Source organism: Comamonas sp. NyZ500, assembly GCF_016772095.1.
Classification (GTDB): domain Bacteria; phylum Pseudomonadota; class Gammaproteobacteria; order Burkholderiales; family Burkholderiaceae_C; genus Comamonas; species Comamonas thiooxydans.
Window position 1 is genome coordinate 1 of sequence record NZ_JAEIJE010000008.1, and the last position, 220,499, is coordinate 220,499.

At 61.1% G+C, this 220,499-nt stretch carries 208 protein-coding genes, 4 tRNA genes and 1 pseudogene; 82 read left to right on the forward strand and 131 right to left on the reverse strand.

Annotated features, from left to right (window positions below; all coding sequences use genetic code 11):
* Positions 1-138: 138 nt before the first annotated feature.
* The 7 genes from gltX to folC all read right to left on the reverse strand — a co-directional run bounded on the left by gltX (position 139) and on the right by folC (position 7,762).
* Entirely contained in the window at positions 139-1,548 is a 1,410-nt protein-coding gene (gene gltX, locus JAO85_RS13530) for a glutamate--tRNA ligase (RefSeq protein ID WP_054075617.1), read from the reverse strand.
* A gap of 150 nt (positions 1,549-1,698) precedes the next feature.
* Complete coding sequence (locus JAO85_RS13535; RefSeq protein ID WP_202788381.1) at positions 1,699-2,910, reverse strand: O-succinylhomoserine sulfhydrylase; 1,212 nt, start codon at positions 2,908-2,910, stop codon at positions 1,699-1,701.
* A gap of 298 nt (positions 2,911-3,208) precedes the next feature.
* Positions 3,209-4,717, reverse strand: coding sequence for an amidophosphoribosyltransferase (gene purF, locus JAO85_RS13540; protein ID WP_003061095.1), 1,509 nt, complete (start codon positions 4,715-4,717; stop codon positions 3,209-3,211).
* Entirely contained in the window at positions 4,662-4,808 is a 147-nt protein-coding gene (locus tag JAO85_RS13545) for a hypothetical protein (RefSeq protein ID WP_003057184.1), read from the reverse strand. The genes purF and JAO85_RS13545 overlap by 56 nt, the downstream gene beginning before the upstream one ends.
* A 105-nt stretch (positions 4,809-4,913) precedes the next feature.
* Positions 4,914-5,411: a CvpA family protein gene (locus JAO85_RS13550; protein ID WP_202788263.1), complete on the reverse strand. Its 498-nt coding sequence runs from the start codon at positions 5,409-5,411 to the stop codon at positions 4,914-4,916.
* 28 nt (positions 5,412-5,439) lie between these two features.
* Positions 5,440-6,378, reverse strand: coding sequence for an SPOR domain-containing protein (locus JAO85_RS13555; protein ID WP_202788264.1), 939 nt, complete (start codon positions 6,376-6,378; stop codon positions 5,440-5,442).
* 58 nt (positions 6,379-6,436) lie between these two features.
* The gene (folC, locus tag JAO85_RS13560) at positions 6,437-7,762 is read right to left on the reverse strand and encodes a bifunctional tetrahydrofolate synthase/dihydrofolate synthase (RefSeq protein ID WP_202788265.1); all 1,326 of its coding nucleotides are present in this window, start codon (positions 7,760-7,762) and stop codon (positions 6,437-6,439) included.
* Between the two features lie 100 nt (positions 7,763-7,862).
* Here folC and JAO85_RS13565 point away from each other — a divergent pair, with 100 nt between their 5' ends.
* The 4 genes from JAO85_RS13565 (at position 7,863) to argG (ending at position 10,996) form a co-directional block, all read left to right on the forward strand.
* Complete coding sequence (locus JAO85_RS13565; RefSeq protein WP_003061086.1) at positions 7,863-8,225, forward strand: ArsC family reductase; 363 nt, start codon at positions 7,863-7,865, stop codon at positions 8,223-8,225.
* A gap of 126 nt (positions 8,226-8,351) precedes the next feature.
* The gene (locus tag JAO85_RS13570) at positions 8,352-9,086 is read left to right on the forward strand and encodes a glycine zipper 2TM domain-containing protein (RefSeq protein WP_202788266.1); all 735 of its coding nucleotides are present in this window, start codon (positions 8,352-8,354) and stop codon (positions 9,084-9,086) included.
* 148 nt (positions 9,087-9,234) lie between these two features.
* A complete protein-coding gene (locus tag JAO85_RS13575; RefSeq protein WP_003057202.1) occupies positions 9,235-9,552 on the forward strand; it encodes a pyrimidine/purine nucleoside phosphorylase in 318 nt (105 codons plus the stop codon).
* Between the two features lie 106 nt (positions 9,553-9,658).
* Complete coding sequence (argG, locus tag JAO85_RS13580; RefSeq protein ID WP_003057205.1) at positions 9,659-10,996, forward strand: argininosuccinate synthase; 1,338 nt, start codon at positions 9,659-9,661, stop codon at positions 10,994-10,996.
* Between the two features lie 108 nt (positions 10,997-11,104).
* On the opposite strand, the gene JAO85_RS13585 is transcribed toward argG, so the two are convergent.
* On the reverse strand, positions 11,105-11,560 hold the full coding sequence (locus tag JAO85_RS13585) for a LapA family protein (RefSeq protein WP_202788267.1): 456 nt from the start codon (positions 11,558-11,560) through the stop codon (positions 11,105-11,107).
* A 141-nt stretch (positions 11,561-11,701) separates the two neighbouring features.
* Entirely contained in the window at positions 11,702-13,696 is a 1,995-nt protein-coding gene (gene acs, locus JAO85_RS13590) for an acetate--CoA ligase (protein ID WP_202788268.1), read from the reverse strand.
* Positions 13,697-14,055: 359 nt separating this feature from the next.
* Here acs and JAO85_RS13595 point away from each other — a divergent pair, with 359 nt between their 5' ends.
* From JAO85_RS13595 to proX (JAO85_RS13620), 6 genes are all read left to right on the forward strand, one after another.
* Entirely contained in the window at positions 14,056-14,694 is a 639-nt protein-coding gene (locus JAO85_RS13595) for a YqhA family protein (protein ID WP_012837574.1), read from the forward strand.
* A 719-nt stretch (positions 14,695-15,413) separates the two neighbouring features.
* Positions 15,414-16,709 (forward strand): glycine betaine/L-proline ABC transporter ATP-binding protein ProV, encoded by a 1,296-nt coding sequence (gene proV, locus JAO85_RS13600; protein ID WP_145914893.1) that lies wholly within the window; start codon positions 15,414-15,416, stop codon positions 16,707-16,709.
* A gap of 15 nt (positions 16,710-16,724) precedes the next feature.
* The gene (gene proW, locus JAO85_RS13605; protein WP_080771134.1) at positions 16,725-17,969 is read left to right on the forward strand and encodes a glycine betaine/L-proline ABC transporter permease ProW; all 1,245 of its coding nucleotides are present in this window, start codon (positions 16,725-16,727) and stop codon (positions 17,967-17,969) included.
* A 20-nt stretch (positions 17,970-17,989) separates the two neighbouring features.
* Complete coding sequence (proX, locus tag JAO85_RS13610) at positions 17,990-19,045, forward strand: glycine betaine/L-proline ABC transporter substrate-binding protein ProX (RefSeq protein ID WP_059440904.1); 1,056 nt, start codon at positions 17,990-17,992, stop codon at positions 19,043-19,045.
* Between the two features lie 173 nt (positions 19,046-19,218).
* Complete coding sequence (gene proX, locus JAO85_RS13615) at positions 19,219-20,289, forward strand: glycine betaine/L-proline ABC transporter substrate-binding protein ProX (protein WP_202788269.1); 1,071 nt, start codon at positions 19,219-19,221, stop codon at positions 20,287-20,289.
* Between the two features lie 107 nt (positions 20,290-20,396).
* On the forward strand, positions 20,397-21,443 hold the full coding sequence (gene proX, locus JAO85_RS13620) for a glycine betaine/L-proline ABC transporter substrate-binding protein ProX (protein WP_202788270.1): 1,047 nt from the start codon (positions 20,397-20,399) through the stop codon (positions 21,441-21,443).
* Between the two features lie 76 nt (positions 21,444-21,519).
* On the opposite strand, the gene JAO85_RS13625 is transcribed toward proX (JAO85_RS13620), so the two are convergent.
* Complete coding sequence (locus tag JAO85_RS13625) at positions 21,520-22,032, reverse strand: hypothetical protein (protein WP_034378541.1); 513 nt, start codon at positions 22,030-22,032, stop codon at positions 21,520-21,522.
* Positions 22,033-22,156: 124 nt separating this feature from the next.
* Here JAO85_RS13625 and JAO85_RS13630 point away from each other — a divergent pair, with 124 nt between their 5' ends.
* Positions 22,157-22,855 (forward strand): DUF3334 family protein, encoded by a 699-nt coding sequence (locus JAO85_RS13630; protein ID WP_012837567.1) that lies wholly within the window; start codon positions 22,157-22,159, stop codon positions 22,853-22,855.
* A gap of 60 nt (positions 22,856-22,915) precedes the next feature.
* On the opposite strand, the gene JAO85_RS13635 is transcribed toward JAO85_RS13630, so the two are convergent.
* Positions 22,916-24,946 (reverse strand): PQQ-dependent dehydrogenase, methanol/ethanol family, encoded by a 2,031-nt coding sequence (locus JAO85_RS13635; protein WP_237734849.1) that lies wholly within the window; start codon positions 24,944-24,946, stop codon positions 22,916-22,918.
* A gap of 340 nt (positions 24,947-25,286) precedes the next feature.
* Between JAO85_RS13635 and JAO85_RS13640 the strand changes: the two genes are divergently transcribed.
* From JAO85_RS13640 to JAO85_RS13650, 3 genes are read left to right on the forward strand one after another with little or no spacing between them, the layout of a single operon-like run.
* On the forward strand, positions 25,287-25,769 hold the full coding sequence (locus JAO85_RS13640) for a MarR family winged helix-turn-helix transcriptional regulator (RefSeq protein WP_012837565.1): 483 nt from the start codon (positions 25,287-25,289) through the stop codon (positions 25,767-25,769).
* Between the two features lie 52 nt (positions 25,770-25,821).
* Complete coding sequence (locus JAO85_RS13645; RefSeq protein ID WP_202788271.1) at positions 25,822-27,018, forward strand: multidrug effflux MFS transporter; 1,197 nt, start codon at positions 25,822-25,824, stop codon at positions 27,016-27,018.
* Positions 27,019-27,071: 53 nt separating this feature from the next.
* Complete coding sequence (locus tag JAO85_RS13650) at positions 27,072-27,650, forward strand: SMI1/KNR4 family protein (protein WP_012837563.1); 579 nt, start codon at positions 27,072-27,074, stop codon at positions 27,648-27,650.
* Here JAO85_RS13650 and JAO85_RS13655 read toward each other — a convergent pair.
* The 3 genes from JAO85_RS13655 to fumC all read right to left on the reverse strand — a co-directional run bounded on the left by JAO85_RS13655 (position 27,605) and on the right by fumC (position 31,400).
* A complete protein-coding gene (locus JAO85_RS13655; protein ID WP_003061058.1) occupies positions 27,605-29,272 on the reverse strand; it encodes a SulP family inorganic anion transporter in 1,668 nt (555 codons plus the stop codon). The genes JAO85_RS13650 and JAO85_RS13655 overlap by 46 nt on opposite strands.
* The gene (locus JAO85_RS13660; protein WP_202788272.1) at positions 29,269-29,913 is read right to left on the reverse strand and encodes a ParB-like protein; all 645 of its coding nucleotides are present in this window, start codon (positions 29,911-29,913) and stop codon (positions 29,269-29,271) included. The genes JAO85_RS13655 and JAO85_RS13660 overlap by 4 nt, the downstream gene beginning before the upstream one ends.
* Positions 29,914-30,008: 95 nt before the next feature.
* Entirely contained in the window at positions 30,009-31,400 is a 1,392-nt protein-coding gene (gene fumC, locus JAO85_RS13665; protein WP_087863660.1) for a class II fumarate hydratase, read from the reverse strand.
* 245 nt (positions 31,401-31,645) lie between these two features.
* Here fumC and JAO85_RS13670 point away from each other — a divergent pair, with 245 nt between their 5' ends.
* The 7 genes from JAO85_RS13670 to JAO85_RS13700 all read left to right on the forward strand — a co-directional run bounded on the left by JAO85_RS13670 (position 31,646) and on the right by JAO85_RS13700 (position 39,239).
* Entirely contained in the window at positions 31,646-33,832 is a 2,187-nt protein-coding gene (locus JAO85_RS13670) for a bifunctional diguanylate cyclase/phosphodiesterase (protein WP_012837559.1), read from the forward strand.
* A gap of 135 nt (positions 33,833-33,967) precedes the next feature.
* The gene (locus JAO85_RS13675; RefSeq protein ID WP_003061052.1) at positions 33,968-35,521 is read left to right on the forward strand and encodes a fumarate hydratase; all 1,554 of its coding nucleotides are present in this window, start codon (positions 33,968-33,970) and stop codon (positions 35,519-35,521) included.
* 158 nt (positions 35,522-35,679) lie between these two features.
* On the forward strand, positions 35,680-36,180 hold the full coding sequence (locus tag JAO85_RS13680) for a GNAT family N-acetyltransferase (protein WP_202788273.1): 501 nt from the start codon (positions 35,680-35,682) through the stop codon (positions 36,178-36,180).
* Between the two features lie 300 nt (positions 36,181-36,480).
* Positions 36,481-37,200, forward strand: a complete 720-nt coding sequence (locus JAO85_RS13685; protein ID WP_202788274.1) for a hypothetical protein — start codon at positions 36,481-36,483, stop codon at positions 37,198-37,200.
* Between the two features lie 209 nt (positions 37,201-37,409).
* A complete protein-coding gene (locus JAO85_RS13690; RefSeq protein ID WP_039049286.1) occupies positions 37,410-37,994 on the forward strand; it encodes a hypothetical protein in 585 nt (194 codons plus the stop codon).
* 79 nt (positions 37,995-38,073) lie between these two features.
* Complete coding sequence (locus JAO85_RS13695) at positions 38,074-38,706, forward strand: DUF938 domain-containing protein (protein WP_202788275.1); 633 nt, start codon at positions 38,074-38,076, stop codon at positions 38,704-38,706.
* Between the two features lie 11 nt (positions 38,707-38,717).
* Complete coding sequence (locus JAO85_RS13700; protein WP_202788276.1) at positions 38,718-39,239, forward strand: DUF2199 domain-containing protein; 522 nt, start codon at positions 38,718-38,720, stop codon at positions 39,237-39,239.
* A 122-nt stretch (positions 39,240-39,361) separates the two neighbouring features.
* Here the strand turns inward: JAO85_RS13700 and JAO85_RS13705 are convergent, their stop codons facing one another.
* The 8 genes from JAO85_RS13705 to JAO85_RS13740 all read right to left on the reverse strand — a co-directional run bounded on the left by JAO85_RS13705 (position 39,362) and on the right by JAO85_RS13740 (position 47,256).
* Positions 39,362-40,240 (reverse strand): TIGR00730 family Rossman fold protein, encoded by an 879-nt coding sequence (locus tag JAO85_RS13705; RefSeq protein ID WP_012837553.1) that lies wholly within the window; start codon positions 40,238-40,240, stop codon positions 39,362-39,364.
* A 217-nt stretch (positions 40,241-40,457) separates the two neighbouring features.
* A complete protein-coding gene (crcB, locus tag JAO85_RS13710; RefSeq protein WP_003061043.1) occupies positions 40,458-40,835 on the reverse strand; it encodes a fluoride efflux transporter CrcB in 378 nt (125 codons plus the stop codon).
* Positions 40,836-40,889: 54 nt separating this feature from the next.
* Positions 40,890-41,318: a monovalent cation/H(+) antiporter subunit G gene (gene mnhG, locus JAO85_RS13715; RefSeq protein ID WP_012837551.1), complete on the reverse strand. Its 429-nt coding sequence runs from the start codon at positions 41,316-41,318 to the stop codon at positions 40,890-40,892.
* Complete coding sequence (locus JAO85_RS13720; RefSeq protein WP_003057255.1) at positions 41,315-41,593, reverse strand: K+/H+ antiporter subunit F; 279 nt, start codon at positions 41,591-41,593, stop codon at positions 41,315-41,317. Before JAO85_RS13720 ends, mnhG begins: the two co-directional genes overlap by 4 nt.
* A complete protein-coding gene (locus JAO85_RS13725; RefSeq protein WP_003061039.1) occupies positions 41,590-42,090 on the reverse strand; it encodes a Na+/H+ antiporter subunit E in 501 nt (166 codons plus the stop codon). The genes JAO85_RS13720 and JAO85_RS13725 overlap by 4 nt, the downstream gene beginning before the upstream one ends.
* On the reverse strand, positions 42,087-43,919 hold the full coding sequence (locus JAO85_RS13730; protein WP_039049282.1) for a monovalent cation/H+ antiporter subunit D: 1,833 nt from the start codon (positions 43,917-43,919) through the stop codon (positions 42,087-42,089). The genes JAO85_RS13725 and JAO85_RS13730 overlap by 4 nt, the downstream gene beginning before the upstream one ends.
* A complete protein-coding gene (locus JAO85_RS13735) occupies positions 43,916-44,281 on the reverse strand; it encodes a Na+/H+ antiporter subunit C (protein ID WP_003061035.1) in 366 nt (121 codons plus the stop codon). Before JAO85_RS13735 ends, JAO85_RS13730 begins: the two co-directional genes overlap by 4 nt.
* Complete coding sequence (locus JAO85_RS13740) at positions 44,281-47,256, reverse strand: monovalent cation/H+ antiporter subunit A (protein ID WP_202788277.1); 2,976 nt, start codon at positions 47,254-47,256, stop codon at positions 44,281-44,283. The genes JAO85_RS13735 and JAO85_RS13740 overlap by 1 nt, the downstream gene beginning before the upstream one ends.
* 227 nt (positions 47,257-47,483) lie before the next feature.
* Here JAO85_RS13740 and JAO85_RS13745 point away from each other — a divergent pair, with 227 nt between their 5' ends.
* The 4 genes from JAO85_RS13745 to murI all read left to right on the forward strand — a co-directional run bounded on the left by JAO85_RS13745 (position 47,484) and on the right by murI (position 50,203).
* A complete protein-coding gene (locus tag JAO85_RS13745) occupies positions 47,484-47,948 on the forward strand; it encodes a GNAT family N-acetyltransferase (RefSeq protein WP_202788278.1) in 465 nt (154 codons plus the stop codon).
* Positions 47,949-47,997: 49 nt separating this feature from the next.
* Positions 47,998-48,588, forward strand: a complete 591-nt coding sequence (locus JAO85_RS13750) for a hypothetical protein (protein ID WP_202788279.1) — start codon at positions 47,998-48,000, stop codon at positions 48,586-48,588.
* Between the two features lie 240 nt (positions 48,589-48,828).
* Positions 48,829-49,221 carry a hypothetical protein gene (locus JAO85_RS13755; protein WP_003061025.1) on the forward strand — a complete coding sequence of 131 codons (393 nt, stop codon included), beginning with the start codon at positions 48,829-48,831 and terminating at the stop codon, positions 49,219-49,221.
* Positions 49,222-49,306: 85 nt separating this feature from the next.
* Complete coding sequence (murI, locus tag JAO85_RS13760) at positions 49,307-50,203, forward strand: glutamate racemase (RefSeq protein WP_012837546.1); 897 nt, start codon at positions 49,307-49,309, stop codon at positions 50,201-50,203.
* A 9-nt stretch (positions 50,204-50,212) separates the two neighbouring features.
* On the opposite strand, the gene JAO85_RS13765 is transcribed toward murI, so the two are convergent.
* From JAO85_RS13765 to JAO85_RS13785, 5 genes are all read right to left on the reverse strand, one after another.
* Positions 50,213-50,830 carry a M48 family metallopeptidase gene (locus JAO85_RS13765; RefSeq protein WP_034407375.1) on the reverse strand — a complete coding sequence of 206 codons (618 nt, stop codon included), beginning with the start codon at positions 50,828-50,830 and terminating at the stop codon, positions 50,213-50,215.
* Positions 50,831-50,904: 74 nt separating this feature from the next.
* Complete coding sequence (locus tag JAO85_RS13770; RefSeq protein WP_003061017.1) at positions 50,905-51,534, reverse strand: DUF6806 family protein; 630 nt, start codon at positions 51,532-51,534, stop codon at positions 50,905-50,907.
* A 403-nt stretch (positions 51,535-51,937) separates the two neighbouring features.
* Entirely contained in the window at positions 51,938-52,357 is a 420-nt protein-coding gene (locus JAO85_RS13775) for a hypothetical protein (protein WP_237734841.1), read from the reverse strand.
* A 35-nt stretch (positions 52,358-52,392) separates the two neighbouring features.
* Positions 52,393-52,863 carry a hypothetical protein gene (locus JAO85_RS13780; protein ID WP_202788281.1) on the reverse strand — a complete coding sequence of 157 codons (471 nt, stop codon included), beginning with the start codon at positions 52,861-52,863 and terminating at the stop codon, positions 52,393-52,395.
* Positions 52,860-53,186 (reverse strand): hypothetical protein, encoded by a 327-nt coding sequence (locus JAO85_RS13785; protein ID WP_202788282.1) that lies wholly within the window; start codon positions 53,184-53,186, stop codon positions 52,860-52,862. Before JAO85_RS13785 ends, JAO85_RS13780 begins: the two co-directional genes overlap by 4 nt.
* A gap of 218 nt (positions 53,187-53,404) precedes the next feature.
* Between JAO85_RS13785 and JAO85_RS13790 the strand changes: the two genes are divergently transcribed.
* Together JAO85_RS13790 and JAO85_RS13795 are read left to right on the forward strand one after the other, a co-directional pair.
* Positions 53,405-54,208, forward strand: coding sequence for an ATP-grasp fold amidoligase family protein (locus JAO85_RS13790; RefSeq protein WP_202788283.1), 804 nt, complete (start codon positions 53,405-53,407; stop codon positions 54,206-54,208).
* Positions 54,208-54,408 carry a hypothetical protein gene (locus tag JAO85_RS13795; protein WP_202788284.1) on the forward strand — a complete coding sequence of 67 codons (201 nt, stop codon included), beginning with the start codon at positions 54,208-54,210 and terminating at the stop codon, positions 54,406-54,408. The genes JAO85_RS13790 and JAO85_RS13795 overlap by 1 nt, the downstream gene beginning before the upstream one ends.
* A 46-nt stretch (positions 54,409-54,454) precedes the next feature.
* On the opposite strand, the gene JAO85_RS13800 is transcribed toward JAO85_RS13795, so the two are convergent.
* From JAO85_RS13800 to JAO85_RS13940, 29 genes are all read right to left on the reverse strand, one after another.
* Complete coding sequence (locus tag JAO85_RS13800; protein ID WP_202788285.1) at positions 54,455-56,629, reverse strand: hypothetical protein; 2,175 nt, start codon at positions 56,627-56,629, stop codon at positions 54,455-54,457.
* An 18-nt stretch (positions 56,630-56,647) separates the two neighbouring features.
* Positions 56,648-57,451, reverse strand: coding sequence for a tail fiber protein (locus JAO85_RS13805; RefSeq protein WP_202788286.1), 804 nt, complete (start codon positions 57,449-57,451; stop codon positions 56,648-56,650).
* A 199-nt stretch (positions 57,452-57,650) separates the two neighbouring features.
* On the reverse strand, positions 57,651-59,894 hold the full coding sequence (locus tag JAO85_RS13810) for a hypothetical protein (RefSeq protein ID WP_202788287.1): 2,244 nt from the start codon (positions 59,892-59,894) through the stop codon (positions 57,651-57,653).
* 1 nt (position 59,895) lies between these two features.
* A complete protein-coding gene (locus JAO85_RS13815) occupies positions 59,896-61,185 on the reverse strand; it encodes a hypothetical protein (protein WP_202788288.1) in 1,290 nt (429 codons plus the stop codon).
* 3 nt (positions 61,186-61,188) lie between these two features.
* Complete coding sequence (locus JAO85_RS13820) at positions 61,189-61,683, reverse strand: hypothetical protein (RefSeq protein WP_202788289.1); 495 nt, start codon at positions 61,681-61,683, stop codon at positions 61,189-61,191.
* Positions 61,684-61,700: 17 nt separating this feature from the next.
* On the reverse strand, positions 61,701-62,474 hold the full coding sequence (locus JAO85_RS13825; RefSeq protein WP_202788290.1) for a hypothetical protein: 774 nt from the start codon (positions 62,472-62,474) through the stop codon (positions 61,701-61,703).
* A complete protein-coding gene (locus JAO85_RS13830; protein WP_202788291.1) occupies positions 62,471-62,884 on the reverse strand; it encodes a hypothetical protein in 414 nt (137 codons plus the stop codon). Before JAO85_RS13830 ends, JAO85_RS13825 begins: the two co-directional genes overlap by 4 nt.
* On the reverse strand, positions 62,881-63,189 hold the full coding sequence (locus tag JAO85_RS13835; RefSeq protein ID WP_202788292.1) for a hypothetical protein: 309 nt from the start codon (positions 63,187-63,189) through the stop codon (positions 62,881-62,883). Before JAO85_RS13835 ends, JAO85_RS13830 begins: the two co-directional genes overlap by 4 nt.
* Complete coding sequence (locus JAO85_RS13840) at positions 63,186-64,619, reverse strand: hypothetical protein (protein ID WP_202788293.1); 1,434 nt, start codon at positions 64,617-64,619, stop codon at positions 63,186-63,188. Before JAO85_RS13840 ends, JAO85_RS13835 begins: the two co-directional genes overlap by 4 nt.
* A 17-nt stretch (positions 64,620-64,636) precedes the next feature.
* Entirely contained in the window at positions 64,637-65,269 is a 633-nt protein-coding gene (locus tag JAO85_RS13845) for a hypothetical protein (protein ID WP_202788294.1), read from the reverse strand.
* Positions 65,266-65,583 carry a hypothetical protein gene (locus JAO85_RS13850; protein ID WP_202788295.1) on the reverse strand — a complete coding sequence of 106 codons (318 nt, stop codon included), beginning with the start codon at positions 65,581-65,583 and terminating at the stop codon, positions 65,266-65,268. Before JAO85_RS13850 ends, JAO85_RS13845 begins: the two co-directional genes overlap by 4 nt.
* A 48-nt stretch (positions 65,584-65,631) precedes the next feature.
* Positions 65,632-66,576 carry a DUF5309 domain-containing protein gene (locus JAO85_RS13855; RefSeq protein ID WP_202788296.1) on the reverse strand — a complete coding sequence of 315 codons (945 nt, stop codon included), beginning with the start codon at positions 66,574-66,576 and terminating at the stop codon, positions 65,632-65,634.
* A gap of 3 nt (positions 66,577-66,579) precedes the next feature.
* On the reverse strand, positions 66,580-67,524 hold the full coding sequence (locus JAO85_RS13860) for a hypothetical protein (protein WP_202788297.1): 945 nt from the start codon (positions 67,522-67,524) through the stop codon (positions 66,580-66,582).
* 136 nt (positions 67,525-67,660) lie between these two features.
* Entirely contained in the window at positions 67,661-68,041 is a 381-nt protein-coding gene (locus JAO85_RS13865; RefSeq protein WP_202788298.1) for a hypothetical protein, read from the reverse strand.
* Positions 68,034-68,327, reverse strand: a complete 294-nt coding sequence (locus JAO85_RS13870; protein WP_202788299.1) for a hypothetical protein — start codon at positions 68,325-68,327, stop codon at positions 68,034-68,036. Before JAO85_RS13870 ends, JAO85_RS13865 begins: the two co-directional genes overlap by 8 nt.
* Positions 68,324-70,423, reverse strand: coding sequence for a hypothetical protein (locus tag JAO85_RS13875; RefSeq protein WP_202788300.1), 2,100 nt, complete (start codon positions 70,421-70,423; stop codon positions 68,324-68,326). Before JAO85_RS13875 ends, JAO85_RS13870 begins: the two co-directional genes overlap by 4 nt.
* Complete coding sequence (locus JAO85_RS13880; protein ID WP_202788301.1) at positions 70,423-71,727, reverse strand: PBSX family phage terminase large subunit; 1,305 nt, start codon at positions 71,725-71,727, stop codon at positions 70,423-70,425. Before JAO85_RS13880 ends, JAO85_RS13875 begins: the two co-directional genes overlap by 1 nt.
* A complete protein-coding gene (locus tag JAO85_RS13885; protein WP_202788302.1) occupies positions 71,724-71,969 on the reverse strand; it encodes a hypothetical protein in 246 nt (81 codons plus the stop codon). The genes JAO85_RS13880 and JAO85_RS13885 overlap by 4 nt, the downstream gene beginning before the upstream one ends.
* A gap of 225 nt (positions 71,970-72,194) precedes the next feature.
* The gene (locus JAO85_RS13890) at positions 72,195-72,464 is read right to left on the reverse strand and encodes a hypothetical protein (protein ID WP_202788303.1); all 270 of its coding nucleotides are present in this window, start codon (positions 72,462-72,464) and stop codon (positions 72,195-72,197) included.
* 63 nt (positions 72,465-72,527) lie between these two features.
* Positions 72,528-72,866, reverse strand: coding sequence for a Gp49 family protein (locus tag JAO85_RS13895; protein WP_202788304.1), 339 nt, complete (start codon positions 72,864-72,866; stop codon positions 72,528-72,530).
* A 78-nt stretch (positions 72,867-72,944) separates the two neighbouring features.
* Positions 72,945-73,018: transfer RNA gene (locus JAO85_RS13900), tRNA-Gly, on the reverse strand.
* A gap of 95 nt (positions 73,019-73,113) precedes the next feature.
* Complete coding sequence (locus JAO85_RS13905; protein WP_202788305.1) at positions 73,114-73,497, reverse strand: hypothetical protein; 384 nt, start codon at positions 73,495-73,497, stop codon at positions 73,114-73,116.
* Between the two features lie 205 nt (positions 73,498-73,702).
* Entirely contained in the window at positions 73,703-74,161 is a 459-nt protein-coding gene (locus tag JAO85_RS13910) for a recombination protein NinB (protein ID WP_202788306.1), read from the reverse strand.
* Positions 74,158-74,655, reverse strand: coding sequence for an HNH endonuclease (locus tag JAO85_RS13915; protein ID WP_202788307.1), 498 nt, complete (start codon positions 74,653-74,655; stop codon positions 74,158-74,160). Before JAO85_RS13915 ends, JAO85_RS13910 begins: the two co-directional genes overlap by 4 nt.
* Complete coding sequence (locus JAO85_RS13920; protein WP_202788309.1) at positions 74,652-75,152, reverse strand: hypothetical protein; 501 nt, start codon at positions 75,150-75,152, stop codon at positions 74,652-74,654. Before JAO85_RS13920 ends, JAO85_RS13915 begins: the two co-directional genes overlap by 4 nt.
* A 27-nt stretch (positions 75,153-75,179) precedes the next feature.
* Positions 75,180-75,638, reverse strand: a complete 459-nt coding sequence (locus tag JAO85_RS13925) for a hypothetical protein (RefSeq protein WP_202788310.1) — start codon at positions 75,636-75,638, stop codon at positions 75,180-75,182.
* A gap of 2 nt (positions 75,639-75,640) precedes the next feature.
* Positions 75,641-76,498 carry a helix-turn-helix domain-containing protein gene (locus tag JAO85_RS13930; protein WP_202788312.1) on the reverse strand — a complete coding sequence of 286 codons (858 nt, stop codon included), beginning with the start codon at positions 76,496-76,498 and terminating at the stop codon, positions 75,641-75,643.
* 293 nt (positions 76,499-76,791) lie between these two features.
* Positions 76,792-76,998: a hypothetical protein gene (locus JAO85_RS13935; RefSeq protein WP_034373014.1), complete on the reverse strand. Its 207-nt coding sequence runs from the start codon at positions 76,996-76,998 to the stop codon at positions 76,792-76,794.
* 384 nt (positions 76,999-77,382) lie between these two features.
* Positions 77,383-77,637, reverse strand: coding sequence for a helix-turn-helix transcriptional regulator (locus JAO85_RS13940; protein ID WP_202788314.1), 255 nt, complete (start codon positions 77,635-77,637; stop codon positions 77,383-77,385).
* A gap of 83 nt (positions 77,638-77,720) precedes the next feature.
* On the opposite strand from JAO85_RS13940, the gene JAO85_RS13945 reads away from it, so the two are divergent.
* From JAO85_RS13945 to JAO85_RS14035, 19 genes are all read left to right on the forward strand, one after another.
* A complete protein-coding gene (locus JAO85_RS13945) occupies positions 77,721-78,425 on the forward strand; it encodes a S24 family peptidase (RefSeq protein ID WP_202788315.1) in 705 nt (234 codons plus the stop codon).
* 36 nt (positions 78,426-78,461) lie between these two features.
* Positions 78,462-78,872, forward strand: coding sequence for a surface-adhesin E family protein (locus JAO85_RS13950; protein ID WP_202788316.1), 411 nt, complete (start codon positions 78,462-78,464; stop codon positions 78,870-78,872).
* An 888-nt stretch (positions 78,873-79,760) separates the two neighbouring features.
* Positions 79,761-79,979, forward strand: coding sequence for a hypothetical protein (locus tag JAO85_RS13955; RefSeq protein ID WP_080747240.1), 219 nt, complete (start codon positions 79,761-79,763; stop codon positions 79,977-79,979).
* Between the two features lie 541 nt (positions 79,980-80,520).
* Positions 80,521-80,892, forward strand: coding sequence for a hypothetical protein (locus tag JAO85_RS13960; protein ID WP_202788317.1), 372 nt, complete (start codon positions 80,521-80,523; stop codon positions 80,890-80,892).
* Complete coding sequence (locus JAO85_RS13965) at positions 80,889-81,266, forward strand: hypothetical protein (RefSeq protein WP_202788318.1); 378 nt, start codon at positions 80,889-80,891, stop codon at positions 81,264-81,266. The genes JAO85_RS13960 and JAO85_RS13965 overlap by 4 nt, the downstream gene beginning before the upstream one ends.
* Positions 81,263-81,412 (forward strand): hypothetical protein, encoded by a 150-nt coding sequence (locus JAO85_RS13970; protein ID WP_003061541.1) that lies wholly within the window; start codon positions 81,263-81,265, stop codon positions 81,410-81,412. The genes JAO85_RS13965 and JAO85_RS13970 overlap by 4 nt, the downstream gene beginning before the upstream one ends.
* 2 nt (positions 81,413-81,414) lie before the next feature.
* Positions 81,415-81,657 carry a hypothetical protein gene (locus JAO85_RS13975; protein WP_034375368.1) on the forward strand — a complete coding sequence of 81 codons (243 nt, stop codon included), beginning with the start codon at positions 81,415-81,417 and terminating at the stop codon, positions 81,655-81,657.
* The gene (locus JAO85_RS13980) at positions 81,657-81,911 is read left to right on the forward strand and encodes a hypothetical protein (RefSeq protein WP_202788319.1); all 255 of its coding nucleotides are present in this window, start codon (positions 81,657-81,659) and stop codon (positions 81,909-81,911) included. The genes JAO85_RS13975 and JAO85_RS13980 overlap by 1 nt, the downstream gene beginning before the upstream one ends.
* Positions 81,908-82,246, forward strand: coding sequence for a hypothetical protein (locus JAO85_RS13985; RefSeq protein WP_202788320.1), 339 nt, complete (start codon positions 81,908-81,910; stop codon positions 82,244-82,246). The genes JAO85_RS13980 and JAO85_RS13985 overlap by 4 nt, the downstream gene beginning before the upstream one ends.
* 158 nt (positions 82,247-82,404) lie before the next feature.
* Positions 82,405-83,355, forward strand: coding sequence for a recombinase RecT (locus JAO85_RS13990; RefSeq protein ID WP_202788321.1), 951 nt, complete (start codon positions 82,405-82,407; stop codon positions 83,353-83,355).
* 2 nt (positions 83,356-83,357) lie between these two features.
* Positions 83,358-85,154: an endonuclease gene (locus tag JAO85_RS13995; RefSeq protein ID WP_237734843.1), complete on the forward strand. Its 1,797-nt coding sequence runs from the start codon at positions 83,358-83,360 to the stop codon at positions 85,152-85,154.
* 69 nt (positions 85,155-85,223) lie between these two features.
* The gene (locus JAO85_RS14000; RefSeq protein ID WP_202788323.1) at positions 85,224-85,898 is read left to right on the forward strand and encodes a hypothetical protein; all 675 of its coding nucleotides are present in this window, start codon (positions 85,224-85,226) and stop codon (positions 85,896-85,898) included.
* Positions 85,895-86,233 (forward strand): hypothetical protein, encoded by a 339-nt coding sequence (locus JAO85_RS14005; RefSeq protein WP_202788324.1) that lies wholly within the window; start codon positions 85,895-85,897, stop codon positions 86,231-86,233. Before JAO85_RS14000 ends, JAO85_RS14005 begins: the two co-directional genes overlap by 4 nt.
* Before the next feature lie 60 nt (positions 86,234-86,293).
* The gene (locus tag JAO85_RS14010) at positions 86,294-87,433 is read left to right on the forward strand and encodes a hypothetical protein (RefSeq protein WP_202788326.1); all 1,140 of its coding nucleotides are present in this window, start codon (positions 86,294-86,296) and stop codon (positions 87,431-87,433) included.
* Positions 87,426-87,944 carry an HNH endonuclease gene (locus JAO85_RS14015; RefSeq protein WP_202788327.1) on the forward strand — a complete coding sequence of 173 codons (519 nt, stop codon included), beginning with the start codon at positions 87,426-87,428 and terminating at the stop codon, positions 87,942-87,944. The genes JAO85_RS14010 and JAO85_RS14015 overlap by 8 nt, the downstream gene beginning before the upstream one ends.
* A gap of 2 nt (positions 87,945-87,946) precedes the next feature.
* Positions 87,947-88,456, forward strand: a complete 510-nt coding sequence (locus JAO85_RS14020; protein WP_202788384.1) for a class I SAM-dependent methyltransferase — start codon at positions 87,947-87,949, stop codon at positions 88,454-88,456.
* Positions 88,453-88,737 carry a hypothetical protein gene (locus JAO85_RS14025; RefSeq protein WP_202788328.1) on the forward strand — a complete coding sequence of 95 codons (285 nt, stop codon included), beginning with the start codon at positions 88,453-88,455 and terminating at the stop codon, positions 88,735-88,737. Before JAO85_RS14020 ends, JAO85_RS14025 begins: the two co-directional genes overlap by 4 nt.
* The gene (locus tag JAO85_RS14030) at positions 88,734-89,096 is read left to right on the forward strand and encodes a hypothetical protein (RefSeq protein ID WP_202788329.1); all 363 of its coding nucleotides are present in this window, start codon (positions 88,734-88,736) and stop codon (positions 89,094-89,096) included. Before JAO85_RS14025 ends, JAO85_RS14030 begins: the two co-directional genes overlap by 4 nt.
* Positions 89,097-89,197: 101 nt before the next feature.
* Positions 89,198-89,431 carry an AlpA family transcriptional regulator gene (locus JAO85_RS14035; RefSeq protein WP_202788330.1) on the forward strand — a complete coding sequence of 78 codons (234 nt, stop codon included), beginning with the start codon at positions 89,198-89,200 and terminating at the stop codon, positions 89,429-89,431.
* Here JAO85_RS14035 and JAO85_RS14040 read toward each other — a convergent pair.
* From JAO85_RS14040 to JAO85_RS14075, 8 genes are all read right to left on the reverse strand, one after another.
* Positions 89,428-90,441 (reverse strand): site-specific integrase, encoded by a 1,014-nt coding sequence (locus JAO85_RS14040; RefSeq protein WP_202788331.1) that lies wholly within the window; start codon positions 90,439-90,441, stop codon positions 89,428-89,430. The two genes, JAO85_RS14035 and JAO85_RS14040, sit on opposite strands and share 4 nt — an antisense overlap.
* Positions 90,442-90,602: 161 nt before the next feature.
* Positions 90,603-90,691: transfer RNA gene (locus JAO85_RS14045), tRNA-Leu, on the reverse strand.
* Between the two features lie 99 nt (positions 90,692-90,790).
* Positions 90,791-90,866 (reverse strand) — tRNA-Gly (locus JAO85_RS14050).
* A gap of 99 nt (positions 90,867-90,965) precedes the next feature.
* A complete protein-coding gene (locus JAO85_RS14055; RefSeq protein ID WP_039049278.1) occupies positions 90,966-92,588 on the reverse strand; it encodes a FadD3 family acyl-CoA ligase in 1,623 nt (540 codons plus the stop codon).
* A 3-nt stretch (positions 92,589-92,591) separates the two neighbouring features.
* Positions 92,592-93,659 carry a ferredoxin--NADP reductase gene (locus JAO85_RS14060; RefSeq protein ID WP_012837543.1) on the reverse strand — a complete coding sequence of 356 codons (1,068 nt, stop codon included), beginning with the start codon at positions 93,657-93,659 and terminating at the stop codon, positions 92,592-92,594.
* Between the two features lie 83 nt (positions 93,660-93,742).
* Positions 93,743-95,479 carry an FAD-binding protein gene (locus JAO85_RS14065; protein ID WP_039049277.1) on the reverse strand — a complete coding sequence of 579 codons (1,737 nt, stop codon included), beginning with the start codon at positions 95,477-95,479 and terminating at the stop codon, positions 93,743-93,745.
* A gap of 15 nt (positions 95,480-95,494) precedes the next feature.
* Positions 95,495-97,225 carry an FAD-dependent oxidoreductase gene (locus JAO85_RS14070; protein ID WP_039049276.1) on the reverse strand — a complete coding sequence of 577 codons (1,731 nt, stop codon included), beginning with the start codon at positions 97,223-97,225 and terminating at the stop codon, positions 95,495-95,497.
* Between the two features lie 104 nt (positions 97,226-97,329).
* Entirely contained in the window at positions 97,330-98,517 is a 1,188-nt protein-coding gene (locus JAO85_RS14075) for an acyl-CoA dehydrogenase family protein (RefSeq protein WP_045840125.1), read from the reverse strand.
* A gap of 288 nt (positions 98,518-98,805) precedes the next feature.
* Here JAO85_RS14075 and JAO85_RS14080 point away from each other — a divergent pair, with 288 nt between their 5' ends.
* The 5 genes from JAO85_RS14080 to tesG all read left to right on the forward strand — a co-directional run bounded on the left by JAO85_RS14080 (position 98,806) and on the right by tesG (position 103,486).
* Complete coding sequence (locus tag JAO85_RS14080; RefSeq protein WP_003071341.1) at positions 98,806-99,783, forward strand: flavin reductase; 978 nt, start codon at positions 98,806-98,808, stop codon at positions 99,781-99,783.
* A 79-nt stretch (positions 99,784-99,862) separates the two neighbouring features.
* Entirely contained in the window at positions 99,863-100,702 is an 840-nt protein-coding gene (locus JAO85_RS14085; protein WP_039049275.1) for an alpha/beta fold hydrolase, read from the forward strand.
* Between the two features lie 4 nt (positions 100,703-100,706).
* Positions 100,707-101,501 carry a 2-hydroxyhexa-2,4-dienoate hydratase TesE gene (gene tesE / locus JAO85_RS14090; protein ID WP_202788332.1) on the forward strand — a complete coding sequence of 265 codons (795 nt, stop codon included), beginning with the start codon at positions 100,707-100,709 and terminating at the stop codon, positions 101,499-101,501.
* 6 nt (positions 101,502-101,507) lie between these two features.
* A complete protein-coding gene (gene tesF / locus JAO85_RS14095; RefSeq protein WP_004341179.1) occupies positions 101,508-102,431 on the forward strand; it encodes an acetaldehyde dehydrogenase TesF in 924 nt (307 codons plus the stop codon).
* Positions 102,432-102,445: 14 nt separating this feature from the next.
* A complete protein-coding gene (tesG, locus tag JAO85_RS14100) occupies positions 102,446-103,486 on the forward strand; it encodes a 4-hydroxy-2-oxovalerate aldolase TesG (RefSeq protein WP_039049274.1) in 1,041 nt (346 codons plus the stop codon).
* 177 nt (positions 103,487-103,663) lie between these two features.
* Here the strand turns inward: tesG and JAO85_RS14105 are convergent, their stop codons facing one another.
* From JAO85_RS14105 to JAO85_RS14120, 4 genes are all read right to left on the reverse strand, one after another.
* Positions 103,664-105,763, reverse strand: a complete 2,100-nt coding sequence (locus tag JAO85_RS14105) for a TonB-dependent siderophore receptor (RefSeq protein ID WP_039049273.1) — start codon at positions 105,761-105,763, stop codon at positions 103,664-103,666.
* Between the two features lie 351 nt (positions 105,764-106,114).
* Positions 106,115-106,318: a hypothetical protein gene (locus JAO85_RS14110; protein ID WP_039049306.1), complete on the reverse strand. Its 204-nt coding sequence runs from the start codon at positions 106,316-106,318 to the stop codon at positions 106,115-106,117.
* 351 nt (positions 106,319-106,669) lie between these two features.
* On the reverse strand, positions 106,670-107,614 hold the full coding sequence (locus tag JAO85_RS14115; RefSeq protein WP_202788333.1) for an OB-fold domain-containing protein: 945 nt from the start codon (positions 107,612-107,614) through the stop codon (positions 106,670-106,672).
* Positions 107,615-107,618: 4 nt separating this feature from the next.
* Positions 107,619-108,833 carry a thiolase family protein gene (locus tag JAO85_RS14120; protein WP_202788334.1) on the reverse strand — a complete coding sequence of 405 codons (1,215 nt, stop codon included), beginning with the start codon at positions 108,831-108,833 and terminating at the stop codon, positions 107,619-107,621.
* A gap of 210 nt (positions 108,834-109,043) precedes the next feature.
* Between JAO85_RS14120 and JAO85_RS14125 the strand changes: the two genes are divergently transcribed.
* From JAO85_RS14125 to JAO85_RS14135, 3 genes are read left to right on the forward strand one after another with little or no spacing between them, the layout of a single operon-like run.
* On the forward strand, positions 109,044-110,051 hold the full coding sequence (locus JAO85_RS14125) for a YCF48-related protein (RefSeq protein ID WP_012837534.1): 1,008 nt from the start codon (positions 109,044-109,046) through the stop codon (positions 110,049-110,051).
* A complete protein-coding gene (locus JAO85_RS14130) occupies positions 110,048-112,531 on the forward strand; it encodes an RND family transporter (protein ID WP_012837533.1) in 2,484 nt (827 codons plus the stop codon). The genes JAO85_RS14125 and JAO85_RS14130 overlap by 4 nt, the downstream gene beginning before the upstream one ends.
* A complete protein-coding gene (locus JAO85_RS14135; protein ID WP_012837532.1) occupies positions 112,531-112,989 on the forward strand; it encodes a nuclear transport factor 2 family protein in 459 nt (152 codons plus the stop codon). Before JAO85_RS14130 ends, JAO85_RS14135 begins: the two co-directional genes overlap by 1 nt.
* A gap of 170 nt (positions 112,990-113,159) precedes the next feature.
* Here the strand turns inward: JAO85_RS14135 and JAO85_RS14140 are convergent, their stop codons facing one another.
* From JAO85_RS14140 to JAO85_RS14205, 14 genes are all read right to left on the reverse strand, one after another.
* Complete coding sequence (locus tag JAO85_RS14140) at positions 113,160-114,263, reverse strand: dienelactone hydrolase family protein (protein ID WP_229228232.1); 1,104 nt, start codon at positions 114,261-114,263, stop codon at positions 113,160-113,162.
* Between the two features lie 71 nt (positions 114,264-114,334).
* The gene (locus tag JAO85_RS14145; protein ID WP_004341209.1) at positions 114,335-115,846 is read right to left on the reverse strand and encodes a DUF1302 domain-containing protein; all 1,512 of its coding nucleotides are present in this window, start codon (positions 115,844-115,846) and stop codon (positions 114,335-114,337) included.
* 35 nt (positions 115,847-115,881) lie between these two features.
* Complete coding sequence (locus JAO85_RS14150; RefSeq protein WP_004341210.1) at positions 115,882-117,261, reverse strand: DUF1329 domain-containing protein; 1,380 nt, start codon at positions 117,259-117,261, stop codon at positions 115,882-115,884.
* 282 nt (positions 117,262-117,543) lie between these two features.
* Positions 117,544-119,250 carry a class I adenylate-forming enzyme family protein gene (locus JAO85_RS14155; protein WP_202788335.1) on the reverse strand — a complete coding sequence of 569 codons (1,707 nt, stop codon included), beginning with the start codon at positions 119,248-119,250 and terminating at the stop codon, positions 117,544-117,546.
* Position 119,251: 1 nt separating this feature from the next.
* Entirely contained in the window at positions 119,252-120,379 is a 1,128-nt protein-coding gene (locus JAO85_RS14160; protein ID WP_202788336.1) for an acyl-CoA dehydrogenase family protein, read from the reverse strand.
* Between the two features lie 131 nt (positions 120,380-120,510).
* A complete protein-coding gene (locus JAO85_RS14165) occupies positions 120,511-121,707 on the reverse strand; it encodes an acyl-CoA dehydrogenase family protein (RefSeq protein WP_202788337.1) in 1,197 nt (398 codons plus the stop codon).
* A gap of 12 nt (positions 121,708-121,719) precedes the next feature.
* Complete coding sequence (locus JAO85_RS14170; RefSeq protein WP_012837528.1) at positions 121,720-122,787, reverse strand: MBL fold metallo-hydrolase; 1,068 nt, start codon at positions 122,785-122,787, stop codon at positions 121,720-121,722.
* Positions 122,780-124,591, reverse strand: a complete 1,812-nt coding sequence (locus JAO85_RS14175) for a long-chain-acyl-CoA synthetase (protein WP_039049266.1) — start codon at positions 124,589-124,591, stop codon at positions 122,780-122,782. The genes JAO85_RS14170 and JAO85_RS14175 overlap by 8 nt, the downstream gene beginning before the upstream one ends.
* A 42-nt stretch (positions 124,592-124,633) precedes the next feature.
* Positions 124,634-125,815 (reverse strand): acyl-CoA dehydrogenase family protein, encoded by a 1,182-nt coding sequence (locus tag JAO85_RS14180; RefSeq protein WP_034396832.1) that lies wholly within the window; start codon positions 125,813-125,815, stop codon positions 124,634-124,636.
* Positions 125,816-125,832: 17 nt separating this feature from the next.
* On the reverse strand, positions 125,833-127,005 hold the full coding sequence (locus tag JAO85_RS14185; protein WP_034363643.1) for a lipid-transfer protein: 1,173 nt from the start codon (positions 127,003-127,005) through the stop codon (positions 125,833-125,835).
* 32 nt (positions 127,006-127,037) lie between these two features.
* A complete protein-coding gene (locus JAO85_RS14190) occupies positions 127,038-127,454 on the reverse strand; it encodes a MaoC family dehydratase (protein ID WP_003078281.1) in 417 nt (138 codons plus the stop codon).
* Positions 127,455-127,466: 12 nt separating this feature from the next.
* The gene (locus tag JAO85_RS14195; RefSeq protein WP_012837525.1) at positions 127,467-128,570 is read right to left on the reverse strand and encodes an acyl-CoA dehydrogenase family protein; all 1,104 of its coding nucleotides are present in this window, start codon (positions 128,568-128,570) and stop codon (positions 127,467-127,469) included.
* Between the two features lie 15 nt (positions 128,571-128,585).
* On the reverse strand, positions 128,586-129,530 hold the full coding sequence (locus JAO85_RS14200) for a Zn-ribbon domain-containing OB-fold protein (RefSeq protein WP_012837524.1): 945 nt from the start codon (positions 129,528-129,530) through the stop codon (positions 128,586-128,588).
* Positions 129,531-129,548: 18 nt separating this feature from the next.
* Positions 129,549-130,340, reverse strand: coding sequence for an SDR family oxidoreductase (locus JAO85_RS14205; RefSeq protein WP_039049265.1), 792 nt, complete (start codon positions 130,338-130,340; stop codon positions 129,549-129,551).
* Between the two features lie 108 nt (positions 130,341-130,448).
* Between JAO85_RS14205 and JAO85_RS14210 the strand changes: the two genes are divergently transcribed.
* Positions 130,449-131,261 (forward strand): enoyl-CoA hydratase, encoded by an 813-nt coding sequence (locus tag JAO85_RS14210; RefSeq protein ID WP_012837522.1) that lies wholly within the window; start codon positions 130,449-130,451, stop codon positions 131,259-131,261.
* 72 nt (positions 131,262-131,333) lie between these two features.
* Here JAO85_RS14210 and JAO85_RS14215 read toward each other — a convergent pair whose 3' ends face one another.
* Both JAO85_RS14215 and JAO85_RS14220 read right to left on the reverse strand, forming a co-directional pair.
* A complete protein-coding gene (locus JAO85_RS14215) occupies positions 131,334-131,735 on the reverse strand; it encodes a GFA family protein (RefSeq protein WP_039049264.1) in 402 nt (133 codons plus the stop codon).
* Positions 131,736-131,883: 148 nt separating this feature from the next.
* Positions 131,884-132,651 carry an SDR family NAD(P)-dependent oxidoreductase gene (locus JAO85_RS14220; protein ID WP_012837520.1) on the reverse strand — a complete coding sequence of 256 codons (768 nt, stop codon included), beginning with the start codon at positions 132,649-132,651 and terminating at the stop codon, positions 131,884-131,886.
* 108 nt (positions 132,652-132,759) lie between these two features.
* Here JAO85_RS14220 and JAO85_RS14225 point away from each other — a divergent pair, with 108 nt between their 5' ends.
* From JAO85_RS14225 to JAO85_RS14235, 3 genes are all read left to right on the forward strand, one after another.
* Positions 132,760-133,671, forward strand: coding sequence for a LysR family transcriptional regulator (locus JAO85_RS14225; protein ID WP_202788338.1), 912 nt, complete (start codon positions 132,760-132,762; stop codon positions 133,669-133,671).
* A 44-nt stretch (positions 133,672-133,715) separates the two neighbouring features.
* Complete coding sequence (locus tag JAO85_RS14230) at positions 133,716-134,156, forward strand: acetyltransferase (RefSeq protein WP_202788339.1); 441 nt, start codon at positions 133,716-133,718, stop codon at positions 134,154-134,156.
* Between the two features lie 410 nt (positions 134,157-134,566).
* On the forward strand, positions 134,567-135,478 hold the full coding sequence (locus JAO85_RS14235; protein WP_039049261.1) for a bifunctional GNAT family N-acetyltransferase/nucleoside diphosphate kinase regulator: 912 nt from the start codon (positions 134,567-134,569) through the stop codon (positions 135,476-135,478).
* 162 nt (positions 135,479-135,640) lie between these two features.
* Here JAO85_RS14235 and JAO85_RS14240 read toward each other — a convergent pair whose 3' ends face one another.
* Positions 135,641-136,018: a steroid Delta-isomerase gene (locus JAO85_RS14240; RefSeq protein ID WP_034396811.1), complete on the reverse strand. Its 378-nt coding sequence runs from the start codon at positions 136,016-136,018 to the stop codon at positions 135,641-135,643.
* A gap of 144 nt (positions 136,019-136,162) precedes the next feature.
* Positions 136,163-136,936, reverse strand: a complete 774-nt coding sequence (locus tag JAO85_RS14245; protein ID WP_012837515.1) for a 3-alpha-hydroxysteroid 3-dehydrogenase — start codon at positions 136,934-136,936, stop codon at positions 136,163-136,165.
* A 155-nt stretch (positions 136,937-137,091) separates the two neighbouring features.
* Here JAO85_RS14245 and JAO85_RS14250 point away from each other — a divergent pair, with 155 nt between their 5' ends.
* From JAO85_RS14250 to JAO85_RS14275, 6 genes are all read left to right on the forward strand, one after another.
* Positions 137,092-139,107, forward strand: coding sequence for an NADPH-dependent 2,4-dienoyl-CoA reductase (locus JAO85_RS14250; protein WP_039049259.1), 2,016 nt, complete (start codon positions 137,092-137,094; stop codon positions 139,105-139,107).
* 16 nt (positions 139,108-139,123) lie between these two features.
* Positions 139,124-141,250 (forward strand): NAD(P)/FAD-dependent oxidoreductase, encoded by a 2,127-nt coding sequence (locus tag JAO85_RS14255; protein ID WP_039049258.1) that lies wholly within the window; start codon positions 139,124-139,126, stop codon positions 141,248-141,250.
* 222 nt (positions 141,251-141,472) lie between these two features.
* Complete coding sequence (locus tag JAO85_RS14260; protein ID WP_039049304.1) at positions 141,473-142,057, forward strand: nucleotidyltransferase family protein; 585 nt, start codon at positions 141,473-141,475, stop codon at positions 142,055-142,057.
* 123 nt (positions 142,058-142,180) lie between these two features.
* Positions 142,181-142,657: a GNAT family N-acetyltransferase gene (locus tag JAO85_RS14265; protein ID WP_012837511.1), complete on the forward strand. Its 477-nt coding sequence runs from the start codon at positions 142,181-142,183 to the stop codon at positions 142,655-142,657.
* A 238-nt stretch (positions 142,658-142,895) separates the two neighbouring features.
* Complete coding sequence (locus JAO85_RS14270) at positions 142,896-143,387, forward strand: hypothetical protein (protein ID WP_034378479.1); 492 nt, start codon at positions 142,896-142,898, stop codon at positions 143,385-143,387.
* A gap of 279 nt (positions 143,388-143,666) precedes the next feature.
* Positions 143,667-144,500 carry an aminoglycoside phosphotransferase family protein gene (locus JAO85_RS14275; protein ID WP_202788341.1) on the forward strand — a complete coding sequence of 278 codons (834 nt, stop codon included), beginning with the start codon at positions 143,667-143,669 and terminating at the stop codon, positions 144,498-144,500.
* Positions 144,501-144,552: 52 nt separating this feature from the next.
* Here JAO85_RS14275 and JAO85_RS14280 read toward each other — a convergent pair whose 3' ends face one another.
* The 4 genes from JAO85_RS14280 to JAO85_RS14295 are packed head-to-tail and all read right to left on the reverse strand — an operon-like array spanning position 144,553 to position 146,830.
* Positions 144,553-144,813, reverse strand: coding sequence for a hypothetical protein (locus tag JAO85_RS14280; RefSeq protein WP_034360276.1), 261 nt, complete (start codon positions 144,811-144,813; stop codon positions 144,553-144,555).
* A gap of 18 nt (positions 144,814-144,831) precedes the next feature.
* On the reverse strand, positions 144,832-145,224 hold the full coding sequence (locus tag JAO85_RS14285; protein ID WP_087864928.1) for a nuclear transport factor 2 family protein: 393 nt from the start codon (positions 145,222-145,224) through the stop codon (positions 144,832-144,834).
* Positions 145,225-145,241: 17 nt separating this feature from the next.
* On the reverse strand, positions 145,242-146,141 hold the full coding sequence (locus JAO85_RS14290; protein WP_039049257.1) for an MBL fold metallo-hydrolase: 900 nt from the start codon (positions 146,139-146,141) through the stop codon (positions 145,242-145,244).
* 50 nt (positions 146,142-146,191) lie between these two features.
* Complete coding sequence (locus tag JAO85_RS14295) at positions 146,192-146,830, reverse strand: DsbA family protein (protein ID WP_202788385.1); 639 nt, start codon at positions 146,828-146,830, stop codon at positions 146,192-146,194.
* Positions 146,831-146,909: 79 nt separating this feature from the next.
* Between JAO85_RS14295 and JAO85_RS14300 the strand changes: the two genes are divergently transcribed.
* Positions 146,910-147,845: a LysR family transcriptional regulator gene (locus tag JAO85_RS14300; protein ID WP_202788342.1), complete on the forward strand. Its 936-nt coding sequence runs from the start codon at positions 146,910-146,912 to the stop codon at positions 147,843-147,845.
* Positions 147,846-148,106: 261 nt separating this feature from the next.
* On the opposite strand, the gene JAO85_RS14305 is transcribed toward JAO85_RS14300, so the two are convergent.
* Both JAO85_RS14305 and JAO85_RS14310 read right to left on the reverse strand, forming a co-directional pair.
* The gene (locus JAO85_RS14305; protein ID WP_202788343.1) at positions 148,107-148,877 is read right to left on the reverse strand and encodes a glucose 1-dehydrogenase; all 771 of its coding nucleotides are present in this window, start codon (positions 148,875-148,877) and stop codon (positions 148,107-148,109) included.
* 268 nt (positions 148,878-149,145) lie between these two features.
* The gene (locus JAO85_RS14310) at positions 149,146-150,570 is read right to left on the reverse strand and encodes a coniferyl aldehyde dehydrogenase (RefSeq protein WP_202788345.1); all 1,425 of its coding nucleotides are present in this window, start codon (positions 150,568-150,570) and stop codon (positions 149,146-149,148) included.
* Positions 150,571-150,694: 124 nt separating this feature from the next.
* Here JAO85_RS14310 and JAO85_RS14315 point away from each other — a divergent pair, with 124 nt between their 5' ends.
* From JAO85_RS14315 to JAO85_RS14325, 3 genes are all read left to right on the forward strand, one after another.
* Positions 150,695-152,029 (forward strand): MFS transporter, encoded by a 1,335-nt coding sequence (locus JAO85_RS14315; protein ID WP_231879603.1) that lies wholly within the window; start codon positions 150,695-150,697, stop codon positions 152,027-152,029.
* Positions 152,030-152,050: 21 nt separating this feature from the next.
* A complete protein-coding gene (locus tag JAO85_RS14320; RefSeq protein WP_202788346.1) occupies positions 152,051-152,887 on the forward strand; it encodes an SDR family NAD(P)-dependent oxidoreductase in 837 nt (278 codons plus the stop codon).
* Between the two features lie 158 nt (positions 152,888-153,045).
* Positions 153,046-154,155: a Rieske 2Fe-2S domain-containing protein gene (locus JAO85_RS14325; RefSeq protein ID WP_202788347.1), complete on the forward strand. Its 1,110-nt coding sequence runs from the start codon at positions 153,046-153,048 to the stop codon at positions 154,153-154,155.
* 175 nt (positions 154,156-154,330) lie between these two features.
* On the opposite strand, the gene JAO85_RS14330 is transcribed toward JAO85_RS14325, so the two are convergent.
* Both JAO85_RS14330 and JAO85_RS14335 read right to left on the reverse strand, forming a co-directional pair.
* Entirely contained in the window at positions 154,331-155,041 is a 711-nt protein-coding gene (locus JAO85_RS14330; protein WP_370552206.1) for an EthD domain-containing protein, read from the reverse strand.
* A 14-nt stretch (positions 155,042-155,055) separates the two neighbouring features.
* Entirely contained in the window at positions 155,056-156,351 is a 1,296-nt protein-coding gene (locus JAO85_RS14335; protein WP_237734845.1) for an MFS transporter, read from the reverse strand.
* A 297-nt stretch (positions 156,352-156,648) separates the two neighbouring features.
* Between JAO85_RS14335 and JAO85_RS14340 the strand changes: the two genes are divergently transcribed.
* Positions 156,649-158,364 carry an amidohydrolase family protein gene (locus tag JAO85_RS14340; RefSeq protein WP_202788349.1) on the forward strand — a complete coding sequence of 572 codons (1,716 nt, stop codon included), beginning with the start codon at positions 156,649-156,651 and terminating at the stop codon, positions 158,362-158,364.
* Between the two features lie 308 nt (positions 158,365-158,672).
* Positions 158,673-159,050, forward strand: a complete 378-nt coding sequence (locus JAO85_RS14345) for a hypothetical protein (protein ID WP_237734846.1) — start codon at positions 158,673-158,675, stop codon at positions 159,048-159,050.
* A gap of 101 nt (positions 159,051-159,151) precedes the next feature.
* Here JAO85_RS14345 and JAO85_RS14350 read toward each other — a convergent pair whose 3' ends face one another.
* The 7 genes from JAO85_RS14350 to JAO85_RS14380 all read right to left on the reverse strand — a co-directional run bounded on the left by JAO85_RS14350 (position 159,152) and on the right by JAO85_RS14380 (position 171,154).
* Positions 159,152-160,777: an AMP-binding protein gene (locus tag JAO85_RS14350; protein ID WP_202788351.1), complete on the reverse strand. Its 1,626-nt coding sequence runs from the start codon at positions 160,775-160,777 to the stop codon at positions 159,152-159,154.
* Positions 160,778-161,041: 264 nt separating this feature from the next.
* Entirely contained in the window at positions 161,042-162,400 is a 1,359-nt protein-coding gene (locus JAO85_RS14355; RefSeq protein ID WP_012837493.1) for an MFS transporter, read from the reverse strand.
* 103 nt (positions 162,401-162,503) lie between these two features.
* Positions 162,504-164,915 carry an acyl-CoA dehydrogenase gene (locus JAO85_RS14360; RefSeq protein WP_202788352.1) on the reverse strand — a complete coding sequence of 804 codons (2,412 nt, stop codon included), beginning with the start codon at positions 164,913-164,915 and terminating at the stop codon, positions 162,504-162,506.
* Between the two features lie 28 nt (positions 164,916-164,943).
* Entirely contained in the window at positions 164,944-166,650 is a 1,707-nt protein-coding gene (locus JAO85_RS14365; protein ID WP_202788353.1) for a GMC family oxidoreductase, read from the reverse strand.
* Between the two features lie 88 nt (positions 166,651-166,738).
* Positions 166,739-168,898: a 3-hydroxyacyl-CoA dehydrogenase NAD-binding domain-containing protein gene (locus JAO85_RS14370; protein ID WP_202788355.1), complete on the reverse strand. Its 2,160-nt coding sequence runs from the start codon at positions 168,896-168,898 to the stop codon at positions 166,739-166,741.
* 17 nt (positions 168,899-168,915) lie between these two features.
* The gene (locus JAO85_RS14375; protein ID WP_039049242.1) at positions 168,916-170,121 is read right to left on the reverse strand and encodes an acetyl-CoA C-acetyltransferase; all 1,206 of its coding nucleotides are present in this window, start codon (positions 170,119-170,121) and stop codon (positions 168,916-168,918) included.
* A gap of 289 nt (positions 170,122-170,410) precedes the next feature.
* Positions 170,411-171,154, reverse strand: a complete 744-nt coding sequence (locus JAO85_RS14380; RefSeq protein ID WP_202788357.1) for an SDR family NAD(P)-dependent oxidoreductase — start codon at positions 171,152-171,154, stop codon at positions 170,411-170,413.
* Between the two features lie 183 nt (positions 171,155-171,337).
* Between JAO85_RS14380 and JAO85_RS14385 the strand changes: the two genes are divergently transcribed.
* Positions 171,338-172,471, forward strand: a complete 1,134-nt coding sequence (locus tag JAO85_RS14385) for a CaiB/BaiF CoA-transferase family protein (RefSeq protein ID WP_202788386.1) — start codon at positions 171,338-171,340, stop codon at positions 172,469-172,471.
* A 208-nt stretch (positions 172,472-172,679) separates the two neighbouring features.
* On the opposite strand, the gene JAO85_RS14390 is transcribed toward JAO85_RS14385, so the two are convergent.
* From JAO85_RS14390 to JAO85_RS14505, 24 genes are all read right to left on the reverse strand, one after another.
* Positions 172,680-174,131 (reverse strand): sensor domain-containing diguanylate cyclase, encoded by a 1,452-nt coding sequence (locus JAO85_RS14390; RefSeq protein WP_172415355.1) that lies wholly within the window; start codon positions 174,129-174,131, stop codon positions 172,680-172,682.
* 615 nt (positions 174,132-174,746) lie between these two features.
* Positions 174,747-175,994 carry a LuxR C-terminal-related transcriptional regulator gene (locus JAO85_RS14395; RefSeq protein WP_012837485.1) on the reverse strand — a complete coding sequence of 416 codons (1,248 nt, stop codon included), beginning with the start codon at positions 175,992-175,994 and terminating at the stop codon, positions 174,747-174,749.
* A gap of 41 nt (positions 175,995-176,035) precedes the next feature.
* Positions 176,036-177,238 (reverse strand): acetyl-CoA C-acyltransferase, encoded by a 1,203-nt coding sequence (locus tag JAO85_RS14400; RefSeq protein WP_053282976.1) that lies wholly within the window; start codon positions 177,236-177,238, stop codon positions 176,036-176,038.
* Positions 177,239-177,374: 136 nt separating this feature from the next.
* Positions 177,375-177,860 (reverse strand): MaoC family dehydratase, encoded by a 486-nt coding sequence (locus JAO85_RS14405; protein ID WP_202788358.1) that lies wholly within the window; start codon positions 177,858-177,860, stop codon positions 177,375-177,377.
* 2 nt (positions 177,861-177,862) lie between these two features.
* Complete coding sequence (locus JAO85_RS14410; RefSeq protein ID WP_202788360.1) at positions 177,863-178,648, reverse strand: SDR family oxidoreductase; 786 nt, start codon at positions 178,646-178,648, stop codon at positions 177,863-177,865.
* A 215-nt stretch (positions 178,649-178,863) separates the two neighbouring features.
* Positions 178,864-180,042, reverse strand: a complete 1,179-nt coding sequence (locus tag JAO85_RS14415; RefSeq protein ID WP_034396765.1) for an acyl-CoA dehydrogenase family protein — start codon at positions 180,040-180,042, stop codon at positions 178,864-178,866.
* A complete protein-coding gene (locus JAO85_RS14420) occupies positions 180,039-181,178 on the reverse strand; it encodes an acyl-CoA dehydrogenase family protein (protein WP_223305661.1) in 1,140 nt (379 codons plus the stop codon). Before JAO85_RS14420 ends, JAO85_RS14415 begins: the two co-directional genes overlap by 4 nt.
* Before the next feature lie 68 nt (positions 181,179-181,246).
* The gene (locus tag JAO85_RS14425) at positions 181,247-182,122 is read right to left on the reverse strand and encodes an SDR family oxidoreductase (RefSeq protein ID WP_039049238.1); all 876 of its coding nucleotides are present in this window, start codon (positions 182,120-182,122) and stop codon (positions 181,247-181,249) included.
* A gap of 57 nt (positions 182,123-182,179) precedes the next feature.
* On the reverse strand, positions 182,180-183,769 hold the full coding sequence (locus tag JAO85_RS14430; protein ID WP_202788362.1) for an amidase: 1,590 nt from the start codon (positions 183,767-183,769) through the stop codon (positions 182,180-182,182).
* Positions 183,770-185,335 (reverse strand): amidase, encoded by a 1,566-nt coding sequence (locus JAO85_RS14435; protein ID WP_202788364.1) that lies wholly within the window; start codon positions 185,333-185,335, stop codon positions 183,770-183,772. It abuts the gene before it with no gap.
* Positions 185,336-185,435: 100 nt separating this feature from the next.
* The gene (locus JAO85_RS14440) at positions 185,436-186,590 is read right to left on the reverse strand and encodes an acetyl-CoA C-acetyltransferase (protein ID WP_012837476.1); all 1,155 of its coding nucleotides are present in this window, start codon (positions 186,588-186,590) and stop codon (positions 185,436-185,438) included.
* Positions 186,587-187,726, reverse strand: a complete 1,140-nt coding sequence (locus JAO85_RS14445) for an acyl-CoA dehydrogenase family protein (RefSeq protein ID WP_012837475.1) — start codon at positions 187,724-187,726, stop codon at positions 186,587-186,589. The genes JAO85_RS14440 and JAO85_RS14445 overlap by 4 nt, the downstream gene beginning before the upstream one ends.
* Positions 187,727-187,743: 17 nt before the next feature.
* Positions 187,744-188,898, reverse strand: coding sequence for an acyl-CoA dehydrogenase family protein (locus tag JAO85_RS14450; RefSeq protein ID WP_004341316.1), 1,155 nt, complete (start codon positions 188,896-188,898; stop codon positions 187,744-187,746).
* 28 nt (positions 188,899-188,926) lie between these two features.
* A complete protein-coding gene (locus JAO85_RS14455; protein WP_039049236.1) occupies positions 188,927-189,685 on the reverse strand; it encodes an enoyl-CoA hydratase family protein in 759 nt (252 codons plus the stop codon).
* Between the two features lie 22 nt (positions 189,686-189,707).
* Entirely contained in the window at positions 189,708-190,796 is a 1,089-nt protein-coding gene (locus tag JAO85_RS14460) for a nitronate monooxygenase family protein (protein WP_202788365.1), read from the reverse strand.
* On the reverse strand, positions 190,793-191,695 hold the full coding sequence (locus JAO85_RS14465) for an enoyl-CoA hydratase (protein WP_004341324.1): 903 nt from the start codon (positions 191,693-191,695) through the stop codon (positions 190,793-190,795). The genes JAO85_RS14460 and JAO85_RS14465 overlap by 4 nt, the downstream gene beginning before the upstream one ends.
* A 1-nt stretch (position 191,696) precedes the next feature.
* A complete protein-coding gene (locus JAO85_RS14470) occupies positions 191,697-192,467 on the reverse strand; it encodes a CoA-transferase subunit beta (RefSeq protein ID WP_004341328.1) in 771 nt (256 codons plus the stop codon).
* Positions 192,468-192,479: 12 nt separating this feature from the next.
* Positions 192,480-193,358: a CoA transferase subunit A gene (locus JAO85_RS14475; protein ID WP_003078407.1), complete on the reverse strand. Its 879-nt coding sequence runs from the start codon at positions 193,356-193,358 to the stop codon at positions 192,480-192,482.
* Between the two features lie 16 nt (positions 193,359-193,374).
* Positions 193,375-194,277, reverse strand: coding sequence for a VOC family protein (locus tag JAO85_RS14480; protein WP_039049234.1), 903 nt, complete (start codon positions 194,275-194,277; stop codon positions 193,375-193,377).
* A gap of 293 nt (positions 194,278-194,570) precedes the next feature.
* Entirely contained in the window at positions 194,571-195,653 is a 1,083-nt protein-coding gene (locus tag JAO85_RS14485) for an alkene reductase (protein ID WP_039049233.1), read from the reverse strand.
* 9 nt (positions 195,654-195,662) lie between these two features.
* The gene (locus tag JAO85_RS14490; protein WP_039049232.1) at positions 195,663-196,310 is read right to left on the reverse strand and encodes a nuclear transport factor 2 family protein; all 648 of its coding nucleotides are present in this window, start codon (positions 196,308-196,310) and stop codon (positions 195,663-195,665) included.
* Between the two features lie 16 nt (positions 196,311-196,326).
* The gene (locus JAO85_RS14495) at positions 196,327-197,094 is read right to left on the reverse strand and encodes an SDR family NAD(P)-dependent oxidoreductase (RefSeq protein ID WP_039049231.1); all 768 of its coding nucleotides are present in this window, start codon (positions 197,092-197,094) and stop codon (positions 196,327-196,329) included.
* 12 nt (positions 197,095-197,106) lie between these two features.
* The gene (locus JAO85_RS14500; RefSeq protein WP_034396751.1) at positions 197,107-197,838 is read right to left on the reverse strand and encodes an SDR family NAD(P)-dependent oxidoreductase; all 732 of its coding nucleotides are present in this window, start codon (positions 197,836-197,838) and stop codon (positions 197,107-197,109) included.
* A 234-nt stretch (positions 197,839-198,072) separates the two neighbouring features.
* The gene (locus JAO85_RS14505) at positions 198,073-199,560 is read right to left on the reverse strand and encodes a short-chain fatty acyl-CoA regulator family protein (RefSeq protein ID WP_041743959.1); all 1,488 of its coding nucleotides are present in this window, start codon (positions 199,558-199,560) and stop codon (positions 198,073-198,075) included.
* A gap of 170 nt (positions 199,561-199,730) precedes the next feature.
* Between JAO85_RS14505 and prpC the strand changes: the two genes are divergently transcribed.
* Genes prpC through prpF form a run of 5 tightly spaced genes read left to right on the forward strand, consistent with a single transcriptional unit; the run spans position 199,731 to position 205,914 of the window.
* A complete protein-coding gene (gene prpC / locus JAO85_RS14510; RefSeq protein ID WP_202788366.1) occupies positions 199,731-200,927 on the forward strand; it encodes a 2-methylcitrate synthase in 1,197 nt (398 codons plus the stop codon).
* A 24-nt stretch (positions 200,928-200,951) separates the two neighbouring features.
* On the forward strand, positions 200,952-201,428 hold the full coding sequence (locus tag JAO85_RS14515; protein WP_237734848.1) for a GntR family transcriptional regulator: 477 nt from the start codon (positions 200,952-200,954) through the stop codon (positions 201,426-201,428).
* A 25-nt stretch (positions 201,429-201,453) separates the two neighbouring features.
* Entirely contained in the window at positions 201,454-204,081 is a 2,628-nt protein-coding gene (gene acnD, locus JAO85_RS14520) for a Fe/S-dependent 2-methylisocitrate dehydratase AcnD (protein WP_039049228.1), read from the forward strand.
* A 9-nt stretch (positions 204,082-204,090) separates the two neighbouring features.
* The gene (locus JAO85_RS14525; RefSeq protein ID WP_202788370.1) at positions 204,091-204,666 is read left to right on the forward strand and encodes a 2'-5' RNA ligase family protein; all 576 of its coding nucleotides are present in this window, start codon (positions 204,091-204,093) and stop codon (positions 204,664-204,666) included.
* Between the two features lie 54 nt (positions 204,667-204,720).
* Entirely contained in the window at positions 204,721-205,914 is a 1,194-nt protein-coding gene (gene prpF, locus JAO85_RS14530; RefSeq protein WP_202788371.1) for a 2-methylaconitate cis-trans isomerase PrpF, read from the forward strand.
* 51 nt (positions 205,915-205,965) lie between these two features.
* On the opposite strand, the gene JAO85_RS14535 is transcribed toward prpF, so the two are convergent.
* Together JAO85_RS14535 and prpR are read right to left on the reverse strand one after the other, a co-directional pair.
* A complete protein-coding gene (locus tag JAO85_RS14535) occupies positions 205,966-206,913 on the reverse strand; it encodes a sensor domain-containing diguanylate cyclase (protein ID WP_004341372.1) in 948 nt (315 codons plus the stop codon).
* A 238-nt stretch (positions 206,914-207,151) separates the two neighbouring features.
* Positions 207,152-209,161: a propionate catabolism operon regulatory protein PrpR gene (gene prpR, locus JAO85_RS14540; protein WP_202788373.1), complete on the reverse strand. Its 2,010-nt coding sequence runs from the start codon at positions 209,159-209,161 to the stop codon at positions 207,152-207,154.
* A 183-nt stretch (positions 209,162-209,344) separates the two neighbouring features.
* On the opposite strand from prpR, the gene JAO85_RS14545 reads away from it, so the two are divergent.
* The 3 genes from JAO85_RS14545 (at position 209,345) to JAO85_RS14555 (ending at position 212,386) form a co-directional block, all read left to right on the forward strand.
* Positions 209,345-210,319 carry a tripartite tricarboxylate transporter substrate binding protein gene (locus JAO85_RS14545; RefSeq protein WP_202788374.1) on the forward strand — a complete coding sequence of 325 codons (975 nt, stop codon included), beginning with the start codon at positions 209,345-209,347 and terminating at the stop codon, positions 210,317-210,319.
* A gap of 76 nt (positions 210,320-210,395) precedes the next feature.
* Positions 210,396-211,397: a tripartite tricarboxylate transporter substrate binding protein gene (locus tag JAO85_RS14550; protein WP_202788376.1), complete on the forward strand. Its 1,002-nt coding sequence runs from the start codon at positions 210,396-210,398 to the stop codon at positions 211,395-211,397.
* 128 nt (positions 211,398-211,525) lie between these two features.
* Positions 211,526-212,386: an oxaloacetate decarboxylase gene (locus JAO85_RS14555; protein WP_012837456.1), complete on the forward strand. Its 861-nt coding sequence runs from the start codon at positions 211,526-211,528 to the stop codon at positions 212,384-212,386.
* A 156-nt stretch (positions 212,387-212,542) separates the two neighbouring features.
* Here the strand turns inward: JAO85_RS14555 and JAO85_RS14560 are convergent.
* A pseudogene (locus JAO85_RS14560) lies at positions 212,543-213,870 on the reverse strand (PLP-dependent aminotransferase family protein).
* Positions 213,871-213,962: 92 nt separating this feature from the next.
* Here JAO85_RS14560 and JAO85_RS14565 point away from each other — a divergent pair.
* Entirely contained in the window at positions 213,963-214,565 is a 603-nt protein-coding gene (locus tag JAO85_RS14565; protein ID WP_087863482.1) for a DJ-1/PfpI family protein, read from the forward strand.
* A 229-nt stretch (positions 214,566-214,794) separates the two neighbouring features.
* On the opposite strand, the gene JAO85_RS14570 is transcribed toward JAO85_RS14565, so the two are convergent.
* Positions 214,795-215,361 (reverse strand): TetR/AcrR family transcriptional regulator, encoded by a 567-nt coding sequence (locus tag JAO85_RS14570; protein WP_004341384.1) that lies wholly within the window; start codon positions 215,359-215,361, stop codon positions 214,795-214,797.
* 150 nt (positions 215,362-215,511) lie between these two features.
* Here JAO85_RS14570 and JAO85_RS14575 point away from each other — a divergent pair, with 150 nt between their 5' ends.
* Positions 215,512-216,729, forward strand: coding sequence for an MFS transporter (locus tag JAO85_RS14575; protein ID WP_202788379.1), 1,218 nt, complete (start codon positions 215,512-215,514; stop codon positions 216,727-216,729).
* Positions 216,730-216,771: 42 nt separating this feature from the next.
* Here the strand turns inward: JAO85_RS14575 and JAO85_RS14580 are convergent, their stop codons facing one another.
* Positions 216,772-217,695 carry a LysR family transcriptional regulator gene (locus JAO85_RS14580; protein ID WP_004341389.1) on the reverse strand — a complete coding sequence of 308 codons (924 nt, stop codon included), beginning with the start codon at positions 217,693-217,695 and terminating at the stop codon, positions 216,772-216,774.
* Between the two features lie 128 nt (positions 217,696-217,823).
* Between JAO85_RS14580 and metE the strand changes: the two genes are divergently transcribed.
* Entirely contained in the window at positions 217,824-220,145 is a 2,322-nt protein-coding gene (gene metE, locus JAO85_RS14585) for a 5-methyltetrahydropteroyltriglutamate--homocysteine S-methyltransferase (RefSeq protein WP_202788380.1), read from the forward strand.
* Positions 220,146-220,339: 194 nt separating this feature from the next.
* Here the strand turns inward: metE and JAO85_RS14590 are convergent.
* Positions 220,340-220,413 (reverse strand) — tRNA-Cys (locus JAO85_RS14590).
* Positions 220,414-220,499: the final 86 nt, after the last annotated feature.

Here is a 220,499-nt window from a genome sequence, read left to right on the forward strand (position 1 = left end):
AGGTAAACGGGATCGAACCGATGACCTCTTGCATGCCATGCAAGCGCTCTCCCAGCTGAGCTATACCCCCAAAAACTCTCTGCAAGACAACCTTTTAATCAGTCGCGTTTTGCAGAGACTCGAATTATAGACAGGTTTTTAGCGATTTTTCAAACGCGCGATAACTTTTTCACGTCCGAGCAATTCCAGCACCGCATCGACCGAGGGAGTATGGGCCGTGCCCACGGTCAGAACACGTACGGGCATGGCCAGCACGGGCATCTTCACGCCCTGCGCCTTGAGCAGCTCCTTGATCGCAGCCGCAATGGCTTCCTTGGTCCATTCCACGTTTTCCACCACGGCCGCAAATGCATCCAGCACGGGGTTGGCCGCCTCGGTTACATGCTTGGCGTAGTCTTCCGCATTGCGCTCCACGCTGTCCACATAGAAGACCTTGGCCCAGTTGGCCAGATCCACCAAGGTCTCGCAACGGTCCTTGAACAAGGCAGCAATGCGCACCAGACGGTCATCGGCATCAATCAGGCTCTCGGCCACACCCACCTTGACGACAAAAGGCTTGACCAACTGGGCCAGCTCGGCGTCGTCCATGGCCTTCAGATGCTGGGCATTGACCCAGCGCAGCTTGGCTTCGTCAAACTGGCCGGCACTGCGGCCCAGGTGATCCAGGTTGAACCACTCCAGGAACTGGGCGCGACTGAAGATTTCGTCGTCGCCATGGCTCCAGCCCAGGCGGGCCAGATAGTTCACCATGGCATCGGGCAGATAGCCTTCATCGCGGTACTGGGTCACGGCCTTGGCACCGTTGCGCTTGCTCATCTTTTCACCTTGCTCGTTGAGCACGGTGGGCAGGTGGGCAAAGGTAGGCACGGTGGCACCCAGCGCTTCAAAGATGTGGATCTGGCGCGGCGTGTTGTTCACATGGTCGTCGCCACGGATGACATGGGTGATGTTCATGTCCATGTCGTCCACGCAGACGCAGAAGTTGTACGTGGGCGTGCCGTCGGGTCGGGCAATCACCAGATCGTCGAGCTCGGAGTTCTGGAACTCGATACGGCCCTTGCACTTGTCGTCCCAGCCCACCACACCGGTTTGCGGAGTCTTGAAGCGCAGCACGGGCTTCACGCCTTCGGGAATCGCGGGCAGGACCTTGCCCTCCTCGGGACGCCATGTGCCGTCGTAGCGCGGCTTTTCCTTGGCAGCCATCTGCTTTTCACGCAGCGCGTCCAGTTCCTCCATGCTCATATAGCAGGGGTAGACATAGCCTTTTTCCTGCAAGGTCGCCAGCACCTGCTTGTAGCGATCCATGCGCTGCATCTGGTAGAACGGACCTTCATCGTGATCCAGTTGCAGCCATTCCATGCCTTCCAGGATCACGTCCACGGAAGCCTGGGTGGAGCGCTCCAGATCGGTGTCCTCGATGCGCAGCACGAAGTCGCCGCCATTGGCGCGCGCAAACGCCCAGGGATAGAGGGCCGAACGAATATTGCCCAGATGGATGAAGCCCGTGGGCGAAGGGGCAAAGCGGGTGCGAATTTTGTTGTTTGTCATATCAGAAATCCTTGTACGACATTCCCCGTGCCAAGGCTGCGGCGCTTGATACGCACGCAGTCTCGGCCAGAGATGCCGAGCAAGAGCCGCCTCGCAGCGCAGGCATAGTCCCCCAGGAAGGGGAAGGCGCGAAGCGACTCAGGGAGTGTTTCACAGCGTATCCAGTCCGCGAGCCAGGTCGACCTTGAGGTCTTCCAGATGCTCAAGACCCACGGAAATACGAATCAGACCCTGACCCACGCCGGCAGCCTGACGCTGGTCCTCGGTCAGACGACCATGCGAGGTGCTGGCCGGATGGGTGATGGTGGTCTTCACATCACCGAGGTTGGCCGTAATCGAGCACAGACGCGTGCTGTCCACGACATGGAAGGCATTGGCACGCAGTTGCTCGGCACCCTCGCCCACCACATCGAAGGCCAGCACCGCACCGCCCATGCCATTTTGCTGGCGCATGGCCAGCTCGTGCTGAGGATGGCTCTTGAGGCCCGGGTAGTACACACGCGCCACCTTGGGATGAGCTTCCAGCCAGGCGGCAAACTCCAGCGCTGCTGCGCTTTGCGCCTTGACGCGCAAAGCCAGGGTTTCCAGACCCTTCATCACCGTCCAGGCATTGTAGGGAGCGATGTTCAGACCACCGCTGCGCAAGAAAGTGCCCATGACCTTGTCCACGAGGGCAATGCTGCCGCAAACCGCACCGGCCATGACGCGGCCCTGGCCGTCGAGGAACTTGGTGCCCGAGTGCACGACGAGGTCGGCGCCGAACTTTACGGGCTGCTGCAGCACGGGAGTGGCGAAGCTGTTGTCCACGGCCAGCAGCGCGTTGTTGGCGTGCGCCAGCTCGGCCAGTGCGGCGATGTCGCAGAGATCGGTCAGCGGGTTGGTGGGCGTCTCGGCAAAAAGCATGCGCGTGTTGGGCTTGATGGCCGCCTTCCAGGCTTCGATATCGGTCTGCGAGACAAACGTGGTTTCCACGCCGAAGCGTGCCATCTCGGTTCCCAGCAGCTTGATGGTGGAGCCGAACATGGACTGCGAGCAGATCACATGATCGCCCGTCTTGAGCGCCGTCAGCGCCACCAGCAAGATGGCCGACATGCCGGTGGAGGTCGCTACCGCACATTCCGTGCCTTCCATGGCCGCCAGACGCTTTTCAAAGCTGGTGACCGTGGGGTTGCCAGTGCGGCTGTAGGTGAAGCCCGGCTCTTCATTGGCAAAGCGGCGCGCTGCGGTCGCCGCATCGGGCTGCACAAAGCTGCTGGTCATGTACAGGGCTTCGCAATGCTCGCCCCACTGACTGCGCTCGACCGCTTCGCGCACGGCCAGAGTTTCAGGATGCAAACCTTCGGGTAATGTCTTGTTGGTCACAATCGTCAAATCCAGATGGTTGGTACCGGTCATGAGTCCGCTGCAGACCGCCAATCAGGCCCGCACGCATGCTGCTCTACCAGCTTGACCGGCGGCACTCGCCATGCCGGTCTTTGAATATGCCTTGCTCATATTCCAAAGAATCCGAGTCAAATCAGACTCAAACGCTTTATGGACATACGTCATGTGCTCACTATTAAAGAGCACACCGACCGCGCGGCTCTGCCATTGTCCTCCCGAATGAAAAGGGTTGCCTAAGCAACCCTTTCCGACTCGGTCATTCGCTGCGCTTTAACGCTCAGCTTTCCTGAGCATTGGGCAGGGACAGGCGCGAAGTGTCTTCGCTCTCCTCTTCGCTGCCGCGGTTGCGGCCCTCGTTGAGCGCCGTCACCTCTTCATCGGAGATATCGCCGGTGATGTAGATGCCGTCGAAACACGATGCCTCGAAACCGCTCACCTGGGCATTGATCTTGCCCACGGCCTGCTTCATGGCTTCCACGTCCTGGTAGATCAGTGCGTCGCAGCCGATGACCTGGCGAATTTCCTCGACCGTACGGCCGTGAGCCACCAGCTCGGAGCGAGTGGGCATGTCGATGCCATACACGTTGGGGTGACGCACGGGAGGCGCCGCGGAGGCCAGATACACCTTGTTGGCACCGGCATCGCGCGCCATCTGCACGATTTCCTTGGAAGTGGTGCCGCGCACGATGGAGTCATCGACCAGCAGCACATTGCGACCCTTGAACTCGCTGCTGATGGCGTTGAGCTTCTGGCGCACCGACTTCTTGCGAGCGCCCTGACCCGGCATGATGAAGGTACGGCCCACATAGCGGTTCTTCACAAAACCTTCGCGATAGGGCTTGCCCAGCAACTGTGCCAATTGCATGGCGCTGGGGCGGCTCGATTCGGGAATGGGAATCACCGCATCGATTTCATTGGGCGGCACCATGGAGATCACACGCTTGGCCAGCGTTTCACCCATGTTCAAGCGAGCCTGATAGACCGAAATGCCATCCATGGTGGAGTCGGGACGTGCCAGATACACATACTCGAACACGCAGGGATTGAGCTGGGTCTTTTCAGCGCATTGCTGGCTCTCGACGCGGCCGTCGTTGTGCACGAAGATCGCTTCGCCGGGAGCGATGTCGCGCTCGAACTGATGGGTCGTACCTTCCAGCGCCACGGACTCGCTGGCCAGCATGATGGTGCCATCATTGCCGCGCCCCATGCACAGCGGACGAATGCCGAAGGGATCGCGGAAGGCCAGCAGGCCGTAGCCGGCGATCAGCGCGATCACGGCGTAAGAGCCCTTGATGCGCTTGTGCACCGCACGCACGGCCTTGAAGATTTCCTCGCTCTGCAGCGGAGCGCCGCTGGAGGCGCGGCCGATCTCGTGCGCCAGCACGTTGAGCAGGACCTCGGAGTCGCTTTCGGTGTTGGTGTGGCGATGGTCGGTATCCGCCAGTTCGCGGCGCAGTTGCTTGGCATTGGTGAGGTTGCCGTTGTGCACCATGACGATGCCGAAGGGCGCATTCACGTAGAAGGGCTGAGCCTCTTCCTCGCTGGAGGCATTGCCCGCCGTGGGATAACGCACCTGACCCAGCCCCACATCACCGGGCAGAGCACGCATATTGCGGGTGCGGAACACATCCTTCACCATGCCCTTGGCCTTGTGCATGAAGAACTTGCGTTCCTGCTGGGTCACGATGCCGGCTGCATCCTGCCCACGGTGCTGCAGCAGCAGCAAAGCGTCATAAATCAGCTGATTCACGGGTGTGGTGCTCACCACACCAACGATTCCACACATAGTTGCGTTCCATCTGTTCGCGAAAGTCGCCCTTCGCCACACTCGCCTGCTTCGCCACCCATTGGCTAGCCTGCGCTTTGATATCCGGCATGGCGGATCACGCCAACACCAAACTCTCGTCAGCACCCACTGCGTTTTACAGCAAGCACCTTAGCCACTTTCAACCCTTAGGTAAATTGCGGCAAAAAACTTCGCTTCAAGAGGAAGCCTTGGGCAGATACTGCCCCCACTCCTCTGGCAGAGTCGGCAGCACCCAGCCCAGCGCCTCGGTCAACCAGGGCGCCAGCATCGAGTCCTGCCACCACAAGGCCTTGTGCAGCGGCGTGTACTGGATCACCAGAGCCAGCACCAGCAGCAGCAGGCCACCACGCAAGACACCGAACAATGCGCCCAGGGTGCGATCCACAGGCCTCAGACCCACGGCTTCAATCAACTGCTTGGACAGCCAGGAGATCACTCCCCAGGCAAACATGGACCCCACCAGCAGCAGCACAAAGCCCGCCGCATAACGCAGCTGCATGTCCCAGCCATCCAGCGGCAGCCACACCGCCACCTCTTGCGCCCAGGTCCGCGCGACCATGAAGGCTACCAGCCAGCCCAGCAAGGACAGGACTTCATAGACCAGACCGCGCCAGGCCCCTAGCAACAAGGAGCCCAGCACAACGACCACAAAAATCCAGTCCAGCGTGCTCATCAATCAAACCGTTGCCGGAAAACCGGTCTCAAGCCTTGAACACCGATGCAGGCAAACCCAGGGCCTTGGCTCTGGCGGCAGCCTTCTCGGCTTCTTCGCGGCTCTTGAAAGGCCCCATGCGAACACGTGTGCGCTTGCCGTCCTTGGTATCCACGGTCTGGGTAAAGGCTCCGGCCCCCAGCTTGCCCTTGATTTCGTTGGCCTTGCCGACTTCGGCAAAGGCGCCGATCTGAACGATAAAGCGCTCGTTAGTCGCTGCAGCCTCCTTGGCCGGTGCTGCTTCCGAGGTACTGCGCCCCTCCAGCAGTGCACGGGCACGAGCGGCCTCGTCCACCTTGGGCGCCTCCGGCTTGTGCTTGGGCTCGGGTTTGGCTTCCGGCTTCTTGATCTCGGGCTTGACCTCGGCCTTGGGTTTTTCAGGCTTCGGTTCCGGCTTGCGCTCGGGCTTTACTTCCGGCTTGGGCTGAGGTTTGACCTCTGGCTTGGGCTCGGGCTTGACCTGAGATGCCACCGCGGCGGCAGTGCCGACGGCAGCCGCAGTGACTGCAGCCCCGACCACCGGCGCAGCAGGCGCCACAGCGGCCGCCGCAGGAGCTGCAGGCCTGGCCGAAGGCGCAAGCACTTCTTCGCCATCATCCAGAGAAGCATTGGCAGCAACACGCCCTGACGGTGCAGCCGTCTGGCTCGCCACCTGAGTGCCAGGCACGACCTCGGGAGCCGAGTTGGCCTGATCGGGAATTTCAATCGGAATATTGACCGGAATGGGACGTGGCTGCGTATCGAACAGCAGCGGGAAGCCCACCACACCGATCAGCACCAGCACGGCCGCCCCGATGAGGCGATGACGTGCGCGGCGGCGCATGGCTTCCACGCTTTCGCCCTGGGCCAAGCGGCTGGGGCGCTTGGCTCCGGCCACGGACTCGGCTTCGTCTTTTTTGCCAGGCCAACGGAAATTGAAAAATGCCATGAGTGAGGACTTGTTGAGGCCTGCCACCCGACAAAAGCCGGGGCGGCAGGCCGCTGACTCAGTGAGCCAGGTGTTTGGCGTTCAGACGAGGCGTGCCGTTTTGCAACACTCCGCCCACGGTGAAGAACGATCCAAAGACCACGATTCTATCAGCCGCCTCTGTTGCCGCGACTGCGGCATCCAGGGCCTGCTGGGGATTGGCAAAGGTCTGCATGCTCACATCTTTGCGGATCACGCCCTGGGCCTGCAACTGCTGCAGCTTGGCCTTGAGGTTTTCTGCCGAATCCGCACGCGGCGTCGGCAGATCGGTGAAATACCAGCGATCAACCAGCGGACCCACCTTGGTGAGCATGGGCTCCCAGTCCTTGTCGGCCATGGCACCGAATACGGCATGCGTGATCGGAAAGTAACCCATGGCATCGAGATTCGCCGTGAGCGCCGCCACCGAGTGCGGGTTGTGCGCCACATCCAGCACCAGCGTAGGCTGGCCGGGAACGATCTGGAAGCGACCGGGAAGCTCCACCATGGACAAGCCCGTGCGCACGGCCTGCGCCGTCACAGGCAGCTTGCCGCGAATGGCTTCATAGGCGGCCAACACGCCGGAAGCATTCATCAGCTGATTGGCACCGCGCAGCGCCGGATAGGCCAGCCCCGCATAGCGGCGGCCACGGCCGGCCCAGCCCCATTGCTGCTTGTCGCCGTCGTAGTTGAAATCCTTGCCGAAGCGCCAGAGGTCGGCACCGATTTCGGCCGCGTGATCGATCACGCTTTGCGGCGGCACGGGGTCGCTGACGATGACGGGACGACCGGCACGCATGATGCCGGCTTTTTCGCGGCCAATGCTTTCGCGATCGGGGCCCAACAGTTCCATGTGATCGAGATCGATGCTGGTGATGATGGCGCAGTCGGCATCGATGATGTTGGTGGCATCGAGCCGACCTCCCAGACCCACTTCCAGAATCGCCACATCCAACCTGGACAGACTCATCAGGCGCAATATCGCCAGCGTGGTGAACTCGAAGTAAGTGAGTGCAACCTCTTGTCCGTCCTTGACCCTGGCCTGCTCCACCGCTTCAAAATGCGGGATCAGCTCCTCGGCCTTGACGATCTCGCCACCCACGCGGCAGCGCTCTTCAAAGTGAACCAGATGCGGCGAGGTATAGACACCGGGGCGATAGCCGGACTGCAGGGCCACGGCCTCCAGCATGGCGCAGGTCGAACCCTTGCCATTGGTGCCGGCCACCGTGATGACGGGGCAGTCGAATTGCAGGCCCATGCGCTGTGCGACTTCACGCACGCGATCCAGACCCAGGGCGATGTTCTGGGGATGCAGGCGCTCGCAATAAGCCAGCCAGGCATCCAAGGTGGGGAATATGGTGTGCATACTGGGCGCTATTGTCGCCCACTGTCAGAGGCCCTATGGCTGCCGGCACTTGGCAAATGCGTTACATCTGACTCCAACCGTTTCACCGCTACCGAACACCATGAGCAAGATCACCACCGTCTACGGCATCCCCAATTGCGACACCGTCAAGAAAGCACGCAGCTGGCTCAGTGAGCAAGGTATTACTTACCAATTCCACGACTTCAAGAAACAAGGCGTTCCCGCCGAGCGTCTGCCCCAGTGGATGCAGGCTCTGGGCTGGGAAAAGCTGCTCAACCGCCAGGGCACGACCTGGCGCAAGCTCGATGACGCGACAAAGGCCTCTGCCGTGGATGCGCCCAGTGCCGCCGCCGTAATGCAGGAGCACGCCAGCACCATCAAGCGACCCGTGGTGGAATGGGCCGACGGGAAAATCACCGTCGGTTTCAAGGCCGATGAGTGGGATACGCTGCAAAACACATAAGCAACCGCTCACATTTACACATGGCTTTACCTAGTTTTACGGTGCCGAGTGCTTGAAATTTACGCAGATCCCCTAAACTTTTCGGTGATCTGATGCGTTAAAGCTTCAGAGACAGGAGAGATGTTGATGAAAACTCTGGCAGTTTTGACTTTGACCGCCGTGGCCGCCACCGGGGCCTATGCCCAGGAGCGCGGTCGCGTGCTGTCCTCGACCCCCATCACCCAGCAGGTCGCCGTGCCGCAGCAGGTCTGCAGCGACCAGCCGGTGGCGGTCGCTCCTCGCCCCACCGGTGCAGGTGCCGTGGTCGGAGCCATTGCCGGCGGCCTGATAGGCAATGCCATCGGTGGCGGTGGCGGCCGTGCCGCGGCCACGGCAGCCGGCGTGGTCGGCGGTGCCATGCTCGGCAATCAGGCCGAAGCCTCGGGCCCGGTGCAGTACCAGAACATGCGCCAGTGCAGCACGCAGACCTTCTACCAGAACCGTACCGTGGGCTACAACGTGACCTATGAGTACAACGGTCGCAACTACACCACGCAGACCGCCAACCCGCCCGGCCAATGGATTGCGCTGAATGTGCAGCCCGTGGCCAACGACCCGGTCTACAGCAACGACGGCTACTACAGCACCCAGACGCCTCCTCAGGGCGCCTACAGCACCAGCTATCCGCAAAACTACGACAGCGGCTATTACGCCCCTCAGCCCGTGGCGCCCACCTACTCGGCGTCCGACTATGTGGCGCCGCTGCTGATCGGCGCAGCCATTGGTGCGGGTGCCTATTACGCCACCCGCCCCCATTACTACCGACCCGGCTACCGTCCGGGCTGGCACGGTGGCCACGGCGGCCATGGCTGGCGCCGCTGATCCAAGCCGATCCGGCCTTGCGAACCGCTCAGGAGCCCCGTCACGGGGCTCTTGTTTTTCCTGCCTTTGCCGGGCATTCGCGCAGTTGCAAATCCCGTGGCCTAAAATCAATGCTTTTGATCTTCGACCACGCACAGCGTACCTCTCCATGACCACCGAAACCATCGCAGGCGTCAGCCTCACCACCAAGGCCAATGTTTACTTTGACGGCAAGTGCGTCAGCCACAGCTTCACGCTGGCCGACGGCACCAAGAAGTCGGTGGGCGTGGTGCTGCCTGCAACGCTGACCTTTGGCACCGCAGCCGCAGAAATCATGGAATGCGTGGGCGGCTCCTGCGAATACAAGCTCGACGGCAGCGACGAGTGGAAGAAGTCCTCGGCCGGCGAGAGCTTCCAGATTCCCGCGAACTCCAAGTTCGACATCCGCGTGACCGAGGCTTACCACTACATCTGCCACTACGCGTAATCCGCGCCTGGCCCGGCTTCGGGCCAGACCCGAGAATTTCAAGCCTTTTCAGCCCCAATCGCTTACCCATCAAGCGCTTGCAGCTATCACTTTGAAGAGAAATCTCATGGAAACCATTCTGCAACATGTTCCCGTCGGCCAGAAGGTCGGCATCGCCTTCTCCGGCGGCCTGGACACTTCTGCCGCTCTGCGCTGGATGAAGAACAAGGGTGCCCTGCCCTACGCCTACACGGCCAACCTGGGTCAGCCCGACGAAGCCGATTACGACGAAATCCCCCGCAAGGCGATGGAATATGGCGCAGAAAAGGCCCGCCTGATCGACTGCCGTCCCCAGTTGGCCAACGAAGGCATTGCCGCCATCCAGTCCGGCGCTTTCCACATTTCCACCGGCGGCATCACCTACTTCAACACCACGCCCCTGGGCCGTGCCGTGACCGGCACCATGCTGGTGGCCGCCATGAAGGAAGACGACGTCAACATCTGGGGTGACGGTTCGACCTTCAAGGGCAACGACATCGAGCGCTTTTACCGCTACGGCCTGCTCACCAATCCCGCGCTGAAGATCTACAAGCCCTGGCTGGACAGCAACTTCATCGACGAGCTGGGCGGCCGTGCCGAAATGTCGGCCTTCATGACCAAGGAAGGTTTCGGCTACAAGATGTCGGCCGAGAAGGCTTACTCCACCGACTCCAACATGCTGGGCGCCACCCACGAAGCCAAGGATCTGGAGTTCCTGAACTCCGGCATCCGCATCGTGAACCCCATCATGGGCGTGGCTTTCTGGAAGCCCGAAGTCGAAGTCAAGGCAGAAGAAGTCTCGATCACCTTCGAAGAAGGCCGCCCCGTGGCCATCAACGGCAAGGAATACACCGATGCCGTGGAAGTCTTCCTGGAGCTGAACCGCATCGGCGGCCGCCACGGCCTGGGCATGAGCGACCAGATCGAGAACCGCATCATCGAAGCCAAGAGCCGCGGCATCTACGAAGCCCCCGGCATGGCCCTGCTGCACATTGCCTACGAGCGTCTGGTGACCGGCATCCACAACGAGGACACCATCGAGCAGTACCGCATCAACGGCCTGCGCCTGGGCCGTCTGCTGTACCAGGGCCGCTGGTTCGACCCCCAGGCCATCATGCTGCGCGAATCCTCGCAGCGCTGGGTGGCCCGCGCCGTGACCGGCACCGTGACGCTGGAACTGCGCCGCGGCAACGACTACTCCATCCTGAACACCGAGTCGCCCAACCTGACTTACGCTCCCGAGCGTCTGTCCATGGAAAAGGTCGAAGACGCGCCTTTCAGCCCCATCGACCGCATCGGTCAGCTGACCATGCGCAACCTGGACCTGATCGACACCCGCGCCAAGCTGGCCATCTACTCGCAAGCCGGCCTGCTGAGCGTGAGCAGCGCCAACGCCCTGCCACAGCTGGGCAACGACAAGAAGTAATTCGGTTCGCCTGCGTGAAAAAGCCGCTGCACTGCAGCGGCTTTTTTCATGCCGAATACGCCTCAATCGCTTTTAGGCAAAGCGATTGAAGCTAGCAGTATCGAGGCATCAGCGATTGATCTGGTGCACCTGCTGTTCCAGCTGCCCCACATAGGCTGCCGTGCTGTTGTCCGACTCCTGGGCGCGCTGCACCAGATGCGCTTCCAGCACATCGAGCCGAGCCATCACCTCTTCCTTGTCCCTGGCATGCAGTGCTTCCAGCACACCGCGCAGTTCGGTGAAACGCGAAGCCTCGGCCTTGTCGGCCAGATCGCGCTGGGCCTGCATCTCCTTGGCGTGGCGGCGTGCCTCCAGCAGCACCGAGCCTTGCATCCACAGCACATAGGCGATGAAGAACACGCTCAGCAAAATCGTCAGCGCCAGCATGAGCACGCCCAGCGGTGCCTGGATTTCGGTCAGGCCCAGCGAAACCGTTGCAGGTGTGGACAGCGCCGTCCAGTTGAAGGCTGCCAACACGGCAATCAGGGCCACGATGATGGCAATGCAGATGGTGCGAAAGTTCATGCTCTTCTCCTTGTACTCCGGAATGCCTTGTTTTAACCCAAGATCGCATCGGCTTGCGTCAGCAAGCGCCAGAAATGACAAAGCCGCTGTTGCCAGCGGCCCTGTCGTCATGATGCGTTCAGATCAGCGGCATGCGCCGGCTCAATTGGTCTCCGACAATTGCTCGAGGATCGCGGGATTCTCCAGAGTGCTGGTGTCCTGGGTAATCGCTTCTCCCTTGGCCAGCGAGCGCAGCAGGCGGCGCATGATCTTGCCGCTGCGGGTCTTGGGCAGGTTGTCGCCGAAGCGGATGTCCTTGGGCTTGGCAATCGGGCCGATCTCCTTGGCCACCCAGTTGCGCAGTTCGGTCGCAATCTGCCTGGCCTCTTCGCCCGTGGGCTTGCCGCGCTTGAGCACCACAAAGGCGCAGATGGCTTCGCCGGTCAGGTCGTCGGGACGGCCGACCACGGCGGCCTCGGCCACCAGATCGGTCTTGGCCACCAGGGCCGACTCGATTTCCATGGTGCCCATGCGGTGGCCCGAGACATTGAGCACATCGTCGATACGGCCCGTGATGCGGAAATAGCCGCGATCCTCGCTGCGCACGGCGCCGTCGCCGGCCAGGTAATAGCCCTTGAGCTCTTCGGGGAAGTAGCTCTTCTTGAAGCGCTCGGGGTCGCCCCAGATGGTGCGAATCATCGAGGGCCAGGGCTTCTTCACCACCAGGATGCCGCCGGCGCCATTGGGGATCTCGTTACCGGCCTCGTCGACGATGGCCGCCGTGATACCGGGCAGGGGCAGGGTGCAGGAGCCGGGCACCAGAGGCGTGGCACCGGGCAGCGGCGTGATCATGTGGCCGCCGTTCTCGGTCTGCCAGAAGGTATCCACGATGGGGCAGCGCTCGCCGCCCACATGCTTGTGATACCACATCCAGGCTTCGGGATTGATGGGCTCGCCCACCGAGCCCAGCAGACGCAGGCTGGACAGATTCCAGTTCTTCGGGTGGACGCTGGGGTCGGAGTCCGCCGCCTTGATCAGCGAGCGTATGGCCGTGGGGGCCGTGTAGAAGATGCTGCACTGGTGGCGCTCTATCATCTGCCAGAAGCGGCCCGCATTGGGGAAGGTCGGCACGCCTTCGAACACGATCTGCGTGGCACCGGCAGCCAGCGGGCCATAGGCCACATAGCTGTGGCCGGTGATCCAGCCGATATCGGCCGTGCACCAGAAGACATCGCTGTCCCTGGCATCGAAAGTCCATTCGAAGGTCTGCTTGGCCCACAGCACATAGCCGCCGGTGGCATGCTGCACGCCCTTGGGCTTGCCGGTGGAGCCGCTGGTATAGAGGATGAAGAGCGGGTGCTCGGCATTGACAGGCACGGCTTCGCACTCGGTGGACTGGCCGGCCAATGCCTCGGTGAAGCTGATGTCGCGGCCCGCGACCATATTGCAGGCAGTGGCCGTGCGCTCATAGACCAGCACGCTCTTGACGGCTTCGCAGCCGCCCAGCGCAAGCGCGTCGTCGACGATGGCCTTGAGCGGCAACTCCTTGCCGCCGCGCATCTGGTAGTTGGAAGTGACGACCAGACTGGCACCCACGTCCACAATGCGCTCCTGTACGGCCTTGGCCGAGAAACCGCCGAACACCACGGAATGCGTGGCGCCGATGCGTGCACAGGCCTGCATGGCCACCACACCCTCGATGGTCATGGGCATGTAGATCAGCACGCGATCGCCCTTTTGCACGCCGCGCGCCTTGAGCGCATTGGCGAACTGGCTCACGCGGGCGAGCAACTCTTTGTAAGTGACCTTGGTGACCTCGCCGCCGTCGGCTTCAAAGATGATGGCCGTCTTGCTCTCCACGGGCGTGCCCATGTGCTTGTCCAGACAGTTGGCGCTGGCGTTGAGCTCGCCGTCGGCAAACCATTTATAGAAAGGCGGGTTGCTCTGGTCCAGCACCTGGGTGAAGGGCTTGGTCCACTGCACGTTCTCGCGGGCCAGCCGTGCCCAATAGCCTTCATAGTCGCGCTCGGCTTCATCGCACAGGGCCTGGTATTGCGCCATGCCCGAGATGCGGGCCTTGGCGGCGAAATCCGCAGGGGGCGGGAACACACGGTTTTCCACCAGCACGGATTCGATGGTTGATGTCGCAGCGCTCATCGTTTTGTCTCCTGATGCATAAGCAATGAAATAATTGTGGGTGTACTGTCAAGGCTCGGTCTTACACCCCACTGACTGAAATTGAGAAGCGGCTTTTGCGCGCCGTCAAGCCCGTCATTCGCTCCCATTTTTGCAGCAGAAAGTGCCTGCTTGGTGTTGATTTGCTTGCATTTTTTTCAAAACACCCTGGAACAAACCCTTAGAATCGCGCACCTGCTGCTGCAGAGGCCTGAGCCCACATTACGGCCTGCTCTCGAAGGCGCAGGCAGTCCGGGACGCGGCCCCAGCAAAACCAGTCTTACAAGGTGGCGGCATCCCGTTGCCCACCCATCGCATACAGTCCGCCCCGAGCACACATCATGAGCCGCACCCCTTCCGACGAAGCAGGCAACTCCACCCACCACACGCCGCATGGCGGCTTCCAGCCCTCTGGCGCATTGCGCCCCCTGCCCTCGCTGATCTTTGCCAGCCGCTGGCTGCAGCTGCCGCTGTACCTGGGTCTGATTGCCGCCCAAGGTGTCTATGTCTGGCACTTTCTGCTGGAGCTCTGGCATCTGGTGGAGGCAGTCTTCGGCAATCAGGAAGCCCTGCATGCCCTGATCACCAATATTGGCTACAAAAGCGATGTCCAGATCACCCATCTGAACGAAACCATCATCATGCTGGTGGTACTGGCCTTGATCGATGTGGTCATGATCTCCAACCTGCTGATCATGGTCATCGTGGGTGGCTATGAAACCTTTGTCAGCCGCATGGGCCTGGAATCCCACCCCGACCAGCCCGAGTGGCTGAGCCATGTGAATGCCTCGGTACTCAAGGTCAAGCTGGCGCTGTCCATCATCGGCATCAGCTCCATCCACCTGCTCAAAAGCTTTATCAACGCCGGCAGCTATGAAGTACAGGTGCTGATGTGGCAGACCATCATCCACGTGGTCTTCCTGCTCAGCGCCCTGGCCATTGCGCTGACCGACAAGCTCACCCAAAGCGCTCATCATTGAGACAGCACGTCCTCCTGAAAAAGCCCCGCATGGTTGACCATGAAGGGGCTTTTTTCATGCCCATGGCAGCGGCAAAACGCGTCAAAAGCTGACAACCGGCAAAAAAAAGCCCTCGGTAGGCTGCCACGCCTTATCTATCAAGCACTTGCGCCTCCTGTTTTTGCGTATGCAAATGTTTCAATGGCGCGATTTCCGGCGGATGCGGGCGGCAAAGCTTACAGTCTGATTTGACGCATAAAACCCAATTCGATATATTAAAAAGTCATTTACAACCTGCCGTGCAGGTCGTCACCGCATTGTTGAGATGCGGTTGACTCACTTCCCGGCGGATCGTTGTGTCAATTCATGAGCGCTTGCCGCTCTTTGGCGCAGCCCCGTCAACCGGGCCGAAACACGGCCCTGATGTAGGGGGCTCTCCCCGGCCGATATTGCCGGGGTTGGCCTGACAAGAAGCCGTGCAGACACGTGCCAGTCGGTACCTGATCTGCCAGCCAGCTGCTTCTTCCAATTTGCCAGCTCTTGCGCACACCTGGCTGTGCCATCCGGGCTGAAAACTCGGCGCCATCGCTGCGCCATCTGCATTGCGCAGCCCTGTCCACAAGGCCGGGCTGAGCTGCGGCATCAGGGCTTTTATTTTGGCTTGTGCGCCAGCGCCCACCGGCATTGCCGGCTGTGGGCGCTGGACTGTGTTCCATCTCATCAAAAAGGAGAACGCCACAGTGGCCAAGCAAATCGCTATCGATCATGTCTTCAAGGTCTTCGGCAACGATCCGAAAACCGCGCTCAACCTGGTGAAACAGGGCCGGAGCAAGCAGGAGATCCTCGCCCAGACCGGGCAATCCATCGGCGTGTTCGACGCCGACTTCACCATCGAGGCCGGTGAAATCTTTGTGGTCATGGGCCTGTCGGGCTCGGGCAAATCCACCCTGGTGCGCATGCTCAATCGCCTGATCGAGCCCACCAGCGGCCGCATCCTGGTCGACGGCCAGGACATCAATACGCTCAATGACAAGGAACTGCGCGCGCTGCGCCGCAAGGACATCTCCATGGTGTTCCAGTCCTTTGCCCTCATGCCCCACCTCACGGTGCTGGACAACACGGCCTTTGGTCTGGAGCTGGCCGGCGTGGACCGCGCCACGCGCCAGCAGCAGGCGCAGGATGCCCTGGAGCAGGTAGGCCTGGGTGCCTGGGGCGCCAGCTATCCGGACGAGCTCTCCGGTGGCATGCAGCAGCGCGTGGGCCTGGCCCGCGCGCTGGCCTCCGACCCGTCCATTTTGCTGATGGACGAGGCCTTCTCGGCACTGGACCCCATCATCCGCACCGAGATGCAGTCCGAACTGTTGCGTCTGCAGGAAATCAAGCGCCGCACCATCGTCTTCATCTCTCACGATCTGGACGAAGCCATGCGCATTGGCGACCGCATCGCCATCATGAAGGACGGCATGGTCCAGCAGGTCGGCACGCCCGACGAGATTCTGCGCAATCCCGCCAACGACTATGTGCGCACCTTCATTCAGGGCGTGGATGCGGCAGCTGTATTCAAGGCCTCTGACATCGCTCGCCAGGCGCTGACCGTGATTTCAGAGCACAGCGACCGCGGTTGCCGCGCCGCGCTTCGCCTGCTGGAGGACTCCGACCGCGATTACGCCTATGTGCTCAATGCACGCAAGCGCTTTCTGGGCGTGGTCTCGTCGCAGTCGCTGCGCGATGCGCTGCACGGCCACGAGGGAATGCTGGGCCTCAAGCACGCCTTTATCTCCGATGTGAAGCCCATCGCCAGCAGCACGCCGGTGGCCGAGCTGTTCGGCACCGTGGCCACTCCGGCCTACCCGCTGCCTGTGGTGGATGAAGAAGGCAAATACCTGGGCGTTATCAGTCGCACCACCATGCTCAAGTTCCTGGATCGAGCCACCCCGCCGGTGCCGCCACCCCAGAAGGAAATTCCGCCCATCAAGCTGGACCAGCACTTCCAGCCCAAGTCCAACACGCAAGCTGCCCAGCACGCAGCGCAATAAAAGAAGGGAGCCGATTTGAACGATAACGCACTGAACAACCCCAACACAGAAACCACCAGCACGGCTTTTGACGACCCGTGGGCCGCAGCCTCTGCGCCCGCCACCGAGCCGGCCAGCGCCAATGTCACTAGCTCGGCGGCAGATGCCGATCCCTGGGCTGCCTCCTATGCCGATGCGGATGCCGGCTCAGGCACCGATGCCTGGAGCAGCGGCGATGCTGCCAGCCAGGCCAGCAGCACCGACTGGCTCAGCGCGCCCTCGCCCACCGATGTGCCCGAGCATGACGGCGGCATAGGCCAGCTCTGGCACCAGATCACCACCGAAGGCCTGCCCGTGCAGGACTCGATCAACAACGGCCTCACCTGGGTGGTTGATCATTTCCGCCCCTTCTTCCAGGCCGTTCGTACCCCCATCGACGCCACGCTCAACGGTGTGACCGATGTGCTGCAGACCATCCCCATGCCCGCACTGGTGCTGCTGATTGCCCTGCTGGCCTGGCAGTTTGCAGGCCGCAAACTGGCCATTGGCTCGGCAGTTTCGCTGCTGATTGTGGCCCTGCTGGGCATCTGGTCCGAAGCCATGGTCACGCTGGCCCTGGTGCTGACCTCGCTGTTCTTCTGCATCGTGATCGGCCTGCCCGTCGGCATCTTGCTGGCCAGCAGCGACCGTGCCCAGCGCTGGACGCGCCCACTATTGGACGCCATGCAGACAACACCGGCCTTCGTCTATCTGGTGCCGGTGGTCATGCTGTTCGGCATTGGCAATGTGCCCGGAGTGATCGTGACGATTGTGTTTGCCCTGCCGCCGCTGATCCGCCTGACCAACCTGGGCATTCGCCAGGTACGCCCCGACCTGATCGAGGCCAGCCGTGCCTACGGTGCCTCGCCCGCTCAGTTACTGTGGAAAGTCCAGCTGCCGCTGGCCATGCCTTCCATCATGGCCGGTATCAACCAGGCGCTGATGCTGTCGCTGTCCATGGTGGTGATTGCTTCCATGATCGCCGTGGGCGGTCTGGGCCAGATGGTGCTGCGCGGCATCGGCCGTCTGGACATGGGTCTGGCCACCGTCGGCGGCCTGGGCATCGTGCTGCTGGCCATCGTGCTGGACCGCATCACCCAGGCCATGGGCGAGCCCAAGCGCGGCAGTGCCCGCTGGTGGGCCACCGGCCCAGCTGGTCTGGCCGTGCGTCTGCTGGGCAACAAGCGCTCGGCACCGGCTCCCAAGCCCGGCAGCGAAGCCACCAAGCCAGCAACGATCTGAATCAAGAACAAGGAGAACGCATGAGTACAGCCACCAACACTGCCAGCATCCGCCACGGCCTGGGCCACTGGCTGCTTGCCAGCACAGCCGCAGCCTCCATGGCCCTGTCCATGGTGAGCACCGCTGCCTTCGCTGCCGACGAGCTTCCAGGCAAGGGCGTCAAGGTCCAGCCGCTCAAGAGCTCGATTGCCGAAGAAGCCTTCCAGACCCAGCTCGTCATGAAGGCCCTGGAAAAGCTGGGCTACGAGGTCCAGCCCATGAAGGAAGTGGAATACCCCACGGCCCATATTGCACTGGCCAACGGCGATGCCACCTTCATGGCCAATCACTGGAACCCGCTGCACGCCGACTACTACAAGAATGCGGGCGGCGACGCCAAGCTCTACCGCAAGGGCGTGTTCTCGGCCAATGCGGCCCAGGGCTATCTGATCGACAAGAAGACGGCCGATGCGTACAAGATCACGAATCTGGGTCAGCTCAAGAGCCCCGAAATTGCCAAGCTCTTCGACACAGACGGTGACGGCAAGGCCGACCTGACGGGCTGCACGCCGGGCTGGGGCTGCGAAGCCATGATCGAGCACCAGCTTGGCGCCTACAAGCTGCGCGACACGGTCACTCACAAGCAGGGCACCTATTCGGCGCTGATGGCCGACACCATCACGCGCTACAAGGCCGGCAAGCCCATCCTCTACTACACCTGGACGCCCTACTGGGTGAGCAATGTGCTCAAGCCCGGCAAGGATGTCGTGTGGCTGGAGGTCCCGTTCTCCGCGCTGCCCGGCGAGCAGTCCGGCACGGACACCAAGCTGGCCAACGGCAAGAACTACGGCTTCATTGCCAACAACCAGCAAATCGTGGCCAACAAGGCCTGGGCCGAGCAGAACCCTGCGGCAGCCAAGCTGTTTGAAATCATCAAGCTGCCCGTAGGCGACATCAACGCCCAGAACTACATGATGAGCCAGGGCCAGAACAAGGCCTCCGACATCGAGCGTCACACCGACGGCTGGATCAAGGCCCATCAGAAGACTTTCGACGGCTGGATCAGCCAGGCACTGGCGGCTGCCAAGAAGTCCTGATCACACCCTCGAATCACGGCGACCGCTACGGCGGCCGCCGTTTTTTTATCACCGGACCGCCCCAAGATAAAACGCCCCTCCTGGAGGGGCAGCGAACCACACGCAGTGGGGAGCGTGGGGTGTCATTTGCAATCAGGCCGCAGGCCCAACCAAACCAAGGAGAGACAAGAACAATGAGCAAGTCTGTGCAGACCCCGACCCCAAACCGACGCGCCAGGCGCCAGCTGCTGCTGGGCACGGCCGGAGCCGCGGCGCTGAGTCTGGGCCAGTCACCAAGCTGGGCAGCCGGCCAGAATGCGCCTGGCAATGCGCTTCCCGGCCAAGGCATCACCGTGCTGCCCGTCAAGAGCGCTCTGGCCGAGGAGAACTTCCAGACACTGCTGGTGATGAAGGCGCTGCAGCAACTGGGCTACACCGTCAAGCCCTGGGAAGAGCTGGACTACCCGCTGATCCACGTGGCCGTGGCCAATGGCGATGCCAGTTTCATGGCCAACCACTGGAACCCGCACCACGCCGAGTTCTATCAGCAGGCCGGCGGCGACGCCAAGCTCTCGCGCAAGGGCGTGTATGCAGCCGGTGCGGCCCAGGGCTACATGATCGACAAGAAGACGGCCGACGAACACAAGATCACCCATCTCGACCAGCTCAAGGATCCTGGACTGGCAGCCCTGTTCGATATCGACGGCGACGGCAAGGCCAATCTGATCGGCCCCAACGCCGGCTGGGGCGGCGAGGCCGTGGTGGCCCACCAGATCAAGGCTTTCGGTCTGGAAAGCACCGTCAGCTACACCCAGGGCAACTATCCGGCCCTGATTGCCGACACGCTGGCGCGCTTCAAGGCCGGCAAGCCTGTGCTGTACTACGCGTGGACGCCCTACTGGCTCAGCAATGTGCTGCGCCCGGGACAGGAAGTGGTGTGGCTGCAAGTACCGCGCTCCTCCATGCCCGGCGTGCAGGCCGGCACCGACACCCGGCTGCCCAATGGCCGCAACTACGGCTTTCCGCTCAACAACGAGTACATCGTGGCCAACAAGCTCTGGGTCGAACAGAACCCCGCTGCCGGCAAGCTGTTCGAGATCATGCAGATTCCCATCAGCGATATCAGCCGCCAGAACCAGCTGCTGCGCGAAGGGGAAAGCAAGCCCGCCGATATCCACCGCCATGTGGACGCCTGGATCAAGGGCCATCAGAAGACTTTTGACGCCTGGATTGTCCAGGCCAAGGCCGCAGCCCTGAAATCCTGATTCGCCAACGGCGCACCGAACCGGGTTCGGGCGCCGTTTCTTTCATCAACCCTCTCGCTTTTTTCATGCCGATTTCGGGGTAGGCACCCAGCATCCAAGGAGTATTCATGCACCGCGACACGCCCGCACATTCCCCTCTCCCAACCCTGCAGCCCCGATACCGCTATCTGGTTGCCATCGCCTTGCTGAGCTTTGGTGCTGCTGCCGCTCAAGCACAAACGAGCTCTGGCGATCTGCCCGGCAAAGGCGTCTCGGTGCAACCGCTCAAGGGCACGGTGGATGAGGAAATGTTCCAGACCCTGCTGGTTTCGCGTGCTCTGGAGAAGCTGGGCTACCGGGTACAGCCCGTCAAGAGCCTGGAAAACGGCACCCAGCATGTGGCCGTGGCCCAGGGCGATGCCACCTTTACCGCGACTCATTGGATGCCTCTGCACCGTGCCTTCTATGAGAGCAATGGCGCAGACAAGGCCTTCTATCGCGCCGGCACCTATTCGCGCAATGCGGTCCAAGGCTATCTGATCGACAAGGCCACGGCCGAGAAGTACCGGATCACCAGCATCACGCAACTCAAGGACCCCAAGCTGGCGGCGCTATTCGACACCGACGGCGACGGCAAGGCCGACCTGACGGGCTGCAACCCCGGCTGGGGCTGCGAGCTGGCCATCAACAAACATCTCAAGGGACTGGATCTGGAGTCCAGCATCACCCACAGGCAAGGCAATTACCAGGCCTTGATTGCCGACACCATCACCCGCTACAAAAGCGGCAAGCCCATTCTCTACTACGTCTGGACCCCGTTCTGGGTGAACACCGTGCTGCGCCCGGGCAAGGAGGTCAGCTGGCTGGAGGTACCCAATGTCCCCGGGGCACAGGGCGAGGACCAGACCCAGCTGCCCAATGGCAAGAACTACGGCTTCCAGCTCAATCAGCAATACATCCTGGCCAACAAGGCCTGGGCCGAGAAAAATCCGGCCGCTGCCAAACTGTTTGCCGTGATGCAGCTGCCCATTGAGGACATCAACGCCCAGAACATGCGCATGCGCCAGGGCGAGAGCAGCTCGGCCGACGTCAGCCGCCATGTGGACGGCTGGATCAAGGCCCATCAGCAGACTTTTGACAGCTGGCTGGAGCAGGCTCGCGCCGCTGCCAGATAAGTATCAAAAACGGCTACAGCGCTTTATGGCAAAGCGCTGGCAGCTATCAAAAATGCTTTCGGCAGCGGGCAGCTGCCTACCAGTTGGCCTTGGCATTGCGGCAGGCCGCCTGGCTGGACAGGGCGACAAAGCGCTCCACCCGCAGCGCCAGCATCTTGCGCCCCTGTCGAGCCAGCACCGGATCAGCCACGGCTCGCTCCACCACCCTGCCCTGCACCTCGGCCAGCATGGCGACGGTGGCGCTGCTGCGCGTGTTCAGATAGGCCTGCTCCAGCAGCACGCTGTCTCCCTCGGGCAGCACGCCGATGATCTGGCCGCTTTCGCATTCCTGAAACCGGGCCGTCTCGCCGTCCAGGCTGTACAGTCCCTGCCAGCGCCCGCTTTCCTCGCTAGGCTTGAGGCCTGCAGCGGCAGGGCCGGCCTGCCTGACCTCGGTCTGGGCCTGGGCCTGCTTCTTCCCCGTCAGACCGGTCCAGGTCTTGTCCCAGGTCTGGGAAACCTTGTCCGTCATGCCGGACAAGCTCGAACAGGCGGTCAAACCCGTCACCACAATGACACTGGCCGCCAGGCGCCACAGCTTGCTCTGCATGAATACCTCTGATTTTCCAAAAGCAGGCACGTTAACAGACAGCGGCAGCCTTCAATTGCTGCAGATATCTCTATGCAACAAAGTGTTGCATACATAATCAGCGATCTCTTGAACCAATGCAGCCATGAGCCAACCCACCGCCCCCATCGTCCACGGCACCGAAGATGTGCTGATTGCCCTGTGCAACTCCGTCTCGCGCGTGCTGCAGGTGGCCACCCAGTGCCCGATCCAGTACTCGGGCATGGTGCAACGCATCACCAAGACCAGTCTCAAACCCGATATCGGCTGCTTTGTGCTGATCGATGGCGGCTTTTCTGCGCTCATCATCATCAACTTCTCGGCCGATGCGGCCATGGAGCTATACCGCAGCTATCTGCTGTCCATGGGCATGGCCGAGAGCGATCTGGCCAGTTCCTATACCTCGGACGATGTGAGCAACGTCATGGGCGAACTGATGAACCAGGTCGTTGGCGACTTCACCAGCAAGGTGCAGCGCGAACTGCAGACCCATATCGCGCAAAGCCAGCCCAAGATGATCCGCCTGAACAAGCAGGTCAATCTGAGCGTGGATGCCAATCTGGATGCCCCGGAAGCGCGCCGCGTGACCTTCTACACAGGCAACAACAACATCTTCTATCTGGAGATGGCGGTGGATCACATGGAGTTCATCAAGATCAAGGACTTCGAGGCCCAGGAAAAACCGGACCCTGATCTTGTCATGGCCCAGGCCCATGAAGCCCAATCTGGACAAGCACCTGCCGCTATCAATACTGCTGTAGCCTCCAGCGACACCGACGACCTGCTCAAGTCGCTGGGCCTCTAAGGCAAGAGCGACGGCCCGGGAGCTCGCGTTTGCACGTGATCGGTCTTGCGTCGGCGGCGCTTACCTGCCTTTTTCTGCCGGCAGGCCCGGTCTTACCGCATCGGCCATTGCGAGAATAAAGGCGCGTAGCTTTTGCACATCGTCGTCGCTGAGCTTGCCCGCAAAATCGGGCATGCCACGCGAGGTGGCCGGGCCGTTGATGATGAAGCTGCCCAGATTGTCAATCATGGCCGCAGGCAGATAGGTCAGGCTGGGCAGGGCCCCGCCCTTGCTGATGCCAGGATAGCCGTGACAGGCAATGCAGTTGCTGTTGTAGAGTGCGGCACCGGCCGGCACCAGTTGCTGGTCGTACTGGAGCCCACCGATCAGGGCATTCATCTGATAGGCCACCCGTTCCGGCATCGGGGCCTTGCCTCCCAGCACAAAGGTATAGACCGTGCCGGGGCTCTTGAAGTCGGCCACGCGGTCACCCAGGCCAAAAGCACCACCCCAGCCCACGGCAATCGAGACATATTGCCGGCCGTCCAGTTCATAGCTCACCGGTGCCGCAATCACGCCGCTGCCCATGGGAGCCGCCCAGAGCTTTTTGCCGCTTCTGGCGTGATAGGCCACCAGCCGCGCATCGGCCGTTCCCTGAAAGACCAGATCGCCGGCCGTCGCCAGCGCTCCGCCATTCCAGGGCGAGACATGCTTTTGATGCCAGGCTTCCTTTTGCCGCACCGGGTCCCAGGCGATCAGGCGACCAAAGGGCAGGCTGCTGGGCTCCAGCATCACGCGCCCCGTATTCCAGCCGGTATTGCTCATGAGCTGGCCCGGCGTATTGCTGTTGAAGCCGGTCCAGTTCGGATCGTCGGCCATGGCAGTGGGAATATGCTGGGTCGGAATATAGGCCAGCCCTGTCTGCGGGCTATAGGCCATGGAATGCCAGTTATGCGCCCCCAGGGGGCCGGGAATGATCTCGGCCTTGCCGGCGCTGCGCACGGCCTCCTCCATGAGGGGACGGCCGTTGCCGTCATAGCCCCTGGCCCAGTTCACGGGCACAAAGTTCCTCGCGGAGATGAATTTTCCGCTCTGGCGGTCGATCACAAAAAAGTAGCCGTTCTTGGGCGCATGCAGCAACACCTTGCGCAGCTTGCCGTCAATTCTGATGTCAGCCTGCACGATATCCTGGGCAGAAGTGAAGTCCCAGTTATCACCCGGCGTTTCCTGGTAGTGCCATTTGTAGGCACCCGTGTCCGGGTCCAGCGCCACGATGGAGCCTAGATAGAGGTTGTCTCCCCCCGCAGGACTGCGCTTGCGGTGCGCCCAGGGTGAGCCATTGCCCACGCCGATATACATCTGATCGAGTTCTGGGTCGAACACCAGCGAGTTCCAGACCGTTCCGCCACCGCCGCTCTCCCAATACCTGCCTGCCGGGTCCCAGGTTTTGGCCGCCTCCTCCAGCGCCTTGCTCTCATAAGCCCGAGCCGGATCGCCTGGCACGGTATAAAAGCGCCAAACCTGCTTGCCGGTCTCGGCGTCATAGGCCGTCACATAACCGCGAGCACCATATTCGGCGCCGCCATTGCCGATATAGACCTTGCCCTTGAACACTCGCGGAGCGCCCGTGATGGTGTATGAAAAATTCTTGTTGTCTATGGTGTCCGTGGACCAGACCTGCCGGCCCGTGGCAGCGTCCAGCGCAATCAGCCGCCCGTCGAAGGCAGCCACAAACACCTTGCCCTTGTAGACGGCCACACCGCGGTTGACCACATCGCAGCAGCCCTTGTAGGCCATCTCGCGCGGCACCTGTGGGTCGTAGGTCCACAGCGCCTTGCCCGTGCGTGCATCCACTGCATGCACCACGCTCCAGGGGGCGGAAACATACATCACGCCATTCACCACGATGGGGGTGGCTTCCACGCCGCGCGACGAATCGAGCTTGTACGACCAGGCCAGGCCCAGTTGGTCCACATTGCCACTGTGGATCTGCTTGAGCGGGCTGAAGCGATTTTCCTGATAGTTCAGCCCATGGCTGGGCCAGTCCTTGCCGGTCCTGGCATTGGCTTCGATATGAGCGTCATCCACATGCTGCCCAGCCAGCGCCGGCATGGACAGCCAGCCCAGCAATCCTGCAACGGCCAGGCTCACCAAACGCCGGTTTGGCCTGTGGTGGGTGCGGATGCACGCAGGGTTTTGCATAGAGTCTGTCTCCTGTGGTGATGGGGTCGTTCTGCCGCAGTTCTCCCGCCAGCTTCGGCAAATTCTTGGGCAAGCAGGAGCAGCTCACATCACAGGCAAATCCGCACTCCGTTTGGACGATGCGTCGCACGCCTGACAAGGTGCCATGTCCGACGACAGCAGGTCACAGCATCCTTGCCTAAAACCCTGTTAACAAGATAAATACTGTTTGCGCAATAATTTGAATACCAACTATTTAAATGCATTCGGAATGTCCAGCACCGCCTCACTGTCCAGTCGTCAGCGCCAGCTCATGTTCGTCATGGCGCAGGTCAACAAGCAATGGCGCCGCACGCTGGACAAGGTCCTGGCACCCCTGGGTCTGACGCAGGCGCTGTGGCTGCCCCTGGTCCACCTGGAGCGCAGTGCGGGTGCCATGCGGCAAAAGGACCTTGCTCTGGCACTGGCGCTGGACAGCTCTTCCATCGTGCGACTGATTGACGGCCTTCAGGCCCAAGGCTGGGTGGAGCGCATCGACGATGCCGATCGGCGCGTCAAGCGCATACAGCTCACGGCGGCCGGACTGCTTCAGGTCGAGACCGTCAAGACCATCGTGGCGGATGTCCGCAGCGAAGTCATGCAGGAGCTGCCCCCCGATCTGCTGGACGCCACACTGGATGCACTGGAAATCATGCTGGAAAAGATGGCTGCGCTGGAAGCAAGCGCCAGCGAGGGCTCCCAGCCCGAAAGCTGAACTAGCGCCACACGCAACAGAACCCTCACAGCCAGTTCCGGATTTCACTTGTATGCAAAGTCCCGTCACCCCTGTACGCAAAGCGCCGCTCTGGCTGCTGGTCATGGTCACCATTGCCGGCACCATGGCCATGCATATGTTCATCCCGGCTCTGCCCGATGCTGCTCGCCACTTCGGCGCCAGCAGCGGACAGATGCAGCAGACCATCACCGTCTACATCCTCGGCCTGGCACTGGGCCAGCTGATCTACGGCCCCATGTCGGATGCACTGGGCCGCCGCCCTCTGCTGCTGGTCGGACTGTGTCTCTACACCGTCGCCAGCCTTGCGGCCTTTCTGGCCCCCAGCGCGAATATGCTGATTGGTGCGCGCCTGATTCAGGCTCTGGGCGGCTGCGCCGGCCTGGCACTGGGCCGCGCCATTGCCCGCGACACTGCGACACCGGAAACCGCCGTGGGCAGTCTGGCCTTGCTCAATCTCATGATGATGATTGGCCCGGGCATCGCCCCCTCCATAGGCTCGGGGCTGGATGCCCTGTTTGGCTGGCGCATCATTTTTGCGGTGCTGGCGCTCATGGGCGTGCTGACGGCCATCGGAGTCTGGCGCCTGCTTCCTGAGACCGGTCACCCCACCGGCAAGCTGAACTGGCACACCGTGCGCAATGACTATCGCACCTTGCTGGGTTCCCCCCAGTTTCTGGGCTTCGCCATAGGCGGCGGTAGCGCCACCACATCCATGTACGCCTTTATTGCTGCAGCGCCGTTCATCTTCATCGAGCAGTTGCACACCAGCAAGGCGCAGCTTGGAATCTACCTCGGGGTGCTGATGGCCGGCATGGCAGCAGGCAATGCGCTGGCACGCCAGCTCATCAAACGCTGGCCACTGGAGCGGCTGATACTGGGCGGCAATATGTTGAGCCTGGGCTGTGCGGCTGCACTGGTAGTCCTGACGCTGCTGCAGCTGATCAACGTACCCGCTGTCGTGACATTGATGCTGCTGTTTACCTTGGGTTCCGGCATGACCAGCCCCGCCGCACTCTCCAAGGCTCTGGGCGTGCACAGCGATTTGACGGGATCGGCCGCCGGAGTCTATGGCTTCACGCAAATGGCCGTGGGCGGTCTGTGCACGCTGGGAGCCAGCCTGGGTGGCAGCCCGGCGCTATCAGCTTTTACAGTGCTGCTGATTGCCTGCATCGTGGGTCAGCTGGGCTTTCGCAGCGCGCTCAAGATGAAACCGGCCTCTAGCGCTTGATGGAAAATCGTAAACAGCTATATATTCAGTAGCAAACAGATTCAAGGAGCACCATGTCATCCATCGCCCAAAGCTGGCAGCGCATCGGCGCCTGGTATGCCCAGAACACACCCAAAGACACTCTGGTCTTGGCCGATGGCGCCAGCGAGGCAGAAATTGCCGAGCTGGAAGCCGCCCTGGGTCAGCGCCTGCCGGACGATGTGCGTGAGTCACTGGCCCTGCACAACGGCGCGGCCAATGAGGCGTATCTGCTGTACTTTGGCGAGCTGCTGTCCACACAGCGCATGCTGGAGGTCTGGCAGATGTATGCGGACATGCAAAAGAGCGAAGGCTGGGGTCTTGGCCCGGACTACAACCCTGACTATCTGCAAGGCCCCCTGCGCCCCGTGTACTGGGATGCACTGCGTGTTCCCCTGACCGACAACTGCGGCGATGGCGCCATGCTGGACCTTGCGCCAGCGGCTGGTGGCCATGCGGGCCAGATCATCGAGTTTGATCACGAGGGAGGCCCCAAGGGCGTGTTTGCACCCAGCTTCTCGGCCTGGCTGGCGCTGCTGGCCGACGAGCTGGAGCAAGGCAAGCATGTCTATATCGAAGACGCAGGCTGTGTGGCACCGCCGGGCACCTGGTGAAAATCGGCGGTCAAGGCCTGCACGGCATCGTCCACGCTCCAGGCTGAATAGCAGTCGGGGTTGAGCCCCGGCATCTGCACGCGCTGCAGCAGCTCGCGCAGACTGTCCTTGACGCGGGCCAGCCGCAGCAGCACCCCGGCTTGCTGCAGCTGACACGCCAGCTCGCCCAGTGCCTCAATGCCGGTGCTATCCAGATCAGGGCTTTCTTCCAGACTCAGCACCACGGCATGCACATCTGCAGCTTGCGCCACGCGCGCGCGGATATCGCTCATCACAGCCTCGGCATTGCCAAAGAACAGGCTTTCCTCGGGCCGCAGAATCAGCAGACCCGGCACAGGTTGCGCTTCTGGGTGGCGTTGGCGGTCCACAAAATCATGGCTGCCCACCAGCCGCCCCAGCTCGCTGACATGGGACTGGGCCATGCGCTTGAGCAGCATCACAATGCTGACCACCATGGCCAGCAGCAGGCCATCAAGCACACCCAGCACAATCACGGCAGCAAAAGCTGTGAGCGCCACGGCGCGATCACGCTGCCAGATGAAATAAGGCTGCAGCGTGCGCCAGTTGAGCGAATGCGCCACCGCATGAATGACGATGGCGGCCAGCAAGGGCTCAGGGATTCGCTCCATCCAGGGCAGCAACTGCCACACCAGCACGGCCACCACGGCGCAGGCAATCAGGCCTGCGGCCTTGGTCTGCGCGCCAGCCACCTCATTGGCCGAGCTGGCCGAAAACCCTGCACCCACAGGCAGGCCCTGAAACAGGGCCGAGGCCATATTGGCGCCGCCCAGCGCCAGCAGATCGCGGTTGCTGTTCACCCCATCGCCATGGCGCAGCGCCAGCGAGCGGATAGAGCTGTATGACTCGGCATACAGAATCAGGGCCAGCGCCACAGCCAGCTGCCCCACGCGCAGCCAGTCGCTCCAGTCCAGCGCAGGCAGGGCCAGATGCGCAGCACCCAGTTGCAGCGAACCCACAGGCGCTATGCCCCAGCTCCTGCAAAAGCCCAGTGCATCGAGCGCAATGCCCGCCGCAATCACCAGCAAGGCACCGGGCACGGCCTTCCACCGCGCCAGAAGCCGCAGCGCCAGCAAGGCCACAAGCAGCATGGTCAGGCCATACCAGTTCCAGCGCGGTAGCAGCGCGATCAAGTCCCAGCTGAAATGCAGAAAGTCGCTGTGCGCGGGATGCACGCCCACAGCCAGTGGCAGTTGCTTGACCACAATGGTCAGCGCCAGACCAATGGCAAAGCCGCGCAGCACGGGCTTGGCAATGAATTGCGAGATGCCGCCCAGCCGCAGCAGGCCCGCCAGCACAAACATCACCCCTGCCACCAGCACCATGGCCACCCCCATGAGCGCGCGATGATCGGCCGAGACATGCAGCACCGAGCCCGTGGCCGCCAGCAGCACAGCCGCTGAGGATGAGGTCGACGACACAATCGCAAAGCGGCTGGTACCGAGCAGCCCATAGACCAGCAAGCCCGCAAACAGCGCAATCACCCCGGCCTGGGGCGGCGCACCGGCAATGCCAGAATAGGCCACGGCCTCGGGCAGCAGCAGCCCCGCGATAGACAGGCCCGCAATCCAGTCCGCGCCCGCAAGCATCCAGCGCGCAGTCATAAAGGCTTGTGCAGATTGCTGGTCACACCTGACCAGCCGGGCAAGAACTGCGCCTTGACGCTACGGGCCAGCGCAACAGCCTCCACGACCGCAGACTCAGGCAAGCCCAAACCACCACTGCTGCGCAAATCCGCCTTGCGAAACAGAGGCCGGTAGAAATCAGCCCAGAGGAACTCGGCATAAGGCGAGGCATCCTTGGCATAACCACCGGCCTTGCGCACCTCCCCCGCCAAGCTGCGATACGGGTCATCCCTAAGCTGGCTCAGTTGCTGGGGGATCTGCGAAAACTCGCAACGCCGCCCCTTCTCGTCATAAGGGTGCGCCCAGTGGTGGAACTCCATGACGCGCCAAAACATCTCCGCGCCCTGTTCGCTCAGATCGGCCAGTTGCATGACCCAGACGGTTTTGACCGCTTCATGCATCAGCGCCAGTCCCAGATGATGGTGATCCACGATGAAAAACCGGCCCTGAGGACCTTTCACGGCTGGAAACCAGTGACTGAGCAACAGTTTGTCGCGAGCCTTGGATTTCAGCTGAGCCCATTGAGAGCGTTTGAGCGACACTTCGGCAGCCCCCACCGTCATCTGCGTGGGCCGTAGATCCGAAACCGAAACCTGCTCCAGGTGCTGCTGTGCGGACATGCCGACTCCAGTCATCAACGATGTCGCATTGTGTGCAAACCCTGGACAAAAAGAAAAGAGCCCGGCAGGCGGGCTCTTTTCAGTACGGAACCGGCTTACAAATTGCCGACCATCTGCTCGGGCACGACCCACCGGTCGAACTGCTCGGCCGTCACATGGCCGCTGGCAATGGCCGCGTCTCGCAGGCTGCTGCCCTCCTTGTGCGCCTTCTTGGCAATATAGGCTGCCTTGTCGTAACCGATATGCGTGTTGAGCGCTGTCACCAGCATCAGCGAACGGCCTACCAGTTCGTCAATGCGCGCGCGGTTGGGCTCTATGCCCACGGCGCAGTGATCGTTGAAACTGACCATGCCGTCGGCCAGCAGGCGCACGCTTTGCAGGAAATTGTGCGCCACCATGGGGCGGAACACATTGAGCTCGAAGTTGCCCGAGGCTCCGCCGAAATTGATGGCCACATCGTTGCCGAACACCTGGGCGCAAAGCATGGTCACGGCTTCGGACTGCGTGGGATTGACCTTGCCCGGCATGATGGACGAACCCGGCTCGTTCTCCGGGATCGAGATTTCGCCCAGGCCGCTGCGCGGCCCGGATGCCAGCCAGCGCACGTCGTTGGCGATTTTCATCAGGCTTGCAGCCAGCGTCTTGAGAGCTCCATGTGCATAAACCAAGCCGTCGCAGCTCGCCAGAGACTCGAACTTGTTGGGCGAGGTGACAAACGGGGAGCCTGTCAGTCTGGCCAGTTCCGCCGCCACGCCTTCGGCATAGCCCTTGGGGGCATTCAGCCCCGTACCCACGGCCGTCCCCCCCAGGGCCAGCTCATACAGATGCGGCAATGCAGCCCGCACATGGGCTTCGCCATGGGCCAGCTGGGCCACCCAGCCGGATATTTCCTGACCCAGCGTCAGCGGCGTGGCATCCTGCAAATGCGTGCGACCGATCTTGACGATATCGGCAAAGGCTTCGCTCTTGGCCAGCAGCGTGACACGCAGCTTGGCGATGGCAGGCAGCAACTTGTGCTCGATGGCCGTCACCGCCGCCACATGCATGGCCGTGGGATAGACATCGTTGCTGGACTGGCTTTTGTTCACGTCGTCATTCGGGTGCACCAGACGGGCTTCACCGCGCTCGCCGCCCATCAGCTCGCTGGCCCGATTGGCCAGCACCTCGTTGACGTTCATATTGGTCTGGGTGCCGGAACCTGTCTGCCAGACCACCAGGGGGAACTCATCGGGGTGCTTGCCCGCGAGCACCTCATCGGCGGCCGCATTGATGGCTCTGGATTTTTTCTCGTCCAGCAGACCCAGCGCCTGGTTGACGCTGGCGGAGGCCTTTTTGACCTGCGCCAGCGCAGCAATGATTTCACGCGGCTGCTGCTCGCCGCTGATGTCAAAATTCTGCAGCGAGCGCTGCGTCTGCGCGCCCCAGAGCTTGTTGGCGGGTACATCGATCAGGCCAAAAGTGTCTTTTTCCTGGCGGGTGACTGTCATGGAATCGCTCCTTGCAATACAACTCGGCGCAGCTGGCTGAAGAAATCTGGCTGCCGTTGGCCGCAAACGGAAGTCGACCCACCGCCAGGCAGGCCACTCCCACAACCGGTCCATGCTAGCTCAGCCCGGCAGGCGGCAAGCACAATCGAGGCAACACCCCTGCGCCGGCAAGGCCAGAAATACATAGTTACATTAAATCAATGTCGGACAAAGAATCCGACCGGCCTTGCTGGCCCGCCACATCAATGTTCACTGATCTTTCCACCCCCATCGCCACCACCGTCATGACATCAAGTTACAGCACGATGATGGTGTGTGTCTCCATCGTCATCGCGGTATTTGCCTCTTTTGTGACGCTGGGTCTGGCCCGTCGCATGCGCATGGCCTCGGGCAGAATCGGACGCATCTGGTGGGCCATCGGCGCCATGGTGATGGGCACGGGGGTCTGGGCCATGCACTTCATCGGCATGCAGGCGTTTGAGCTGCCCATCACCCTGGGTTACAGCGGTGCTCTGACGCTGGCATCCTGGGTCGCGGCAGTCGCGGCATCGGCATTGGCCTTTGGAGTGGCAACCAGGGCCGAATACCGCTGGCCTCATTTTCTGGGCGCCTCGCTGCTCATGGGCGGCGGCATCTGCGCCATGCACTATCTGGGCATGCTTGCCATCGAGATGTCCATCCCGATTGCCTGGGACTGGCCGCTGGTGGCGGCCTCCGCTCTGATCGCAGTACTGGCCTCGGCCACGGCGCTGACTCTGTTTCGCGCGCTGTTTTCGCTCTCCGGCAAGCGGCTATGGCTGTTCCAGACATTGGCGGCACTGGTCATGGGCTTTGCAATCTGTGGCATGCACTACACCGGAATGTCGGCAGCCAGCTTTGCCAGCGGCTCGGTCTGCCTGAGTGCGGAAGCCCTGAGCGGCCCCGAGCTCACCACCATCATCATCATCACCACGGTCATGCTGCTGATTGCGGCGATGTTCAGCACCTTGCTCGATGCGCGCCTGCAAAGCACAGCCTTCAAGCTCAATCAATCGCTGCAGGAAGCCAATGCCAAGCTGCAGCTGGCCAATACCGAGCTGCGCCAGCGCGCCTTTGCCGATCCGCTGACCAATCTGCCCAACCGGCTGCTGTTCGAAGACCGCCTCATCCATGCCCTGCTGCGCCTGGAGCGCGCCAACCGCTCGCGCACCAAGGAGCGGCTGGGAATCTTGTTTGTGGATCTGGACGGCTTCAAGCCCATCAACGACTCCTTCGGTCATGCAGCAGGCGACCAGATCCTCGTCAGCGCGGCCGAGCGCCTCATGGCGGAAGCCCGCAGCAGCGATACCGTGGCCCGCGTGGGCGGGGATGAGTTCCTGGTGCTGCTGGAGGACACCCAGGACGTGGCCGCCTGCATGGCGGTGGCCAATCGCATTCTCAAGGCGCTTAGTCAGCCCTTTCGCCTAGGCAACAAGGAGCTGCAGATCACCTGCTCCATCGGCATCGTGGCCTTTCCCGACCATGGTGACCGCGACCACCTGATCGCCAACGCAGACGCCGCCATGTACGCAGCCAAACGCAATGGTGGCAACGGCTTTGCAGTGTTCGAGCCGCATATGGGCAGCGATGCATCCGAGCAGCTGGAGCTGCAAAACGACCTGCGCCACGCCATTCAGCGCGGTCAGATGGAGTTGCATTACCAGCCCAAGATCGACAGCGAGCGCGGCAACATCATCGGGGTCGAGGCGCTGCTGCGCTGGGCTCACCCCGAACGCGGCATGATTGCCCCGGACATCTTCATTCCCCTGGCCGAGCGCTTCGGCATCATCAACAGCCTGGGCAACTGGGTGATCGAAGAAGCCTGCCGCCAGCTGGCCCTGTGGCGCGATATGGGACTGCAGATGCGGGTGGCGATCAATCTTTCCGTGCACCAGCTGCGCGAAAGCGGCCTGGCAGATCGCATCACCCAGACGCTGCTGCGCCACGACGTACAGGCCAGCCAGCTGCTCTGCGAGATCACCGAATCCGTGGCCATGGAAGACACCCAGGCCACGCAGCGCGCAATCGAGGAGTTGCGCGACATCGGCATCTTTCTCTCTATCGACGACTTTGGCACCGGCTACTCCAGCCTCAACTATCTGCGTCAGTTGCCCGCGCAGCAGCTGAAGATCGACCGCAGCTTCATCCGCGACCTGGAAACCGAGGAAGATGCCCGCGCCGTGGTCCATGCCGTCGTGCGCCTGGCCCATGCCCTGGGCCTGCGCGTGGTGGCCGAGGGTGTGGAAACTGCGGGTCAGCGGGACATCCTGATCGACATGCAATGCGATGAGCTTCAGGGCTACTTCTACGCGCGCCCCATGCCGGCGGACAGCCTGCTGGCCTGGGCAAGAGGCGATCGCCGAGGTGGTCAGGCCGATTTCTCGGCCTCCATCCTCGGCGCACTGACAGGCTGAACGCCACACAGCACCCACCAGTCATATATAAGACTGGTGGGTTATGGCTGCAAGAATTGTCGTCTGGACCGATAATCGATGGGTTTACCGTGCGCGCCCCACGCGTACAGATTGCAACCCCCGAGAAGCTTCACGATGACCACCTCCATCCGCCAGCAGGACCTGATCGATTCGATCGCAGGTGCCCTCCAGTACATCAGTTACTACCACACGCCGGATTTCATCCAGCATCTGGCCCGCGCCTATGAACGCGAGCAAAGCCCTGCGGCCAAGGATGCGATGGCACAGATCCTGACCAACTCCAAGATGGCGGCCACCGGCCAGCGCCCCATCTGCCAGGACACCGGCATCGTCAACGTGTTCCTGAAAGTGGGCATGGACGTCAAGTGGGAAGGCTTCACCATGGGGTTGGAAGACGCCATCAATGAAGGCGTACGCCGTGGCTACAACCACCCCGACAACACGCTGCGCGCCTCCGTCGTGGCCGATCCCCAGTTCAAGCGCAAGAACACCAAGGACAACACCCCCGCCGTGATCAATGTGCAGATCGTGCCCGGCGACAAGGTGGACGTGACCGTGGCCGCCAAGGGCGGCGGCTCCGAGAACAAGTCCAAGATGATCATGATGAACCCCAGCGACAACATCGTGGACTGGGTTCTGAAGACCGTCCCCACCATGGGCGCAGGCTGGTGCCCGCCCGGCATGCTGGGTATTGGCATCGGCGGCACGGCTGAAAAGGCCGTCCTGCTGGCCAAGGAAAGCCTGATGGAAGACCTCAATATGTACGAGCTGCAGCAAAAAGCTGCCAGCGGTGCAGAGCTCGATGACGTGGAAAAGCTGCGCCTGGAACTGTTTGAAAAGATCAACGCCCTGGGCATAGGCGCCCAAGGCCTGGGCGGCCTGACCACGGTGCTGGACGTCAAGATCAACATGTACCCCACGCACGCGGCCTCCAAGCCCGTGGCCATGATTCCCAACTGCGCCGCCACGCGCCACGCCCACTTCGTGATGGATGGATCAGGCCCCGTGCACCTGGATGCCCCCTCGCTGGACACCTGGCCCAAGATCGACTGGCACCCCGACTACAACAAGTCCAAGAAGGTCGACCTTAACAATCTGACCAAGGAAGAAGTGGCCAGCTGGAAGCCCGGCGACACACTGCTGCTCAATGGCAAGATGCTGACCGGCCGAGACGCCGCCCACAAGCGCATCCAGGACATGCTGGCCAAGGGCGAGAAACTGCCCGTGGACTTCACCAACCGCGTGATCTACTACGTAGGCCCCGTGGACCCCGTGCGCGACGAAGTGGTCGGCCCAGCAGGCCCCACCACGGCCACCCGCATGGACAAGTTCACCGACATGATGCTGTCGCAGACCGGCCTGATCTCGATGATCGGCAAGTCCGAGCGCGGCCCCGTCGCCATCGAGGCCATCAAGAAGCACAAGAGTGCCTATCTGATGGCCGTGGGCGGCGCCGCCTACCTGGTCTCCAAGGCCATCAAGCAAGCCAAGGTCGTTGGCTTCGAAGACCTGGGCATGGAAGCCATCTATGAATTCGACGTGGTCGACATGCCTGTGACCGTGGCCGTGGATGCCGGCGGCACCAGCGCCCACATCACCGGCCCCGCCATCTGGAAGGAAAAGATCGCGACCGGGGAATTCAAGGGCATTGAAGTGGCCGGCGTGTAATCACCCGTCAGGCCCTGCCTTGAAGAACCGCCTTCGGGCGGTTTTTTCATGCCCGATCGCCTGGACAGCGGCTGCAGCAGGGCCATTGGCCGTTTCCCCGGCTCTTTCTCTGTTTGCGGCATAGTCGAGGCAGAATTTTTGTGAACCCATTCCAAGCCATGCAAATCCGAGCAGAACTCCCCGCCGACGCCCAGGCCATCGAGCAAGTGACGATACAGGCCTTCAAGGACGCACCGCATACCAACCACACCGAGCAATTCATCGTGCGTGAGTTGCGCGCAGCCGGGGCGCTTGCCCTGTCCCTGGTCGCAGAGATTGACGAGCAAATCGTCGGGCATGTCGCCATCTCTCCCGTCACCATCAGTGACGGCAGCCTGCACTGGTTTGGCCTGGGCCCCATCTCCGTCATTCCCCAAGAACAGCGACAGGGTATCGGCAGTGCACTCATGCAGGCAGCCATCAGCGCTCTGCAAGCGCAGTCTGCGCGGGGATGCGTGCTGCTTGGCGATCCGGACTACTACCGGCGCTTTGGTTTCAGGACGGTGCCGGGCCTGGTGCTGCCCGGAGTGCCTGCCGAGTACTTTCAGGCCCTGACTTTCGAAGGCCTGCCGCCGCAAGGCGAGGTGAGTTATCACAGGGCCTTCAACGCCCGGGACTGAGCCTGCCGGTTTTTACCGTCTGTCGGCTCGGCGGCGAGGCGGCATCCGCTCTCGGCCATCGGCGCAGCACCGATGACAAAGCCGATGTGCTGGCCAATCCGACATTGGGCACACCGCCGCCATCAGCAAGCAAAGCTTTCGGGGTTCACGGCAACGCGATGCCTAGTCTTCATCGAAATCAGGGCTTCTTGGTAAATACGAGACACAGATACCAAGCATGCTAATTAAGATATGCGACAGAGTGGGTATTTGTCTGACGCCGTCCAGAATGATTTGCATCGCAAGCACAAGGAGTTCAGCATGAGCCATGTCGCAGCAAAGATGGTGACCGGTGCGCTGGTGGCGCTCTCGGGCTTTGCTTCCGCACAGACTCAGCAGCCATCGGCTGCGCCCAAACCGCTGCCCTCCCCTGCGACTCAGGTACTGGTCCCCCAGGGAGTCTATGCGCAGATCGACACCAGACTGGGGCAGGAGGCTCTTCGCTTGCTGTCGCAGGGGACGCCTCAGCAGCAGCAAGCCGTGCTCGAGCGCGTACGCGCCGCGCCCGAGCGCTTTCAACCGCCCGTGTTCTATGTGCTGTCGCAAACACTGTTCAAGGCAGGTCTGCGGGACGAGGCTGCCTTCTGGTTCTACGCCGGCCAGCTGCGTGCCCGCTTCGACGCCAATCGCTGTGCCGACACCACTGCCAGACAAGCGGTCGATGTGATGAATCAGAGCTATGGAGCCCCCATCAACCGCCATCTGTTTCAGGATCTGGACAAGGCTCAGGAGTTGATCGCCAAGGTTGTGGACTGGGATCGCCGCACACCCCACGCCTACGACCCGCACTGGATCAATCTGCACGGTATGCAGGCGGTGCAGGCCTCCCGGGACCCGCAACTGGCCGCCAGGCTGACAATGGAATCGCTGAGCCTGCCAGCCGCGCAGTGGCCTAGCCTGGCCGAGCAGACGCGCACCAAGTATCTACAGGGCTTTCAGGAAGCCATCAGCCAGCTCAAAGCCGAATCAAAATCCAAGTGAACGATCGCTGCCGACCCGCCGAAATCAAAGTCCAAGGGCCTATATCCCTTATGTAGAAATCGCTTGCGGCTACTTTTTTTTGAATAATCTTCCGGCAAGACTCCACGCAAGCTTGATAGCGACCCCTATTGGCGCATGCCCTGTTTGCTCTACGATGACTCAGGCCTCTGCACCCAGGGCCACTGCAATGCCACTCAAAAGGAGTCCTCATGCACAAGCTTTTTGCGCTGTCGACGACCACCGCCCTCGTCGCCTTGCTGACCGCCTGCCTGGTACCTGAGCGCTTCTCCGCCAGCGTGGAAGTGCAGGCCGATGGCAGCTACAGCTACCGCTTTGACGGCACGGTGGTGAATGCCCTGGCCGTGATGAAGCTCAGAAAACAAGGTGTGCTGAGCGAGAAAGACCACCAGGAGCTGGCGGCGCAAGCGCAGCAACTGAGCAGCGAACCCGAGGTCAGGAAAGCCGTCTACAAAGGCAATGCGCGCTATGCGCTGGAGATTGCCGGCCAGCGAAAGCCCGGTGAAGGTCTGCGATTGCTGGACATGTTCACCGTGCAGACCGACAGGAATGGCGTGATGACGATTGCCGCCAAACCGCTCAAGGACAAGGAAAAGAGAGACTTCGCGCAACTGGGCATCACCATGAATGGCAGCCTGAAAGTCAGCCTACCCGGCAATGCCGAGGTGCTCTCGCAAAACGCCAGCTCCACTCCCACGCTGGGCATGGGCGCATACAGCTGGAAAATCGGTGGCCTGAACGTGCGACCCGAGATCAGGCTGCGCTTCAGGCCGTGAAGGCTGTCGCAGTGCTCGGACTTGGCATTTCGGGAGAAGATGCCTGTACGATTTCCCGTGTCTGCCCGCCAAGCCCCTCATGACCCCAAACCTTCCATCGACAGCCCCGCAACGGCCTTTTTCCCAGGCCTGCGAAAACAATCAGGCCCCTATTTTCGAGGTGCTGAAGTCCGCTTTTCAGCACAGCCGGCATGTGCTGGAGATAGGCTCCGGCACCGGGCAGCACAGCGTGTACTTCGCTCCGCGCCTGCCGCAGCTGGTCTGGCAGACCAGCGACCTGGCCGACAGTCATGCAGGCATCCAGGCCTGGCACGCCGCCCATGGAGCACCCAATCTGCTTGCTCCGCTGGAGTTCGACCTGGCGACCGATGCCTGGCCCGCAACCAAGGATCCATCAGGCTTTGATGCCGTCTATACCAGCAACACCTGCCATATCGTGGCCTGGCCGCTGGTGCAGCGCATGTTTGATCTGGTGGGCTCGCACTTGCCCGAAGGCGGCGTGTTTGCCATCTATGGTCCGTTCAACTACGGCGGCCACTTCACCAGCGACAGCAACCGCGCCTTCGACGCCTGGCTGCGCCAGCGTGATGCGCTCAGCGGCCTGCGCGACTTTGAAGCCATCGTGGCGCTGGCCGCAGAGCACGGCATGGAGTTGCAGCTCGACCAGGCCATGCCGGCCAATAACCGTACGCTGGTATTTCGCAAACGCTGAACTCCTACACCATGGCCGCCATCTTTGCCTACCAATGCAGCAAATGCGATCAGATTCACGAAGGATCGCCGAGCTTTGCTTTCGATGCCCCAGCACCCTACCGACGCCTGAGCGAGCAAGAACGCGAGGAATGGGCCGAGCTTAGCGACGAGCTCTGCGTCATCGCCCACCCCGAAGGCACGCAATACTATGTGCGCGCCATTCTGGAAGTGCCGATCCATGGCCTGGACGAGCCCTTTCTCTGGGGCATCTGGGTGTCGGCCAGCGAAGCCAGTTTTCACCGCTATCTGGACTCCTTCGACAAACCTCCCGAAGACCCGATTTTCTTTGGCTGGCTGTCCAATCTGATTGCCGTCTACCCCACGCAGAAATCACGCCCGGCCGATGTGCATATCCAGGCCGACGGCACACGCCCGCGCGTGGTGCTGCACCGCTGCGATGAGGAAAGCGATGCACTGGTCGTCGATCAGCATGAAGGCATTTCGATCGCGCGTGCCCAGCAACTGGCCGAGCAATCGCTGCATGGCATTTAAGCCGAACCAGGCCCAAGCACTGGCTCATCAAGAACTATCTTCATGCATTGATGGGCAACAAAAAACCGCCAGAGGAAAATCTTCTGGCGGTTTCTGGCCGTTTGGTGATCAGGCGTGACTGCTTATCCGTTGTTCCAGCCGGTCTGGTAGAACTGCTGAATGAAGGACCAGGCCTCGGCCGGATCATCGGTGTAGCGGAACAGGTTCAGATCCTTGGCGGAAATGGTGCCCTCTTCCACCAGCACATCGAAGTTCAGCACCCGCTTCCAGAACTCCGTGCCGAACAGGATCACGGGCACGGGCTTGCTCTTGTGGGTCTGCACCAGCGTCAGCACTTCAAAAAGCTCGTCCATGGTGCCGAAGCCGCCAGGGAAGGCCACCAGCGCCTTGGCGCGCATCATGAAGTGCATTTTGCGCAGTGCAAAGTAGTGGAACTTGAAACTCAGCCCCGGCGTGATGTAGGGGTTGCCATGCTGTTCATGCGGCAGATAGATGTTCAGCCCCACATTGGGAGCACCCGCATCATGCGCGCCGCGGTTGGCCGCCTCCATGATGCCGGGGCCGCCGCCCGTGCAGATGTAGAAGCGCTCGCTGGGCGCCTGCTTCATGCCTTCGGTCGCCACGATGCGCGCGAAGGCGCGTGCCGCCTCATAGCGCTCGGCATTGCGCATGCCGCGTTCGGCCAGCGCCATGCGCTGGGTATCGCCGCTGGCCTTGGCTTGCGCAAGCTGCTGACGCGCCTGCTCCATATCCACAAAACGCGCGCTGCCGTAGACAACCACAGTGTGCTCGATGCCGCGCTCGATCTGGGTCAGATCGGGCTTGAGCATTTCCAGCTGCATGCGGATGCCACGGGTTTCGCGGCGGAACATGAACTCCGGATCGGCGAATGCAAGGCGGTTGGATTGAGGTTCCAGCTCTTTGCCGTTATGGGCCTGGTTGTGCAGCTCGGCCCAGGCATTGGCCAGATCGGTATCGGACAGGGGTGAAGAAATTTGCATGGACCCTCGGTTCTTAGAATGCTGAGCAGCACGGACTACAGCCATCCCTAAAGATTTCGTAGCGCTGACCGCCCATCCGTCAAGTACTTCAAGCTCAAATGCACCTGTAGTGCAGATGATGCTTGCACTATACGCTCACAAAGCTATAGCCCTGGAGAGTATTTCGCCTCTAAACGCTGAAGCAGTTTGCCGCAATAGTGGCAAATGGTCTGCCAGCTTAACGGCTGAACCCGATGCTCCAGCTGAGCATACCCATGTAGGTCATGAACAGAGAGCCGACCAGATGCACACAGGCCCAGCCCAGAGCAGCGACCAGGCGCTGCTGCTGCAGCAGGCCGATGACCTCGGCCGAGTAGCTGGAAAACGTGGTCAGAGCCCCGAGAAAGCCGGTGATGATGGCCAGTTTCCAGGCTGGATCCAGCTGGGGCATGGCCTGAAACAGCGCGATGAAGACGCCGATCAGATAGCCGCCGATCAGATTGGCGGCAAGAGTGCCCCAGGGCATGCTGGCTCCGGCACTCAGCCACAGTCCCAGCCCCCAGCGCGACAGGGCGCCCAGGCAGGCACCGATGCAGATGGCAACAATATTGAGCATGGCTGCCAATCTAGCGCAAGACGACCGCCCTGAAGGGCTTGGACTCCAAGGATTTCAGACTTTGTTCGCCACCGGCTTTTCGTCGGCCTCGGCGGCCTCTTCTTCGTCCAGGGGTTCGTTGCGCACCAGGTTGCTGAGCGTGGGCGGTACGCTCTCTCCTGCCCGGCGCGAGCGAAACAGCGCTGCGCGCATGAGGAAGATGGTGGTGATGGGCACGGTCACGGCAATGAAGATGGCAATCAGCACCGAGTGCATGACAAAGCCCTGGCCGCTGACGGAAAAGTAGATCCAGGTGGCATGCATGATGAGCCAGCAGCCCATGGTGGCGATGATGGAGGGTGCGTGCACGCGCTCGAAATAGCTTTTGAGCCGCAGCAGTCCTACGGAGCCCATGAGAGCAATCAGCGAACCACCGAAGACCAGGGCCGCCACCAGAATCTGGGCCCACAGCGGCAGATCCACGCCAATGACCTCGGTACTCATTCGATCACCTCGCCGCGCAACAGGAACTTGGCCATGGCTGTGGAGCCGACGCAGCCGAACAGAGCCACCAGCAAGGCCGCCTCGAAATAGTTGGTGCTGTCATACAGAATGCCCATGACCAGCATGGCCAGCATGCCGTTGAGATACATGCAGTCCAGCGCCAGCACGCGATCTTGCGCATGCGGCCCCTTGAGCAGGCGCAGCACCGAGCAGCCCATGGCCGCCAGCAGCATGACCAGAGATGCCATCAGCACCCAATAAAACCAGGGATTCATTCAAAAATCTCCATCAGCAGGCTCTCGTAGCGGGACTTCACAAAGTCGGCCAGCTGCTTGGCATCCTCCACCTCCAGCGCATGCAGCAGCAGCATGGAGCGGTCACGCGAAATTTCGGCCCAGGACGTGCCCGGGGTCAGGCAGACGATCATGGCCAGTACTGCCAGCCCGTTGGGATCGCGCAGCTCGAGCGGAATATGGACAAAGGCCGCCGGGTGCTTGCGCATGCGCGGCAGCAGCAGAAAACGCACCACATTGAAATTGGAGACCGAGGTGTCGCAAACCACACGGAATGCCAGCTTGAGAATGCTCAGCGGGTGGCTGACCCTCACCGGCAAGGGGCGCAGGCCGCGCAGCAGCACGGGGATCAGCAGGCCCAGGATCAGGCCCAGCAAGATCTGGCCGGCACTGACCGAGCGGTTGAGCAACAGCCACAGCACCAGCAGAGCTACCGACAGCAGCGGTGCCGGGAAGATGGATTTCATGATGTTCTTCATGGGCGGCCCTCCTCTTTCTGAGCCGAGGCTGCGGTCTGGGTAGCGGCCTCCTGTGCAGCTTCGCTTTCATCGCCGATACCGGGGACGGGCTCTGCCTGCATTTCCAGTGCTGCAGCACGTGCCGCCGCCTCGGGACCCGCAGCCTCCTGAGCCTTCTTCTCCTTGGGCGCAGGTACCGGAGCAAGACCCAGGACGGTACGCACATAGACATCGGGCGAATGCAGTGCATTGGCCGCTCGCTGGGTATAGCGCATCACATCATCGGCCTTGACCGTCAACACCACACAGCACAGCAGCAGTGCAACGATGGGCAGGCCTTCCGCCACCTTGAGTGATGGCGCGCTCTGCTCCGGATTGGCCCAGAAATGTCGGATGCCGGCGCGCGTGAGTGCCACCAACGCCATCAGACCGGTGATGATGAGCAGGGCCACCATGCTCCAGCCCAGCGGACCGGCCTTCACACCACTGGATGTACCCATGCCCAGCGGGTTGAGCAGACTGGTCAGCATGGCGAACTTGCCGAGAAAGCCGGACAGAGGCGGCAGTCCCGAGATCAGCAAGGTGCAGACCATGAAGCTCAGACCCAGAAAAGCCGCCGCTGCCGGGAAGGCCCGGCCGATCATGAGCTCTTCATCATCGTCGAGATTGAAGCCTTCGGTGGGCAGCAGCTCTGCATTGAGGAATGGCGCTTCATCGTCCTCATAGGGCTCGCCCGCGTCATCATCCACGCGCCAGCGGTCCACCACATCGGCGATCAGGAACAGAGCCGCCACGGCCAGCGTGGAGCCCGGCAGGTAATACAGCAGGCCGGCGGTCAGCAGATTCTGGCCAAAGCCCGTTGCGGCCAGCAGGGTGCCGGACGAAAGAATGGCGGCGAAGCCCGCCAGATGGGTCAGCCGTTGCGAGCCCAGCATGCCTATCGCACCAAAGGCCATGGTCAGCATGCCGCCCACGATCAGCCAGGTACTGCCAAACAGGGCCGATGCCCCGGCTTCCGAGCTGAACAGCAAGGTCCACAGGCGCAAGATGACATAGACCCCCACCTTGGTCATGAGCGCAAACAAGGCGCCCACCGGCGCAGTCGCCGCACTGTAGCCAGGCACCAGCCAGAAATTCAGCGGCCACAGCGCCGCCTTGATCAGAAAGGCCGTTCCCAGAACACCCGCTGCCGCATGCAGCAGGCCGCGGTCGGCGTCCTGCACCTGCGGAATGGCGCGGGCCAGATCGGCCATATTGAGCGTTCCGGTAATGCCGTAGAGCATGGACACGCCGATCAGGAACAGCGAAGACGCGGCCAGATTGATGGCGATATAGTGAAGACCGGCCTGAATGCGCGTGCTGCCGGAACCATGCAGCAGCAAACCGTAAGAGGCTGCCAGCATGATCTCGAAGAACACAAACAGATTGAACAGATCGGCCGTGATGAAGGCACCGCTGAGCCCCATCAGCTGCAGCTGGAACAAGGGGTGGAAGTGCACCCCGGCCTTGTGCCAGCGCGCAGCGGAAAACACCAGCGCCGCCAGTGCCACCACATAGGTGACCAGCAGCATCAGAGCCGTCAGCCTGTCCAGCGCCAGCGCGATGCCAAAGGGCGCCGGCCAGTTGCCGGGCATATAGACCGACATGGTGACGGCAGAGCCCGCCTGGTTGGTCCAGCCCAGCAGCATGACCACGATCACCAGACTGATCGTGGTGGACAGGATGTTCATGCCCAGCTTCAGGCGCTGACGCTCTTCACGCAAAAACAGCATCAGCGCTGCCGTCAGCATGGGCAGCATGATGGGAGCCAGCATCAGGTGCGGCATCAGATGCTCAATCCACCCGGTCATAGCATTTCCTGTTCGGTACGCGAGTGCACGCCATCCACATGGTCGTTTCCAGAAGCGCCGCGCGATGCCAGCAGCACGACCAGGAACAGCGCCGTCATGGCAAAGCCGATGACGATGGCGGTCAGCACCAGGGCCTGAGGCATGGGGTCTGCATAGTGCGACAAATCGGTCGGTACACCGTTTTGCAGCACCGGCACCTTGTTGATCGACAGGCCCTGACGCCCCATGGAGAAGATGAACAGATTGACGGCATAGGACAGCAGCGCCAGCCCCATGATGACCTGGTAGCTACGCGGGCGCAGCAGCAGCCAGACGCCCGAGCCGGTGAGCACACCGATGGCAATGGCCAGAACGATTTCCATTACATACCTCCCCTTGCCAGTGCTGCAGCTGTGGCTGCCTGCACCTCGGCCTCGGCCTTCTTGGCCTCTTGTTCCTGCTCTTCCAGCAAGCGCGCATGGAAGCGGTGTCCGCGCACCGATTGGTGGGCTATCGCCGTCAGGATCAGCATGGTGGAGCCCACCACCAGCGCAAACACGCCAATATCGAAGAAGGTGGCGCTGGCGAGATGCACATGCCCCACCAATGGCAGCGAAAAGTCAAAGCTGTGGCTGGTCAGGAAGGGGTAGCCAACGGCCACCGAGCCCAGGCCCGTGCCCAGTGCAAAAAGCAGGCCCGCGGCAATCCAGCGACGCGGATACAGCGGCAGATGCGCCTCCACCCAGTGCGTGCCCGAGATGATGTATTGCATCAGCAAGGCGACCGAAAACACCAGCCCCGCCACAAACCCGCCGCCGGGCTGGTTATGGCCGCGCACAAAGATATAGGCCGCCACCAGCGTCGCAAACGGCAGCAGCAGTCGCACCAGCACGGCTGGCACCATCAGGTAGCCCACGGCTGTATCGCTGGCATTGCGCGGGTTGAGCAGGTCGGTCTGCAAATCGCCAGGCACATAACGCTGCTGCTCCGGGATGTCCATGGCCTCGCGTGCCGGACGGAAGCGGCGCAGCAGCGCATAGATGACGATGGCCACAATGCCCAGCACCACGATTTCGCCAAAGGTGTCGAAGCCGCGGAAGTCCACCAGCATCACATTGACCACATTGGTGCCGCCACCGCCGCCCAGCGCGTTTTCGAGGAAGAAGGTGGAGGTGCTTTCATAGAAAGGCCGGCTCATCATGGCAAATGCCAGCCAGGCCATGCCACCACCGGCAATCAGCGACAGCACCAGATCGCGCAGGCGGCGTGCCTTGGCCCTGGCATCGGCGTTATCGGCCGTGCGCATATTCTTGTCCCGCTTGGGCAGCCAGCGCAGCCCCAGCAGGATCAGCACCGTGGTGGCGACTTCCACCACCAGTTGAGTCAGAGCCAGATCGGGGGCCGAGAACCAGAGGAAGGTCAGCACCGTGCACAGGCCCGTGCCGCCGAGCATGATCAATGCGGTCATCCGGTGGTACTTGGCTTTCCAGGCCGTGCCCAGCGCACACAGGCAGCCAATTGCCCAGAGCAGGACAAAAGCCGAAGACACGGGCAAAGTGCCGCGATTGCCCAGCTTCATGCCCCATAGCCACATTGGCAATGCTGCCGCCACCAGAGCAACGCAGACCAGCCACAGCATCTGCCACTGCAGGCGGCGCGTGGACAGATTGCGGCGCCCCGCCCGGCCCAGCCAGGTGATGCGAGCCAGCAGATTCTCAAAAATCCTGCGACCGCTGACACGGCCCAGCACGGGCGTCGCATCAAAGTGTCCGACCGTGCGCTGCCAGCGCAGCATGGTGTAGAGCAAGATACCACCGGCCAGCGCCACCAGACTCATGATGAGCGGCATATTCCAGCCATGCCAGATGGCCAGGCTGTACTGCGGCAAGTCACCTCCTACGACTGGAGTTGCAGCGACAGCCAGAAAACCACCCACCGCCCAGGCCGGGAAAATGCCGACGATCAGGCAAGCCAGCACGAGCAGCTCCACCGGTACACGCATCCAGTGCGGCGGCTCGTGCGGCTCGTGAGGGAGATCGTTTGCCTGGGGCCCAAAAAAGACATCGAACGTAAAGCGCAGCGAATAGGCCACGCTGAACATGCCCGCCACGGTCGCCACCACGGGCAGCACAGTCTTGACCCAGGGTGCTGCATCCAGATAGACGGTCTCGGCAAAGAACATCTCCTTGGAGATGAAGCCGTTGAGCAAGGGCACACCGGCCATGGCGGCACTGGCCACACAGGCCAGCGTGGCCGTGATCGGCATCATGAAGCGCAGACCCGACAGGCGCCGGATGTCACGCGTGCCGCTTTCATGGTCCACAATGCCCGCCGCCATGAACAGCGAAGCCTTGAAGGTCGCGTGATTCATGATGTGAAATACCGCCGCCACGGCAGCCAGCTTGCTGTTCAGACCCAGCAGCAAGGTAATCAGCCCCAGATGCGAGATCGTTGAATAAGCCAGTAAACCCTTGAGATCATGCTGGAACATCGCGCAATAACCGCCAATCAGCAGCGTCATGGCACCGGCTCCGCCGACCAGCCAGAACCATGCATCGGTGTCTGCCAGCACCGGCCACAGCCGTGCCAGCAGAAACACGCCGGCCTTGACCATGGTGGCCGAGTGCAGATAGGCCGACACGGGCGTGGGAGCCGCCATGGCGTTTGGCAGCCAGAACTGAAATGGAAATTGGGCACTTTTCGTTAGTGCACCAAGCAAAATCAGTACCAATGCCAACAGATAGAGGTGACTATCGCGAATCTGCTGCCCTGCCGCCAGCACGTTGTCGAGGTCATAGCTGCCTACGATATGACCCAGTACCAGCATGCCCACCAGCATGGCCAGCCCGCCCGTTCCCGTGACCGTCAAAGCCATGCGTGCGCCCCGGCGCGCATCCTTGCGGTGATACCAGTAGCCGATCAGCAGGAACGAAAAAAGACTGGTCAGTTCCCAGAAAAATACCAGTTGAATGATGTTTCCCGAGAGCACCACCCCCGCCATGGCCCCCATGAAGGCCAGAAAAAACGAGAAAAAGCGCGGTACAGGATCAGTGGGCGACATGTAGTAGCGCGCGTAAAGCACCACCAGCGCACCAATGCCGAAGACCAGCATGGAGAACAGCCAGGCGAACCCGTCCATGCGGATCACCAGATTCAGCCCCAGCGCCGGCAGCCAGGAAATCTCCTGCCTGAGCACCGCTCCATCGGCCATTTCCGGGAACAGCATCCCTACCTGAATTGCGCATATCAGCGCAATGACACCCGCGAGTGTTGATTCAGTATTGCGCGCATTCGCCGGCAATAAAGCAGCCAGAAGGCTGCCTGCAAAAGGTAGGAGGATGAGGTATATCAAGGGCATGGGCGGATCATTCTAGAGGTTGACGTTATTTTTTCCGCTATAAAAACCTGAGCATTTCACAGACTTTAGACCACCGTTCATCCTTAATTGATGACAGAAAATTCATCAAAACAGCGGGTTGCATGCAGATAAAGAAGTGCTTCCACAGCCGCCCTTGCGCGCCGCACCGATGTCATACCTCTGCTGCTGCAAAACATTTTTGCCAAACTCAATCAATCTGCCAACCCATGCATGTACGCAGCTATCGTCCCGGAGATGAAATCGCGCTATGGCAGGTGTTTCACGGTGCTGTTCATCAGCTGGCAGTGAATCACTACAGCCAGGCGCAGCTTGACGCCTGGGCGCCCCAACATCCCGACTGGATGGAGTGGCGCCAGCGCATCCAGGCACTCAAGCCTTTTGTCGCCGTCTGCGCCAATGAATTACCCATGGGTTATGCCGATCTGCAGGCCAATGGCTATATCGACCACTTTTTTGTAGCTCCGCAATACGCGCGCCAAGGCGTGGGCCGATTGCTGCTTGCACATATCGAACAAGCAGCACGGCAAAACGGCCTGCCTGAGCTGACCGCCGATGTCAGTCTCAATGCCCAGGCTTTCTTCGCTCATTTCGGCTTTGAGCTACAGCGCCGGCAAATCCCCGTCGTACGTGGCATTGCCCTGAGCAACGCGCGTATGCGAAAAACTCTTTGAGCCTGGCTCAGATCAAACTACCGACAGCACCCCAACAGATGCAACAAGCATGAACTGGCTCTGGAAACCTGAAACCTCCAATCCACAGAAATGGCTGATCGTCGCTTTCATGGCGGTGATGATGGGCGCACTCGCCCCCATTTTCTGGCGCAGCTTCATACCCGATGCGCATTGGCAACTGATCGCGCTGTATCTGGCGCTGGCATTTACCGCAGCAGCCGGCATTTGGTTGCGGCGACTCCATAGGCTGGGACTTTGGCAACCCGCAGGCCCCTGGCTCAGCTACGGCCCCATCAAGCGCTGGCTGATGGCCTTGCTATGCACCGCTTTCATGGCTTTCATGCTCTGGCTCAACCTGGCAGCCACCCTGCCCATGGTCTACACGGCGATCCTGGGAAGCAATACCAGCATGCAGACCATGGCCGAAAAAAAACGGGGCTCGGGCCGCCACGCCTGCCGCCATCAGCTCAAGCTACCCGAAGTTGACTACCTGTTTTTCGAATTCTGCATTGATGAAGATGGCTACGACAGCCTGCCATCTGCCCCATTGCCCGCTTCGCTGTCCATGCGCGAAAGCTACTTTGGCAGGCTTGTGGACAGCATTCGTCTGGCGGCCCCACAGCAAAAAGATGAGCAATGATCGCTGTGCCACAATAAAAAAACATTTTATTGACTGCTGAAACTATCAGTAAACAAGCGCTTTCAGCTCCTTTTTTTGTCTTTTCAAGCCGCCATGCAAATTCTTCTGCCGCCATTGATGCTGATTTCCGGAATAGGCTTTGCGCTCAGTGCAATCACACATTTGACTGCACTTACAGGGCAGATAGATGCACTTGAAACATACTTACCTCAAGATGCCCTGGAGACATTCACAAGCGCCATGACCATCGGGATTTTTGCCGTCTGGATGCCTGCGGCACTGATTGCTCAGCGCATCAACAACGGCAATCGTCTGCAGTTTTCCTGGAAGAAGGTGCTCGCAGGCTGCCCCTCCTGGATGCGCAACACTGCCTATGCGGTCTTCATTTACGCTTTTGCCAACTTTTTTCTCGGCATTGCGGGCGGCATGGCCGAGCAGCAGCACGGCTTGCGCGTGTTCTCGGGCCACTGGATGATCTTCTACGGCATGGCGTTTTGCATCTTCTTCTCGAGCTGGAACCTGCCTGCCATGCTCAAGATCCGCCACTGCCCGGCCGGGCATGAAGTCGGTCATGGTGATAATTTCTGCCCGGTCTGCGGCTTGCCTGCAGACCAGGACAGCCCGAATCCCTGATAAACCATAGCCCTGGAGGCGCCGCCGGCACCCAAAGCGGCGCATACTGACGGCCGCACCATCGCCTCCACCTACCTCTTGCACCATGCCCACTCCTCACTCCCCCATCGGCATTTTTGATAGCGGTGTGGGCGGCCTCAGCGTGCTGCAGGCACTGCGCCACGAGCTGCCGCACGAGCAGTTTGTCTATCTGGCCGACAGCGGCAATGCACCCTATGGCGATGCACGCGGCGATGCGTTTGTGCAGGAGCGCAGCCTGGCCATTGCGAAATACCTGCTGGAGCAGCACGACATCAAGATTCTCGTGATTGCCTGCAATACTGCCACCGCTGCGGCCGTGGAACTGTTGCGCGAACGCTTGCCGCAACTGCCCGTCATTGGCGTGGAACCGGCTATCAAACCTGCCTCTTTTTCCAGCCAGACCCATCATGTGGGAGTGATGGCCACCCGGGGCACCATCTCCAGCCAGCGTGTGGCACGCCTGGTGTCGGAGCATGGGCAACGCGCCGAGTTTCACCTCCAAGCCTGCGACGGCCTGGCCAGGGCGATCGAGCAAAGCACGGAGCAGGCATTGCCCGAGGACGCAAGCGCCACGGAGATCAGAGCGCTGTGCGCAAAGTACACAAGCGCTTTAGGGAGTTTCGGCCTTAAGACAGGACAGATGGATACGCTGGTGCTGGGCTGTACCCACTATGTGTTCGTCAAGGATGATTTGCGTGCCCTGCTGGGGCCCGATATTCAGCTCCTGGACACGGGTGCCCCCGTGGCACGCCAGACCCGGCGCATGCTGGAGCAGCGCAATCTGCTGGGAGCCGAGACCGATGGATCGCTGCAGCTGGCCCAGGCCGATCAGATTCAGCTCATGACGACCGGTCGCCTGACGGCCATGCAAGCCGCAGCCCAGCGTTGGCTGGAGCTACCCGAAGGCTGCAGCCTGGCCGTCAACGTGTGCTCGCCCAGCGCAGTGCCCACCCCCGCCTGATCTGCGCCATCAGCTCCAGAGCAGCTCGCCGCCCTGATCCAGATAACTGAGATAAAAACGCACATCGAACTCCAACTGATGGTAATCAGGCTCCATATGTGTGCATAACTGATAGAAAGCCTTGTCGTGATCCATGATGCGGATATGCGCGAGCTCATGCACGCAAATCATGCGCAAAAAGGCATCTGGCGCCTGCTTGAACATCGCCGCCACATGAATCTCATGCCGCGCATTGAGCCTGCCGCCATGCGCAATCGCACGCCGCGTATGCAGACCCAGGGCATTGCGCACCACATGAATCTTGCTGTCGTAGGCCACCTTGTGCAACTGCCCTGCATTGCGCAGATATTGCGCCTTGAGCGCATCGACATAGTCATAGAGCGCCCTGTCCGTGCGAACCGCGTGGGCCTGCGGATATTTGCGCAGCAGCCAGTCAGCGGCCCTGCCCGCGAGCAGCCAGTCGCGCACCTGATTCTGCAGCGATGGCGCGTAGCCCGAGAGATAGGGCAATGCCAGAGGCATGGATGCATTCACCCCTTCTTCGCCCATGCTGGCGCGCGCAGCCCTGTCCTTGCGCAGTTGCTGGGTCACGGCTCCTGAATACTTGGGTGTAGGAATGGGCTTCATGACAAAAGACAAGCCCTCCGCCACAGTCTCGGGACTGCAGCACAGAGGGCTTTGACAGCGGATGATCGAAGGAATCAATGCAGATGGCGCGGGCGGCGATTGCCGCCATGACCGGAGGCCGAGCCCCCCGATCCACCACGCGGCGGCTTGCCCAGCTCCAGCGAGCTGACCAGGGCTTCGAAGCGCTGCGAGAACAGCTTGTCGATCTCCTGCACCACTCCGCCGAGCTCTGCGCCGTCAAAGTGACGCTCCATCATGTTGATGACATCCTGCACCAGCAGATCGCGCTGCACCTGCATGATGGCTGCGGGATTGGGACCGACAAACAGCATCAGGAAGTCATCGCGACTCTGGGCCTCGGCAGGAGCCTCTTCCTCGTCGAACTCGGTGTCGTAGAAGGTCACCTCGATGGGCGAGCCCTGCTCGGCCAGCTCGTTGAGGCCCATGCACATATCGTCCAGGGACTGACGAAAATCATCGTCACCACGCACGGTCCAGCACATCTGCAACAGATGCTCCTTGGCGTCGAACTGAATGCCGGGCTCTTCTTCATAGAGACTTCCCTCGCCGTCGGTCAATGAGCGCGCACCAGCATAGGCCCACAAGGGACGCAATGCATCTTGCAGCTGCTCATACGTAACATCAGCACGGAGCAGAACCTGTCCGTGGACATGAATTTCAAAAGCAGCGTTGTAACTAGACATCTTTTTTCTCTGGGAGTGCAGGCCTCGTCAGCATGACAGAACTGCAAGCCATATTGCATCGAAGCCAGGACTTTTCCAAGCGCCTTGGCCAAGCCTTGACGCCCACAGCCCTACGGCATCGCAGTGACTGAATTTTCCCACCTTCAGCAAGACTGCGGGCAGCAACGGCTACTCAAGTCACAAATAAAAAAAGCCCGCTACACAAGATATAGCAGGCTTTTCAATTCTGGTGCCCCGAACCGGTAACGAGTTTTCAGCATTGGCGCGGGTTGCAACGGTTTTCCGTGAAGCAATCGTGAAGGGGCTATAAAACTTCACGGGCCGCAGCCTTTTCGATCGACCCGCATTTTACCGCTCCAAAACGCAAAAAAGCCCCCGACACCAGTTAAGGCATCGGGGGTCTTCATTTCTGGACCGGCCAGGCTTCCAGCATCAGTCGCGCATCATTTGCGTGGCCATCAGCTTGTCTTGCCATCCACTGATATTCCGCTGTGCACGCGCTGAGTAGTTCTCCAGCGGTTGCGGCGTACTCATCGACGGCGGCGCGGGAAGCGGCTGCGATACGGGCGGGCACGCCGGCGAGTTGCTTGCGCAGGCCGTCAGCAGCAGCGGCAGCAGCACCAGCATCAGCCTGCAGGCGCTCGGCCCGAGCCTGGGCGGATTTGATTGCGTCATCCTTGGTTTTCTCCATGCGTGAATAGGAAGCCAAAGCAGACGCGCCAGCACGCATCGTCTGCTCTGCATGCTCTTTTTTAAGGAGCGATATGCGGGCGTCTGCGCGCTGGGCATTGACCCACCAGCCGGCGGCAAAGGACATGGTCATGAGCACGGCCAGCACCAGGGCCTTGGCGCGGCCGGTCATCGAACATACTCCAGCGCCTGCTGATAGAAGCCGGGCCAGGTCTGAGGATGTGGCTTGCCCGGGCGCCAGTTGCGCAGGTAGTACGACCAGGCCTCGTCTGCCTTTCCCAGGGAAGGAAGTGGCCGAGGGTCGCTCAACAGCAGCAGACGTGCGAACCCTGCGCCGAGCACATCATCATGCTCAAGCCGGTTGTAGACAGCCGCGGGTGTAGCATCCACTTCGCGGGCTGCGCACAGCGTGCGGGCTTTGGCCTGCGTTACCTCATGGTTCAGCACGCCCTTCACACCTCCGCCCTGCTCGAACTGCCAGAAGCTGCGCGCTGGGCCGCCGACCTGGCGCCGATAGATGAACCGGCTTTCCTGCAGGCCGATAGCCAGCAGCTCGACCAGCGCCTCTTGGGTATTCTTCACCCCGATCAGGCTCAGGGCCGGCAGGATCGCGGTTTTGGTGATGTCGTCCAATGTCATACGGCACCCCCGTCCTTTGGTGGAAGCCCCAGGCGCTTGCGCACCCATTCATTGAGCAGCGGCCCCAGGGCAAACTGATCCCATGCCCTGAACACCCAGTCGGCCGCCGTCATCGAGAACATGCCGACGACAAAGCCGCCAAGCCCCTCAGACAGCCCCGTTGCCTGCACAAAATCAGGCGTTCCGTAGTTGCTGGCCGCGATACCCAGGACCAGCATTGCCGCCTTACGCGGCCATGTTCCTTGCATCCACATAAGCGCTCCTGCGCTGCCGAGGATGCCAGGCACCTTTGGCAGCAGTTGGTCAGTCCAGTTGTTATCCATTCGCCCTCCCAGGCACGAAAAAGCCACCCGAAGGTGGCCAAAGAAGGGTGTCCGCCACGGCGGCCCCGATAAAAGTCATCCAGCGCACTGCGCTCAACCAGTCATTTCGGCTGTCTACGGATCGCAGAAGCTACACTTGCAGCCGCTACGCATGCCGCACGCATGCGCCGAGACTGACATTTGGATTGAAGAATTTTTCATTTAATTTGGGATGAGCAATGAAGTGGACTGAGTACACAAAACTGCGGGTAGATGGACAAGAGAAAAATGTGCCTTGGTGGACGAATGACAAGATCAAACTCCACAACTTCTGCAAAGAACATGGTCTTCCAACGCCTGATATTTCTGCAATCTGGAAGCACCCTTCTGAAATTGACCTGTCCAATGCCCCCAAAGAATTTGTCCTGAAGCCAAGCGTTCTTCACTCGGCAAAGGGCGTCATGGTCCTGAAAAGAACAGATGACGGTAAGTTCCATGAGGCTTTCTCTGATAAAGCCCTCACACAAGACGACATCATCAGAATCCAGACGAAGGCTTATGACGAATGCAAATTCAAGTCGGCCTACAAAATCTTCATCGAAGAGAAGGTAAAAGGCGATGATCACGTCGGCGATATTCCGCTGGACTACAAGATCTATACCTTCTACGGCGTGCCAATGATGGTTTGGCAGTTCAACCGGAACCAGAAGCCAAAGCGCGCGGCCTGGTTCGATGGGAACTTCCGCCCACTGCGCATGCGTGAATGCATCCGCAGCGAATGGAAGCTTCTCCACCACGGCGTGCACGTTCTTCCCCGCGACTGGGAGAACATGCTTGCGATTGCATCCAAGGCCTCCATCCTCGTGGACTCCCCGTTCATCAGTGTTGACATGTTCTCTTCTACTAGAGGCGCCCTGATTGGTGAATTCACACCGGCACCTGGCGGCCCCTTCTATGGCGACATGTACAAGTTCACCGAAGAGTTCGACACAACCATGGGCAAGGCCTGGGAAGACGCCCTTGAACGCATGAAGGCGAAGTAATGACTGTGACCTACACCCCCCTTTCGGAACTGAAGGCTGACGACTACACAGAAGCCCTGTTGCTCGTCAAATTCTCATCCGGTGCACGAGTCCCTATTTACTGCACATACCTCTATGGCCGGTGGATTAACACAGTGACCGATCAGCCAATTGATGGAGATCCGGTTTACGTAATCAACTTGCCGGAATACCCGGAATGATTAAAGGCCAGCGATTGCTGGCCTTTTCTCTTTCATACAAGTTCATTCATTCGAATATCCATTTTGTCGAGAAAGAAACCCGAGTTATCTGGGCTCTCGACTCGACGCATGGTCCGTAATAGAACTTGTTGTAAGCAGACTGTGCGCTGATGAATGGGCCGTTGCCCAGCATGTTCGCGCCAGTAGCCCCACCCATAGGATGCAACGTGCACTCAGTCGTAAGGAACCGGGTGCTTGACGGACGCGTGTAATCTGCCTGGGTAATGCGACTGCGGCGACCGACACGGTTATTCGCCGCCGCCGTCACATCCTGATAGTAAGGATAAGTGATGAATCCGAAGTCCGTGTGGGTCGCGCACATTGCTGTGTATGCGGTTTTCACGTTGGCATTACCGTTCATCGCTACATCCAGGCCCACCACGGAATCAGCGACGTAGTTGTATGTCTTGTCGACACTCAGGCTACTTGCTCCGGTGGCAATCGTCGTGCGCTGAATAAGTTTCAGGTACTTGCCCACCACGAAGGCGCCGACAGTCGCGGGAATATCAGTGCGGGCACCATCCACATAGAACGCTGGCTCTACCCGCTGAGTCTCGCCGCCATGCACGCTGCCAAACCACTTGTTCTCGTTATATTCAAAGAACGCATAGTCCATGGCCGAGTTGCCGGCGACATAGGGGCGTCCATAGTCACCGAAGGCGAGTGCGGTATAGCTCAACTCTGGGTCAGTTGCACTCAGCGTGGCGAAATCCGCACCTATGACATTCATCGCCAAGCCGCTGACCTTCTTCAACATCACAGTGTTGGCACCTGTCTGGGGTAGCTCATACTGAACAAAGACAAGTTTTGGCTCGGTAGTCTGGGCGCTGAATGTCTTCTGCAGCACACCATTCACATACAGCTCAATCTGAGTCGCACTGCCGGTGGTTCCGAACATAGCGACCTGACCGCGCCGGCCGCCATATTTCGAATTGACCGACCAGGACATGGTCGCATTCAACTCATTGGTTGCCTGGTAGGTCAGTTGCTGCGCAGTAAGAGTGCCAGTTGGGAATGATGCACTCACAGGGACAACAGTCTTCGCACCCCATGCCCCAGTCGTTGCACCGTCGTCCCTGTAGAGGAACACCTCACTGAAGAACCGCGTCACGCAGTTGCGCCAACTCTCCGACGCACCGCCAGTGTCAGTCTCGTTCGATGTAAACGAGTTCCACCAGTGCTCCGAAGAGACATAGCCAGTACCCCGGCGCTTGGTGATAAAGCACAGGATGTCTGTCGCCTTGCGAAACACCAACTTTGGGGAGATCGATCCATAGTTGTCCTGTGGCTCGATGTAATCATGATCGGTGGCGAAGCCACGCACGACGCAGCCGGTGATCCTCCCAACGTTCAGCAGATTCGAGGTGTCGTTGATGGTGGTGGTGTTGCCAACAAGGCCAACACCCTTCATATCAACCGGCGAAGAAAATGTGACCGATGCACCAGGCGCCAGATACAGCCTCTTAATGCCGAGGGCAACTGCTCGATTGACTGCATCGTCGATGGTAGCGAAATCATTGACAAAGAGGATCTTGTCGAGTTTGTCATCGACGCTTTGCGCGCTCCCTCCTGGCGCTTGGTAAGCGACAATGGATGCGCCGCCGGCAGTTGGCTCATCCAGATCAATTCTGAGCTGGTCCAGATTTGACACAAAAGTCAACACTCCAGATACCTTGCGGTAGCGAGTGCGAGCACCAAGTCTGTTCTCATCCTGAGAGATTTCGACAAGCATTCCCTCTTGGACGGATGCCAGTTTTGAAACAGCCAGAGCATAGGTGTCGAAGGTGGGAACGGTGTTGTCAGCTATCTGCTGGGCCTTGTCTGCCGCCTCTTGTGCAGCATCTGCAGACTCCTGTGCAGCATCTGCAGCGTCCTTAGCATCCTGAATGGCGTCTGCGATTGGACCGGATACAGTCGCGTCATCTGGATCGAACAGCAGAATCACATCTTCCTCAAGCACATTCAGGCCAGAGGAATCTGTACGCAGGCTATAGCGGCCATTCGCAGCGTAGAACTCGAACGTCCCGTCCTGGCCCGTTTTCAGCGGGTTGCCAGCCGGAAGAGTGCCGGCGCGATCCAGAAAGATAGACGCGATTACGCCCGACTCATCTAACACAGTGATGGAAGCGCCGCGCACGGCTGCGCCGCTGACCGAAGTCAGATTGCTTTTGTATTTCTGCATGGCTTGAAGAGGTAAGAGTTAAAGGGCGCGAATGACCCAAACACCGGTTGCGGACTTCATGCGGGCTTCGGTGCCACCGTCAGAAGCAATAGTTGCGACGTGTGCGTGGCCACCAGCTGCTTGCGCGGTGCCATTCAATCCGTGGGCGTGGTCGCCGACAGAAGTCGATGACCGCGTGTTCCCAGGATCTGCGGCCCATCCATCCCAGCCACCTCCTGCGAGGGCCACGCGGTAATCTCCTGCGATCCCGTGGGCATGCCCACCCGCTCCTGTGGTGCTTCCGACTAGGTTGTGGGCGTGATCTCCTACGGGGTCGATAGTTGCCCCGTGTGCATGGGCCTTGTTTTGGCTGTCCTGCATGGCGCCGGAAGCGCCGGCGGAGGAAGCGCCATCACCCCTTAGAGCCACAGCGCCATAGGAATTGACCTGCTTGCCGTTGAGATCAGGGAAGCGAAAAGTGCTCGAGCCGTTGCCAGTGGAGAAGCTGCCGCGCACGGAAGGATTCCCCTGCCATGAAGACTCTGTGACCAAAGGCATGCCGCCGCTTGATACAAGAGCCCAAAGGCTTGGGTAATCAGCCCGATTGGCCTCCTGCCCATCCTGCGGCTGGTGCTTTGCTGGAATGTTGGCGCGATTTCCGCCCCACCACTGGGTCATACCAATGGCCGGCGCGGCGTCCCTCACCAAGTCGCGTACCTGGGCAATAAATGCCGCATGCGCGCGAAGGTAGTTGTCCAGGTTCGGAAAGACCTGTTCGGAGCCTGCCGGGGAGTTATCCGAGGCAACAGGGTCCAGGTCATCAATGCTGCTGGGTACTGGCATGGCGTTTTGTCATGAAAAAACCCGCCAGGGCGAGCCGTAGCGGGTTAGAAAAGGGAAAGTCCCTGGATAGGGGCTTTGGTAGGATGGAAAGATGAACTGCTTCCAAGATTTCGTCATTTGGTGGAACAGCCAGCCTTGGTCCATCGCAGCGAGCGAGTGGATAAGGGATACCGGCATATCCCCGGGCTACCTGGGCACGCTACTTGCGTTTGTTGTCCTTGGCGCTTTCGGAGTCTTTCGGGACCGCAAGTAGACCCCCCATCGCGGCACCACGGCTCGCATTTGACAAAAGGCCATACTCAGGCACTTGCGGGGCCAAAAGACCTCTGTTCGCGCGCAGGGCGTTTGCAGTTCGACCCATGCTCACCAGCGCATCAGCCTGCTGATCGATGTTCAGCAGAGGAATCCTGCTGGTAATCCCCAGAAGCGCATTCAACCCCTTACCAACCACCAACGCTCCGGAGTTGCTGTTGTTCACTGCTGAACCTGCAGGCTGAGCCTGGGTGTAGCTCGCAACACGACCAATCCGCTGCAGCTGTTGGATGTCCTCCGGAGAAAAGAACAGACCCAGCTTTTCCGGCCCCAACGAACTCAGTGCAGAGTTCAGCGCCTTCTGAGAAACCTTGCCGACTTCATCAGCCGAGCCGCCAAGTGCCTTGCGCTTGATGTGCGTAGCCAGCGCATCACGAACGACTTGCCGTCCTTCCGGCGTGAGGTTCCGTGCCACTTGAGCGGCTTCATCTGGCGTCCCATTGATGATGAATCGCTGAGCCAGCCGCGCCGGATCAGCAGTAGCACCATCAGAAAGCGCCGAGCGCACCAGCGGCGAAGAGTCCTCAAACCCGTAGGCTGCCCGCGTTGCCTGTCGCGCACGGTCAATCGCTGACATGGCATCGCTAGGCAGTGGATCAGTTGCCCTCATCTGCTGGGCGGTTCGAGCAGTAGTCGGAACTCCACCAGGGTTGAAGATCTGCGATGCCGCAGGCTGCATGCGAGCTTGCTCCAGAATATCCCGAGCCACGCCGGCAGCCGCCGCCTCATTGCCGCCAGCACGCATGGTGTTGGACAGCATGCTCTGCAGGTTGCGGTACGCCTGGGGCGTGAACTGGTCGGGATTGGTCTGCAACGCCTGGATGTACGAAGAGATCCGCGAATCCATGAACGGCATCAGGCCGGCATCGTCCAGGGCGGCATTGATATCACCCAGGACATTGGCCTGCATGGGCATACGATAGCCCGGCGTGGCCCGCGCATCGCGCCACGCCGCTGACTCGGCCGCTCGGAGCGCATCACGCTGTTGCGCGATGTTCCCAGACAGCGCGCGACCTGCAGCAATGGCGTCCGTCTCCCGCCCACGCTCAACACCCTGCAGAAGCTGAATCAACCGGTTGTTGTTGGCGTTCTCTACCTGGGCTAGTCCCTGGATATTCGCCAAATTGCTGTTGGCACCAGTCTTGGCCAGATTCTTCTCGTTGGTGATCTGCACTGGGTCTAGCGTCACTGTTCCGCGTGTCGGCGTCACTTCTAAGGCGCGAAAATCGGCCAGACGCTGAGCTGCCCTGGCATCCAACCCCTCCAGAGTATTGGCCTTGCGCAGATCGGTCATCAGCGACTTCTGCACGTTAGCAGGAATCGCATCCCAGTCACCGCCCGTGATGCTCAATCGGTTGCGCAGCACGGCAGACAGCTCTGTGTCATTCATGCGCTTCGGTTTTAGCTCAGGCATAGCATCCAGGCCAACTCGTCGGCCTACCGCCTCGCTGGCGCGGCCTGCTGCATTCATAGCTGCATTCCCAACCATGCCACCAGCAACGCCGCCGGCCAAACCTGCGGCCATCTGGCCTAGTTCATTGAACCCAGCATTCTTTGCAGCATCTGCCGCCGCACCGCCACCAACGCCACCACCAATCTGGGCGGCAGGGTTTGCAGCTAGAGCAGACAGAATGCCTTGCGTGGCGCCTGTGGTGCCGCGAGCAGCCTGGGCCGCAAGACCAGCAGGCACAGCAGCCCCAAAGCCGCCGCGAGTGGCCGCGGCCACGCTGCGCTCGAGCCCAGTCTCAGGTTTCGGAAGGCCCAGGCTGTCGGCCAGCTTCGAGGCGCTTTCAGACGGAAGATCGGACTGAACACCCATGGCGCCAAGGCCGGAGCGGATAAGCGCTCCAGGGAGGTCCAGAATCTGAGCCCCTCCCTCCAGCGCATAGCGGCCTGTCAAACCAACCTGTCGGCCGATGTTCTCCAGGGCAGAGCGCTGGGGCGTCGGCCGCTGGCCCATGATCATCTGAGACAGCGGGCCAGGCTGCTGGGCAGACTGCTGCTGCTTCGGCTGGCCGGCCTGGGCGTAGTTCGCCTGGGCATAGGCCATCACCTGATCTTGCGTCGCATCGTCAGGCGCCGTGATCTCGTAGGAAGCGCCATCAGGCGCTGTGATGCGATAGGTCGCCATATCAGTTCACTCTCTGGATGCCCCAGCCACCGCTGCCCATGGGGGCGGGCGCTTGGGCTGGCTGCTTCGGTTCCGATGGCAGTTGCGGCACAGCATAGAAGGGGACCATTGCTGCATAGTCAGGATTGCTTGCCACCGCTTGCACCTTGCGCTGGTGCTCACCGTAGATGTGCTGGCCAGCCCGGCGTGCTGCACTGCTCAGCACCCGCAGCTCAGATGGTGTCAGACTGAGATCACCGGAGATAGCACGCTCTGCAAGCTTGCTTTCACTCTCGGTAATGGCCCCCTGTCCACGCATCTGAGCGCGGCCCTGCAGCGTGAGCTGGGCAAGCCCCTGCATGGCAGAACGGGTGTTTTCCAGCTTCGTCTTCTGGTCCTGGCCGCCCATTCCCAGCGTATCGGCCCATTGGGCAACAGTCAGGCGTGCATTCGCTGTCGGCCCGGTAATCACCTGACCAGAGTTCAGCGCCTGATCAATGCTGTTGGCTGCCTGGACCTGCTTCACCGCCGCGTCAGCGGCAATCTGCGAGTCCTTCATCATGGGACCGATCTGGCCGGCCAGACTCTCGCCCATCTTGTTGTTGATCTGCACATTGGTGCGCGCGGCGCCGGCGGCAGCCTTGGCCTTGGAATAGGCCTGATAGGCTGGGTTGGCCACGATCTGGCCGTTGACCATCATGAATGGCTGATTTGCCGTGTCCTGCACCTGGTCGGGGGTAAGCGACTTTTCCAAGGCGCTGGCCTGCTGCCCGGTGTAAGGGTTCCAGCCGATCACCTGGCCGCCCACGTCCTGGGTCTTGATCTCGGGCGCATTGGCCAGGCCGGTATTGCGCACGCCGCCGTACTCATCCACGCCGAAAAGCGACTTTGAGCCATCAGCACCGGTCACCTGCTGAATTTCCTTCAGCTTGTCGCGGCCTGCATTGCGGATGTCAGCCCACTTTGCTGGGTCAGCGAACCCGGCCTGCAGAAACGTAGCCGGAGAGGCAGAAATCGCCCCATCAGCCCCAGGAGTCATCTTTGCCAGTGCATCCTGCTGCAGTTTGGCCTGGGCCATCTGCAGAAGACGGTTGTTCTGCGTGTCCTGGGCCTGGCCGTAGGCAGAAAGGCCGAGCAGACCGCCGCGGCCGATGGCTTGGGCTGTGGTGCCACGACTCGCCAGGGCGCCCAGGCCGGCCCCCAGCAGCCCTTGTGCCACTGGAGAGCTGAGCAAGCCCATGAAGCCGCCCTGCTCCGGCTGCTGGCCATAGACCTGCTGGTATGCGCCATAGCTTGGCATCTGTGTTGCCATAAATCACCCCCTGCGCGCAGCGCGCTGAGCCATGAGTTTTTCCGCGCCCGACATCTGGTTGCCACGGCCGGCCGACAGCAGACCGGTGAAGTCAGCGGCACGACCTGGAATGCCAGCAGACTGCGCAACCGGCCCTTGCGGGCTGTCCATGAGTCCCATCTTCCCGGCGATGCCGGCCACGTCTGTGACGGTCTTCATACCCGCCGGAGACAGCAGGCCGGCAGTTTGTGCCGACGGCGCCGCTCCGGAAAGCGCAGCACCAGCAGACGACAGGCCTTGTGCACCGCCCATCTCGGCCAGAGATGCCCCCAGCGCGCCGGGAGCCTGCAGACCAAGGCCAGAGGCCCCAGCAGTCAGGCCCAGGCCGCCGGCTGGTGCTGCTGCAGCGCCACCAAGACCACCCAAGCCCCCAGTAACGGCACCCAGGCCAGCCCCGGTCAATGCGCCCGTCAGTGGATCCTTGTTCGTCAAGGCGCCGCCCAGGGCGCCAAGTGCCATTGGCAAGAACTGAAGCATTACTTACCCCCGCTCTGATTTGTCGTTGTGGTGCTACCGGCGGTGTTGTTCATCACGCCGGTCATGGCCTGCAGCTTCTTGTAGGGGTCATCCTGCTGCTGCTGCCACTGCTCGTAGTTGAAATCGGCGTTGTTCTGTGCCTGGTCCTGCAGTGTGTTGCCGGCGTTGAGCAGCTGATTCAGGTCGGCATAGTCCTGGTTTGCATAGCCCTGGGCCATGCCCAAAGCCGCCAGGCGGTTGGCCTGATTGGTCTTGTACGCATCGCCGTACATACTGGTTGCCACTTGCCCCAGGTTCTGCTGCAGTTGCTTCTGACTTTGATCCTGCATCTGTTGCAGGCCAGAGTTCCCAAAGGAACCCGATCCCACCATGGCTGACTCGAGTTGCGGCTTGGCTGTCAGGTTGTAGCTGTCTACCACCGACTTTTGCGCATTGGCCACCTGCTGGTCCAGATAGGGGTTCGTCTGGTCGCCCATCATCTGCTGCAGGCTTCCCTTTGCTTCGTCCCAAAGTGCTGAGCCGTTCGTAGCCCGGTCCGTAACACTCTGGAGAGCCTGCTTCTGTGTATCGTTCAGGTCTGCATAGCGCTGGCCGCCGTAGCCTTGCCATGTCTTGTTTGCCAGTTGGGTGGAGAGGTTGGCAACATTGGAAAGCAGAGGCCGGATCTCGTCAGGGTATGCAATCGCACTGCTGCTGGTGCTAGTGCCACCACCGCCACCGCCACAGGCCTTCATCTGGCCCAAGGCGCGGCGCTTTTCTTGATGCGGATTCATATTGGCATCCTCAAGGTTGTGTAAATCGGCTCCCAGGGGAGATGCCGTTGGTAAAGCCTGGTTTGCGCCGGCTTGGCGCTGCAGCGCATTTCTGTGCAGCCGCTGGACCTGGCCATGGCCGCCAGCTGCTCACTGCAGGCCAGCCAGTGGCCTCCGGGGGCGTATAGCTCACAGATGTGCAGCGCGCGGACATTGGGGAGCTGGTCGATGCGTGTCACCGCCCACCCAACGGCCTGCCCGTCCAGGTCTATGCGGATCAGATCGCGCTCACCACGGCTGAGAAGCAGCTTGAGCTGGTCGCCGGTGATCTCTCCACCCGAGGTTTCGCAGGCCTTGTCCAGCATGTGCGCACCATCCAGCCAAGCGCGGCCGATGAAGGCCGCAGGAATGACTTGCAGCTTGTAGGTCATGTGCCGGTCACTCCCCTGTCTTCTACCCAGGTGCCCGGCTCGCCACTGGCGACGCATATCCAGCCCTTGAGCACATACTGAGCGCCGGCCGTGCCAAGAACCTCAGGAGCACTGTTCTTGATGTAATCCCCGGCCTGGTATTTCCCGGTCGTTGGCGGCGATGTCAAAGCGTTGTAGCTGCCAGATAGCCGCCCCTCAGACACTGCATTGACCTGTTTTGCGAAGGCCGGCAAAACTTGTGCCAACGCGCGCAATAGGGACGGTAGATCGTTGCCTAGGCGCAGATTGTCGGTTTGAAGCCTCATCGGTACCCCGCCTGTTTAAGCCTTGGCTGAACTCCGATCAAGGCATAGTCCCCAACGCTGTCCACCCTGATACGGTGCCACCTAGCGCGCTGCCGGAGGTCAAACGCCGCATCGTCACGGATGGCCACAGACGCCTGTTTTACGGGCAGGCCGCCATCATCCTTGGTGAAGCCCGTCGCCGTAGCGCTTTGAGGCGCCACCTTCAGACGCAGGGTGACGCGATCGAGCCACGTCATCTGTTCTTCATCGCCAAAATCACCCGTGGTGAAGCTTGATGGGGCCGCCGGCCCGGCGAATGTCACGAGACGGTCACTTGCGTCAAAGCCGGCCATCAGCTCCTGAGATTCAACCCAGAATGGTGAATCGAAATCGATCTGCGGACCGGTTTCATAGTCTGTCACCAGCTCCGAACCGCCGTCATACGTCGCCGGCGGCGATGCATAGCGCACCACGGCGCGGATGTAGTGATCGGCCCGACCCCAGCGGCCAGTTGATGGATGGAACACCAGGCCCTTGTCGACCTCACCATTGCCGCCCACGCTTGGGAAGAAGAACCAGGCCAGCTGATTCTGCTTGTCCCAGAAGGCCACGCTTTTCTGCATGAACTTCGGGTCGCGCACGGAGACAAACCAGTCGCGCAAGATACCGCGGCCAATCGGCCGCACCTGCACGCCGTCAAAAGCGTAAATGTCGTCGTCTCCGATGAAGAAATGCGCCTTGCCCGTGTCGCATACAGCATCCTGGCCAACGCATCCCACATCAGAATCGACCATGGTGTAGTTCCACACCTCAGCGGGCCCCGTGTAGCGCCCAACGTAGGTAGAGCGGCGCTTGTAGACGATCACGTCATCACCGAGACGGTGCGCGGCCGTGATTTCACCGCCTGACTCGACCAAGCGACCTGTGGTGCACAGCGTTGACACGTTCGGCGTCCAGTCCGATGCATTCAGATATGCCGAGCACCACCAGCGGTCCGGCGCATCGCCGAAACTCGTGTCTGATGTGTTGAACGCCATCATGAACCCCTTGAGGCTGACCAAAATCTTGGCCTTTGGGGCATCTGTGACGGGCGCGAAGTCGGCACCGGCGGTGCTGATCTGCATGCCGGCGCTCAAGCATGACGCTACCGAGCTGTTGGCGAACTGAGCCAGCGCCCAGCGCTCGCTGTCGCCCAGGCTGAATGGGCCTCCAGTTCCAGAAACATTGGCCCAGGTGCGCCCTGTCAACGAATACAACCCAGCGACCGTCCCAACGATGGCAATGCGGTTGCCATCCAGGTCAATAGCCGCCATGGCACCGCGAACGGCTTCCGGAAGGGGATCAACACCAACCACAGAGAGCGTGGGTCCAGGCCGCATTCCCAATTCCGAAGGAATCAGGTTGCTGCAGTCGGTCAGCAGGCCGGCCATGGTCGGGTCGGCGTCGGGCATGAATCCCAAAACTGTGTTCATACCACCCCCGGTGCACTCACTGCCAGCTGCGTGCCGCCCCAGTTGTACCTGTTGTTTGCAGAGAGCATCTCTTGCACTGCTGCTTCGTACTTGGCCCGATACCCTGTCACGCCCTCAGGATCGCGCAGCCAGACTGCTCCCTGCTCGCAGCATTTCCACAGGTAGACGTCATAGTTGTTGCGCAGCAGCCAGTTTGAGTCCTCATTGAACACCAGAGGCGCATAGCGCTGGGTGTAGAGAATCTCGTAAGGAACGCCCGTTGGGCTCCCCAGGATCTGGGCTACTTGCCCGATGCGGGTGAAGTATGGGCCGCACTGTTTCGAGCGGAAGTCCTCGAGCGTGATCTGCTGGAATGCAACGCGGTTAACACGCAACTCCTGAAGCTCCTGCATTTCGTCGGGCAGGATGATCTGGCCATTCAGCACGGTATCCGCATAACGCGTGGTCTGCATAGCCGTCTTGATCCGGGGATCACGGGCAAACTCGGCCTCTGCCATACGCACGAAGTCGGGGATGACGGCATCCAGGTCAGTGCGGTTGAGCCAGGTGGCGACAGACTTCCTCAGGCTGCTGTAATTGGCCTCGGCCGCATTGCCTGAAACAGCCAGCGATGGCAGTACGTATGTCATAACCGGCCTTTCCAGACACGGAAGACGCTGTTATCCGGGTCTTCCAAGAACTGCTTCAGCAAACCCGAATCCTGAAGAACATCGGCGTAGGTCTTGCCGCGCTTCTGGGCCCACTCGGACAGCACAGGGATGGGGACCGAGGCCACATGCTTGTCCCCCATGCCGGTTGTGTGCGCGCCGATGTTGTGCAGTCCCTTGGCGCGCTCGACGGCGGCTGTGACGTCTGTCACCTGTTGGACAGTCACCTTGCCATCACCGTGGTCGTGCCAGAGGGTGCGCGAGTAGCCGTTGTTGCTCAGGATTCGTGTCTTCATAAACAAAAAGCCGCCCCGAAGGGCGGCCTCTTTCAGTTGGCGGTTGGATCAGGGCTGCAGGTCGCGAATAGCGCCGTTTGCGGCTTCCTGGTTGGATCGCAGGGACCACTCGGTGTTGATCATCCAGTTCTCCGAGTCACCGGTCTTGGCCAGAGGAGACGCCTTCATGCCACGCAGCGTCAGCAGTTCCCAGCGCTTGGGGTCGATCAGGAACACGTCGCGGGCGCGCTGGTGGCGGCTGTTGACCACGGTGTAGGTGCCGAAGTCGCCAACGTAGATGTCCGCAGTGGCCACGGTGGTGGCGGCCTTGGACTTCACGTCATTAGTCTTTTGGGCCACACCAGTGAAGCCCGAAACCGTTGCGCGCAGTGCTGCAGGCACGAACAGCAGTGAGGGATCGCCGCCCTGCTCCCAGCACTTCTGGCCCACGTCCTTCAGCATCGCTTCGGTGAAGGTGCGCAGCGTGCCGTCAGTGGGGGCAGTATTGGTGTCGGGGTTCGGTGCAACGCCGGTAGCGCCCAAGCTGTTGTTGGTCGCCAGCCAGCCTGCGATGCCACGGGCCTGAGGTGCAACGCCAGACGCAGCCGCAATGGAAGTGGTGTTGTTGATGGCCGCAAACTCGATGTCGCGCTTGAGCTCGATCATCTTCTTGGCCTTCTGGTAGGCCACTTCGGATTTGCGGCCGGCCTTGTCCACCACTTCTTGGGTGCCGGTCACCGAGAGGTTTTTCTCGGAGATCTGCGTGCGGTTTTCAACGCGCTTGGTAGGCGTGGTGGCCGTGATGGTCACATTGTTGCCCTGCTCCACCTTGTTGTTGGATGCGGCTGCCAATGCATCGGTTTGCCATTCGGGCTTGACCGATTCAGCAGTGCCCTTGCCGATGGCCGAAACGAACGGGGTTTCTTCAGGGGAGATGCGGTAGATCACATTGGCCAGTTCTTCACGGTTGCCAACCGCGTTGAACGTGGCGAAGGAATTTGCTTGTTGAGCCATTTCTTACTCCGAGGCCGCAATCAGAGCAGCCAAAGAATGCACATCGCGGCGAGCATTCAACTGCTTCAAGGCCGCTTCGCGTTTCGATTGGGGGACGCTGGCCGCACCAGGCTTGGATGCCTTGGGCGGTGCTGCCTGCACTTTTTGCTGGGTTGCCGGCTTCTTGGCCTGCAGGGCACGCCACTGGGCGGCCTCGTGCAGAACCTTCAGGGTGCGGGCGTCCGCCACCTGAGAAAGCTCGGCATCCGTGAAACCATAGGCGATTCCCGCGTCTCGCATCGCCTTCAGCTGCTCAGTACCGAACCCGGGGATATCGCGCTGCATGGTCTGCAGGGCTTCCTGGGTACGCTGCTGGAACTGGGTGGCCTGCTCCGCTTCGCGTTGCTGGACCTTGGCCTGGAAGCTGCGCGCCGTGTCCTGAGCGCGTGCTTCCAACTGCCGCCACTGTGCTTGCAGCCGGCCTGCTTCGGTCGGGTCCTGCTCATACAGGGCATTCCAATCAGCTTTGGCAAACAGTGCCAGCTGCTCCTGCATGTTCATCAGCTGCGCTTGTTCGCGGGCGAACTCCTGCACCTGTTGGTACTGCTTGGCAACCTGCTCCGATGCCTGCTTGCGCTCGTCGGCCAGGGCCTGTGTCTTCTGCGTGTAGTCGGACTGCCGCAGATAACCCGCCTTCAGCTCAGAGAGAGGGGCTTCCAGAGCCTCGCCGCCGGCAGTGGTCCACGAAATGACTGCATCGTCGGCAGGGGCCTGTGCGGCTTGTCCTTCGTCGTCTGCAGCTGCCTCTTGCTCGCCTTCCAGGTCGCTTTCGGCTTCGGTGGCGCCTTCGGCCTGGGAATCATCTGCACCTTCGGTAGATTCAGGGGCGTCTTGCGCTTGTCCTTCGTCGTCGTTCAGTGCATTGGCCAGGTCTTCCAGCGTCGGGCTTTGGTCTTGATCGTCGTCCATGGTCGTTGGTGTGGTTGGTCTGTCCAGGTGTGAGCCCAACGAAAAAGGGGCCGCACGCCGTCGCATGCAGCCCCTTGTCGGGTTGTTCCTAACTGGTCAGCCGGGCAAACCGTGCCCGGGCGGTGTTGAAAAACAGTTACTCGGTGGTGCCGTCGCTGTATGTCACCGACAGAGGGCCGGCGCTCAGGCGGATGCCGCCATAGGTGCCGGGCCAGGTGATTTCCGATGCATGCGGATGAGTAGCGGCCGTGGCCACCACGTCACGGTCAATGTGCTTGCCTTCCACGCGGCGCAGGAAGGAATCGAGCGTTTCGAGAGGTTCCTGCGGGTCTTGGGTGGAAGGATCATCCACTTTTGGATCATCTTCGGCCGGCTTGGAGACGGGACTGGATTTGGGCTCAGCCGCTTCCGTGACCACTTCCACCGCTTGCTCCTGGGACGCCTGGACTTCAGTACCCTGGGGCTCGTTGGTTTCCACTGCAGGCGCCTCGCCCGCTTTACTCTTTGCTTTAGACATCGCGCATGCGCTCCTGGATGGCTTGGAGACGGGACTGGATTTGGGCCTCATTGGTCAACTCGGCCTGCTCCAGCTTGTACCCGTCAATCACAAGATGGAACACTCTGAAAAACTGCTCTGCGCCCTTGAGCATGGCCACTGCGGCTTCGCGGCGCTCACGTTCATGGAGCGGCAGAGACAGGATCTCGTCCTTCAAGGCCTGCTCCACCACGGCGCGGGCCTCTTTCATCAGCGGGTCTTCAAGCAGGCGCTTGGCCTGCTCTGCCCGGTATTGAGCGTCGCTCATGCTTGTCCTCTCTGAAACCGCTGTGCCAGGCCATTGATGAGCGCTGCAACAGCGTCAAGCCGTTGTGGGGTGATGTCAGGTGCCTGCATGTTCTGATCCAGCTGCGTGCCGCCGATCAGGTTCTGGGCCGGATCAGTCATCTGACCGTCCATGCGGGCTTGGCCCATCACGTAACCGGCGGACAGCTCGATCAGGGACTTCCAGGCGTCCTGCTGCAGCTCCATTTCCTTGAGTTGGCGATCTGCGGCGCGCTGCTTGTCGCCTTCTGCCGCCTCTGCCTGGAGCTTGATGATCTCCATCTGCTGCAGATGCTGGTACTTCGCCTGCTCCATCTGAGCCTTGATCTGCTCCGGCGAAGGCAGGGGCGGCTTCTGCTGGATCTTGTCCGGCGGAATCAGGAACTTCTCGGCCGCGCCCTTGAGCTTGGCGTTCTTAGCCAGGGCCTTGCCAAATTCATAGATCTGCTCCGGACCGACCATGCCTACAGTAGCGGCCTGTTGCATGAACTGGCCGAACTGCTGCAGCACCACCAGGGTTTCTGTCTTGTCCCCCGTGCCGAGGCCCACGTCCGTGCTGACGTCCATGTCAGGCGACCACATGCGAGGGTCGAACTGCACGAACTCATTGCGCAGCCGGATGGTCAGCGGAATGTCCTGGTATTGGGTGATCAGCCTCAGCACCAGCTTGAACAAATCCTTCACCCCGCTCTCAGCGAACATCCGCAGGATCAGCAGCATGCGCCTGTCGGCCATGTTGGAGATCTTGGTGATGCCCGTAGCGGTCTTGTTCAGGCTGTCAGCATCCAGGCCCTGGTTGTAGCGGGTGACACCGGTGCGGCGCTCGCGCATGCCCTGGGTCATTTCGATACCGGCCAGCGACTCGGTGGCAACCAGAGCGGTCTTGATAGGCGACACAGCATCTTGTGCCGGACCCTCTCCACGGATGATCCCGCCGATGCGGTTGCTGATCACATCGTCCAGGTTGACGACAGCCTTCTGGTTGACATAGGTGCGCGGGTTGTTGGCCAGATACAGCGAATCCACATACTGGCGCGTCAGGCCGCTGCTCAGGCGCTGCAGCTCCGTCACCGGGTCGGCCAAGGCCATGCCGATCACGCGGTGCGGCAGCTTGATAGGCGTCAGGACAGCATATTCATGCCCCTCGACCTCTTCATTCTCCAGTTCGCGGTCGCCCGAGACCAGGATGCGGCGCCATTCGGCCACGCCGTCACCGTTGTAGTCGCAGCGGATGAAGCCTTCGAACAGCCTCACCTCTTCCAGCGACTTGTCGGCGCTATCGTTGGGCAGACTGGTGCGCTCGTCTTCCTCCAGCAGGTTGCTGGCCCCGTCATAGCTTTTGATCTCGTCCACATCGCTGATGCCCATTTCCTTGAGCTGCGAGCGGGTGTAGGTGACCCATTCACCCAGCAAGCGGGCCTCTTCCATGGTCTTGGCCGTGCGGTTTACCAGGAAATCAGAGGGCGGCACGTTGCGCAGCTTCACGCAGCCGCGCTGCTTGCGCATGATGGTGAGATCGAACAGCTCGGGGATCTGCAGGCCGGCCGCCTGCATCACATCGGGCGCCAACTGCTCAGAGACGGACGCCTCGATGATCGATACCGCAGGGTCCTGGGTCATCAGCGTGACCTGCTCCAGGGTCAGACCACGGAACTCTTGGCGTACAGGATCAGCCTGCACCCACTTGGCCCGGACTACGCCGATCTTGCTCAGCAGCGAGTCCTTGATCCAGTCCATGAAGATCAGGAAGCCGGGGTTCTCGTTCTGAATGACGAAGTTCACAAGCTCGGTGGCCTGGTCTGCATATTCAGCATCACCAGGTCCGCGCGGCAGGAACTCGCCGATGTTGTCCCCGCAGAAGAACGGCTCCAGGAAGTTCGGCAGCGCGCTCTCGATGGTCTCGAACACATCCCAGGACACCACCTGAGAGCGGCCATCCACCTCATTACCCAGCGGCAGACCCAGGTAATACTGCAGATTGCGCTGCTGCTCGGCGCGGATGCTGCCGGTGAGCCAGCTCTGTGCATCATCGATTTCATGCTCCAGCACCTGCCGGAACGTGTCTTTTTCCATTGTCATCACACAATTCCTATTTGAGGGAGCGGTAACGGCGCCATGACGCGCGGCGGCGTCCAATCGCAGCACATGAGCCCGAAGGCGTCAGAGCCGTGGCTGGCCCAGTCATGCTCGGGGCCCAGGCCAATGCCGCGCTTTTCGTCGCGCTTCTCGTGGTACCAGCCCAGGGCCGCCAAGCCGCCAGCGCAGCTCTCTTGGTTGAACCAGATGCTTGGGAACAGCTGACGCGCGGCTTCAACCCGCTTGAGCGCAGCGCCCTTGCCCTGGTTCGGGATCGTGGTAACGGTGTAGCCCAGGCGGCGCAGCTCGCTCGCCGGCGTCACAGCGAACACCACGTCGGAGCGGTCGCCGTCGTGTGGCAGCCATATGTCAAGGCGATCAGACTTGTATCCACGGTCATGCAGCCACTGCACATGGGTCGCCATGGGCTGGCCCTGGGCCTCGTAGTAGTCCAGCACACGCACCTGCAGGCCGACGAACTGGACGATCCACATGGCGAAGCTATCGGCATTCCGCCCCGTTCCGCCGATGTCCACATAGGCCCGGAGGCGCATGCTGGGGTCAGCCGCAACAACGCCGAGCCGGCCCTCTGCCTTTGCGGCTGTCAGCTGCTTGGCGAAGTAGGCCCCCTCGTTGACCGTCTCGTAGCCGCCTTCCCAGATGTGGTCGTACTTGTCAGGCTGCTGCCTCAGGCAGTCCAAGCGCTCTTGCTCGAGCTCGGCAGGAAACCAGGGGTTGTCCCGCCAGTTGGCCTGCACCACCAGGGCGCCTGTGGGCAGCTCAGAGGAGCGCAGCATGCGGTCCACCGGGTCCATGGCAAAGCGCGGGTTCCAGCCGAACCAGAGCTGTGAGCCCGGTGCGCGCATCGTTGGCCGCAGCAGGTCCAGGCTGCGCTGTGTGGCAGTCTGCGCCTCTTCCCACCATGCCCGCTTGAAGCCTTCCAACGATTTCACGCTGTCGGCCGTGTAGTCGTTCATGCCCTTGAAAATGATCAGGCCATCGCCTGGCGTCGTGATGACGTCCTTGTAGACCCGGAAGCCATCAGCCGACCCCAGGTTCAGCGCAGAGAGCTTGCCCTCGAGCAGTGCCTTGCTGGACTGGCTCAAATCCTTCTGCACCTCACGGATGCACACCGATCGCAGACCCTCTCCACCGCTGGCCCCGGGCTCATACAGACAGTCCTCGATCAGCATCTCGCCGAAGAAGTGGGATTTGCCAGAACCCCGGCCACCGTGCGCTCCCTTGTAGCGGGCAGGCTCCAGCAGCGGCGCAAACACTCGCGCCGTCTTCAGGTCCAGCGTTCTCATGCCTTGGGGTCCACGATGGTGCGCGTGACGCGCGAGACTGTCTCAATGGGGCCGGCATCCTTGCCGGTGAGCTCCACCGCCTGGGTGGCCTTGCCATACCCTCGGTCAATCAGTTCTTTCGCTGCCGCCACTCGGGCCGCAGCAGGTGTCTTTGTGCCGCGCATCAGCTTGGCCAGAGTCTCCAGCGCCTCAGCGCCATAGTCCTGTGCTAGAGCCTTAATGTCGGCTGTGCTTTTGTTCACAGACCCGGGCTTACGGCCAGCGCCGGGGCGTGCTCCGCCGCGAGCTGCCATTTGAATTCCTTTGATTTGTTATCAATGAGGTGCCACCACACAGGCCTAGCGTCCCATGTGTCAGTGCATGCTTTGCCGGACGCGCCTGGTGGTGGCGAAACTGTCTTTGCGCTGCACCCGCGTGGATGCAATGCAAAGAGCCCTCACTCAAGGGCCCTCTACCAGCAGTGAAGATCAGGCTGACGGACACATGCGCCAAGAGGCAGTCAGCACCGGGCGTTCACGCTTGGCCAGCGATGCAGCGAATGCAGCCGCCTTGACCAGGATGGAAGGCTTGGTCTGCTTCTGCTCGGCCACCTGGGAAGCCATGGCGCAGGCTTCCTTGACATGGAATCCGATGTAGCGACACACAGCGGCGATGGGCTGGCTGATGACTGCGGCCACAGAATGACCAATGAGAGCGCATGCGGCCAGGGCCAGCGCAACGACACGACTGCGGAACATAGGTTCACCTTTCGACTTGGTGCTGCGGCTCACAGCGGGATCCTTGCCATAGCGGGAAACGGGTTACTGCCCTGCCAGCTTGGAGCGCAGCTCGTAGCCCATCAGGGGCCAGATCTTCTGCACTGCGTTCTGGCGCGCGATCTTGCGGCCGATCTCGGCGTCGAAGTTCTCGGGGCTGGCGCATGCGCTCTCGCCCGTCACGGTGAAGCCGTTGCGCAACACCAGCACGCAGAACGTCAGCAGCGCGAGAGAGTCGTGGTACGGCTCTCCTGAGTGTGTGGCTCCATCTGCTGCCGTGAAATAGGTCTCGCAAATGATGTTCGCTTCAATGTCAGAAGGCGTGACGCGCGCAGCGGTCTTGCCCTTGTCCTGGATCTCTTGCTCGATTGCTGCGTCGCTCATGGCTGCCTTTCGGGAATAAAAAAGCCGCCGAGGCGAACCAGGGCGGCAGGTGCCGGCTTTCGGCCAGCAGGAGACAAGTGGAGCATCCAGAGGGAGTCGAACCCTACCCTGCACAGCTTGGAAGGCTGGCGACGCGCCACGCGCTTGAATGCGGAAACGAAAAAGCCCCGGCGGTTTAGGCCAGGGCTTTGGAATTTTTGGGCGCAACTTGCCCCCGGTGCGTATTCTGCCTGTTTCAGGCACTGCGTCAACCCCCAATCAGCCCTTTCGCTATCAAGCCACGCGTGAAGAGGTTGCGGGCCTCCATCAACAGAATCTGGCGTTCTTCCCAGTTCTCCGGGAGCCTGGGGCTGCTCCACACCTGGGCACGGACAGTCAGGTTGCGCGCTTGAAACGCCAGTGCCGTGCGGTGGGGCTGGGGGATGGCGTCGATCACCGCGTCAATGGCCTCCATGTCAGGCCCATCCCCTACCGAGGCCGCCGGCCCGAGCATGCATGATGGTGACCGACTCGAGTATCCGCTTGCAACTGTGTAATTGGCACTCCACTGGTGCCACTCCACTAGGTATTCGTTGAGCAAGTCGTTCAGCTGGCACTCGTCTATGTGCTGGTGTTCTGCCACTGCGTTCATGTTTGCTCCTATTTTTCTAGCAATACTTCTAACTCTGTCGGCTTGCACAGGCGATCAGCACAGAACTGATCAATCCTGATGATGGCCTGGCCGTGCCCATTGCCGCGATAGGTGCCTGTGACGCTTGGGTGCTTGGCAGATCGGATGAGGCACCCGGGCTTGAGCTGGCTGAAGGACCTCACTGGGGTCCATTGCGCTACCTTGCTCATTGATATCCCTCCCATGGCTTAAAGGCCACGCCAGCCTCAGCGCCGAAGGCATAGAGCCATTCGATGAAGCCGCGGGCCAGCTTGTCGGTGAAGTCCTTGGACTGCGTGCCCAGCATCACCACCTCACCGCGCAGGCCACGGCCCATGCGCAGATCTCCGAAGCGCGCCCACTCGTCGCAGAACTGGGCATCGCGCAGCGTGTCCATGCGGAAGGCGCTGATCAGGATGCGCTTTGCGTCGTCGGTGTTTTCCAGATCGCCGCCCACATGCGCGCTGATCTGGTTGATGAGGCTGTGGAAGTGGCGGCTATGGCGCTCTTGCCGGCGCTCTGGCCGGAGCTCCAGCACCAGGCGGCGGCCATCAGCCAAAACCTGCTTGGCCTGCTTCCAGGCGCTGGTGATGGCGATATGGCCCTGCTCTGGGGTCTTTAGAACGAGGGTGAGGCGGTCTCTCATTGCGCCACCTCGTTAATGTTGTGGTGCTTCCTTTTGGCTTCCAGGTATGCAGCACGCGCTTCTTCTAAGGTATTGAACGACCCGAGATAGATGTATCGCCCATCGACTTTGATCTCGGAAAAGAAATGATGTCTTCGCAGGCTGTAGCGCACCCCGAGCACGCCAGTTTTGCTGCCTTTGCGTGCATTGATACGGTTTTCATGATTCACCGACCGGGGAACATCACGGAGATTTACCCATCGGTTATCAGATCTGGCGTGGTTGATGTGATCAACCTCGTTCACAGGGAACTTCCCTGTCATCCATAGCCATGCAAGCCTGTGGCCAAGATATGAGCGCCTGTCTATGACTATGTTCACATACCCGTTGCGGGCAACCGTACCTGCCTTGGTCCCAGCCTTTCTGCTACCGACCGTAGTCTTCCGGGTGAATTCACCGGTCTCAGGGTTGAAATTCAAAAGTTGCTTCAGACGCTCTTGGGTGATCACAGTCATAGAACCTCCACACGGCCCCAATGAGCCAAAAGGACTGCTTCCGCTCTGTTGTGATCGCGAGCACGCGTGAGGTTGCCGGCGGCTTCGGGGTGCAGCTTGCGGGCGGTCTCCAGGGCCTTGGTCTTCTCGGAGCCCAGGCGGAACAGCTTTTTCCACGACTGGGGAGCGACATGCTCGGTCGGGTAGCCCAGGCACTCCAGCACGCTCTCGATGGCACCCAGGCTGCGCATCAGGCTTCCCTGGGTCTGCACGGCGTTGTTGGCGCCGCCCATGGTGTTGACCTTCTCCAGCACGGCCAGGGGCTTGCCTTCACCGGCGGGGCAGTGCTTCAGCAGCAGCTGGCAGAAGGCTTTGCCGTCGATCTTGCGCTTGACCAGGGCCTTCTCGCCGGCACCGGGCACGGGCATGGTGGGCAAGTCGAAGATGGTCCGCACGCCGTTGTGGTCCATAACCGCGCAAGCACCTGTCAAACCTGGGTCGATTCCAATGATGATCATGATTCGTTGCTCCTTTTTTTGATTGATTTACTGCCAGGGCTGGCGGCCATCAAGGCCCAGCGCTTCTCGGTAGGCCCGGATCTGGTGGGCGCCCAGCTTTTCGCCGGACTCGTGGCGCTTCTGCAGCTTGTGGGCCCAGGCTTTGGGGTCCTTCTTCGCCTCAGTGCCGAAGGACTCGCGGACTTGCTTTGCCAGTTCGGCCACTCGCTGGGGGTTGGCCGGGGACTGCTCCAGCAGCGGGACTTGCTTCTTCGGTGAGGCACGGCACAGATCGCGGAACTCGAAGACGTTGGGCGGCTTGGATGACGGCAGGTGATCCAGCGCGTAGCGGATATCGCCAGCGGTGAAGCCCAGCAGGCGCTTGTTCCACTCGGCTTGCACGTCTTCGATGGGGGTGACGCCAAGGCTTCGGTCCCAAGCTGCGCCGTATGCTGCGCCGAGCTTTCCGAAGAGCCACTGGATGCTGGTGAGGGCTTCTGTGGTCATGGTCAGGACTCCAAAAACATCGTTTCGCCGCGGGGCGTGATGTCGATGACGTTGCATGGCATTTGCTGCTGACGGTCCGGGTGCACTCGGCCGGTGGCCCGCTCCCAGCGCTGCATCTGCTCTTCACGGTCTCGCTCGGCAAAGGACTGCAGCTGGCGCGGTGCCTGCTGGTGCTGGGCTTGATGGCGGGGCTGCACCCAGTCGGCACGGAAACCGCGCCAGCCGTTGCTGCAGCAGGTCTGCAGGGCAGCTTCCAGCGTGAATCCGGCCTTGCGGGCTTCTCGCTCGATCCCGTCCACAGCGGTTTGCGTGACCGTGGCCTTCAGCGTCTTGCGCTGCTGCAGCCAGTCGGTCCAGGTCTGGTCGGTCACGCCAGCCGGTTTCGGAACAGCAGGCACGAGCGCGGATGCGCGCGTTGTATTCTTTTGTTCCTTGGTATGTTCTTTGGTCTGTTCTTTGCGTGTAGCCGAATCGGCTACCACGCGTGTAGCCTGATCGGCTACCGTTTGAGTAGCCGAATCGGCTACCGTTGCCTGTTCGGCTACCGTAGCCGAATCGGCTACTTTTTCGGCCTGCAAAACGTCAGGCACATCCAGGGTGTAGCGGGTCGATTTGGAGTAGCCGCCCTGCCCTTCTTTGCGCAGCCATCCCAAGGCCACCAGGGCAGTTGTGGCGCTACTGATGTTGGACGGATGCATACCCGTGCGCTGGGCGATTTCAGAGCGAGAAGGCCAGACAGTGTTGGTAGCCTTGTTGCGGAATGAGAAGAGCGCGATCAGCACACGGGTCTGCTCGAGCGTCAGACGGCGGTCGGTAGCCACTTCCAGTGGCACCACGGCGAATGGAGGAAGGTTGCTCATAGCCGTGTCCGATCTGCTGAAAATCCGTTACGCAAAAGTTCAAGAGAGGCCATCACTGCCTCCTAAATGGCAAAATCCTGCCCTGCTGCGGCGTGATGCGGTAGCGGTGTTCCAGGCTTTGCTGTGCCAGCTTCGTGGCAGCTTGTTGACGGGTAAGCCCATGCTCTAAGGCGTAGGCATCGAGTGCAGCGGCTTCTCGTTCCGAAAGGTCGAGGGGCTGCCCGGTGGTGGGTGGTGCTGGCACTGTTTTTCATTCCGCGTTACGCAACCGTTGCTGAAATGACGCGCCAGCGTCACGAGTTTGTAGCTCGCATTTCTGTAGCAGCCGCTGCAGACTTGGAGCTATGGAAACGAGTCAAACCCTCCAAAACCAGCTCACGCAGAAACACAGACTTCTGCATGCCGTTGAACTCGGCCATTGCCTCGGCCAGCCTGTCCTCTGCATCGTTCAGGGACAGGTTCACACGGTTCTTGCGAATGTGGGCGGGGTCGGCGTACATGATTCAGGCCTCCTTGATGGGGTTCTTGTTGATGGATGGGGAAAAGGTGCCCGCCGCCTCCCGGGGCAGAATGGAAGCTCCTACACAACCATTCCCGGGAGGGGCAGACATGGAAAAAGAGTTCGTTGTGTTCACGAGGTCGGAGTCGCGCGGCGGCTTCATCAAGACACCTCTTGGCCAGATGCAGTACCTGGAGATACGCATGTGGCATCGCTCAGGCCCTGGGGCTCAGGAGGAGGCAACTCCTTGGATTCGGATGTACCCAGATCAGATGGAGCAACTAGCGGCGCATCTGCAGCGGAACAGGGACGTCCAAAAGGAAAGCTTGACTCCCACAACACCGTCACAGACGAAGCACTGAACAGCGCATCGGGGTTTAGCGCCTCAGCCATGGCTCGCCTCCTGGGGGGCGGGATGCTCTGCGGTCTTCTCGGGCAGAGGCTCCAGTCCGTAGATCTGGCCCATGGTCAAGGGCAGACCACGGCTGGCCGCGAAGTCGATAACGCGCTTGGCCATGTCAGGCGGCAGCGTCTGGCCGCGCTCATAGTGGAAGATGTTTCCCTGCGTGCAGCAGATGCCACGACCCAGGGCTTGCTGAGACAGGCCCAGCATCAGGCGGATTTCTTTGACATGGTTCATGGCCGCAATATTAGCGGCACTTGTATAAGTGGTCAACAGCGTCGCTTGTTGCCTTTTAAGCAGCGCCGGTGATGATCCGCCCCATGAGTAAGGAACATCGAAAAGCGAAGGTGACTTCGGAGACCGTCCGAGAGTCGGAACTGCTTAAAGCGATCTGGGATAGAACGCCAGGAAAGCCAAATCAGGCAATCTTTGGTGAGACCTACGATGTTGGAAGCCAGTCAGCCGTTACACAGTTCCTGAACGGAATTACACCTTTAAGCCTGAAAGCAGCCGTTGGCTTTGCAAAAGGACTGAGTTGCGACATTTCGGATTTCAGCCCCAGACTCGCTGCAGAGGCCTCATCAATCGCCGGTGCGGCGCCCCAAGAAGACGAATCTGAGTACGTTCAGATTCGGCATTTCGCCGTGAAGTTTTCAAATGGACACGGCCGCCTTGTTCATGATGAAAGTGCAAAGCCAGCACTTTCATTCCGCGCCGACTTTATACGCAAGTTGGGGATCTCTCAGCGTCATGCAGTTGTTGTGGATTCCAGCGGAGACAGCAATCATCCATTGATCCAAGATGGTGCTGTAGTACTCGTAGACCGCGCCACGACAAGCATCACCAACGGGAAATTCTATGCATTCCGCATTGGCGGGGAGCTGCTCATCAAGATGCTGACTCAGCTTGAAGACGGTTCGATTTTGTCGATCTCAGCAAACCCAACATACCCCCCAAAGATCCTTAAAGAAAACGATGATTTCGAAATCATTGGGCGAGCCCGGTGGACCTGCCATGAAATCTGAGCAAGAACCAGTCATTAACTTTCGCATAAGCCACCAATGAAAATTTTTGTCGCATCTGTAGTCTCCGCCCTCTTCACTACTTGCTGCTTCGCGGCCGGCAATGATGAGTGGATTTACATGGCGGGCAATGATTCCGCATCCCTAAGTGCTCACGCAAACAGATGGAAAGTCACCGGCAAGAATGAACTCCAAGCATGGATAAAGACAGAGTTCAAAAAGCCAGAGAAAGGCAGCAAGACCAAGTACACAATGAGCGACTGGAGAATCAATTGCAAGGACACATCGATCTACGTTGCAAGCACTGTTGCTTACGATAGTGCGGGCAACTCACTGGGCACATCGAAAAACACATATGGCACCTATGAGCCTGTGATCCCTGAAAGCGTCGGCGAGAGCATCGCCAACGTTTTCTGCGATGCAAGCAGGGAGCGCCGCGAGAACTGGTAGACAACCAGGCAGCGATAACTAGATGGCCACCGCAAGGTGGCTTTTTGTTGTCGCAAAAATTTTTGACCCGAGTATTAGCGCCACTGTTGACACAATAAAAAAGCGCCACTAATATTCACCCATCGCAGCACAAAGCAGTAACGCAAAAGTGCAGCGGCGGGTGCCAAGTGATCGAGCCGACACCCTGCGGTCTTTAAAAGTTTGAGAACTGATTGGTTGGGGTGGTCGCTGAGGAAGTTCAGCGGGAAGCAGGACGGTTGCCCGCCCTGCCCCACTTGGTCACAGCATCAGTATCAGAACGATGTAGCCGATGGCTTGGATGCACTTAGCCACATCGATCTTGATGCTCACCTTCACTTGGCATTTCATTGGTTGCCCTTTGGAATGCCCCGTGGCCACGGGACGTTGATCCCGCTGACTTCTTATTACGCGCCGTTGCTAGCGCGGCTCTTGGCTTACCGCGAATAGGCCTTGAGCACGGCTGGCATCAGAAGGGTTGGTGCGCGGCATGGCTTGCGCTATTAGCGTGACTCGACACGTCATGCCGATCACTCCCTGCAGATGCTTCACCTTCTGCGGCATGTCGACTGGCCGCAGTGGGGCGCTAGCAGCCCCACGGCGAGTATCTCAGATTGACCACCCCACCCAATCAGTTCTTGAACACCGAAGGATGAACAGGCCGCAAGGCCCTGCCCCTGTGCACCACGGCAGAAGCAAAAGTGGGATGGCCGAGCCCGTTGAACTACCGGAACCGAAGCCAGATGCAAGACGAGCTGGAACTGTCCGCAAGGATGGGTATGCCAGCCGCGCCCCTGGGGTAACAACCAGGGGAATCAAACCAGAGCGCCTTGAACCAGGGCGCTGCGGTTTGACCAACAGGAGCATTTGATGAACGCAGCTACTCAAAAGAAGCCGCCGCATCCCAACAGCCCCAATGGATGCTGGGCGCGGCATGGGTATCGAGTCGAGCGCACAAGTCGACCCATGGGGCCGGCAAGACGCGATGTCTACGGTCCCGATGGAGCCCTGGCCTTGGAGGATTCCAACTATGACAAGGAGATAGCCTACTGCCGCGAGCACGGTCTGCTGCTACCTGAGTCGGACTGACGGAGATTTGAAGATGTGAGCTTTGCCAGCATGCGGCCTGCATGTGCCTTCCCCCGCAGGGCTAAGCGGGGCCATCACGAAGCCGGCCGCGCCGAATAGCGTGTCACCCTGGGCGCGAGTAGCCAGGGGCTTGGCGGCCGGCTCCGTGATGGTGAATGCGCTGCAGAAGCGCGGCATGTTGGAATGAACCGGCGTCGAAAAGGTCCTAGGCCGTACCCGCAAGGGCTAGGCGGCTGCCATGCAAAACACCAGTGCGACCCTGACCACCATCACGACTTGCCGGCGTAAGCGGCAGCTATCCGGCGTGACCACTCGAGCAGGTACGGCAGTTCAGGAATGGGCCTGGGCTGGCGTCAGTCACGAACACGGCGCTTGCGTCGTGGCGACAGTGGTCACACCAGATGGCGCGGCATTTCTTTAACCCTTGCGCATTTGTCTAGCTGGACCCTCATCTGGCGAACCGCTGCGCCGTCTACCTACTCCCCCCTCACTTCGCAGTGAGCTTGCCACCTCAGGGTGGCTTTTTTATTTGGATGTCGCCATGACTGAAACAGATCGAGAGCTGCTGGAACTGGCGGCAAAGTCGTACGGGCCAGAAATCGAATGGGATGGTGATGGCTGGGTCATCACCTCGAAAGTCAAAGGGCACCTCACAAACTATGAGGCATGGAATCCTTTGATCGACGATGGCGACGCATTGCGCCTGACGGTGAAGCTTGGGATTGAGCCGAAGAAACCAAGCCGCGCACGATCGGTCGGTACCGTTGTGCAGGCGTGGTACCCGCCTGATGGCAATCCCAACAGATCAGCATGCGCCCATGTCAGCGAACATGTCAGAAACGGAGACAGGCTCGAAGCCACCCGTCGCGCCATCGTACGCGCCGCTGCTGAGATCGGGAGGATCATGTCATGAACGCCCGACCTCCTGTCTACCTCGGCCCCACGCCAAACCCTCATGCAGACGCCGAGCGCTGGAACGATGAGGAAGCAGAGGCCGATGCTCTGCACGAGACCGCTGCCGTCCAAGCGCCGGGCATCGTGGCGCGACAGTTCGCCAAGGTGGTCAAGCCTGGGGACTGGTTCGACAAATACGCCTTCGCCGGCGGCATGAGCGCAGACGAGCTTCTGTATCAGGCCATGGAAGCCAGCGACGACGCGACGCAAGCCGCCTTTGCCGAGCTGATGGTGAGCCCTGCGGCCCAGCCACTGCGCGAGGCCATCGCCGCGCACTTCGCCAAGAAGAACGCTTTCGCCATCTACACCGACTATCTGGAGGACCTTCAATGACACCCGCTCAACGAGTAGCCCAGCACCCAGCCCTTGCCGAGTTCTGCGCCCAGCAGGTGCTGGCCCAGATGGCAGAGCCGCTGTCCCCCGAGCAGATCCGCGCTGCTCTGGCCCCTGAAACCGAAAACCAGTATGAGGCTATTTAGCCATGGCAAAAAAACTCATCCCCGCCAGAACGATCGTGATCTGCGACTGCTGCGGCAACGAGCGGGATCAATCAAATGGGCGTCTTGAGGCCAAGGTTGAAATCTTCCGGAATGGTCTTGATGCATACGGCCATGCCGTCGCCAGCAATAACGCAAGCTATGACCTCTGCGATACCTGCATGACTGCTGTCGGCAAGGCGGTGCAACAGGTGTTTGATGGGGCCAACCCTGAAGGAGCCACCTGATGCCCTCCCCCATCCAACTCCAGCGCCTCCCGCGCCGCAAGAAGCCCGCACCAACGCGGGCTTTGTTGTTTCTGATGCTGCTGCTGATCGTGCTGTGTTCCGGCCTGGCCGGCTGCAGCGCCCAGGCGGCAGACGCACCAACCACCACGACCGCCGAGCTCAAGCGAGCCGCCGCCGGCGCGTGGCTATGCCCGGGGATGCATGCCGAGTGGCTGAATGAAAAAGAGGTCATGTGCCTCAAGGAGACGAAATGACAACAAAGCACACGCAAGGCCCATGGTTCGCAGATGAGGAAGGCCGAATCTGGCGCAGGCCACTGTCTGAGCTTTATGAGCGCGGCGGCACGGTTGCTGGCGATAAGCCAATAGCAGTCGCATACTTTGGTTGGTATAGAACGGATGAGAAGGGCTACCCGGTTGAAGACAACGCCCGACTGATCGCCGCTGCTCCCGAGTTGCTGCAGGTCGCCCAGGACTTCCAAGAGGCTCTTCAAGAGCTGGGCCTCTTATGCGAATGCGGAGAAGCTGATTGCAGAACAACGCGCCTGCGCGCCGCCATCGCAAAAGCCACAGGGCAGCCCCATGAATGAAGCGCTCGCCCTCCTCTTCATCGCTCTCGCCTTCTTCGCACTAGCCAGGAAGCCATGAGCAAAACAGACACCAAGCCCGGTACCGCCCGGGCTTTTCTTTTGTGGGTGGCCAGCAGCGCTGCCGCCCTTCTTGCCGCTATCACCCAAGTGAGGTATTCATGAGCAACGCTCTCACCGCTCAGCAATCGACAGCTCTGCGGCCCGCCGGCCAGTTTGACCTGAGCCCTCAGACTTTCGACCAGGCCCTGACGTTTTCCCAGTATCTGGCCGACAGCGATCTGGTGCCCAAGGACTTCAAGGGCAAGCCGGGAAACTGCCTGATTGCCATGCAATGGGGTAGCGAGCTGGGCCTGAAGCCGCTGCAGTCCCTGCAGAACCTTGCCGTGATCAATGGCCGGCCGGCCCTCTGGGGTGATGCCGTTATTGCCCTGGTCATGGCCAGCCCGGTCTGCGAGTACGTCACCGAGGACGATGATGGTGAGACCGCCTTCTGCCGGGTCAAGCGCAAGGGAGCGCCGGAGCAGGTTCGCAGCTTCAGCATGGACGATGCCCGCAAGGCCGGCCTCGCTGGAAAACAAGGCCCGTGGACGCAATACCCCAAGCGCATGCGTCAGATGCGCGCTCGGGCCTTTGCCCTGCGCGACGTGTTCCCCGATGTGTTGCGAGGCATGCCCATCGCTGAAGAGCTGCAGGACATGTCCACAGCCACACCAGCAGCATCCCAAGGCGAGCGCCACATGGGCCAAGCCGAGGTGGTTCAGCCTGAATGGCCGGCTGATCGCTGGGCTGCAGGCTTGCAAAAGTGGGTGGACGGCATCGCCGCCGGCAAACCGCTTGCTGATGTGCTGGCCTGGCTCAACAGCAAGGCCAAGGTCACTGCAGAGCAAGAGCAGCAGCTGCGCGACGAAGTGGCAAAGCGTCAGCAGGCAGCCGACACCAGCACCACGGCGCCTGATCCCGAAAAGCTGGCCTCAGAAATCAAGGCCTGCACCGACCTGAACAAGCTGTACGACCTGGGCAACCAGATCGAAACCATTGCTGACCCGTCTCAGCAAGCCACCCTCACCGACATTTTTGATGCCCGCGCGGCAGAACTGGAGCAAGCATGACCATGCAAGTAGTTAACCTCGTGCAGGGCAGCCCTGAATGGCATGCCCACCGTGCCCAGCACAACAATGCCTCTGATGCTCCCATCATGATGGGCTGCAGTCCCAATGAGCACCGCCGCGAGTTGGTTGCTCGACTGGCGACGGGCGTTCCCAAGGAGTTCTCGCGTTATGTCCAGGAGCGTATTCTGGATAAGGGCCATGACTTTGAGCGCCTGTGCCGCCCTCGTGCAGAGGCGATTCTGGGCGAAGACTTGGCTCCGTTGGTTGGTGTCAACGGCGAGGATTCATCCAGCTATGACGGCTTGACCTTCATGCATGACATAGGCTGGGAGCACAAGCGCCTGAATACAACTCTTCGGGAAGTGATGACCGATTCTTGCACCGGCACTGATCTCCCCCTGTGTTACCAGTTCCAGATGGAACATCAATGCATGGTCAACCCAGCGCTGGAGAAGGTGCTGTTCCATGCCAGTGAATGGACTGACGATGATCAGTTCATCGAAGAGCGCCATTGCTGGTACTACCCGAACCTGGAACTGCGCGCACAACTCAAGGCTGGCTGGGTACAGCTGGCCAAGGATGTTGCATCCTACGACCCTGCAAACGAGCGTCAGGCACCAGCAGTGGCCACGCCAGTTGAAAGCCTGCCGGCTGTTGTGGTGCAGGTGAATGGCGCCTTGACCGTGGGCGGCAACCTGGAGGACTTCGGAACTGCGCTGCGGACCTTTATTGACCGAATCCCCAAGAAGCCCAGCACCGACCAGGAGTTCGCTGATGCGGAGGCTGCAACCAAGGCGCTCAAGAAGGCCGAGGACGCTCTGACCACCGCTGAAGATGGCGCACTTGCCCAGATCAGCGACGTAGAGGTGATGCGTCGCACCGTGGCCGACTTGAAGAACTTGGCGCGCACCGCCCGCTTGGCGACTGAAAAGCTGGTGGCCGCCGAGAAGGAAGCGCGCCGGGCCGCCATTGTGACCGGTGCGCAAGCTCAGCTCGATCAGCACATCATTGCTCTTAATCAGCGCCTTGGGACCAACTGGCTGCAACGTGTTGCTGGCGGCTTTGGCGAAGTGATCAAGGGCAAGAAATCGCTGGCCAACATGGATGACGCGGTGGCCGTGGCCCTGACCAATGCCAAGCACGAAGCCAACCAGCTTGCCGACCGCCTGGAAGCCAACCGCAAGCACCTGATGCAAGAGGACGGAGACTGGATTGCTCTGTTTGCGGACTTCGCCACCGTGGGCACCAAGGCTGCTGAGGACTTCCAGGCCCTGGCCGCCCTGCGTATTGGCAATCACAAGCAGCAGGAGGCCGCCCGCCTGGAAGCCCAGCGCGAGCAGATCCGCAAGGAAGAAGCCGCCAAGCTGGAACGCGAAGCTGAAGCGGCAGAGCGCAAGCGCATCGAAGAACAGGCCCAGCAGGAGAAGGCTGCAATTGCTCAGGCCCAGAAGGCCGGGGACTTGGCCGCGCCTGTGGCCGACGATCTGGCAGGCCTCGTGCAGGACAAGGCAGTGGAAGGCATGGCCGGCATCGACGCCAAGCAGGCTATCAGCACGGCCAAGGCCAGCGCTGCAGCAGTCGACACCAGCCCGGTCATGACGCTGGGCCAGGTCAACACGCTGCTGGAAGCCGCCGGCCTGGGCAAGATCAGCGCCGCCACGCTGGAGCACCACGGCATTGCGTTCACCCGCGAGCGTGGAGCCGTGCAGGTCACAGAGTCCAGCACCAAGCGCCTGGCGCTGCTGCTGTCCCTGGGCTTCCGCAAGCTGGCCGACGAACTGCAGGCAGTCACCGCCTGATCGACATCAATAGCAACCACCGCAAGCCTGCTCTAAACCAGCAGGCTTTTTCATTGAAAAGAGGATTCCATGGCCTTTGAACTGACCAGCCCCACCAATGTCGTCATCACCAACGCCAATCCCCGCCGCGAGCTACACGGCGAAGAAAAGGTGCGCGCCATCGACTTGGCATGCTCTCTGACCGGCCCGAACACGCTGCTGGATGTGATTGAGCCAGGCCTGCGTGAGCACCACTACTGCAACAAGGCGGCCAAGGACGGTCAAGACGAAATCCCCGGCCTGGATTTCCCACTGCCGAACCTGCGCCATCCCCAGCTGCCGCTGCTGTACCACTATGGCAAGGGTCTGAAGTTCCGTGGCTACCGCCTCACCCAAGACTGGGGCCTGGACGAATACCACGTTGATTTCACCGATGTGGTGGTTTCGAACCTGCAATATGAGCTCTCCGAAGGCGGTAGCGTCACCATCAAGTGGACCATCTCGTACAACGGCGAAGAGCTGCAGGACAACGAGTTGTTCGGCGAGCTCTCCGGCCTGGCCGCCGAAGGCGAAATCTCCATCAAGCTGCTGGCCCCGGCAGAGTTGGTCCAGGCCAAGAAGGGCTACCGCGCCGGCAAGCCTGACACGCCCAGCACCGGCGGCAACCCGGACCAGCGCGACATCGAGGACGACGAAGGTGGTGAGAAGCAGCAGACCCCCGAGGATGCGTTTGCAGCTGCTGTGAGTGCGGAGGCTCAGTCGTGAACGCATTCGACCAAGCCAAGCCGCGCCGCAAGGTGCACAAGACCGTGAAGAGCATCGACGTTGAGCTCATCACGATCAAGAACGATCCCTTCCCCGGCCAGCGTGCATGCCCCGAAGGCAAGTATGCGGAGCTGTTCTCCAAGATGAAGCCTGGGCAGTGCCTCTCCTGTGAGCCTGATGAAGTTCAGCCCCTGGGCGCGGCCATGCGCAAGTGGATCGCCAGCCAGGACAAGGTCGACAAGCTGGAGGTGCGCACCATGTCGCGCTTCCCGGGAGATAGCCGGGGCCGCGTCTGGCTCATTGCCAAGGAGGCCAAGCTGCGCAAAGTGGCTTGAGCTTCTGTCACCCATCACAGCCCGCCGCCGCGGGCTTTTCTCATTCTGGGAGCCACCTATATGCAAGACAAGACCCCCCTCGCCCACTACAGCGGCGTATTGTCAGAGGCTGTGCACGAGAGCGCGGCAGTCACAGGGGAGACCACGCGCCCCATCGCTCCAGAGTTCAATTTGAAGACCTCTGCAGGTGGTCGCGGCTATGTGTCGTGGTACTTCTCCAACATCATGCAACGCCATGACTTCGGCAACTACATCACCAAGACACTGGCAGCAGACTTTGCATGCGCCCTGGCGAGTTGGTTGCGCGACGGAAAGCCGCGCGTAGAAAGCCATGCAGCGCCCGCAGCCGTGGCAGTGCCTGATGGGTGGACGCCCACTGTGGAGAACGTCAACGCGCTGCCTGACCCTCTGCGCGCCTACATCCACGCGCTGGAAACAAATGCCGATCCTTCGGGGATGGTGCGCGACAACACCATATTGCGCGAGCAGCTTGCTGGTCTGCAAATCATGTTCCGCAAGTCTCAGGACGCGCTTGCCGCCACCCCGGCAGCTACCGAATCGCGCGAGGAACTGGCCCACCGCTTGATTGGCGAAGTGAAGACCGCAGACGCTATCGCCACGGCCATTTGCCAGCGCGTGGCCGAGTTGGGCGACCGCAGCAGCCCTGAAGACTGGCCCGAGGCCATGCTTGTGACAGGCGATGAGTTGCACTTGATCGCCCGTGAAGCGGTCATTGAGGCACAGGAAACCTCGGCGGCAGCCGCGCCAGTGGTGCTGCCTGAGCCTGATGGCGTGGCGAATCTGCCCTATTTCTCCTACGACAGCGACAGCGGTGTCGAATTCCATGAAACCGAGGCCGAAGCGATAAAGGCTTGCGAATCGGCTCTTGGCTACTACCGCGAGGAATCGCCCGATGGGTGGCCTGATGAAGTGGAGAGCCTCAAGTGGGGATTGGTATTGGGGCGCAGTGTGCAGTGCGATGTGCAGCCGATTGAAGATCACCCCGATTTCACAGAAACCTGCGACTACCAGCTGAAGCCTTACGCCCTGCTGGCTACTGCTACCGGACTTCCCGCGCAGGCGGTGGCAGACGAGGTGCACTGCGTCTGCGGAGCGTCTTGGCTACGCCATGGTGTCAACGATTACGAAATGACCGACACGCCTCGCAAGGCGCAGGCATCAGGAGATGCAAATGGGTAAACAGATCACAGCGGAAAAACTGAGGTCTATAGCCAGCTATGACCCAGAGACCGGATTGTTCACTCGCAAGAATGGGACAAAGGCTGGGACTCTTTCTCACCATGGATACATGAGGATGAAGATTGATGACAAGTCCTATGCGGTTCATCGTCTGGCATGGCTCTATATGACAGGAAAAATGCCAGTCACTAGCATCGACCATGTTGATGGCGACAAGCTGAACAACAGATTCTCAAACCTCAGGGAGGCCAACCGCTCTCAAAACAACCAGAATGGCCGCGCAGCAAAAAGGAAGATCGATCTTCCTCGCGGTGTATGCATCTCGCATCCGTCCGGAAGGTTCAAGGCATCCATAAGCCTTGGAAATAAGCGACGACATCTTGGAACATTCAACACCCCAGCGGAAGCGAGCGAGTTTTACCAACTCGCAGCGGACATGCTCCACGGAGAGTTCGCATTCCACAGGTGCCAGGGAGCCGCTATCGCGGCAGCAAAGGGGGAGAGTGAATGAACATGCCAACCGTACTTGATGCCTGCTGCGGCAGTCGAATGATGTGGTTCGACAAGCAAGACCAGCGCGCATTGTTCTCTGACCAGCGAAGCGAGACTTTGACGGTCACCGACCGCACGCACCATGAAGATGGCACGCGCACGCTGGTGATTGAACCCGACTTCTTGATGGACTTTCGCGACATGCCGTTCCCGGATGAATCGTTTTGGCATGTCGCGTTCGATCCGCCACACCTTGAACGCGCTGGGCCAAAAAGTTGGCTTGCCGCGAAATACGGGAAGCTCGGGCCAGATTGGCGCGAAGACCTGCGCGCTGGCTTCGCAGAGTGTTTTCGGGTTTTGCGGCCACATGGAACGCTGGTGTTCAAGTGGAACGAAACCCAGGTGAAAGTCAAAGAGGTTCTGGCACTTACACCGGAGCGGCCACTTTACGGGCAGGTATCAGGACGCTCGGGAATGACTCACTGGCTTGTATTCATGAAGGCAGCAGCCAAGGAAGGAGCGCAGCAGTGAAAGAAGACCTGCCGCCCAACGAACTGGAACTCAAGATTGCATCCCACACCGGCGTCATACCCGTATGCCCGTTTTGTGGGAGCACGGCCCTCATGCGATCCAGCGTGAATAACGCAGGGTTCGGGGGATTCACGATTTACCAAGCCCGTATCTGGTGCACAAACATCAGCTGCAACGCCACCGTTCTGCTCAACGAAAGAACTCTGGAAGTGGCTCAAGCTGGCGTAATGGCCAATTGGGCACGTGCACAGCGCGCCCAGGCGCAGAAAGGCCAAGCATGAGCACCCCGGACTCCAACATCAGGAAGTTCCCCGGGACTGAGCTCCCGGAGCAGACGCTCACAGCCAATAAGAATTGGCACAACTTCTGCGAACACAAAAAGATCTCCCTGGACGATCACAGCCGCACCGTGCGCTGCGCTGCTTGCGACCAGGTATTCGATCCATTCGACTTTCTGCAAAAGGAAGTCACTCGCTTACAGCGCGCCTGGGAAGACCACAAATATGTTCAAAAAAGCCTGAATGACCTCAGGGATGGAGTTGAGTCCTTAAAAAAGGAAGAGGCCCGCCTGAAGGCGCGCATCAGAACGGCCAAGGCCAAGGTGGCGCCGGTAATCGATGTGAGGAACCGCGAACTATGAGCAAGCGAGCCTGCGACCGAGGCGACAAGCGCGACAGATGGCGCGGACCAATCAACCACCCTGAGCCCCGCTGATGCGGGGTTTTGCTTTTGGAGAACGACATGACCACAATCGAACGACTGGAACAAGAAGTCGCCCGACTGACCAGTGCTGTCATCATGATGGCCCAGTCCAAGGGCGAGCGCCTCACCACCGCGCAGGTGACAGAGCGAGTTGGCCGCTGCCGACAGACCATTATGGCCATGGTGCGGCGCGGCGACTTCCCAGAGCCATGCAACGATGGAAAGTGGCTCCTGGCCGATGTGCTGGAATGGGAGAGCAAGAAGAAGGCTTAACCCAGACGGGCGGCAATGTCCCCCGCCTTGGGGTTGTAGTAGACCAGGGCCTGATCCATGCGCGACCAGCCGAACATCTTGCATAGATCCATAACAGCCTGCTGGGCCGGAACGTTGCCGCTACGCATCCGGCCAGCAATCATCGTGGCAGCCGTATGACGGCTGTCATGGAAGGTGAACCCTTCAAGCCCAGCGCGGGCCCGGTATTTCCGGAACATCGCATCCAGCGTCTGAGCTGTGATGCCGAATACCTTTTCATCGTCCCAGCCGCGCAGCCTGGAGATGAGCATCTTTGCCCGTGAACTCAGCGGCACTTCACGGCGCTTCCCATTCTTGGTGATGTGCAGGATCACATGATCCTCTCGCACATCCTCCCACTTCAAGTTACACAATTCCCCGGCCCGCATCCCTGTGCACAGCGCCATGGCGAAGGCCATGCCGACCGCCTGCTGCACTGACCGAATAGACCCAGGACCATAGGCCAGCGCCCGAAGCATCTTGGCAATCTGCGCGCGTGAAATCACCACTTCACGGTGATCAGGCTCGGCAGGCCGGCGAACATCGCTCAGCGGGTTTGCATTGATCCACCGCCATTCCCGGCGAGCCGTAGTCATGATCGAGGAAAGCAGATTCATGTCCCGAAGCACAGAACCGCGAGCAACCACCTTTAGCCGGGCATCGCGCCATGCTGCAAAGTGATCCGGCGTCAGGTCAGACATCTTCACCTTCGCGGGGAAAACGTCATGCCTAAGGATGGCATTGATCCGGATCACCTCTTTATCCCCGCCGCGCTTGGTGGGGGAGATCTCTTCCCCATAGCGAAGCATGGCCTGCTGCAAGGTCTTGATGGTGCCAGTCTTTCCCTGGGCTTGGGTTTTGAGCTCCATCCGAGTGCGTGCTATCCAGTCGTCCGCCTCGCGCTTGGTGGGGAATGTGCCGCCGACGCGCTCTCCGTTGACTTGCATCTGGACGCGCCAAGTTCCCTCGTCGGTCTTCTTCGGGGTTGCCATCTAAGTCTGATCCGTGAATTCACCTGTGCAAATTCCGTGAAGTGAAGATCACGGACATTCAACACAGGTTGTTAAAACGGGTTAGATGGTATCCGTGAATCGTTGATTCTTCACGGTTTTCACTGTTGAGCGTTAACTTTCGTTAAAACGCTGAGATATGTTGGTGCCCCGAACCGGAATCGAACCGGTACGCTTCGTTAAAAGCGGCAGATTTTAAGTCTGCAGTGTCTACCAATTTCACCATCGGGGCCCACTTCACAACCAGCGCCGGGCGCCAGCGAGAAGTATTGCATCAGCCATGCGACCAAAGCAATAAAAAAGGGAAGCTTTTGCTTCCCTTTTCAAAATCTGGAGCGGGAAAACGGGTTCGAACCGTCGACCTATACCTTGGCAAGGTATCGCTCTACCAACTGAGCTATTCCCGCATTTCTGCAAAGCCGTTCACCTTACAGAGCAGACTCGAATTATAGCCACGATTTTGAGCCGGTTTTCGAAAACCGCGTGGCTTTTTCAGATAGCCCTGTTCAGGCAGGCTGAGGTACAGACTCAAGCCTGCCCTTGACGATCTGCAGCAGATCGCGCTTTTGCACCTTGTTGGATGCGTTGACGGGCAGGCCATCGAGCTGGAGGACAAAGCGCGGCACCTTGTAGTTGGCCATATTGGCGCGGCACCAGGCGATGAAGGCCTCCTGGTCCAGTGTAACGCCGTTGCGTGTCACCACGCAGGCACAGCCTACCTCGCCCATGCGCTCGTCGGCCACCCCGACCACGGCAACCTGTGCCACCTCGGGGTGGTTGGACAGCATGCGCTCGATTTCCGCAGGGTAGCAGTTGAAGCCGCCCACGATGAACATATCCTTGAGGCGATCGGTAATACGCAGATAGCCGCGCTCGTCAAGCACTCCCACATCGCCTGTATGCAACCAGCCATCGGCATCAATGGTTTCTGCCGTGGCCTTCTCATCCTCGAAGTAGCCCTGCATGATGTGGTAGCCGCGCAGCAGCACCTCACCCGCTTCACCTGGGGCAACAGGCTGCCCTTGCTCGTCCACACAGCGCACCTCGGTCCCCGGCAGGGCCTTGCCACAGGTATTGGCCACGGTTTCCACATTGTCGGAGGGCTCGCAGAGCGTGGCACAACCACCGCACTCCGTCAGGCCGTAGGCCGTGGTGACATTCATGATGCCCAGCTCCTCGCGCATGCGCTTGATGAGAATGGGAGGTACCGTGGAAGCACCGGTCACGGAGGACTTCAGCGAGCTCAGATCGAAATTCTTGAGCCCCGGATGCGCCAGCATGGACAGAAACAGAGTGGGCGGCCCGGGCAGGAAGCTGATACGGTCGCTCTCGATGCGATGCAAGATGGCTTGCGCATCAAATACCTGCTCGGGATAGACGGTAGAGCCCTGCAGCAAGGCTGCCACCCAGCCGGCCTTGTAGCCAAAGGTGTGAAAGAACGGATTGACGATCAGGTATCGGCTGCCTTCGGTCAAACCCACCACATCCGACCAGGCCTTGAAAGCCAGGATCGTCGGGCGGTGCGCGCACATCACTCCCTTGGGGCGTCCCGTGGTGCCGGAAGTGAACATCAGATCGGCCGTATCGTCAGGTTTTATCCGGGCTTCACGCTGCTGCTGGGCTTCGGCAGTCGTGTCATCGGCCCTGGCCATGAACTGCGCCCAGTTCATATCCGCGCTGGGCAGCACCTTGTCACCGAGTACCACCACCTGCTGCAGTGTGACAGGACGCAGGCCGTTCAGCAGATCCGGGTAGTAGTTGTTCAGGAAGTCGCCCACGCACACCAGCACCCTGGCACGGCTGCGTTCGAGAATATCGGCAGCCTCGGCGCCCTTCATGCGGGTGTTCAAGGGCACCAGCACGCCGCCCGCAGCATGCACACCGCAGGCGGCAACGATCCACTCGCTGAGATTCGGTGCCCACAGAGCCACACGGTCGCCAGCCTGCACGCCCAGACTCATCAAGGCACGTGCGGCCAGGCGGCTCAGCTGCTGCAGCTGGGCATAGCTGATGGATTTGCCGTTTTCGACAATCGCCGCGCGGTCGGCAAAGCGGCTGACCACGTCAGCCAGCATGCCGGGCAAGGTCAGCGAAGACTCGGGCATCGCGTTCTGGTTGGTATTCGACATAAGTTACTCCGGAAATTTGACGCGCAGCTTTTCGCTGGTGGGCACGGATTGACAGGCCAGCGTCCACTTCTTGGACAGATCCTTGGCATCCAGCACTTCGTTGTGTCGCAGATGTACGCTGCCGTCCTGCACCTGGCACATGCAGGATGCGCACATGCCGGCCTGGCAGGAGTAGGGCACATTGATGCCGGCGCGCAGTCCGGCCTCCAGAATGGTCTCCGTGCCACTGCAGTTGAATTCGTATTCCTCGCCGTCCAGACGCAGCTGCACCAGTGCCTGGTCGACAGCAGCCTCCACGGGAGCAGTTGCCTCCTGCATCAGTTGCAGAGTCTCCTCGTCAGGCAGAGAGACAAAGCGCTCCACATGTACCTGCTCGGCAGGCATGCCGGCCTCGATCATCGCGGCCTGCGCGGCATCCATGAAGGGACCCGGCCCGCAGATAAAGGCCTGGCCTGCATCGGCCACCCAGGGCGTGGCCCAGGCTGCGAGCTGCTTCTGCGAAGGCGCGCCTTGCACAGAGTCCAGCCAGTGAATGACCTGCAGGCGATCCGGATACTCGGCCGCCAGCTGCTGCAGGTCCTTCTTGAAGATCACCGAGCGCTCATCGCGGTTGGCATAGAACAGCACCACATTGCCCTGATGCTGCTTGAGTACGGTGCGCAAGATGGAGAACACCGGTGTGATTCCGCTGCCACCGGCCAGCAGCAAAAAATTCTGAGACAGATTCCGGGGCGAAAACAGGCCCGATGGTGGCATCAGCTCGATGGAGTCACCCACCTGAACCCTGTCGCAAACCCAGTTGGAGCCTCGTCCCTTGTCGACGCGCTTGACAGTCACCCGCAAGGCATCGTCGAGCATCGGGGCACTGGACATGGAGTAGCAGCGAGGCACATAGCGGCCCTCGATAGGCAGTCGCAGAGTCAGAAACTGGCCGGGACGATAGCTGAATTGCTCAGCCAGAGCCTCTGGCACCTCGAACACAATTGACTTGGTATCGTGCGTCTCGTCAATCACCGCGCGCACGCGCAGCGGGTGATACCGCGACGCGGTTGTTGTGGCTTCACTGCTCATTTCTTCTTACCCCTTACTCACTCACTCTTTTTGTGCAACCTTGCACTGGCGCCCCGGCACAAGATCGTCCCCAATCCACGGGGTCAGGAACTGACGCTCTCCACAGCGCTTGCCTGCGGACACACTGCCTTGGCAGCAGGGGGCTCGCCCCCTTCCAGTGCAGCCGCCTTGCCCGCTCGGCGGCCCGAGAACACGCAGTCGGCCAGGGACAAGCCGCTCACATAACGCGAGGAAGCCACACCAATGGCGGTGCGCCCCGCGGCATACAGCCCGGGAATGTCATAGCCGGCACCGTCAATCACTGCACCGTTGTCCTCGTTGACCTTGAGGCCCCCCAGACTCAGGACGGCCAGCGGGAACATCTTCTGGTTGATGGAGATATCGATGGCAAACAGCGAGCCGCCCTTGAACTCATGGCGCATGTCCTGGGACTTGCCCAACGGGTCTTCGATCTCACCGCGTGCAGCGGCATTGGCGCGATCGAACTGGAGCTGCAGCACTGTTGCATCCATGCGAAGCTTTTTGGCCAGATCGGCGACAGATTTGCCCTTGATCGCGACCTTGTACATCAGCGCCAGCGCGGGCATGGACTGGAAGGCCCACAAACCGCCAAACAGGCACTGCCACGCAGCCTGCCTGCGCAGCTTGCTATCAATGATGAGCCAAGCCTGTCCCCCCTGCTTCTCCATCATCTCGTAGCCGAGCTTGGCACCGTAGACCTGTTCATTGCAGAAACGCTCGCCTTTGGTGTTGACCACCAGACCCTTGGGCCAGACCGAGGGTGGCGTGATGAAGCGCCAGGCCGAGATATTGTTCAGATCCTGAGCGATCCCTCCCACGGATTGCCCGAGGCGCAGACCAGAGCCATCGCAACCCGCAGCGCCGGTCAGCCAGCCGGGCTTGTAAGCCGGCGCATGCCGTTCCAGCAACTCCGAATTGAAGATATAGCCGCCAGTGGACAGCACCACACCTTTGCGAGCACGGATGTAGCGCTTCTCGCCGATCTCGCTTTCGATCTGCGCAGCTTCACGACGACCCGCCTGGGCACGTGGTGCCTGATACAAACGCCACTTGGCCACCAGCTCATCGAGCTTCTTGTGGCGTTCGGTACGTGGATCGCCTTCGGGCAACACCATCACCTCCACGCCCAATACACGGCCACTGTCCTTCTCGCGCACCAGGCGCTGGACGCGGGCCTGCGTCAATGTGCGGGCTCCGTGCGCCAATGTGGATTTTTGCAGCGCGGCAAAGAACGTCGCTCCCGACTGCCCCTTGGCCACCACGCGATGACCGCGCGGAGCGGGCTTCTTGACCAGTTGCGGGTTGCCGTAGGCGGGCACCACCTCGTTGCCCGAGTAGTACAGATACAGGCCATCGGTCGGATAGGAGGTCTTGTACGCAGGCATGGTCGACGCAAAGGTAGCGCCCTGCTTTTCCAGCCAATTCAGGTTGGCCACGCTGTCGCGGCTGAAGCGAGCCAGTGTCTCGTCACTGACCACACCATTGACCTCATGCTTGAGGTAGGCAGTCATGGCTTCGGGTGAGTCCTCGAAGCCCGCCTCCTTCTGGTACCTGGTACCGCCACCGGCATAGACCACACCACCCGACAGCACACTGGCACCACCGCCGCTGAAGCGGTCTATCACCAGAACTTCGGCCCCCTGCTCGCGCGCCTCAATCGCTGCACTGGCACCAGCGCCTCCCCAGCCGACCACCACCACATCGCTGGCATCGGACCACTGAACCTCATCGGCCGACCGCACATCCAAGACTGCACCCACAGGATTGATGGTGCTGACATGCTTTTTGAAATTGGACATTTCCGCGCCTCCTGATCAAACCGTCTTGCCCAGCAGATGCGGGTTCTCAAGCGGCAAGGGTTTGCCTAGCATGTCGGCCACGGCGCGAAAGGCAAAAGTCATGGCAGGCCCCAGGGTGGAACCAGCGCCGGCGTAGGCCGGCCCCATGACGGAGGCGGAGTTATTGCCCACGCAGTACAGCCCCTCGATGATCCTGCCTTGCGTGTCGAGCACACGCCCCTCTCTATCGGTAAGCAGCCCTCCCTTGGTGCCGATCTCGCCGGGCCACAGGCGCATGGCGTAGAACGGACCTTTCTCGATGGGGCCGAGGTTGGGATTCTTGAGACGCGGATCGCCGTAGTAGCGGTCAAACACATTGCCGCCGCGGTCAAAGTCCAGATCCTTGCCAGCTCTGGCGTATTCGGTCATGCGGCGCGCACTGTCCTGCAGGCCTGCAGCGTCCACGCCGATCTGGCGCGCCAGATCTTCCAGCGTCTCGCCCCTCCAGTAGACATTGTTCAGCCAGCTCTTGCGCACCTTGCTGTCCGGCACGGCCGAGCCAGGCATCAGCGGCCCCATGGGGTTTTGCGCGCGGAAGCTGGCGTCGAACACAATCCATGCAGGCACGCCGCCATTGCCCTTGGCATGTTCGGCCAGCATGGCCTGCTGAAACTCCGGATAAGGGCCGGACTCGTTGAGAAAGCGCTGCCCCCTGCTGTTGACCACCATGCACCCCGGCAGCGAGCGCTCCACGAAAATGCCGCGAAAGGCCGGCTCCTTGGGAACATCCATGGTGGGCACGCCCCAGGACCAGTCCATCAGCGCCAGCTGCGCGCCCACGGCCTGACCGGCCCGGTGAGCATCGCCGGTATTGCCTCCCACTGGAGTGGCCGTCCACTCTGCCTTGGTGGGCTTGTTCAGATACTGGTCGCGCATCTCCTGATTGCGCTCAAAGCCACCAGCACCCAACAACACGCCACGTCTGGCGTTGATCTGCTGGCGCTGACCATTCCTTTCAACGATGACACCCGTCACACGGCCCGATGCATCCTGCACCAGCTCCTTGAGCGGAGAGTTGCGCCACATCTCGACACCGACCTTGTTGGCAGCAGTCAGCAGGCCTGCCACCAGCGCCTGGCCGCCCGTCATGCGACGATCGCGCCTGGTCTTGTTGCGCCAGGGATAGTCCAGAAAATACTTGAGCATGATGCCCAGGATGGTGAAGCGCGACTTGAGCTCGCGCGAGAGCATGGAATGCGCCTCGAAGGCACTGATGCTCATGCGGCCGAACAACTGGTTGCCGGGAGGGCCGGGGCGCATGGTTTCCAGCGCCGCCAGGCCCAGCCTGGCGGCATTGAAGTCAACCGGATCCATGGTGCGGCCGCCGGGCCTGGAGCCTTCGATATGGGGGTAGTAATCCGCATACTTGGCCATGGCGCGATAAGGGATGCCGATCTGGCGCAGGTACTCGGCCATCTTGCTGGCGGTTTCCACATAGGCCAGCACGCGGTCGTCCGTCGCCATGCCGCGCACACAGCGCTTCATATAGCCAAATGCGGTTTCCAGATCGTCCTTGATGCCAGCGGTCTTCTGATCGTAATTGAGCGGAATCCAGATGCCGCCCCCCGACAGGGCCGAAGTGCCGCCGAACAGCTCTGTCTTCTCCACCACCAGAGTCTTGAGGCCCTGCTCCTGCGCGCGAATGGCGCCCAACATGGCACCTGCCCCCGACCCCACGACGATCAGGTCATATTCTTGTTCTGCCATACCTTGTCTCCGTCAATCTTTTGTTCTATGGATGGACTGTCGCAAATACACGCTGGCGGCAGCCTCCGTTGTGAGAGCGCTGCCGCAGCCTGGCCTGAATTCAATCAGACAAAGGGTTCCTGGTTGGGAATGCCCAGCACATGCGAGCCATAGGCGCGCACATAGGCATCCGTGTTGTTCGCAATGTGGGTACGTCCCTGATGGATGTCGCGGAAGATGCGCTCGATGGGATTGTTCTTGAAAGTACCGCTGGCTGCGCAGGCACGCATCAGCTCATTGGCATGAAAGCCCGTCAGCTTGGGAACGTATGACGCCTGAGCACGCTGCAGCAGACGCTCTTCCAGCGTCAGCTGAATACCAGTCTTGGCCGCATCCACAATGCGTGCGTAATTGCGGAACAGCACCATCTTGAGCTGGTCCAGCGCAATCGTGGCTTCGGTCACGGCCGTCTGGGCGTTCACGTCCTCGGCCATCCTGTTGCCATGCTTTCCAACGTGCGCCGTCGCGCGCTCGGTGAACGACGCGATGGCGCTTTCCAGCGCGCCCAGGCAGGCGGTGGACACAGCACGCTGGAACACATGGGTAAAGGGGATGCGGAACAGCCAGCTGGTGTTTTCCATGCGGCCGGGGCAGCCCACATCGCTGTGGTCGTTGGTGTACTGGATGCGATGTGCCGGGACAAACGCGTTTTCCACCACGATGTCATGACTGCCTGTACCGCGCAGGCCCAGCACATCCCAGTTGTCCTCAATGCGGTAGTCCGCCTTGGGCACCAGAAAAGTCACATGCTCCAGGCCAGGCGTGCCATCACGCTTGGGCAGCAGACCGCCGAGAAACAGCCAGTCGCAATGCTTGGAGCCGGTGGAAAAGCTCCAGCGACCATTGAACCTGAATCCGCCTTCCACGGGCTCGGCCTTGCCAGTAGGCATATAGGTCGAGGCGATGCGCACGCCGTTATCCTTGCCCCACACATCCTGCTGGGCCTGGTCGGGGAAGAGCGCCAGCTGCCAGGGGTGAACGCCGACCACCCCGTAAATCCAGGCCGTGGACATGCAGCCCTTGGCCAGCTCCATCTGCACGCTGTAGAACACACGGGGATCCATTTCATAGCCACCCCAGCGCTTGGGCTGCAGCACACGGAACAGACCCGCCTCAGCCATCTCCTGAACGGTTTCGTCGCTGATCTTTCCTTCGCGATCCGCCTGCTGCGCGCGCGCCGCCAGCTTGGGCGCCAGGGCCTTGGCACGCTCGATCACGGCCAGCGCATCAGGGGTGAGGTAGTTATCTGTCATTGTGTTCATTCAGGTCTCCAGTTGCCGCTCCACCGGACGGCTTGTGGTGTGGTGGGCAAGGCCTTTTCGCCTATGACAGAAATGCTCTCACCATGCAATTTTCCGTTCATCGTCCGATCAGACTAACGATGAAACAGGCGTTTGCGGACTTCTCCAAAGCCTGATCCCGCACAGCAAAAACACGGAGCCTAGGACAAACACCAAGCCCTGTTTTGCGCTGCTAGTCCATGTGAAGGATTCATAAAAGCCCTGTTCGCAGCACTCTTGCACCAAGGAGACATTCACCCCATGCAAAGCACTGCAGCAACCTTCGACCCCAAAGACTTTCGCCGCGCCCTGGGCATGTTTGGCACCGGGGTCACCATCGTCACCACCCGTGCAGAGAATGGCGAGCCTGTAGGAATCACCGCCAACAGCTTCAACTCGGTTTCGCTGGAGCCCCCCATGGTTTTGTGGAGCCTGGCCAAGAACGCCCGCAGCCTGCCTGTATTCCAGAACGCCGACACCTGGAATGTGCACATCCTCTCCAACGAGCAAGAAGCCCTGTCGAACCGCTTTGCCCGTGCTGGCGAAGACAAGTTCTCCGGCCTGCCACTGGACTCCGAGGCAGCCCATGCCCCGCTGCTGCAGGACTGCAGCGCGCGCTTCAGGTGCAAGACGGCATTTCAGTATGACGGCGGCGACCACATCATCTTTGTGGGCGAGGTGACCGACTACGACGCCAACCCACACCCTCCCCTGCTCTACGTGACCGGCGGTTACGCCCTGGCTTCACGCAAAGCCAACGCCGTAGCCAGCGAACCGGCCGCAGACACCAATACTGCCTACTCGGAAAACCTGATCGGATATTTGATGGGCCGCGCGCACTTTCAATTCCTGAGCGGCTTGCGCAAGCCCATGGCGGCTTACGGCATGACCGATGCCGATTTTTACGTGCTCTCGCTGCTGAGTATCCAGCAGCCCCAGTCGCCTGCCGAAATTGCGTCTCACATGGCCTACACCGGCACCGACATCGGAGCCGTGGCCCTGCAGTCGCTGATCAGCAAGGGCTGGGTGGAAGAGAGCCGCGAGCGCGCCGAGTCGCTGCAACTCACGCCCCTGGGCAACGAAGCCATCTTGCGTGTGCTGGCCGCAGCCAAAGCCGTGGAAACCGATTTGATAGCAAGCCTTGGCGAGATGGAAGCAGCCACGCTGCGCAATCTGCTCAAAAAGGCGATTGCCGCCACCGATCCCGGCCTGCCCAAGCTCTGGCAAGCCAGGGCTTGATAAGCCTCGTCATCCAAGATTTCTCACCCGAAGGCAGGAGACAGCCTTCGCCTATCCACTCCAAGCATAAAGAACAGAGATGAGCCAATTTTCCATCCCAGAAGGCAAGTATGTGGACATCGGCAATGTGGCCGGTCATCCTCAGCGCGTTCACTACCATGAGCAAGGCTCTGGCAATCCCGTGATCTTTTTGCACGGCGCCGGCACTGGTGCCAGCGGCTACAGCAACTTCAAGGGCAACTACCCCGAGTTTGCTGCGGCCGGCTTTCGCTCCATCGTTCCCGACCTGCTCGGTTACGGCCTCTCGTCCAAGACCGAGGAGCCCAGGCAGTACGACATGGATTTCTTCATCGCCGGCGTCAAGGGACTGGTGGAGCAGTTGGGCCTGAAAAACATCACCCTGCTGGGCAACTCGCTGGGCGGTGCGGTGGCGCTGGGCTATGCGCTCAAGTACCCCGAGGACGTCAAGAGCCTGATCCTCATGGCACCCGGTGGCGTGGAAGAGTTTGAAGCCTATATGGCCATGCCCGGCATTGCCAATATGTTCAATGTCTACAAGTCGGGCAAGACCGGCCCCGAAGCCATGCGCGCCGTCATGAGCATGCAGGTGGTGGACCAGTCGCTGCTGACGGACGAAATCATCAATGAACGCGCCCCGATTGCGCTGACCCAGACCGAGGCCTCGCGCCAGCGCCTGTACATCCCCAATATGACCGAGCAGCTGCCTGAACTCAGGTGCAATGTGCTGGGGTTCTGGGGCATGCAGGACGCCTTCAACCCCGTGGGCGGTGCCGACAAGCTGGCCAAGGGCATCAAGAACTGTCGCGTGGTGCTGGTCAACCAGTGCGGCCACTGGGTGCAGGTCGAGCATCGCGAGATGTTCAACCGCACCTGCATAGACTTCATGAAAAACGGTTGAAGCCATGAGTGACAAGCAATTCATCGAACAGCAAGGCCAGCGCCTGTATGACGCGCTGCGCACCGCCAGGACACTGGCACCGCTGACCGAAAGCCACCCCGAAATGACGGTGGAAGACGCCTATCACATCTCCCTGCACATGCTGCGCCTGCGCGAAGCATCGGGCGAACGTGTGATCGGCAAGAAGATAGGCGTGACCTCCAAGCCCGTGCAGGACATGCTGAATGTGCACCAGCCCGACTTCGGCTTTCTCACAGACAGCATGCAGTTTGAAGACGGCGCAGCCGTCTCGCTCAAGGCATCCGGCCTGATCCAGCCCCGCGCCGAGGGCGAGATCGCCTTCATGCTCAAGAAGGATCTGCAAGGCCCGGGGGTGACCAAGGAAGACGTGCTGGCCGCCACCGAGTGGGTCGCCCCCTGCTTCGAGATCGTCGATTCACGCATCAAGGACTGGAAGATCAAGATCCAGGACACCGTGGCCGACAACGCTTCCTGCGGCGTCTTCGTGATCGGCAAGCAGCACACAGATCCGGCTTCGCTGGATCTGGCCGCTGCCGCCATGGAGATGCGACGGAACTGCCAGCCAGCAGGCTCTGGCCTGGGCAGTGCCGTGCAGGGCCACCCTGCTGAAGCCGTAGCCTGGCTGGCCAACACATTGGGCGCTTTTGGCATTCCTTTCAAAGCCGGTGAAGTGATTCTCTCTGGCTCTCTCGCCCCCCTGGTTCCCGCCGCCGCCGGCGACCGTTTCGACATGGTCATCGAAGGCATGGGTACTTGTTCCATTCAATTCACCGAGTAAGAAACCATGACGCAAAAAAAGATCAAGTGCGCACTGATCGGCCCCGGCAATATCGGTACCGATCTGCTCATGAAACTGCAGCGTTCCCCCATACTGGAGCCTGTGTGGATGGTCGGCATCGACCCTGAGTCCGATGGTCTCAAGCGTGCCCGCGAGATGGGCATCAAGACCACTGCCGACGGTGTGGACGGCCTGCTGCCCTTCGTCAAGGAAGACGGCATCCAGATCGCCTTTGACGCTACCAGCGCCTATGTCCACGCCGAAAACAGCCGCAAGCTCAACGAACTGGGCGTGCTGATGATCGACCTGACGCCTGCAGCGATCGGCCCCTACTGCGTGCCCAGCGTGAATCTGGCCGAGAAGGTTGCAGAAAAGGCCATGAATGTGAACATGGTCACCTGCGGCGGCCAGGCCACCATTCCCATGGTGGCGGCAGTTTCGCGCGTGCAGGCCGTGAGCTACGGAGAGATCGTGGCCACGGTATCGAGCCGCTCGGTCGGTCCCGGCACGCGCAAGAACATCGACGAATTCACCCGCACCACATCGGGTGCCGTGGAAAAGATTGGCGGCGCGCAAAAGGGCAAGGCCATCATCGTCATCAACCCCGCCGAGCCGCCGCTGATCATGCGCGACACCATCCACTGCCTGACGGTGGATACGCCCAAGCCTGCCGAGATCGAAGCCTCGGTGCACGCCATGATCAAGGAAGTGCAGAAATACGTGCCCGGCTACAAGCTGGTCAACGGTCCCGTGATCGACGGCAACCGCGTCTCCATCTATATGGAAGTCGAAGGCCTGGGCGACTACCTGCCCAAGTACGCGGGCAATCTGGACATCATGACCGCCGCAGCGGCGCGCACGGCCGAGATGTTTGCCGAAGAAATCCTCGCCGGCCGTTTCGAGTTGGCCGAAGCCGCTGTTGCTGTCTGATCCAGGAGAAGAACATGTCCCTCAAAGGTAAGAAGATCACCGTTCACGACATGACGCTGCGTGACGGCATGCACCCCAAGCGCCACCAGATGACCCTGGAACAGATGAAGTCCGTGGCCACGGGACTGGATGCCGCTGGCGTGCCCCTGATTGAAGTGACCCATGGCGACGGCCTGGGCGGCAGCTCGGTCAACTACGGCTTTCCTGCACATACGGACGAGGAGTACCTGTCCACCGTCATTCCGCTGATGAAGCAGGCCAAGGTCTCGGCCCTCTTGCTGCCCGGCATCGGCACTGTCGATCACCTGAAGATGGCCCACGAGCTGGGCGTCTCCACCATCCGCGTGGCCACGCATTGCACCGAGGCCGATGTCTCCGAGCAGCACATCGCCATGGCCCGCAAGATGGGCATGGATACCGTGGGCTTTTTGATGATGGCGCATATGAACAGTGCCGAAGGTCTGGTCAAGCAGGCCAAGCTGATGGAAAGCTACGGCGCCAACTGTATCTACATCACGGACTCGGCCGGCTATATGCTGCCGGACGACGTGAAAGAGCGTCTGTCCGCCGTGCGCCAGGCTCTGAAGCCCGAGACCGAACTGGGTTTCCATGGCCACCACAACCTGGCCATGGGCATCGCCAACTCTCTGGCTGCAGTGGAAGTCGGTGCCAACCGCATCGACGCTGCGGCTGCCGGCCTGGGCGCTGGTGCGGGCAACACGCCTATGGAAGTGCTGGTAGCCGTGTGCGCGCGCATGGGGATTGAAACCGGCGTGGACGTGTTCAAGATCCAGGACGTGGCCGAAGACCTGGTCGTGCCGTTGATGGACTTTCCCATCCGCATCGACCGCGACGCGCTGACCCTGGGCTACGCAGGCGTCTATGGCAGCTTCCTGCTGTTTGCCAAGCGTGCCGAAGCCAAGTACGGCATCCCCGCGCGCGAGCTGCTGCTGGAGCTGGGCCGGCGCGGCATGGTGGGCGGCCAGGAAGACATGATCGAAGACACGGCACTGACCATGGTGCGCGAGCGCCAGAGACAGGCTGTGGCAGCCTGATACGTCTGACTTCAGGCTCTCTTTGCCACTTTGATCGGGTTCAACGGCTGCTTGGGGCGGTCGTTGAACCCTTTTTTTTGCGACATCGGCCTGAGGATCAGGCCTCTATGCATCTAGGCTGCCCCCTGGCAGCAGCTGGCCCAGGCCAGTCGGCCCGTGCCACATGGCACACCTTTTTTAGAAGCGATAGCGCGCCACCACCTGGGCCGAGCGCGGTGCGCCCGGCAGATTGAGATTGGGCGAGCTGCCATGACCGGCCACGATGTAGCGACGATTCAGCAGATTGTTGAGCTTGAGCTGCACATCCCAGGGGCCCATGCGGTAGTAGGCCATGGCATCCACCGTGGTGTAGCCTGGCAAGGTCACGGTATTGCCGGGATTGGCGAACCGGGCGCCGACATAGTTCAGGCCCCCGCCCAGGCCGAAGCCGTGGCCCAGTGCCTTGGTCACCCAGAAGTTGGCGCTTTGCCTGGGCGTCAGCGTGGGGCGTTTGCCCTGCACCGGCTGGCCGGAATCGACGGCAGGCGATGTGGTCATCTCGCCATCGAGGAATGCATAGCCGGCCCAGACCTGCCAGCTCGGTGCAATCTCTCCGGCAAACGTCAGCTCCAGCCCGTTGGTGCGCTGCACGCCCAGAGGCACGACGGTGTTGCTTGTGGGGTCGACGCTCTTGATATTGGTGCGCTCGAGCTTGAACAGCGAGGCCGTGATCGAAGCCTTGCCGTCCGGCAGATCCCATTTGACGCCGACTTCCTGGCTGGTCGTTTTCTCTGGTGCCAGCTGTGCATTGTTGGCAGCCAGCGCAAAGGTTTCGCCAGAGGGCTGGAAGGACTTGCTCCACGATGCATAGTAGGACCACGCCGACGAGGGCTGATAAACCAGCCCGACACGCGGACTCCAGGCAGTGTCCGTGCGGCCCAGATCCGGCTTGCCTGGCTGGCGCTCATGCGTTTCCTGCTGGAAGCGGTCGTAACGCACACCAGCCAGTGCCTTCCACTGAGGACTGATGGTGACCAGATCCTGCAGGTAGGCGCTGGCCACCTTGAAGACGCTGTGATTGTCCGCCGCAGGCTTGCCGTCGATACGCAGCGGCAAAGTCGGCAGCACCGGATTGAACAGCGAGACCGTTGCCACATTGGCTCGGCTGTATGACAGCAGATCCTTGCTCTGTCGGCCGAATTCAAAGCCGTACAGCAATTGGTGCTTCACCCCTGCGAACTCGAGCTTCTGGGTCAGCTCGGTCTGGTTGAAAAATCCGCTCTCGTCACGCTGCACATTGCCGCGTGTCAGCGATGCCGTCATCGCCTTCTCGTTGACCGAGCCCACGAGAGTGTTGTTTCTATCCAGCGAATAATCGTAGTAGCGCAAGGCATTGCGCAAGGACAGGCTGTCGCTGATCCGGTGATTCAGCGTGGCCCCCAGCGATGCCACTTCGGCACGGCTTACATCCACGTCCCTGGCATTGGCCGCGCCGTAATAGGTGCCGGGCGACACATTGACCGGCCGGCCCTGGTACGCGGGGATGCCGAAGTCCGTGAGGCGGCTGTCCTTCAGATAGTCGGCCTGCAGCAGCACGCTGGTGTCCGAGCTGGGCTTGATCAGCACCGATGCAGCCAGCGCCTTGCGATCGAGAAATTGCTGGTCGCGGTAGCTGTCGGCGCGCTCGACGGCGCCGGTCAGGCGATAGGAGACAGCACTGTCCTGCGGCGCGCGCGCCAGGTCGAACTCGCCACGGCGCTGGTTCCAGCGCCCCAGAGTCAAGCCCACTTCGCTGAGATTGACGCCGGGCTTCTTGGTGATGCGATTGATCAGGCCGCCCGACGAGCCGCGTCCGTACAGCACCGATGCCGGACCCTTGAGCACTTCGATCTGCTCGATATTGGACAGATCGCGGAAATACAGCGCGTCATCGCGCAAGCCGTCCACAAACTGGTCGGCAATGGCCGAGAAGCCGCGAATGGTGACCTGATCGCGCTGACCGTCACCATGAGAAAAGCCCACGCCAGGCACGGCCTTGAGAGCGTCCTGCATGGATTGAGCGACCTGATCGCGCAGCAGGCTCTGGGGCACCACATTCACGGTCTGAGGAATATCACGCAACGGTGCCTCGATCTTGGTGGCGCTCGTTGCCGTGGGTGGGTTGTAGCCGGAATCGGGCTGGCGATCGCTGCGGACCTGTACTTCGTCCAGCACCACCTCTGAAGCTTGCTGCGCCCATGCTGCACCGGAAAAAGCCAGCCCCAATGCCGCTGCCAGCGGCGAATACCTCAATGCCATGAATGCCTCGTTATACGGAGTTTTAATTCGGCTTGGCGGGTATCGTCCGCAGCAGGGACTACGGCATCAATTGGCTACAACCTGTGTGCTGTGCAAAAGCGTGCGCATCATAATCGAGAATCAGTATCATTTACCTGTACTTTACAGTACAGAAATTATCTGGAGATCAAAGTCATGTAGATGCTTTGAAAGCAGCAAGAGTCCATGGCTTAACAAGGCCGTATCCGCCCCTCCGAGGCGGACTGGAGGCGATGCCGATGCGACGGCAACTCGCAGCCATCAGGCCGCCGATTTCAGGACCGATCAAGGGAAAACGAGAGGACCCGACCGGCAGAGCTTTCAGCCCAGGGTTCAATAGCCCGATGCAAAAACTGCGTTCCAGGAGGTCTGGGCACTGGCCAGCACGATGCCGGCGGGCAGCTTGACCTCAGACTCCGCCTGCCCTGCCACAGCGGTACCCTGCGGCAGATTCATGGCAGGCAGGTACAGCGCCAGTGCGGCAGCCACCAGCGACACTGCGCGAAGCGCATTCATCCAGCGAAAAGAGGTTTTCATGCTTGTCTCCTTTACAGGCTCTATGGCCTTTCTGGTTTGCAGTATGGCCAGCACGGAAAACGCAACATCGTCCATTTTGATGAGCAGGTATTTACTTAGGTGGCAACCCCAGATCGCCGACCCGATGGCGCCGCCGCATGGCTTTGACTCCTGCCGGCAGAGTTTCAATAATTTGATAGCTGCCAGCGCTTTTCAGACATAGACATAAAGCCAATTTGATTGATATTTCGCGCATTCCAACAGAGCCAGGATCCCATCTGTGAACGGTCGCAAAAAAAGGGCTTTGCTTGCGCAAAGCCCCAACCCTTGAAGAAACTGAAACACCCGCCTTCACCGGGCGGGCAACGGCGATTACATGTAGAGAATCACCAGGTCGTTGATGACTGCAGGACGATCCTGGCCCACCACATGGATGTTGAGCTCCATCGTGGCCTGCACGCCGCTCTTGACCTGCTCCACAGCCTTGATGCGAGCCCGCGCACGGATCTTGCAGCCGGAGGGCACGGGGGTCGGGAAGCGCAGGCGGTCCGAACCATAGTTGACCATGTTGTCGAAGTCCACCACCTCGTAGTCCAGCGGAATCCTGAGCTGACTGGCCAGCACCTGCACCAGAGCGCCGTGGGCGATGGTGGTGCCGAACGGGCTTTTCTCGCGCGCCTGCACGGGGTCGGTGTGAATCCAGTAATCGTCGCCGGAGAGCCTGGCAAACTCGTTGATGACTTCCTGGCTTACAGTGAACTCGTTGGACCAGGGGCTGTACTCCTCGGACACCAGCGACTTCATGGCCTCGATGTCCTTGACGGAAATCCTGCGCTTGGCTGCGGCAGCCTCCTCCACCACGGCAACCGCAACTGCGGCCTCGGCGTCGGCCTTGATGACGGTCGGGTGGCTGCCCGCATGGGCGGTAAAACGCAGCAGGGTGACCTCGCCGGGGCGCTCGTCAAACACGGGACGCACCTCCATGCCCACCTTCAGCGCCTCGGGCTCCACGCCGACCATGGTGGTGTTGATGCGCACGCCTTCACGGAGTTCGACCACGGCCAGGGCCTGGGGCATCTCGTCCGTGAATTCGGGCATGGTGGGAATGCGCGCGATGGTGAAGCTGTAAAGCGTGCCTTCGCCCGACACTTTGCTCCACTTCAAGGAGCGCGATCCGCAAGTGGGGCAATGGGTCCGCGGAAAAAACAGCGAATGTCCACGATCACATTGCTGAATGCGCACTTCGTGGGCCTTGAGACCTTCCCAGTACGGCGCAGAAATTTCCGTGGGATGGGGCAGAGGTTTGTTCCAAGCCATGTTCTTATGCTCCCCGCAGGATCAAGGCGCCCTGCTCGCTCATCACGCCACCGGTGCCGGACACATAGGCCAGATCGTTGCGACCCAGCTGCCTGTCGCCGGCACGCCCCTGAATCTGATGCACCGCTTCAATCACCTGGGACATGCCGCCCGCCGTGCCGGACTGACCGAAGCTCAGCTGGCCGCCATGGGTATTCATGGGGAAGTTGCCCTTGAAGGTGAAGTCGTTGTTGCGCAGAAAGTCCATGCCTTTGCCCTTCTCGCAAAAACCCGCGTCTTCCAGCGTCAGCATCACGGTGATCGTGTAGCAGTCATAGATCTGCGCCATATGCATGTCTGAGGGACGCATGCCCGCCATTTCGAAAGCCTTGGCAGAAGCCGGGCCGATGGGGGTCTGCAGCATGTCGGCCATATAGGTGGGCGACTTGCTGCTCACATGCTCGCCGCAGCCGACGATGCTGACGGGGCGGTGTCTGGTGGTTTTGGCGCGATCGGCGCGCGTGACGATCATGGCGCCGCCGCCCGCAGCCGGCAGCACGATTTCCAGCACATGCAAAGGGTCGGCCACCATGCGCGAGTTCAGCACGTCATCCACCGTGATGGGCTGACCGTAGAACATGGCGTCGGGGTTGTGGCAGGCATTGAAGCGCTGGTCCACGCTGATGCGTGCCAGAGCGGCCGCGTCGTAGCCATGGACCGCGCCATAGCGCTGGGCAATCATGGCATAGCCGGTGTTCTGCGCCATATGGCCATAGGGCAGGTCCATCTCGGCCTCGGGCGCTCCAAAGCGAGTGCTGTGGCCGCCGAAGCGGCTGGCCTTCATGACTTCCTTGATGTGGTCGTCATGTTCGGAGATCGGTGCCATGCGCGACGGCAGCACGCAGACCACGGTGTTGCACAGCCCCAGCTCGATCGCCGCAGCCGCGCGCCAGACCATGGCCACGGAACTGGCTCCCCCCAGGTCCACGACTTCGGCAAAGTTCAGGCGCACACCCAGGTATTCGCCGGCCATGGCGGGCACAAAACAGCTGGCTTCATGAAAGTGCGGAGCGCTGGTGATCAGACCGTCCACCTCGGACAGCTCTATGCCGGCGTCCTCCAGAGCCTGCAGCGTCAGGTCGGCCACCTGTTCCAGATGGAACATGCGCGGCGCCGTTGCGTACTTCTCCGGCTTGTACTGCGCGACGCCAACCAGCGCCGCTTTTCCTTGCAAACCCATATGTCTCCCTTACCAAGAAAGTGTGCATTCATTGTGTAAATGAAGCAGACCGAATCCATCGTCTGTAGAGACTAAAAAGCCGGCCCCGTACATACCCCTAATTCTCCAGGCAAACGTCCATTCGGACGATGTTGCAGAAGCTCCAAATCAAGAACCTGCACCCGTGTTTGCAATACATGCACAGCGTGTACGAATCAATAAGGAGACAACGTGAAAACAGCCGTCGGTATAGGCGCAGCAGCATTGGTGGCCTTTGCCTCAGCGCTCGCCTTTGCACCCCGCACACCGCCCCCCCTGGCCCCTACCACCATTGGCATCGAGCGCAGTCACTTCAACACCATCACGCAGGCGGGCGATCGTCTGCTGACAGCCGGCGCACTCGGTGAAATCCTGTACTCGGACGACAAGGGTGCTCACTGGCAGCAGGCACAGATCAAGGAGCAGCGTCAGGCGCTCATCGTCAGCATGGCTTTTGCGCCCGACAGAAAGACAGGCTTTGCCGTGGGGCACGAAGGCTGGATTCTGCGTACCAAGGACGGAGGCAGCACCTGGGAGGAGGTCGCTTTCTCCAAGGAAAACGGAGAGCCTCTGATGTCGATCGCGCGCCTTCCTTCGGGCGACTGGATCAGTGTCGGCGCCTTCGGCCGTGCCATCACCTCCAGGGATAACGGTCAGACCTGGGAGCAGTTGCCCCTGCCCTCAGAGGTGGAGGACAAGCACATGAACCGCATTGCCAGCTCCGAAGATGGCAAGCACTGGCTGATAGTGGGCGAGCGCGGCCTGGTCATCAAGTCCGAGGACTCCGGCGCAAGCTGGCAGATCGAGCCCGGGTTCTACAACGGATCTTTCTACAACGCCATGGCTACACGCGACGGCGGCTGGCTGATCTATGGCATGCGCGGCAACGCCTTTGTGCAGGCCGCGCCGGGCGCGCAATGGGTCAAGTCGACGATTCAGGCTCCGGTCTCCTTCTTTGGCCATGCCCAGGAAAAGGACGGAACCATCATCCTGGTAGGACAGGGCAGCATGCTCGGCCTGAGCAAGGACGGCGGCAAGAGCTTCAGCCTGCAACGCGCCAGGGGCCGCGCCACCCTGACCGACATTGTGCTTACCGGCCCAGACAGCGGATGGATGTCCAGCGACGCAGGCCTGCAACCCTTTCCCCCACCACAACAAGCCAAGGCAAACGCTCAGGCTGCCCCAGGAGCGACTCAATGACTCTGAGCGAACCCACCAGCCGGCTGGACCGGTTTATTGCATCCACGGCACGCTGGCTGATCTCGTGGAGCAAGTCCATAGTCGTGCTGACGCTGATTGCCACGGCACTGCTGGCTGTCTCGGCCATGCGCACACATCTGGATCCGGGCTTCAACAAGTTGATCCCCATGCGTCATGAGTACATGACGGCATTTCTCAAGCATTCAGCCACCTTCTCCGGAGCCAACCGCATTCTGGTGAGTGTGGAATGGAAGGGCCGGCAAGGCGATATCTATAACAAGGAATTTCTCGAAGCCCTGCGTGGCGTGACGGACGAGGTCTTCTTCACGCCCGGCGTCAACCGCGGCCAGGTGTATTCGCTGTTCACACCGAACGTGAAATACATCGAGATCACCGAAGACGGCTACGTGGGCGAGGTGCTGATTCCTTCGCGCTTCGAGGCCAACGAACAAGGCCTGGCCCAGGTACGCTCCAACGTGGCCAAGTCCGGTCAGATCGGCTCGCTGGTCAGCAACGATCTGAAGTCCGCCATGGTGCGCGCCGACCTGCTCGAGGTCGACCCAAAGACCGGAGAAAAACTCGACTATCACAAGGTTGCGCAGCGCCTGGAAGAGATCCGCAGCAAGTTCGAAGGCAAGGACATCTCCATCCACATCATTGGTTTTTCCAAGGTGCTGGGCGATGTGATGGACGGCCTGACCACGGTGATGACCTTTTTTGCCATCGCCTTTGTCATCACGGCCATCATGCTGCGTCTCTACACCAAGTCAACCAACATCACGGTGGTCGGCTTGGCCGTGGCGCTGCTGCCCGTGATCTGGCTGCTGGGCATTTTGCCGCTGATCGGCTACGGCATCGACCCCATGTCGATCCTGGTTCCCTTTCTGATCTTCTCCATCGGTGTATCCCATGCGGTGCAGATGACGGGAGCCTGGAAGCATGATGTGCGCGCCGGCCTAAGCTCCAGGCTGGCTGCCGAGAACGCGATTCGCAAGCTGGCCATTCCCGGAGCTCTGGCGCTGCTGACCAATGCTCTGGGCTTCATGGTCATCATGCTGATCGACATCCCCATCGTGCACGAGTTGGGCGTGACCGCCTGCATGGGCGTGCTGCTGATGATCATCACCAACAAGGTGTTCCTGCCCGCGGTGCTGGCCAATCTGCGCCTGGAAAAAAAGGCCATGCAAGCCCCCTCCTCCTCCGCCAATGGCCGTAACCCCATCTGGTGGAAGCTGTCGGCACTGGCCGAAGGCAAGCCCGCCATGCTGACTCTGGTGGTATCGCTGCTGCTGCTGGCCGCCGGCACCTACGAATCGCGCAATCTGCTGACAGGTGATGTGGGCACGGGCGCTCCCGAGTTGCGCGCCGAGTCGCGCTACAACCGTGATAACGACACCATCATCGGCAGCTATTCCATAGGCATGGACGTGCTGTCCGTCTTCGTCGAAACCTCCAAGCTCGACGAAGGCTGCCTTAACTGGCAGGTGATGAACGCCGTGGAGCGCTTTGAGTCGCGCATGCGCCGGGTTGACGGTGTGCAATCTGTCTCCACCGTCTCCGGTCTGGCCAAGATCGCGGCCTCCAGCAACAACGAGGGCAACCCCCGTTGGGCGGCTCTGCAGCGCACCGAAGCCGCATTGCGCTCGGGCGCCAAGGCACTATCTCCCGATCTGGGCCTGAACACAGAGGGCTGCAAGGTCATCAATCTGCAGGTCTTCCTCAAGGACCACGAAGGCGCCACGCTGACCCATGTCGTCAATGAAGTGCGTGATTTCATCGCCGCAGACAAGACGCCCAACGTCAAGTTCCTGCTGGCTGGCGGCAACGCCGGCGTGGCGGTCGCGACCAACGAGGCCGTGGAACATGCCGAAGTGCAGATGCTGGGCTCCATCTTCGGCGCCATCACGCTGCTGTGCTGGCTGACCTTCCGCAGCTGGCGCGCCGTGCTGTGCATCGTCGTGCCCCTGGCCATCGTCTCCATACTCTGCAATGCCTTGATGGCCATGCTGGGCATAGGTCTCAAGGTCCCCACACTGCCCGTGGTGGCGCTGGGCGTGGGTGTGGGCGTGGACTACGGCATCTATCTGTTCGAGAGCATGCAGCATGAGCTGCGCGAGCGAGACATCACGCTGCGCGAGGCTTTCTATGAAGCCATGCGCCAGCGCGGCAACGCCGCCATCTTCACGGCTCTGACCATGTCCATAGGCGTGGGCACCTGGGCGTTCTCGGCACTGAAGTTCCAGGCCGACATGGGCATCTTGCTGGCCTTCATGTTCCTGGTGAACATGCTGGGCGCGATCTTCCTGCTGCCTGCCATGGCCTATTGGCTGAATGTGGGCGCGGCGGAAGCCAGGGCACGCGTCAAGCGCCTGCACCGGCAGCCCAGACACGCCCATGCGACAGGCAGCGCAGGCGGCATCAGCCACGCGGGCGGCATGCTCAAACCCGAGCCCCAGTCATCCGTGAACGGCAAAGTGTGATGCAGACCGCCGCAAGCACGCTGGAGCAGGTTCTTCTTGAACATGCTCTGGCCCAGACCCTGACCCGCTACGCCACGGCCTGCGACACCCGCAACTGGGACTTGCTGCAGCAGGTGTTCACACCTGACTGCACCACGGTCTACGGTGGCAGCTACATCTGCGAAGGGGTTGCCAAGGTCCGCCGCATGATCAGCACCCACCTTGACGGCTGCGGCCCCACCCAGCATCTGCTGGGCAATCTGGAAGTCGATGCCGGCAACCCTCAGCGCCCGCTCAGCAGGATTCAGGTGCGAGCCGCGCATCAGGGACTGGGCGAGCGCAGTCATCTGCGCTACGACGCCATCGGTTTCTATGAAGACGAATGGGTAAGGCTGCCCGAAGGCTGGCGCATCCAGAAGCGCAGCATGACCATGTTGCTTGAGATCGGTGAGCGCTCCGTGCTGCAGCCCGGCACCTGAGCAGCCACACTCCATCAATCAAGCCGCGCGGCCACGCTGCGCGGCTTTTCTGTTTCCGGACGATTCAATTGACAAAAGCCTACGTTCCATCAAAAAACGAACTTTGGGCAAATTTGACAGGTGAAAAAGGCCAGCATTTGCTGGCCTTCTGCTTTTCCGCCGAGTCCTGTCTACTGCTCGAACTTTACCTTGAGAAACTGCAGCAACTGCTTGCCGGCCAGACTGCGTGCGGTTTCATCGCGTCCGGCGATATAGCCCACCTTGACGCAGTCCCCCAGAGCCTTGCCGCTCTGCACCCGAATTCTGTAGCGGGTCTGGCGATCGGACTGGGCCCCGGCGGGAATCAGCGGCTGGCCGTTGAGGACGGGGAAGTCCTTGTCATTGAACTCTATCGTGCAGCCGGACAGGTAGGGGCGATTCGTCATCTCTCGTGGCTTGTCGCTTTCCCAATCATGGCCTGCTCTGGCATAAACCACGGTACTGACTTCGGAGCCCGCCTCACGCAGGATTTTTTCCTGCTGCGCACAGGCCACCAGATCATTCGATGCATCCTCCCCCGCTCTGAAGCTGAGCAGAGGCGAACCCGTGGTTTTGCGTGACTGCAGCAGCGCATAGCACGGCCCGTAAAAGTCCACATGCAAGGCAAAGGGCTGAATGAAAGGCGCCAGCTTGTCGCGAATGCGCGCATCCAGGCTCATGCGTGCCGCAATTCCGCCTTTGGAAAATCCCATCACCCCGATACGCCAGCCATCGATGGCCGGGTGCTTGTTCAAGGCCTTGAGGGCGGCATAGGCATCGGCCACGGCATCGAACTCGGAGGTACCCATGATCTTGAGCGCATAAGGCATGTCTTCGCTGATGCCACGCGGCTTGAAGTTATCGACCAACAGCGCAGCTATGCCGTTGTCGGCCAGCATCTGGGCCGTTTCGCTCTCGCGCCCGGGGATGGCCCCCGCGCCACCTGGCAGGACAACCATGGCCGGCACCTGCTTCTTTTCGCTGGCCCCCTTGGGCAGGAACAGCTTTCCCATACCCATGGTTGCCTCTGCCTTGGCAGGCTGACTGAGCAGCACATCGAGGTCGTACGGACTGCTGGACTTGAAGCGGATATCGCCCTGTGTATCACCGTGCAGCTCCGTGGGGGCCATCAAGGGAGCCACCTTGGGCAAAGGAGGCAAGGCATCCAGCAGATACTGCCCCGATGCGGCACTGCTCATCAATCCCAGCGCCATGGCCCTCAAAGGGGTGATCCATTTTCCGGTCGTTATTTGCATGTACTCAGACCTCTTTCAAACACAAAAGCCCGGAGAGCCGGGCTTTTGTGGTGTTGGCTCGTTGGTGTGGTTCAGAACGAGTACTTGGCGGTAACAGACAGCTGGTCGCGGTCGGCCAGCGGGCGTGCACGCAGGGAATCGGCAGAAGGATTGCCCAGGTAGTTGATGTAGGCCACGTTGATCGAGAAATTGCTCTTGCGAACAAAAGTCGCGCCAATGCTCAACCGGCTGTCGCTCTGGCCGCCGCCGAAGGTGCCGACCAGAGAACGGCCGCGCAGTTGCGACTGGTAGCTGATGGGGATGCTCAGATCCCAGCCTTCGAAGATGCCGGGGTAGCCCAGCGTCAGGGTCGCACCGGCCACCAGGGAATTACGGGTCTTGAAGCTCAGGTTATCGGTAGAGCTGCCATCGGCCACACTGATCACGCGAGAGCCGGAAATTTCGGCAGCCAGGGACATGTCGTCCGCGATACCGGTGCGGCCGATATTGAAGATACCGCCGACGTTGCCCTGCACCACATCGCCACGCACCGCCACACCATTGCCGTTGAGCACCGGCGTACCTTTTCGATAGCTGGCTTCACCAAATGCAGAGAACTTGCCGAAGGTCGTGCTGACCGTCGTTCCCAGCATCTTGATGTCGTCGAAATAGCGAACCTGATAGCCGGTAGGTATCGCACCATTCATGTTCACGACCAGCGATGGAGTGCGGTCGTTGTAGTTCAGGTAGTACAGACCGACTTCCGTCTCGTCGGTGACGCGGTAGCGACCGCCGATACCCCACTGACCCGAGCTGCTGGGCCGGATGTCGGTACCGCGTCGCAGGCCGCGACAGGTCGCACCGTTGTAGACGCCCAGGCAGGAGGCGCCGGGACCCAGGGCATTGCTGGTGCTGGTGTACATGCCGGGAGCCGGCAGCAGCGTTTCATGGAAGCCGAACTGGTAGTGGCCCAGCAGCGAGAGTTTGGGACTGACTTCCAGCGAAGCCGAGATCTGATCTTCCGGCAGAAGGATTTCCTTGACCTCAGCGCCAGGCGAAGCTGCCTTTGCTGCATCGCTGGGTCCCTGGGCCGCAGCGATATTGGCAAAGTACATGGACTCGCCCCAGTTCACCACCTGCTTGCCCAGGCGTACCGTGGCGCGGGCCTCGCCCATGTTGAAGCTGGTGTAGGCATAGGTATCCAGAAGGCGCGAATAGCCGCCACCATAGCGCTTGGCAGCAGAGTTGAACTCATTGACGGGACCTGCCGTGCTGATCGGTCCCTTGTTGTCGTTGCGCTGGTGATATACATCGTCATAAAAGGTGCTGGCATTCAGCACAAAGCCGCTGTCACCTTTTGACAGCTTGCTTTCCCAGACGGCACCCAGTCGGTTCGCCGTCAGAGCACCTTTCTTGAAATTGTTGTTGCCGTCTGTGTTCAGCACCGGAGACGGGTTATCCAGACGAACACCCAGGCCATAGCTCACGTTCAGACGCCAGTCGAACTTGAGGCCATCTCCCAGCTCGACAGTCTCCCCCGCCTGAACTGCTCCCATACCCAAGGACAGCAGCGCCGCCACTGCGATGGGCGTGAGTTTCTTCATATTGTTTTTCATAATGAGTCGCTCGTTGATAAAACTTAGTTGCCCGCGTTGCGTGCGGCTTCTGGTGTGAACATGGCGGGCACGAGATCACCCTTGTTCAGGATGGGGCCCTGGGGACGCTCCTGAAAAAGGTTGTAGCCCATGTAGCCGCCGGAATTCAGGTCGTGATAAAAGGACGTGCCTGCATGCCAGGCCTTGATGTCAAAGGAGTAGTAGTAGTTGATGAAGGCGTGCTGCCACAACTGGCCACGCGCGTCGTACATGTCCGCGGCCACGGCCTGGCCGGTGTCCTCGTCCACGAACAGCACACGCTTGCCATAGACATGCCGGAAACCGTCCTTCAGCGTGCCTTCCACGGCCCAGACTCTGCGCAGCTCGTAGCGCATGAAATCGGGGTTGGCATGACCGGGCTTGAGCAGGTCGGCATACTTCACCGTGGGCTGATGGATCTTGTAGTTGTTGGCGGGGATATACATCTCCTTCTTGCCCAGCAGCTTCCAGTTGTAGCGCTCTGGCGAGCCATTGAAGAGACGATCCGAGTCGATGGTCATCTTGCCGCCGGTGCCAGCCATGGGCTGGTCAAAGCCATACTCGGGCACCTGGCGCACGCGGCGTGTACCGGGGTCATAGCTCCAGGCCAGGCGCTTGTCCTTGCCGAAATTGACGGGCTCCACCGAGTGGGTCACACCACCCTTTTCACGCTCGGGAGCCAGCGTTCTGGTGCGGGTATAGGCCATCACGCCCTCGACCGGCTTGCCAAGCATTTCAGGCTTGTTGACCATGTCCAGGTTCAGGTTCTGCATACGGCCAAAGCTCATGCTGCCGTCTGACAGCACATTCGCCATGTCACGCGTGATGGCCTCGGTGTAGGCACGCGTGGGCAGCAGGTTGTTCCAGATCACTTCCTGCCCGGTCTTGGGAATCGGGAAGTTGATCGCACCAAAGCTGCCCTTGATTCCCATGCCGTTATCGACGACCTCGGACTCCAGTGCATTCTTCTTCAACACTGCGCAGACCTCATCGGTGTAGCGGAAATCGCGATGCCCCTTGTAGACCGGCATCTGCATGGTCTTGGAATACTTCTGGAACATGGCTTTCTGACCAGCACTGAGCTTGTCGCCATACTTCTCCATGTTCTCTGCAGTGATCACGAACAGTGGTTTTTCATCGGCATAGATATCCACGGGGTGCTTGCCGCTGGATTGCACATGAGCCACGCCAGCAGGGGCTCCGACCCATTTGCCTGTGAACTCTGGAATAGTGCCTTCCTTGTTGCCGGCCTTGATGGCACCCACGCATGTCAATTCCTTGCCCAGCTGTTCTGCCTCGTTCGCCGGAACCTTCGCCCATACCGACGTCGCCACCATCAAACCCACTGCCGCTGCGAGTGGAGTCTTGGCTGTCACAAACTTCATCTCTGTCTCCTAGGTTCTAGAACTTATTTTTGGCGGGTGCTACAAACGAGGTACATTGCCTCGCATCACCCCATTGGTTTTGCCGTTTGCAGGCAGTTGCATACTGCGCCAGCAGGTCTCTTCAACCATCGTCTGAGTTGACTACTGACAGACCCTAGCGACCTAGTCCACATGGGTCACCTGAAGCGCCGCCCCGAATGAAAAAAGCCTGCTGGTGCACGAAGCAGCAGCAGGCTTTCGGAACGTGATCGGGAAAGTCCTAGGACCACCCAATTCCGTCAATCAGGTCAGCAGGTGAGCGCACTCCTTGCGAATCGATGCCTTGAGCATCTTGCCTGCGGGATTGCGAGGCAAAGGCTCGGCACGAACAACGATTCGACTGGGAACCTTGTAGCCCGCCAGGCGCTGTGCCACGAACTCGCGAAGCAGCTCGGGAGTCACCTGACTCCCGGTCTTCCCGACCACCACGGCAACGACCTGCTCGCCCGTTACCTCATGCGGCATGGAGAACACAGCAGCCTCCTCCAGTGCCTCATGCTGCAGCAGACAGGCCTCGACCTCCGCCGCAGCAATCTTTTCACCGCTGCGGTTGATCACGTCCTTGATGCGATCGACGATGGTCAAAAAGCCTTCATCGTCCAGAACGCCTATGTCTCCGGTGTGGAACCAGCCGCCCTGCATGGCTTTGGCTGTGGCCTCTGCATCACCGCAATAGCGCTCCATCAGGGTCACGCCACGCAGCCAGACCTCACCGGGCTCACCGATAGGCAAGGCTGTGCCATCCAGGTCTGCGATTCGTACCTCGATGATGGGCGACAGCACCCCCGAGCTGCGCGGATGCGCCTCGAACATGCGCCCCGAGCTGCCTGCGCAGACGCCATTGGATTCGGTCAGTCCAAATCCAATGCCTGACATGCGCCCCTTGAACTTGGCCAACACCTCATCGATCAGGCGCGGGTGCAGGCCCGCTCCGCCAAAGCCCACACCGGAGAGATTGCCAGAGCTTTCAGGCTGCTCGAAGCCGGGCAGTCCAATGAGCTGCTGCACCATGCTGGGCGCACCATTGAACTGCGTGACCTTTTCCTTGCGAATCAGCTCGGCAGCTTTCTCTGGCTCCCAGCGGTGCACAAAGATCAGGCGGCGACCATGGCGCAGGCTGACCAGCAGCTGGGCATGCAGGCCGCTGACATGAAACAGAGGAACTGCCGACAAGATCGTGGGCTGCAGCTGTCGCGCCATGATGGCGGCGATGGCGTCCGGCGAAGTCATGGCTGCCACTGCACCGATGAAGTCAATATTGAAGATGCCCTGGCAAACGGCGCGGTGGGTGGATTCCACGCCCTTGGCTCGGCTGGTGGCGCCCGAAGTGAACAGAATCAGCGCAGGCTCATCGGTACTCAGCTGCGGCGACACAAAGCCATCATGACCGCCTGCGGTCAACTCCGACCAGCTGATATCGCCCCCCTCGCCATCCACCACCACCACCTTGATGGCCGTCTGCGCAATGGCCTGGCTGATGCGAGCATGGCGGTCCGCGTCACAGATCAGCATCACCGGCCGGGTGTCCTCCAGATTGGCCATCAGCTCGCTGCTCAGGCCAAAGCTGTTCAAAGGCACCGGCACTGCGCCAAGCAAGGCAATGGCAGCAAAAGCCACGGCCCATTCGGGACGGTTGCGCATGGCAATCGCCACCCGGTCGCCGGGCTTGATACCGCACTGCTTCTGCAAACGACTGGCCAGTGCATCGGCTGCTGCAAAGAACCTGTCAAATGTCCATCGATCCTCGCCATAGACCATGAACTCGGCCGCACCATGAACCCGGCCGGCGTCAATTACCTGTGCCAGATTCTGAAAGGCGTTGCGATAGGCTGCCACGCTGCGCCCATCGGACAGCGTGACCTGCTGCACTTCAAAAGGTGCGCCCTGCGAAGTCAGCTGCGCACGAATGTTCCTGATCTTTTCACCCATAGAAACCAAGGCATCGCTCATCTCAGAAACCTTTCAGTTGTGCAAAGCGATTGCGGTGATAACCACCGTCGCCCAGCAGGCGTTGCAGAACGCGTGCCCGCTTGAAGAACAGGCCAATATCCAGTTCATCGGTCACCCCGATGCCGCCATGCAACTGGATCGCCTCGTTGCACAGCTTCTCGCACAAGTCAGATGCCTTGGCCTTGGCTGCGCTGACCAGCTCGGGCACCTTGGCTTCCAAACCTGAATCAATGGCCTCGAAAGCTGCCAGCACGCAGCTCTCCAGCAGCTCAAGCTCCACATACAGACGTGCAGCACGGTGCTGCAATGCCTGGAATGAGCCGATCTGTACGTCGAACTGAACGCGCTCCTTCAGATAGCTAACCGTACGATCAAACACCTCACGCATCAGACCCAGAGACTCTGCGGCCAGGCAGGCACGGGCTCGGTCCAGCACTTCATCAAGCACCTGAGCAGCGGGCCGGGCCACCAACGCCATATCAGCGCTCAGCTCCACCTTATCGAACTGCACGCGGGCCATGTTACGGCTGTCAATCATGCACATGGGTTTGATGCTGACGCCTGGTGCATCAGCTGGCACCAGCCACAAACCGGGAGCACCTTCGCCAGACGCCGCCAGCACCACAAAGCCATTGGCGCCCACTCCATCCATCACAAAGGCTTTCTCACCGCTCAGGCACCAGCCCGTGCTGGTCTGCTCGGCTAACGTGCTCAATCTGGCTGAAAGATGCTGGCCGGACTTTTCATCCAGAGCCAGTGCCAGCCTGGCCTGCCCGCTGCCCAGCTGGGGCAGCCACTGCGCCTGCTGAGCTTCGGAGCCGGCGCGAATCAGCAGCTCAGGTGCGATCACGGCCTGACTCAGCAGCGGCTGTGCCGACAGGTTTCGGCCGATGGCTTCAAACACGGCGCCCATGCCCAGATAGCCCGCAGCCAGTCCGTCATGCGACTCGGGCAGCACCGCCACGGGCCACCCCATCTCCACCATCTGCTGCCACAGTTGTGTATCAAAGCCCTGTTCCACCTTGTCATCCCGCAGACGGCGCTGCTGGGCCACGGGTGCTTCCTGCGCGAGAAAGGCAACAGCACTGTCCTTGAGCAATTCCTGCTCTTGCGACAAAAGCATGGTCATATTCTTGTCTCCATTTCAATTCGTTATCCTCAGCCTGCGCGACCACCACTGCCCAGCTCAGAGACGGCGAGCAAGGGCCCAGGCAGCCCCTCCCCCCGCAGCGAGGCTGTCGCCGCAAGCGGCTCAGGGGGTCAAGGCAATTCCAGCACTCGCTTGGCAATGATGTTCAGTTGCACTTCCGAACTTCCGCCTGCAATCGTGTAGCTCTTGGAGCGCAGCCATGCACGACCTATATCGACCTCATCGGCAGTGAAATCATCGCCAGCCTCCCAGCCCAGACCGCGCAGGCCCAGCACCTGCTCCAGCAGTTCGTACTTGGCGACTTCCTGCTCGGTCTGCACCAGCTTCATGATGCTGGAGGGGCCTGCAACGTCCTGACGCGCCAGAGCCTTCTCGGTCACCCGACGATGGGTCAGGGCGAAAGACTGTGCATCCATCAGCAATCCTGCCAGCTTCTCGCGCAGCACACCATCGCTGATCCGCCCCTGCTCGTCCACCATGTAGGGCAAGGCGGTCTTGAGTGCATCGTGCGACGGCGCACCACCTTCCGTGAACTTGGACATGGCTGCACGCTCATGCTGGAGCAGCTTTTTGGCCAGCGACCAGCCTTCGCCTTCCTTGCCCACAAGCTGTCGCACAGGCACCCGCACATCGTCGAAGAAGACCTGACAGAAACTGGACTTGCCGCTGATCAGTTCTATGGGCTTGACCGTGACGCCGGGACTCTTCATGTCGATCAGCAAAAAGCTGATGCCGTCTTGCTTCTTGCCTTCGCTGCTGGTGCGCACCAGCGCATACATCCAGTCGCCCTTGTCTCCGTCCGAGGTCCAGATCTTGCCCCCGTTGACGATATAGGCCTCGCCCTGCTCGTCCGTCACGCGCCTGGCCGAGGTCTTGAGGCTGGCCAGATCCGAACCGGCATTGGGCTCCGAAAAGCCCTGACACCAGCGCTGCTCGCCGCGCATCATGGGAACCAGATGCTCAAGCTTTTGCTCATGCGTCCCCACCTCCACCAGAACCGGCCCCAGCATCCACACGCCCAGGTTGTACTGGGGCTGACGGCAGCCAAGACGGGCCATCTCCGTGTCCAGGATACGGGCTTCCCTCGGGGAGAGTCCACCGCCGCCGTATTCACGCGGCCATGACGGTGCAAACCAGCCACGGTCGCGCATGCGCTCGAACCACAGCTTCTGATCCTCGTTCAGAAACTGCAGCTTGGAGCTGCCCCAGACCATCTCCTCTGAAACAATGGGCCGGCGCATGCTCGCAGGACAGTTCTCCTCCAGCCACTGCGCCACTTCTTGTTTGAATGTTTCGAGTTCCGTCATGGCTTCCTTACCTCAGGCCAACGAGAAATATGCAATCTTGCCCTCACCCGGGGTACGCAGCAGCGTTCCATCCTGGTGAAGCAGGTTCAAATGGGCTATCGTTTCCCCTAGGGCCATCAGGCGATCCACGGGGCTGCGCAGCCTGGGAAAGAGCACGGGCACCAGCTCCGCAGCCGTTGCCCGTCCTGCCTGTCCCAGATGTCCGGTCAGCAGTGCAAACTGCTCGGCATGGTGCTCGAGCACCTGCACCAGGCGCTCATGCAGGCCGTAGAAAACGCCCTGGTGCGATGGAAGCACCAAGGTCTCGGCCGGCAGCTCACGCAAACGATGCAGCGAATCGATCCAGAGTTTGAGCGGATTGCCTTCGGGCTCGATGGGGCTGACCATCACATTCGAGGTGATGCGCGGCAGCACCTGATCACCGGCCAGCAGAATGCCGTCTTCCTCGCAATACAGACAGGCATGCTCGGGCGAGTGCCCCTCGCCCAGCACAATGCGCCACCGACGCTCCCCGATCTGCAGCACCTCACCCGGATGAATGCGCTGGTAATGGCTGGGCTGCCTGGGCATGAACGGATCCTTGCGCATGGCAGCCAGCATGTCGTCCAGCTCTTCGCTGCTCACCCCGGCACGCGCATAGAAATCGCGATGCGCCTCGGGCAGAGGATCGGGCGGCGGCCCCATCAGCGAGCGCAGCATCATGAACTCGCCATAGCTCATGAGCAGCGGCACGCCAAAGCGCTCCTGCAACCACCATGCCGCACCCGCATGGTCATAGTGACAGTGGGTGCAGATCACACGGGTCAGCGGCTGGCCGGCCAATTTCTCCGTGAAGATTCTTTCCCACAGCTCGAAGGTGCCGGGAATTCCCAGCCCCGTATCCACCACCGCCCAGCCGTCGCCGTCCCTGAGCAGATAGACATTGATATGGTCCAGAGCCATGGGCATGGGCATGCGCAGCCACAGCAGACCGGGGACGATCTCCACATGGCTGCCATCGGCTGCAGGCGGCGCAAAGGGATAACGCAGCACATCTGCGGGCTTGGCCCGTACGCGCTCCTGCGCGACGGCGCTATCCACGCAAAGCCTCTTCAAGCGTTGCAGCGGTCAGCGGCACATAGGTCTGCAGCTTGTCATTGCGTACAAACAGCGGGTCGCCAGTCTGAGCGCTGTCATAGCCCTGCTTTTGCAGATCCACCTTGCGCAGCTTGTAGTTGCCGGTCATGTCCGGCGTATCCATCAGACGCACAAACAGTGGTGCCGCATAGCGCGGCAGACGAGCGATGGCCATCTTCCAGAAGGCCTTGGGATCGAATTGGGCTCCCTCATGCATCACCAACGCTGCCATACCCGCACGGCCACCGTGACCGGGAACCTGCACACCATAGACGGTAATCGCATCCAGCCCCAGGTAGTCTCCGAGTGCGTCGCTGACTTCCATGGTCGAGACGTTCTCGCTCTTCCAGCGGAAGGTATCGCCGATACGGTCCACAAACCAGCAGTAGCCGTCTTCGTCGCAGCGCAGCAGGTCGCCCGATGTCCACCACACATCGCCCTGCTGGAAGACATTGCGCAGCAGCTTCTTTTCGGAGGCCTCCTCGCTGGTATAGCCTTCAAAGCGCCCAGCAACCACACCGGGATACTGGATGACCATGCCGATGGCCTCGCCGGGCTCGTTCACGCCGGCCAATTGCAAAAAGCCGTTTTCATCTCGGATGTAATCGCCTTTTTCCTGGTCGTAGCGAACCAGGCGCAAATTGGTTTTTTCCCAGAAGGGAACACGGCCGCAGGAGCCGATGCGATTGTCCAGATTGATGGTATTGGTGTTGGACTCCGTGCCTCCCCAGCCTTCATAGATCTGGAACACGGCGCCAAAGCGCGATGTCCACTGCTGCCAGATCTCGGGCGTGAGGCCGGTTCCTGCCATCTTGCGCAAGCTGTGCTCCCGGTCGCTGTCCGTCGCGGGCACGCTGAGCAGGAAGCGGCAGATCTCCCCCACATACTGGCAAAAGGTAATGCCATGTGCGCGGATATCGCGCCAGAACTCGCTGCGGCTGAACTTGCGGCGCACCACGATGCGCGCACCTGCAGCCATGGCGGTTGCCGTCAGCGACATGGAAGCTGCACCGTGGTAGAGCGGCAAAAAGCAATAGAAGCAGTCATCCCGGGTGATCTCCCACAGCAGCTGCATGGAGTCCCCCGCCATCAGCCAGCGTGCATGACTGATGACCGCGGCCTTGGGCAGGCCGGTGGTCCCTGAGGTGAATATGTACTGCGCCGTATCGCCGGCCACCACGCCCTCGCGCCATGCAAGCGGTACGGGGGAACCGTCCTGGCTCGTGGCCAGTGCCTGCAGATCCGGTCCGAATTGCGACAGGACTTCCGCTGCCGCGGGCCTGTCCTCATCCGGCCAGTGCCAGTAGCTCAGCGCGGTGTTCAGTCCTTCAGTCTGCGCAAAGCGCTCTGCACATTCCTCGCCCACGATCACATGGCTGGCGTTGGTTACCTCCAGTGCGTGCGTCAGAGGCTTGCCCATCACATGGGTGTTGATGAAGGCCACCACGGCACCCAGCTTGGCCACGCCAAACCAGGCAAAGAAAAAGGCTGGGCGATTCTCGATGGCCATGGCCACCACATCGCCCTTTCTCACCCCCTGCTCATGCAACGCACGTGCCACTTGATTGGCGCGCTGGTTGAATTGCGCATAGGTGTAGCGCACATCGCCTTCGGTCAGAAAGATGCGCTCGCCGAAATCTCGAGCACAGTCCTCCAGACGATCAGCCATGGTGTAGGGCGTATCGGCCAGGTACTTGGCCGCAATGGGCGCGCGACGATCCAGCTTGAGCTGGGTCTGCTCGCGCGACACCACAGTCGTGTCGCTCATCACATGTCTCCTTGGTATTTGTTATGTGTGAGATGTCTTCGATCAGCGCTGGGGGCGCGGCATGCCGAGGCCGAACTGGGCAATCAGCTCGCGCTGAATCTCGTTCGTTCCGCCACCGAAGGTGTTGATGGTGGAGGCGCGCAGCTCATACTCCAGCTCGCCCATCAGATAGGAAGCCGCCGAGCCGCCACGCACCAGAGCGCTGCTGCCCACGATGTCCATCAATCGATGCAGCACCTCGACCACGCCTTCCGAGCCATAGACCTTGGTGGCAGATGCCAGGCTCACGTCCATGGCACCGGCTTCCAGGCTGGCCGCTATGCGGAAGTTGGTCAGTCGCATGGCTTCGAGGCGGGCATAGCACTCCGCAAGACTGCGTCGCACCCAGGCCTGATCGACAGCGCGACGGCCCTGCTCATCCTTGGCCTTGGCCCATTGCAGCACCTTGACGAAGGGGGCAAACACCTTGTCCGACCAGGCCCCCAGACCCAGGCGCTCGTGGTTGAGCTGTGCAGTGATCAGCTTCCAGCCCCCATTGAGCTCGCCGATCAAACGTGCTGCCGGCACTTCAACGTTGTCGAAGTACGTGGCTGCCGTGTAGTTGCCCACGGTCTGAATCAGCGTATGCGAAAAGCCCTTGTCCCTGGTATCCACCACCATGATGGAAATACCCTTGTGGCGAGCCAGTTCCTGGTTGGTACGTGCGGCCAGCCACACATAGTCGGCAGATTCGATGCCCGAAGTCCACAGCTTCTGGCCGTTGACCACGAAATGCCCGGTCTGAAGATCGCCCTGCAGCTGAGCCTGTGTCTTGAGCATGGCGAGGTCGGAGCCAGCACCGGGCTCGGAGTAGCCAATGGCGAAAATGATGTCGCCGCTGGCCATGCCGGGCAGAAACTCCTGCTTCTGCGCCTCGGTGCCATGCTCCATCAGCGCGGGGCCGACGGTGCTGATGGTGACGAAAGGCAGGGGAGCTCCGGCAATATTGGCTTCTTCAAAGAAGATCAGCTGCTCGGTGGCCGACAGGCCCTGGCCGCCGAATTCCTTGGGCCAGCCTATGGCCAGCCAGCCGTCGCGCCCCATCTTGCGGATCAGTTCGCGGTACTCGTCGCCGCCCTCTGCACCGCGCATGCGGGCCTTGAGCTCGGGCGTCATCAACGCCTGAAAGTAGTCACGGCACTTCAGGCGCAGCGCATGCTGCTCGGGAGTCAGGTCAATGAACATGAATGTCTCCCTTGCCATCAGGCCTCGTCGCCCAGAATCAGGCCGCTGGTGGGCACGCCGGTACCGGCGGTCACCACCATGTTGTGCACGTCCTTGACCTGATTAACCGAGCTGCCGCGGATCTGGCGCACGGCTTCGGCAATGCCGTTCATGCCATGGATATAGGCTTCGCCCAGCTGGCCGCCATGGGTGTTGATGGGCATGGAGCCGCCGCGTGCATGCTCGCCGGCGCGAATGAAATCCTTGGCCTCGCCGCGCTTGACGAAACCGAACTCCTCGAGCTGAGGCAGCACAAAGGGCGAAAAATGGTCGTACAGCACTGCGCTTTGCACATCCTTGGGGGTCAGGCGGCTTTGCTGCCACAGCTGGCTGGCGACATGCCCCATTTCAGGCAGGCCGGTGATGTCCTCGCGGTAGAACGAGGTCATGGACTGCTGACCGTCAGAGATGCCCTGGGCCGCCGCCTTGATGTAGACCGGCTTGGCCTTCATCTCACGGGCACGGTCGCTCGATGTGATGACCATGGCCACGGCCCCGTCGGACTCCTGACAGCAGTCCAGCAGGTGCAGCGGCTCGCAGATCCAGCGGCTGGCCTGGTGCTCCTCCAGTGTGATGGGCTTGCCGTAGAAGAATGCGTTGGGATTGGTGGCTGCGAAGTCGCGCACGGCCACGGCCACGCGGCCGAAGTCCTCGCTGGTCGCACCGAAGGCATGCATATAGCGGCGGGCAAACATGCCCACCCAGGATGCCGGCGTGTGAAAGCCGTGGGGCATGTACCAGCCATAGTTCACATTGTCAAAGAATGGCGCGCTACCAAAACCATAGCTGCCGGTACCAAAGCGGTACCAGCTGCGCTCATTCATGGCGCGGTAGACCACGACGGTCTTGGCAATGCCCGTGGCCACGGCCATGGCCGCATGCAGCACGGGGCCGCAGGCCGCGCCACCACCATGCGGAACCTGAGAGAAAAAGCTCACATTGCGAGCCCCGAGCAGGCGGGCGATTTCATACTCGGGGACCTTGTCAACGGAGTACGAGGAAAAGCCGTCCACCTCCTTGGGGTCGATGCCGGCATCGCTCAGCGCAGCCAGCGTGGCTTCCATGGCCAGACGCAGCTCGGTACGGCCCGAGTTCTTGGAAAATTCTGTTGCACCCAGACCCACAATGGCGGCGCGACCGGAAATATTCATATCGTTCACAGGAATGTCTCCGCTTGTTGTTCTTAGGCCAGGGCCACTTGCACAGTGCCGCTGACGTGAGAGCCCATGGAATTGCTGCCCTTGAGCGTGATCTGAACGCTGCGCGTGGCCTCGTTCTTCTCGGTCACGGAGCCCGTGAACTTCATGGTGTCGCCGGGGTAATTGGGAGCCCCCAGGCGAATCTTCAGATCCATGAGGCGCGCATCGTCGCCAGCCCAGCTCTCGACAAAGCTCTGCACCAGACCGTTGGTGGTCAGGATGTTCATGAAGATATGGGGCGAGCCCAGCTCGCGCGCGGCGTCGCGGTCGTGGTGACCAGGGAAATAGTCACGCGTGGCGATGGCACCGCCGGCAATCAGCGGCACGGTAATGGGCACGCTGACAGGCTGCAGTTCGTCACCCACGTTCACCGACTCGAAGCGAATAGATTGGTTTGCCATGTTGTTGTCTCCTTAGCGGTCTTCGGGCAGGTCGTACTTCCAGCCGAGCGTGTCGTTGTCTGCGAGCCACTGGCCCAGCGCTTGCAGGTGCTGCTCGGCGCTGCCGAGCTCGGCAGCCAGCGCACGGCACCAGAACATGAAGCGGTGAATGTGATAGGTCACATCCACGCCCATGCCGCCATGCACATGCTGTGCAACGCGGCCTACCTTCAGGCCCAGCTCGTTGGACTGGGCGCGCACCGCGTGGGCCTGCGGCGTGCAAGGCAGGCCGGCATCCAGACGCCAGACCAGCTGGCTCAGCGCGCTGCGCTGCACCTGCATGAGGATGTAGCCGTCGGCCATCTGGCCCTGTACCAGCTGGAAAGTACCGATGGGACGGTCGAACTGCTTGCGCTCGCTCACATACTCCACGGTGCGGCGCAACTGCTCCTGTGTCACGCCCTGCTGCAGGCTGGCCAGGCAGGCGATTGCCATTTCGTTGACCCAGTCCAGCGCACGGCCGCCCAGCACGGCCAGCACCGGCGTGTTGCGAAAGCTGATGTCGGCCACCGCACAGTAGTCTTCGCGCATGCCGGCCACGCGGCTGACACCATCCGCCTGCAGGCTCACCAGCACCAGCTTGATCTCATCGCCCGCCGCCGCGGCCACCAGAGCCACCCGGGCCTGCTCGCCCAGCGGCACGGCTTGCAGCTGGCCTTTGAGTCGCTCACCCTGCAGCTCAAGCGCCGGCCCGCGTGTAGCCACAGCTGCCTGCAGCGACAGAGCCAGCAACTCGCCCTGCATGGCTGACTGAACGACTGCGTCCTGTCCCTCGGCAAACCTGGCAATCGCGGCCGCAGCGACCTGCTGCTGCCACAGCGGAACCTGCGCCAGCGCACGGCCTTGCTGCTCCAGCACGGCCAGCATCTCGCTCATTCCCAGACCCAGGCCGCCTGCAGCTTCCGGCACCAGGATGCTGTGCAGGCCCGCAGCCACGCACTGCTGCCACAGATCCTGCATGAAAGGCTGGCCCGAGGCATCGTGCTCGCGCAGCTTGTCGTCGGTGCAATAGTCTGCAAACAGGCTTTGCGCCATGTCTGCGAATGCACGTTGGTCTTCACTGAGTTGAAAGTCCATGACGGTCTCCTCGCATCAGCCCACGGGACGGAACTGGGCCAGAGTCAGATCACCGTCGAAGGTGTTGAACTCAACCTGCACCTTCTGACCGATCTGCACCTCGCCAGGCTTGACGCCGACCAGTTGGGCAATCAGACGCACGCCCTCCTGCAACTCCACCAGACCGATGGGATTGGGGTGGTCGAAAGGCGGTACTTCGGGGTAGTGCATGACCACGAACGAGTACACCGTGCCCTTGCCGCTGGCCTCCACCGTGTCCCAGTCGAACGAATGGCACTTGGGGCAGACGGGACCCGGTGGATGGTGCAGATCGCCGCAGCTCTTGCAGCGCTGAATCAGGAGCTTGCCTTCCTTCAGGCCTTCCCAGAAGAAACGGTTGTCATCGCTCACGCCTGGTGCGGGTCGCTTGATCTTCGGGGCGGCAGCCTGCGCGGGATCGGCCTTTTGCGCATTGGCGGGACGGAACTTGAAGACGCGGAACATCAACTGGCCGACCTTCTCGTCTTCGCCGTTCGCTGCCTTGATCGAGAAGTACTCCATGATCTGCGTGACAAAGTAACCCGTGCCCAGGGCCGTGGTCTTCTCTTCGCTGATGGCTTCCAGGCGTGTCGTGTAGTACAGGTCTTCACCTTCGAGCACATCGCGCTCGAAGCTCAGCTCGGAATTCACCGCCACGGTGGAAGGAAAGTCGTGCGCTTCGATCAGCTTCAGAACTTCATAAGGATTCTCTGTCGTGGAGCCTGGCGGGTAGTTGTTCTGCACCGGCCCTTCCATGCACCAGACCTGCAGCATCGCGGGAGGTGCAATGGTCTTGCCATCCTTGTTGGTCTTTACGGCCACCCCCATCAGCTCGCTCCACTGACGAATCATGGGGCTGTTGACTTTGTCCCAGGCATAGACACGCCCGTATTGCTTGCCCACGTATGCGCGGACCCCTGCCATCCAGTCTTGATCGGTCAAGATTGTCTCCTTTGAAATTCAGTGTTTTTGTTGCACGGATTCCGAGTTCGATGCGCTCAGAAATGCGGGGCGCTCACCACCGCCATGCAGCAGCAGATTGGTGCCGCTCATGTAAGAAGCGTTTTCGGAAGCCACATACAGACAGGCATTGGCAATGTCCTCGGGCTCGGCCAGACGACCCGCAGGAATGGTCCCGGCGACAGAGGCAATTCCCGCCTCATCCCCGAAATGCAGGTGCGACTGTTCGGTGCGCACCAGGCCGGGGCTGACCGCCACCACACGCACCTTGGGCGCCCACTCCACGGCCAGAGAACTGACCAGGCTCAGCACTGCAGCCTTGGCCGCTCCATAGGCCGCCGTCCCGGGGGAAGGACGCAGCGCGCTGATGCTGCCGATACAGACAATCACGCCACCGCCGTCCTGCTGCTGCATCACGGCATTGGCGGCCTGAGAGGCATGCAGGGTCGAGAACAGATTCAGGCGCAGCACGCTTTCGTGAAAGCGCGGAGACACCGTAGCGGCATCCACATGGGGGGCCCCACCGGCGTTGTTGACGAGAACGTCCAGACGGCCATGGCGGCGCTGCACCTCATCGACCATGTCCTTGACGGCCTGGGCCTCGCGCACATCGCATGCGACGAAGTCTGCGCTGCTGCCATTGATGCTTGGCAACGCTTCGGGTTGCTGACGGCCGCACACCACTACCGTGGCACCTGCCGCGAGAAACGCCTGGGCAATGCCCTTGCCGATGCCCTTGGTGCCGCCAGTGACCAGCACCACCTTGTCTTGAAAGCTTTTGTTCGTATCCATGCCTGCCAATTTAGGTTTCGGCACCAGCAGCAGATACGTCCAAAAGGACGATGTTGCTCCATCCCTTGAAAACGACCATCGTCCCTGTTCAACTCCCTGGGAATCCTTATGTCGGCATCGCTTTCCGCTATTGAAAACATGGACACCGCGCAGCGAGAGCTACTGGTTCGGCATCAGGACCATGGCGTGGCAATCGTTCAGCTCAACCGCCCCGAGGCAACGAACGCGCTGAGTCTTTCTCTGCAGGCTGCGCTGTCCAGGACCTTCGCCGAGCTGAGCGCAGACGCCAGCGTGCGCTGCATCGTTCTGACCGGCGGCGACAAGGTATTTGCGGCAGGCGGCGACATCAAGAGCATGGACTCCTGCGGCCCCATAGAGATCATGAAGCGCCACACCGAGCGCGTCTGGGCCCCCATTGAGAAGTGCCCCAAGCCCATCATTGCAGCGGTCTGCGGCTATGCCTTTGGCGGCGGGGCCGAGCTGGCCATGCATTGCGACATCATCATTGCCGGGCAAGGGGCCAGCTTTGCACAGCCCGAGATTCGCATCGGCATCATGCCCGGTATCGGCGGCACCCAGCGGCTGGTGCGCGCCGTGGGCAAGTTCCAGGCCATGCGCATTCTGCTGACAGGCAAACCCGTCAGCGCCGACGAAGCCTATGCCATGGGTCTGGTCAGCCTAGTCTGTGCAGACGATCAGGTAATCCCTGAGGCGCTGAAAATGGCAAAACTGATTGCCAATATGCCGCCACTGGCCGTGGAACAGATCAAGGAAGTGGTGATTGCAGGCATGGACGCATCGCTCGATGCCGCCCTGATGCTGGAGCGCAAGGCCAACCAGATCCTGTTTGCGACCCGCGACCAGAAGGAAGGCATGAATGCGTTCATCGAGAAACGCCAGCCGGTGTTCAAGGGAGAGTGAACGCATCAAGCCAGGGCTGCAACATCGCCTTGCACGAGGCCTGTGCAGCAGCCCGAGGGATTAAGGCGGCCCTCAGTCAGTGCGCATGCAGCCACCGGCAAAGCTTGACCACAAAGGCTGCGACTCCAGATGCGCATGCTTTTGCTTGAGAGCCGAAAAAGGCGAGTCCAGCGTGCCCAGTGCGATACATATCCAGTCGGCCCAGTCACCGGCCTGTCTGGACCAGAACAGGGATGAGCCGCAGTGCAGGCAAAACTGCCTGTGCACGGAAGCCGACGATGCATAGGACTTGATGTCGCCCTGCCCTGAGACTATGCACAAATCCTTGCGCGGCACGGCGCCATAGCTCGCGAACGCGGAGCCATGGCTTTTGCGGCATTGCCCGCAATGGCAATGCGTCACGGCCCTGGGCGGCGACAGCAGCCTGTAACCGACTCTTGCACATAAACAGCTTCCCAGATAGTTCTCGGGCACGACTCAGTCTCCAAATCCTCTATCCCCAACACCTGGTCCGCAGGCATCGAATATCTGCCGCTGCGTGTCTGCATGCATCCCATATGCCTTGACCGTCCCGGCGCTGCCGGGCAAGGCCGCGTTCCGAATGGAGTTGCCCGGCATACGCTCAGAGCATCATGCCACCAGACACTTCAATGCGCTGGCCCGTGACCCAGTTGTTGCCATCGGCAAGCAATGCGGCAACCGCGGCGCCCACATCGTCGGGGCGCCCCGCCCGGCCCATGGCGGTCAGGCCGCTGATATGGGCGTTGAGCTGTGCATTGTCGCGCACCACGCCGCCACCGAAATCCGTCTCTATGGCGCCGGGTGCAATCGTGTTCACGGCGATGCCGCGTGCGCCAAGCTCCTTGGCCAGATAGCGCGTCATCACCTCAATGCCGCCCTTCATCACCGCATAGGCGGCATAGCCGGGGAGGCTGAAGCGTGCCAGCCCGGACGAGGTATTGATGATGCGTCCGCCGTCCCGGATCAGGGGCAGCAGTTTCTGCGTCAGAAAGAACGTACCCTTGAGGTGAATATCGACGAGCAGATCGAACTGCTCTTCCGTGGTTTCGGCAAACGGCGCCACCAGGCCGATACCGGCATTGTTCACCAGATAGTCCAACTGTTCGCGCTGCCAGGTATCGGCCAGCACGCGCCTGACGCTGTCGGCAAATGCGGCAAAGCTCTTGCTTTCACCAACGTCCAGGCGCAGCGCCACGGCGCGACTGCCCTGTGCCTCGATGCGGGATACCAGCTCCTGCGCATCGCTTTCGCTGTCCTTGTAAGTGATGATCAGATGAACGCCGAGCTCGGCCAGCTTGAGGGCTTCGCTACGGCCCAGGCCACGGCTTGCGCCGGTGATCAATGCGATACGGGGTGCAGATGCTTGCATGTCGGTCTCATGGAGGATGTCAACAAGCCAGCACTTTAGGTGTTCTCCATTCATGAATAAACACTTTGAAAAAGATCGCACTGTTCACTTTGAAAATACAATAAAGCCATGGATTTCAATGCGCTTCATGTGTTCACCCGGGTTGCCGAACTCTCCAGCTTCACCCAGGCCGCAGAGCAACTCGGGCTGACCAAAAGCCGTGTATCTACCGTGGTGCAGCAGCTGGAAAAGCAGCTGGGAACCCGTCTGCTGCAACGCACCACGCGGCATGTCCGGCTGAGCGCCGATGGCGAGCAGTTCCTTGAGCGCAGCAAGGAACTCATGGCCGACCTGGAACAGCTGCAAGCCATGTTCCAGCCTGCCGCCAGCGGGCTGCGAGGCAGTCTGCGCATCGATATGCCCAACTCTCTGGCCCGGGATGTCGTCATTCCGAAACTGCCCGAATTCCTCTCGGCCCACCCTTTGCTGGAAGTAGGCATCAGCACCAGCGACCGCCGCGTGGATGTGGTGCAGGAAGGCTTTGACTGTGTGGTGCGCATTGGCCCGCTGGCAGATACCGACCTGATCGCCCGCACCATCGGTGCAATGGAGATGTGCAATCTGGCCAGTCCCGCCTATCTGGAGCGCCACGGCACGCCCGCAACACTGGCCGATCTGTCACGGCACTGCATCATTCACTATGCGAACCAGCTCGGTCGGCATGGCGCGGGCTGGGAGTACCAGCGCGGCAAGGAGATCGCTCTACATCCCGTGCGCAGCGCCCTGGTGGTCAACGGTACGGATGCCTACCAGGCAGCCTGCCTTGCCGGTCTTGGCATGATTCAGGCACCCGTCCGGGGTGCGCGCCATCTGCTGGATCAGGGCCTGCTGGTCGAGGTCATGCCCGACTTCAGGGCGGCGCCCATGCCGGTGTCCCTGCTGTACCCGCATCGCAGGCATATCGCGCCACGGGTCACCGCCTTCCTGAACTGGATCACCGAGGTGCTGGCGCCCCATCTGACAGGCATGGACCGCTCTTGATGCCAGTCCCCGGGACAGGCATGCTTGATGTACATAATCCGGCGATGACTTCCATTCGAGCTTCCCGCCCCGACGAAGGGGCACGAGCGATCGAGATCTGGCGCCAGGCCGTTGATGCCACGCATGACTTTCTGAGCCCGCAGGATCGCTTCGAGATTGATGAGATGGTGTGCGGATTTCTGCCACACGCCCCGCTGTGGTTCGCCGTCGACGAGCAGGACCATCCCCTGGCCTTCATGCTCATGGACCAGGGCCATATGGAAGCGCTGTTTGTGGACCCCGCTTTCAGACACCGGGGCCTCGGTGCGGCGCTGGTGCGGCACGGTCTGGCACTGCATCCCGAGATGAGCACCGATGTGAACGAGCAGAATGCGCAGGCAGTAGACTTTTACGAGCGCCTGGGCTTCAAGCGCACGGGCCGCTCCCCGCATGACGGACAAGGCCGCGCCTACCCGATCGTCCATCTCAAATACGCCAATCCCTGAATGGCCGGCCTGGCTGGACTACGCGCGTCGACCCGGCACGGATCGCAATATTCAGCGCTTCAAATGCTATCCAAATAAGAGCATATTGCGCCTGTCTTTTATTGATCATGACCATAAAGCATTCGAAGTTCGAATGCAGTCAAGCGCAAGCAGCTTCTGAATACAGAGCATCAACAGCCTTCGGCAGCTGCTGTGTTGCAGCGCCGGCGCCATGGCTTCTCCGGCTCCGGGGCAAGCGCCGCACGCCACACCGCAGGCTTGCCATAGACCGAGCAAAGAGATGCGAGATCAGCGCTGCGCCTGCGCAGCAGAATCTGCTTGCCTAGAATCGACGACTGTGTCGAAAGAACCGTCATGGCCCGCGCCGTGGCCATGAAAGGCTTTCATTCTTGCAACCGACGGTGTTGAAGATGAGCAAGCCTTTCATATCCCTGTGCCCGGAAATCACGCGGGCCAATGCACTGAATCTGATGGACTGGCTGAGCGACGAAGACGTCGTGCGCCACCTCAGCGATTCGCGTCATGTCTCGCGCCACATAGAGCAGCTCATCGACCGGGTTCAGCTGCCCATACTCACCCATCTCTTCAATCAGGGCGGCCGCTTCTTCATGGCCTACGACCGCGACGACCTGCCCGTTGGCTTCGTGCGCCTGATCCGCAATGGACCGGACTGCGAAATCGTGCTGGTCATCGGCAAGCGCGACCACTGGGGGCGCAAGCTCGGCGCCAGCGCCTTGCACGAGGGCATGAAGCTGGCCTTTTTCGACATGCGTGCCGAAAGACTGCTTGCGAGGATCCATGCCGACAACACGCGCTCGCTCAAGGCCTTTGCGCACAACGGCTTTGTGCTGGAGAGTGAAACGCCCGCACTCAAGTCCTATGCGATGACGGCGCAGCGCTACCTCCAGCGCTTGCGCGCCGGGCTGCCGGGAGCGGCGGGCGGCATTTGCATCACCGCCGTGGATCAGGCACGCATCAGAGATCTGCTCGCCCTGGAATGGGAGTCGCAAGCGGTCGATCTGGAGCATGAAATCGAGCGTGCCGCCGTCGTCGATGCCCGGCAGGTGCAGGGTAATGTGGTCACGATGAACTCCAAAGCCTTGCTGCGCCTCGATGAGGTGGCCGTCGAAGTGGCCCTGGTCTATCCCGAGGATGCCGATGACAGTGCAGGAAGGCTCTCGGTTTTCTCGGGCGTGGGCACGGCCATTCTGGGCTGTCGGGAAGGAGACCGCATCGACTGGCGGATTCTCGATCGCACCTGCCATATCCGGATCGAGAAAGTGCTCTACCAGCCCGAAGCAGCCGGGCACTTCCATCTGTAAGCCGGCTCAGGCTGGGGGCATTCGCTGCACCGCCTTGAACAACAAAATCAATAGCATCTCCCGCTTTATATCAATGGATTTCAGATTCAAAGAGTCTTGTAATCCTTTTAAATCATGCGAAGACTGCTTCCATATCAGAAGCAGTCAAGCGCCTGACTCTCATCAGACGGCGGCGTGAATATTCTTCTCGCCAAACAAGGCGCGCATGCTCACCACCTTGCCCGCGCCATTGAAGCGAAAGTGATCGATGGGCGCAATCACGGTCTTGCGGCCCTGATACTCGAAACTGACGGTGAAAGCGAAGGCCGCCTCGTCGGCAACCGCGCGCACCTCCTGCGTCAGCTCCACCGCTAGCGGCAGCTTGAGCGAGTTGGCGTAAAACGCACGAATCGCAGCCGTGCCGCACCTGGGTTCGGAGCCCACGGGGTCTTCCACCGTGGCGTCATCGGCAAACAGCGCGACGATGCCGTCCAGATCGCCGGCGTTCAGCGCAGCCACATAGCGCTGCACAACCGCGGTCATATGTTCTGGGGTATTCATCTCAAATCATCCTTTTAGCAAGCGCCGTTGAAAACCGGCAATGCCCAAACAAGGGACAGCAAGCAAAAAATCCGCCTTGCGGCGAGGCCATAGTCTCCCTCCCGCAGAGAGAGGAGGAAGACGCAGGGCCTGCCTCGGGGGAGGTCAGAACTGTGTCGGACGCATCACCGCATCAATGCCGCCATCAATGACAATCTGCGCGCCATGCACATAGCTTGCGGCCGGGCTCATCAAAAAGGCGATGACCGACGCCATCTCGGACGGCTCGGCTCGGCGGCCCATGGGAGGCACGAACTTGGCAATGGATTCGCCATAGCGCGGATCCTGCAGACCCGCCTGCAGCAAGGGAGTCTCGGTCGCGCCGGGGGCGATGGTGTTCAGGCGCACGCCGGCCTCGCCCCAGGCGGCGGTGCGTTTGCGCACAGCCACCGTCAAGGCATTCTTGCTGCCCGCATAGGCCAGATTGCCGCCCTGCTCTCCCGCTTGTTCGACAATGGCACGGGCCTTGGCTTCCTCGCCGGCCTCCAGTGCCGGTGCCAGTGGGTTCTTGTCAAAAGCCAGATGCGCGGAAGCCACGGACGAGATGACGACGGCTGCGGGCTGCCGGCCCTGTTTCAGCAGCGGCAGAAAAGCATCCATCAGCTCGGTCGCGCCAAAATAATTGACCGAAACCACATTGCCGAGCACCTTGGTCTGCGGTCCCAGGCCGGCGCACAGCACCAGGCCGTCCATGCCCTTGCTGCACTTCGCCAGTACATCGGCAATCGCCTGCTTTCGACCTTCGGCCGTCGAGAGATCGGCAATCACTTCCGCATCGCGTATATCGATGCCAACGATCTGGTGGCCGGCCGCTTCCAGGACCTTGCGCGTAGCGGCACCAATGCCGGTGGCGCAGCCGCTCATCACGATGATGGACATGTCTTGTTTCCTTTTGTCTGTGTGGTGATGGCGCACATCTAAGCCCATCATGAAAACTCAGACTACATGCAAACGGACGATGTAATTCCCCTAGGGAAAATTTACCGTGGCCCTTCCTACACTGGCACAACATCTGCGCGTGAGGAAATTCAGCCATGTACCCCCATCTCTTCCAGCCCATCACCATCGGCCATATCACCCTCAAGAACCGGATTCTGATGGGCTCCATGCATACCGGGCTGGAGGATCAGGCGCAGGGTTTTGAAAAGCTGGCGGTCTTCTACACCGAGCGTGCCCGGGAGGGGCTGCAGCTCATGGTCACCGGGGGCTTTGGCGTCAACGAGTACGCACTGGGAATGCCCGAGCATGCCGAGTTCTCCACGCTGTGCACGCCAGAGCAGGCGGCCCGGCACCGCCTCATCACCGACGCCGTGCATGCCGAAGGCAGCCATATCCTCATGCAGGTACTGCATGTGGGCCGCTACGATCACGGCAGCGGCGGCGTCTCGCCCAGCAGCGTGCTCTCCAGGCTCAGCAACCGCAGCTCGCGCGAACTCAGCGCGACCCAGATCGAGCAGATCATTGCCGACTATGTGCGCTGCGCCTGCCTGGCCCGCGAAGCCGGCTATGACGGCGTGGAAGTCATGGGCGGCGAGGGCTATCTGATCAACCAGTTTCTGGCGCCGCTGACCAACTTCCGCACCGACGAATGGGGCGGCGATGCCACTGGGCGCAGCCGCTTTGCGCTGCGCATCGTGCAGGGCATACGCGCGGCTGTGCCCGAGAACTTCGTCATCAGCTTTCGCCTGTCTCTGATGGACCTGGTCGAGCATGGCAGCCACTGGAAGGAAGTGCTGGACCTGGCCCGCCAGCTGGAAGCCGCTGGCGTGAACCTGTTCAACACCAGCGTGGGTTGGCATGAGGCGCGCATTCCCACCATCGCCATGATGGTGCCACGCGCTGCATTCAGCTGGGCTGCCGAGCAACTCAGGCAGGCAGTCAGTGTCCCCGTCGCAGCCAGCAACCGCATCAACACCCCCGAAGTGGCCGATGACCTGATTGCCCAGGGTCATGCCGACATGGTGGCCATGGCTCGCCCCTTTCTGGCCGACCCGGCCTTTGTGCGCAAGGCGCAGGCGGGCCAGAGCAGCGCCATCAACACCTGCATTGCCTGCAATCAGTCCTGTCTGGATCGCATCTTCACGCGCCAGCAGGTCAGCTGCCTGGTCAACCCCAGAGCCTGCCGCGAATGGGAATGGCCGCAGGAAAAAGCCGCAGTTCCGCGCAAGATCGCCGTACTCGGTGCTGGACCTGCAGGACTGGCCTGCGCGCGCGAGGCGGCCGACCGAGGCCACAAGGTGACGCTGTTCGAGCCCGGCATCCGCATCGGCGGCCAGTTCTTTCTGGCGCAGAAGGTGCCCGGCAAGCAGGAGCTGGGCGAGACGCTGCGCTACTTCGAGCATGAAATCCAGCGCCTGGGCATAGAACTGCGACTCAACACCACACCGGACATCGACACCCTGAGCGTCTTTGATCACGTGGTCGTGGCCACGGGAGTGACACCGCGACGCAGCGGCATTGAGGGCGAGAACAGCTCCAAGGTGGTGGACTATATCGAGGCCTTGCGCAGCCCCCGCTTTGTCGGTGAACGCGTGGCCATCGTGGGCGCGGGGCCGCTGGGCTTTGACATGGCCGAATTGCTGGCCCATCACAAGGCCGACGACGGCAGCGTGGCCGCCTTTGACCGCGAATGGGGTATCGACCCCGAACGCGAGCAACGCGGCGGCATCAAGGCCAGCGAGAAAGCCGATTCGCCGCGTCAGATCTGGCTGCTTCAGCGCAGCAAGGCGGCCATGGGCAGCAGCCTGCCAACCACCACGGGCTGGATTCGCCGCGCCCGGCTCAAGAACAAAAGCGCACGCATGTTCAACGATGTGGAGTACATCCACATCGACGACAACGGCCTGCACCTGCGCATACGCGGCGAGCAGCGCTGCCTGAGCGTGGACAACATCGTGGTCTGCGCCGGCCAGGAATCACATGACCCCTGGTCATCAAGACTTCAAGCACAAAACATTGCGCACACAGTGATTGGGGGCGCGCGCAATGCCCACAAAATTGATGCAGCGCGCGCCATCGAAGAAGGGGCCGAACTCGGCCGAAAACTATAGGAGACAGCGAAACAAAATGAGCAATCCCCACGCATCAATGCTGGAGCCGGGCCGTATCGGCACCATGGAGCTGAAGAACCGCATCATCATGGCCCCCATGGGCGAGAACTATGGCGGCACCGACGGTATCTGCGGCGAACGCGCCCAGGACTATTACGAAGAGCGTGCCAAGGGCGGCACCGGCCTCATCATCATGGGCACGGCCGCCATCTCCTGGCCCACCGGCACCAGCGAGCCGCACCAACTGGGCATCTCCAACGACAGCTTCATCCCCGGTCTGGCTGAAGTCACGCGCCGCGTTCACTCGCACGGCGGCAAAGTCGCCATCCAGATCAATCACAGCGGCAAGGTCGCTGCCAATGACCGCACCCACGGGCGCGAAATGTGGGTGTCCTCGATTCCGCCCGACGGCCCTGTGGCCGAAGCCATGCGCACCGTCACGCCCAAGGAGTTCTCGACCTTTGTGGGGGTTGGCCCCTACCCCGACCGCTACCGCGTGATGGACAAGGCCGATATTGCACAGATGGTGGAATGGTTTGCTGCGGCCGCCCTGCGCGCCAAGCAGGCCAACTTCGATGCTGTGGAAGTGCACTGCGCGCACAACTACATGATCGCCAACTTCCTCTCTCCCTTTTTCAACAGCCGTGTCGATGAATACGGCGGCAGCTATGAAAACCGCAGCCGCCTGCTGCGCGAGGTGCTGACTGCCGTGCGCGAGCGCGTGGGCGCTGACTACCCCATCTGGGTGCGCATCGACGCAGAAGAAATGCACACGCCCGGCGGCATCACCATGGACGAGGCGCTCAAGACCGCCAAGCTCTGCGAAGAGCTGGGCGTGGATGCCATCAACGTCTCGGCCTATGCGCGCCTGCCCACAGGCACGGCCTTCACCGATGCACCGATTCCGCAAAAGCAGAATGCCTATCGCGAATTTGCCACCGGCATCAAAAAGGCCGTCGGCATTCCCATCATCTCGGCCGGCCGCTGGGAGCTGGATGCCGCCGCCGCCGCCATCAGCAATGGCGAGATTGACTTTGTGGCCATGGGCCGCAAGCTGCTGGCCGACCCCGACCTGGCCAACAAACTGCAAGCCAACGCCGCCCAGAGCGTGCGCCCCTGCATTTATTGCTATGCCTGCGTAAGCGAGATTTTCATCAACAAGGGCATCAAGTGCGCGGTCAACGCACAGACCGGCCACGAGGCGACCAAGACCATCACCTTTGCCGAAAAGCCCAAGCATGTACTGATCGTCGGTGGCGGCCCTTCGGGTATGGAAGCCGCCCGCGTCGCCGCCCTGCGCGGCCATCGCGTGACGCTGGTCGAGCGCAGCGACCGCCTGGGCGGCACGCTGTTCTTTGCCGCACTGGCCTATCCCGAGAACGGCCGCCTGCTCGACTATCTGGTGCGGCAGATGGACCACCCGAACATCCAGCTACGTTTGAACACCACGGTCGATGCCGGGCTGCTGGCCGAGCTGCAGCCTGACGAAATTCTGGTGGGCACCGGCGCCAGGCGTGCCGCGCCCGCCATCGAAGGCGCGCAGCAAAGCCATGTCTGGAGCGGCGACGAACTGCGCCGTCTGATGACGGGCGATCGCGCCGAAGAAATTGCCAGGGCCAAGCTGAATCTGGCCGAGCGCGCGCTGTTCAAGGCCGGCGGCATGTTCAAGGTGACGGACAGCACGGCAGCGATCCAGAACCTGTCCAAGCTGTGGATGCCCCTGGGCAAGCGCGTGGTCATCATCGGCGCAGGCCTGGTCGGCCTGGAACTGGCCGAGTTCCTGCTCGATCGCGGCCGCGAAGTCACCGTGCTGGACCCCGGCACCCATCCCGGTACCGAACTGGCCATCGTGCGCCGCTGGCGCGTGTACGACGCCGTGAAGAAGCACGGCAAGCTGCTGATGCAGTCCAACGTCACGCGCATCGAGCGCAAGGAAGTCGTCTGGACGGACAAAAAAGGCGAGGAATACCGCACGCCAGCCGACTCCGTGGTGCTGGCCATTGGAGCCGAGGCCGACTCCGCCGTTGCCGACCAGCTGCAATCCCTTACCCGGACTCCCGTGCGCCGCATCGGCGACTGCCAGGATCTGGGCTATATCGAGGGCGCCATGCATTCAGGCCATCAGGCCGGGCGCGAAGTCTGAAGATACTCCTTGATAGCTGAAACCGCCTGCGTGCATGGAGCGCGCAGGCGGTTTTCCATTGGCATCACAGTATTTCGGCAGCACCAGGCCCTTTGCCGATTGCCTGCATGCAGCCAGCCGGAGCGAGGGGCTTCATCTGGTCGGAAGCGGGTTTTCGCAACTGAAGCAAAATAGGCTCGAACCTGCCTCTCACTTTTGCTCCACCAAGGATTGACTGTCCCGATGCCTACGCCTGAGCGCTTCGTTGCGGATGTCCTCCAAAATATCAACAATCGTACGATTCTTGAACGCTGGGATGATTTGAATCTTCCAGACGGCTGGCTTGTTGCAGGCTGCTTATTTCAGACAGTTTGGAATGTGCAGGCGAAGCGGAATCCAGAGGATTCCATCAAAGACTACGATCTCTTCTACTTTGATCCATCGAGCACCACTGACGGTGCGGAGCAGAAGATGCAAGCACATGCCGATCGCGTTTTACGCGACCTTGGCATCAGGATTGAAGTCACGAACCAAGCTCGGGTTCACCTTTGGTACGAGTCATATTTCGGTCGCCCATATGAGGCACTGCGAAGCTCTTGCGAGGGAATAGACCGGTTCCTGATCCCAGCTACCTGCGTGGGTCTTCGCCCAGGCGGCCTCTATGCACCGAACAGCCTGGATCTGATCTATGACGGAGTTTTGGCACTCAATCCATTGACGCCGCATCGTGAGCTTTTCCAACAGAAGGCCGAGTCTTACCAAGCGCGTTGGCCATGGCTGCGAATCGTTGCCCAGGGTCATCAGCCTCAGAGAATTGATGCACGCTGATGTGTGCATGCATGTCCGCCCTGGGTCGTGCCGGGACGGTGGCCTAGCGGCCACGAGCAGACCTTACACTTCGGTGCAGACCGTTCAATTTACTCACGGCTCGTACTATGAAAAGTCTTTCCCATGTCTAAAAGTGACGCTGCAACAACTGTCGTAGTAAGAGAAGTCCAACCACATGACTTTGAAGCCTGGCTTTCGCTCTGGGATGGCTATAACGCTTTCTATGGAAGGTCCGGAGCTACCGGACTGGCGAAGGAAATTACCCAAAAGACCTGGGAGCGATTCTTCAATCCCATCGAACCTGTATTTGCGCTGGTCGCTGAAGATGCAGGAGAAGTGGTTGGCCTAGCTCATTACATATTTCACCGTAGTACTACGAGACTTGGTCCGGTCTGCTATCTGCAGGATCTTTTCACGGCCCCGAAAAGGCGTCAGCTTGGAGTTGGCAAGGCCCTGATCAGCAAGGTCTATAAGCAAGCAATACTGGCTGGCTCAAATCGCGTCTATTGGCAAACACAAGCAACCAATGAAGCCGGCCGAGCGCTCTACGACAAATTAGCCAAGCATAGCGGTTTCATCGTGTATAGCCATGAACTGTAGTCTCTCACTCCAGATGGACGAATGAGGTTCGTCAATTGATGGCGGCTTTGGGTTGACTCGATGCTCGAATGCAGCCGCTGCTTTCAGCCAGGACGGTCTTGCCCAATGCCGGTCTCCGCATCGACCTGGTCAGGGCAGGCATGGCCCACAGCGCCCAAGCTTGAGATAGACCCAGCCTCACAAACTGTATAAAGAAACAGTAGACTTTGGACTTGATAGCTCCAGGAAAAGTCCAGACATGCCAGCAGAACTCGAACCAGAAGACGTCTCCATCTTCGAAGACCGCCTTTGGCACCACAAGGGCTGGGAAGCCCGCGTCATCAAGAATGAAGACGACGATGGCTGGGCAGTGTCAATGACCCAAGACGGTCAGGCGGAACCAGCTCTGGTCGGCCCATGGACCATGGGGCGCGACAAGAAGAATCCCAAGCCTCTTGACGTGTCGGCCTTCAACACGCTGGTAAAGACTGCCAGCGAAGTGATACGTCGCCATGAGCAGCACCAGGCAGCGCTGTTGCACAAGGCCATACAGATTGAAGTGCGCGGATTGCGCGTGACGGTGGCTCTCGATATTGAGCCCGATGAGGACAATCCCACGGCGACTCTCACTGCCACTGCAGCGGACGGCAGTGAATTGGCCAAGGTACGAGTCCGGCCGGACCATAGTCTCACCCGTGCTTCTGCACAGCGCTGGGCAGACGCAGGCTACCCGCGTGAGAGCGAGGACTGAACCTCTGGACAAGACCCTTGCTCAGAAGTCGGGGGCCCTTTCAGGGCGACCAATGTCCGTAGCATGGCCTTGGCTGCTTGCGGAAGCTGGCTTGAGCACCGGAAGAAAGTAATGCCGGAGAAATTGAGCACACCACCCAGCCGACCTTCCCAGGCATGCCCGACACTCCGGAGCCCCGGTCAAGGAGCTGCATTGAGCAGTTGAAGCCACAGCCGTCAGCGGACATTGGATACCGCACCACACCTTCGGATTGCATGAGTTAGCTCGAAAATCAGCCAGATGCCCAACCTCGACCTGTTTGATATCCATCTCCACCGCTGGAGTGCGAAGGCGGCTGGTGACCCCTTCACAACTCATACAAGTGACCTTCTGCCAGTCATCCTTGCAAGGAACTGGGCAGATCTTCCTGCGATGATCAAGATCACGCGAAACCTTGACGAGCGCATCGGCGGCAGAGTGCTTCAATGGTGGGACGGCAATGGCGCAGCGCGAGTCTATGCTTGCGACCAAGATTCAGGAGCGCTGCTGATGGAGCGCGCAACCGGCTCCAAGCATTTGCTGCACATGGCTAGAGAAGGCGAAGATGATGCAGCGACAAGCTGTATCTGCCACACCATCGAGCAACTGCATTCAAAGAGATCCTCCGCACCACCTGAAGAACTGCTGACGCTGACGGATTTTTTTAGGTCACTCGCATTCATGGCGCAGCAGGAAGGCGGCTTGATGGCCGAATGCGCAACGGCGGCAGCTGAGTTGCTGAATGAGCAGCGCGAGCCTGTCGTCCTGCATGGCGATGCGCACCATGGCAACATCCTCGATTTCGACAGACGTGGATGGCTGGCGATAGATCCAAAGCGCGTTACAGGTGAGCGGTACTACGACTACGTTAGCGTGCTGTGCAACCCCGACCTGGAGACTTGCACCGACCCGGGGCGCTTCGCGCGGCAGCTTGCAGTAGTCATCAATGTCACGGGGCTGGAACCCCAGCGTTTACTCAAATGGGTTATGGCTCACGCCGCTTTGTCGGCAGCCTGGTTCCTGGAGGACGGAGAGCGCACCAGGGCCAACAGGCAGCTGGCCGTTGCGCATCTCGCCCGACAGACACTGGGATGAGGCTTCCAGCTCTGCCGCCAAAAGGCCGGCTCTCGGACGCCCGGCCTCGGGTTCACGCACCGGACCGAGCGCGCAGCGCCGCTTCGAACCGGGCCAGCTCCTGCTGCAGCGTGCCGCGCTGCCTGAAGCGCAGCCCTGCCCGCTCATACCAGTTCTCGGCGTCCTCCAGATCGCCTTCCTGCAGATGCAGCAGTCCGTGCAGCCAGGCCGCGAGCAGGCCTTCATGTCGCTGCACGGCATCGTGCGCGGCATTCCATTGCCCGGCCCGCATCAGCGACAGAATGGCTTGCAGCTGCGCATTGACTTCGCTCATGGCAGGACTCCGTCGCGCTCAGGCCAGCAGCGCCTGCTGCACCAGGTGGCTGTCCACATACTGCTCCATGCTCGTGATCCTGCCCTCCTTGAGCCGGTACAGGTGAGCAAAGCCCGCCGTCATCGCCTTGCCCGTCTTGCGGTAGGTTCCCGAATAGACGCCGAAGGCTGCCACACGGTCGCCATCGGTCAGGTAGGTGTGGACCTTGGCGCTGTAGCCGTCCCACTCCGTCGCCAGCCGCTGGAACACGCCCGCGACAATCTGCTGCGGGCCGACATAAGTTCCTGCATAGGGAAAACCGGCTGCCTCTGTCCATCGGGCATCGGGCGCCAGTGCTGCCAGCAGATTCCTGCCGTTCTCTTCGGACGAACCTTCGTAGGTCGCGCGGATGATATCCAGATTGGTGGTCATGGTGTGCATCCCGGGCTTCAGCCCCATTTCATCTCACCCGTGGCCACCTTGGCGCCGATCTGCAGCGCGGCGGCCAGGCCGGCGTCAGGATAGCGCTTGTTCATGGCTGCGATCAGCGCGTCGCCATTGGCCGCCCTGGCCAGCTCCTGCTCGAAGGCCAGCAGGTACTCGCGGGTGTAGTTCACGGCCGAAACATCCAGCGCTCCATGGGCGCCCAGGTGGCCCGGAACGACCACGGCCGGATTGCGCGCAGCGATGGCTTCCAGGTTCTTTACCCAGGCCGCGCGAGAGGTTGCCGTCGGGGTATCGGCCGTCCACACATGCAACCCGGAGAAGATCAGCACGCCACCGAAGACTGCATTCAGCGAGGGGACCCACAGGTAGCGGCGGTTCTCCAGTCCTTGTGCCTTGACGATTTCGATGGTGTTGCCTTCCAGCATCAGTGCAGGGCCGTCATAGGCTTCAGGAAAGACGATGTCGGCGAGCTTCTGCGGACCGTTCTCCTTGAGCTGGGGCGCCCAGGTAACTATCTTCTTTTGCACGTTGGCGCGGATGGCGGCAATGGTGTCGGAGGCGGCCAGTACCCTGGCAGCAGGGAAGGCTGCCTTGATCGGGCCCAGGCTGAAGTAATAGTCCGGGTCGCTCTGGCTGACGTAGATGGTGGTCAGCTGCTTGCCAGATGCCTTGATGGCTTCGGCCACGGCACGGCCATCGGGCAGGGAAAAGCCGCCGTCGATGAGCATGGCCTCCCTGTCGCCCGAGAGCAGCACGGGCGCACGGAAAAAGCCCTTGTCGCCTGCGGGAAAGTGCTTCCATTGCAGCCTGGAATGGCCGCTCACAGCTGCGGCGCAACCAGCCAGGCCTGTGGCAATGCCGGCAGCGGCGGCGGTTTGAACAAAGTCTCGGCGATTCATCATGATGGTCCTTCAGTGAATTTCAAGAATGGCAGGGGTCAGACGCGAAAGGTTCAGGCCGCGCTGAGTTGCTCGGCAAAGGCCTGCGGATTGGAGTAAGCGGCACTGGAGTTCAGCAATTGGCGCTGGCCATTGGTTTCCAGGATGAAGCTTGGAACGCCACGCGCGCCAAGCTGGCTCTGCAGCGCCTTTGCGCCTTCGATGCGGGCGCGATTGGCAGCCAGCAGTTCGCCATCGGACCGGAGCAGGCTTGCAGCAGCCTGCTCCAGCCCCAGGGCCTGCAGAACTGCCATCAATGTGTCCGCTTGCGTGATGTCCTCGCCATTGACGTAGCGGGCATGCTGAATGGCCTCAAGGGCGTCAAGCTCACGCTCTGGGGTGCACAGACTGACAGCGCTCAGCGCCAGAGTGGCCGGTCCGCTGTCGAACAGTTGCTGACGATCCGACAGCACATGGCTGCGGTAGCGATCGCTAAAGCGCTGGCCCGTCAGGCGCTCGATGCGCTGATCGTTGCTCCAGGCATAGGCGGCAAAGCCATCGTCCATGAGACGTGCACCGGCGCCTGCGAAAAGGCCGCTGGGCAGCAGCCGCAGTTCGACCTCAGGCACTTTGCCCAGAGCCGCCACCGCTGCGGCGGCACCGTAGCACCAGCCGCACAGGGGGTCGAATACGTAATGCAGGGTCTTGGTCACCGAGGGCTCCGTTGCTTCAATACCGTGATCGTAGGAACAAAGCATTGACAGAAAAATCCTGATCGAATAGATAAACTGTATGTCAATGGCAAACAATTCAGAAGAATCCGTCGCCGGCAGGCTTGCCAATCTCAAGCGCCTGGCCTACTTCGCGGCCGTGGTGGAAACCGGCAGTTTCACGGCGGCCGCGGACCGGCTGGGCATCACCAAGGCCGTGGTCAGCCAGCAGGTCGCAAGGCTGGAGCGCGAATTCCACACAACGCTTCTGACCCGCACCACCCGCAAGGTCGTTCCCACCGATGCAGGCCGGATCTTTTATCAACGCTGCGCATCCATCCTCAAGGAAGCGGGCAATGCTTTCGACGAGCTGGGTGAAGTGGCGGCCGAGCCTTCGGGAACCTTGCGTCTGACCGCCCCGCTGGACTATGGCATCACGGCAGTGGTGCCAGCCATCACCGAGTTCACGCGGCACTATCCCCAATGCAAGGTGGACGCAGTGTTCAGCGACCAGCCGCTTGATCTGATGTCGGGGCAGGTCGAGCTGGCAATCCGCGTCGGCTGGCTTTCCCACTTGAATGTGCAGGCCCGCCAGATCGGGAGCTTCAGGCAATTGCTGGTCGCCGCTCCCTCATTGCGCCGGCAAGTGACGCAGCTCAAACAGCCACAGCACATCAGCGAGCTCCCCTTTGTCGCGAACACGGCCTTGCGTGAACCCTGCAACTGGAGCTTCTCACGCAGCGAGCTGGAGCGCCAGAGCGTGACGGTACACCCTGCGATCTCGCTCGATGCGACACTGGCCGTGCGCGAAGCCGTGCGTCATGGGGCGGGCTTGTCGGTACTGCCCGACTTCGCCGTGGCCGATGATTTGAAGAGCGGCGCGCTGATACAGGTGCTGCCCAGTTGGTCGCTGCCATCGGGGGGCGTTCATGCCGTGTTCCCGACTGCACGATTCCGACCGGCAAAGGTCAAAGCCTTCGTGGACCTGATGCAAGAGCAAATCCGCTCCAGGGCATGACCAGGGCAGGCCATCAGGCAGCTGACAAGCGGCTCGGGCGATGGCATGTTGAAGCCACATCGGACCACCACCACACAGCAGCCACGCCATCCGGGCAGCAGCTTGCAGACCTTGCAATTGCGCTTGACCGGGAACCCAGCGGCTCGATTCCTGCTGCGGATCAAGCTCAAGCGACATCGTCAGAGTGCATAGAAAAAGGGAGCCCAAGCTCCCCTTTTCCTGTGCGAGGCGGTCGCTCCCGCCTGAGCGATGCCATCAGACTCAGAAGTTGGGCGCCTCCACACCTCCGTCCACCCCCAGCACTTTGCCGGTCACCCAGCTCGATGCGGGGCTGGCCAGAAACAGCGCGGCACTGGCAATGTCTTCGGGCTGGCCCATGCGTGCCATGGGTGTGGTTTTTTCCATGCGCTCCTTGCGATCCGGCGTGAGAAACGGCGCCAGTGCATCGGTCATGATGGTGCCGGGCTCGATGGCGTTGATACGCACCCTGGGACCGAAGTCCTGCGCCAGGCAGCGTGTCATCTGGTTGAGAGCGGCCTTGGCCGCACCATAGGCGCTGAAGTACTTTTGCGAGTAGCGTGCCGCCGTTGACGAGATATTGACCACCGCTCCGCCGCCCGCAGCTTCCATGGCCGCAGCCGCCTTCTGGATCAGCGTGTATGCAGGCACCACATTGAAGGCCAGCATGTCGCCCACGGCCTTGCCCGTGACCTTGCGCGGGTCGTTGGGGCCGCCACCGCCCACATTGTTGATGAGCACATTGATCTTGCCCAGCTCCTCCACAGTGCGGACGATGAGCTTGTCCAGATCTTCTTCCTTGTTCACATCGCCCTGCACGGCAATGGCGCGGCGGCCCAGCGCTTCAATTTCGGCCTTGACGGCCTGCAGATCCGCCTCGGTGCGCGCAAACAGCGCCACATCGGCACCGGCCTTCGCCAGCGTGACAGCGCATGCACGACCGATACCCTTGCCCGCGCCGGTCACCACGGCCACCTTCCCCTCCAGCGAAAACTGGCGAAAAATCTCGTTCATGTCTCTTCCTATGATTGCGTTCAGACCCGCCCATGCTCTGTACGAAACGCTTTCAGGGCATCAGCCAAACGGACCATGGGACAAGCCCCATGGCCAGCCCCTGCAGCTTGCGTCAACACGCAAGAATTGAGCCCTTGAAATGGATAGCGCTGCACCAGGGCAGAGCCGCGAATCAGGCAAAGTCCAGATCAAGGACAGCGAGCCAGGGCCAAAGCGGCCCCGCCGCCCCGCAGCGAGGCTGTCGTCTTCCTCGGCGAAGCACAGCGGCTCAGGGAGTGACTGCGGCCTGCAGCATCTGTTCGAACTGCGGGTTGTAGGGCGGCAGCATGCCCCACTCGCGACGCGGGTCGTGGTTGCCGGCCTTGTAGACGGAGCGGGCATGGCTGAACTCGAGAAAACCCTCGCGGCCATGATAGTGGCCCATGCCCGAAGCGCCCACGCCGCCAAACGGCGCATCCTCCAGCGCCGGATGCATGACCACATCATTGATGGAGACACCGCCGGACAGCGTGTTGTCCAGCACCCAGTTCTGCTCCGTCTCGTCGCTGCCGAAGTAGTACAGGGCCAGCGGGCGCTCACCGGCATTGATCGCAGCCACGGCATCGCGGATGTTCTGGAAGCTGCGCAGCACCACGGCCGGGCCAAAGATCTCGTGCTGAGAGATTTCGGCTTCGGCTGGCGGGTTGACGACCAGCGCCAGCGGCAGGCGGCGGTCTGCGCCGGCTTGCGCGGCGCCGACCTCCAGCACGGTCAGACCGCGCGCCTTGGCATCATCGACATAGGCTTTCACACGTGCGTGGTGGCGCTCGTTGATCACGGGTGTCATGTCTGCGTTGCCTGTCACCGAGGGATACAGCGCCTGGTATTGCGAGGCAATGCCATCGGCCAGCGCCTGCAGGCGGGATTCATGGACCCAGACCACATCAGGTGACACGCAAAGCTGGCCGGAGTTGAGCGATTTGCCTACGGCGATGCGTTCGGCCGCATTGGCGATGTCGGCGGAATCGCCCACCAGCACGGGAGACTTGCCACCCAGCTCCAGCGTCACGGGCACCAGGTTTCTGGCGGCGGCAGCCATGATGAGCTTGCCCACGCTGGTGGAGCCCGTGAAGACCATATGGTTCCAGGGCTGCTCGGCAAACGCCGCAGCCACTTCGGGGCCTCCCTGCACCACGGCCAGCACCTGGGGATCAAAGCGCCTGGCCACGGCCTCGGCCAGCACCTGGGCCGTACGCGGCGCAATTTCGGAGGGCTTGAGCACGGCCCGGTTGCCCGCCGCGAACGCGCAGGCCAGCGGCGACAGCAAGGTGAACAGAGGTGCATTCCAGGTGCCGATGATGCCGATCACGCCCTTGGGCTGGTATTTGACCCAGGCCGTGGCGCCAAACATGTCAAAGGGTTTGACGCTGGGGCGTTCGGAGTCACCCAGCCAGTCCCTGAGGTGATCGCGTGCATGCTTGAGCGAGGAGAGCGAGCCAAGAATGTCATTGGCCAGCGAGAACACGGCGGGGCGGCCACCAAAGTCTTCGCCCATGGCCTGGCAAAGTTCCTCCTTGTGCTCCACCAGCATGTCGATGACTTGCTGAATGCGCTGCATGCGCACATCGGCGCTGACCGCAGCCTCTTCGATAAAGGCCTGTTTTTGCATGTCCAGCAGCTGGCGAATGCCGATGGACGAATTCGTCTGGGTCATTTTGTCTCCTCGATATTTCTCTTGAAAGCCATGAACGGAAGGCACATGCTCAGACCTCCGGATTTCGTGGTCGTCGTCCAAAAAGACGATGGCATAACCCTAGGCCCCTCGCACGATGCAGCGCATGCACACCCATCAAACCCCGCCTCCCGCCGTCAGCTGGCGCACTCATCTCAGCCTCGCCCTGCTGGCGCTGGTCTATATTTTCTCCTTCATTGACCGACAGGTTCTGTCTATTTTGCTGGAGCCCGTCAAACAGGAATTCGGCGCCTCCGATACCGAGATGGGTTTGCTCACGGGGCTGGCCTTCGGTCTGATCTATGCCATGCTGGGTGTGCCTGTGGGGCGTCTGGCCGACACCCGCAACCGCCGCAACATCGTGGCCCTGTGCTGCGGGATCTGGAGCCTTGCCACCGCTGCCTGCGGCGTGGCCACCCAGTACTGGCACATGCTGCTGGCCCGCATGAGCGTGGCCGTGGGCGAAGCCGGCGGCATGGCGCCCTCGGTGTCCATAGTCTCGGACCTGTATCCTCCCAAGATGCGTTCGTTTGCCATCAGTCTTTTCATGATGGGCCCCAACCTGGGAACGCTGCTGGGACTGGTCATAGGCGGCATGGTGGCCCAGCATTACGGCTGGCGCTCCGTGTTTCTCGCCTTCGGCATTCCGGGCGTGATTCTTGCGCTGCTGGTGTATTTCTTTGTCAAGGAACCGGCACGTGGCGCCTATGAAAGCATCAAGCCCGCAGCTCAAGACAGCGCTCCGCGCGAATCCATGTTTCGCCAGCTCAGGCGCCTGCTGGGCATGGCGTCGCTGCGCTATATCTGCATCGCCTGCGGCGTGGCCGGTATTGCAGGTTATGGCTACGGTGTCTGGGCGCCGAGCTTTTTCATGCGCATTCACGGCATGAGCATCTCTCACGCCGGCCTGGTGTTCGGCCTGGCCAGCGGCCTGGGTGCCGTGTTCGGCGCCATGTTCTGCGGCTGGCTCAGCGACAGATTGACCCAGCGCGACTCGCGCTGGCAGCTGCGTCTGGCCGCCATGGGCACCTTGTGCGCCGTGCCTGCAGGCGTCGCCGTGTTTTTCTGGCCTGTATCCGACTTCTGGACGGTTGCCGGCATCAAGGTCCCCTATGCCATGGCATTTGCCCTGCTGTTCGGCTTTTTTGCGAGCTGGTTTGCCACGCTCTCATACAGCGCCGTCAGCCAGATGGTGACTGCAGCCGAACGCAGCGTCGCCTCGGCACTTCTCAATCTTTTCATGACCTTGCTGGGCGTGGGCCTGGGTCCGCTGGTAACCGGCATTCTGTCGGACTACTTTGCCCGGACCCATGGCTCCGAAGGCCTGCGCTGGGCGCTGATGGGCGTGACCTCGCTTCTAGTCATCACTTCGCTTTTCTTCGCGTTGGCCATCCGCCCCTATAAGCAGCGCCTGCAGCAGTTGCAGATGAATGCCGCCTGATCATCAAAATTGGAGACTCTCATGAGCCGCCCCGTAGTTCTCATCACCGGTGCCAGCCGCGGCATTGGCGCTGCAACCGCCGTCTTCTTTGCCATCAAGGGATGGCGCGTGGCCATCACCGCCCGCACGCTGACCGAAGGTGCGCAGATGGAAAACCAGCTGCGCCTGCCCAACGGCCAGCTTCTGTCCGGCAGTCTGGAGTCCACAGCCAAGGCCATTGAGGCCGCTGGGGGCGAGGTGTTTCCGCATGTCATGGACCTGATGGACCTGAGCAGCCTGGACAAGGCCGCCGACGCCGTGCTGAAACGCTTTGGCCGTGTCGATCTGCTGATCAACAACGCCGTCTACCAAAACCGCGAGATCAACCACCTGATCCCCGAGATAACGGCCGAGTCGCTGCAGCGCTCCATGCTGGGCAATGTCATCGCTCCTTTCCATCTGGCTCAGCGCCTGCTGCCGGTCATGGCGGCACAAGGCGGCGGCCGCATCATCAATGTGTGCTCGGCTGCGGGCCAGTACAACCCGCCCGTGCCCGCCGACCAGGGCGGCTGGGGCTTTGCCTATGGAGCCTCCAAGGCCGCCATCGCGCGCCTGGCCGGATGCATCAACACCGAATACAAGCAGCAGAATGTGCGCGCCTTCAGCGTCAACCCCGGCGTGGTGAGCACCGAGGCCGTCAAGGCCACGCTGGGCGACGATGGCCTGCTGGCTCAGCGCTATGGTGCCTCCACCCCCGAAGAAATTGCGGCGGCACTGTTCTGGCTGGGCACTGAGAAAGACGCTCTGCCACTGGCCAAGAGTTACACCATGATTGACCTGCAACCACTTCACAAAGAGCGCGTGGCGGCGACCATGTGAGCAGCAGGTAAGCGTGCGCAAACACCCAACCAAGGGCAAACCCTGTGCGATTTGCGCCAGATCAAGGCCGCGCCTTCACTCGTCCAAACAGAGTATGCGCGGCGACGCCGCTTGCCAGAAGATTCATCCGTCCAAAACTAAATACGGAGACCTCTGCAATGGCAACCACGAAGGACTACCGCCTCGGTGAATTCACCTACCCACGTGGCTGGTTCATGATTTCCGAGGCCAAGGCGCTCGACACCCACAAGCCCGTGGCCGTGCGCTTCTTCGGCCAGGATTTCGCGCTGTACCGTGGCCGCGAAAGCGGCAAGGTCGTGCTGCTGGACGCTTACTGCCCCCATATGAAGACCCATCTGGCAGCGCCCAATGCCACCAGCTATGTGGTGATCGACGGCGGCGGCAGCAATGTGGAAGGCGACGGCATCCGCTGCCCCTACCACGGCTGGCGCTTCGGCTCGGACGGCAAGTGCAACCACATCCCCTATCACGACGGAGCCATTCCGGCCGCGGCCGCAGTCAAGAGCTGGAAGGTTGTCGAGCAGTACGGAGCCATCTGGGTCTGGTTCGATCCCGAAGGCGGCGAGCCCGACTACGATCTGCCCACTTTTGGCGACTGGCATGACGAGACCTATGTCAACGGCCAGTGGGATTACCTGGGCGAGCTGAACCAGCACCCCATGGAGGTCGTGGACAATATTGCCGACTATGGTCATCTGAGCCCCATCCACGGCTCCACCGTGGCGCGCTTCGAGAATGAGTTCAAGGGCCACAACGCCATCCAGCGCCAGTGCGGCGGTCACCGCACCCTGGTGGGCGAAGGCGGCGCCAGCGCCGATCTGCACACCGACACCTGGTACCACGGCCCCTCCATCCTGGTCGCCAAGGTCAGCGGCATGTTCAACTCCTTCATGATGATCATGCACACCCCCATCGAGGACGGCAGGATCAAGGTCTGGCACAACCTGCTGGTCAAGACTGCACACGGCGGCCTGCCCACCAAGGCGGACGAAATCGCGGCCAAACAGTACCAGGAGGCCAGCCGCCTGGCCTTTGCCCAGGACTTCGAAGTCTGGTCTCAGAAGGCGCCCTGCCTGAACCCGCTGTTCATCCCCAGCGACGGTGCCTTCCTCAAGGCCCGCATCTGGTACAAGCAGTTCTACAACCCCCGCGCCAAGGTGGCCGAGTATCTGGACCAGTGCGAAGGCAGGTACATTCCTCGCGGAATGGTGGCCTATACCCAGGAAGCCGAGGAAGCGACGGCCTGATCCCGAGAATCTCCAAGGCCAAAGGCCCATGCGCTTGCATGGGCCTTTTTTGTCGGGGTGAAGGTCTGCCCTATAAAACCATAGCTTCCAGCGCTTTATCTCCATGAAATTTCAATACAAAACATATTGAAATCCTTATTCATAAAGCGCAAGCAGCTACTATCTTTTCAAGTCCTCAAGGTCTGGCATGCGTCACCTCAGTCAGCATGAAGACATGCTCGCCCCAGCCGAACTCGCCGTCCTGCGCACGGGCCGAGACATCGAGTGAAGCCGCTGCAGCCTGCGCCTGCTCCACCGAGTCAAACCACCACTCGACCACATGGCGGTAGCCGTAGCCGGAAGGAGGCTGCTCATCAATGGTGTTGCAGACAATGCGGCTGGCCAGGCCCAGAGCAGGGCTTTGCCACTGCGGTGGACAAATCTCCGGCAAGGCCGCAGCCTCGCGCCAGACGTCGCTGCGCTGCAAAAATCCGATCAGCATGACTTGTTTGTGCTGCGGCAAGACATCTGCGCACAGGCTGCCACGCAACACCTGCTGACGGCATAGCAGCGAGAAATTGCGAACATAGTCGGCAAACACGCGTGGCTCGTCGGGGCGCATGATGGCCAGGGTTTCGGGGTCGCTCCAGATCGCAGAGCCTGCTTCGCGCTCGGCCAGCACCATGAGGTTGACGCCGTCATAGTCCTTGCTCAGCTCTGCGGCATCTGCCTGTAGATGGCGTGAGCACTGGGCCACGGCCTTGACGCGCTGGCCCACGTTGCGGCACTGGCGGCCCAGCGCGGAATGCTCGCGCCAGGCCTGCGCAAACTCCTCTGGGCGCAGCGCCGGGTTGCGCCGCGCCAGATAGATCATCTTCCAGACGACGCAAGAATCCTTCTCTGTCACTTTTTCCTCCGCCTTCATGCGGCAACTACCACGGGCGCGTGGGCCTTGCGATAGGCGCCGGGGTAATGCTGCAGAGCACGGTAAAACGCCCATACCGCGGGCAGCAGCGTGCACATCATGATCGCCATGGCATAGCGCAGGCCTTCGCCGGGCGCAACGGTGTTGAGCACATCACTGAGCCAGCCCGCCACGATAGGCCCCACTCCGTTGCCCAGCAGGGCTCCGGCCATCAGCACCATGGCGCTGGCCGTGGCTCGCCGCTCGGTCGGCACGACCAGGCTCAGGGCTGCGTAGGTGGCCGGAGCCCACCAGGATGTGAAGAACGAATAAATCAACATGCAGGCCATGGACAGCATGAACATGTCCGAGCCCACCAGCAGATAGCCGAAACCCAGCACCATGGCCAGGCTGGTGCCGATCACGGGGATGCGAATCTGCCAGCGCACATCGCTGCGCGCCAGCCGGTCCGTCAACCAGCCAGAAAAGAGGCTGCCCGAGACCGAGAGCACAGCGGCCCCTGCAGAAATCGTCCCCGCCTGTTTGAGACTGAGATCGAAACGCCGCGCAAGCAAGGCCACATTCCAGGCACCGATCGAGATTCCCGCGATCAGGACGCAAGCAGCGCCCACGATTAGAAATCGGGTCACGGGCTCTTTCCATATCAAGGCGACGGCAGATTTGGCCTGCTGCCCGCCGTCCTGCGGCTCGGAGATCACCTGCGCGATGGTACGAACGGGTTCGCTGATGCTCAGGCGCAGCACCAGGGACAAGACCATGATGGCCACACCGATGATGACCATGGTCACACGCCACCCCCACCACTCGGCAAACAACGGCCCCAGAAGCAAGGCCAGCAAGGCGCCCATCGCATTGCCGACACCAAAGACGCTCATGGCACGCGAGCGCTCATGGGGCTTGTACAGATCGGCCAGTATGGACATGGACGCAGCGCCGCCACCGGCATCCCCCAATGCGGCACCGGCGCGCGATGCAGTCAGTCCACCCGAACCAGTGGCCAGCGCGCCCAGCGCCGCCACGCTGCCACCAACGCCACGGCACCAGGCAATCAGGCTGCGGCGCTCTTGTCTGTCAGCCAGTCGTCCCAGAGGAATGCCCAGCACTGCGAACGTCAGCGCAAAACCGAGTCCGGTGATCAGGCCGATCTGCAAGTCCGAGAAGCCGAACTCCTGCTTGATGGGCTGCAGCAGCACAGCCAGGATCTGCCGGTCCATGAAGGTCAGAGCAGACAGGGCCGTCAGCAGCACCAGCACATACACTCTGGATGAGCTTTGATGATTTTTGTTTGTCATTGTTTTCTTGGTTTTTTGCATCACGTCATGGCTCTCGTCGCTGCTCACGCCTCAGCAGCGCTGTCTGCCCTCGGGCGCAAGGAGCGCGAGAGCAGGTCTTTGCGCACGTCTCGCATCGCGGCCGCATCCATGTCGAGTCCGATGGCGCCGCCTTGAGCATCGTGGTCATGAGCAGCCGCCCTCACATCGTCCCAACGGACGATTCCCTAACCCTGATTGGCCTTGGGTGCGGATTGCCTCTTAATGGAATGCGGCTGCGGGCTCGACCGCACACCAGAACCTCAAGGAGACTGACACATGCAGCAATTCGACTTGCTGATCCGCAACGGCCGCATCGTGGACGGCACCGGCGCCCCCGCTTACCGCGCAGACCTCGGCTTGCGCAACGGGCGCATCGCCGCCATCGGCCAGGACCTGGGCATCGCCGCGCAGCAAATCGATGCCGACGGATTGCTGGTGACGCCGGGCTTTGTGGATGTGCATACCCACTTTGACGGTCAGGCGACCTGGGATGAAAGGCTTTGGCCAAGCTCCCAGCAGGGCGTGACCACCGCAGTGATTGGCAACTGCGGCGTGGGATTTGCCCCCTGCCGGCCCGAGGACCGCGACACGCTGATTGCGCTCATGGAGGGCGTGGAAGACATCCCCGACACCGCGCTGCATGAAGGCCTGCCCTGGAACTGGGAAAGCTTTCCTGAGTATCTGCAAGCCTTGGCAGGGCGGCGCTACGACATCGATATTGCAGCCCTGCTGCCTCACGGTCCGCTGCGCGTCTATGCCATGGGCGAGCGCGCCATACGGCGCGAGCAGGCCAATGCCGAGGACATCGGCACCATGCAGGAGCTGATCAAGCAAGGTCTGGCCGCCGGAGCCGTTGGTCTGTCAACCTCGCGCACCATGGCCCACCGCTCCAAGTCGGGTGACTTCACCCCCATGTACCAGGCCGTGAGCGAGGAGTTGCTGGAGCTGGGACTCTCGCTCAAGAGCTATCCGAACAGCGTCTTCCAGATGATCTCGGACTTCGAGCACGTCGAGGACGAATTCGGCATTCTCACCCGCGTCAGTCAGAACACGGGCTGCGCCGGCACGCTCACCGTGCTTCAGTATCCGCACCGCCCGCAGCTGCACCGAGAGCTGCTACAGCATATTGAAACAGCCAATGCCGGCGGGCTGCGCATCATGGGCCAGGTGCTCAACCGCCCTGTGGGCGTACTCATGGGGTTTGAATGCAGCCTGAACCCCTTTTCCTGCAAGCCCAGCTATGAAGCGCTGGCGCAGCTCAGTCCGGCAGAACGCATCAAAGAGCTGTCCCGACCAGGCACGCGCAACGCCATCCTCGGCGAGAAGGACCGCAATCCCCATTTGTTCATGGAGTACTTCGGCCAGAACTTTGCGGGCATGTACCCCTGGAGCGGCCAAGAGCCCAACTATCTGCCGCAAGAAGGCGATTCGGTTCAGGCTCTGGCCGACGCGGCCGGCCAGCCACCGCTGGATTGGATGTATGACTTCATGCTGGGCAATGAGGGCCAGGCGCTGGTCTATCTGCCCATGGCCAATTATCTGGACCATGACTGCAGCGCCCTGCACGAACTGCTCGGCCATCCCCACACCGTACCCGCCCTGGGCGATGGCGGCGCCCATGTGGGCACCATCTGCGACGGCAGCGCCACGACCTTTCTGCTCACAGAATGGGGGCGCGAGCGCGGCCTGTTCAGCATCGAGCAGGCCGTCCATATGCTGACGCAGCGGCCGGCTTCACTCTACGGCTTTGCCGACCGAGGAGTCCTGCAGGTCGGCAAACTGGCGGATCTCAACCTCATCGATCTGCAGGCGCTCAAAATTCTGCCGCCGCACATAGCTCGCGACCTGCCCGCCGGCGGCAAGCGCTTCCTGCAAGGCGCGCAGGGCTATCGCTACACCATCAAGTCCGGCCAGATCACCTACCGCGACAGCATGGCCACCGATGCATTGCCGGGCCGCTTGCTCAAGCGCAGCGAGCACAGGGCCAGCTGAGCGCTGACGATCCTCCCCACCAGGCCTCGAAGCAAGCCGGGCTCTTGAGGCCTGCGCTCGTTTTTCATCCCCCCTCATCCAAAAACGGACCCAATCCGCCAGGCCCGCCTGCTTGCGAGCAGCCATCCTCGCTGGCCTCCTTCGCAGAGATCGGGCGCCTGGACCAAGCACCTTGAGCAAATCGTGTTCACGCCATGCGGATGCCAGCGATATAGTGACCCCGTCATCTTCCACGTCCATGCCCCATGCATTTGCGCAAGTTCCGTATCCCGCTTCAGACCTGGCTCATGCTGCTGAGCTTTTGCGTCATGCCTTGCAACGCGCAGGAAGCTGCGGCCTGGGAAAAACAGGTCACGGGCCGCACTTCCATCACCAGGCTGGGCACGATTGACTACGAGGTGGGCTACAGCAGCGCAGGCTTTGACCATTTCTCTTCTGAAATCGTGGCCAGATGGAATGACGGGGGAGCGCAGGAGCAGACGCTGTACGAAGGCATTTACGACCGGCCGCCCGCCAAGGTCTGGGGGAACGGGCCCCATCTTTGCATTGCCATGCAGGCCTGCGCGCGCTATTCGGATCGCTGCAGCCGGTATGTGATTGCACACCGCTATGACACGCAAGCCAAAGCCTTTGTGGCGCTGAAGTCCGAGAAGACTGCGCGCCGGATCTGCGCTGCGCCACGCTGAAGATAAAAAAAGAAGGAGGCCGGGGCCTCCTTTAAATCCCGTCGTCAGGCGCGACGAACAGGGTATCCTTTGTGCTGTCTGTAACTGTTTTTTCCTCCGATTCAGGCCTCTATGGCGTTCAGCGGTTCATGCTCCGCCGCATAGGCCTTGGCCCAGCGGTAATCCGCCTTGCCTGCCGGGCTGCGCTTGACTTCAGTGGCCAGATACACGGCGCGCGGCAGCTTGTAGCCCGACAGATTGCTGCGGCAGATCTTTTCGAACTCCTGCAGATCGAACTCGTGGCCCTGCTGCACCTGCACCACGGCCACCACCTTGCTGCCCCAGCGTTCGTCAGGAAGGCCCACGACCACCACATCCTGAACCGGCGGGTAGCGGCGCGCGGTTTCCTCCACCTCTTCGGGGTAAACCTTCTCGCCTCCTGTGTTGATGCACTGCGAACCACGGCCCAGCACCACATATTCACCCGTGGTGTCGATGCGGGCCCTGTCCCCTGTCAACACCCAGCGGCTGCCCTCGACCATCACAAAGGTCTCGGCCGTTTTCCTGGGATCTCCGTAATAGCCCAGGGGCATGTGACCACGGCGCGAAAGAATGCCTTCCTCACCTGGCTGCGTCAGAATGCGCAGATCTTCGGAGATCACGCTGAGGTCGGGACGCGGCGCGATGCGCATAAAGCCTTCGCCCTCGGGCGTTTTCTCCCCTCCGCCCAAGACTCCGGATTCGGAGCTGGCCATGCCGTTGTTGAGCACCAGATGAGGCACCTGCACCAGCAGCCGCTCCTGCAGATGACGCGAGAACACGGCACCGCCGTTGCCGAAGATCATCAGTGACTTGAGAGGCCAGCGCCCGGGGTTGTTCTCCAGCGTCTGGATGATGGGCAAGGCCATGGCATCGCCAACCACGGCCATCACATTGATCTGGTGATGCTCGATCAGATCCAGCATGTGTACGGGATCAAAATTCTTGCGATCGTTCACATAGACCGGATGTCCGGAAAACAGGCTGATCAGGGTGGCCCACATGGCTGCGCCATGCATGAGCGGTGCCGCCGCCAGATAGGCCAGCGCCGGGCCGTTGGGCACCAGTTGCAGCAGCTCCTCCGGCCTTTCGATGGGAGGTCTGCGGAAGTAATAGCCGCCACCGCCCAAGGCCCCCATGAACAAGGATTTATGCGGCCACATCACGCCCTTGGGCAGCCCCGTGGTGCCGCCGGTACAGAGCATGAAGATATCGTCATCGCTGCGCTCGGCGTCCGTGAGTTCCCGTCCACCTTCGGCCAACACGCGCTCGTAGGATTGCACTGTCCTGGGCAGGCCATGACGCTCCTCGCCAACCCGCAGCGCCAGGCGCAAAGTGGGCACCAGGGCAATGACTTCCAGCACCGACGCATCGAAGTCCGCTCCATAGACCAGGCCGCGCAGGTCCAGGCTGTTGAACAGCCCCTGAAGCTCATCGGCCACGTAGCGGTAGTTGACGTTGACCGGCACGGCACCGATCTTGCTGCAGGCGAAAAAGGCCTCCAGATACTCGGCGCAGTTGTAGAGCTGGATGCCGACGTTGTCTCCCCGTCCTATGCCACGCGCGCGCAGCGCATTGCCCAGCTGATTGGCTCGCTCATCGAGCTGTTTGAAGCTGAGCTTCTGCCTGCCGCAGCCAAAGGCAATGCGATCCGGCACAGCTTGCACCACCAACTCAAAAATATCCGCCAGATTGAAGGTCCGTGTCATCTCTTGTCTCCGTCTGTCTTCCCGTTTTACGAATCCACTTGTCCCGCAGGTGCTGCAATGCTCGACGACGGCCTGTCCACATTCATCGTCTGCTTGAACCTGGTGCAGACCCTTGTGGTTTCGAGGGTGCATGCTCGCAGATAGGCAAGCAGCACCCAACAGCACCTACCCTTAAAAAACTTTCGCCAAGGCATTTCCCAAGACTTGGTCGAAGAAAGCACAATCTCGGTGGAAACTCTCTCCATCGTCTGTTTCCAAATCGCTTCAAGCGATCTTTTTCGCTGTCACCATCGATGCATAGGGCTTGATGGTCCAGGCATAGATCAGCAGCGCCAGCGCATAAAAGGCGAGCATGCAGACCAGCGCCCAGCGCAGCGATTCACTGCCCGCCCGAACGATGAATGCATCGCTGAGCAGACCCACCGTCAGAGGTCCCAGACCACCGCCAACTGCAGTCAGCAGCAGGTTGTAGATGGACAGAGAAGTCGCCAGACGGCTGGAGGCAATCACATTGGTCAGTGCAGCAAACACCGGCGCAGCCCAGAAACTGGAGAAGATGGAAAACAGACCGTAGTAGGCAATCGCGTGCGGAATCTGCAGGCCGGCCAGCGTCCACTGTCCCGCAGAGTCATTCAGATAGAAAGCCAGCCCCAGCGGAATCGAAATCAGCGTCCCCAGAACCGGAACGCCAATTTGCCAGCGTACATCCCTCCTTGCCATCAGATCGGTGACCCAGCCGCTGAGCAAAGCCCCGAAAATCGCCCCCGGCCCGCCGATGAATCCCATGATGGCGCCCGCGTCCTTGAGCTGAAGGCCATGGGAGCGCACCAGAAACGCGGTATTCCACATGCCGATCGCATAGCCCGAGAACGCCATCAGCATGCTGGCCAGCCCCAGGCCCACAAACGCCTTGTTGCGCACCAGGGCTGACATCACCTCGCTGAACTTCTCGGTTGCGGCCTGCACCACGACACGACCTTCCTGCGCGCCGCGCAAAGGCTCGCGGCAAGTCATGCGCAGCACCAAAGCGATCAGCACGCCGGGCACAGACAGCCACAAAAAGGCCGCACGCCAACCATGGTGCTGGGCAATCCAGGCTCCCACGCCCAGACCCACCAGCGAGCCCAGATGCGGGCCCAGGCTGAATACGCTCATGGCTCGGCTGCGCTGCTCGGGCGGGTAGACATCGGCGATCATGGTGGTCGATGCCGCCGTGCTGCCCGCCTCGCCCACAGCCACGCCCACACGAGCGGCCGTCAGGCTCCAGAAGCCCACCGCCATGCCGCAAAGACCCGTGGCAACGCTCCAGCCGGCGCAGCACCAGGCAATCAGGTTGCGGCGGTTGGTACGGTCGGCAAAGCGGCCAAAGGGGACGGCCAGAATGCTGTAAAACAGAGCAAAGGCCAGACCCGTGAGCAAGCCCATGGCACTGTCCGAAACCCCCATCTCCTGCTTGATGGGCTGAATCAGCACCCCCATGATCTGACGATCTATCATGCTCACGCCATAGACGAGCAACAGCACCAGCAGCAGATAGTGACGACGCCAGCCCGTCACATTGCTGACCGGCATCACCCTGGCCGAAGCGGCTTGCGGCACACGTGCCACAGCAGATGCACTCATTTCCTGTCTCCTGAAAAACGTGATCTCCGCCACGTGGATTGAATGGAGGCTTGTATGCCCAGTAAAAAGGACGCGGCACATTGCGATGTGCCGCGCCAAGTCACTAGGCAAGCAGTTCGCAGAAGGGCAGGTCCTTGTCCGCACGGGGCTCGGCAGCCAGCCCCAGCACGCGTTCGCCAATGCTGTTGAGCACCACCTCGTCGGTACCGCCGGCAATGCGCATGCCGGCAGAGCCGAACCACAGGCGCTCCACCATGGCAAAACGCTCGCCAAGTTCGCTGGCGGCCAGCACGCCGCGCTCGCCAAGCAAGTCGATGGCGAAGTAGCTAAAGGACTGCAGCGCGGCAGCGGCCACGTTCTTGGCACCGCTCATTTCGGGGCCGGGCTGGCGGCCCTTGCTCAGCGCCGTCAGCGCGCGGCACTGCAGCAGCCATAGCGCCTGCTCCTTCAGATAGAGGTCGGCCCAGCGCTCACGCAAGCGACCGTCCTGCAGCGCCGGCCTGCCGTCAAAGCGATGATCGGCCAGCAAGCCAGCCGTGGTGCGCCACAGCTCGGCGGGCATCACGCCGCCAATGGCCAGGCGCTCTGCCATCAAGCCTGTCAGCGTGACCTTCCAGCCACTGCCCAGCTTGCCCACCATCTGACTATCGGGCACGAACACGTCCTCGAAGAAGACTTCGTTGAACTCGGACTCGCCCCCTGCCTGGCGAATCGGGCGCACGGTAATGCCGGGCGACTTCATGTCGAGGAAGAAGGTGGTCAAGCCTTCAAACTTGCTGGCTTGGGGATTGGTACGAGTCAATACCAGACCAAACTGGGCAAACTGCGCCAGCGACGTCCAGACCTTTTGCCCGTTGACGATCCAGCCCTCACGGCCATCGGTGGCACGCTCGGCACGTGTGCGCACCATGCCCAGATCGGAGCCGGCACCCGGCTCGCTCAGCAACTGGCACCAGAGGTTTTTTCCGCCCAGTGCCGGGGCCACATGCAGGGCCAGCACTTCGGCGCTGGCGTGCGCCATCACCGATGGCAAAACCATGCCCAGGCTGACGTTGAACATGCCCGTTGGCACCTTGACCTTGCCCTCTTCCTGGCGCCAGATCAGCTCCTGCATGGGCGTGCCGCCACGGCCACCCAGCATCTTTGGCCAGGTAATCGCACCCAAACCCGCTGCAGCCTTCTTGCCCTGCCAGACCCGGGCTGCCTCCATGCGCTGCTCGGCAGTCATGTCACGACCGAAATAGTCGTCGGCACTTGCCTTGGGCACGGCATTGGCTTGCAGCCAGGCGCGGCATTCGGCGCGGAAGGCGGCTTCCTCGGGCGTGTCCTCGAAGTCCATGGACTGGCGGTCAACCGCGGCCGAGCTCTGCCCAATCGTCTCTTTCGCAGGAGAAAGCAATCGTTTTTGCAACTCGACCGCCACCTGCTCGCGCCAGGCGTGGATACTGCCCAGCTCCACGGCCTGCTGGCGCGCACGGCGGTAGAACAGATGGCAATCCAGCTCCCATGTATAGCCCATGCCGCCGTGGGTATGCAGGTTTTCCTGTGCAGCATCCGACAGCGCCTGAGTGCTGCTCACGCGCGCTGCGGCGGCTGCGCCGGGCAGCTCGGGCGCACCATCAGCCAGAGCCATGTCTGCCGTCAGCGCCCAGGCTCCGTAATAGCAATGCGCACGGGCCAGCTGGTTGTTGGTGTAGAGATTGGCCAGCTTGTGCTTGATGCCCTGATAGGACCCAATGGGCCGGCCAAAGGCCTTGCGCTCCCTGGCGTAGCTGCAGGCCATCTCCAGCGCGGCGTCGGCTGCTCCCAGCTGTTCAAAGGCCAGCATCACGGCAGCACGATTGCGCACGCGTGCCAGCACCTGGGCAGCGCTGCAGGCTCCGTCAAGCTGCTCGGCCGCCGTGCCGTCAAAGCGCAACCAGGCATAGGGCTTGGAAGGATCCAGCGTCTTGAGCTTCTTGCGCTGCACCGAGCCGTCACACCTGAAGGCCACCAGCACATCCGCCCCCGTCTCATTGCGCGCCAGCACCACACCCCATTGCGCGGCCATGCCGTCGGCCACCAGCGGACACTCCCCCTTCAAGGTCTTGCCGTCAAACAGGGGCAGACCGGATGGCGGTTCCTGCCCGTCCGTCAGCGCTGCCAGGCAACCAATGCTTCCACCCGAAACCGGCAGCAGCCATTGCCGGCGTTGCGCAGACTGCTCCTGTGTAGATAGCAGGACGGCCTGCACCGCCAGATACATGGTCGAGGCCAGAGGCACGGGACTGAGCTGGCGGCCCACTTCCTCGGCCACCACGCACATTTCCATGGCACCGAGGCCTATACCGCCACAGTCCTCCGGCAGCATCAGGCTGCTCACACCCAGCTGGGCCATGCCGCTCCATACGTCCTGGGCATGGTGACCCTCGCCCTCGAGCAAGGCACGCGCCTGCGTCAGCGGCGATTCCCTGGTCAGGAATTTTCGTATTTCGTTGCGCAATGCGTTCTGGTCGTCACTGAAATCGAAGTTCATCTTTTGTCTCCACCCATTCTTCCAAAGCTCAAACCGCGGCGGCGGCGCATGCGCCATCCGGCAGCACGGCTGCCACACTCCACCGCCTTGCAGCAGGCGGGGCCAGGCCCAGCACCAGATCCGCGCCCTTGTCGCCAATCACCACCGATGCCGCATTCGTGTTTCCCGACACCAGATGCGGCATGACCGAGGCATCGATCACGCGCAGGCCCTGCACGCCCTTGACCCGGAGGTCGGGCGTGACCACGCTTCGCGGATCGGCCGCATGGCCCATGCGGCAGCTGCCGCTGGCGTGGTGGCCCGAACCCATGTACATGGAGATCCAGTCCAGCAGTTCCTCGTCGCTTTGCAGGCCAGGTGCCGGGCGCGTCTGCGCTTCGATCAGGCCGGCCAGCGCGGGCTGCTGGGCAATCCTGCTGGCCATGCGCACTCCATGGAGCAGCGCCTTGCGGTCACGCTCGTCGTGCAGAAAGTTCATGCGAATGCTGGCCAGCTCCTCGGGCTTGCTGCTCCTGAGCCTGAGCTGGCCGCGTGAATAGGGCCGCACCTGATAGGGCGCCATCGTCATGCCGGGGAAGGCCTCGGTGCGGTAGTTCTTGCCGCCCTGCATATAGCCCTCGATATCGCCGGTCACGGGCAGGCCGTGAATCTGGATGTCGTTGTAGGGCAGGCTGGAGTCACTGCGGAACCAGGCGGCAAACTCCGAAGCCGGCATGGCCATGGCGCCCTGCCTGGTCAACAGGTACTGAATGAGCGAAGCGCCAATCCCCAGGCCGCGCAGCGAGCGGTTGAGGCTGGGCGTTCCGGCCTTCATGCGCCAGGACATGGGGACAATCGCATGGTCCTGCAGATTGGCGCCCACTGCGGGCAGATCCACCTTGACCTCGATCCCCATCTCCTGCAGGTGCGCTGCCGGGCCGATGCCCGAAAGCATCAGCAACTGGGGCGACTGCAGAGCCCCTGCACACAGCAGGACTTCCTTGCTGGCGCGAGCTGCATGGCTTGCGCCGGCCTTGTCCCTCCAGTGCACCGTGCTGGCGCGCAGCCCGTCCAGACCTATGCGGGTGACCAGCACCTGCATGCGCACATCCAGATTGCGCCGCTGCATGGCGGGCTCGATGGCGTTTTTGGCCACCGACGAGCGCTGACCATTCTTGAGATTGACCTGAAACAGCCCTGCCCCGTCGGGATGGCCGTTGTTGAAATCCTTGCATGCGGGCATGCCGGCTTGAATGGCGGCCTGTACCATGGCCAGCGATACGGGATGGGGATTGTGCAGATTGTTGGCCGTCAGCGGCCCGCCGCGCCCATGCCAGGGCCGGGTGAATTCTTGTTCGCTGCGCTGCTGGTCTTCGGTGCGCACAAAGTAGGGCAGCAACTCGTCATAGCTCCAGCCCGCCGCCCCTTGCTCAGCCCAGCTGTCGAAGTCCGCGCGATCGCCGCGCACATAAATCATGCCGTTGATGGAAGATGAGCCTCCCAGGCGCTTGCCCCGCGGCAGGCTGATGCGGCGCTTGGCTGCGTACTGCTCGGGCTCTGTTTCGTGCCCCCAGGAATAACGGGAACTGTTGATCATCTGGCCCCAGCCAGAAGGCATGGAGACCAGCAAATCCTTGTGGCTTGCGCCGCCTTCTAGCAGCAGGACCTTGTGCTGTCGGTTCTCGCTCAGCCGTGCAGCCAGTGTGCCCCCCGCCGAGCCCGCGCCTATGACGATGTAATCGAAGACTTCATCCATGGCTTGTCTCCATTGATGTATTTATCGGATGAGTGTCTGCACATGGGGCGAGCCCTGGCCCGCCCCTAGCGGCACATTTGTGCTCTTGTCAGGCTCTTGCGCTCTTGCCGTAGAAGGTCTGACCCTTGGCCGCCATATCCCGCAGCAGCTGTGGCGGGCGCAGTTGCTCGCCAAACAGATCTGCCAGGCGATCGGCCTCGGCCACGAACTGCGCCAGACCTATGCCGTCGATAAAGCAGAAGGGGCCGCCGGTATAGACGGGAAAGCCCACCCCCAGAATCGAGCCGATGTCGCCATCGGCCGGCGCCAGCAGCACGCCCTCCTCCATGGCGCGCGCTCCTTCGACGGCCTGCACATAGAGAATGCGCTGCTTGAGGTCATGCGCACTGGGCTGCGGGGCTTTCAGCGGGTAATGCTCGGCCAGGCCCGGCCAGATGCGCTTGCCGCTTTCATCGTAGTCATAGAAGCCCTTGCCCACCTTGCGGCCCAGGCGGCCCAGCTCGAACAGCTTGCCGATCACGGGCACGGACCGGCCCGGCTTGTATTCCCCGGGGAACTCCTTGGCCTGGGCTTCACCCGCATGCTTGGACAGGTCAATCGACAGCTCGTCGGTAATCGCCAGCGGCCCCACGGGCATGCCCGCATGCTTTGCACAGTTCTCTATCAATGCAGGGGCAATGCCTTCTGCCACCATGCCGATGGCGTCATCCACAAACGCGCCGATGAAGCGGCTGGTAAAAAAGCCGCGCTTGTCGTTGACGACAATGGGCGTCTTCTTGAGCTGAGCCACGAAATCCAGTGCCTGCGCCAGCGTGGCATCCGATGTCTGCTTGCCGCGAATGACTTCCACCAGCGGCATCTTGTCGGCCGGCGAGAAGAAATGCAGACCGATGAAGCGATCGGGCCTGTCGCTCGCCTGCGCCAGCAGGCTGATGGGCAGTGCCGAGGTGTTGCTGGCCAGCACGCAGCCAGGCGGCAGCACGGCGTCCAGCTTGCGGGTCACTTCAGCCTTGATGGCTCGGTCTTCAAACACGGCTTCGACCACCATATCGGCATCGCGCAGCAGCTCGTAATCGGTGCCGGGCGTGATGCGGGCGAGGATGGCATCGGCCTTCTCGCGGCTCTGGCGCCCCTTGTCCACCTGCTTGGCCAGCGTCTTCTCGGAGTACTGCTTGCCCTTGTCCGCAGCTGCCTGATCCCGGTCTATCAGCACCACCTGAATACCGCGCTGGGCGGCCACCAAGGCAATGCCCGCGCCCATCATGCCTGCGCCTATCAGACCCAGCTTGCGGCATTGGAAGGGCTCCAAGCCTGCAGGACGGTGCATGCCTTTCTCGGCCTTGGCCTTGTTGACGAAGAGGGTGCGAATCATGCCGCGCGCCACGGGACTGCGCGACAGCGTGGCCATGTACTTGCTCTCGATGCGCAGGCCCTTGTCGATGGGCAGCTGGCAACCTTCGTAGATGCAGCTTTGAATGCACAGCGGCGCTGGCATATTGTGAAAGGTCTTGGCCTGCAGCATGGTGTTGCCCACCACGAAGGCCGGAGCCACGCGCGCATCCAGCGGGCCGCCACCGGGGATGCGAAAGCCTTTCACATCCCAGGGCTGCAGCGCCGTGGGCCTGGCCAGCAGCCAGGCCTTGGCAGCACTGAGCAACTGCTCGGGAGCCACCACTTCGTCCACCAGACCGGCTTCCCTGGCCTTCACTGCCTGCAACTGCTTGCCCTCCATGAGAAAAGGCATGGCGGCCAGAATGCCGATCATGCGCGGCAGACGCTGGGTGCCGCCGGCGCCGGGCAGCAAGCCCACTTGAGCCTCGGGCAGGCCGACCATGACCGTGGGTGCATCGGCTGCAATGCGGTGGTGGCAGGCCAGGCAGATTTCATAGCCGCCTCCCAATGCCATGCCGTTGATGGCCGCCACCAGCGGCTTGCCCAGGGTCTCCAGTTTGCGCAGCAGCCTGGACAGCGATGCGCAGGAGTCGAACAGTTCCTCGATGGGCATGTCCGCCATGGCGTCGATATTGGCCTCCATGCCCATCAGGTCGGCCCCCGCGACAAAGCTGTCCTTGCCCGAGGTAATGATGCCGCCGCGCACCCGGTCGTCGCCGTGCATGCGTGCGATACAGGCCTCCAGGCTGTCCATGAAGGCCTGGTCGATCACATTCATGGTCTTGCCGGGGTAATCCAGCGTCAGCGTGGCAATGCCGTCCTCATCTACGGCGTAGCGAATGATTTCCGTTGTCATGACTTGTGCTCCCTCACTCACACGCGTTCGATGATCATGGCCGAGCCCATGCCCGCGGCCACGCACAGGCTGATCAGCGCCGTGCGCTTGCCGCTGCGCTCCAGCTCGTCCAGCACCGTGCCCAGAATCATGGCGCCGGTGGCCCCCAGCGGGTGGCCCATGGCAATCGCTCCGCCGTTGACGTTCATGCGCTCATGGGGAATGTTCAGCTCCTCCATCATGGTCAGCACCACCGTGGCAAAGGCCTCGTTGAGCTCCCACAGGTCGATGTCCGAAGCCTGCATGCGCGCCCTGGCCAAAGCCTTGCGTGCGGCATGGGCCGGGCCGTCCAGCATCAAGGTCGGCTCGGAGCCGATGCTGGCAAAGGCTCGGATGCGGGCCCTGGGCTTCATGCCCTGCCTGGCACCGGCCTCGGCCGTGCCGATCAGCACGGCAGCCGCACCGTCGACAATGCCCGAGCTGTTGCCGGCATGGTGATGATGGTGAATCTGCTCGACCTGCGGATAGCGCTGCAGCGCCACGCTGTCATAACCGTATTTCTGGCCCATCTCGGTGAAAGCGGGCTTGAGGGCGGCCAGCGAATCGGCGGTGGTCTCGGCTCGAATGGTCTCGTCCTTTTCCAGCAGCGTCATGCCCAGGAAGTCTTTGACGGGAACGACAGACTGGTCAAAGCGACCTTCCGTCCAGGCCTTGGCCGCGCGGCGGTGGCTTTCGGCCGAGTACTCGTCCAGATCACGGCGGCTGTGGCCGCGCAGCGATGCCAGCAAGTCTGCCGAAATGCCCTGCATCACGAAATAGGTCTTGCTGGCCAGCTGCGGGTCCTGCGCCCAGGCGCCGCCATCGGAGCCCATGGGTACGCGGGACATCATCTCCACACCGGCGCCAATCGTCATATCGGCCTGGCCGGCCATCACCTTGGCCGCGGCAAAGCTCACCGCCTCCAGGCCCGAGCCGCAGTAGCGATTGAGCTGCACGCCGGCCACGCTCTGCGCATAGTCGGCCTGCAGCACCGCCATGCGGCCCACATTGCCACCCTGCTCGCCCACGGGCACCACGCAGCCCATGACCACGTCGTCCACCACCGCCGTATCGAGCCGATTGCGCTCACGCAGCGCCACCAGCGGCTGCGCGGCCAGCCAGACCGGCGTCACCTCATGCAGTGCTCCATCCGGCTTGCCCTTGCCTCGGGGGGTTCGGACATGGTCGAAGATCAATGCCTCCATCTGCTTTCCTCACATCACCAGGTTGTTATCGAGTTCTTATTCAGATTGCCATACGGCTTTTGCCCAAACCTACCTGATTCGGACTAGGGGCAGACTATGAGAAGAACCGGTCGAAACCGAACTTTCCGGCACATGGCTTTCGGTTCAGAACGGGAAAGCAGTTGATGCCGCCGGAATGTCCGTCGCCAGGGCTTGGCAGTCTCCCGTTCGACAGTTCTTCAGTCTCTTGAGTGACAAAAAAGCCTCCCGGCTTGAACCACCGGAAGGCTGTTGAGGACGGCTGCTGAACTCAGGCCACCAGACCACCGCCGTTGACCGGCAGCACCTGGCCATTGACCCACTCAGCCTCGGTCGATGCGAGATAGCTCACGGCCGCACCCACATCCTGGGGCGATCCGGCCCGGCCCACGGACGTGCCCTTTCTGGCAATCTTCTCCGAGCCTTCCCAATTGTTCATGGTGCCCAGCGACAGAGCGTTGGCCGTCACCCCGTGCGGGCCCACTTCGCCCGAGAGATTGCGAATGAAGCCAATCGCTGCCGCCTTGGCCGCACCATAGGCACACAGCCCCATGCCCGTGGCCGTGCGCGCCGCGTCGGAGTTGATGGCCACAATGCGCCCCCAGCCCTGCTCCTGCATGGCGGGCAGCAGAGCCTGGCAGGCATGCATCAACCCATGCAGATTGAGCTGCAGCCAGGCGCTCCATTCGGACTCGGGCGACTGCAGAAACGGCGTGTAGCCCCAGCCCTGGGCCGGGATGCCGGCGTTGTGCACAAAGATATCGACCACGCCGACCTCGGCCTGGATGCGCTCGACCATGGCAAAGATGGCGGCGCGATCCGTCAGGTCCGCCGCCTGGGCCGATGCCTTCAATCCCGCTTCGCACAATTGACGTGCCGCACTCTCGGCACGGTCCTGATGAAAGTCGTTCACCACCACATGTGCGCCCTGCGCAGCCAGCGCCTGCGCGATGCCGAACCCCATGCCGCGCCCGGCACCGCTGACCAGCGCCACTTTCCCATCCAGCCTGAACATGTATTGCTCCCCTTTTTTATGGAATGTCCAGTGTTGGCCTGGCTTTCACCCTGGACATACTCCAAACGGACGGGTCCAAAACCGGCAGGATCAACAAGATAGAAAAGTCGCAGACAAAAACAGGAGACCGACTTGAGTACAGAACACCCTTTCCAAGGCCAGAGCCCAGGGCCTTTGAGCGGAATGCGCGTCATCGAATTTGCAGGCATCGGCCCTGCCCCCTTTGCCGGCATGATGCTGGCCGATATGGGTGCCGAAGTGATTCTCATCGAGCGCAGCGCAGACCATGCTGCGGCATCCCGCTACCCGCGCATGGCGCAGAACCGGGGCAAGAAGTCCATCGCACTGGACCTCAAGTCCGAGGGCGGACGCGCCGCCGCCTGGAAGCTGATCGAGTCTGCCGACGCGCTCATCGAGGGCTTCAGACCCGGCGTGATGGAGCGCCTGGGCTTCAGCCCCGAGGAAGTCGCCCGCCGCGCGCCCCGCCTGGTCTTTGGCCGCGTCACCGGCTGGGGCCAGACCGGCCCCCTGTCCCAGGCCGCAGGCCATGACATCAACTATGTGGCGCTGACGGGCGTGATGTCCACCTCCATGCGCCCCGGCCAGGCGCCCGTGCTGCCGCCCACCATCGTGGGCGATATGGCGGGCGGTGCCATGTTCTTGCTGTTCGGAATCATGTGCGCCATGCACGAGGCACGTCAATCCGGCAGGGGTCAGGTGGTGGACGCTGCCATGATCGACGGAGTGAGCGCCATGAGTGGCCTGATGCACCAGATGCGCAGCGGCATGGGCTACTGGAAGGACGATCCCGCGCAGAATCACTTTCTCAACACTTCACCCTTCTATGAAGTGTTCGAGTGCGCAGATGGCAAGCACATCACCCTGGGCGCCATCGAGCCGCAGTTCTATGCCCTGCAGCTGCAGAAGCTGGGCCTGACCGATGTGGACCCCAGGCGCCAGTACCAGAGCTCCGACTGGCCCGAAGTCAAGGCCCGCGTGGCCGAAATCGTGCGCAGGAAGACGCAGGCACAGTGGAGCGAAGAGCTCGAAGGCAGCGATGTCTGCTTTGCCCCGGTGCTGAGCCTGGCCGAGGCACCCGCTCATCCGCACAACGCCCAGCGCAATCTGTTCGTCGATCTGGAAGTGGACGGCAATATCCAGCGCCAGCCCTCGCCGGCCCCACGCTTTTCACGCACCCCTGCGCGCAGCCCCACACCGGGAACCAGAATCGGCCAGGACACCGATGCCGTGCTCGCGTCCCTGGGCTATGCCCAGGCCGATATAGCGGCGCTGCGCGAGAGCAAGGCCTGTGCCTGAGCAGCCGGCGAGGCGACCAAGCAGTTCACTGGATGGAAGCTACTTAAAATATAGCTACTATCGATTTATATGACTAGATTTCAGATATTTTTCACATTGAAATTCATGTATATCAGGCGATAGCAGCTATCACTATTAAAGCAACTTGCTTTGCCGGGTGGACGCTGCCATGCAGGCCAAGCCCCAAGTCACCAGAGCGGCTGCGGCGCTATGCCGCAGACGAGCTGGATAGAACGACCTTGTTGCGCCCGGTCATCTTGGCGCCGTACAGCGCCTTGTCGGCCGAACGCAGGACTTCCTGCACGTCCAGATCCTTGCCCGGCACCCAGGCCGCACAACCGATGCTGACCGTGATGCAGCCGAATTCGCTTCCGGTGTGCGCAATCGCAAGCTCGGAGACTGCCTCCCGGATGTTCTCGGCAATCAGCGCGCCTCCATCCAGGGTCGTGTCCGGCAGCACCACGATGAATTCCTCCCCCCCATAGCGGGCCGCACTGTCCTCGGGGCGCCGGATATTGCTGGCAATACATCTGGCCACGGTCGCCAGAACCATATCCCCGGCCTGATGTCCGTAGGTGTCGTTGTAGGCCTTGAACCAGTCGATATCCACGAACAGCAGCGAGAAGGCGCTGTGACTTCTTTTGGCCCTGTGCCACTCGTGCTCGATGATCTCGTCGAGCTTGCGGCGGTTGTTCAGGCCGGTCAGTCCATCGGTACGCGCCAGCAGCGCCAGTTCGGACTCTGCGCGCATGCGGCGCTTGAGCTGCACTCCGAACGCGAAGGACAGGCCGATGAACGCCATCGTGAGCGTTCCCATGACGGAGGCAATCAGCAAGGCGCGCTGGCGCCAGACTGCGTAGATATCGGAATGCGCTTTCGCCACCATGATGATGAATGGCAAGCTCGGAAGATTCTTGAAGTAGTACGCGCGCTGGGCGCCATCCAGGTACGACGTATCCGAAAAGCTGCCTTCGGGTGCCGACATGAACTGCTGGAACGTGCTTGCATTGCGGATATTGCGCCCGATGACCTTGGCATCGAAGGGCTGACGCATCATCATGGCGCCATCTTTTCTGATCAGGGCCAGCGATCCATGCTTGCCCAGCGAAAGCGCGGAGAACAGCTTCTGAAAGTACTCCAGCTGAACATCTATCAGCACAATGCCGGCGAAAGAGCCGTCCGCATGGGAAATCCGACGACTCAGAGGAATGCTCAGGGAGCCGCCATGCAGCGTGGATGAGTAAGGGTCGCCCACGTAGAGCCCGATGCTTGGGCTTTCTTTGTGCACCTTGAAAAAGTCATGATCCGAGTAATGCTCATTCACCGAATCCGCCCCCCCTGCATTGAGGGCAATTTTTCCGTCTGCGTCAAGAACCAGGATGGATCCCAGATAGGTCGCGGTCGCGGCCTTGTCGAACAAGGCCGCATTACGCAAATGCGGCGAGGCAGCCATCACTTCGGAATCGTTGAGTCCATCGACCACGGCTTGCAACGACAGTGCATAGAGCTCGAAGTTCCGAACCACGTCATTTTCAGCAAGAAGGGCAACATTGCGCGATGTTTCTATCGCATGCTCCATCGTATCCAGCCGGCTCTGATAGAGGACGACGGTACAGATCACTGTCATCGACAGCGCAATAACCCCTCCCACCAAGAGCATTGCATAGGGCGCACTAGAAACGAAGTTGAAGTGATCAAAAGCAGGCTTGCGAAATAGTTTCATGTCGTTGCTGTATTTGAGCGAGCCGGTCACATTTCTTCTGTTGAGCCATGCAAGTGCTTTCTTCCGTAGGAACACCGGATACTCACCCCCGCGCCCGTCATTCTGCCTTGGTTTCTCTAGCGAGGGGCGGGGGTATCTTGCTCTGGCAGGCATTCGCACCTCGACCGCCAGCTTGCTTTCAAACGATTGAACTGGCGTGGATGGAATCTATGAGAAGCAAGCCTGGGAGACCACATGACCATGCTGCACGGACAAGCTGTGCGCAAGCAAACTCCAGAGCCTGGAGATTTCGCCAGGGAATGCATGGAGCACATTCGCTGGGCTTGCCTGCAACCGTACAGTCATTTCTGCATAGGCGCCATTTCGGCCCGGTCTGGCCTTCAATGAGTCGAGGCTGCTCTACACCCGATCACAAGCGGCCTGAATCCGGGCCTCCCATCGACATGCTGCGCGAGGAATTTTCCACGGTCCGGGTTGAAAGCAGACTGCCCGGCTCTGCTCCATATACAAAAAAACGGGCCGAAGCCCGCTTTTTATTTCCACCAACCGTCGTCACTTGTTCCCCAGCCAGGCCACGCTGTTGAGGAAGATGCGCACCAGCTCGGTCTGGCGGCGCACCCCCGTCTTGGAGAAGATGGAGCGCAGATGGGCTCGCGCCGTGTTGCGGCGGATGTTGAGCGCTTCGGCGGCCTCTTCAAGCGACAGGCCATTGGCCAGTTGAATGGCCAGCGAAGTCTCGGCCGGCGTCAGCTGGAACAGCTGCTGAGCCAGCTTCACGGGAGGGTCGGCCTTGCCGCCGGTGTCGCGTACAAAGACGGCGACACTGGGGCGCTGCTTGCCCTCGGTCCACTCGTCGGGAGAAATGCTTTGCACCACCACGCCCCAGTTGAGCTGGCCGGACTGCCGGCTGACCGACATGCCTTCGGTCATGGACAGGCGCGAGACCTGTGTATGCATGAGCGCATCCTTGATCAGGCGCTGCAGCTTGCGGTTGTCATTGGCGTAGTTGGCCTCCAGCATGCCGCCGGAGATCTTGAGACCGTCCTGCATGTCCAGAATGCTGGCCGCGGCGGGATTGCACTCCAGCACATTGCCGTTCTGATCGAGGATGACCACCCCCACCATCAGCTGGGCCGTGGCCTTGCTGTAGAGGGAGATGACCTGACGGTCCTGGTTCACCGACAGATGCAGGTTCAGCGCGCGCTTGATATGCGGCAGCATCATGGAGCCAAAGGCACGCTCCTGCTTGTTGAAAGCCGGGGCACCTTCGGGCCGCGTGATGCGCAGACCGTAGACGCAGCTGTCCTTGGTGACGATGTCGGCTGCCATCACGTGGAACACCTGCAGCTGCTTGCACCAGTCGTTGTAGTAGCTTGAAGCGCGCCACTCGGACTCGGGCATCACATCCCCCACGGTCACGATACGATCGGTAGGCATGCTGCGAAACGGGCTCATGCTGATCTTGGGGCAGTTCGGCATCAGATCGCGGCGGTCGCCTGCGGCCGAGACGATCAGCCCCACATCATCGGCGGAGCCTGGGCGCACTATGAGCGAGGCGTAATTGCCTCCCAGTTGCAGACGCAGAGTCTCCAGAAAAGGCTTCCAGCCTTCCGGGTCCATGGCAGCTTCATAGAGCTGACTGATCAGCGCACTGAACTGCTCGGCGCTCACGAAGGGCGCATCGGCCGATGCGCGCACGGGGGCCGGGGTGTCGAATATGGGCACATCCTTGATCACGCAAGCGATGGAACTTGGCGTGTAGGTGGAAAAACCCATCTTGGCGAAAGCGCTGTCCATCATGTTCAACTCCTTGGTTGAAGGTTGGTTGCAGACAGATCAGATCAATTCAGCTCAAACAGGCCGGCAGCGCCCATGCCGCCGCCAATACACATGCTCACCACCACAAAACGCACGCCGCGGCGACGCCCCTCCAGCAGGGCGTGACCAACCAGACGTGCGCCCGACATGCCGAAGGGGTGGCCGATGGAGATCGCGCCGCCGTTGACGTTCAGGCGCTCATCGGGAATGCCCAGTTTGTCGCGGCTGTAGATCACCTGGCAGGCAAATGCCTCGTTGATTTCCCACAGGCCGATGTCGCCAACCGTCAGCCCATGCTGCTTGAGCAGCTTGGGGATGGCATAGACGGGGCCGATCCCCATTTCATCGGCACGGCAACCTGCCACGGCCACGCCGCGATAGATGCCCAGAGGCGCGAGGCCGCGACTGCGGGCTTCGTCGGCACTCATCACCACACAGGCGCTGGCACCGTCGGACAGCTGGGATGCATTGCCGGCCGTGATGAACTGGCCTTGCTCCACCCACTGGCCGTTCTTCCATACAGGCTTGAGCTTGGCCAGACTCTCAAGCGTGGTGTCGGCACGGTTGCCCTCGTCGCGGGTCAGCGTGACTTCCTCGCTGCCGGTGACATTGCCTTCCTTGTCAAACAGCTGCTTGACCGTGGTCAGCGGCACGATTTCATCGTCGAACAGGCCACGAGCCTGTGCGGCGGCCACGCGCTGCTGGCTGCGCAGCGAGTACTCGTCCTGGGCTTCACGACTGATGCCGTAACGCTGGCTGACCAGCTCGGCCGTCTCTATCATCTGGATGTAGGCTGTGGGCTCTGCGGCCAGCACAGCCTTCGATTGGGCGCGGTACGAGTTCTTGTACTTGTTCTGAACCAGGGAAATGGACTCCAGGCCGCCGGCCACAGCGATATTCATCTCGCCGGTCATGACACCCTTGGCAGCCGTGGCAATGCTCATCAGGCCCGATGCGCACATGCGATCGATCACCATTCCGCCCACGGATTCCGGCAGGCCGGCGGTATAGCCGCACAGACGCCCCAGGTTGTAGCCCTGCGTGCCCTGCTGCGCGGCAATGCCCAAAATGACATCATCCACATCCGCACCAGCCACGTTCGCCTTGTTGAGCGCCGCGCGAATGACGTGTCCGCCCAGCACCGGAGCTTCGGTGTCGTTGAAGGCACCACGGTAAGCCTTGCCTATGGGGGTACGTGCCGTCGAAACGATGACTGCGTCTTTCATGTCTTTGTCTCCTAACTTTCTTTTCGTCGCGCCCTGGGCAGCTTTTGCTGCCGTATCGAGGTCGGCCACTCTGTCGGCAGCTCATCCCTCTTCACAAAAAATGCAACCTCCCGCCGAAGCAGGCGCTTGCACACACTCAATTTTCCCGGATAAAGAACAGCCTGCTGATGGTTTCAACCACACAGCCGGGTTTATCCTGATTCCTGACCTGTACGGTGATTCGGATCGTGACCTGTACGCCGTCTTCTCCGATAGGCGTCGCCGCCACCACCTCGCCGCTGCCACGCACGAAGCTGTTCACCAGCACCGGAGCCGGAAAACGCACCTTCTCGCAACCATAGTTGACGCCCATCTTCAGCCCCTGATAGCTGACCAGCTGAGGCAAAAACAGATTGGCCAGAGACAGCGTCAGATATCCATGGGCCACGCAGGCGCCGAACGGGCCGTTCCTGGCCTGCTCGGGGTCCACATGAATCCATTGGTGATCGCCCGTGGCATTGGCAAACTGATTGATGCGCTCCTGCGTGATCTGCACCCATTCGGTCTCGCCCAGTTGACGCCCCACCGATGCCTGCACCGAGGCTGCCGAGTCAAACAGCATCTTGTCTGCGACTGCATTCATGCTCAGGCCCTCTGCGAGCTGACGGACACCACTTCCCCCGTCATGTACGAGGAGTAGTCGCTGGCCAGGAAGATCATCACATTGGCTACTTCCCAGGGCTCGGCACCCCGACCAAAGGCTTCCTTCTCGGACAGCTTGGCCAGCAGCTCTTCAGAGGCAGACTTCTTGAGGAAGGCGTGAATGGCGATGGAAGGCGCCACGGCGTTGATGCGGATGCCGAATTCGGCCGCTTCCAGCGCCGAACAGCGTGTGAGGGCCATCACGCCCGCCTTGGCGGCCGCGTAGTGAGCCTGCTCGGTCTGGGCGCGCCAGCCCAGCACCGAGGCGTTGTTGACGATCACACCCTTGCCGCGTGGCTGCATCAGCTTGAGCGCTGCGCGCGTCATGCGGAAGGTGCCGGTCAGCGTGATGTCGATGACCTTGCTCCACTCGTCATCGCCCATGTCGACGACCTTGCAACTGGTGCCCAGACCCGCGTTATTGATCAGCACATCGATACCGCCCATGGCGCTGTCGGCTTCGGAGATCAGCGCCTGCACCTGTTCTTCCTTGCTCACGTCGCAGAGCTTGCCAAAGACCTGGGACAAACCCGTATCTTTTTTGATCTGCTCCACGGCTTCGGCCAGCCGACGCTCATGCACGTCGGAGACGAACAAGGCCTTGCAGCCCTCCTCTGCTGCTCGTTTTGCAGCTGAAAAGCCGATACCGGCGCCAGCAGCAGCGGTAACGAGCACAGTTTTGTCTTTGAGCAGGCCGTGGGGAGCAACGTAAGAGGGAGCGCTAGTCATTTGTCATTCAAAAGTAGTTGCCTCGATCTTCCGATCGCCGCTGCGCTGCAGCATCGTCACTTTGGACGATAGGTCATTCCCTAATGTCGCCGGGAGGACATTTCAAAGGAGAAAATGCTGCAAACCACCAGGGAGAACCCGCGGTTCACAGCATCTTCTTTGGAGCCACTCAGCGTATTCACCTACTCCAATGACCAAGGAGCAGGCGCGCTCGATCAGCGCGGCATGCCCAGTGCACGTTCGGCCATGAGGTTCATCTGAATCTCGTTGGTGCCTGCGTAGATGGTGTCGGCACGGCTGACCAGCCATAGCTGCTGCAAAGCGCTGAACGCGGGATCCTTGAGCACCAGTTCGCCCTGCTCGCCCAGCACATCCATGGCCAGCTCGCCCAGATCACGGTGCCAGTTGGACCATGCGTATTTGGATACGGAAGCCACACGGAAGGGCGTGCTCTCATCGCTGGAGCGCAGCGCATGGGCGCGCAGAGTCTGCAGGCCCATATCGGCCTTGGCCAGGCGCTGACGGATCAGCGGGTCGCGGGCAGCGCCATTGCGCCTGGCCAGGTCGATGATCAGGTCCAGCTCATAGCGGAAATGTGCCTGCTGGCCCAGAGTGGACGCACCGCGCTCGCAGCCCAGCAGATACATGGCGACCTTCCAGCCATCGCCCACGGGGCCCAGATGCAGCGCGCCTTCGGTGCGTGCGCCGTCAAAGAAAACTTCGTTGAACTCCGAAGTGCCGGTGATCTGGCGAATCGGACGCACCTCCACGCCGGCCTGCTTGATAGGCACCAGCAGCAGCACCATGCCCGCATGGCGGGGGCTGGCAGTGCTCGCCCCGACCTCGTCGGTGCGAGCCAGCACAAACACCCATTCGGACTCATGGGCCCAGGAAGTCCAGACCTTCTGACCATTGATCACCCACTCGCCCGTGGCCGCATCGCGATGGGCTTTGGTACGAATGCCCGCCAGGTCGGAGCCCGCGCCGGGCTCGGAGTAGCCCTGAGCCCAATAGTCGGTACCGGCCAGAATGCCGGGCAGAAAACGCTGTTTCTGCTCGGGCGTGCCAAAAGCCATCAGCGTGGGGGCCAGCAGGGTCTCGCCGATATGACCGATGCGGCCGGGACCGCCGCAGCGTACATACTCCTCGTGGAAGATGACTTGCTGGGCCAGCGGGACGTTGCGGCCGCCGTACCGGGTCTCCCAGCCCAGGCCGGTCCAGCCGCCCTTGGCCAGCTCCTGCTCCCATTCCTTGGCCAGTTGCGCGTCATAACCTTCGGCACCCAGACCGCTGGCATGCTTGAGCGGGGCGAACCGCCCGGTCAGATGTTGGGCCATCCATTCACGCACTTCAGCGCGAAAGGCTTCATTGATTTCCGACTCCTGCATCTTCATGCTGCCTCCGTCACGCTCTCGTCCAACAAACGCGCAGCCACCAGCTCGCGCCACTGCTCCACCGTGCCCATGCGCTGGCTGGATGCCTGCGCGCGGCGGAAGAACAGATGCGGATCAAACTCCCAGGTGAATCCCACTCCGCCGTGCAACTGAATGCTTTCGCGCGTGGAAAAGAGAGCAGCCTCCGTTGCATCTGTGCGAGCTTGAGCCGCGAAGTAGCTCAGATCGCTTGTGACGTCGGCGCCATCAGCTATGAAAGCTGCTGCATAGACGGCAGAACGAGCGGTCTCCACCTTCACCAGCATCTGCGCTGCCCGGTGCTTGACGCCCTGAAAACTGCCCACGGCCTTGCCGAACTGCTGACGCTCCTTGGTGTATTCCACGGCCAGATTCAGCGCGCGCTCGGCCACACCGACTTGTTCAGCCGCCAAACCGATAGCCGCCAGATTGCGGGTCTGCGCCCACAGGCTCCTGAGCGCCTCGCCATGCATCAACACGGCAGCGCCAGTCAATCTCACATTAACGGCCATGACATCGGCACTGCTGCGTGTGGCGTCCACCGTAGTCAGCGCCTGCACGCTCAAACCTTCTTCCTTGGCATGCACTTCCAACAGGGCCAGCGAGCCGCAAGGCAGAGTAGCGGGCAGCAGGAACACATCGGCATGTGCTCCGGATCCCACCTGACTCCACTGGCCATTGAGCACCAGCGCATCGCCTTCGAGCTTCACGGTCGCGGCTGCGGGCAGCTCACCACGCACCGTCATGCCCAGAACGCAGATCCGGCCCGAGGCCGCCAGGCGCTCCACCACGCCCAGACCCTGCCCGGTCTGGCTCAACGCTTGCCACAACGGCGTCACTGCGACGACAGCGTCAAAAAATGGCACGCAGGCCAGGTGATAGCCCATCTGCTCCTGAAGCAGCACCAGCTCGCGCCAGCCCAGGCCCATGCCACCTGCGGCTTCGGGCAGGGCCACGCTGCACCAGCCCATGTCCAGCACTTCCTGCCACAGGGCACGGTCCAGCCCGCCCTCGGTTTCAGAAACCTTGCGCACCTGCGCCGTGCTGCTTTTTTCCTGCAGAAACACCGCGGCGCTCTCGGCGATCATTTTTTGTTCTTCGTTCAGACTTAAATCCATGATGGCTCGCGTCCTGAGTTCTTCATCGAATGGGAAGGCCGGGCCCATGCCCCGGCTGATTCTTCTGCTTAGGTCCCGTAGACCTTCTGAGGAGCCTTGCCCTCGGCGATCAGCTGATCGACCACACCTGACAGCTCGGCAGGCTCCCAGCGCGCCTGCTTGTCATTGATCTTGCCGGTGAACCAGCCGTCGGCCACGGACAGCTCGCCGCCCTTGGCTTCGAAGCAGCGGCCCGTCACATGCCTGGACTGGCTGCTGCCCAGCCAGACGACGATGGAGGCCACGTTCATGGGGTCCCAGACGTCGAAGCCGGATTCGGGCTTCTTGACCATATCGGGCATGGCGCCTTCGGTCATGGAGGTGCGCGCAGCAGGTGCCAGACAGTTGGCGGTGATGCCGTAGCGCGCCAGCTCCGCAGCCTGCACCAGTGTCAGACCGGCGATGCCGGCCTTGGCTGCGGCATAGTTGCTCTGGCCTATGGAGCCTTGCAGGCCCGCGCCGGAGCTGGTGTTGATGATGCGCGCATCCACGTCCTTGCCGGCCTTCTTCTGATCGCGCCAGTAGCCGCCAAACACCTTGGCCATGCAGAAATGTCCGCGCAGATGCACGCGCATGACCATATCCCAGTCCTCTTCGGACAGGCTCAGGAACATGCGGTCGCGCAGCACGCCCGCGTTGTTGACGATGACCTGCACATCGCCAAAGGCGGCCAGTGCCGCATCGAGAATCGATTGCGCTCCGGCCACCGTGGTGATGTCACCGGTGTTGGCCAGCGCCTTGCCACCAGCGGCCCTGACTTCCTCGGCCACGGCCTGGGCGGCTTCGGCACGGATGTCGTTGACCACCACATTTGCACCTTCTTGCGCGAAGGCCAGCGCATAAGCGCGGCCCAGGCCACCGCCTGCACCGGTGATGACGACGGTTCTCTGGTTGCAAATACCCATTTCTTTCCCCTTTTGCTTGCAATGCAGACAACCTCATGGCCGTCTGCCTTTTTGAAATTACGCTTTGAAGACCGACAGATCAGGCTGACGATGTGCCCAGGGAACGGCTTGTTCCAGCTGCGCGGCCAGCGCCAGCAAGCGCCCTTCGCGGCCGAACGGCGCAGCGAAGTGCGCGCCCACAGGCAAGTTATCCCTGGTCCAGTGCATGGGCACAGACATGGCGGGCTGGCCTGTCATATTGAAAAGTGCGGTATAGGGCGAAGCCTTGACGGCTTCGCGCGCGAATGAGTCATAAGGCTGGTCCAGCGTCAGCACGCCCAACAGCGGTGGCGGCACGGCCATCACCGGGGTCAGAATCAAGTCGTACTTCAGAAAGAATCGGTCCAGAATCTGGCCCGCCGTATCGAAGTTGGTACGCGCCATCAGCATCTGCTCGGCGGTATAGGACTTGGCCTTTTCCAGATACAGCCAGTCCATCTGCTCTACCTCATCCTGGCGCACGGCGCGACCCAGCAGCTTTTCGCGGGCGCGGATGCTGGCCATCATGCCCACGGATGTCACCACGCCCAGGCCCGAGAACACCTCAGCCACTGGCAACTCCGGCATGTCCTCCACGATTTCATGCCCCAGCGCCAGGCAGGCCTTGATGGCCTTGTCCACCGCAGCCTGACAGTCCGCATGCACGGGAATGCCAAAGTAGTTCCTGGACCAGACGGCGATCCTGAGCTTCTTGGGCGCCTGCTTGAGGGCGTCCAGATAGCTGCCCTCCACGTCGCGCGGCGGCACGGTGCGCGAGCCCGGCTCGCGCCCCTGCGTCAGATCGAGCAGGTGAGCGCTGTCACGCACGCTGCGACTGATGACATGGTTCATGGACAAGCCCATCCAGCCTTCCATATTGGCCGGACCGGCGGGCAGACGGCCGCGGCTGGGCTTGAGGCCAAACAGGCCGCAGTGCGAAGCGGGAATGCGAATGGAGCCGCCTCCGTCGCTGGCATGGGCCACGGGCACAATGCCTGCGGCAACCACCGATGCCGCACCACCCGAGGAGCCGCCCGTCGTGTGGGCAGCATTCCATGGATTGGGCGACTTGCCGTAGAGCAAGGACTCGGTCGTGGGCGTCTGGCCGAACTCGGGCGATGCCGTCTTGCCAAAGATATTGAGACCGGCCGCCTTGTAGCGTGCCACCAGGGTGCTGTCGTACTCTGCCACGGCCCCCTTGAAAAAGCGGCAGCCGTTGGTAGTGACCGTTCCCTTCAGATACTGGTTCAGATCCTTGAGCAGAAAGGGCACGCCCCACATGGGCGCCCTGGCTGTGGCTTCGGCACGTGCAGCGCTGCCCAGAGCCGACATCTGCCTGGCCTGATCACGTGCCAGATCGTAGTCCTTGATGACCACTGCATTGAGCTTGGGCAAGGCCTCGGTGCGTGCAATCGCCGCTTCCAGCGCTTCCAGCGGCGTGATATCGCCCCGGCGGATCTGTTCTGCCCAGGCGTAGCCATCCACCGCCGTCGCCTCATTTTTCTTCTGTGCAGCCATTGCCGGCATGGCTGTTGCTGCGGCCACGGCACCTGCGCCCTGAATAAAGCCACGACGATCCACACCTTGATTCACTGATTCCATGCTCTCCTCCTTCTTGTTGCCGGACATTCAAGCCTTGAGTGCGGACAGGTCCGGCACGCGATGTGCCCATGGCAGGGCTTGCTCCAGCTGCGCCGCCAGACGCAGCAAGCGGCCTTCGCCACCAAACGGTGCGACAAAGTGGGAGCCCACAGGGAGGTGGTCCGCCGTCCAGTGCAGCGGCACGGACATGGCCGGATGACCGCTGATGTTGAACAGCGAGGTAAACGCGGAGGAGTTCATGGCCTCGGCGGCATAGCTTTCATAGGGTTGATCGAGTCGCAGAGCGCCCAGCTTCTGTGCAGGCACCACGGTGGTGGGCGTCAGAATCAGGTCGTACCTGGACAGGAATGCATCGATCAATTGCCCCGCCTTGTCGAAGCCTGCGCGGCTGCGGTACAGATCCAGCGCCGAGGCCTTCTTCGCGGCCTGCAACGCAGCCCAGTTCAGCGGCTCCATCTCGTCTTCGCGCACAGCGCGGCCCAGCTGCTTTTCACGGTATTCAATGGCGCTGAGCAGACCTGCCGACATGCCTGCACCCATGCCACCAAAAATTTCGTTCACCGGCAGCTCCGGCATGGCCTCTTCAACAAAATGCCCCATGGCCTCGCAGGCCTTGGCCGCTTTGTCCACGGCCTCCAGGCATTCGGCATGTACGGGAATCCCGAAGTAGTTCTTGCGCCAGACGGCAATACGCAGCTTGCGCTCGGGCTGGTGCATCGCTTCAAGGTAGCCCCGAGAAACATCAGAGGGAGGTCGCACTCGCGAGCCGAACTCGGGCCCAGCACTCAAGTCCAGCAGCAAGGCTGTGTCGCGCACGCTGCGGCTGATGACGTGATTCACCGACAAACCTGTTGCGCCATCCAGCGCTCCTGGCCCTGCAGGCACACGCCCACGACTGGGCTTGAGTCCGAACAGGCCGCAATGTGCGGCCGGTATGCGGATGGAGCCGCCACCATCACTGGCATGACCCACGGGCAGAATGCCGGCCGCCACCACAGCGGCAGTCCCACCGGAGGAACCGCCCGTGGTATGCCCGGTGTTCCAGGGGTTGGGCGTGACGCCGTAAAGCCTTGACTCCGTGGTAGTCGTCATGCCGAACTCGGGAGATGCCGTCTTGCCAAAGATGTTGAGACCCGCAGCCTTGTAGCGCGTCACCAGCGTGGAGTCCTGCGAGGCGACAGCATCCTTGAAGAAGCGGCAACCATTGCTGGTCACGGTTCCTGCCATGCTCAGACCCAGGTCCTTGAGCACAAACGGCAGACCCCACAGCGGGGCTTTGTCAGTCGCCTGTTTGCGTGCATCGCGGCCCATGGTCGAGAGCTTCTTGGCATGCTCGCGGGCCAGTTCGTAGTCTTTGATGACCACGGCATTGAGCTTGGGCAAGGCTTCAACGCGCGCAATGGCGGCATCAAGAGCCTCCAGCGGCGTGACATCGCCTTTGCGCATCTGCGCTGCCATGGTGATGGCATCGGCCTGCGCAACGGTCCTGGTGCCGACTTGAGCTTGCGCTGCTGGCAGACCCAGCGCTGCCGCCGTGGCAGTTGCTCCGGCCAGGAATGCTCTGCGATCTGAATCCGTCGCTTTGTCTTGCATGTCTTTGTCTCCGTTGATATTTTTGTGGATGACTTGCTAAGCCGCCAGCACCGGAGCTCCAACGCAATACAGGCACCCAGGGGTGCCTGCATGTCTGCCGTCAGAGTCTCTCGATGATGGTCACATTGGCCTGTCCTCCACCTTCGCACATGGTCTGCAAGCCGTAGCGCCCGCCGGTGCGCTCCAGCTCGTGCAGCAGCGTGGTCATGAGCTTGGCGCCTGAGGCTCCCAGTGGATGGCCGAGCGCAATCGCACCGCCGTTGACGTTGGTCCTGGCATGGTCGTAGCCGGTCTCCTTGAGCCACGCCATGACCACGGAAGCAAAGGCCTCGTTGATCTCGACCAGGTCGATGTCGGACATGGTCATGCCCGCCTTCTTGAGCGCATATTCCGTGGCTGGAATCGGCGCGGTCAGGTGCCAGATGGGGTCATCGGCGCGCACGCTCATATGGTGAATGCGAGCGCGTGGCTTGAGGTTGTAGCGCTTGAGCGCTGCTTCGGACACCACCAGCACGGCAGCCGCCGCATCGCAGGTGGAGCTTGAGACGGCTGCAGTGATGGAGGGATAGTCGGGGTCCACCGGCTCCAGCGTGGCCATCTTCTCCAGAGTCGAGAGGCGAGCGGTCTCATCCATCATGAAAGCGCCAAAGGGAACGATTTCACGGTCGAAGCGGCCCTCGGCAATCGCATTCAAAGCGCGGTCGTGGCTTTCCTTGGCAAATACTTCCATGTCGGCACGACTCACGCCCCAGTGGTCTGCAATACGCTGGGCGGCGTAGAACTGGTTGACGGGTGCGTTACCGAAACGCGCCTGCCAGCCTTTGCTCTCGGCAAACGGCGTGGTAAAGCCCAGGGGCTGGCCGGCGAGCATGGCCGAGGAAATGGGAATGGCGGTCATGGTCTGCACGCCACCGGCCAGCACCACGTCCTGCGTTCCACTCATCACGGCCTGGGCCGCGAAATGAATGGCTTGCTGGGACGAGCCACACTGGCGATCAATCGTGGTGCCCGGCACGTTCAAGGGCATGCCGGCTGCCAGCCAGGAAGTCCGGGCAATGTCGCCAGCCAGAGAACCTATGGTGTCCACGCAGCCAAAGATCACGTCGTCGTAATCGGCTGCGGGAATGTCGTTGCGCTCGACCAGCGCTTTGATCACATGGGCGCCGAGGTCGGCACCGTGCACGGTGGCAAGAGAGCCCTTGCGCTTTCCGGTAGGAGAGCGCAGCGCATCAACGATATAAGCCTGGGCGCTCATGCGGCCACCTCTTCAGCAACGTTCTTAATAGCATCTTGCGCAGAGCAGGAGGCACATGAATCGATTTCTCGATCAAAAGTCGATCCGGGGCCCACCGGGGCATTGGGACTGCGCAGCAGGCCCTGAGTCAGGCGGGCCGCGTGGTATGCCTTGTCGCCCCAGGCAGCGTCCAGCACCCAGGCGCGCTTCATGAACATCTGCAGATCGACTTCCCAGGTGTAGCCCATGGCGCCATGCACCTGCAGGCTGTTGCGCGCGGCAAACCAGCTCGCTTCGCTGCACTGGAGCTTGGCGTGCGAGATGCGCACGGCCAGATCGGGTTCACCATGCTGCAGCGCATAGAAGGCGCGGTAGAGCACGGGTTTGGCAAACTCGATCTTGGTGACGATGTCCGACAGGTGGTGCTGCACGGCCTGAAAGCTGCCTATGACCTTGTCGAACTGCTTGCGCTGTGCCACGTAGTCCACCGAGAGATCCAGCATGCGCTGGGCCAGGCCCAGCATCTGGGCAGCAGCGGCGAGTGCACCGCGCTCGCCGGCTGTGTCCCAGACCTTCTGGCCCTGAGTGCCATCGAGCAAACGGGTGGCATCGGATGCCGTCCAGCGTACCCGTGACAGACGGCGCGAAGAGTCGATACTGCTCAGTGCCGTGATCTCGCACTGTGCAGGCCTGACCAGGTGCAACTCCAGGCCGGTGGCCGTGGCATGGGGCAGCAACAGCACATCGGCCAATGCCGCGTCCGCCACATTGAGGTTGACGGGATGGCCCACGGCCACGCGGCAGCTGCCTTCGGCAATCCTGGACAGCCAGACACGGCTCTCATGTCCTTGCGGCAATGCACACAGCATGCCCACAGCCACATAGGCGGTGTCGGTCAGGGAATCGGGCAGAGCGTAATAGCCCACCTCCTGCAGCAGCAGTGCCCAGTCCACATCGGCCATGCCCATGCCGCCATCGGCTTCGGGAGCGGACAGGCCCATCAAGCCTTGTTCTGCAATCTTGGCCCACAACTCGGGACTGCGACCGGTCGGGGTTTCCCAGATGTCGCGCAGCAGCTCGGGGGCTGCTTCGGTCATCAGAAAGCGGCTGATCGAGTCACGGAATGCGATTTGATCTTCGGTAAAGGTGAAGTCCATGGTTGTCTCCCTGCCGATCAGGATTTGGGCAGGCCCAGCATGCGCTGAGCGATGATGTTGCGCTGGATCTCGTTGCTGCCCGCGTAGATGGGACCAGCCTGCGAGAACAGGAAACCTTCCAGCCATTCGTTGGCCTCGGCGTCATCGATGAGCTCGGCACGCGCGCCCAGAATGCGCATCGCGGTTTCGTGAATCATGATGTCCAGCTCGGACCAGACAATCTTGTTGGTGCTGGCTTCGGCGCCAATCTGTGCGCCCTTGTTAAGGCGGCCTACCGTGTGATAGGAAGACAGCGTGTATGCCTCCGCCCCCTGCCAGGCACGCAGCACGGCATCGCGAATGGAGTGATCGCGGTCGGCATCGACCTGATTGCGCAGATACAGGTCCACCAGCTTCTGCGCACTGCGCTGATAGCGGGCGGGAGAGCGCAGCAGCAGGCCGCGCTCAAAGCCGGCCGTCGCCATCGCAACATGCCAGCCCTTGCCTTCTGCACCCAGCAGGTTCTCCACGGGTACCTCGACATCGTCGAAGAAGATTTCGGCAAAGTGCTCACGACCATTGATGGCACGAATGGGACGCACGGTGATGCCGGGCGTATTCAAGGGCACCAGTATGTAGCTCAGACCATGATGGCGGCTCGATGTCGGATCACTGCGGAACAGGCCGAACACCCAGTCGGCAAAGATCGCACGGGTAGACCAGATTTTCTGACCGTTCAGGATGAATTTGTCACCCATGCGTGTGGCGCGGCTGCTGATGGCAGCCATGTCCGAGCCGGCGTTGGGCTCCGACCACCCCTGGGCCCACATATCGTCGCAGCGGGCCATACGGGGCAGAAAGCGGGCCTTCTGCTCGGGCGTGCCGAATTCCATCAGCGTGGAGCCCAACAGCAGAATGCCGTTCTGGTTCACGCGGGATGGAGCATCGGCTGCCCAGTACTCTTCTTCAAAGATCAGCCATTCGGTCAGGTCGCAGCCGCTGCCGCCCAAGTCCTTGGGCCAGGTCACGGCGCTGTAGCCGGCGCTGGCCAGCTTGGCTTCCCACTGGCGATGCTGCTCGAAACCCTCTCGAGTGTCATAGCTCTGCAGTCGTTCCTTGGGCACATTGTTCTTGAGCCATTCACGTACCTGGGCACGGAAGGTCTTCTGCGCTGGGGTGTATGTCAAATCCATGGTTGTCTCCTCTTCGCGCTAGTGATGCTCAGAATTTGGCGTCGCGCTTTTCCACAAAGGCGCTGCGCGTCTCGGCGGAATCTGGACTCATATAGGCTTGCAGGGTGAATCCCTGCTCCCAGCGGTATTTGTCTTCGAGATTGCCGTCTTCGATGCCGGTCAGCGCCTCCTTGGCGATGCGGATCATGGCGGGGCTCTTGGCGGCAATCTTGTTGGCGATTTCCATGGCGACGTCGCGCAACTGCTCACGGGGAACAACACGCTCGATGGCCCCCAGGCGCAGGGCTTCTGCCGCAGCGATCATCTCGCCCGTAAAGAACAGATAGCGGGTCTTCTGCACGCCGAACATGCGCTGCAGATGGGCGGCACCGCCCATGGCTCCGCGGTCCACTTCAGGCAGGCCGAAAGTGGCGTCTTCCGCGGCGATCACGATGTCCGATGCCCCGCAGATACCGATGCCGCCGCCCAGCACAAAGCCGTGCACGGCCGCAATCACAGGCACCTTGTTCAGGTGCACGGCCTTGAACGTGGCGTAGTTGCCTGCGTTCACGTCGATGATGAGCTTGTCGTTGGTAGCCAGCTCCTTGATGTCCACACCCGCGCAGAAACCACGGTTCTCGGCACGGATGACGATCACGCGCACCTCGGGCCGGTCGCCCAGCGCTTGGATTTCCCGGGCCAGGCCATTCCAGCCGGCTGCATTCAAGGCATTCACGGGAGCACGGTCTATCACCAGCTCCGCCACGCCGTTGTCATGAATATTGGAGTGAAATTGTTGAGTGGACATATCCGGTCTCGTTGGCTTGTTGTTATGCGGGAGTCAATGCGTTCAATGCGTTGCGACGGTCCATGGCCTGGCGGACAATTCCGCCTATCACTTCCTCACAGCTGTCGAGCCGGCCAATCAGCGCGGCCACCTGGCCGGCAGACATCACGCCCTCTGCGGGATTGCCATCGACCATGGAGCGCTGCAACAACATGGGGGCATTGGCAGCCATCACGGTCTGGGCGACGGAAGACGAGTCTTCGCGCATGGCCTTCATGAAGATGCTCAAGGCCTGGCCCGTGGTCATGCCGGTCTCGGCCTTCCACTGCAATGCCAGACCCAGGGCGATGCGCAAGCGCTTCATGGGGCTGGCTTTTTCGAGCATGGCCAGGTATTCGTTGGGAATCATGCGCTGGGGCATGCCATCGACCAGATGCGAGATGGCGATCTTTTCCGCATCCCTTGCAGCCAGATAGCGCTGCAGCGTGGCAGCGGGCACCTTGGAATCACTGGTCATCAAGAACCGCGTGCCCATGGCAATACCCGATGCGCCATAGGCCAGAGCAGCCAGCAGGCCACGGCCGTCATAAAAGCCGCCTGCGGCAATCACGGGCACATCGACCGCATCCACTACCTGAGGCAGCAGCACCGTGGTGGGAACGCTGCCGGTATGGCCTCCCCCTTCACCGCCTTGTACGGTGATGGCATTGGCGCCCATCTCGATCGCCTTCTGAGCATGCTTCAGGGCCCCCACTGTGGGCATGCAGACGATGCCGGCATCACGCAGACGGCCGATCACCTTCTTGTCCGGACCTCGGCCGTAACTGACGGCACGCAGACGATGCTTCACAGCCAGGTCCAGCAACTGCTGGGCGTTGGGCTGGAACATATGGAAATTCAGGCCGAAAGGCTGCTCATCGGTCTCGCGCTTGACACGCAGAATTTCGGCTTCGATCCTGTCGGCGGGAATGGTGGCGCCGGCCAGAAAGCCGAAGCCGCCGGCGTTGGTAGTACCTATCACCAGATCAGCGCCCGCCACATAGCCCATGGCCGTCTGGATGACGGGGTAGCGGCACCCCAGCAGGTCGCAGATAGGAGTGCGCAGACTGCCCATATCGTTCATATTGCTCATGCCTTTGACTCTTCTTTATTGGCCTTTGCCATGGACCTGGCATCCTGGCCGCCCAGCTGCCCCATGCCCATCGCCTGGCTGTGCGCGTGAGCAAAGTGGTGGTAGCCAAAAGCCATGTCCATGGTGGAACGCAGGCCCTGCAGCTCCTCGGCCTTGTTGACGACCATCTTGGTCAGCGCCAGGCCCAGACGCGGCTGGGCCGCCATGCGCTGGGCCATGGCATAGACCTGATCCTGCAGCTCGGCACGCGGAACCACGCGGTTGACCATGCCCATCTGATAGGCGCGCTCTGCCGGCATGCGCTCGCCCAGCAGCAGGAACTCCTTGGCAATACGCGGATGCAGTTCGTGGGCGTGGGCGAAGTACTCCACACCGGGGATGCCCATGCGCACCACGGGATCCTGGAAAAACGCATCGTCGCTGGCCACGATCAGGTCGCAGACCCAGGCCAGCATCAGACCGCCCGCCACGCATGCCCCCTGCACCATGGCAATCATGGGCTTGGGGATGTCGCGCCAGCGCCGGCACATGCCCAGGTAGACCTCCTGCTCACGGGCAAACAGCTGCTCGCCGCCGGGCTTGTTGGTGTGATCCCACCACAGGTGTGCACGGTCAAAGGACTTGTTGATGTCTCGGCCGGGCGTGCCGATATCGTGACCCGCACTGAAGTGCTTGCCTTCGCCGCGCAGCACGATGACCTTGACGCGATCGTCATCGGTCGCCTTGCGAAATGCAGCATCCAACGCATAGGTCATCTGCGAGTTCTGCACGTTGTTGAACGTGGGCCGATTCATGGTGACCGTGGCAATGCCGTTGTCCACGCTATAGAGAACGGGCTCGTCCGTTTCATAGACGGCTTTGTCCTCGCGTGTCACAAATTCGCTGGATGCATCATCCATATCAGACTCCCATGGCCGTAGCGCGCAGATTGTGCGGATCGAGCTGAGCCAGCAAGGCCAGTTGCTCGGGCGTGGGATCAGGTGTCACACCCACGCTCTCGGGAACATGGATCGGAAAGCCCGTGGCCTCCTTGACCTGCACCGCCGTCACGCCGGGATGCAGCGACACCAGGCGCACTTGATGACTGGGTCCGCCAAAGTCCATCACACACAGATTGGTGAAGATGAAGCGAATGTCGGTGGTCTCCTCCAGCGTCCAGCCCTTGGCCAGGCGTGCAGGGTTGTAGCCCACGCTGCCCACGGCATCGACCTCACCCGGGACAAAAACCTTGGTGCTGTGGTTGGGCACAAAGAAGGAATTCGCGTGGTTGATCGAATTGCCGGGGAAGCCGCGCACCCCCAGCATCATGGACTTGGGACGAGCGTAGTCGCTGCCCACCATGGAAATATTGCCCTGACCGAAGCGGTCCACCTGCACGGGACCCACCATGGCGTGGCGCTTGCCTCCCCAGACGTTGTCGAAGATGCGCGAGAAACCCATCCAGCTTTCACGCTTGATCTTGTATTCACCTCGTGGACCTACGGGCACGGGTTCATTGACCACCCAGGCTTCGGAGTCCGTCATCATCAGATCGGTGTTGATGGAACGCATGCACAGCGAAGCCGCCAGACGTGGCACCAGGCCAATGCCGGTGGCCAACACCTCGCCGTCGTTTTCCCAGGCACGTGCCGCGGCGCAGATGACGCGATCTACCAATGCAATTTCACTCATCTCTGTGCCTCCTCAGAACACGGGCAAGGGCAGGCGCTTGATTGCTTCCATGCCACCCACTTTTTCCAGATATTCCTGCTCCGTGCACTGCACGTATTTCTGCTGGTAGCTGCTCCAGCCGCCCTCCTCCTTGCTGCTGGCCGCGTATTCCTTGAAGTGCTTGACATCAAAGCCATACAGAGGAGCGCAGGACGATGGGTGAGCACCGCCGGGCAGATGCACGACACCCGTGGTTTCAGAGCGCTCCCAGAACACCAGGCGCGCTGCTTGCTCCGACTCGAAGCTGCTGGACTCGACCAGTTCGTCGCAGCTCACAAACGTATTGGTTGCGGCTCGCGCAAACAGGTCGTCCATATAGATATCGGGACCGGCAATCTGGCAGACACCGCGAGAGTCCGCGCGATCCACGTGCAGCAGGGCCACATCCAGATTGATGGCGGGCATCGCCACCCACTCCTTGCCGTCGTAGGGCGATTCGATAAGGCGAATGGAGCTGTTGTGCTTGAGTACATCGGTGCCCAGACCGACTCGGGTGGGAATATAGGGAATGCGCATGCCGGCAGCCTTCAGGCCCAGCACCATATGACCTTCGTCAATTTCCATGACCTCGATCTCACCACTCTGGCGGGCCTTGCGAAAGTACGGCTCCAGCGGGATGAAGTCCAGCGACACGAAGGCGAAGATCAACTTCTTGACCTTGCCTGCCGCACACAGCATGCCCACATCGGCACCGCCATAGGCCACCACGGTCAGATCCTTGACGGGGCTGCGCAGCAGCTCGCGCACCAGGGCCATGGGCTTGCGCCGGGGCCCCCAGCCACCAATTCCGATCGTCATACCGTCCTTGATGGATGCCACGACGTCCTTCGCTGTCATCAATTTATTGGCCATGTCTCCAAGCCTCCTATCAGTTGTTTTCAGGGCGGCCCACGCTGAAGTCGTGCCCCCAGAGGCTTACGGTCGTGAACTCGTGCGTGATGTGGTGTTCCCAGTCGATGATGGCGCCGCCATAGCCGAACTCCAGGTCGAAGTTGGAGGGCGTCTTCATGTAGAACGAGATCATCTTGTCGTTGGTGTGCTGACCCAGAGTGGCAGAGAGCTTGACCTGGCTCTTTTGCATGCGGTCCATGGCACGGCCCACTTCGGGCATGTTGTCCACCTCCACCATCACGTGCACGCAACCCGAGGGAGAAGGGAATTCGGCCAGCGCCAGGCTGTGGTGACGAGCATTGGCGCAGTGGAAGAAGTGGATTCGGACCGTGGGGCCGGCATCGCCTGCGGGCTTGAAGTTGTAAATATCCGAGAGGCCAAAGCCCAGCACATTGCGCACAAAGGCCACGGTCTTGTCAAAGTCGGGAGCAGGCAGCACGGTGTGGCCCAGACCATAGTCACCGGTGATGAAGCGCGACACGCCCTGGGGCGATGCGAAATGGCTGAAGTCGGACTTGAAGCCCCAGACGATCTCATGACGGTTTCCGGACGGATCCATCACGATGGCCAACTCCTGCACATGGCGCTTGGCACACAGTTCGGGGCTGCCCATTTCGTAGTGCACATCAGCGGCCTGCAACACCTCGAGCGCCTGCTCGAAGGCTTGCTTGTTGGCCACCTCCCAACCGGATGCGGAGTATCTGTCATTGCTGCCAGGCTGAACCTGGAAGCGGAACTGACGCTCATCCATCTTAATCAGCAGATCGCCATCGGCAGTGGTGCTCGGCATCATGCCAAGCACGTCACGTGCGTAGCTGACCCAGCGATCCAAATCAGAGCTCTCGGCAACAACGTACGCTAGTCCACGTATTTCCATCATGATGTCGGGGCCTCCAACCCAAATCCTTTAGTGATGCAGAGGATTCTGAAGAGGAGAGCCTTTGCAAACATCGTCCATTGAGACTAACGATTTGCCGCTTCATCACCCAAATTTAATAGCACTCATACAAGAATCAGCATGTAGTTCAGCGGAATAGACTAGATTGCTTTCAACCTTTTGAAACAGGCCGATCCGACACCCTTGCGACAGCCGTGAAAACCCTCAGTACAAAAAAAAGGCCGCACCCCCATGCGGGAATGCGGCCAACACGATGAACTCGGTTTCTTGATGGATCAGACGGTCTGCACTTCCTCTGCAGACGCATAGTCGTTGTAGCCCCTGGCACCAGGGGTGTAGAGCGTGTTGCGGTCAAACCTGGCCAGGGGCAGGCCCTGGCGCATGCGCTGCACAAGATCGGGGTTGGCAATGAAATGCCGCGCAAAAGATACCGCCTTGCCTTCGCCTGCCTGCAACGCGGCTTCGGCGCTTTGCGCATCAAAGCCATCGTTGAGAATCAGGTTCTCGCCAAAGTTCTCACGCGCCAGCTTGAAGGCATCGATTGAAGGATCGAAGACTGCACGCATCACATGCAGATAAGCAATGCCCAGCTTGGCGGCCTGACGCATCAGCTCGGCATGGGTTGCCGCGGAGTTTTCATCCGCTGTGTCATTGAAGGTGTTGCCGGGGTTCAGGCGCAGCCCCACGCGATCGATGCCGATGGCCTCTCCCATGGAGCCCAGGCATTCCACGGCGAAACGTGAGCGACTGCTGGCGTTGCCACCATATTCATCGGTACGCTGATTGGTACTGGAGTGCAGGAACTGCAGACTCAGATAGCCGCTGGTGCCATGCAGCTCGATGCCGTCAAAGCCCGCATCCATGGCGCGCCGAGCAGCCGCAGCATGCCCGGCAATCGCCTTGCGCACTTCTTCGGTGGTCAATGCCTGGGGCTGGTCGAAATCCTGCATGCCTGCCGCATCGGTCCAGATCTTGCCCTGAGCCTGAATGGCGGACGCCGATACGGAACGCACACCAGCGGGTTTGATATGGCTGCTGCCGATACGACCGGAGTGCATGATCTGCAGCACGATGGATCCGCCACGCGCATGCACGGCGTCCGTCACACGGCGCCAGCCGCGCACATGAGCGGCAGTTTCGATGCCGGGCTGACGACAGTAGGCTTGACCCGTGACCTCGGGCCAGGCCCCTTCAGCCACGATCAGGCCTGCATCAGCGCGCTGGCCATAGTGCTCGGCCATGATGTCGGTGGGCGTGCCATCGGCATCGGCGCGGTTGCGCGTCATGGGGGCCATGACCACGCGGTTCTTCAGAGCAATCTTGCCCAGCTGGATGGGAGTGAAAAGCGTTTGGCTCATGCCGGCTCCTTAGCGCACACGCATGCGCGGCGCAGGTGTGCCACGGCGCATGCTTTTGAGGAACTGCTCCAGCGGCGCGGGCGCGGCCACTTGCGGCAACTCATCCTTGTCGGGGCGCTGGGCCCAGAATTCCTTCCAGCTCGGGAACAGGTCGTGGAAAGCGCCATGGTAGGGCTCACGACCGGGCCAGCGCATCTTCATGTCGCCAATCGGTGGCTTGTTCAGGTCGGAGGCATACCAGTAACAGGGCAGACGACGACGGAAATACCACTGGCCGTCAATGCGCTCGTAGTCGTCCCAGTACAGCATCTGCATGATGACCCACTCGGCACCGCACTCATGCTCGTTCTTGGAGTAGACCACGCCGGTGGCGTGATCCCGGTCCACAAACTCGATGATGTGCTGGCCCAGATGGTGCGAGGTTCCCGTGAACTGGTCACGCAGCGTGCTGTCCTGCCAGGCCATGAAATGCGCCCGCCCCACTTTTTCCTTGCCCACCTTGATATCGGGAGCGAACAGGTTCACATGGGCGTCCATGTCGCGCATGTCCAGCGACAGGGAATACTTGCCAGCCAGTTGACGAATCGCATCCAGCGACTCCAGCCTGTCGATACGCTCTTCCAGCGTTTGTGGCCACTGATTCACGGGTTCACTCATCTCTTCAGCCTCTTTCTTACAGTGCCGTCACCAGCACCGCGGAGCGGCCGCCATCCACGGGCAAGGCGGCACCTGTCACATAGCTGGCCTCGTCGCTGGCCAGAAACAGCACGGCATTGGCCAGCTCGCCGGACTGACCCACGCGCCCCATGGGAATGAGTTTTTCAGTGTTCTTGCGCGATGCCTCATCAGCCAGCATGCCGGCCGTGGCAGGCGTTTCCACCACCGCCGGGATCACCACGTTCACGCGGATGCCTGCTGCAGCACCTTCGGCAGCCGCTGCACGCGAAAAGTTGATGATGGCCGCCTTGGCTGCCGAGTAACCCGACATAAAAGGTGTGCCCAGCGTGCCGCAGATGGAGCTGATATTGACGATGGAACCACCCTTGGGCCCCATCAGCTTCAGCGCAGTACGCGTTCCCCAGAAAGTGCCGTCCACCGATGTGCTGAAGTTGGCATGCCAGTCCGCCGTGGTCATGCCGTCGATGCCGCCCCAGGTGTAGGCCATGGCGTTGTTGACCAGAATGTCCAGGCTGCCATGCTTTTTGGCAGTCTGCTCCAGCGCTCCGACAAACTGGGCTTCGTTGCCCACGTCGGCCACGATGGCCTCGGCACTGCCGCCTGCTGCCTTGATCCTGTCCACGACTTCGTCGAGAGGCTGCTTGCGGCGGCCGCAGATCACCACGGTTGCCCCCTCCTGTGCGAAACGCTCAGCCGTTGCGGCACCGATACCGGAACCACCACCGGTCACAAACGCAATCTTTCCTTCCAGACGCTTGCTCATGCTTGTCTCTCCTTAGAGGAAGGCGCTGCCGCCGTTGACTGCCACGTTCTGACCCGTCACAAAGCCGCTGTCGTCGCTGGCCAGGAACACTGCCACCTTGGCGATGTCTTCTGGCTCAGCCATGCGGCCCATGGGCACGCCGGCGATGATGGCATCGGCCCACTCCTGGGGAATGCCCTGCATCATGGGCGTGTTGGTGGGTCCGGGAACCAGTGTGTTCACACGGATCTTCTTGGACGCCAGCTCCTTGGCCATGCCACGGGTCAAGCCCATCAGGGCGGCCTTGGAAGCGCAGTAGTGCGCCGGACCGTCACCGCTGACAGCCGAGGTGCTGGAGATATTGACGATGGCACCGCCCTTGCCTTCCTGCATCTGCTTGACGGCGGCACGGGCGCAGTAGAAAGCGCCGTTCAGGTTCACGCCAATCACGCGCTCCCAGGTCGCGTCAGGAATATCGGCAAACTGGTCCACCGAGCCTACGCCGGCGTTGTTCACCAGCACGTCGACGGCGCCCAGCTTTTCGCGGATTTCGACAAACAGCGCATCAACCGCAGCGCTGTCAGCCACATTGGAGGAACGGGCCAGATGCTTGCCGCCCTTGCCTTCCAGGGTCTGCCTGGCTGCTTCTTCATTCAAGTCCACGGCCACCACAGTGGCTCCTTCATCGGCAAAACGCTGTGCAATCGCTCGCCCCATGCCCTGGCCCGCCCCCGTGACCACGGCAACTTTTCCGGCTAAACGCATTCTTGTCTCCTTGTTGATGTGCAATCAAAACTTGGAGACAGCGTATGAAGAAATCGCCCTCAGCCCATCGTCCAAGAAGACTAAGCAAATTTTCTCGGAAAGCTATCAAATAAATAGCAATAAATACAATACAGATTTCTGCTCCAATGCATTTTCACGCCTGTTAATCAGTTAGTAACAGCAATCCAGCGTCAGATGCATCCCCCTCAACTTCACCGCACATGGCAGCAGCAACTAACCGCCATAGGGGACAAATCCGCTCTCGTTTTCATTGACTTTGAGCGGTTTGGCTACGTACGGAAAAGCACGTTGCGGGCAAGCGCTGCGCTCGCATACCTTGCAGCCCATGCCGATAGGTGTGGCCGCACCTATATTGCGCAAATCCATGCCTTGGGAATACACCAGCCGCGCGGCGTGCTGCAAGTCGCAGCCAAGGCCGATGGAGAAGGTCTTGCCTGGAGCCCCCCAGCCCTGGCCAGCATGGCTGATGGTGCGAGCAATCCACAGGTAGACGCGCCCGTCCGGCATGCTGGCGAGCTGGGGCACTATGCGGCCCGGCTGGGTAAAAGCCTCGTACACCACCCACAACGGGCAGGTGCCGCCTGTCTTGGAGAAATGAAAATGCGTGGCCGACTGGCGCTTGCTGATATTGCCGGCCCGGTCCACTCGTATAAAGAAGAACGGCACACCCGGCGCATCGCTTCGCTGCAGGGTTGAGAGACGATGGCAGACGGTCTCGAAGCCCACACCAAAGTGCCTTGCCAGCAAGTCTATGTCGTAGCGCAGGCCTTCGGCTGCACGCAAGAACTCTCCATATGGCAGCACAAATGCCCCGGCTACATAATTGGCCAGCCCCATGCGTGCCAGCCGGCGCGTGGCCTCGTCCTGCCAGGGCACGCTTTGCAGCTCCCTTTCAATCAGTGAATCAAACTCCAGCAGCGCCAGTTGCGTAGCCAGCTGAAATGCCTGCTGCATGGGACTCAGCTGCGGAGCCACATACAAGGTGCGCGTGAGCGCATCGTAGCGCCTATGGCTGCCCGCTTTCTCAGCGGTCCCGACATGAGCATGCAGAACCAATACACCATGTCGTGCCTGCAGCCGGTATTGCAGCCAATCATGCAGATGACCGCCTTGCTCTGCAGCCTGCCGAGCCAGTGCTTCAGCTGCACGATCAAGCGCATCAAGGTAATTGCGGTGAGAAAAAAAGAAATCACGCACCGCCTCGAACGGCATCTGGCGCAAGGGCTCAGCCAGCAGGCCTGCCATTGCGCCATTCCCGGCGACACCTCTGTGAACTGAGGTGTCGGCATCCGGCCCGGCGCGGCCATCGCCCAGATGGGCGGTCAAGGCCTCCAGCCGCTCGGCGTCTGCCAGGTGACGCTGGTGCATGGCCAGCAGCATCTGTGCCAGCTGCGGCAGCTTGGCTGCGACCTCACGCAGCTCGGGAAGCGGCACCGAACCTTCTGGCTGAGGCATGGCGGCCACCGCATCGCGCAGCTGCGCCAGCAAGCGGGCCTCCTCATCCTCGGAGAACTGCTGGATATCGACGCCCAGCACCCGGTGAATCTTGAGCAGCACGGCCACCGTGAGCGGGCGCTGATCCTGCTCGATCTGATTCAGATAGCTCGGTGACAACTCCAGCGCCTGGGCCAGCGCAGCCTGCGTAAGACCACGCTCGGCACGCAGGCTGCGCAGACGCACGCCCATGAATGTCTTGGCCACTTACCTGCTCCCTATTGCCGGCTCCAAAGATTCGCAAAATTTGCAAATACATGCAATCACCTTCGCAAGCATTCGCCAATTCAGCTCTGTACGCATAAAAAATAAATGCGTAGATTGCGAAGTATCGCAGACCGGCAAGGATCTGCACTGCACATCCAAAGGAGACACCCATGAGCACTGTGACAGCCCCAACATCCCCAATATCTTCAACCGCCATTAACCACGCCGCCGCAAGCTTCAGGCCAAAAAAGTCCGTCGCCCTCTCCGGCGTGACAGCAGGCAACACGGCACTGTGCACCGTGGGCAGGAACGGCAACGACCTGCACTACCGCGGCTACGACATTCTGGACATTGCCGAGGTCTGCGAGTTTGAGGAGATTGCCCACCTGCTGGTACACGGCAAGCTGCCCACCCACGCCGAACTCAGGGCCTACAAAGCCAAGCTCAAGGCTTTGCGCGGCCTGCCCGGCAGCGTGAAGACTGCGCTGGAACAGCTGCCCGCCGCCAGCCATCCCATGGACGTGATGCGCACCGGTGTCTCCGCCCTGGGCTGCGCGCTGCCGGAGAAAGACGACCACAATCTTCCTGGCGCCCGCGATATCGCCGACCGCCTGATGGCCTGCCTGGGCAGCATGCTGCTTTACTGGTACCACTTCAGCAACTCGGGCCGCCGCATCGAGGTCGAAACCGGGGACGACTCCATCGGTGGCCACTTTCTGCATCTGCTGCATGGCACAAGGCCGTGCGAGAGCTGGGTGCGCGCCATGCATACCTCGCTCAATCTGTATGCCGAGCACGAGTTCAATGCATCGACCTTCACGGCCCGCGTAGTGGCAGGTACGGGCAGCGATATGTACTCGGCGATTACCGCTGCGATAGGCGCTCTGCGCGGCCCCAAGCATGGCGGAGCCAATGAGGTAGCGTTCGAGATCCAGAAGCGCTACGACAACCCGGCAGAGGCCGAGACCGATATCCGCCGCCGCGTGGATGCCAGGGAAGTCGTGATCGGCTTCGGCCACCCCGTCTATACCGTGAGCGACCCTCGCAATATGGTCATCAAAGGCGTGGCCAAAAAGCTCTCGGACGAGGCCGGCAGCAGCAAGATGTACGACATTGCCGCGCGCCTGGAATCGGTGATGTGGGAGGTCAAGAACATGTTCCCCAATCTCGACTGGTTCAGCGCCGTCAGCTATCACATGATGGGCGTGCCCACCGCCATGTTCACGCCGCTGTTCGTGATTGCCCGCACCAGCGGTTGGGCAGCGCACATCATCGAGCAGCGCCAGGACAACAAGATCATCCGTCCCAGCGCCAACTACACAGGCCCGGACGACCTGCATTTCGTGCCTATCGAGGCACGCCAGTAAGCTCCAGCAATGTCTGCCCAGCCCATGCAAGCCCATTCCCTGTGCATTGCCATCGCCGACAAGCTACGCGAGCGCATTCTGAGCCATCAGTTACTGCCCGGATCGGACATCAACGACGGAGCACTGGCGCAGGAGTTTGGCGTGAGCCGCACTCCTGTGCGCGAGGCCATGAAGCTGCTATGCCATGAAGGATTGCTGACGGCTCAGCCCCGGCGCGGCATGAGCGTGACCTGCCTGAGTGCAGCCCAGGTGGCCGAGGCTTGCTTGCTGAGCAGCCTGCTGGCTGGCCATCTGGCGCGGCAACGCCAGATGCAGACTGCCAGCACGCAGCTTTGCGAGCAGTTGCTGCGCGTGTCGCAGGCCCGGCTCCAACTCGCACTGGGTACACAGCTCGCCATGCAGCCGACAAGCCAAGCGCAGATGCCTGCAGCCCTTTCACAATCCCCGCACAGTCACAGTGCCGGCAACGCAGAAGCCTCACGATCGGCTCTGGCCTATTGAGACTCCTAAAAGAATCCCCGAGACAATGACTCACCACCCCTACCGTAAACCCTTGCCCGGCACTGCGCTGCATTACTTCGACGCCCGGTCCGCTGTGGAAGCCATCCGCCCCGGCAGCTGGACCACACTGCCCTATACCAGCCGCGTCCATGCCGAGAACCTGGTGCGGCGCAGCGATCCGGCCCGCCTGACCGAGTACCTCACGCAAATCGTTGAACGCAAGCGCGAACGCGATTTTCCCTGGTTCCCGGCCCGCGTGGTCTGCCATGACATCCTGGGCCAGACAGCGCTGGTCGACCTGGCCGGCCTGCGCGATGCGATTGCCGAGCAAGGTGGCGATCCGGCCGCTGTCAATCCCGTGGTGCCCGTGCAGTTGATCGTCGATCATTCGCTGGCCGTTGAGTGCGGTGGCCATGACCGCGAGGCCTTCGAGAAAAACCGCGCCATTGAAGACCGGCGCAATGAGGACCGCTTTCACTTCATCGACTGGTGCAAGCGAGCCTTCAAGAATGTGGAGGTGATTCCGCCAGGCAACGGAATCATGCACCAGATCAATCTGGAGCGCATGAGCCCTGTGATCCATGCTATCGATGGTGAAGCATTCCCAGATACTCTGGTAGGTACCGACAGCCACACGCCACATGTCGATGCACTGGGAGTGATCGCCGTGGGCGTGGGCGGTCTGGAGGCAGAAAACGTGATGCTGGGCCGAGCCTCGTGGATGCGCCTGCCCGAAATCATTGGCGTACAACTGGCCGGCACGCGCCAGCCGGGCATCACTGCCACCGATATCGTGCTGGCCTTGACGCAATTCCTGCGTCGACAAAAAGTGGTGGGGGCATATCTTGAATTTTTCGGGGAGGGCGCACGGAGTCTGACGATTGGCGACCGCGCCACCATCTCCAATATGGCTCCCGAATATGGAGCCACGGCGGCCATGTTCGCGATCGACGAGCAGACGATCGACTATCTGCGTCTGACGGGGCGCGAGCCTGCACAGGTGCAACTGGTCGAGAACTACGCCAAACAGGCAGGTCTGTGGGCAGACAGCCTGGAGAATGCCGAATACGAACGTACGCTGAGCTTTGACCTGTCCAGCGTGGTGCGCAATATAGCCGGCCCTTCCAATCCGCATGCTCGCCTGGCAACCAGCGAGCTTGCAGCAAGAGGCATTGCCGGTGAATGGACGCAGGCCGAAGGGCAGATGCCAGATGGAGCGGTCATCATTGCAGCCATTACCAGTTGCACCAATACCAGCAACCCACGCAATGTGATCGCGGCCGGCCTGCTGGCGCGCAATGCGCGCAATCTGGGCCTGGCGCGCAAGCCCTGGGTCAAGACCTCGCTGGCCCCCGGCTCCAGAACCGTGCCGCTGTATCTGCAGCAAGCCGGCCTGCTACATGACTTAGAAGCGCTGGGCTTTGGCGTGGTGGCCTTTGCCTGCACCACCTGCAACGGCATGAGTGGCGCACTCGATCCGGCCATTCAGCAGGAAATCGTGGATCGCGACCTCCACACCACAGCCGTGCTTTCGGGCAATCGCAACTTCGATGGTCGCATCCACCCCCATGCCAGGCAAGCCTTTCTGGCCTCGCCACCGCTGGTCGTGGCCTATGCGATTGCAGGCACCATGCGCTTCGATATCGAGAACGATGTGCTAGGCGTCTTCCAGGGCCGCGAAATCCGTCTCAAGGACATCTGGCCCGGCGATGAGGAAATCGACGCCGTGGCCAAGGCTGCCGTCCAGCCCGAGCAGTTCCGCGCGGTCTACGAGCCCATGTTTGCCATCCGCTCAGACCAGGGCGGGAAGGTCGAGGCACTGTATGACTGGCGCCCGCAGAGCACCTATATCCGCCGTCCGCCCTACTGGGAGGGGGCGCTGGCCACAGAGCGCACGCTGCGCGGCATGCGCCCTCTGGCCATCCTGCCCGACAACATCACCACCGACCACCTCTCGCCCTCCAATGCCATCCTGATGGACTCGGCCGCAGGCGAGTATCTGCACAAAATGGGTCTGCCCGAGGAGGACTTCAACTCCTATGCCACGCATCGCGGCGACCACCTGACCGCGCAGCGCGCCACCCTTGCCAATCCCAAGCTCCTCAACGAAATGGTGGTGAACGACCAGGGCAAGGTGCGCCAGGGCTCTCTTGCCCGCGTCGAGCCCGAGGGACTGACCATGCGCATGTGGGAAGCCATAGAGACCTATATGCAGCGCAAGCAGCCGCTGATCATCATCGCCGGCGCCGACTACGGCCAGGGATCGAGCCGTGACTGGGCCGCCAAGGGCGTGCGTCTGGCCGGTGTGGAGGTCATCGTGGCCGAGGGCTTCGAGCGCATCCACCGCACCAATCTGATCGGCATGGGGGTGTTGCCGCTGGAGTTCCTGCCCGGCACGAGCCGCCACACACTGGAGTTGAATGGCACCGAGAGCTTTGATGTCATCGGCCGGCGCAGCCCCCAGGCCACGCTTACACTTCATATCCACCGAACGACAGGTGTCCGCACCGAAGTGCCGGTACTGTGCCGCCTCGATACCGCGGAAGAGGTCTCGATTTACGAGGCCGGTGGCGTGCTGCAGCGCTTTGCCCAGGACTTCCTCGCGGACAGCGCCGCAGCCGATTCCACATCGACGGCTGAACTTGTGAGCTAAGGAGCAGCTATGAGCCAGGCACGCATGCTGATTGTCACCCAGCCCAAAAGCCCGGTACGTCATCGCCTGCGTGCCCGGATCAGCGCTTTGGGCCTTGATAAAGAACTGGGCGAGCGCCTGTTCTCTCCAGACAACTGGCACCAAACCTGGTGTGGCCCGTTTGACTCCGGGCAAGAGGCACTGCTCGCCTTGCTGGCCGCAGGCAATGCCGTTCAAGCGGCGCAGTTGAAGGCCTTCGAGCTCAGCTTCAACCGCATTCGCGGTGAGGAGGGCGAGCGCATTCACTGGTCTTTGCTAACCCGCGGACGTCCGGAGCCTTTCAACCGGCTGCTGACAACGCTACAGACCGAGTTGAAATCCCACGGTTTCAAGGATGACGGCCATAGACCGCATATCACCATCAGCTACAAAGCTCTACATGCCCTGCCCACTCGGCGTATCGATCCCGTCGACTGGCTGATCGATGAGATCCAGCTGGTCGAGCGAACCGGCACAGGCAAGCAGTTACGCTACCAGCTACTGCATCGCTGGCCATTGGCTTCCGCCTCTCCGCCTCGTCCTCAACAGCTACGCCTGTTTCACTGATTCAAGGCTCAAGCCCTGGCTTGAGCCTTGAATACCTTGTTTGTTTGCCATTCCATGTCCCTCACTTCGCAAATCCGCATTCCCGCCACCTATATGCGCGGAGGCACCAGCAAAGGTGTGTTCTTCAAGCTTCAGGATCTGCCCGAAGCGGCCCGGCAGCCCGGCCCTGTTCGCGACGCCATCTTTCTGCGCACCCTGGGTAGCCCCGACCCTTATGGCAAACAGATTGACGGCATGGGCAATGCCTCATCCTCCACCAGCAAAGGCGTGATCCTCAGCCAGAGCGCAAGCGCCGATCACGATGTGGACTATCTGTTCGGCCAGGTCTCCATCGATCAGCCTTTTGTGGACTGGAGCGGCAACTGCGGCAACCTGAGCGCTGCCGTCGGCCCCTGCGCCATTCACATGGGTCTGATTCCGGCCGAGCGCATTCCGCAAAACGGCGTGGCCGTCATTCGCATCTGGCAGGCCAATATCGGCAAGACCATCATCAACCATGTGCAGATCCGCGATGGTCAGGTGCAGGAAACCGGGGACTTCGAACTTGACGGCGTGACCTTTGCCGCTGCCGAAGTGGCCCTGGAGTTCCTGGACCCCGCCGATGAAGGTGAGGACGGAGCTGCCATGTTTCCCACCGGCAATGTCTGCGACGAGCTGGATGTGCCCGGCGTCGGCCACTTTTGCGCGACCCTCATCAATGCCGGCATTCCGACCATCTTTCTCGATGCCAGAGAGCTGGGCTATACCGGCTGCGAACTGCAGGATGCCATCAACAGCGATAGCCCCGCCCTGGCCAGGTTCGAAGCCATCCGCGCCCATGGCGCACTCAGGATGGGTCTGATCAAGGATCTGGGTGAAGCTGCCACACGCCAGCACACGCCCAAGATAGGCTTTGTGGCTCCTGCGCAAAGCTATATCGCCTCAAGCGGTAAAGCCATTGCAGCCAGGGATATTGATCTGGTGGTTCGGGCGCTGTCCATGGGCAAGCTGCACCACGCCATGATGGGCACGGCCGCCGTCGCCATTGGCACGGCTGCCGCCATTCCCGGCACGCTGGTCAATCTGGCAGCGGGCGGCGGCGAGCGCCAGTCCGTACGCTTTGGCCATCCCAGCGGCACCCTGCGTGTGGGGGCCGAAGCCAGGAGCGACCAGGGTCAATGGCAGGTCACCAAGGCCTTGATGAGCCGCAGCGCCCGCATTCTGATGGAAGGCTGGGTACGGGTTCCGGGCGAGGTGCTGCAGGCCTGACACCGGGTATTGCCCTGCCGGGCGCCTGCCGCACGCAGGCCTGGGCAGGGTTCAAGCGCTCAAGATGACGCTTTCAATCCGGTGGCGGCCTTTGTTCTTGGCCGCATAGAGCTGCCGGTCCACGGCTTCGATAAAGCTGGCAGGTCGATCATGCTCTGCCGGCTGCACCGTCCCCGCACCAATGCTCATGGTGACCCGCCTGCCATGGGGCGACAGTGCATGCACGATGGACTGCTTCTGGATCAGGCGCTGGCAGCGCTCGGCCACTTTTTGCGCAGTTTCGGCATCGGCTTCGGGCAGCAGCACCACAAACTCCTCGCCACCGTAACGCGCCACCAGGTCACGCTGTCCGTCCAGTGCCAGGCTCAGGGTCTGGGCAATATCCACCAGACATTTGTCGCCCTGGATATGACCGTATAAATCGTTGTATTGCTTGAAGAAGTCGACATCGAACAGCAGCATGGACAGGGGCTTGCCATCGCTGCGCGTGCGCTCCCACTCCTGCTCGAAACTGGTATCGAAGCAGCGCCGGTTGGCAATGCTGGTCAGACCATCCTTGAAGGAAAGCACCTCCAGCTCCTTTTGCAGACTCAGCAGCCTTTCCTCGGTCTTCTTGCGCTCGCTGATGTCGAACATGAAGCCGATCAGCGCTTCGGCCTCGCCTTGCGCATTGCGCACCACATGGACCACATCGCGAATCCAGACATAGCCGTTGTCCTTGGTCAGCGCGCGATAGTCAGCCTCATGGTCCACGCCCGCCTGGGACTGGCTCACGCAGAAATTCACCACGTATTCGCGGTCTTCGGGGTGCATGCGCATAGCCCAGTCTTCGACACTGACCCAGCTTTCACGGCTCCAGCCAAGCAGGCTCTCGATCTGAGGGCCGATATAGGCGAACTTCATGGTCGCCCAGTCGATCTTCCAGGGAATGGCCTTGGTGGATTCCAGCAAGGTTCTATAGACCGCACTCTCGTTCTCGAGCTCGCTCACGTCGGACATAACCCGTCTCTCTCCCGATCTCAATCGATAAAACATCAGGCTGGCTGTGGTGCCGGTCTTGACCCGGCCCACCAGACAGCGGAGCCTGCAGTCTTTCACACCCAGAAAGCCCGAGGCACAGCCCAATCTCCGCTTGCTGGTGATTGTTGCGCCGGATGCCGCAATTCACGCTATGCACTCACGATATTGGCCGAAATCATACGCATGGTGCACTGCAGGCGCTCAAGCAGTGTTGCTGCTAAGCCTTCATGCGCCGCCACAAAGTGGCCCGGCTGATGCCGAGAATTTCACAGGCCTGGCGCTGATCACCTCCGACTGACTCCAGCACTTCGCGCAATCGCTTCTGTTCGGCAAGGCGACCCGCGTCTCTGAGCTGTGCCTGCCGAGCCGCGGCAGGCTCGGCCAGAGCCAGGCCGTCGGCGCACTCCGGGAAGACTTCAAGCAAGCGCGCCATATCCAGAAGGCCACCCCGGCCTGAGTCCAGATAGTCGCTGCAGGCCAGCAGGCGCTCCACCCAGTTGTCCAGTTCACGGACATTGCCGGGCCAGTCATGCGCCGCAGCCCTGACCAGCAGTGCATCGAGCTGCTGCTCCACTCTGTCATGCAGTGCGCGGGGCAACCCGCTTGCAGCGCTCAGGCGCTGAGCCAGCATGGCGCGGCCCAGTTCAGCAACATCGGCACCACCTCGCATTTGTAGCGAAGGCGTGCTCAGGCGCAGCACCGCCAGCCGGTAGTAGAGATCGCGCCGGAACCGGCCACGCTCCACCTGATCCGCCAGATCCGCATGGGTGGCGGCAATCACGCGCACATCCACGGGAATCGGCGTGGTGGAACCTACGCGCAATACCTCGCGCTCCTGCAGCACGCGCAGCAGCCGCGATTGCAGTGCCAGCGGCATGTCGCCAATTTCATCGAGAAACAGGGTCCCGGTATGCGCTGCCTCGACCAGCCCGGTCTTGCCGCCGCGCCTGGCCCCGGTAAAAGCGCCTTCCTCGTAACCGAAAAGCTCGCTCTCCAGCAGGCTTTCACTGAGCGCCGCACAGTTGACGGCCAGAAATGGCTGCTCCGCACGCCGTCCCGCGCTGTGAATGCCTTGCGCCACCAGCTCCTTGCCGGTCCCGCTTTCTCCCAGGATGAGCACCGTCGCATCGCTGTTCGCGTACTGCCTGGCCAGCAGTCGCACGCGCTGGGCAGCGGGGCTGCTGCCCAGATAGTCCTCAATGCGCCAGCGTACACCGGCGGCTCTTTGCCGCTGACTGGCGCGCAGGCTGCGATCGGCCCGCTGAATGACGGCTGGATCGCGGCAGACCAGCAAAGCGCCGGTCACCAGCCCGTTTTCCACAATTGGCGCACGTCGCACCACCAGGGTACGCAGGGCCAGTTGCACCACCTCTTCTCCGCCCTCCTCGCCAGCGAGCGCCCGAGCCGTGCCCAGGGCCGGAGCCACCTCTTCCAGCATGCGGCCGTGCAAGGCATCGACCGGGGTCCCGAGCAAGGCGGCCATTCGTGGGTTCAGCGCGCAAATACGGCCACGCTCGTCCACGGCAGCCACACCATCCTGCAGTTGATGCAACACGGTTTCCAGCCGTTGATGCCGGTCGCGCTCGGCACGTCGATGACGGGCCAGCAGCATGGCGTCGCTGAGTGCCTGACGCACCGAAATATCGGAATACAGCAACACGCTGGCCATGCCCGCCTGCTCTGCCAGATCGGCCACCAGGCCCGGCGCCACCACGGCACCAACGCCTTCCGCCTTGAGCTTTTGCACGCAGGCCGGCGCGTCATGCGGACCTTGATAGGCGATCTGGACCAGGCCCAGGCCGAACAGGCTGTCGAACTGGGCCACCACGGGCGACGGCACCTCGAAGTTGACCAGGCCCACGCGCGGAGCCTCTTCCGTGGTCTGCAACTTGGCCTGGCGCAGCGCCTGCAGCAAATCCAGGCCACGCACTTCTACCATGGCCAGCGGAATGTCCACGCGCTCTCGAATCCAGGCTCCACTGGCTCCCGCCCCCACCAGGGCATCGATGGGCTGGCGCAGATTGAGCGCCTGCACCTGGGCCACCGCATCATCGAAGGAGGCCGAGATATGCGAGAACCTGGCCTCACCCGACCAGGGCTGTGCCAGCCGCTCCAGCACCCGCCCCACACGGTAGCGGCCTACGGTGACGATGTGCGGCAAATGCGGCTGGCCGGCTGCCGGCATCCGTTTGATGCCATCGTTCGATATCGCATCTGTTTCATTCATGAAAATAATTATTTCATCAATGAAATACAACCAATACACCGCTACCGGCAGCCAGTCCACAGAATCACAAAAATCCCAATGATTTCAAACACTTGATATTCAAGGGGTTTTCCCTAGATTCGTCTGGCACGGTGCTTGCGGTAACAGCCCATACCAATAGGGATTTGGATCCAGGAGATATCCATGTTTTTGAACCGTCGCAATCTTGTTGTCCAGGCCTTGACTCTTTCCGTGCTGGGCGCAGCTGGCCTGGCCCAGGCCGCCGACTGGCCCACGCGCCCGATTCGCCTCGTGGTGCCGTTTTCCGCAGGCGGCGCCAATGACTTGATGGCCAGATCGGCGGCCGAAGGCGCCTCCAGGATCCTCGGCCAGCCCGTGGTGATCGACAACCGCCCCGGCGCAGGTGGCACCGTGGGTGCCGATATCGTGGCCAAGGCCCAGCCCGATGGCTACACGCTGCTGGTCAGCGCGGCAGGCGTCATCTCCAACAGCATGATCAAGAAGACCATGCCTTTCAAGGACGATGCCCTGCAGCCCGTGGTGATGATTGGCCTCGCACCTTCGGTGATCGTGGTGCCCAAGAACGCGCCCTACAACAATCTGCGCGACTTCGTCGAAGCCTCGAAGAAGGGCGCAGGCTTCAACTTTGCCACCGCCGGCACGGGCAGCACGCCGCACTTCGTGGCCGAGATGCTGAATGTGAAATACGGTGCCAAGCTACAGCCCGTACCCTACAAGAGCGGTTCGGAGAGCACCACGGCCGTGCTCGGCGGCCAGGTCGAAGGCACTTCAGAAGCCAGCATCATCGCGCTGCCGCACATCATTCACGAGGGCAAGTTCAAACCTCTGGCCACGACCTGGACCCAGCGCATCTCCGCCTACCCCCAACTCTCCACTGCCGTGGAGCAGGGCTTTGCCGATCTGCAGATCGCGCACTGGGCCGGCATTCATGCCCCCAAGGGCACGCCGCCCGCCATTCTGGACAAGCTGGCAGCCGCCGTGGACAAGGCCATGAAGGAGCCCGCCACCGTCGAAAAGCTCAAGGGGCTGGGCATCGAGCCGGTCGGCGGCACACGTGCGGAATTCGTGAAGTTTACCGATGCCGAGCGCAAGCGCCTGGGCGAGATCGTCAAGGCAGCTCATATGCAGGAGAAGTAAGCTGAACAAAAAAACATAGCAACCAGCGTATGCCCCATATACGCTGGATCCTTAAAAGAATACTGAGACCTGATTCATGATTTCCCGTAGAAACGCCTTGCTCCGCGCCACTGCCTGGGCTGCCGCCACCACCGCCTTGCTGGGCGGCTCCTCTGCCGCTCTGGCCCAGGGCTCTGAAGCCTGGCCCACCCGTACCGTCAAGCTCATCGTGCCCTATGCGGCAGGCGGCTATGCCGATACCCGCGCACGCCTGATTGCCGACTCGCTGGGCAAGGTGCTGGGCCAGCCCGTGATCATCGACAACCGCGGCGGTGCCGGTGGCGTGACGGGCACGGATGCCATCGCCAAGGCCAACGACGGCCACACCTTCGGCTTCGGCTCGCCCGGCCCCTTGGTCACCAACCCCATGCTGATGAAGAAGATGCCTTATGACGCCAAGACGGCGTTCAAGCCCATCATCCTCATCGAGCAGGCGCCCCTGTTTCTGACCACGGCTCCCAACCAGCCCTTCAAGAGCGTCCAGCAACTGCTGGCCCACGCCAAGGCCAAGCCCGGTGATCTGACCTATGGCTCCTCGGGCGTGGGCGGGGCCCACCATCTGTCGGGCGAACTGCTGGCCTATCAGACCCAGACCCAGCTGACCCATGTGCCCTACAAGGGAGGCTCGCTGGCGGCCACCGACCTCATGGGCGGCCATCTGGCCATGATGTTCGAGATGGGCTACTCGGCCCTTCCCTCCATCAAAGCCAAAAAGATCAATGCCCTGGCCGTCTCGAGCAAGACCCGTCTGGCCGTGCTGCCCGAGGTGCCCACGCTGGACGAAGCCGGGGTCAAGGGCTTCGAGTCGTACAACTGGCTGGGCATGATTGCGCCGGCCGGCACGCCCGACGCCGTGGTGGCCAAGCTCAACCAGGCCGTCAACGAAGCGCTCAAGAACGACAAGTCTCTGCGCCAGATGATCGAAAGCAGCGGCGGCCAGATTATGGGCGGCACACCCCAGGCCTATGGCAAATATCTTGAAGCCGAGCGCGCCAAGTGGGGGCCCGTGATCAAGAACGCGAATATTTCGCTGGACTGATTCCCCCGAGCCGCTGCGCAGCCTTGGCCGCGAGGCGGTTGCTGCCAGGCAGCGCCCTGCCTCGTCAAGGCTGACAGCCAGCCGCGCAGGGCAGATAAGCATCAGAGTCTTTTTTACCAAGAAATCTCATGAACCCCAAACAACAACTCAAAGCCCTGGCCGATGCCCGCCGTGGCGTCATCGTGCCCGGTGCATTCAACGCCATGTCGGCGCGGCTGATTGCCGATCTGGGCTTTGAAGCCATCTACGTGACCGGTGCCGGCGTGACCAATATGTGGTTCGGCATGCCCGACCAGGGTTTCATGGGTCTCGGCGATATCGCCGACCATACGGCCCGCATCCGCGACGCCGTGGAAGTGCCGCTGCTGGTCGATGCCGACACCGGCTTCGGCAATGCCGTCAACACCTACCACGCCGTGCGCACACTGGAGCGCGCCGGTGCCGACTGCATTCAGCTCGAGGACCAGGTCAGCCCCAAGCGCTGCGGCCACTTCAATGGCAAGGCCGTGATCGAAACCGGCGAAATGCTGGGCAAGATCAAGGCCGCCGTCGATGCGCGCCGCGACAGCGGCACTCTCATCATGGCCCGTACCGACGCGGCCGCCGTCCACGGCTTCGAAGCCGCCATCGAGCGTGCCCAGCAGTTTCAGGAAGCCGGCGCCGACATCCTGTTTGTCGAGGCCGTCACCCAGGCCGAAGAAGTGCGCGCCCTGCCTCAGCGCCTGCAAGCGCCCCAGCTCATGAATATGGTCATTGGCGGCAAGACCCCCATCTTCAACGCCGATGAACTGGGCGAGCTGGGCTATGGCTTTGTGCTCTACGCCAATGCCGCACTGCAAGGGGCCGTGGCCGGCATGCAAAAGTGCCTGACCCTGCTGCGCGACGATCACAAGGTCGATGAAGACCCTGCCATCGTCGCCCCCTTCCTTGAACGCCAGCGGCTGGTGAACAAGGACTTCTGGGATGGGCTGGAGCAAAAGTACCAGTAATCCGGTCTCCGGACCCAGCGCCTGAATGGCGTGCAACGTTGATACATCAGGCGCCGCACGCCATGTTTTCAGGCCGGTGTGACCATGGCCGGCAGCATTCACTACCCTGGCTACGGCCTCGAAACCGGTTGCGCAGGGAGCTCTGGGCGTCATCCTCTAGTGCAGCGTGGCTCCATCCAGCGCCAGCCTGACTCGCATCAAGGCATGCCGAAGTTTTTCGAGCGACACCGAACCCAAGGCCAGCCGCAGTGCTTGCGGCACTTGCACGCCAGTGGCGAAGGGTTCGGCCGTTGACACGGAAATTCCTGCCGTCTGCAGCGCCATCGCGACCTGATCAGCCCTCAGCTCGTCAGGCATGGGGAGCCAGACAAAATACGAACTGGGGTGGCACATGCAGGGCAGCCCCTTGAAGACCTGCGTCACCTGTTTCTGACGCATCTGGGCGTCCTCTCGCTTCTGAGCTTCCAGCCTGGCAACCGTCCCGTCTCTCAGCCAATTCACAACCATGGCGGTCATGACGCCGGGGGTGTTCCAGGTCGTTGCACGGATAGCTCGTTCTATCCGAGATATCCAGGCTGCCGGCGCAGCCACAAAGCCCACCCGCAAACCCGTGGCGACACTCTTGGAAAAGCCTGAGACATATACCGTGGACTCAGGCAGCAGTGCGGCCATGGGCGGTGGTGCATCCTGCGCAAGAAACGCATACGCGGCATCTTCGATCAGCAACAGGCCATGGCGACGGATCAACGCTGCAAATGCATGACGTCGGTTGATGCTCATCACCCATCCAAGCGGGTTATGGAGAGTCGGCATTGCATAGACCGCGCGCACCTTGCGGCGTCGGCACAGCAACTCCAGCGCATCGAGATCCGGCCCCGAACCAGTTGCCGGAATGGCAATCAATTCAAGCCTCAGCTGTTGCGCCAACACTTTGAAGCCCGGGTAACTCAAAGCATCAACAGCCACTACATCGCCCGGTTGCAGCAATGCCATGGCCGTGCTTGCGAGGCCATGCTGCGCTCCATCCACGATAAGCACCTGTTCGGCAGGAACCGTCAGCCAAGGTATAGGGCGATAGCAGCTCGCTCATGGGCCCGGCCGCCGTGCGGCTGATAGCGCAGCAGCGCCTCCAAATCTCCGCTGGCGGCAAGTTGACGCAAAGCGGAGCGCAACAACTCGGCTTGACCAGGAAGAGCCGGAGCGTTGAAGTTCAGGTCCAGCATGCCTATCGCAGCGGCATGCTGGTCGATACCGAGGCCACGTGGCAGCGCTGTTTCGCGCACAAAAGTTCCTCGCCCCGTCTCGCCGCTGACCAGGCCCATGGCCTGCAGTTCGGCATAGACACGAGTCGCCGTGACCAGGGCCAGTCCTTCCCGGGATGCCAGTTGCCGGTGGGTGGGCAGGCGTGTGCCCGGTGCCAGCCGGCCTTCGCGAATTTCCGAGGCTAGCTGGTCCACCAGCTGCTTGTATCGGGCAATCGGCATATAGAACCTGTATCCATGACAATTATTTGAACGTATTGGACCTCATCTCTAGCATGAGCATTGATACAAGTTCACATCCGGAACACATCCCAATGCATATCGCAATCCTGACTTTCGAAGGCTTTAACGAGCTCGACTCACTCATTTCTCTAGGCATACTCAACCGCATCAAGCGACCCGGTTGGCGAGTGTCGATTGCCTGCCCGAGCGCACGCGTCAAGTCAATGAACGGAGTGGTCATCGCAGCCCAGGCCACTCTGGAGGATGCGAGTGCTGCAGATGCGGTCATCGTGGGCAGTGGAATGCAAACGCGTGAGGTCGCGCGCAATGCCGACCTCATGTCGAGACTCAGGCTGGACCCTTCACGGCAACTGATTGCTGCACAGTGCTCCGGCACGCTGATACTGGCCAAGCTCGGCTTGCTGGATGGCGTGATGGCGTGTACCGACCTGACAACCAGGCCCTGGGTTGAAGAGGCTGGCATTCGCGTACTGGAGCAACCATTCTTCGCAAACGGCAATGTGGCTACCGCTGGAGGTTGCCTGGCTGCGCAATACCTCGCCGCCTGGCTTATTGCCCGTGTCGAGGGGATCGAGGCCGCCAGGAGTGCATTGCATTACGTGGCCCCTGTGGGTGAAAAAGATGTCTATATGGCCCGGGCCATCGCCAATATCTCGCCTTACCTGCCGGCCTGACTTGCTGCATCAGCGTGATCGCGGAAGCGCGCTGAAGACCTCAGACAACTCGAATGCAGCCGGTCGCCGGCCCCGGTAAAGCCTCCGAGCCCGGACTCTTTGCAAATTCCGGATTGTTCGCTTGCACAAAATCGCTGATGTCCTCAGCTCGAGAACACCCTGGCAGTCAAAACAATCCTCATTCTGGCTGCTGCAGGCAAAGCACAGCAGGCATGGCTCTGACAATGGCTCAGGCCGCCTTCCAGCCTTGCAGCATCAAATCCAGCGCCTGCAAGGACTCGTTCAGGCGCTCGGGTGGAGCGCCCTCCTCGGCAATCCAGAAAGCCGCTTCAATCAGGCAGCCGTTGAGCAACCTTGCCAGCGCCGCTGCACTGGCATTCACGATCACCCCCTCGTCGATGAGCTGCTGCAAAAAACCGGCGATAAAAGCAATGCATTGCTGGTGCTGCTGACCCTGGTCGGTGCCAGTGAGCACAGAGCGTGCATCCTGCAGCACGATGCGACGAATTTCTGCCTCCTGCGCCATGGCCAGATAGGCGCGGCAATAGGCCAGAAAGCCCTCCCATGGATCGTCATGGCCTCGCAGCACAAGCTCCAGCCGCTGGTCCATTTCTTCATCCATCTGGGCCACCACGGCAGCCAGCAGGCCGGGCTTGCCACCAAAGTGGTGATAGAGCGCGCCGCGCGTCAAACCGGCCTGCGCGGTCAGCTCGTCCATGGCGGCCTGGGCGTAGCCATGCTGGGCGAAAGCGCTGCGCGCAGCACTGATCAGCTTGGCCCGCGTGGCTTCGATCATGCTGGCACGACTCTGGCGAACTTGGGTCACTGCGAACTCCCGGCAATATTCACATACAAAGCGTATGCCAATCATACGCGCTACATCCCAAGCTCCTAGAATGTCACTCGCATACACGATGTATGCAAATGAATCTATTCAAGGGTTTCCATGTTGAATGCTTACCGCAAGCTGTTTACGGCGCCGGGCAGCACGGGCTTTGTGCTGGCCGGGCTGCTGGCGCGACTGCCGCTGTCGATGACAGGGATTGGCTTGATCACCATGCTGTCGCAGCAGCGCGGCGCCTACACGCTGGCAGGCATGGTGTCTGCCTGTTTCGCGCTGTCGATTGCCGTTCTGGCACCGCGCATCTCGGCGCTGGTTGACCGTTACGGCCAGTTCAGGGTGCTGCCGTTTGCGGCCGCCAGCAGTGCGCTGTCGATGCTGGCCCTTCTGGCCTGCGCCCACTGGCAGGGGCCGGACTGGCTGCTGCTGGTACTGGCCGCTGCCGTCGGCAGCCTGCCCAGCATGCCGGCCATGGTCCGCGCCCGCTGGACGGCGATCTACAGTGGAACGCCTCAGCTGCAGACCGCGTTTGCACTGGAAGGCGTGCTCGACGACCTGGCCTTTATCGTCGGCCCACCGCTGTCGGTGGGCCTGAGCATGCTGCTGTTCCCCGAGGCCGGCCCGCTGGCAGCAGCGCTGTTCCTCATCATAGGCGTAGGCCTGTTTGTGGTGCAACGCCGTACCGAACCACCTGTCAGCCCCCATACCAGCTCGGAAACAGGCAGGGCGTCGTCGATGCTGCGCCAGCCCGTGGTGCGCACGCTGGCGCTGTTCATGCTGGCACAAGGCGTCATCGTGGGCGTGATCGATGTGGCCAGCGTGGCCTTCGCCACAGCTCAGGGCCAGCCCGGCATGGCCAGTGTGGTGTTGTCCTTCTATGCGCTGGGCTCCTGTGCCATGGGCTTGCTGTTTGGCACGCTGCGCCTGCAGATGCCGCTCAGCCGCCAGATCGTCTGGGTCGGGGCATCGGTCGCCATCTCCGCACTGCCCCTGTTGCTGGCCAGCAATCTGACGGCACTGACGCTGGCCGTTCTGCTGGCAGGCATTACCTTTGGCCCGACGATTACCGTGGCCATGAGTCTGGTGGAGCAGCAGGTACAAGCAAACCGACTGACCGAGGGCATGACCTGGCTGCTGACTGGCCTCGCCAGCGGTGTAGCCCTGGGCGCTGCCGCTGCCGGCTGGCTGATAGACCACTGGGGCGCACAGCAATCGTTTGTGCTGACGCTGCTGGCGGGCGGCGCCATGTGGCTGTGGGGCGTGCAAGCCGGACGGCAAGCCGACCGTGCATCCGCACCGGGCATGAGGGCCATCAACATGTGAGTCAGCCGCTATTGCTTATTCAGCCGTCGGCTGCCGCTCTTCTCAAGAGTCGTCCTGCGCGGATGCGGCAGCCGGCAGAGCCAGACCAGGTGCTCGTGCCAGCGCAATAAAGGCCTGCAGATAGTCGGTATGCAACTCTGCCTCGCGCGCGCCGAGGTAGATTTGCTTGGCTATGCCCTTGCTGCCCAGCTTCACGGGTACGACTGCCATCTTTTCGGCATATTCCAGAGCCAGCCAGCGCGGCAGAGCCGCGACGCCCCGCCCGCTGGCGACCATCTGCATCATGATGTCGGTGGTCTCTATGGTTTTATGGCGCCTGGGGGCAATGCCTTTGGGTAGCAAAAACCGGGTATAGATGTCGAGCCGATCCACGGCCACGGGATAGGTAATCAGCACCTCGCGAGACAGATCGCCGGGCTTGACATGGTCAACCCGGGCCAAGGCGTGATCCGCAGCCACGACCAGCACCTGCTCATAGTCAAAAACGGGCTCGAAGTGCAGACCCGGCTTGAACAGCGGATCGGGCGTGACCAGCATGTCGATCTCATAGCCGAACAGCGCACCGATGCCGCCAAACTGGAACTTCTGCTTCACGTCCACATCCACGTCGGGCCAGGCGGCCAGATAGGGTGAGACGATTTTCAGCAGCCACTGGTAGCAGGGATGGCATTCCATTCCGATGCGCAAGCTGCCGCGCTCTCCCAGAGCAAATTGCTGCAAACGCGACTCGGCCAGATCCAGCTGAGGCAGCACGCGATTGGCCACCGCCAGCAGGTATTGACCCGCCTGCGTCAGGCGCAGGCTGCGCCCTTCACGCAGCCAGACATCGGTGCCGAGCTGGGCTTCCAGCTTTCTCATGCTGTGGCTCAGGGCGGACTGGGTGACACACAGCACATCAGCTGCCGCAGTCAAAGAGCCTTGTTTTTCAACCTCTTGCACGATGGCGAGATGGATACGCTCAATCATCTGTGAACACAATTCATGGATACATGAGAAACAACCATTTTACTTCATGCATCGATTCCAGGAACATCCAGTCCGCTGACCCGAGCCACTCTGGCCATGGGCCAAAGATCACAAGACTGGATTTCTGCATGACGACTATTCACAACCTGGGCTTTCCTCGCATCGGCGCAAAGCGCGAACTGAAGTTTGCGCTGGAGTCCTACTGGAGAGGTGAATCCTCGCGCGATGCGCTCGAGGCGCTGGGCGCCGAGCTGCGCCAACGCCACTGGACCGCGCAGCAAGAGCTGGACTGGGTGCCTGTGGGTGACTTCGCGTTCTACGACCAGGTACTGGACATGAGCTTTACGCTGGGCAATCTGCCCGAACGGGTGCAAGGCTTCGAAGGCGATGCACTGGACAACTACTTTCGCGTGGCCCGTGGTCGTTCGGCGGTCGCGACCGAACCCCCTAGTACCGACCACACCCGCTGCTGCGCTGGCATCGCCGCGGCCGAGATGACCAAATGGTTTGACACCAACTACCACTACATCGTGCCCGAGTTAAGCTCGACCACCGAATTCAAGCTCGATGCATCGCGCCTGCTGGAACAACTGGCCGAAGCCAGGACACAAGGCATACAGGCCAAACCCGTCCTCATAGGCCCCGTCACCTATCTGGCGCTGGGCAAGGCCAAGGACGGCACCAGCAAGCTGGAGCTGCTGCAGCGGCTGCTGCCCGTCTATGCCCAACTACTGGATGCGCTGGCGACCCAGGGTGTGGAATGGGTGCAGATGGATGAGCCCATCCTGGTCACCGAACTCGATGCCGACTGGCAACATGCGTTCAACACTGCTTACCACCACCTCAAGAGCAGCAGGGTCAAGCTGCTGCTGGCGACCTATTTCGGCCAGTTGGCTGAAAACAAATATCTGGCAGCAAACCTGCCCGTAGCCGGCCTGCACATCGATGCCATCAACGGCCAGGACGATGTGCAACAGCTGCTGGGGCTGCTGCCCGCGCACAAGGTACTGTCGCTGGGCGTGATCAACGGCCGCAATATCTGGAAAACCGATCTGAATGCCGTGCTGGACTGGGTGGAGCCGCTGGCAGAGCGCCTAGGCGACCGTCTCTGGATTGCGCCATCCTGCTCCTTGCTGCATGTACCCGTGGACCTGAACAGCGAACAAAAGCTGGATGCCGACATCAAATCCTGGCTGGCCTATGCTCTGCAAAAACTGGATGAGCTGCGCGTGCTGGGCAAGGCTTTGCGCCATGGCCGAGATTGCGTCAAGGCCGAACTGGCCGACAACGCTTCAGCTCTGGCTGCACGCCGCACATCGCATCGCGTCCACAACCCCGTGGTGCAAGCTGCGGTCAAGCAGATCAGCTCCCAGTTGGGCCAGCGCCAGAGCAGATATGAAGCACGCGCCCCCAAGCAAGCCCGCTTGCTCAAGCTGCCAGCCTTCCCGACCACCACTATCGGCTCTTTCCCACAGACGGCAGAGATCCGCCAGACACGCAGCGAATTCAAGGCCGGCCGCCTGGATTTCGCCCGCTACCAAGGCGCCATGCGCGCCGAGATTGAACGCTGCGTGCGAGAGCAGGAGGCTCTGGGGCTGGACGTTCTGGTGCATGGCGAGGCCGAGCGCAACGACATGGTCGAATATTTTGGCGAGCAACTCGACGGCTATGCATTCAGCCAGTTCGGCTGGGTGCAGTCCTATGGCTCACGCTGCGTCAAGCCGCCCATTCTGTTCGGCGACATCAGCCGCCCCAAGGCAATGACGACGGAATGGATCCAGTACGCCCAGTCCTTGACCCGCAAACCCATGAAAGGAATGCTGACAGGCCCGGTCACCATCCTGAACTGGTCATTCGTGCGCGATGACCAGCCGCGCGCCACATCCTGCTATCAGCTGGCTCTGGCGATTCGCGCGGAAGTGCTGGATCTGGAAAGAGCCGGCGTGCGCGTGATCCAGATCGACGAGGCGGCATTGCGCGAGGGCTTGCCATTGCGCAAATCACAATGGAAGGAATATCTGCACTGGGCCGTGGAGTCCTTCCGCATCAGCGCCAATGGCGTTGCCGATGAAACCCAGATTCACACCCATATGTGCTATTCGGAGTTCAACGACATCATTGCTTCGATTGCAGCCATGGACGCCGATGTGATCACCATAGAGACTTCGCGCTCGGACATGGAGTTGCTGGAGGCCTTCGAGCACTTCGATTACCCCAATGAGATCGGTCCGGGCGTCTATGACATCCACTCTCCCAATATTCCCACCAAGGCAGGCATCGTGGAGCTCATGCAAAAAGCCGCAAAACGCATTCCCACGGAACGCCTTTGGGTCAACCCTGACTGCGGCCTCAAGACACGCCAGTGGGCAGAAGTGATTCCTGCACTGCAGCACATGGTGGAGGCTGCCAGAACATTGCGCCAGTCTGTCAAAGTAGCCGAATCCGTCTGAAAGCAGGCGACGCTCCAGCCGTCTCCTAGTTGCCCAGGCATGCCCTGGGCTTTTTCATACCGAGATGCACGATCGGGTGACGCAGATTCGGCGCCCAGCCTGCAAGGCAGGCTGGCACATAGAGCCTTTCGGCATCAAGCGCCCAAAGCAAAAAGCCCTGCAGACTTTCATCTGCAGGGCTTGTGCCACAAGTTTGGAGGCGCGAACCAGAGTCGAACTGGTCTAACCGGATTTGCAATCCGGGGCATAACCGCTTTGCTATCGCGCCGCTATCACAAAAACCTGGAGCGGGAAAACGGGTTCGAACCGTCGACCTATACCTTGGCAAGGTATCGCTCTACCAACTGAGCTATT

Bases quoted from the DNA above. Each gene is read 5' to 3' on its own strand.
- gltX (WP_054075617.1), bottom strand. From the start codon at position 1,548: ATGACAAACAACAAAATTCGCACCCGCTTTGCCCCTTCGCCCACGGGC.
- purF (WP_003061095.1), bottom strand. From the start codon at position 4,717: ATGTGTGGAATCGTTGGTGTGGTGAGCACCACACCCGTGAATCAGCTG.
- JAO85_RS13545 (WP_003057184.1), bottom strand. From the start codon at position 4,808: ATGCCGGATATCAAAGCGCAGGCTAGCCAATGGGTGGCGAAGCAGGCG.
- JAO85_RS13550 (WP_202788263.1), bottom strand. From the start codon at position 5,411: ATGAGCACGCTGGACTGGATTTTTGTGGTCGTTGTGCTGGGCTCCTTG.
- JAO85_RS13555 (WP_202788264.1), bottom strand. From the start codon at position 6,378: ATGGCATTTTTCAATTTCCGTTGGCCTGGCAAAAAAGACGAAGCCGAG.
- folC (WP_202788265.1), bottom strand. From the start codon at position 7,762: ATGCACACCATATTCCCCACCTTGGATGCCTGGCTGGCTTATTGCGAG.
- JAO85_RS13565 (WP_003061086.1), top strand. From the start codon at position 7,863: ATGAGCAAGATCACCACCGTCTACGGCATCCCCAATTGCGACACCGTC.
- JAO85_RS13570 (WP_202788266.1), top strand. From the start codon at position 8,352: ATGAAAACTCTGGCAGTTTTGACTTTGACCGCCGTGGCCGCCACCGGG.
- JAO85_RS13575 (WP_003057202.1), top strand. From the start codon at position 9,235: ATGACCACCGAAACCATCGCAGGCGTCAGCCTCACCACCAAGGCCAAT.
- argG (WP_003057205.1), top strand. From the start codon at position 9,659: ATGGAAACCATTCTGCAACATGTTCCCGTCGGCCAGAAGGTCGGCATC.
- JAO85_RS13585 (WP_202788267.1), bottom strand. From the start codon at position 11,560: ATGAACTTTCGCACCATCTGCATTGCCATCATCGTGGCCCTGATTGCC.
- acs (WP_202788268.1), bottom strand. From the start codon at position 13,696: ATGAGCGCTGCGACATCAACCATCGAATCCGTGCTGGTGGAAAACCGT.
- JAO85_RS13595 (WP_012837574.1), top strand. From the start codon at position 14,056: ATGAGCCGCACCCCTTCCGACGAAGCAGGCAACTCCACCCACCACACG.
- proX (WP_059440904.1), top strand. From the start codon at position 17,990: ATGAGTACAGCCACCAACACTGCCAGCATCCGCCACGGCCTGGGCCAC.
- proX (WP_202788269.1), top strand. From the start codon at position 19,219: ATGAGCAAGTCTGTGCAGACCCCGACCCCAAACCGACGCGCCAGGCGC.
- proX (WP_202788270.1), top strand. From the start codon at position 20,397: ATGCACCGCGACACGCCCGCACATTCCCCTCTCCCAACCCTGCAGCCC.
- JAO85_RS13625 (WP_034378541.1), bottom strand. From the start codon at position 22,032: ATGCAGAGCAAGCTGTGGCGCCTGGCGGCCAGTGTCATTGTGGTGACG.
- JAO85_RS13630 (WP_012837567.1), top strand. From the start codon at position 22,157: ATGAGCCAACCCACCGCCCCCATCGTCCACGGCACCGAAGATGTGCTG.
- JAO85_RS13635 (WP_237734849.1), bottom strand. From the start codon at position 24,946: ATGCCGGCGCTGGCTGGGCAGCATGTGGATGACGCTCATATCGAAGCC.
- JAO85_RS13640 (WP_012837565.1), top strand. From the start codon at position 25,287: ATGTCCAGCACCGCCTCACTGTCCAGTCGTCAGCGCCAGCTCATGTTC.
- JAO85_RS13645 (WP_202788271.1), top strand. From the start codon at position 25,822: ATGCAAAGTCCCGTCACCCCTGTACGCAAAGCGCCGCTCTGGCTGCTG.
- JAO85_RS13650 (WP_012837563.1), top strand. From the start codon at position 27,072: ATGTCATCCATCGCCCAAAGCTGGCAGCGCATCGGCGCCTGGTATGCC.
- JAO85_RS13655 (WP_003061058.1), bottom strand. From the start codon at position 29,272: ATGACTGCGCGCTGGATGCTTGCGGGCGCGGACTGGATTGCGGGCCTG.
- JAO85_RS13660 (WP_202788272.1), bottom strand. From the start codon at position 29,913: ATGTCCGCACAGCAGCACCTGGAGCAGGTTTCGGTTTCGGATCTACGG.
- fumC (WP_087863660.1), bottom strand. From the start codon at position 31,400: ATGACAGTCACCCGCCAGGAAAAAGACACTTTTGGCCTGATCGATGTA.
- JAO85_RS13670 (WP_012837559.1), top strand. From the start codon at position 31,646: ATGTTCACTGATCTTTCCACCCCCATCGCCACCACCGTCATGACATCA.
- JAO85_RS13675 (WP_003061052.1), top strand. From the start codon at position 33,968: ATGACCACCTCCATCCGCCAGCAGGACCTGATCGATTCGATCGCAGGT.
- JAO85_RS13680 (WP_202788273.1), top strand. From the start codon at position 35,680: ATGCAAATCCGAGCAGAACTCCCCGCCGACGCCCAGGCCATCGAGCAA.
- JAO85_RS13685 (WP_202788274.1), top strand. From the start codon at position 36,481: ATGAGCCATGTCGCAGCAAAGATGGTGACCGGTGCGCTGGTGGCGCTC.
- JAO85_RS13690 (WP_039049286.1), top strand. From the start codon at position 37,410: ATGCACAAGCTTTTTGCGCTGTCGACGACCACCGCCCTCGTCGCCTTG.
- JAO85_RS13695 (WP_202788275.1), top strand. From the start codon at position 38,074: ATGACCCCAAACCTTCCATCGACAGCCCCGCAACGGCCTTTTTCCCAG.
- JAO85_RS13700 (WP_202788276.1), top strand. From the start codon at position 38,718: ATGGCCGCCATCTTTGCCTACCAATGCAGCAAATGCGATCAGATTCAC.
- JAO85_RS13705 (WP_012837553.1), bottom strand. From the start codon at position 40,240: ATGCAAATTTCTTCACCCCTGTCCGATACCGATCTGGCCAATGCCTGG.
- crcB (WP_003061043.1), bottom strand. From the start codon at position 40,835: ATGCTCAATATTGTTGCCATCTGCATCGGTGCCTGCCTGGGCGCCCTG.
- mnhG (WP_012837551.1), bottom strand. From the start codon at position 41,318: ATGAGTACCGAGGTCATTGGCGTGGATCTGCCGCTGTGGGCCCAGATT.
- JAO85_RS13720 (WP_003057255.1), bottom strand. From the start codon at position 41,593: ATGAATCCCTGGTTTTATTGGGTGCTGATGGCATCTCTGGTCATGCTG.
- JAO85_RS13725 (WP_003061039.1), bottom strand. From the start codon at position 42,090: ATGAAGAACATCATGAAATCCATCTTCCCGGCACCGCTGCTGTCGGTA.
- JAO85_RS13730 (WP_039049282.1), bottom strand. From the start codon at position 43,919: ATGACCGGGTGGATTGAGCATCTGATGCCGCACCTGATGCTGGCTCCC.
- JAO85_RS13735 (WP_003061035.1), bottom strand. From the start codon at position 44,281: ATGGAAATCGTTCTGGCCATTGCCATCGGTGTGCTCACCGGCTCGGGC.
- JAO85_RS13740 (WP_202788277.1), bottom strand. From the start codon at position 47,256: ATGCCCTTGATATACCTCATCCTCCTACCTTTTGCAGGCAGCCTTCTG.
- JAO85_RS13745 (WP_202788278.1), top strand. From the start codon at position 47,484: ATGCATGTACGCAGCTATCGTCCCGGAGATGAAATCGCGCTATGGCAG.
- JAO85_RS13750 (WP_202788279.1), top strand. From the start codon at position 47,998: ATGAACTGGCTCTGGAAACCTGAAACCTCCAATCCACAGAAATGGCTG.
- JAO85_RS13755 (WP_003061025.1), top strand. From the start codon at position 48,829: ATGACCATCGGGATTTTTGCCGTCTGGATGCCTGCGGCACTGATTGCT.
- murI (WP_012837546.1), top strand. From the start codon at position 49,307: ATGCCCACTCCTCACTCCCCCATCGGCATTTTTGATAGCGGTGTGGGC.
- JAO85_RS13765 (WP_034407375.1), bottom strand. From the start codon at position 50,830: ATGAAGCCCATTCCTACACCCAAGTATTCAGGAGCCGTGACCCAGCAA.
- JAO85_RS13770 (WP_003061017.1), bottom strand. From the start codon at position 51,534: ATGTCTAGTTACAACGCTGCTTTTGAAATTCATGTCCACGGACAGGTT.
- JAO85_RS13775 (WP_237734841.1), bottom strand. From the start codon at position 52,357: ATGACCATGTCCTTTGCCGCCGGCTGGTGGGTCAATGCCCAGCGCGCA.
- JAO85_RS13780 (WP_202788281.1), bottom strand. From the start codon at position 52,863: ATGACATTGGACGACATCACCAAAACCGCGATCCTGCCGGCCCTGAGC.
- JAO85_RS13785 (WP_202788282.1), bottom strand. From the start codon at position 53,186: ATGGATAACAACTGGACTGACCAACTGCTGCCAAAGGTGCCTGGCATC.
- JAO85_RS13790 (WP_202788283.1), top strand. From the start codon at position 53,405: ATGAAGTGGACTGAGTACACAAAACTGCGGGTAGATGGACAAGAGAAA.
- JAO85_RS13795 (WP_202788284.1), top strand. From the start codon at position 54,208: ATGACTGTGACCTACACCCCCCTTTCGGAACTGAAGGCTGACGACTAC.
- JAO85_RS13800 (WP_202788285.1), bottom strand. From the start codon at position 56,629: ATGCAGAAATACAAAAGCAATCTGACTTCGGTCAGCGGCGCAGCCGTG.
- JAO85_RS13805 (WP_202788286.1), bottom strand. From the start codon at position 57,451: ATGCCAGTACCCAGCAGCATTGATGACCTGGACCCTGTTGCCTCGGAT.
- JAO85_RS13810 (WP_202788287.1), bottom strand. From the start codon at position 59,894: ATGGCGACCTATCGCATCACAGCGCCTGATGGCGCTTCCTACGAGATC.
- JAO85_RS13815 (WP_202788288.1), bottom strand. From the start codon at position 61,185: ATGGCAACACAGATGCCAAGCTATGGCGCATACCAGCAGGTCTATGGC.
- JAO85_RS13820 (WP_202788289.1), bottom strand. From the start codon at position 61,683: ATGGCACTTGGCGCCCTGGGCGGCGCCTTGACGAACAAGGATCCACTG.
- JAO85_RS13825 (WP_202788290.1), bottom strand. From the start codon at position 62,474: ATGAATCCGCATCAAGAAAAGCGCCGCGCCTTGGGCCAGATGAAGGCC.
- JAO85_RS13830 (WP_202788291.1), bottom strand. From the start codon at position 62,884: ATGACCTACAAGCTGCAAGTCATTCCTGCGGCCTTCATCGGCCGCGCT.
- JAO85_RS13835 (WP_202788292.1), bottom strand. From the start codon at position 63,189: ATGAGGCTTCAAACCGACAATCTGCGCCTAGGCAACGATCTACCGTCC.
- JAO85_RS13840 (WP_202788293.1), bottom strand. From the start codon at position 64,619: ATGCCCGACGCCGACCCGACCATGGCCGGCCTGCTGACCGACTGCAGC.
- JAO85_RS13845 (WP_202788294.1), bottom strand. From the start codon at position 65,269: ATGACATACGTACTGCCATCGCTGGCTGTTTCAGGCAATGCGGCCGAG.
- JAO85_RS13850 (WP_202788295.1), bottom strand. From the start codon at position 65,583: ATGAAGACACGAATCCTGAGCAACAACGGCTACTCGCGCACCCTCTGG.
- JAO85_RS13855 (WP_202788296.1), bottom strand. From the start codon at position 66,576: ATGGCTCAACAAGCAAATTCCTTCGCCACGTTCAACGCGGTTGGCAAC.
- JAO85_RS13860 (WP_202788297.1), bottom strand. From the start codon at position 67,524: ATGGACGACGATCAAGACCAAAGCCCGACGCTGGAAGACCTGGCCAAT.
- JAO85_RS13865 (WP_202788298.1), bottom strand. From the start codon at position 68,041: ATGTCTAAAGCAAAGAGTAAAGCGGGCGAGGCGCCTGCAGTGGAAACC.
- JAO85_RS13870 (WP_202788299.1), bottom strand. From the start codon at position 68,327: ATGAGCGACGCTCAATACCGGGCAGAGCAGGCCAAGCGCCTGCTTGAA.
- JAO85_RS13875 (WP_202788300.1), bottom strand. From the start codon at position 70,423: ATGACAATGGAAAAAGACACGTTCCGGCAGGTGCTGGAGCATGAAATC.
- JAO85_RS13880 (WP_202788301.1), bottom strand. From the start codon at position 71,727: ATGAGAACGCTGGACCTGAAGACGGCGCGAGTGTTTGCGCCGCTGCTG.
- JAO85_RS13890 (WP_202788303.1), bottom strand. From the start codon at position 72,464: ATGTTCCGCAGTCGTGTCGTTGCGCTGGCCCTGGCCGCATGCGCTCTC.
- JAO85_RS13895 (WP_202788304.1), bottom strand. From the start codon at position 72,866: ATGAGCGACGCAGCAATCGAGCAAGAGATCCAGGACAAGGGCAAGACC.
- JAO85_RS13905 (WP_202788305.1), bottom strand. From the start codon at position 73,497: ATGAACGCAGTGGCAGAACACCAGCACATAGACGAGTGCCAGCTGAAC.
- JAO85_RS13910 (WP_202788306.1), bottom strand. From the start codon at position 74,161: ATGAGAGACCGCCTCACCCTCGTTCTAAAGACCCCAGAGCAGGGCCAT.
- JAO85_RS13915 (WP_202788307.1), bottom strand. From the start codon at position 74,655: ATGACTGTGATCACCCAAGAGCGTCTGAAGCAACTTTTGAATTTCAAC.
- JAO85_RS13920 (WP_202788309.1), bottom strand. From the start codon at position 75,152: ATGATCATCATTGGAATCGACCCAGGTTTGACAGGTGCTTGCGCGGTT.
- JAO85_RS13925 (WP_202788310.1), bottom strand. From the start codon at position 75,638: ATGACCACAGAAGCCCTCACCAGCATCCAGTGGCTCTTCGGAAAGCTC.
- JAO85_RS13930 (WP_202788312.1), bottom strand. From the start codon at position 76,498: ATGAGCAACCTTCCTCCATTCGCCGTGGTGCCACTGGAAGTGGCTACC.
- JAO85_RS13935 (WP_034373014.1), bottom strand. From the start codon at position 76,998: ATGTACGCCGACCCCGCCCACATTCGCAAGAACCGTGTGAACCTGTCC.
- JAO85_RS13940 (WP_202788314.1), bottom strand. From the start codon at position 77,637: ATGAACCATGTCAAAGAAATCCGCCTGATGCTGGGCCTGTCTCAGCAA.
- JAO85_RS13945 (WP_202788315.1), top strand. From the start codon at position 77,721: ATGAGTAAGGAACATCGAAAAGCGAAGGTGACTTCGGAGACCGTCCGA.
- JAO85_RS13950 (WP_202788316.1), top strand. From the start codon at position 78,462: ATGAAAATTTTTGTCGCATCTGTAGTCTCCGCCCTCTTCACTACTTGC.
- JAO85_RS13955 (WP_080747240.1), top strand. From the start codon at position 79,761: ATGAACGCAGCTACTCAAAAGAAGCCGCCGCATCCCAACAGCCCCAAT.
- JAO85_RS13960 (WP_202788317.1), top strand. From the start codon at position 80,521: ATGACTGAAACAGATCGAGAGCTGCTGGAACTGGCGGCAAAGTCGTAC.
- JAO85_RS13965 (WP_202788318.1), top strand. From the start codon at position 80,889: ATGAACGCCCGACCTCCTGTCTACCTCGGCCCCACGCCAAACCCTCAT.
- JAO85_RS13970 (WP_003061541.1), top strand. From the start codon at position 81,263: ATGACACCCGCTCAACGAGTAGCCCAGCACCCAGCCCTTGCCGAGTTC.
- JAO85_RS13975 (WP_034375368.1), top strand. From the start codon at position 81,415: ATGGCAAAAAAACTCATCCCCGCCAGAACGATCGTGATCTGCGACTGC.
- JAO85_RS13980 (WP_202788319.1), top strand. From the start codon at position 81,657: ATGCCCTCCCCCATCCAACTCCAGCGCCTCCCGCGCCGCAAGAAGCCC.
- JAO85_RS13985 (WP_202788320.1), top strand. From the start codon at position 81,908: ATGACAACAAAGCACACGCAAGGCCCATGGTTCGCAGATGAGGAAGGC.
- JAO85_RS13990 (WP_202788321.1), top strand. From the start codon at position 82,405: ATGAGCAACGCTCTCACCGCTCAGCAATCGACAGCTCTGCGGCCCGCC.
- JAO85_RS13995 (WP_237734843.1), top strand. From the start codon at position 83,358: ATGCAAGTAGTTAACCTCGTGCAGGGCAGCCCTGAATGGCATGCCCAC.
- JAO85_RS14000 (WP_202788323.1), top strand. From the start codon at position 85,224: ATGGCCTTTGAACTGACCAGCCCCACCAATGTCGTCATCACCAACGCC.
- JAO85_RS14010 (WP_202788326.1), top strand. From the start codon at position 86,294: ATGCAAGACAAGACCCCCCTCGCCCACTACAGCGGCGTATTGTCAGAG.
- JAO85_RS14015 (WP_202788327.1), top strand. From the start codon at position 87,426: ATGGGTAAACAGATCACAGCGGAAAAACTGAGGTCTATAGCCAGCTAT.
- JAO85_RS14020 (WP_202788384.1), top strand. From the start codon at position 87,947: ATGCCAACCGTACTTGATGCCTGCTGCGGCAGTCGAATGATGTGGTTC.
- JAO85_RS14030 (WP_202788329.1), top strand. From the start codon at position 88,734: ATGAGCACCCCGGACTCCAACATCAGGAAGTTCCCCGGGACTGAGCTC.
- JAO85_RS14035 (WP_202788330.1), top strand. From the start codon at position 89,198: ATGACCACAATCGAACGACTGGAACAAGAAGTCGCCCGACTGACCAGT.
- JAO85_RS14040 (WP_202788331.1), bottom strand. From the start codon at position 90,441: ATGGCAACCCCGAAGAAGACCGACGAGGGAACTTGGCGCGTCCAGATG.
- JAO85_RS14055 (WP_039049278.1), bottom strand. From the start codon at position 92,588: ATGTCGAATACCAACCAGAACGCGATGCCCGAGTCTTCGCTGACCTTG.
- JAO85_RS14060 (WP_012837543.1), bottom strand. From the start codon at position 93,659: ATGAGCAGTGAAGCCACAACAACCGCGTCGCGGTATCACCCGCTGCGC.
- JAO85_RS14065 (WP_039049277.1), bottom strand. From the start codon at position 95,479: ATGTCCAATTTCAAAAAGCATGTCAGCACCATCAATCCTGTGGGTGCA.
- JAO85_RS14070 (WP_039049276.1), bottom strand. From the start codon at position 97,225: ATGGCAGAACAAGAATATGACCTGATCGTCGTGGGGTCGGGGGCAGGT.
- JAO85_RS14075 (WP_045840125.1), bottom strand. From the start codon at position 98,517: ATGACAGATAACTACCTCACCCCTGATGCGCTGGCCGTGATCGAGCGT.
- JAO85_RS14080 (WP_003071341.1), top strand. From the start codon at position 98,806: ATGCAAAGCACTGCAGCAACCTTCGACCCCAAAGACTTTCGCCGCGCC.
- JAO85_RS14085 (WP_039049275.1), top strand. From the start codon at position 99,863: ATGAGCCAATTTTCCATCCCAGAAGGCAAGTATGTGGACATCGGCAAT.
- tesE (WP_202788332.1), top strand. From the start codon at position 100,707: ATGAGTGACAAGCAATTCATCGAACAGCAAGGCCAGCGCCTGTATGAC.
- tesF (WP_004341179.1), top strand. From the start codon at position 101,508: ATGACGCAAAAAAAGATCAAGTGCGCACTGATCGGCCCCGGCAATATC.
- tesG (WP_039049274.1), top strand. From the start codon at position 102,446: ATGTCCCTCAAAGGTAAGAAGATCACCGTTCACGACATGACGCTGCGT.
- JAO85_RS14105 (WP_039049273.1), bottom strand. From the start codon at position 105,763: ATGGCATTGAGGTATTCGCCGCTGGCAGCGGCATTGGGGCTGGCTTTT.
- JAO85_RS14110 (WP_039049306.1), bottom strand. From the start codon at position 106,318: ATGAAAACCTCTTTTCGCTGGATGAATGCGCTTCGCGCAGTGTCGCTG.
- JAO85_RS14115 (WP_202788333.1), bottom strand. From the start codon at position 107,614: ATGGCTTGGAACAAACCTCTGCCCCATCCCACGGAAATTTCTGCGCCG.
- JAO85_RS14120 (WP_202788334.1), bottom strand. From the start codon at position 108,833: ATGGGTTTGCAAGGAAAAGCGGCGCTGGTTGGCGTCGCGCAGTACAAG.
- JAO85_RS14130 (WP_012837533.1), top strand. From the start codon at position 110,048: ATGACTCTGAGCGAACCCACCAGCCGGCTGGACCGGTTTATTGCATCC.
- JAO85_RS14135 (WP_012837532.1), top strand. From the start codon at position 112,531: ATGCAGACCGCCGCAAGCACGCTGGAGCAGGTTCTTCTTGAACATGCT.
- JAO85_RS14140 (WP_229228232.1), bottom strand. From the start codon at position 114,263: ATGCAAATAACGACCGGAAAATGGATCACCCCTTTGAGGGCCATGGCG.
- JAO85_RS14145 (WP_004341209.1), bottom strand. From the start codon at position 115,846: ATGAAGAAACTCACGCCCATCGCAGTGGCGGCGCTGCTGTCCTTGGGT.
- JAO85_RS14150 (WP_004341210.1), bottom strand. From the start codon at position 117,261: ATGAAGTTTGTGACAGCCAAGACTCCACTCGCAGCGGCAGTGGGTTTG.
- JAO85_RS14155 (WP_202788335.1), bottom strand. From the start codon at position 119,250: ATGAGCGATGCCTTGGTTTCTATGGGTGAAAAGATCAGGAACATTCGT.
- JAO85_RS14160 (WP_202788336.1), bottom strand. From the start codon at position 120,379: ATGACCATGCTTTTGTCGCAAGAGCAGGAATTGCTCAAGGACAGTGCT.
- JAO85_RS14165 (WP_202788337.1), bottom strand. From the start codon at position 121,707: ATGACGGAACTCGAAACATTCAAACAAGAAGTGGCGCAGTGGCTGGAG.
- JAO85_RS14175 (WP_039049266.1), bottom strand. From the start codon at position 124,591: ATGAGCGACACGACTGTGGTGTCGCGCGAGCAGACCCAGCTCAAGCTG.
- JAO85_RS14180 (WP_034396832.1), bottom strand. From the start codon at position 125,815: ATGTTCATTGACCTGACTCCCGAGCAGCATGCGCTGCGCCTGAAGTGC.
- JAO85_RS14185 (WP_034363643.1), bottom strand. From the start codon at position 127,005: ATGAATATTTCCGGTCGCGCCGCCATTGTGGGTCTGGGTGCAACAGAA.
- JAO85_RS14190 (WP_003078281.1), bottom strand. From the start codon at position 127,454: ATGGCAAACCAATCTATTCGCTTCGAGTCGGTGAACGTGGGTGACGAA.
- JAO85_RS14195 (WP_012837525.1), bottom strand. From the start codon at position 128,570: ATGGACTTTCAACTCAGTGAAGACCAACGTGCATTCGCAGACATGGCG.
- JAO85_RS14205 (WP_039049265.1), bottom strand. From the start codon at position 130,340: ATGGATACGAACAAAAGCTTTCAAGACAAGGTGGTGCTGGTCACTGGC.
- JAO85_RS14210 (WP_012837522.1), top strand. From the start codon at position 130,449: ATGTCGGCATCGCTTTCCGCTATTGAAAACATGGACACCGCGCAGCGA.
- JAO85_RS14220 (WP_012837520.1), bottom strand. From the start codon at position 132,651: ATGCAAGCATCTGCACCCCGTATCGCATTGATCACCGGCGCAAGCCGT.
- JAO85_RS14225 (WP_202788338.1), top strand. From the start codon at position 132,760: ATGGATTTCAATGCGCTTCATGTGTTCACCCGGGTTGCCGAACTCTCC.
- JAO85_RS14230 (WP_202788339.1), top strand. From the start codon at position 133,716: ATGACTTCCATTCGAGCTTCCCGCCCCGACGAAGGGGCACGAGCGATC.
- JAO85_RS14235 (WP_039049261.1), top strand. From the start codon at position 134,567: ATGAGCAAGCCTTTCATATCCCTGTGCCCGGAAATCACGCGGGCCAAT.
- JAO85_RS14240 (WP_034396811.1), bottom strand. From the start codon at position 136,018: ATGAATACCCCAGAACATATGACCGCGGTTGTGCAGCGCTATGTGGCT.
- JAO85_RS14245 (WP_012837515.1), bottom strand. From the start codon at position 136,936: ATGTCCATCATCGTGATGAGCGGCTGCGCCACCGGCATTGGTGCCGCT.
- JAO85_RS14250 (WP_039049259.1), top strand. From the start codon at position 137,092: ATGTACCCCCATCTCTTCCAGCCCATCACCATCGGCCATATCACCCTC.
- JAO85_RS14255 (WP_039049258.1), top strand. From the start codon at position 139,124: ATGAGCAATCCCCACGCATCAATGCTGGAGCCGGGCCGTATCGGCACC.
- JAO85_RS14260 (WP_039049304.1), top strand. From the start codon at position 141,473: ATGCCTACGCCTGAGCGCTTCGTTGCGGATGTCCTCCAAAATATCAAC.
- JAO85_RS14265 (WP_012837511.1), top strand. From the start codon at position 142,181: ATGTCTAAAAGTGACGCTGCAACAACTGTCGTAGTAAGAGAAGTCCAA.
- JAO85_RS14270 (WP_034378479.1), top strand. From the start codon at position 142,896: ATGCCAGCAGAACTCGAACCAGAAGACGTCTCCATCTTCGAAGACCGC.
- JAO85_RS14275 (WP_202788341.1), top strand. From the start codon at position 143,667: ATGCCCAACCTCGACCTGTTTGATATCCATCTCCACCGCTGGAGTGCG.
- JAO85_RS14280 (WP_034360276.1), bottom strand. From the start codon at position 144,813: ATGAGCGAAGTCAATGCGCAGCTGCAAGCCATTCTGTCGCTGATGCGG.
- JAO85_RS14285 (WP_087864928.1), bottom strand. From the start codon at position 145,224: ATGACCACCAATCTGGATATCATCCGCGCGACCTACGAAGGTTCGTCC.
- JAO85_RS14290 (WP_039049257.1), bottom strand. From the start codon at position 146,141: ATGATGAATCGCCGAGACTTTGTTCAAACCGCCGCCGCTGCCGGCATT.
- JAO85_RS14300 (WP_202788342.1), top strand. From the start codon at position 146,910: ATGTCAATGGCAAACAATTCAGAAGAATCCGTCGCCGGCAGGCTTGCC.
- JAO85_RS14305 (WP_202788343.1), bottom strand. From the start codon at position 148,877: ATGAACGAGATTTTTCGCCAGTTTTCGCTGGAGGGGAAGGTGGCCGTG.
- JAO85_RS14310 (WP_202788345.1), bottom strand. From the start codon at position 150,570: ATGACCCAGACGAATTCGTCCATCGGCATTCGCCAGCTGCTGGACATG.
- JAO85_RS14315 (WP_231879603.1), top strand. From the start codon at position 150,695: ATGCACACCCATCAAACCCCGCCTCCCGCCGTCAGCTGGCGCACTCAT.
- JAO85_RS14320 (WP_202788346.1), top strand. From the start codon at position 152,051: ATGAGCCGCCCCGTAGTTCTCATCACCGGTGCCAGCCGCGGCATTGGC.
- JAO85_RS14325 (WP_202788347.1), top strand. From the start codon at position 153,046: ATGGCAACCACGAAGGACTACCGCCTCGGTGAATTCACCTACCCACGT.
- JAO85_RS14335 (WP_237734845.1), bottom strand. From the start codon at position 156,351: ATGACAAACAAAAATCATCAAAGCTCATCCAGAGTGTATGTGCTGGTG.
- JAO85_RS14340 (WP_202788349.1), top strand. From the start codon at position 156,649: ATGCAGCAATTCGACTTGCTGATCCGCAACGGCCGCATCGTGGACGGC.
- JAO85_RS14345 (WP_237734846.1), top strand. From the start codon at position 158,673: ATGCCTTGCAACGCGCAGGAAGCTGCGGCCTGGGAAAAACAGGTCACG.
- JAO85_RS14350 (WP_202788351.1), bottom strand. From the start codon at position 160,777: ATGACACGGACCTTCAATCTGGCGGATATTTTTGAGTTGGTGGTGCAA.
- JAO85_RS14355 (WP_012837493.1), bottom strand. From the start codon at position 162,400: ATGAGTGCATCTGCTGTGGCACGTGTGCCGCAAGCCGCTTCGGCCAGG.
- JAO85_RS14360 (WP_202788352.1), bottom strand. From the start codon at position 164,915: ATGAACTTCGATTTCAGTGACGACCAGAACGCATTGCGCAACGAAATA.
- JAO85_RS14365 (WP_202788353.1), bottom strand. From the start codon at position 166,650: ATGGATGAAGTCTTCGATTACATCGTCATAGGCGCGGGCTCGGCGGGG.
- JAO85_RS14370 (WP_202788355.1), bottom strand. From the start codon at position 168,898: ATGACAACGGAAATCATTCGCTACGCCGTAGATGAGGACGGCATTGCC.
- JAO85_RS14375 (WP_039049242.1), bottom strand. From the start codon at position 170,121: ATGGAGGCATTGATCTTCGACCATGTCCGAACCCCCCGAGGCAAGGGC.
- JAO85_RS14380 (WP_202788357.1), bottom strand. From the start codon at position 171,154: ATGTTCAGGCTGGATGGGAAAGTGGCGCTGGTCAGCGGTGCCGGGCGC.
- JAO85_RS14385 (WP_202788386.1), top strand. From the start codon at position 171,338: ATGCGCGTCATCGAATTTGCAGGCATCGGCCCTGCCCCCTTTGCCGGC.
- JAO85_RS14390 (WP_172415355.1), bottom strand. From the start codon at position 174,131: ATGCTCTTGGTGGGAGGGGTTATTGCGCTGTCGATGACAGTGATCTGT.
- JAO85_RS14395 (WP_012837485.1), bottom strand. From the start codon at position 175,994: ATGATGGACAGCGCTTTCGCCAAGATGGGTTTTTCCACCTACACGCCA.
- JAO85_RS14400 (WP_053282976.1), bottom strand. From the start codon at position 177,238: ATGAAAGACGCAGTCATCGTTTCGACGGCACGTACCCCCATAGGCAAG.
- JAO85_RS14405 (WP_202788358.1), bottom strand. From the start codon at position 177,860: ATGAATGCAGTCGCAGACAAGATGCTGTTTGACTCGGCAGCCTCGGTG.
- JAO85_RS14410 (WP_202788360.1), bottom strand. From the start codon at position 178,648: ATGACTAGCGCTCCCTCTTACGTTGCTCCCCACGGCCTGCTCAAAGAC.
- JAO85_RS14415 (WP_034396765.1), bottom strand. From the start codon at position 180,042: ATGAAGATGCAGGAGTCGGAAATCAATGAAGCCTTTCGCGCTGAAGTG.
- JAO85_RS14420 (WP_223305661.1), bottom strand. From the start codon at position 181,178: ATGGATTTAAGTCTGAACGAAGAACAAAAAATGATCGCCGAGAGCGCC.
- JAO85_RS14425 (WP_039049238.1), bottom strand. From the start codon at position 182,122: ATGGGTATTTGCAACCAGAGAACCGTCGTCATCACCGGTGCAGGCGGT.
- JAO85_RS14430 (WP_202788362.1), bottom strand. From the start codon at position 183,769: ATGTCCGGCAACAAGAAGGAGGAGAGCATGGAATCAGTGAATCAAGGT.
- JAO85_RS14435 (WP_202788364.1), bottom strand. From the start codon at position 185,335: ATGCAAGACAAAGCGACGGATTCAGATCGCAGAGCATTCCTGGCCGGA.
- JAO85_RS14440 (WP_012837476.1), bottom strand. From the start codon at position 186,590: ATGAGCGCCCAGGCTTATATCGTTGATGCGCTGCGCTCTCCTACCGGA.
- JAO85_RS14445 (WP_012837475.1), bottom strand. From the start codon at position 187,726: ATGGACTTCACCTTTACCGAAGATCAAATCGCATTCCGTGACTCGATC.
- JAO85_RS14450 (WP_004341316.1), bottom strand. From the start codon at position 188,898: ATGGATTTGACATACACCCCAGCGCAGAAGACCTTCCGTGCCCAGGTA.
- JAO85_RS14455 (WP_039049236.1), bottom strand. From the start codon at position 189,685: ATGTCCACTCAACAATTTCACTCCAATATTCATGACAACGGCGTGGCG.
- JAO85_RS14460 (WP_202788365.1), bottom strand. From the start codon at position 190,796: ATGAGCAATATGAACGATATGGGCAGTCTGCGCACTCCTATCTGCGAC.
- JAO85_RS14465 (WP_004341324.1), bottom strand. From the start codon at position 191,695: ATGGATGATGCATCCAGCGAATTTGTGACACGCGAGGACAAAGCCGTC.
- JAO85_RS14470 (WP_004341328.1), bottom strand. From the start codon at position 192,467: ATGAGTGAAATTGCATTGGTAGATCGCGTCATCTGCGCCGCGGCACGT.
- JAO85_RS14475 (WP_003078407.1), bottom strand. From the start codon at position 193,358: ATGGCCAATAAATTGATGACAGCGAAGGACGTCGTGGCATCCATCAAG.
- JAO85_RS14480 (WP_039049234.1), bottom strand. From the start codon at position 194,277: ATGATGGAAATACGTGGACTAGCGTACGTTGTTGCCGAGAGCTCTGAT.
- JAO85_RS14485 (WP_039049233.1), bottom strand. From the start codon at position 195,653: ATGAGCCAAACGCTTTTCACTCCCATCCAGCTGGGCAAGATTGCTCTG.
- JAO85_RS14490 (WP_039049232.1), bottom strand. From the start codon at position 196,310: ATGAGTGAACCCGTGAATCAGTGGCCACAAACGCTGGAAGAGCGTATC.
- JAO85_RS14495 (WP_039049231.1), bottom strand. From the start codon at position 197,094: ATGAGCAAGCGTCTGGAAGGAAAGATTGCGTTTGTGACCGGTGGTGGT.
- JAO85_RS14500 (WP_034396751.1), bottom strand. From the start codon at position 197,838: ATGCGTTTAGCCGGAAAAGTTGCCGTGGTCACGGGGGCGGGCCAGGGC.
- prpC (WP_202788366.1), top strand. From the start codon at position 199,731: ATGAGCACTGTGACAGCCCCAACATCCCCAATATCTTCAACCGCCATT.
- JAO85_RS14515 (WP_237734848.1), top strand. From the start codon at position 200,952: ATGCAAGCCCATTCCCTGTGCATTGCCATCGCCGACAAGCTACGCGAG.
- acnD (WP_039049228.1), top strand. From the start codon at position 201,454: ATGACTCACCACCCCTACCGTAAACCCTTGCCCGGCACTGCGCTGCAT.
- JAO85_RS14525 (WP_202788370.1), top strand. From the start codon at position 204,091: ATGAGCCAGGCACGCATGCTGATTGTCACCCAGCCCAAAAGCCCGGTA.
- prpF (WP_202788371.1), top strand. From the start codon at position 204,721: ATGTCCCTCACTTCGCAAATCCGCATTCCCGCCACCTATATGCGCGGA.
- JAO85_RS14535 (WP_004341372.1), bottom strand. From the start codon at position 206,913: ATGTCCGACGTGAGCGAGCTCGAGAACGAGAGTGCGGTCTATAGAACC.
- prpR (WP_202788373.1), bottom strand. From the start codon at position 209,161: ATGAATGAAACAGATGCGATATCGAACGATGGCATCAAACGGATGCCG.
- JAO85_RS14545 (WP_202788374.1), top strand. From the start codon at position 209,345: ATGTTTTTGAACCGTCGCAATCTTGTTGTCCAGGCCTTGACTCTTTCC.
- JAO85_RS14550 (WP_202788376.1), top strand. From the start codon at position 210,396: ATGATTTCCCGTAGAAACGCCTTGCTCCGCGCCACTGCCTGGGCTGCC.
- JAO85_RS14555 (WP_012837456.1), top strand. From the start codon at position 211,526: ATGAACCCCAAACAACAACTCAAAGCCCTGGCCGATGCCCGCCGTGGC.
- JAO85_RS14565 (WP_087863482.1), top strand. From the start codon at position 213,963: ATGCATATCGCAATCCTGACTTTCGAAGGCTTTAACGAGCTCGACTCA.
- JAO85_RS14570 (WP_004341384.1), bottom strand. From the start codon at position 215,361: ATGATCGAAGCCACGCGGGCCAAGCTGATCAGTGCTGCGCGCAGCGCT.
- JAO85_RS14575 (WP_202788379.1), top strand. From the start codon at position 215,512: ATGTTGAATGCTTACCGCAAGCTGTTTACGGCGCCGGGCAGCACGGGC.
- JAO85_RS14580 (WP_004341389.1), bottom strand. From the start codon at position 217,695: ATGATTGAGCGTATCCATCTCGCCATCGTGCAAGAGGTTGAAAAACAA.
- metE (WP_202788380.1), top strand. From the start codon at position 217,824: ATGACGACTATTCACAACCTGGGCTTTCCTCGCATCGGCGCAAAGCGC.